Annotated in this window: 189 protein-coding genes, 2 tRNA genes, 3 pseudogenes and 3 riboswitches; of the genes and pseudogenes, 82 read left to right on the top strand and 112 right to left on the bottom strand. The window is 66.4% G+C overall.

What is annotated here, in order from left to right; translation table 11 throughout:
* From ABW16_RS11185 to ABW16_RS11215, 7 genes are all read right to left on the bottom strand, one after another.
* The coding region (locus ABW16_RS11185) for a hypothetical protein (RefSeq protein WP_047319261.1) at positions 1–199 on the bottom strand (199 nt) is incomplete at its 3' end.
* Positions 196–993 carry an NADH-quinone oxidoreductase subunit B family protein gene (locus ABW16_RS11190; RefSeq protein ID WP_047319262.1) on the bottom strand — a complete coding sequence of 266 codons (798 nt, stop codon included), beginning with the start codon at positions 991–993 and terminating at the stop codon, positions 196–198. The genes ABW16_RS11190 and ABW16_RS11185, both read right to left, overlap by 4 nt.
* Positions 994–2,505, bottom strand: coding sequence for a hydrogenase large subunit (locus ABW16_RS11195; protein WP_082134067.1), 1,512 nt, complete (start codon positions 2,503–2,505; stop codon positions 994–996). It lies immediately after the preceding gene.
* A complete protein-coding gene (locus ABW16_RS11200; protein ID WP_047319263.1) occupies positions 2,502–4,001 on the bottom strand; it encodes a proton-conducting transporter transmembrane domain-containing protein in 1,500 nt (499 codons plus the stop codon). The genes ABW16_RS11195 and ABW16_RS11200 overlap by 4 nt, the downstream gene beginning before the upstream one ends.
* Positions 4,002–4,005: 4 nt before the next feature.
* The gene (locus tag ABW16_RS11205; RefSeq protein ID WP_047319264.1) at positions 4,006–4,686 is read right to left on the bottom strand and encodes a hydrogenase; all 681 of its coding nucleotides are present in this window, start codon (positions 4,684–4,686) and stop codon (positions 4,006–4,008) included.
* A complete protein-coding gene (locus ABW16_RS11210; protein ID WP_047319265.1) occupies positions 4,686–5,645 on the bottom strand; it encodes a respiratory chain complex I subunit 1 family protein in 960 nt (319 codons plus the stop codon). Before ABW16_RS11210 ends, ABW16_RS11205 begins: the two co-directional genes overlap by 1 nt.
* A 49-nt stretch (positions 5,646–5,694) precedes the next feature.
* Positions 5,695–5,770: riboswitch (Fluoride riboswitch) on the bottom strand.
* 24 nt (positions 5,771–5,794) lie between these two features.
* Positions 5,795–6,628, bottom strand: a complete 834-nt coding sequence (locus ABW16_RS11215) for a metallophosphoesterase family protein (protein WP_047319402.1) — start codon at positions 6,626–6,628, stop codon at positions 5,795–5,797.
* Positions 6,629–6,837: 209 nt separating this feature from the next.
* Positions 6,838–6,915, top strand: a riboswitch (Fluoride riboswitch).
* A 19-nt stretch (positions 6,916–6,934) separates the two neighbouring features.
* Between ABW16_RS11215 and ABW16_RS11220 the strand changes: the two genes are divergently transcribed.
* Positions 6,935–7,504, top strand: a complete 570-nt coding sequence (locus ABW16_RS11220) for a histidine phosphatase family protein (RefSeq protein WP_047319403.1) — start codon at positions 6,935–6,937, stop codon at positions 7,502–7,504.
* A gap of 2 nt (positions 7,505–7,506) precedes the next feature.
* Here ABW16_RS11220 and ABW16_RS11225 read toward each other — a convergent pair whose 3' ends face one another.
* Positions 7,507–8,622, bottom strand: a complete 1,116-nt coding sequence (locus ABW16_RS11225) for a sodium-dependent bicarbonate transport family permease (protein ID WP_047319266.1) — start codon at positions 8,620–8,622, stop codon at positions 7,507–7,509.
* Between the two features lie 380 nt (positions 8,623–9,002).
* A riboswitch (Fluoride riboswitch) is annotated at positions 9,003–9,064 on the top strand.
* 32 nt (positions 9,065–9,096) lie between these two features.
* Between ABW16_RS11225 and ABW16_RS11230 the strand changes: the two genes are divergently transcribed.
* Both ABW16_RS11230 and ABW16_RS11235 read left to right on the top strand, forming a co-directional pair.
* Positions 9,097–10,629, top strand: coding sequence for a MutS-related protein (locus ABW16_RS11230; RefSeq protein WP_047319267.1), 1,533 nt, complete (start codon positions 9,097–9,099; stop codon positions 10,627–10,629).
* Positions 10,626–12,194, top strand: a complete 1,569-nt coding sequence (locus tag ABW16_RS11235; RefSeq protein ID WP_047319268.1) for a MutS-related protein — start codon at positions 10,626–10,628, stop codon at positions 12,192–12,194. The genes ABW16_RS11230 and ABW16_RS11235 overlap by 4 nt, the downstream gene beginning before the upstream one ends.
* Here the strand turns inward: ABW16_RS11235 and ABW16_RS11240 are convergent.
* The 5 genes from ABW16_RS11240 to rplS form a co-directional block, all read right to left on the bottom strand.
* On the bottom strand, positions 12,140–12,805 hold the full coding sequence (locus ABW16_RS11240) for a GNAT family N-acetyltransferase (RefSeq protein ID WP_047319269.1): 666 nt from the start codon (positions 12,803–12,805) through the stop codon (positions 12,140–12,142). The genes ABW16_RS11235 and ABW16_RS11240 overlap by 55 nt on opposite strands.
* A 42-nt stretch (positions 12,806–12,847) precedes the next feature.
* Positions 12,848–13,153, bottom strand: coding sequence for a DUF2469 domain-containing protein (locus tag ABW16_RS11245; RefSeq protein ID WP_012393608.1), 306 nt, complete (start codon positions 13,151–13,153; stop codon positions 12,848–12,850).
* Positions 13,150–13,872, bottom strand: coding sequence for a ribonuclease HII (locus tag ABW16_RS11250; RefSeq protein WP_082134068.1), 723 nt, complete (start codon positions 13,870–13,872; stop codon positions 13,150–13,152). The genes ABW16_RS11245 and ABW16_RS11250 overlap by 4 nt, the downstream gene beginning before the upstream one ends.
* A 3-nt stretch (positions 13,873–13,875) precedes the next feature.
* Complete coding sequence (lepB, locus tag ABW16_RS11255; RefSeq protein WP_047319270.1) at positions 13,876–14,703, bottom strand: signal peptidase I; 828 nt, start codon at positions 14,701–14,703, stop codon at positions 13,876–13,878.
* A 67-nt stretch (positions 14,704–14,770) separates the two neighbouring features.
* Complete coding sequence (rplS, locus tag ABW16_RS11260; protein ID WP_024443224.1) at positions 14,771–15,112, bottom strand: 50S ribosomal protein L19; 342 nt, start codon at positions 15,110–15,112, stop codon at positions 14,771–14,773.
* A gap of 396 nt (positions 15,113–15,508) precedes the next feature.
* On the opposite strand from rplS, the gene ABW16_RS11265 reads away from it, so the two are divergent.
* On the top strand, positions 15,509–16,408 hold the full coding sequence (locus tag ABW16_RS11265; RefSeq protein WP_047319404.1) for a serine hydrolase: 900 nt from the start codon (positions 15,509–15,511) through the stop codon (positions 16,406–16,408).
* Here the strand turns inward: ABW16_RS11265 and trmD are convergent.
* The 5 genes from trmD to ABW16_RS11290 all read right to left on the bottom strand — a co-directional run bounded on the left by trmD (position 16,405) and on the right by ABW16_RS11290 (position 18,974).
* A complete protein-coding gene (gene trmD / locus ABW16_RS11270) occupies positions 16,405–17,091 on the bottom strand; it encodes a tRNA (guanosine(37)-N1)-methyltransferase TrmD (protein WP_047319271.1) in 687 nt (228 codons plus the stop codon). The genes ABW16_RS11265 and trmD overlap by 4 nt on opposite strands.
* Positions 17,092–17,099: 8 nt before the next feature.
* On the bottom strand, positions 17,100–17,621 hold the full coding sequence (gene rimM, locus ABW16_RS11275) for a ribosome maturation factor RimM (protein ID WP_047319272.1): 522 nt from the start codon (positions 17,619–17,621) through the stop codon (positions 17,100–17,102).
* Positions 17,622–17,632: 11 nt separating this feature from the next.
* Positions 17,633–17,875 carry an RNA-binding protein gene (locus ABW16_RS11280; protein WP_019736217.1) on the bottom strand — a complete coding sequence of 81 codons (243 nt, stop codon included), beginning with the start codon at positions 17,873–17,875 and terminating at the stop codon, positions 17,633–17,635.
* Positions 17,876–17,882: 7 nt separating this feature from the next.
* Complete coding sequence (gene rpsP / locus ABW16_RS11285; RefSeq protein WP_047319273.1) at positions 17,883–18,386, bottom strand: 30S ribosomal protein S16; 504 nt, start codon at positions 18,384–18,386, stop codon at positions 17,883–17,885.
* 168 nt (positions 18,387–18,554) lie between these two features.
* Positions 18,555–18,974, bottom strand: coding sequence for a nuclear transport factor 2 family protein (locus ABW16_RS11290; protein ID WP_047319274.1), 420 nt, complete (start codon positions 18,972–18,974; stop codon positions 18,555–18,557).
* Positions 18,975–19,021: 47 nt separating this feature from the next.
* Here ABW16_RS11290 and ABW16_RS11295 point away from each other — a divergent pair, with 47 nt between their 5' ends.
* A complete protein-coding gene (locus ABW16_RS11295; RefSeq protein ID WP_047319275.1) occupies positions 19,022–19,891 on the top strand; it encodes a D-alanyl-D-alanine carboxypeptidase family protein in 870 nt (289 codons plus the stop codon).
* 6 nt (positions 19,892–19,897) lie between these two features.
* Here the strand turns inward: ABW16_RS11295 and ABW16_RS11300 are convergent, their stop codons facing one another.
* Both ABW16_RS11300 and ffh read right to left on the bottom strand, forming a co-directional pair.
* The gene (locus ABW16_RS11300; protein WP_047319276.1) at positions 19,898–20,965 is read right to left on the bottom strand and encodes an amidohydrolase family protein; all 1,068 of its coding nucleotides are present in this window, start codon (positions 20,963–20,965) and stop codon (positions 19,898–19,900) included.
* Position 20,966: 1 nt separating this feature from the next.
* Positions 20,967–22,526, bottom strand: a complete 1,560-nt coding sequence (gene ffh / locus ABW16_RS11305) for a signal recognition particle protein (protein WP_047319277.1) — start codon at positions 22,524–22,526, stop codon at positions 20,967–20,969.
* 328 nt (positions 22,527–22,854) lie between these two features.
* Here ffh and ABW16_RS11310 point away from each other — a divergent pair, with 328 nt between their 5' ends.
* Positions 22,855–23,685 carry a PE family protein gene (locus ABW16_RS11310; RefSeq protein ID WP_047319278.1) on the top strand — a complete coding sequence of 277 codons (831 nt, stop codon included), beginning with the start codon at positions 22,855–22,857 and terminating at the stop codon, positions 23,683–23,685.
* Between the two features lie 33 nt (positions 23,686–23,718).
* Positions 23,719–24,900: a PPE family protein gene (locus ABW16_RS11315; protein WP_052956858.1), complete on the top strand. Its 1,182-nt coding sequence runs from the start codon at positions 23,719–23,721 to the stop codon at positions 24,898–24,900.
* 777 nt (positions 24,901–25,677) lie between these two features.
* On the opposite strand, the pseudogene ABW16_RS11320 reads toward ABW16_RS11315, so the two are convergent.
* The 5 genes and pseudogenes from ABW16_RS11320 to ABW16_RS11340 form a co-directional block, all read right to left on the bottom strand.
* Positions 25,678–26,628: pseudogene (locus ABW16_RS11320) on the bottom strand ([protein-PII] uridylyltransferase family protein); the annotation flags it as partial.
* 34 nt (positions 26,629–26,662) lie between these two features.
* Positions 26,663–27,001, bottom strand: a complete 339-nt coding sequence (locus ABW16_RS11325; protein ID WP_047319280.1) for a P-II family nitrogen regulator — start codon at positions 26,999–27,001, stop codon at positions 26,663–26,665.
* On the bottom strand, positions 26,907–28,382 hold the full coding sequence (locus ABW16_RS11330) for an ammonium transporter (RefSeq protein ID WP_047319281.1): 1,476 nt from the start codon (positions 28,380–28,382) through the stop codon (positions 26,907–26,909). The genes ABW16_RS11325 and ABW16_RS11330 overlap by 95 nt, the downstream gene beginning before the upstream one ends.
* Positions 28,383–28,588: 206 nt before the next feature.
* Complete coding sequence (locus ABW16_RS27745; RefSeq protein WP_157864237.1) at positions 28,589–30,058, bottom strand: hypothetical protein; 1,470 nt, start codon at positions 30,056–30,058, stop codon at positions 28,589–28,591.
* Between the two features lie 105 nt (positions 30,059–30,163).
* Positions 30,164–31,417, bottom strand: a complete 1,254-nt coding sequence (locus tag ABW16_RS11340; protein ID WP_047319282.1) for a PE-PPE domain-containing protein — start codon at positions 31,415–31,417, stop codon at positions 30,164–30,166.
* A gap of 305 nt (positions 31,418–31,722) precedes the next feature.
* Between ABW16_RS11340 and ABW16_RS11345 the strand changes: the two genes are divergently transcribed.
* A complete protein-coding gene (locus tag ABW16_RS11345; RefSeq protein WP_047319283.1) occupies positions 31,723–32,499 on the top strand; it encodes an SDR family NAD(P)-dependent oxidoreductase in 777 nt (258 codons plus the stop codon).
* An 82-nt stretch (positions 32,500–32,581) separates the two neighbouring features.
* Here the strand turns inward: ABW16_RS11345 and ABW16_RS11350 are convergent.
* From ABW16_RS11350 to ABW16_RS11365, 4 genes and pseudogenes are all read right to left on the bottom strand, one after another.
* Positions 32,582–32,964: pseudogene (locus tag ABW16_RS11350) on the bottom strand (DUF4267 domain-containing protein).
* A gap of 36 nt (positions 32,965–33,000) precedes the next feature.
* Positions 33,001–33,720, bottom strand: a complete 720-nt coding sequence (locus ABW16_RS11355) for an NUDIX hydrolase (protein ID WP_047319284.1) — start codon at positions 33,718–33,720, stop codon at positions 33,001–33,003.
* Positions 33,721–33,754: 34 nt separating this feature from the next.
* On the bottom strand, positions 33,755–34,123 hold the full coding sequence (locus ABW16_RS11360; RefSeq protein WP_047319285.1) for a SpoIIAA family protein: 369 nt from the start codon (positions 34,121–34,123) through the stop codon (positions 33,755–33,757).
* A 51-nt stretch (positions 34,124–34,174) separates the two neighbouring features.
* Complete coding sequence (locus ABW16_RS11365) at positions 34,175–34,804, bottom strand: GntR family transcriptional regulator (RefSeq protein WP_047319286.1); 630 nt, start codon at positions 34,802–34,804, stop codon at positions 34,175–34,177.
* 136 nt (positions 34,805–34,940) lie between these two features.
* Between ABW16_RS11365 and ABW16_RS11370 the strand changes: the two genes are divergently transcribed.
* Together ABW16_RS11370 and ABW16_RS11375 are read left to right on the top strand one after the other, a co-directional pair.
* Entirely contained in the window at positions 34,941–35,984 is a 1,044-nt protein-coding gene (locus ABW16_RS11370; RefSeq protein WP_047319407.1) for a methyltransferase domain-containing protein, read from the top strand.
* Positions 35,985–36,002: 18 nt separating this feature from the next.
* A complete protein-coding gene (locus ABW16_RS11375) occupies positions 36,003–36,986 on the top strand; it encodes an isopenicillin N synthase family dioxygenase (protein WP_047319287.1) in 984 nt (327 codons plus the stop codon).
* 10 nt (positions 36,987–36,996) lie between these two features.
* Here the strand turns inward: ABW16_RS11375 and ABW16_RS11380 are convergent, their stop codons facing one another.
* On the bottom strand, positions 36,997–37,968 hold the full coding sequence (locus ABW16_RS11380) for a glycoside hydrolase family 6 protein (RefSeq protein ID WP_047319288.1): 972 nt from the start codon (positions 37,966–37,968) through the stop codon (positions 36,997–36,999).
* 63 nt (positions 37,969–38,031) lie between these two features.
* Complete coding sequence (gene ftsY / locus ABW16_RS11385) at positions 38,032–39,252, bottom strand: signal recognition particle-docking protein FtsY (protein ID WP_047319289.1); 1,221 nt, start codon at positions 39,250–39,252, stop codon at positions 38,032–38,034.
* Positions 39,253–39,371: 119 nt separating this feature from the next.
* Here ftsY and ABW16_RS11390 point away from each other — a divergent pair, with 119 nt between their 5' ends.
* Positions 39,372–39,944 carry a Uma2 family endonuclease gene (locus tag ABW16_RS11390; protein WP_047319290.1) on the top strand — a complete coding sequence of 191 codons (573 nt, stop codon included), beginning with the start codon at positions 39,372–39,374 and terminating at the stop codon, positions 39,942–39,944.
* Here the strand turns inward: ABW16_RS11390 and smc are convergent.
* The 3 genes from smc to ABW16_RS11405 are packed head-to-tail and all read right to left on the bottom strand — an operon-like array spanning position 39,941 to position 44,235.
* A complete protein-coding gene (gene smc / locus ABW16_RS11395) occupies positions 39,941–43,531 on the bottom strand; it encodes a chromosome segregation protein SMC (protein WP_047319291.1) in 3,591 nt (1,196 codons plus the stop codon). The two genes, ABW16_RS11390 and smc, sit on opposite strands and share 4 nt — an antisense overlap.
* A gap of 19 nt (positions 43,532–43,550) precedes the next feature.
* The gene (locus ABW16_RS11400) at positions 43,551–43,832 is read right to left on the bottom strand and encodes an acylphosphatase (protein ID WP_047319292.1); all 282 of its coding nucleotides are present in this window, start codon (positions 43,830–43,832) and stop codon (positions 43,551–43,553) included.
* Positions 43,819–44,235: an OsmC family protein gene (locus ABW16_RS11405; RefSeq protein ID WP_047319293.1), complete on the bottom strand. Its 417-nt coding sequence runs from the start codon at positions 44,233–44,235 to the stop codon at positions 43,819–43,821. Before ABW16_RS11405 ends, ABW16_RS11400 begins: the two co-directional genes overlap by 14 nt.
* A gap of 126 nt (positions 44,236–44,361) precedes the next feature.
* On the opposite strand from ABW16_RS11405, the gene ABW16_RS11410 reads away from it, so the two are divergent.
* Both ABW16_RS11410 and ABW16_RS11415 read left to right on the top strand, forming a co-directional pair.
* Positions 44,362–44,991, top strand: a complete 630-nt coding sequence (locus ABW16_RS11410; protein WP_047319408.1) for a DJ-1/PfpI family protein — start codon at positions 44,362–44,364, stop codon at positions 44,989–44,991.
* 33 nt (positions 44,992–45,024) lie between these two features.
* A complete protein-coding gene (locus ABW16_RS11415; RefSeq protein WP_047319294.1) occupies positions 45,025–45,798 on the top strand; it encodes a PIG-L deacetylase family protein in 774 nt (257 codons plus the stop codon).
* 110 nt (positions 45,799–45,908) lie between these two features.
* Here the strand turns inward: ABW16_RS11415 and mutM are convergent, their stop codons facing one another.
* The 4 genes from mutM to sepIVA are packed head-to-tail and all read right to left on the bottom strand — an operon-like array spanning position 45,909 to position 48,858.
* Complete coding sequence (mutM, locus tag ABW16_RS11420; protein WP_047319295.1) at positions 45,909–46,745, bottom strand: bifunctional DNA-formamidopyrimidine glycosylase/DNA-(apurinic or apyrimidinic site) lyase; 837 nt, start codon at positions 46,743–46,745, stop codon at positions 45,909–45,911.
* A 2-nt stretch (positions 46,746–46,747) separates the two neighbouring features.
* Complete coding sequence (gene rnc / locus ABW16_RS11425) at positions 46,748–47,476, bottom strand: ribonuclease III (protein WP_047319296.1); 729 nt, start codon at positions 47,474–47,476, stop codon at positions 46,748–46,750.
* On the bottom strand, positions 47,473–48,081 hold the full coding sequence (locus tag ABW16_RS11430) for a YceD family protein (RefSeq protein ID WP_082134070.1): 609 nt from the start codon (positions 48,079–48,081) through the stop codon (positions 47,473–47,475). Before ABW16_RS11430 ends, rnc begins: the two co-directional genes overlap by 4 nt.
* Before the next feature lie 39 nt (positions 48,082–48,120).
* Entirely contained in the window at positions 48,121–48,858 is a 738-nt protein-coding gene (gene sepIVA, locus ABW16_RS11435; protein ID WP_047319298.1) for a cell division protein SepIVA, read from the bottom strand.
* Between the two features lie 143 nt (positions 48,859–49,001).
* On the opposite strand from sepIVA, the gene purU reads away from it, so the two are divergent.
* Complete coding sequence (purU, locus tag ABW16_RS11440) at positions 49,002–49,943, top strand: formyltetrahydrofolate deformylase (protein WP_230987143.1); 942 nt, start codon at positions 49,002–49,004, stop codon at positions 49,941–49,943.
* Here the strand turns inward: purU and ABW16_RS11445 are convergent.
* From ABW16_RS11445 to ABW16_RS11455, 3 genes and pseudogenes are all read right to left on the bottom strand, one after another.
* Positions 49,940–51,867 (bottom strand): annotated as a pseudogene (locus ABW16_RS11445) (carboxyltransferase domain-containing protein). The gene purU and the pseudogene ABW16_RS11445 overlap by 4 nt on opposite strands.
* Positions 51,864–52,481: an urea amidolyase associated protein UAAP2 gene (locus ABW16_RS11450; RefSeq protein ID WP_047319299.1), complete on the bottom strand. Its 618-nt coding sequence runs from the start codon at positions 52,479–52,481 to the stop codon at positions 51,864–51,866. The pseudogene ABW16_RS11445 and the gene ABW16_RS11450 overlap by 4 nt, the downstream one beginning before the upstream one ends.
* Positions 52,478–53,236: a DUF1989 domain-containing protein gene (locus ABW16_RS11455; protein ID WP_047319300.1), complete on the bottom strand. Its 759-nt coding sequence runs from the start codon at positions 53,234–53,236 to the stop codon at positions 52,478–52,480. Before ABW16_RS11455 ends, ABW16_RS11450 begins: the two co-directional genes overlap by 4 nt.
* Positions 53,237–53,345: 109 nt before the next feature.
* Here ABW16_RS11455 and ABW16_RS11460 point away from each other — a divergent pair, with 109 nt between their 5' ends.
* A complete protein-coding gene (locus tag ABW16_RS11460) occupies positions 53,346–53,972 on the top strand; it encodes a TetR/AcrR family transcriptional regulator (protein WP_327083214.1) in 627 nt (208 codons plus the stop codon).
* Between the two features lie 74 nt (positions 53,973–54,046).
* On the opposite strand, the gene ABW16_RS11465 is transcribed toward ABW16_RS11460, so the two are convergent.
* The 6 genes from ABW16_RS11465 to ABW16_RS11490 all read right to left on the bottom strand — a co-directional run bounded on the left by ABW16_RS11465 (position 54,047) and on the right by ABW16_RS11490 (position 60,711).
* Positions 54,047–55,600, bottom strand: a complete 1,554-nt coding sequence (locus ABW16_RS11465) for an aldehyde dehydrogenase family protein (RefSeq protein ID WP_047319302.1) — start codon at positions 55,598–55,600, stop codon at positions 54,047–54,049.
* 136 nt (positions 55,601–55,736) lie between these two features.
* Entirely contained in the window at positions 55,737–56,993 is a 1,257-nt protein-coding gene (locus tag ABW16_RS11470; protein WP_047319303.1) for an acyl-CoA dehydrogenase family protein, read from the bottom strand.
* The gene (locus tag ABW16_RS11475) at positions 56,990–58,132 is read right to left on the bottom strand and encodes an acyl-CoA dehydrogenase family protein (RefSeq protein ID WP_047319304.1); all 1,143 of its coding nucleotides are present in this window, start codon (positions 58,130–58,132) and stop codon (positions 56,990–56,992) included. The genes ABW16_RS11470 and ABW16_RS11475 overlap by 4 nt, the downstream gene beginning before the upstream one ends.
* Positions 58,125–59,294: an amidohydrolase family protein gene (locus tag ABW16_RS11480; protein ID WP_047319305.1), complete on the bottom strand. Its 1,170-nt coding sequence runs from the start codon at positions 59,292–59,294 to the stop codon at positions 58,125–58,127. Before ABW16_RS11480 ends, ABW16_RS11475 begins: the two co-directional genes overlap by 8 nt.
* Positions 59,291–60,358, bottom strand: a complete 1,068-nt coding sequence (locus ABW16_RS11485; protein ID WP_047319306.1) for an amidohydrolase family protein — start codon at positions 60,356–60,358, stop codon at positions 59,291–59,293. The genes ABW16_RS11480 and ABW16_RS11485 overlap by 4 nt, the downstream gene beginning before the upstream one ends.
* Positions 60,355–60,711, bottom strand: a complete 357-nt coding sequence (locus tag ABW16_RS11490; protein WP_047319307.1) for a Rieske (2Fe-2S) protein — start codon at positions 60,709–60,711, stop codon at positions 60,355–60,357. The genes ABW16_RS11485 and ABW16_RS11490 overlap by 4 nt, the downstream gene beginning before the upstream one ends.
* Before the next feature lie 278 nt (positions 60,712–60,989).
* Between ABW16_RS11490 and ABW16_RS11495 the strand changes: the two genes are divergently transcribed.
* The 4 genes from ABW16_RS11495 to ABW16_RS11510 are packed head-to-tail and all read left to right on the top strand — an operon-like array spanning position 60,990 to position 64,864.
* On the top strand, positions 60,990–62,192 hold the full coding sequence (locus tag ABW16_RS11495; protein ID WP_047319308.1) for a cytochrome P450: 1,203 nt from the start codon (positions 60,990–60,992) through the stop codon (positions 62,190–62,192).
* Complete coding sequence (locus ABW16_RS11500; protein WP_047319309.1) at positions 62,189–62,398, top strand: ferredoxin; 210 nt, start codon at positions 62,189–62,191, stop codon at positions 62,396–62,398. Before ABW16_RS11495 ends, ABW16_RS11500 begins: the two co-directional genes overlap by 4 nt.
* 34 nt (positions 62,399–62,432) lie before the next feature.
* Positions 62,433–64,043: an AMP-binding protein gene (locus tag ABW16_RS11505; RefSeq protein WP_412178201.1), complete on the top strand. Its 1,611-nt coding sequence runs from the start codon at positions 62,433–62,435 to the stop codon at positions 64,041–64,043.
* Positions 64,043–64,864: an enoyl-CoA hydratase-related protein gene (locus ABW16_RS11510; protein ID WP_047319310.1), complete on the top strand. Its 822-nt coding sequence runs from the start codon at positions 64,043–64,045 to the stop codon at positions 64,862–64,864. Before ABW16_RS11505 ends, ABW16_RS11510 begins: the two co-directional genes overlap by 1 nt.
* Positions 64,865–64,873: 9 nt before the next feature.
* On the opposite strand, the gene ABW16_RS11515 is transcribed toward ABW16_RS11510, so the two are convergent.
* Entirely contained in the window at positions 64,874–65,965 is a 1,092-nt protein-coding gene (locus tag ABW16_RS11515) for a Zn-dependent alcohol dehydrogenase (RefSeq protein WP_047319311.1), read from the bottom strand.
* Between the two features lie 120 nt (positions 65,966–66,085).
* Between ABW16_RS11515 and ABW16_RS11520 the strand changes: the two genes are divergently transcribed.
* The 4 genes from ABW16_RS11520 to ABW16_RS11535 are packed head-to-tail and all read left to right on the top strand — an operon-like array spanning position 66,086 to position 70,819.
* Complete coding sequence (locus ABW16_RS11520; protein WP_047319312.1) at positions 66,086–67,531, top strand: aldehyde dehydrogenase; 1,446 nt, start codon at positions 66,086–66,088, stop codon at positions 67,529–67,531.
* Positions 67,528–68,097, top strand: coding sequence for a TetR family transcriptional regulator (locus ABW16_RS11525; RefSeq protein ID WP_047319313.1), 570 nt, complete (start codon positions 67,528–67,530; stop codon positions 68,095–68,097). The genes ABW16_RS11520 and ABW16_RS11525 overlap by 4 nt, the downstream gene beginning before the upstream one ends.
* A complete protein-coding gene (locus tag ABW16_RS11530; RefSeq protein WP_047319314.1) occupies positions 68,094–69,362 on the top strand; it encodes a cytochrome P450 in 1,269 nt (422 codons plus the stop codon). Before ABW16_RS11525 ends, ABW16_RS11530 begins: the two co-directional genes overlap by 4 nt.
* Positions 69,359–70,819, top strand: a complete 1,461-nt coding sequence (locus tag ABW16_RS11535; protein ID WP_047319315.1) for a thiolase C-terminal domain-containing protein — start codon at positions 69,359–69,361, stop codon at positions 70,817–70,819. Before ABW16_RS11530 ends, ABW16_RS11535 begins: the two co-directional genes overlap by 4 nt.
* A 22-nt stretch (positions 70,820–70,841) precedes the next feature.
* Here the strand turns inward: ABW16_RS11535 and ABW16_RS11540 are convergent, their stop codons facing one another.
* From ABW16_RS11540 to ABW16_RS11545, 3 genes are all read right to left on the bottom strand, one after another.
* Positions 70,842–71,297 carry a VOC family protein gene (locus ABW16_RS11540; RefSeq protein ID WP_047319316.1) on the bottom strand — a complete coding sequence of 152 codons (456 nt, stop codon included), beginning with the start codon at positions 71,295–71,297 and terminating at the stop codon, positions 70,842–70,844.
* Between the two features lie 137 nt (positions 71,298–71,434).
* Positions 71,435–71,611 (bottom strand): hypothetical protein, encoded by a 177-nt coding sequence (locus tag ABW16_RS26385; protein ID WP_157864238.1) that lies wholly within the window; start codon positions 71,609–71,611, stop codon positions 71,435–71,437.
* A gap of 12 nt (positions 71,612–71,623) precedes the next feature.
* Positions 71,624–72,577 (bottom strand): Rieske 2Fe-2S domain-containing protein, encoded by a 954-nt coding sequence (locus ABW16_RS11545; protein WP_047319317.1) that lies wholly within the window; start codon positions 72,575–72,577, stop codon positions 71,624–71,626.
* Between the two features lie 73 nt (positions 72,578–72,650).
* Between ABW16_RS11545 and ABW16_RS11550 the strand changes: the two genes are divergently transcribed.
* Entirely contained in the window at positions 72,651–73,409 is a 759-nt protein-coding gene (locus tag ABW16_RS11550) for an SDR family oxidoreductase (RefSeq protein WP_052956862.1), read from the top strand.
* A gap of 125 nt (positions 73,410–73,534) precedes the next feature.
* A complete protein-coding gene (locus tag ABW16_RS11555) occupies positions 73,535–74,554 on the top strand; it encodes a histidine phosphatase family protein (protein WP_047319318.1) in 1,020 nt (339 codons plus the stop codon).
* 43 nt (positions 74,555–74,597) lie between these two features.
* Here ABW16_RS11555 and ABW16_RS11560 read toward each other — a convergent pair whose 3' ends face one another.
* The 5 genes from ABW16_RS11560 to ABW16_RS11580 form a co-directional block, all read right to left on the bottom strand.
* Entirely contained in the window at positions 74,598–75,401 is an 804-nt protein-coding gene (locus ABW16_RS11560) for an SDR family NAD(P)-dependent oxidoreductase (protein ID WP_047319319.1), read from the bottom strand.
* 2 nt (positions 75,402–75,403) lie between these two features.
* Positions 75,404–76,120, bottom strand: coding sequence for a TetR/AcrR family transcriptional regulator (locus ABW16_RS11565; protein ID WP_047319320.1), 717 nt, complete (start codon positions 76,118–76,120; stop codon positions 75,404–75,406).
* Positions 76,107–77,252 carry a sulfotransferase family protein gene (locus ABW16_RS11570; RefSeq protein ID WP_047319321.1) on the bottom strand — a complete coding sequence of 382 codons (1,146 nt, stop codon included), beginning with the start codon at positions 77,250–77,252 and terminating at the stop codon, positions 76,107–76,109. The genes ABW16_RS11565 and ABW16_RS11570 overlap by 14 nt, the downstream gene beginning before the upstream one ends.
* Positions 77,249–78,472 (bottom strand): DUF1214 domain-containing protein, encoded by a 1,224-nt coding sequence (locus ABW16_RS11575; protein ID WP_047319322.1) that lies wholly within the window; start codon positions 78,470–78,472, stop codon positions 77,249–77,251. Before ABW16_RS11575 ends, ABW16_RS11570 begins: the two co-directional genes overlap by 4 nt.
* A gap of 284 nt (positions 78,473–78,756) precedes the next feature.
* Positions 78,757–79,677 carry an LLM class F420-dependent oxidoreductase gene (locus ABW16_RS11580; RefSeq protein ID WP_047319323.1) on the bottom strand — a complete coding sequence of 307 codons (921 nt, stop codon included), beginning with the start codon at positions 79,675–79,677 and terminating at the stop codon, positions 78,757–78,759.
* 136 nt (positions 79,678–79,813) lie between these two features.
* Between ABW16_RS11580 and ABW16_RS11585 the strand changes: the two genes are divergently transcribed.
* Positions 79,814–80,260 carry a Zn-ribbon domain-containing OB-fold protein gene (locus ABW16_RS11585; protein ID WP_047319324.1) on the top strand — a complete coding sequence of 149 codons (447 nt, stop codon included), beginning with the start codon at positions 79,814–79,816 and terminating at the stop codon, positions 80,258–80,260.
* Positions 80,257–81,399 (top strand): thiolase family protein, encoded by a 1,143-nt coding sequence (locus tag ABW16_RS11590; RefSeq protein WP_047319325.1) that lies wholly within the window; start codon positions 80,257–80,259, stop codon positions 81,397–81,399. Before ABW16_RS11585 ends, ABW16_RS11590 begins: the two co-directional genes overlap by 4 nt.
* A gap of 12 nt (positions 81,400–81,411) precedes the next feature.
* Here the strand turns inward: ABW16_RS11590 and ABW16_RS11595 are convergent, their stop codons facing one another.
* Positions 81,412–82,842, bottom strand: coding sequence for an ester cyclase (locus ABW16_RS11595; protein WP_233424750.1), 1,431 nt, complete (start codon positions 82,840–82,842; stop codon positions 81,412–81,414).
* A gap of 276 nt (positions 82,843–83,118) precedes the next feature.
* On the opposite strand from ABW16_RS11595, the gene ABW16_RS11600 reads away from it, so the two are divergent.
* From ABW16_RS11600 to ABW16_RS11640, 9 genes are all read left to right on the top strand, one after another.
* Positions 83,119–83,925, top strand: coding sequence for a FadR/GntR family transcriptional regulator (locus ABW16_RS11600; RefSeq protein ID WP_047319326.1), 807 nt, complete (start codon positions 83,119–83,121; stop codon positions 83,923–83,925).
* A 201-nt stretch (positions 83,926–84,126) separates the two neighbouring features.
* Positions 84,127–85,227, top strand: coding sequence for an acyl-CoA dehydrogenase family protein (locus tag ABW16_RS11605; RefSeq protein WP_047319327.1), 1,101 nt, complete (start codon positions 84,127–84,129; stop codon positions 85,225–85,227).
* Positions 85,220–86,335, top strand: a complete 1,116-nt coding sequence (locus ABW16_RS11610; RefSeq protein WP_047319328.1) for an acyl-CoA dehydrogenase family protein — start codon at positions 85,220–85,222, stop codon at positions 86,333–86,335. The genes ABW16_RS11605 and ABW16_RS11610 overlap by 8 nt, the downstream gene beginning before the upstream one ends.
* Before the next feature lie 16 nt (positions 86,336–86,351).
* On the top strand, positions 86,352–87,500 hold the full coding sequence (locus ABW16_RS11615; protein ID WP_047319329.1) for an acyl-CoA dehydrogenase family protein: 1,149 nt from the start codon (positions 86,352–86,354) through the stop codon (positions 87,498–87,500).
* A complete protein-coding gene (locus ABW16_RS11620; protein WP_109519571.1) occupies positions 87,497–88,435 on the top strand; it encodes an acyl-CoA dehydrogenase family protein in 939 nt (312 codons plus the stop codon). The genes ABW16_RS11615 and ABW16_RS11620 overlap by 4 nt, the downstream gene beginning before the upstream one ends.
* Positions 88,436–88,473: 38 nt before the next feature.
* Positions 88,474–89,937 (top strand): class I adenylate-forming enzyme family protein, encoded by a 1,464-nt coding sequence (locus tag ABW16_RS11625; RefSeq protein WP_412178200.1) that lies wholly within the window; start codon positions 88,474–88,476, stop codon positions 89,935–89,937.
* Positions 89,938–90,056: 119 nt separating this feature from the next.
* Entirely contained in the window at positions 90,057–90,746 is a 690-nt protein-coding gene (locus tag ABW16_RS11630) for a TetR/AcrR family transcriptional regulator (RefSeq protein WP_200900650.1), read from the top strand.
* Between the two features lie 198 nt (positions 90,747–90,944).
* Positions 90,945–92,138 (top strand): amidohydrolase family protein, encoded by a 1,194-nt coding sequence (locus tag ABW16_RS11635; protein WP_047319331.1) that lies wholly within the window; start codon positions 90,945–90,947, stop codon positions 92,136–92,138.
* A gap of 177 nt (positions 92,139–92,315) precedes the next feature.
* Positions 92,316–93,050, top strand: a complete 735-nt coding sequence (locus ABW16_RS11640; protein ID WP_047319332.1) for a TetR/AcrR family transcriptional regulator — start codon at positions 92,316–92,318, stop codon at positions 93,048–93,050.
* 10 nt (positions 93,051–93,060) lie between these two features.
* On the opposite strand, the gene ABW16_RS11645 is transcribed toward ABW16_RS11640, so the two are convergent.
* Positions 93,061–93,597: a DUF1942 domain-containing protein gene (locus ABW16_RS11645; protein WP_052956863.1), complete on the bottom strand. Its 537-nt coding sequence runs from the start codon at positions 93,595–93,597 to the stop codon at positions 93,061–93,063.
* 177 nt (positions 93,598–93,774) lie between these two features.
* On the opposite strand from ABW16_RS11645, the gene ABW16_RS11650 reads away from it, so the two are divergent.
* On the top strand, positions 93,775–95,067 hold the full coding sequence (locus ABW16_RS11650; RefSeq protein WP_047319333.1) for an amidohydrolase family protein: 1,293 nt from the start codon (positions 93,775–93,777) through the stop codon (positions 95,065–95,067).
* Positions 95,068–95,087: 20 nt separating this feature from the next.
* Here the strand turns inward: ABW16_RS11650 and ABW16_RS11655 are convergent, their stop codons facing one another.
* From ABW16_RS11655 to ABW16_RS11700, 10 genes are all read right to left on the bottom strand, one after another.
* A complete protein-coding gene (locus ABW16_RS11655; protein WP_082134080.1) occupies positions 95,088–95,525 on the bottom strand; it encodes a hypothetical protein in 438 nt (145 codons plus the stop codon).
* A gap of 8 nt (positions 95,526–95,533) precedes the next feature.
* Positions 95,534–97,120 carry an MCE family protein gene (locus ABW16_RS11660; protein WP_047319417.1) on the bottom strand — a complete coding sequence of 529 codons (1,587 nt, stop codon included), beginning with the start codon at positions 97,118–97,120 and terminating at the stop codon, positions 95,534–95,536.
* 3 nt (positions 97,121–97,123) lie between these two features.
* Positions 97,124–98,287: an MCE family protein gene (locus ABW16_RS11665; protein ID WP_082134073.1), complete on the bottom strand. Its 1,164-nt coding sequence runs from the start codon at positions 98,285–98,287 to the stop codon at positions 97,124–97,126.
* Complete coding sequence (locus ABW16_RS11670) at positions 98,284–99,528, bottom strand: MCE family protein (protein ID WP_052956864.1); 1,245 nt, start codon at positions 99,526–99,528, stop codon at positions 98,284–98,286. Before ABW16_RS11670 ends, ABW16_RS11665 begins: the two co-directional genes overlap by 4 nt.
* A complete protein-coding gene (locus ABW16_RS11675; RefSeq protein ID WP_047319334.1) occupies positions 99,525–100,556 on the bottom strand; it encodes an MCE family protein in 1,032 nt (343 codons plus the stop codon). Before ABW16_RS11675 ends, ABW16_RS11670 begins: the two co-directional genes overlap by 4 nt.
* Positions 100,556–101,578: an MCE family protein gene (locus tag ABW16_RS11680; protein WP_268768032.1), complete on the bottom strand. Its 1,023-nt coding sequence runs from the start codon at positions 101,576–101,578 to the stop codon at positions 100,556–100,558. The genes ABW16_RS11675 and ABW16_RS11680 overlap by 1 nt, the downstream gene beginning before the upstream one ends.
* On the bottom strand, positions 101,575–102,768 hold the full coding sequence (locus ABW16_RS11685) for an MCE family protein (RefSeq protein ID WP_047319421.1): 1,194 nt from the start codon (positions 102,766–102,768) through the stop codon (positions 101,575–101,577). The genes ABW16_RS11680 and ABW16_RS11685 overlap by 4 nt, the downstream gene beginning before the upstream one ends.
* A gap of 8 nt (positions 102,769–102,776) precedes the next feature.
* Entirely contained in the window at positions 102,777–103,622 is an 846-nt protein-coding gene (locus ABW16_RS11690; protein ID WP_047319335.1) for an MlaE family ABC transporter permease, read from the bottom strand.
* 33 nt (positions 103,623–103,655) lie between these two features.
* Positions 103,656–104,423, bottom strand: coding sequence for an MlaE family ABC transporter permease (locus ABW16_RS11695; RefSeq protein WP_047319336.1), 768 nt, complete (start codon positions 104,421–104,423; stop codon positions 103,656–103,658).
* 146 nt (positions 104,424–104,569) lie between these two features.
* Positions 104,570–105,433 carry a mycofactocin-coupled SDR family oxidoreductase gene (locus ABW16_RS11700; RefSeq protein ID WP_047319337.1) on the bottom strand — a complete coding sequence of 288 codons (864 nt, stop codon included), beginning with the start codon at positions 105,431–105,433 and terminating at the stop codon, positions 104,570–104,572.
* Positions 105,434–105,661: 228 nt separating this feature from the next.
* On the opposite strand from ABW16_RS11700, the gene ABW16_RS11705 reads away from it, so the two are divergent.
* Both ABW16_RS11705 and ABW16_RS26015 read left to right on the top strand, forming a co-directional pair.
* Positions 105,662–106,882 carry a CaiB/BaiF CoA transferase family protein gene (locus ABW16_RS11705; RefSeq protein WP_047319338.1) on the top strand — a complete coding sequence of 407 codons (1,221 nt, stop codon included), beginning with the start codon at positions 105,662–105,664 and terminating at the stop codon, positions 106,880–106,882.
* Positions 106,883–106,981: 99 nt separating this feature from the next.
* Entirely contained in the window at positions 106,982–107,692 is a 711-nt protein-coding gene (locus ABW16_RS26015) for a hypothetical protein (protein WP_047319422.1), read from the top strand.
* 2 nt (positions 107,693–107,694) lie between these two features.
* Here the strand turns inward: ABW16_RS26015 and ABW16_RS27750 are convergent, their stop codons facing one another.
* Entirely contained in the window at positions 107,695–107,829 is a 135-nt protein-coding gene (locus ABW16_RS27750) for a hypothetical protein (protein WP_268768033.1), read from the bottom strand.
* A gap of 27 nt (positions 107,830–107,856) precedes the next feature.
* Between ABW16_RS27750 and ABW16_RS11715 the strand changes: the two genes are divergently transcribed.
* Positions 107,857–108,330, top strand: a complete 474-nt coding sequence (locus ABW16_RS11715) for a hypothetical protein (RefSeq protein ID WP_233424751.1) — start codon at positions 107,857–107,859, stop codon at positions 108,328–108,330.
* A gap of 11 nt (positions 108,331–108,341) precedes the next feature.
* Here ABW16_RS11715 and ABW16_RS11720 read toward each other — a convergent pair whose 3' ends face one another.
* Positions 108,342–108,830: an Rv2253/PknI dimerization domain-containing protein gene (locus tag ABW16_RS11720; RefSeq protein ID WP_047319339.1), complete on the bottom strand. Its 489-nt coding sequence runs from the start codon at positions 108,828–108,830 to the stop codon at positions 108,342–108,344.
* A gap of 281 nt (positions 108,831–109,111) precedes the next feature.
* On the opposite strand from ABW16_RS11720, the gene ABW16_RS11725 reads away from it, so the two are divergent.
* Entirely contained in the window at positions 109,112–109,516 is a 405-nt protein-coding gene (locus ABW16_RS11725; protein WP_047319340.1) for a Zn-ribbon domain-containing OB-fold protein, read from the top strand.
* Positions 109,517–109,602: 86 nt separating this feature from the next.
* A complete protein-coding gene (locus ABW16_RS11730) occupies positions 109,603–110,679 on the top strand; it encodes a thiolase family protein (RefSeq protein WP_200900651.1) in 1,077 nt (358 codons plus the stop codon).
* A gap of 24 nt (positions 110,680–110,703) precedes the next feature.
* Here the strand turns inward: ABW16_RS11730 and coaD are convergent, their stop codons facing one another.
* Positions 110,704–111,183, bottom strand: a complete 480-nt coding sequence (gene coaD / locus ABW16_RS11735; protein WP_047319341.1) for a pantetheine-phosphate adenylyltransferase — start codon at positions 111,181–111,183, stop codon at positions 110,704–110,706.
* 91 nt (positions 111,184–111,274) lie between these two features.
* On the opposite strand from coaD, the gene ABW16_RS11740 reads away from it, so the two are divergent.
* Entirely contained in the window at positions 111,275–114,037 is a 2,763-nt protein-coding gene (locus ABW16_RS11740) for an ATP-binding protein (protein WP_047319342.1), read from the top strand.
* Here the strand turns inward: ABW16_RS11740 and ABW16_RS11745 are convergent, their stop codons facing one another.
* The 3 genes from ABW16_RS11745 to ABW16_RS23880 form a co-directional block, all read right to left on the bottom strand.
* Positions 114,038–114,481, bottom strand: a complete 444-nt coding sequence (locus ABW16_RS11745) for a hypothetical protein (RefSeq protein ID WP_052956867.1) — start codon at positions 114,479–114,481, stop codon at positions 114,038–114,040.
* Between the two features lie 2 nt (positions 114,482–114,483).
* Complete coding sequence (locus ABW16_RS11750; RefSeq protein WP_047319426.1) at positions 114,484–115,134, bottom strand: MmpS family transport accessory protein; 651 nt, start codon at positions 115,132–115,134, stop codon at positions 114,484–114,486.
* 187 nt (positions 115,135–115,321) lie between these two features.
* On the bottom strand, positions 115,322–115,903 hold the full coding sequence (locus tag ABW16_RS23880) for an SH3 domain-containing protein (RefSeq protein WP_131721489.1): 582 nt from the start codon (positions 115,901–115,903) through the stop codon (positions 115,322–115,324).
* 135 nt (positions 115,904–116,038) lie between these two features.
* Here ABW16_RS23880 and ABW16_RS11760 point away from each other — a divergent pair, with 135 nt between their 5' ends.
* Both ABW16_RS11760 and ABW16_RS11765 read left to right on the top strand, forming a co-directional pair.
* Positions 116,039–118,795, top strand: coding sequence for an ATP-binding protein (locus tag ABW16_RS11760; protein ID WP_047319343.1), 2,757 nt, complete (start codon positions 116,039–116,041; stop codon positions 118,793–118,795).
* 49 nt (positions 118,796–118,844) lie between these two features.
* Entirely contained in the window at positions 118,845–119,153 is a 309-nt protein-coding gene (locus ABW16_RS11765; protein ID WP_047319344.1) for a hypothetical protein, read from the top strand.
* On the opposite strand, the gene rsmD is transcribed toward ABW16_RS11765, so the two are convergent.
* The 5 genes from rsmD to ABW16_RS11790 all read right to left on the bottom strand — a co-directional run bounded on the left by rsmD (position 119,146) and on the right by ABW16_RS11790 (position 125,624).
* Complete coding sequence (rsmD, locus tag ABW16_RS11770; protein WP_082134075.1) at positions 119,146–119,700, bottom strand: 16S rRNA (guanine(966)-N(2))-methyltransferase RsmD; 555 nt, start codon at positions 119,698–119,700, stop codon at positions 119,146–119,148. The two genes, ABW16_RS11765 and rsmD, sit on opposite strands and share 8 nt — an antisense overlap.
* Complete coding sequence (locus ABW16_RS11775) at positions 119,697–123,080, bottom strand: pyruvate carboxylase (RefSeq protein WP_047319346.1); 3,384 nt, start codon at positions 123,078–123,080, stop codon at positions 119,697–119,699. Before ABW16_RS11775 ends, rsmD begins: the two co-directional genes overlap by 4 nt.
* A gap of 10 nt (positions 123,081–123,090) precedes the next feature.
* Positions 123,091–123,702, bottom strand: coding sequence for a vitamin K epoxide reductase family protein (locus ABW16_RS11780; protein ID WP_052956869.1), 612 nt, complete (start codon positions 123,700–123,702; stop codon positions 123,091–123,093).
* Entirely contained in the window at positions 123,699–124,454 is a 756-nt protein-coding gene (locus ABW16_RS11785) for a DsbA family protein (RefSeq protein ID WP_047319347.1), read from the bottom strand. The genes ABW16_RS11780 and ABW16_RS11785 overlap by 4 nt, the downstream gene beginning before the upstream one ends.
* A 66-nt stretch (positions 124,455–124,520) precedes the next feature.
* Positions 124,521–125,624, bottom strand: a complete 1,104-nt coding sequence (locus tag ABW16_RS11790) for an alpha/beta hydrolase (RefSeq protein ID WP_047319348.1) — start codon at positions 125,622–125,624, stop codon at positions 124,521–124,523.
* On the opposite strand from ABW16_RS11790, the gene ABW16_RS11795 reads away from it, so the two are divergent.
* Entirely contained in the window at positions 125,623–126,468 is an 846-nt protein-coding gene (locus tag ABW16_RS11795) for an aldo/keto reductase (protein ID WP_200900652.1), read from the top strand. The two genes, ABW16_RS11790 and ABW16_RS11795, sit on opposite strands and share 2 nt — an antisense overlap.
* Before the next feature lies 1 nt (position 126,469).
* Positions 126,470–127,309, top strand: a complete 840-nt coding sequence (locus ABW16_RS11800) for an aldo/keto reductase (protein ID WP_047319349.1) — start codon at positions 126,470–126,472, stop codon at positions 127,307–127,309.
* A 14-nt stretch (positions 127,310–127,323) separates the two neighbouring features.
* Here the strand turns inward: ABW16_RS11800 and ABW16_RS11805 are convergent, their stop codons facing one another.
* From ABW16_RS11805 to ABW16_RS11815, 3 genes are read right to left on the bottom strand one after another with little or no spacing between them, the layout of a single operon-like run.
* On the bottom strand, positions 127,324–128,040 hold the full coding sequence (locus ABW16_RS11805; protein ID WP_047319350.1) for an HNH endonuclease family protein: 717 nt from the start codon (positions 128,038–128,040) through the stop codon (positions 127,324–127,326).
* Complete coding sequence (gene recG / locus ABW16_RS11810; RefSeq protein ID WP_047319351.1) at positions 128,037–130,268, bottom strand: ATP-dependent DNA helicase RecG; 2,232 nt, start codon at positions 130,266–130,268, stop codon at positions 128,037–128,039. Before recG ends, ABW16_RS11805 begins: the two co-directional genes overlap by 4 nt.
* 2 nt (positions 130,269–130,270) lie before the next feature.
* Entirely contained in the window at positions 130,271–131,911 is a 1,641-nt protein-coding gene (locus ABW16_RS11815) for a DAK2 domain-containing protein (RefSeq protein ID WP_047319430.1), read from the bottom strand.
* A gap of 193 nt (positions 131,912–132,104) precedes the next feature.
* On the opposite strand from ABW16_RS11815, the gene rpmB reads away from it, so the two are divergent.
* A complete protein-coding gene (gene rpmB / locus ABW16_RS11820; RefSeq protein WP_047319352.1) occupies positions 132,105–132,296 on the top strand; it encodes a 50S ribosomal protein L28 in 192 nt (63 codons plus the stop codon).
* A gap of 71 nt (positions 132,297–132,367) precedes the next feature.
* Here rpmB and ABW16_RS11825 read toward each other — a convergent pair whose 3' ends face one another.
* Together ABW16_RS11825 and ABW16_RS11830 are read right to left on the bottom strand one after the other, a co-directional pair.
* Positions 132,368–133,048 carry a uracil-DNA glycosylase gene (locus ABW16_RS11825; RefSeq protein WP_047319353.1) on the bottom strand — a complete coding sequence of 227 codons (681 nt, stop codon included), beginning with the start codon at positions 133,046–133,048 and terminating at the stop codon, positions 132,368–132,370.
* A gap of 6 nt (positions 133,049–133,054) precedes the next feature.
* Positions 133,055–134,032: a thiamine-phosphate kinase gene (locus ABW16_RS11830; RefSeq protein WP_268768034.1), complete on the bottom strand. Its 978-nt coding sequence runs from the start codon at positions 134,030–134,032 to the stop codon at positions 133,055–133,057.
* A 39-nt stretch (positions 134,033–134,071) separates the two neighbouring features.
* Here ABW16_RS11830 and ABW16_RS11835 point away from each other — a divergent pair, with 39 nt between their 5' ends.
* On the top strand, positions 134,072–134,617 hold the full coding sequence (locus ABW16_RS11835; RefSeq protein ID WP_052956870.1) for a DUF3515 domain-containing protein: 546 nt from the start codon (positions 134,072–134,074) through the stop codon (positions 134,615–134,617).
* A gap of 70 nt (positions 134,618–134,687) precedes the next feature.
* Here the strand turns inward: ABW16_RS11835 and ABW16_RS11840 are convergent, their stop codons facing one another.
* Both ABW16_RS11840 and ABW16_RS11845 read right to left on the bottom strand, forming a co-directional pair.
* Positions 134,688–135,800, bottom strand: a complete 1,113-nt coding sequence (locus tag ABW16_RS11840) for a D-alanine--D-alanine ligase family protein (protein ID WP_047319354.1) — start codon at positions 135,798–135,800, stop codon at positions 134,688–134,690.
* A gap of 135 nt (positions 135,801–135,935) precedes the next feature.
* Positions 135,936–136,964, bottom strand: a complete 1,029-nt coding sequence (locus ABW16_RS11845; RefSeq protein WP_047319355.1) for an NAD(P)H-dependent glycerol-3-phosphate dehydrogenase — start codon at positions 136,962–136,964, stop codon at positions 135,936–135,938.
* 65 nt (positions 136,965–137,029) lie between these two features.
* On the opposite strand from ABW16_RS11845, the gene cofC reads away from it, so the two are divergent.
* From cofC to mutT1, 3 genes are read left to right on the top strand one after another with little or no spacing between them, the layout of a single operon-like run.
* The gene (cofC, locus tag ABW16_RS11850) at positions 137,030–137,716 is read left to right on the top strand and encodes a 2-phospho-L-lactate guanylyltransferase (RefSeq protein WP_047319356.1); all 687 of its coding nucleotides are present in this window, start codon (positions 137,030–137,032) and stop codon (positions 137,714–137,716) included.
* Positions 137,709–139,916, top strand: a complete 2,208-nt coding sequence (locus ABW16_RS11855; RefSeq protein ID WP_047319357.1) for an RNA degradosome polyphosphate kinase — start codon at positions 137,709–137,711, stop codon at positions 139,914–139,916. Before cofC ends, ABW16_RS11855 begins: the two co-directional genes overlap by 8 nt.
* A 55-nt stretch (positions 139,917–139,971) precedes the next feature.
* A complete protein-coding gene (gene mutT1 / locus ABW16_RS11860) occupies positions 139,972–140,904 on the top strand; it encodes an 8-oxo-(d)GTP phosphatase MutT1 (RefSeq protein WP_047319358.1) in 933 nt (310 codons plus the stop codon).
* Positions 140,905–140,952: 48 nt separating this feature from the next.
* On the opposite strand, the gene ABW16_RS11865 is transcribed toward mutT1, so the two are convergent.
* The 3 genes from ABW16_RS11865 to leuC all read right to left on the bottom strand — a co-directional run bounded on the left by ABW16_RS11865 (position 140,953) and on the right by leuC (position 143,878).
* A complete protein-coding gene (locus ABW16_RS11865) occupies positions 140,953–141,636 on the bottom strand; it encodes an HU family DNA-binding protein (RefSeq protein ID WP_047319359.1) in 684 nt (227 codons plus the stop codon).
* A 188-nt stretch (positions 141,637–141,824) separates the two neighbouring features.
* Positions 141,825–142,421 (bottom strand): 3-isopropylmalate dehydratase small subunit, encoded by a 597-nt coding sequence (gene leuD / locus ABW16_RS11870; protein ID WP_047319360.1) that lies wholly within the window; start codon positions 142,419–142,421, stop codon positions 141,825–141,827.
* Positions 142,422–142,459: 38 nt separating this feature from the next.
* Entirely contained in the window at positions 142,460–143,878 is a 1,419-nt protein-coding gene (gene leuC / locus ABW16_RS11875; RefSeq protein ID WP_047319433.1) for a 3-isopropylmalate dehydratase large subunit, read from the bottom strand.
* Positions 143,879–143,933: 55 nt separating this feature from the next.
* On the opposite strand from leuC, the gene ABW16_RS11880 reads away from it, so the two are divergent.
* Together ABW16_RS11880 and ABW16_RS11885 are read left to right on the top strand one after the other, a co-directional pair.
* Entirely contained in the window at positions 143,934–144,635 is a 702-nt protein-coding gene (locus ABW16_RS11880; RefSeq protein WP_047319361.1) for an IclR family transcriptional regulator, read from the top strand.
* 100 nt (positions 144,636–144,735) lie between these two features.
* A complete protein-coding gene (locus ABW16_RS11885; protein ID WP_047319362.1) occupies positions 144,736–145,236 on the top strand; it encodes a PPOX class F420-dependent oxidoreductase in 501 nt (166 codons plus the stop codon).
* 72 nt (positions 145,237–145,308) lie between these two features.
* Here the strand turns inward: ABW16_RS11885 and ABW16_RS11890 are convergent.
* The 4 genes from ABW16_RS11890 to ABW16_RS11905 form a co-directional block, all read right to left on the bottom strand.
* Positions 145,309–145,381: transfer RNA gene (locus ABW16_RS11890), tRNA-Glu, on the bottom strand.
* Between the two features lie 73 nt (positions 145,382–145,454).
* Positions 145,455–145,526: transfer RNA gene (locus ABW16_RS11895), tRNA-Gln, on the bottom strand.
* A gap of 99 nt (positions 145,527–145,625) precedes the next feature.
* Positions 145,626–147,098: a glutamate--tRNA ligase gene (gltX, locus tag ABW16_RS11900; RefSeq protein ID WP_047319363.1), complete on the bottom strand. Its 1,473-nt coding sequence runs from the start codon at positions 147,096–147,098 to the stop codon at positions 145,626–145,628.
* Positions 147,095–147,883, bottom strand: a complete 789-nt coding sequence (locus ABW16_RS11905) for a fumarylacetoacetate hydrolase family protein (RefSeq protein WP_047319434.1) — start codon at positions 147,881–147,883, stop codon at positions 147,095–147,097. The genes gltX and ABW16_RS11905 overlap by 4 nt, the downstream gene beginning before the upstream one ends.
* 91 nt (positions 147,884–147,974) lie before the next feature.
* Here ABW16_RS11905 and ABW16_RS11910 point away from each other — a divergent pair, with 91 nt between their 5' ends.
* The 6 genes from ABW16_RS11910 to ABW16_RS11935 all read left to right on the top strand — a co-directional run bounded on the left by ABW16_RS11910 (position 147,975) and on the right by ABW16_RS11935 (position 153,160).
* Positions 147,975–149,231 (top strand): MFS transporter, encoded by a 1,257-nt coding sequence (locus tag ABW16_RS11910; protein WP_047319435.1) that lies wholly within the window; start codon positions 147,975–147,977, stop codon positions 149,229–149,231.
* A 26-nt stretch (positions 149,232–149,257) separates the two neighbouring features.
* Positions 149,258–149,881, top strand: a complete 624-nt coding sequence (locus ABW16_RS11915; RefSeq protein ID WP_047319364.1) for a GNAT family N-acetyltransferase — start codon at positions 149,258–149,260, stop codon at positions 149,879–149,881.
* A 187-nt stretch (positions 149,882–150,068) separates the two neighbouring features.
* Positions 150,069–151,343, top strand: coding sequence for a diaminobutyrate--2-oxoglutarate transaminase (gene ectB / locus ABW16_RS11920; protein WP_047319365.1), 1,275 nt, complete (start codon positions 150,069–150,071; stop codon positions 151,341–151,343).
* Positions 151,340–151,747 carry an ectoine synthase gene (locus tag ABW16_RS11925; RefSeq protein ID WP_047319366.1) on the top strand — a complete coding sequence of 136 codons (408 nt, stop codon included), beginning with the start codon at positions 151,340–151,342 and terminating at the stop codon, positions 151,745–151,747. Before ectB ends, ABW16_RS11925 begins: the two co-directional genes overlap by 4 nt.
* Positions 151,744–152,646 (top strand): ectoine hydroxylase, encoded by a 903-nt coding sequence (thpD, locus tag ABW16_RS11930; RefSeq protein WP_233424752.1) that lies wholly within the window; start codon positions 151,744–151,746, stop codon positions 152,644–152,646. The genes ABW16_RS11925 and thpD overlap by 4 nt, the downstream gene beginning before the upstream one ends.
* 22 nt (positions 152,647–152,668) lie before the next feature.
* Positions 152,669–153,160, top strand: a complete 492-nt coding sequence (locus ABW16_RS11935; protein ID WP_047319367.1) for a DUF3830 family protein — start codon at positions 152,669–152,671, stop codon at positions 153,158–153,160.
* On the opposite strand, the gene ABW16_RS11940 is transcribed toward ABW16_RS11935, so the two are convergent.
* Together ABW16_RS11940 and ABW16_RS11945 are read right to left on the bottom strand one after the other, a co-directional pair.
* Positions 153,157–154,527 (bottom strand): amidase, encoded by a 1,371-nt coding sequence (locus tag ABW16_RS11940; protein WP_047319368.1) that lies wholly within the window; start codon positions 154,525–154,527, stop codon positions 153,157–153,159. The two genes, ABW16_RS11935 and ABW16_RS11940, sit on opposite strands and share 4 nt — an antisense overlap.
* Positions 154,528–154,538: 11 nt before the next feature.
* Complete coding sequence (locus ABW16_RS11945; protein WP_047319369.1) at positions 154,539–155,504, bottom strand: D-2-hydroxyacid dehydrogenase; 966 nt, start codon at positions 155,502–155,504, stop codon at positions 154,539–154,541.
* Between the two features lie 81 nt (positions 155,505–155,585).
* On the opposite strand from ABW16_RS11945, the gene ABW16_RS11950 reads away from it, so the two are divergent.
* The 3 genes from ABW16_RS11950 to ABW16_RS11960 are packed head-to-tail and all read left to right on the top strand — an operon-like array spanning position 155,586 to position 157,752.
* Positions 155,586–156,344 (top strand): maleate cis-trans isomerase family protein, encoded by a 759-nt coding sequence (locus ABW16_RS11950; protein WP_047319370.1) that lies wholly within the window; start codon positions 155,586–155,588, stop codon positions 156,342–156,344.
* Positions 156,341–157,063, top strand: coding sequence for a maleate cis-trans isomerase family protein (locus tag ABW16_RS11955; protein ID WP_047319371.1), 723 nt, complete (start codon positions 156,341–156,343; stop codon positions 157,061–157,063). The genes ABW16_RS11950 and ABW16_RS11955 overlap by 4 nt, the downstream gene beginning before the upstream one ends.
* Entirely contained in the window at positions 157,060–157,752 is a 693-nt protein-coding gene (locus ABW16_RS11960; protein WP_047319372.1) for a GntR family transcriptional regulator, read from the top strand. Before ABW16_RS11955 ends, ABW16_RS11960 begins: the two co-directional genes overlap by 4 nt.
* A 3-nt stretch (positions 157,753–157,755) precedes the next feature.
* Here ABW16_RS11960 and ABW16_RS11965 read toward each other — a convergent pair whose 3' ends face one another.
* A complete protein-coding gene (locus ABW16_RS11965; RefSeq protein WP_047319373.1) occupies positions 157,756–158,574 on the bottom strand; it encodes an IclR family transcriptional regulator in 819 nt (272 codons plus the stop codon).
* A gap of 123 nt (positions 158,575–158,697) precedes the next feature.
* On the opposite strand from ABW16_RS11965, the gene ABW16_RS11970 reads away from it, so the two are divergent.
* From ABW16_RS11970 to ABW16_RS12020, 11 genes are read left to right on the top strand one after another with little or no spacing between them, the layout of a single operon-like run.
* Entirely contained in the window at positions 158,698–160,137 is a 1,440-nt protein-coding gene (locus ABW16_RS11970) for an aromatic ring-hydroxylating dioxygenase subunit alpha (protein WP_047319374.1), read from the top strand.
* Positions 160,134–160,760, top strand: coding sequence for a 3-phenylpropionate/cinnamic acid dioxygenase subunit beta (locus ABW16_RS11975; protein ID WP_082134077.1), 627 nt, complete (start codon positions 160,134–160,136; stop codon positions 160,758–160,760). Before ABW16_RS11970 ends, ABW16_RS11975 begins: the two co-directional genes overlap by 4 nt.
* Positions 160,761–160,777: 17 nt before the next feature.
* Entirely contained in the window at positions 160,778–161,017 is a 240-nt protein-coding gene (locus tag ABW16_RS11980; RefSeq protein ID WP_047319438.1) for a hypothetical protein, read from the top strand.
* Positions 161,014–161,814 carry a 3-(cis-5,6-dihydroxycyclohexa-1,3-dien-1-yl)propanoate dehydrogenase gene (gene hcaB / locus ABW16_RS11985; RefSeq protein WP_047319375.1) on the top strand — a complete coding sequence of 267 codons (801 nt, stop codon included), beginning with the start codon at positions 161,014–161,016 and terminating at the stop codon, positions 161,812–161,814. Before ABW16_RS11980 ends, hcaB begins: the two co-directional genes overlap by 4 nt.
* Positions 161,811–162,539: a class II aldolase/adducin family protein gene (locus ABW16_RS11990; protein ID WP_047319376.1), complete on the top strand. Its 729-nt coding sequence runs from the start codon at positions 161,811–161,813 to the stop codon at positions 162,537–162,539. The genes hcaB and ABW16_RS11990 overlap by 4 nt, the downstream gene beginning before the upstream one ends.
* Complete coding sequence (pcaH, locus tag ABW16_RS11995) at positions 162,536–163,285, top strand: protocatechuate 3,4-dioxygenase subunit beta (RefSeq protein WP_047319439.1); 750 nt, start codon at positions 162,536–162,538, stop codon at positions 163,283–163,285. Before ABW16_RS11990 ends, pcaH begins: the two co-directional genes overlap by 4 nt.
* Entirely contained in the window at positions 163,278–163,829 is a 552-nt protein-coding gene (gene pcaG, locus ABW16_RS12000) for a protocatechuate 3,4-dioxygenase subunit alpha (protein WP_047319377.1), read from the top strand. Before pcaH ends, pcaG begins: the two co-directional genes overlap by 8 nt.
* A complete protein-coding gene (gene pcaB, locus ABW16_RS12005) occupies positions 163,826–165,028 on the top strand; it encodes a 3-carboxy-cis,cis-muconate cycloisomerase (protein ID WP_047319378.1) in 1,203 nt (400 codons plus the stop codon). Before pcaG ends, pcaB begins: the two co-directional genes overlap by 4 nt.
* Positions 165,025–166,182: a bifunctional 3-oxoadipate enol-lactonase/4-carboxymuconolactone decarboxylase PcaDC gene (pcaDC, locus tag ABW16_RS12010; RefSeq protein WP_047319379.1), complete on the top strand. Its 1,158-nt coding sequence runs from the start codon at positions 165,025–165,027 to the stop codon at positions 166,180–166,182. Before pcaB ends, pcaDC begins: the two co-directional genes overlap by 4 nt.
* Entirely contained in the window at positions 166,179–166,847 is a 669-nt protein-coding gene (locus ABW16_RS12015; RefSeq protein ID WP_047319380.1) for a 3-oxoacid CoA-transferase subunit A, read from the top strand. The genes pcaDC and ABW16_RS12015 overlap by 4 nt, the downstream gene beginning before the upstream one ends.
* A complete protein-coding gene (locus ABW16_RS12020) occupies positions 166,844–167,518 on the top strand; it encodes a 3-oxoacid CoA-transferase subunit B (RefSeq protein WP_047319381.1) in 675 nt (224 codons plus the stop codon). Before ABW16_RS12015 ends, ABW16_RS12020 begins: the two co-directional genes overlap by 4 nt.
* Positions 167,519–167,565: 47 nt before the next feature.
* On the opposite strand, the gene ABW16_RS12025 is transcribed toward ABW16_RS12020, so the two are convergent.
* A complete protein-coding gene (locus ABW16_RS12025; RefSeq protein ID WP_047319382.1) occupies positions 167,566–168,582 on the bottom strand; it encodes a 3-isopropylmalate dehydrogenase in 1,017 nt (338 codons plus the stop codon).
* Complete coding sequence (gene serA, locus ABW16_RS12030) at positions 168,579–170,165, bottom strand: phosphoglycerate dehydrogenase (RefSeq protein ID WP_047319383.1); 1,587 nt, start codon at positions 170,163–170,165, stop codon at positions 168,579–168,581. The genes ABW16_RS12025 and serA overlap by 4 nt, the downstream gene beginning before the upstream one ends.
* 277 nt (positions 170,166–170,442) lie before the next feature.
* On the opposite strand from serA, the gene ABW16_RS12035 reads away from it, so the two are divergent.
* Complete coding sequence (locus ABW16_RS12035; RefSeq protein ID WP_047319384.1) at positions 170,443–171,876, top strand: phytoene desaturase family protein; 1,434 nt, start codon at positions 170,443–170,445, stop codon at positions 171,874–171,876.
* A 184-nt stretch (positions 171,877–172,060) separates the two neighbouring features.
* Positions 172,061–172,684: a hypothetical protein gene (locus tag ABW16_RS12040; protein ID WP_131721490.1), complete on the top strand. Its 624-nt coding sequence runs from the start codon at positions 172,061–172,063 to the stop codon at positions 172,682–172,684.
* Between the two features lie 118 nt (positions 172,685–172,802).
* Here ABW16_RS12040 and ilvC read toward each other — a convergent pair whose 3' ends face one another.
* The 5 genes from ilvC to ABW16_RS12065 all read right to left on the bottom strand — a co-directional run bounded on the left by ilvC (position 172,803) and on the right by ABW16_RS12065 (position 178,031).
* Entirely contained in the window at positions 172,803–173,804 is a 1,002-nt protein-coding gene (gene ilvC, locus ABW16_RS12045; protein WP_047319386.1) for a ketol-acid reductoisomerase, read from the bottom strand.
* 66 nt (positions 173,805–173,870) lie between these two features.
* Positions 173,871–174,383 carry an acetolactate synthase small subunit gene (gene ilvN, locus ABW16_RS12050; RefSeq protein WP_046284693.1) on the bottom strand — a complete coding sequence of 171 codons (513 nt, stop codon included), beginning with the start codon at positions 174,381–174,383 and terminating at the stop codon, positions 173,871–173,873.
* Complete coding sequence (locus tag ABW16_RS12055) at positions 174,383–176,251, bottom strand: acetolactate synthase large subunit (RefSeq protein ID WP_047319387.1); 1,869 nt, start codon at positions 176,249–176,251, stop codon at positions 174,383–174,385. Before ABW16_RS12055 ends, ilvN begins: the two co-directional genes overlap by 1 nt.
* Positions 176,252–176,463: 212 nt before the next feature.
* Positions 176,464–177,318, bottom strand: coding sequence for a metal-dependent hydrolase (locus tag ABW16_RS12060; RefSeq protein WP_047319388.1), 855 nt, complete (start codon positions 177,316–177,318; stop codon positions 176,464–176,466).
* Complete coding sequence (locus ABW16_RS12065; protein WP_230987152.1) at positions 177,315–178,031, bottom strand: TetR/AcrR family transcriptional regulator; 717 nt, start codon at positions 178,029–178,031, stop codon at positions 177,315–177,317. Before ABW16_RS12065 ends, ABW16_RS12060 begins: the two co-directional genes overlap by 4 nt.
* 91 nt (positions 178,032–178,122) lie before the next feature.
* Between ABW16_RS12065 and ABW16_RS12070 the strand changes: the two genes are divergently transcribed.
* Complete coding sequence (locus ABW16_RS12070) at positions 178,123–178,461, top strand: PH domain-containing protein (protein ID WP_047319440.1); 339 nt, start codon at positions 178,123–178,125, stop codon at positions 178,459–178,461.
* Positions 178,462–178,510: 49 nt separating this feature from the next.
* On the opposite strand, the gene ABW16_RS12075 is transcribed toward ABW16_RS12070, so the two are convergent.
* Positions 178,511–179,326 carry a DoxX family membrane protein gene (locus ABW16_RS12075; RefSeq protein WP_047319390.1) on the bottom strand — a complete coding sequence of 272 codons (816 nt, stop codon included), beginning with the start codon at positions 179,324–179,326 and terminating at the stop codon, positions 178,511–178,513.
* A 133-nt stretch (positions 179,327–179,459) separates the two neighbouring features.
* On the opposite strand from ABW16_RS12075, the gene ABW16_RS12080 reads away from it, so the two are divergent.
* The 3 genes from ABW16_RS12080 (at position 179,460) to gjpA (ABW16_RS12090) (ending at position 183,205) form a co-directional block, all read left to right on the top strand.
* The gene (locus ABW16_RS12080; protein ID WP_082134078.1) at positions 179,460–180,581 is read left to right on the top strand and encodes a PQQ-dependent sugar dehydrogenase; all 1,122 of its coding nucleotides are present in this window, start codon (positions 179,460–179,462) and stop codon (positions 180,579–180,581) included.
* A gap of 270 nt (positions 180,582–180,851) precedes the next feature.
* Positions 180,852–181,868 carry an outer membrane porin GjpA gene (gene gjpA / locus ABW16_RS12085; RefSeq protein ID WP_052956872.1) on the top strand — a complete coding sequence of 339 codons (1,017 nt, stop codon included), beginning with the start codon at positions 180,852–180,854 and terminating at the stop codon, positions 181,866–181,868.
* A gap of 302 nt (positions 181,869–182,170) precedes the next feature.
* The gene (gene gjpA / locus ABW16_RS12090) at positions 182,171–183,205 is read left to right on the top strand and encodes an outer membrane porin GjpA (protein WP_047319391.1); all 1,035 of its coding nucleotides are present in this window, start codon (positions 182,171–182,173) and stop codon (positions 183,203–183,205) included.
* A gap of 60 nt (positions 183,206–183,265) precedes the next feature.
* Here the strand turns inward: gjpA (ABW16_RS12090) and ABW16_RS12095 are convergent, their stop codons facing one another.
* From ABW16_RS12095 to tenA, 3 genes are all read right to left on the bottom strand, one after another.
* Complete coding sequence (locus tag ABW16_RS12095; protein WP_047319392.1) at positions 183,266–184,894, bottom strand: TIGR03767 family metallophosphoesterase; 1,629 nt, start codon at positions 184,892–184,894, stop codon at positions 183,266–183,268.
* A 480-nt stretch (positions 184,895–185,374) separates the two neighbouring features.
* Positions 185,375–186,880, bottom strand: a complete 1,506-nt coding sequence (gatB, locus tag ABW16_RS12100; RefSeq protein WP_047319393.1) for an Asp-tRNA(Asn)/Glu-tRNA(Gln) amidotransferase subunit GatB — start codon at positions 186,878–186,880, stop codon at positions 185,375–185,377.
* A 38-nt stretch (positions 186,881–186,918) separates the two neighbouring features.
* On the bottom strand, positions 186,919–187,587 hold the full coding sequence (gene tenA, locus ABW16_RS12105) for a thiaminase II (RefSeq protein ID WP_047319394.1): 669 nt from the start codon (positions 187,585–187,587) through the stop codon (positions 186,919–186,921).
* Positions 187,588–187,624: 37 nt separating this feature from the next.
* Here tenA and ABW16_RS12110 point away from each other — a divergent pair, with 37 nt between their 5' ends.
* Complete coding sequence (locus ABW16_RS12110; RefSeq protein WP_047319395.1) at positions 187,625–188,011, top strand: DUF2237 family protein; 387 nt, start codon at positions 187,625–187,627, stop codon at positions 188,009–188,011.
* 35 nt (positions 188,012–188,046) lie between these two features.
* Here ABW16_RS12110 and ABW16_RS12115 read toward each other — a convergent pair whose 3' ends face one another.
* The 4 genes from ABW16_RS12115 to gatC all read right to left on the bottom strand — a co-directional run bounded on the left by ABW16_RS12115 (position 188,047) and on the right by gatC (position 191,397).
* Positions 188,047–188,418 (bottom strand): hypothetical protein, encoded by a 372-nt coding sequence (locus ABW16_RS12115; RefSeq protein WP_233424753.1) that lies wholly within the window; start codon positions 188,416–188,418, stop codon positions 188,047–188,049.
* A 67-nt stretch (positions 188,419–188,485) separates the two neighbouring features.
* Positions 188,486–189,517, bottom strand: coding sequence for an ATP-dependent 6-phosphofructokinase (locus ABW16_RS12120; RefSeq protein ID WP_047319443.1), 1,032 nt, complete (start codon positions 189,515–189,517; stop codon positions 188,486–188,488).
* A 102-nt stretch (positions 189,518–189,619) separates the two neighbouring features.
* Positions 189,620–191,101 (bottom strand): Asp-tRNA(Asn)/Glu-tRNA(Gln) amidotransferase subunit GatA, encoded by a 1,482-nt coding sequence (gatA, locus tag ABW16_RS12125; RefSeq protein ID WP_047319397.1) that lies wholly within the window; start codon positions 191,099–191,101, stop codon positions 189,620–189,622.
* On the bottom strand, positions 191,098–191,397 hold the full coding sequence (gatC, locus tag ABW16_RS12130; RefSeq protein ID WP_047319398.1) for an Asp-tRNA(Asn)/Glu-tRNA(Gln) amidotransferase subunit GatC: 300 nt from the start codon (positions 191,395–191,397) through the stop codon (positions 191,098–191,100). Before gatC ends, gatA begins: the two co-directional genes overlap by 4 nt.
* Before the next feature lie 112 nt (positions 191,398–191,509).
* On the opposite strand from gatC, the gene ABW16_RS12135 reads away from it, so the two are divergent.
* The gene (locus ABW16_RS12135) at positions 191,510–192,175 is read left to right on the top strand and encodes an ACT domain-containing protein (protein WP_047319399.1); all 666 of its coding nucleotides are present in this window, start codon (positions 191,510–191,512) and stop codon (positions 192,173–192,175) included.
* Positions 192,176–192,181: 6 nt separating this feature from the next.
* Here the strand turns inward: ABW16_RS12135 and ABW16_RS12140 are convergent.
* A partial coding sequence (locus tag ABW16_RS12140) for a cellulase family glycosylhydrolase (RefSeq protein ID WP_047319400.1) occupies positions 192,182–193,927 on the bottom strand: 1,746 nt, incomplete at its 5' end.

A 193,927-nucleotide genomic window follows, 5' to 3' on the forward strand; every position in this document is an offset into this window, starting at 1 on the left:
CCGCCCACCCGCCCAGATCGAGGCGCTGCGGCCGACCGAGCAATCCGAGCACGCCACCCAGCACGAAAACCACCGCGGCAACGGTGTTCGCGGCCCAGGCGGTACCGCCCAGACGGCGCTGGGCGGTCTCGCCGCCCAGCCCTGCACCCCAGCTGATCCCCGCGGCCGCCATCAGCAACGCCAGTCCGACCGCGATCACCGGGCACGCTCACTTCCCGACAGCGGTACTCGGCCCAGCGCCAACAGAATGCCGTGCAGCACGCTGAACGGAGTGGCCGGCGCACCCGGCACCCACACGTCGACCGGCACCAGGTCGGCGACACCGGTCCCGCCGGTGTAGCCGCGCCCGATGAGTCCCCCGCTGATCGCGTCGCCGCCGACCGCCACCACCACCGTGGGCGCCGGCATCGCATCCAGCGTTCGGCACAGCGGCTCCACCATGCCGGTGGCCCCGATCCCGGTGACCAGCAAGACATCCGCGCTGCGCGGGCTGGCGGTGAAGAAGATGCCCAACCGGTGCAGGTCATAGACCGGGTTGGTCAATGCCTGGATCTCCCATTCGTCACTGCCGTCGGATCCAGTGTCGATATGACGCAGATGCACGGACCGGCGCAGTCGGCGCACCCGCCGGGCCAGCGCCGCACGCAGCTCGGCCAGGGCTTCGTCGCTCTCCTCGACGTCGCCGACGACCAGCGCGGAACGACTCAGGGTGGCCGTGGCCGAACCTGTTTCCCAGGAAAAGAATTCCGGCGCGACCGTGGCGCAACGTCCACACAGGATGCAACGGCCGCGGTCCAGGCGCAGTGCGGGCCGAACCGAGATCGCCGCGGTCGGGCAGGCGGCCGCAGCGGCCTCGACGTCGGCCGGCGCTGCGGCTTCGATGCGATCGGACACCCGTAGTGTCGCGGGGAATTCGTCGAAGTAGTCGTCGGCGTGCCGGGGCCAGCGGGTGGTGAGCACCCCCTCGCGCAGTCCACGAAATACCCACGGCATCTACATCGCCACCCCGGCGTAGCACAGTCCGAAACTTGCTTCGATGAAGGGAAAGTCGGTGAACACGTCGCCGCCGAACACATCGTGGAACAGCAGCATGTTGTGCAGAGATGCGGTTCGGGCGAAGCACCGCCCGATCACACCGTCCCGCACCTCGAGCCCGTAGAGCACCTCCCCCTGCGGCGCCTCCGCCCAACCCAGGGCGAAACCGTCGGGCACCGCTGTCGGGACCGTGGCAATCGGCTCGGCCGCGGCCTCCAGCCGATCGCAGGCGCGCCGAATCAAGCCGGCGGCGGCATCGATTTCGGCCCACCGCACCCGCAGCCGAGCCAGCACGTCGCCGTGATGCTCGACCTGCGCAACCACCGGCAGCTCGGTGTAGCCGTCATAGCTGCGTCGTCGTGCGTCGTCGTCGCAGCCTGACCCGCGACCCACCGGCCCCACCGCACCGTGGGAAGCGGCCAGCGCGGGATCCAGCCGCCCGGTGCCGCGGAGCCGATCGAGAAACGACGCGTCGACCATCAACGCATCACGATCGCCACGCATTCGGTGCAGGATCTCCGCCAGCCGGTCCGATACCGTCATCGGGGCCAGTCTCGGCTCGGCCGCGATCCCCCCGACGCTGATCACCGAACGCCCGAACCTGTTGCCGCACAGCGCGGAGACCAGCCGCATCACGCGTTCCTTGTGCCAACCGAATCGAGCCAGCGGTACGGCCAGGCCCGCGGCGTCGCACAGCCGCACCACGATGTCGAGGTGGTTGGCGATACGTTCCAGTTCGGCGTGGATCAGCCGGACCAGCTGGGCCCGCCGTGGAACGCTGACTTCGGCCAGTGCCTCGGCGGCGTGCGCGAACGCCAGCGCGTGGGCAACCGACGCGATCCCCTCCACCCGTTCTGCGACCAGGACCCCGTCTTGGACCGGCAACGTCTCGAACCGCTTCGCAATGCCGCGATGCTTGTAGTGCGGGCGGATGTTGAGATGCGGGATATCTTCGCCGGGCGTCTCGATGAGGAACTCGATCGACTCGAAGACCCCCGAACGGACCGGGCCCAACGGCAACGTGAACACGCCGCCGCCGCCCACGTCGACCGGTCCGTGTTGTTCGGTGGCGCTGGAGTGAATGTGGCGATCCAGCACGGTGAGGTCGACGTGCCCCGGCCGTGGAGTCGGCTGGCCGGGTTCGCGGGCCAACAGCAGCGGGTCCAATCGCGGATGCCCGATCGGAACCACACCGGACAGGTCGTGCAGGGCCCGCTCATACCAGAATGCGGCCGGCACCTCGGGTGTCAGTGACCGGTACGACAACGCACCGGGCCCGGACTCCAACCGCGTCCGCAGGCAGCCGACCACCGGCCCCCCGACCACCAGGGCGTGCAGCAGCACGGTGTCGCCGCTATGACTGGCGTACACCCCGGCGAACCGGTCACCGGAGCCGACCCGGGCGCTGACCTCCGCGTTCCAGCGATCCAGTGGCAGATCGATGACCGTGGTCGTCGCCGCGGCGGTCACCGGGCACCCGCCAGAAGTTGGTCGGCCCCATGGTTCAACAGCTCGACCAGGTCCGACGGCGGCGCCACACCCAGCACCAGCAGCGCCAGCACCCCCGCCACCACGGGTATCACCATCCAGCCGCTGGGCTCGCCACGCTCCGGTGGCGTCATTTCACCGATATTGGGGCGGAACAGGATTCGCGTCGTCGACAGCGCCAGCCCGAGGAATGCCAGGGTGATCAGACAAACCAGCGCGGCAGCGGCGACATACCTGGTATTCGCGAAGCCTCCGTACACGATCTGGAACTCACTGCGGAACAACCCGAACGGTGGCATACCGGACAGTGCCAGGATGGCGACCAGAAACAACGGGCCCGACCAGGGCAGCACCGCGATGCCATCGGCCATTCGGGTGAGTTCCTTGGTGCCGAACTTGCGCACCAGCACACCGGCACCCATGAAGGCATTGCCCTTGGCAGCGGCGTGGGCCAACACGTGTAACAGCGCCCCGGACAAGGCGATCGGCGCACCGAAGCCGACACCGATCGCCAGAATGCCCATGTGCTCCACACTCGAATAGGCCAGCAGTCGTTTGATATCGCGCTGTTCGAGCAGGTACAGGGCGGCCAGGAGCAACGACAGCACCCCGAAGACCAGCAGTACCGTCTGCGGGAATCGCGGCCCAAGCGCGGCAATGCCGATCTGGTAGTAGCGCAGGATCGCGTAGAAACTCACGGCCAGTAGCGATCCCGACAGCAGTGCGGACACCGGGGTCGGGGCTTCGGCATGCGCGTCGGGAAGCCAGGTGTGTACCGGGAACAGGCCGACCTTGGTCCCGAAGCCCACGACCGCCAGCACGAAGGCCAGCCGGACCGGTGTCGGCGGCAGCTGACCGGCGGCGTCGATCAACGGGTCGAAGGCAAGGTCGTAGTACTGGCCCACCACCTGGGCACCCGCGTAATACATGAAAATGGTGGCCAGCAACGCGATCCCCAACCCGGATGACGCGATCAGCACGTACTTCCATGCCGCCTCGGTGGCACCCTCGGTGTTGTCCAGGGCGACCAGCAGCGCGGAGACCACCGTGGTGATCTCGATCGCGATCCACAACAGAGCTAACCCGTTGACCAGCGGTGCACAGATCATCGACCAGGCGAATGCATTGAGCGCCAGATAGAACCGGGCGCTGTGACGGGCGAACATCAGCTGTTCCTGCCGACCTTCGGCGCGGGCGGCGCGCTCCTCGTCGGCAAGGTAGCCAATGGAATAGATCCCCACCGCGGCGTACAGGAAGCAGGTTGCCAGCAGGAAGATCACCGACAGCGCGTCGGCGCGCAGATAGCGCAGCGCGGTCACCGTGTGGTCTGCGGCGGCCGGTACCAGTGCCGCGGCCAGTGCGAAGGTGAGCACGCCGGTCAGGGCGGTGACCGCCGCGGCGACGTGGTGCGTGGCGCGCGAACACACCAGCGTGGCGATCAGCGGCAGGAGGACCAGCAGCACCATCAGCATCGGCATCGGCTCACCCCCGAAGCCGATCGAGCGTGATGGTCGACAGTGAGCGGGTGCGCCGGTGGTGGGTGCGCATCAGCACTCCGAACACCACGACGGCGACCAGCAGGTCAAACAGGAACGCGACCTCCAGGATGAGCGGCATCCCGGCTGCCACCACCAAGCTGGCCACCGACACCCCGTTTTCCAGGGAGAAGAATCCGATGGCCTGGCTGACGACGTCACGCCGCACGATCATCAGGATGAATGCGACCAGCACCACGGCTACCGACAGGCTCAGCGCCGCGGAGGGCAGGACGTCGGAATGAATACCGAGCACGCCGACGGCAAAGAAGCCGAACGCCGACACGGCGATCGAGATCAGCACCTCGTTGGCCACCCCGAGAGCACCGCTGCCCGCGATTTCCTCGCTGGCTTCGCGCAGCAGCCGCAACACCACCAGCGGCACCACAATCACTTTGAGTAACAGCGAAAGAACCGCCAACACGTACAGTTCGGGAACATGGTGGCCGAAGGCCACCACTGCCGCCAGTGCGCTGACGGCCAGCGACTGCCCGGCGTACAGGCGCACTTGTGCGCGTAACAGCGCCGCCCGCAGCATCCCGAACTCCAGCAGCAGCACGATCAGCGCCACCGTATTCGCGACGCTGTCGAAGACGCTGGGAACTATGGGGTTTGGCTGAAATCCCATCAGCCGCCCCCGAGATAGAGCGAGAACACCGCCAACACGATCAGCAGCAATGCGGCCGAGACGAATTCGGTGATCTTGAACAGCCGTAGCTTGGCGTAGCTGTTGTCCAGGACGGCGACCACACATCCGAGCACGGCGACCTTACCCAGCACAGCCGGAATCGCGGCCAGAACCGCGATCGCCGAGGTGTCGGACGCCAGGCCCCACGGTGCGACGAAGGCATTGATCAAGATGACGTACAGCACCAACTGCTTGGCGGCTGAACCCCAATGCAACAAGGCCAGGTCGGGACCGGAGTACTCAAATGCCCGACCGGTCTCGATCATTCCGAATTCGATGGTGCCGGTATGGGTTTCGACTGGGATACGGGCGGTGTCGTAGATGATCACCATGAACAGCGCCGCCGAGGCCAACAGATGAGCCGGCCGGACAATCTGGTCGGGACCGCTGCGGACTGTCGCGCCGATGGCGTATGGCAGGTCGGTGGAGGTGATCAACGCCACCGTGAAGAACACCAGCAGCATGACGGGTTCGGTGATCGCCGCGAACGTCTTGGCTCGGCTGGATGCCAGCTGGGCGTAACTGTCGCCGGTCTCGGCTGCGGCGGCTGCCACCAGAAAGCTGGCGAACGCGAGAATCAGTCCGCCACCGAGGATGTCGCCCATATATCCCAGCGGCAACGGATAGCTGGTGAGTACCGGAATCAACATCGGAACGGTGAGATAGCACGCAAGAGCGATGACCGGTGCCAGCCGGAAAATCGGCCCGGCGCCGGTAGGGGCCAGCGTTTCCTTGCCGAACAGCTTGAACAGATCGAAGTAGGGCTGCGCGATACGCGGACCGCGGCGTCCTTGAAGCCGGGCTTCGAACCACGCGATGAAACCGCTCAGCCCGGGCGCTCCCCCAGCCACGGTGAGCACTTGCAGTCCCTGGATGACGGGCAACGGCAGGCCCGTCATCTGCGGACCTGAGCGGGCCGGAAAAGGACACACGCCACCTGCGACTCCCTCGTTCGCAGGGGCCATCAGCCGTGTGGCGGTTCGGAAGTCAAAGCTTCCGGGCGGGACCCATCGCCGAGCTCAAGTTAACCAATCACGGTTCTGTTTGGTCAAGCAGAACATGCGCCCGGTGTCGACGGTGTGCAGCTGAGTCGGTGATATCCCAGCATCGTCAGGTTGACCACCACCATGTTGTTGTCAATAGGTTCGGCGTTCTTGCCCAGACCGTCGATCACGGTCCGGTACCGGCCACCGTCGAGCAGCGCTTGGTAGCGGTGATGAAAGTGACCGTGCCACAGCCGCGCTGGCTGGACTGCGTCGACGATGGCGCGCAACAGCGCCCGGTGCTCCTCGGACCGTTCCAACTCAGCGGCGGGGAAACCGAGCCGGTCCCGCGCCGCACCTGGGACGGTGATCCCGGCGGGGCAGTCGTGGCAGAACATGGCGTCGGCGTGGCCCTGCGCCACGATCGCGCACGCCTGCTGGGTCGTGATGGACTCCTGCGCCCACCATGATCTGCCGGGGATCCGAAGGCAGCGGTCGATGGAGTAGGCGCCGCCGACCGCCAGGCACCGAGTCGTTCCCCAGTGCCATCGGAATCCGCGCGGCAGGTGTACCACCCGCGCGCGCAGGTGACGCAGGCCGTCGTCGGCGACTGGCCAGCTGTACAACCGCTCGAAATTCTCGTGGTTGCCGTCTACGAACCCCAACACCATGTCGTGTAGGAGTAGCTCCTCATCGAGTGCGTCGAGATACTCGTCGGTGCAGTTGTAGCCGAAGTCACCGAGCTGAATCAGCACATCGGCGTCCCGCTGGGCGGCATGTTCGATAGCCGCCACCGCGTAATGGATGTCGGCGTGCCAGTCCCCCGCGATCGCGATCCGGTCCGGCGGATCCAGGAAGCTGGGCGTGACGGGAGGGGTGTTCTGGGGCTGGAATTTCATGATGGTCGGCTCCTGGGTCCGGCCCACGATCCGGGCCGCTCGCGCAGACCGAATCGTCGGCTTGGTCAATTCCCAGGGACCGTTGTCAATCGCTGAACGGCGACTGCGGCGTGGCAAGCCCCTCCGCCTACTTACCCACGACGCTACGTCTGCGCGCCGTGACAGGTCAACACTTTGACGGTGGCGATTGGTCGCGCGTATCGCTTAAGCTGGGGACGCGCGATGGATCTCCGCCGGGGCACTTGAGTGCCCAAACCGCCGTTCTGGCTGATGGTTCCTGCCCGGACCGGACGCGAGGAGGTCGCGGTGGCCACGACGACACGGGTATATCTGGCACGGCACGGTCGTACCGCATTCAATGCCAACGGACAATTGCGCGGACTCAGCGATCCGCCTCTCGATGAAGTCGGGCTGGCCGAAGCTGCCCGGCTGGCCGGCCAGCTCGCCAGCCGGCATCCCTCGATAGTGATCTCCAGCCCGTTGCAGCGGGCCGTCGCCACGGCGCAGGCCATCGGCGCCGCAGCGGGGATCCCGGTGCAGATCGACCACCGGCTCAACGACCGCGACTATGGGCCGCAAACCGGCCTGATCCGGGCCGACGTGGAACGCCAGTACGGCAGTGTCGATGCGGCGCCGGGTGTGGAACCTGTTGCGGCCCTGGCCGAGCGGGCTCGACAAGGCTTCTTCGAGCTGGTGGCCGAACTGGGGCCAGACCCCGTCGTCATGGTGTCCCACGACGCGTTCAACCAAGCCCTGCTCAAGCAGCTCGACCCGGCGCTGGATCACGTCGAGCAACAGACCGCGTGCTGGAATCAGCTCAGCCTGGTCGACGGCGCCTGGCGGGTGGACGCCTACAACCGCATCACCGACAGCTGAGCTCAGGTGACGGGGAACCAAGCCCTGACGATGCGGGCGATCTCGATATAGAGCGGGATTCCGATGGTGACGTTGTAGGAGAACGTCAGGCCCAACGACGCCGCCAACGGCAGGGTGGGACTCGCCTCGGGGATCGCCAGCCGCTGGACCGCGGGCACGGCGATGTAGGAGGCCGCGGCGCACAACACGGCGAACAGAACGTAGGTTCCCGGCTTGAATTCGGTATGGGTGAGGTGCGCGTAACTGTGGGCGACCGTGATGCCGATCGTCGCGAACAGATTCGGGGCAACGAGACCGAAGATGATGAAGCCGGGCCCAGCCGACTTGAGGTCGACCAGCCGGCGGGAAGCGGTCATGCCCATCTCGAGCAGGAATAGGCAGAGCACGCCTTGGAACGCCGCGACAAAGACTACGTCGTTGTCGTGCAAGACCTTCTCGCCCTGCAGTCCACTGATGAGACCGATGACGATGCCCCCGATCAGCAGTACCAGACCCGGGTTGAGGAAGACTTCTCGGAGGAGCTCTCGTGACATGAAAGGCGCCTTCGTCTCGGTCGCGATGCGGACGCCGGGTTCGGAGACCGGTGGGGTGTAGCCCGACTCACCCGGCATCAAGCCCGCCGCGTCCATCCCGCGGTAGCGCAGGCGGGAAACCAGGTACAGCGCCACCAGGCAGCCCGGGATCTCCATGACCGCCAACATGACCGGCATGTACGCGTCGAACGCCATGCCGATACTGGTCAGGACGGCCACGCAGGTCGCGAACGTTCCCGCAGAGTCGGACCCGTAATAGCCGGCGACGGTTGCCTTGTCGATTCGCCGCATGCTGGTCAGGTAGTTCAGCAAGACGTACGCGAGGGTGCCGATCGCGAAGTTCAAGACGAAGCCCAGGAGCATGAATCCGGCAATGTTGCCGATACTGGATGCCTGGATCGCGGCGAGCTCCTCCCCGCCGTGCCAGCCGATGGCCAGCAGCAGATACATCGTCAACCCTTGGTAGATGACGAGTGGAAACTCGAACTCGATCTTCAGTATCGGAATCAGGAATCCGAGGTAGAAGAACAGCAGCAGCGGTTTGAACAGGTTGTGCGTGAAGTTCTGCCAGAACTCGTACAGCATCTAACTTCTCCTTCGGTTCGCACGGCGACCAGAACAGTGACGGCCCGGGGTGGGAACGGTGGCCGATACGGCCGTCGACGCGATGGCGAGGGCGGCTCTGCCGCAAAGGAGATCGGTCAAAAGAGCAAGTGCGTTTCGCTGGATCTGTGGATACGTGGCGACTTTCATGGCGAACTCCTACCAGACGCGACGTGCGCCGTGTCGGTCACGACACACCGGGTAGGAGCCATCAGCGCCGGCCGATCAAAAGACCGGGGATCAGCGCGTTAAGCGAGCTCCATCGCTTACTGCATTCTGGGCAAAGAATACACAGCGACCCGCCCCGTGAACACACCTTCGGCAGACTTCTCTCCCTGGACGCGACGGTCGTCCGGAGTATCATCCAGGCAGGCGATGGAGCTCGCCTTTAACCGCCGCACCGGCTGATGGCTTCTACCAGGGCAACACCCATGGGTAGAAGGGCGGGTGCGATCGATGACGACGTTCAACAGCATCCTGTTCCCACACGACACGGCGATCCGGGGCGACGGCCCGGCAGCGCCCGGTTGCTGCGCCGATCTGCACCTGGACCAAGTGTTCGACGCGGTCGTCGCCGACGCTGACGCTTCGGTGCGGAACTTTTTCTATACACCGCTGCATGACGTCGCGGACGTCGCCTACCGTCACGATGTCTTTCGTGATCTTGAACGGTCCGAAATACGCTGTTCGGTAAACAATTTCGTAGACACCATGCGCACGGTGCGAGACCGGATCCACCAATCCGAGAATCTGTACCATCCCCTGCAGCAACACGGCTGGTTCGTCTATGCGGTCGAAACCTATTGCAGTGCAGTGCGGAATCTGGCAGCAGACCTCCCGAAGACCCCGCCGACCTCGATCGGACTGCGTGGATTCGCCGAGTACATTGCGCGATACGTCAACACCGGCGCGTTCCAGACACTCGAGCGCGAGGCGCAGGCCGTCCAGGAGGAACTTCACCGCGTGAGATATCTTGTCCACATCGACGGCCTGCGAGTGCATGTTGAGAAGTATTCCGGTCAAAGCGATTACAGCGCAGACATCGCAGGTACCTTCGAGCGGTTCGCGGCCGAATCAATCAAGGACTATCACGTTCGTCTGCCGACGTTCCCCGACATGGATCACGTAGAAGAGCAAGTCCTGGAATGTGTCGCGAAACTGTATCCCGAGTCGTTCGCCCGGCTTCGCGACTTCTACACCGGCCATGCGGGCTTCGTCGAGCCGGTGATCGCGCGGTTCGCGCGTGAAATTCACTTCTATCTCTGCTATCTCGGCGTTGTTCGTCGACTTGTGGAGGCGGAGCTGACGTTCAACTACCCGCGGGTCACCACCGAACCCGGCGTGGTGTCGGTCGAGCACGCCTTCGACCTGGCATTGGCGGTGAAGGCGCTGGACGACAAAACGAGCATTGTGCGCAACAGTTTTCACCTGTCAGGTCCGGAACGGATTTTCGTCGTCACCGGCCCCAATCAGGGCGGCAAGACCACCTTCGCCAGGACCATCGGACAATGCGCCTACCTGGCGGCGCTGGGTTGTCCGATACCCGGCACCCGCGCCGCGTTGACCCTCCCCGACGAGGTCTACACCCACTTCGAACGGCAGGAAAGCCTGACGACGCTGCACGGCAAACTCGACGACGAACTGGTGCGCATCCACGACATCCTGTCGCGCGCAACCGCCGCGAGCCTGGTGATCATGAACGAGAGCTTCGCCTCCACCACCGTCAACGACGCGTTGCTGATCGGTGCCGAGGTACTGCGGCGCATCATCGATCTGGGATGCGTGACGGTCTACGTCACCTTCCTCGACGAACTGGCCGGCTTCGACCCCGCCTGCGTGAGCATGGTCGGCGAGGTCGCCGCGGACGACCCGACGCAGCGCACATTCCGGTTCACCCGCCGCCCCGCCGACGGACGGGCTTACGCCGCCGCGTTGGCCCGCAAGTACGGGCTCAACCACGACGTTCTACTGCAAAGGATCGCGCGATGAAAGTCAGGCTGCTGGACCCCGACCGCGATTTCGACATGGCGCCCCGGCTGCCGTGGCACCTATCCGAGTTGATCGAAGAGGATTTGGAGTTGCGCCGGCTGTACCGGGCCATGGCGGACGGCGACGCGTTCCTCCTCGATATCGCGGGCAAAGTGCTGCCGTCGACCGTGTCGAACCCCGAAGTCATCCGGTATCGGCAGCAGATTCTGGCCGATTGTCTGGCTAATCATGCTGTCGTGCAAGAGATCTACGACCTTGCCGTCGGCGGGGTCGAGGTACGGCGCAAGGTGTTTCTGGGCGGGATGCTGTTACGCGATCCCGAAGCCGTCCTGCGCCGCTCGGTCCGGATCCTGGAATACCTGGGCAATAGCCTGAGGCAGTTGCGCGGGTTGGCGGACCAGCATGCCGATAAGTTTCGTTCGGTGGGGTTTCGGCGCCTGCTGGCGGCAGTCGGCAAGCAGCTGTCCGACGACTATCTCCGGGTGCTGGACGAGCAACTGTCCGAATTGCATCTGCCACGCGGGGTGTTGCTCTCCGCTCGGCTTGGGTTGGGCAACAAGGGCGAACAGCACGTGCTGCACCAGCCGCCGCGGCGCACCTGGCGCGACAAACTGGCCGGAGGGCACAGCGGGTGTGGCTTCGTGGTGGATGAGCGCGATGAGGCCGGCGCTCAGGCCCTCACGGAATTGGCGGGACGCGCCGTGAACGACATCGCCAACACCGTCGCGCAGTCCGCCGAGCATGTCGAGCGATTCTTCGGCCGGTTGCGCACCGAATTGGCGTTTTATCTGGGGTGCTCGAACCTGCATGCCCTGCTCGTCCACTCGGGCGTGCCGACCTGCTTTCCGGTCCCGGCCCCCGTCGATGAACAACGCCTGAGCTGCCACGGCCTACGCGACCTCGGTCTGTGCCTGGCCGCCGGTCGTGACGTCACGGGCAACGACATCGACGCGGACGGTAGGTCATTGATCATGGTGACCGGCGCCAACGAAGGCGGAAAGTCGACGTTTCTGCGCAGCGTGGGCGTCGCTCAGCTGATGATGCAGGCCGGGATGTTCGTCACCGCGGAGTCGTTCTGCGCCAATGTCCGCGATGGCGTCTTCACCCATTTCAAGCGGGAGGAAGACGCCACCATGGCGCACGGCAAGCTCGACGAGGAGCTGGCCCGGATGAGCGAGATCGCCGAGTACATCGGGGCGAACTCACTGCTGTTGTGTAACGAATCGTTTGCCTCCACCAATGAACGCGAGGGATCGCAGATCGCCCGGGATATCGTGGGCGCCCTGCGCGAGACCGGTGTCAAAGTGGTGTTCGTGACCCACCTCTACGACCTGGCCCACGGCCTGTACGCGATCGGCGATCCGACCAGCTTGTTCCTTCGCGCCGAGCGCCGCTCCGACGGTGTGCGTACCTTCCGGCTTCGGCCCGGCGAGCCCGAACCCACCAGCTACGGCGAAGACTCGTTCCGGCGGGTTTTCGGACTCTCCGCACCCAACGACACGGAACCGGTTCAGCCGGCGTGTGCGCCCGGTGCGCGAACGATCAACGGCACGCCGGGAAAGTAGGCCGCCATCTCGGCACGCGCACGGCGCAACGCGGCGGTGCCGTAGCCCTTCTTGCGGTGTTCGGGATGGATCCAGATCCGCACGTTCACCTCGCCGTGGTTGAGGTCGCCGAAGACCATCCCCACCTTCTGCCCACCGTCGATGGCGACGAACAGGGCCGCGTCCTCGTCCTCGACGCGCGCCAGCGCCGAGCTGATCTCGTCGCCGATGTCGTCGGCGGGTCGGCCGGTCCCGTCGGCGCTGGCGCCGACGTCCGCTGTCCGATCCGCCAAAATGTCTCGGTCCTGTTCACCGGAGAACACCCGAAGCGCCAACGTCTCGCCGGAACTGGCGGGCCGGTCACCGAGGGTGAAGGTCAGCTCGTTGTTCAAGTCGTTGAGCTCATCGGCGATCTTGTCGCGCGACGCCTTGGTGAGCTGATCGAGCGACATTCCGATCACCGCTTCGCAGCCCAGCGGCGAGACGCCGAGCAGGTCCGCGATCGCCTGTACCGCCGAGGAACGGTCGTCGGAATCGACGATCACGTCGAGCACCTCGTGGCGGCGTTCCATGGCCTTGAGCAGGGCATCTGTGATTTCACGGCGGGAGACGGCACGGTCGACAGCGGTCATAGCTGTCAGCCTAGACCGAAGCGGCCCGCACCGGTGCGGTGTTTATTCGGGCAGCCGCAGCTCGGGCTTCTCGACCTCTTCGATGTTGACGTCTTTGAAGGTGACCACCCGCACCTGCTTGACGAATCGGGCCGGGCGGTACATGTCCCACACCCAGGCATCGGCCAACCGAAGCTCGAAATACACCTCACCGTCGGCGTTGCGTGGCACCATCTCCACGCTGTTGGCCAGGTAGAAGCGCCGTTCGGTCTCCACGACGTAACTGAACTGCCCCACGATGTCCTTGTATTCGCGGTACAGCGAGAGTTCCATCTCGGTTTCGTACTTCTCGAGATCTTCGGCACTCATCTGCTCAGCCGTCCTTCTGCTCGGTTCGTCGACCCCATTGTCCCCGCAACCGGGGCGGCCGCGGCAGCCATCGCCACGCTGCGCACGTTGATAAACGAGAAGCGATGCTGGCTGCACGGCCCCAAGGCGGCCAGGGCCGCGGTGTGTGCCGCGGTGCAGTAACCCTTGTGCACCGCGAAGCCATAGCCGGGGTGATCGGCGTCCAGGGTCGCCATGTAGCGGTCCCGACTGACCTTGGCCAGCACGCTCGCCGCGGCGATACACGCCGCCGCCCCGTCGCCGCCGATCACCGGAAGCGAGGGCATCGGCAGTCCCGGCACCCGGAACCCGTCGGAGAGCACATATCCCGGCCGCAGCGCCAAACCCGCCACCGCACGCCGCATGCCCTCGATGTTGGCTGCGTGCACCCCGCGTACATCAACGTCGGCGGGCTCGATGAACACCACGTGGTAGGCCAGTGCGTGCCGGCGGATCACCGGGAACAGCTCCTCGCGGGCCTTCTCGGTGAGCTTCTTGGAGTCGTCGAGCGCAGCCAGAGCCGCGGGTTTGCCCGGTCCGAGCACACAGGCGGCCACCACCAGTGGTCCGGCACAGGCGCCGCGACCGACCTCGTCGACGCCGGCGACCGGTCCGAGCCCGCTGCGGTACAGCGCCGACTCCAGAGTGCGCAGCCCCGGTGAGCGACGGATCACCGTGCGCGGCGGCCAGACCGGGGCCATCGCCTAAGGCCCCTGCTCGGCCATCTTCTGGGGATTTACCGATTTTACCGGTCCCCAGCGCGACGGCGGCCATGCGATGAACCTGGTCTTGCCGATCACGTTGGCCACCGGCACCGTGCCGGCATCCACGTCGTCTCCGGTGCACAGGATTCGGTGCTGCAGGTCCGGCTGGACCTGCACGGAGTCGCAGTGCGCGCGCGAGTCCGACGAATGGGTGCGGTTGTCACCCATCACCCACAGCCGCCCCTGCGGCACGGTCACCGGACCGAACTCGTTGCCGAGGCAGGGATAGACCATCGGGTCGACCATCAGGGTGGCCGGGTTCAGGTAGGGCTCGTGCAGCGGCTTGCCGTCGACGGTCAGGCCGGTGTCGTTACGGCACTGAACCGTCTGACCGCCTACCGCGATGACCCGCTTGACCAAGTCGTTCTCGTCGGGAGGAACGAACCCGATGAACGACAGGGCGTTTTGCACCCAGCGCACCGGTGTGTTGGTCGACCGGATCGACTTGTAGCCCACATTCCACGACGGGGGGCCGCGGAAGACGACGACATCGCCGGGCTGCGGTGCGCCGAACCGGTAAGTGACCTTGTCCACCATGATCCGGTCGCCGACACAGCCGTGGCAGCCGTGCAACGTCGGCTCCATCGACTCCGACGGAATCAGGTACGGACGTGCCACGAACGTCAGCATCAGGTAGTAGAGCACCAGTGCGATCGCGATCAGCACGGCCGACTCGCGCAGCGTGGTGTGCTTGCCGTCCTCGGCTGTCTCGGCCGTCTCGGCTGCCTCGGGGGAACTCTCGGGTGACGAGCCCGTGGTTTCGGTCACGAGATCAGGGTAATGACCGCGTCAGCGGTACCGGGGACCGACCGGATAAAGCCCAGCGCGGGCAAGGTCAGCGCTTTTCCTTGATCTTGGCCTTCTTGCCGCGCAGCTCACGCAGGTAGTACAGCTTGGCGCGCCGAACGTCGCCGCGGACCACGACATCGATGTGGTCGACGTTGGGCGAGTGCACCGGGAAGGTCCGCTCCACGCCGACGCCGTAGCTCTCCTTGCGGACGGTGAACGTCTCGCGAACGCCGCCGCCCTGGCGGCGGATGACCACACCCTTGAACACCTGGATGCGCTCCTTGGAGCCCTCGATCACCTTCACGTGCACGTTGACCGTGTCGCCGGGGGCGAAGGCCGGGATGTCGTCGCGCAGCGACGCCTTGTCGACGATGTCCAGCGTGTTCATTGCGGAAACACTTCCTCGCGGGTCGCGGCTGCGGGCCAACCGGCACGCGTTGTGAGCGTGCAGACGGCTACCGAGCCGATGGGTTCGGGCATGTTGTCGCGCTGCGCGGTGACCGGGACGCCAGGACCCCGCTGCAATATCAACTGCCGGGCGACAACTGCTCAATTGTGCCAGACGCAGCGCAACCAGTGAAATCGCGCAAATCGCCGCTGGTCGTTCCACGCCGGACGCCGCCGCCATGATAAGTCTGGAAGCGACCGAACTGCGCAATCCGTAGGTCCACGCGGTAACCTATCCGGCGGGCCGATGGCAGCAGTGTGGCGAGCCCGTAACCCCATGTCGGTGCAATTACGCGACTGATACCTGTTGAGGAGGCCACCCGCCGTGCGGCCATCGATGCTTCTGCTGACCATCGTCATGGTGATCTCGACGGTGGTATTCGGCTGCGACGAGAAGGTCTACGGCGCTGCTGCCACCGCACGGCCGGCGCAATACCGCACCCCCGAGGTGACGCCGGTGGCCACGGCGATCGAGGCTCCCCGGGCGCCGGCGATTCAGCCGGCCGCAGTGGTCGACGGGCTCGCGGCGCGCATGCAGGAAGCCACCGATGAGGCCGCCAAGGTCGGTGCCAACATTTCGGTCGCCGTGCTGGACCGGATCTCGCACCAGCTGATCACCAACGGCAACACCCGGCCGATCGCCACCGCCTCGGTGGCCAAGCTGTTCATCGCCGACGACCTGTTGCTTCGCCAAGCCGACGGCAGCCTGTCGGCCGACGACCGGGCTGCGCTGGATTCCATGCTGCGCGCGTCTGACGACGGGGCGGCCGAAACGTTCTGGAACCAGAACGGCCGCAATGCGATCATCACTCGGGTCGCCGGCCGCTACGGCCTGGCCGGCACCTCGCCGCCGTCGAACGGTGCCTGGTGGAACACCATCAGCACCGCACCGGACCTGGCGCGCTACTACGACATGTTGCTCAACGGCTCCGGCGGTCTGCCGCCGGCCCAGGCCAGCGTCATCCTCAACAACCTCGCGCTGTCCACCCCGAGCGGCCTCGACGGCTACCCGCAGCGATTCGGGATCCCGGAGGGCTTGTACGACGAGCCGGTGGCGGTGAAGCAGGGCTGGATGTGCTGCATCGGCAACAACTGGATGCACCTGTCGACCGGTGTGATCGGGGCAGATCGTCGCTACATCGTCGTGATCGAGTCGCTGCAGCCCAGCGACGACGCCACCGCTCGCACCACCATCACCGAGGCCGTCAAGACCATCTTCCCCGGCGGGCGGGTCTAGTCCAGCAGATCCGGGCGGCGTTCGCGGGTCCGCTCGAGCGCAGCCTCGTGCCGCCAGGCGTTGATCCGGGCGTGGTCACCGGAGAGCAGCACCTCGGGCACATCCAGGCCGCGCCAGCTCGGCGGCCGGGTGTAGCTCGGCCCCTCCAGCAGCCCGTCGCGGTCCGGGGAATGCGAATCGTCCCGTTGCGACGCCGGATTACCGAGCACACCGGGCATGAGCCGCAGCACCGCCTCCAGCATCACCAGGACGGCGGGCTCGCCACCGGCCAACACATAGTCACCGATCGACACCTCTTCGACCCGCATCCGCCGCGCGGCGTCGTCAGCCACCCGCTGGTCGATGCCCTCATAACGGCCGCAGGCGAACACCAGGTGCTCCTCGAGGCTCCAGCGCTGCGCGGTGGCCTGGTCGAACAGGGTTCCCGCCGGGGTCGGGACGATCAGAACGGTCCGCTCCGAACAGATTTCGTCCAGCGCTTCACCCCAGACCGGCGCCTTCATGACCATTCCGGGACCGCCGCCGTAGGGCGAGTCGTCGACCGAGCGGTGCACATCGTGGGTCCAGCGCCGTAGGTCGTGGACCTCGAACTCGACCATCCCGGATTCGATCGCCTTGCCGGGCAGTGACTGACGGATCGGAGCCAGGTAGTCGGGAAAGATCGTGACGACATCGATTCTCATGCCGCGTTTTACCCGTCCAGCTCCAGCAGCCCGTCGGGAGGTTCGATCACCACGGTGCCCTCGGCCAGCGACACCGACGGCACGAACGCGGCGACGAACGGCACCAACAGTTCCCGGCCGTCGGTCCGCTTGATCGCGAGCAGCTCCCCGGCGGCGGTGTGCAGCACCTCGGTCACGGCGCCGATCTCCTCCCCCGCCACCGTGCGCACCTGCAGACCCTCGAGTTGATGGTCGTAATAGGTGTCGGGCTCGGTGATCGGCGGCAGTTCTGCGGAATCGACGACGAAAACGCTACCGCGTAATGCGTCGGCACCGTCGCGGTCATCCACTCCGGCTAACCGCACCAACAGGCGCGCACCGTGCGGGCGGGCACCCTCGACGACGTAGTCGCGTTGCGGCGCACCGGATTTACGGGCGTGCAGCGTGGCACCCGGTGCGAACCGGAGTTCGGGATCGTCGGTACGGACATCGACGACGAGCTCGCCGCTGATGCCGTGGGCTTTGACCACGCGCCCGACCGTCAGCTCCATGAGCCGGCCGACTACCGGTCGGTGTCCACCACGTCCACGCGGATGCCGCGTCCGCCGATACCGGCGACGAGGGTGCGCAACGCAGTGGCGGTGCGACCGCCGCGGCCGATCACCTTGCCCAGGTCGTCGGGGTGCACGTGCACCTCGACGGTGCGGCCACGGCGGTTGGTCACCATGTCGACCCGTACGTCATCGGGGTTGTCGACGATGCCGCGCACCAAGTGCTCGACAGCGTCTGCCACCACGGCACTCATGCCGCGATCAGCTCTCGGTGGCCGGCTCGGCGGCCTCAGCAGCGGGCGCTTCAGCAGCGGCGTCCTCGGCGGCCTTCTCGTCGGCGACTTCTTCCTTGGCCGCCTGCTCAGTCTTTTTTGCCGGCGCCTTCTTCTTCTTGGCGGTGGTGGCTTCGGTGGTCGGACCGCCCTCGGCCGCGGCCAGCGCGGCGTTGAAAAGCTCCAGCTTGCTCGGCTTGGCGGGCTTGACCTTCAGCCGGCCCTCGGCGCCGGGCAGGCCCTTGAACTTCTGCCAGTCACCGGTGATCTTCAGCAGCTTGAGGACCGGCTCGGTGGGCTGGGCGCCGACCGACAGCCAGTACTGGGCCCGCTCCGAGTCGATCTCGATCAGGCTCGGCTCTTCCTTCGGGTGGTAGCGGCCGATGACCTCGATCGAGCGGCCGTCCCGGCGGGTGCGCGCGTCAGCAACCGCGATGCGGTACTGCGGATTGCGGATCTTGCCGAGCCGGGTGAGCTTGATCTTGACAGCCATGAATTACTCCTGGGGTAGCACGCTGCAATTCAGCGACGGGGGCGGGTTTGCCCCCATCCGGTTTTGCCTCGCATGTTGCGCCGTGGGACCGCACGCCCTCAAAGGGCACAGTCACGCGGCGGACAGCCGCCCATTGTGCCAGAACGGGGCCGGTCAGCTGAAATCGCCTCAGGGCAGCTTCTCGAAGCACTTGATCTCACAGCGCCGGCTGATCCGCCAGCCGTCGACGGTGCGGACGAACTCGTCGTCGTACCACAGGCCCAGCAGCATGGTGGCCGGCTTGTCCCCGCCGAACACCATCGGGTTGAAACAGAAGGTGCGCGCGGTGGCGGTGTCGCCGTCCACCCGGATCGACGGCAGCCCCAGCATGTGGGCGTAACCCGCGAAATTCGGCAGCACCTCCGCCAGCCACGCCTTGACCTCCGGGAAGCGCCCGTCGATACCGCCCATCGCGCGGTAGTCGATGTACGCATCGCCGGTGAACACCGCGTCGAGGCCGTCGAAGTTGTGGGTGTCGATCGCGGTGGAGTAGTCGACCAGCAGCTGCTGGATCTGCCACTGATCGGAGATCTCCTGTTGGCTGAGCATTCCTCGATTCAACACTGGAGCGGTAAGGGGCGGTAGGGTAAGCCGCCATGCGGAAAACCTTGGCCGCAATCGCGGCTCTCGCGACCATGCTCGCCTCCCCCGCCCTGACTGCCCACGCCGATGCAGCCCAGCCCCTCGGCTCGGCACCGATCCCAGCAGGGCCGGCGCCCAACTGGCTGATCGCCGACTTGGACTCCGGGCAGATCCTCGCCGAGCAGAACGGCTACGCCGCGACTCCGCCGGCCAGCACCATCAAGGTGCTGCTGGCGCTGGTGGTGCTCGACGAGCTGAACCTTGACGACGCCGTGGTCGCCACCCCGGCCGACACCCAGGTGGAGTGCAACTGTGTCGGGGTCAAGGCCGGCCACAGCTACACCGCACGGGACCTGCTGGAGGGCCTGCTGCTGGTGTCGGGCAATGACGCCGCCAACGCGCTGGCGGACATGCTGGGCGGGCCCGAGGCGGCGGTCGCGAAGATGAACGCCAAGGCGAGTGAGGTCGGCGCGACCGACACTCACGCCAGCACGCCGTCCGGGCTGGACGGTCCGGGTGGCCCCGGCACGACCACCCCGCACGACCTGGCGGCCATCTTCCGGGCGGCGATGGCCAACCCGGTGTTCGCCGAAATCACCGCGCAGCCGGCGGCGACGTTCCCCACCGATTCCGGCGAGCGTCCGATCGTGAACATGAACGAGCTGCTGGCCCGCTACCCGGGGGCGTTCGGCGGCAAGACCGGCTTTACCGACGCCGCCCGCAAGACCTACGTCGGCGGGGCAGCCCGCGACGGCCGGCGGCTGGTGGTCGCGATGATGTACGGGCTCATCCGCGAAGGCGGCCCGAACTACTGGGATCAGGCGAGCGCTCTGCTGGATTGGGGCTTCGCGCAGGGCCCGACGTCGGGCGTCGGCAGCCTGTAACCGCAGCTAGTACACCCGGCCGCGCAGCATCACCAGGTCGGGACGCCCCAGCACCTCGGGGCCGCTGCGCGGGTCGTCGGCGAAACACACCAGGTCGGCTGGAGCGCCGTGCTCCAGCACCGGTGCGCCCAACCAGCGCCGGGCATCCCAGCAGGCCGCGCCCAACGCCTCGGTCCGGCTGAGGCCCACCCCGGACAGGGCGTCGACCTCGTCGGCGATGCGGCCGTGGGCCACCATGCCACCGGCATCGGTGCCCGCATAGATCGGCACGCCGGCTTCCCGAGCAGCACCGATCCGCGACCGACACGAGGCGTGCAACGCGCGCATGTGCGCGGCGTAGGTCGGGTACTTGGCCGCCGACTCGGCAATCCCCGGGAAGTTGTCGATGTTGATCAGCGTCGGCACCAGGGCCGTGCCATTGGCCAGCATCAGCTCGATGATGTCGTCGGTGATGCCGGTGCCGTGCTCGATGCAGTCGATACCGGCATTGATCAGACCGGGCAGTGCGTCCTCGCCGAAGACGTGCGCGGTAACCCGGGCGCCGTTGGCGTGCGCGGCGTCGATGGCCGACTTCAACACCTCATCGGACCACAGCGGCGCCAGGTCACCGATGCCCCGGTCGATCCAGTCCCCCACCAGCTTCACCCAGCCGTCGCCGCGGCGGGCTTGGGCCGCAACGGCTTCCGGCAGTTGCGTCTCGTCGTCGACGTCGATCGGCAGTCCGGGGATGTAGCGTTTGGTGCGGGCCAGGTGCTGTCCGGCGCGGATGATGCGCGGCAGGTCAGCATGGTCGTCGAATGCGCGGGTGTCGACCGGTGAGCCCGCGTCACGGATCAGCAGGACACCGGCGTGGCGTTCGGTCTCGGCCTGGCGCACCGCCTCGTCGACGTCGACCGGACCGCCGGGCCCGATTCCCACGTGGCAGTGCGCGTCGACCAGGCCCGGGATGATCCAACCATCGGAGAAGACGGTCTCAGCGCCGTCGACCGGCTCGAGGCTGATGGCGCCGTCAACGATCCAGTAGTCGACGGGCTGTTCATCGGGCAGCCCGCGGCCGCAGACGTGGAGCGTCAAATTACTTCTGGCCCGGGAAGTTCAGCTTGGACAGGTCGAAGTCAGCCAGGCCGGGGGGCAGCTCGTTGAGGCCTTCGGGCATCTGCGACAGGTCGGGGAAACCGGCAGGCATGCCAGGACCACCGGGACCGAACAGGCCCCGCACCTTCGGCGGGGTGGGGCCGCGGCCCTTGCCCTTCTTACCGGCTTTGCCCTTGGCTTTGCGGCTGGAGCTCTTGCGTCCCAGCCCGGGCAGGCCCAGGCCGCCCATCATCGACGACATCATCTTGCGGGCCTCGAAGAACCGGTCGACGAGCTGGTTGACCTCCGAGACGCTGACACCCGAGCCGTTGGCGATGCGCAGCCGCCGGGAGGCGTTGATGATCTTCGGGTCAGCCCGCTCGGCCGGCGTCATGCCGCGGATGATGGCCTGCAGGCGGTCCAGCTGGCTGTCGTCGACGGCGGCCAGCGCGTCCTTCATCTGGCCGGCTCCGGGCAGCATGCCCAGCAGGTTGCCGATCGGGCCCATTTTGCGGATCGCCAGCATCTGCTCGAGGAAGTCCTCCAGGGTGAGCTCGCCGGAGCCGATCTTGGCGGCTGCTTCTTCGGCCTTGCGGGCGTCGAAGACCTGCTCGGCCTGTTCGATCAGGCTGAGCACGTCGCCCATGCCGAGGATGCGGCTGGCCATCCGGTCGGGGTGGAAGACGTCGAAGTCTTCCAGCTTCTCACCGGTGGACGCGAACAGAATGGGCACGCCGGTGACTTCCCGCACCGACAGGGCCGCACCGCCGCGGGCGTCGCCGTCGAGCTTGGTGAGCACCACTCCGGTGAAGCCCACGCCTTCGCGGAACGCGTCGGCGGTGGTGACCGCGTCTTGGCCGATCATGGCGTCCAGGACGAACAGCACCTCGTCGGGCTGCACGGCGTCGCGGATCGCGGCGGCCTGGGCCATCATCTCCTCGTCGATGCCGAGGCGCCCGGCGGTGTCGACGACGACGACGTCGAAGTGCTTGGCCTTGGCTTCGGCCAGGCCGGCGGCGGCCACGGCGACCGGGTCACCGGGCGCGCCGGTGTCACCGGCGACCGAGGTGCCCGGGTGCGGGGCGAACACCGTGACCCCGGCGCGCTCCCCGACGACCTGTAGCTGGTTGACGGCGCCCGGACGCTGCAGGTCGCAGGCCACCAGCAGCGGGGTATGCCCCTGACCGCGCAGCCAGGTGGCCAGTTTGCCGGCGAGTGTGGTCTTTCCCGCGCCCTGCAGGCCGGCCAGCATGATGACCGTCGGCGGGGTCTTGGCAAACGCCAGCTGCCGGGTCTGTCCGCCGAGGATGCCGATGAGCTCTTCGTTGACGATCTTGACGACCTGCTGAGCCGGGTTGAGCGCACCGGAGACCTCGGCGCCCTTGGCGCGGTCCTTGATCCGGCCGATGAATGCGCGCACCACCGGCAACGACACGTCGGCTTCCAGCAGGGCCAGCCGGATCTCCCGGGCGGTGGCGTCGATATCGGCGTCGGTGAGACGGCCCTTGCTGCGCAGGCCCTGCAGGGCCCCGGTCAACCGGTCGGAGAGCGATTCAAACACGCCGCCAGCCTATAGCGCGGGTGGCGGGCCAAGGCGACATCGGGCGGCCCGACCGGACAGCCGGCCGCCACCGCAAACGCTATTCGTGCGAGTCGAATTGTAACCGCGACGTTAGATAAATTGCACAGTTAATGCCGCAATTCTCATCCGTTAAACGGCTGTTTCAGAGCTTTCACAACCCGTCGATTTCCGTTAAGGATTAGCGCTCTGCCGCTAAGAAACCGTTACCGATCGACTTAGCCTCTCCAATTCCTGCAATGCTTCACAGCATCGATGACCGGCCCGTCGGACCATCCCATTCTGGTCCGGCTTCCTGCGAGGAGGATGCATGTCCTTTGTGAAAACGCTCCCCGAATCAATGACGCACGCCGCGGGTCAACTCGCAGGTATCGGCGAAGCGCTGTCCGCCGAGAGCAGCGCGGCGGCGATCCCGACTACGGTGATCGCGCCGGCCGGCACCGACCCGGTCTCTGCGCTGCAGGCCGCCGTGTTCGCGACCTACGGAAGCCTCTACCAGTCGATCAGCGAGCAGGCGGCAGCCGTACACCAGCAGCTGGTGCAGGTCCTCGGGCAGAACGCCGGGGCCTATTCCACCGCCGAGGCGACCAACCAGGCGACGTCCTCGATGGACTCCGGACTCCAGTGGTTCCTGACCAACATCCTCGGCGTCCCGTCCAGCGGCAGTACTTCACTGCTGTCCAGCAACCTCGGCAACATCGCCAACATCGGGACGGGTAACTGGGCCTCGGCCGGCTCAGCACTGCTCGGCTTGGCCGGTGGTGGCCTGCTCGACTTCCCCGAAGAGATCGCCGCCGAAGGAGCCGCCGGTCTCGTGGGCTACGAGGCGCCCATGGTGGGCGCACCGATGGCCGGCATCGGCGCGATGCCCGTGGCAGCCGGCATGGCCCAGGCCACCACAGTCGGGGCTTTGTCCGCGCCGCCGACCTGGGCTGCCGAGGCCTCGGCAGCCACGACCGCCGCCCCAGCCCGGTTGGCGGCTGCGACCGCGGGCATGGCTACCCCGCACGCGGTTCCCGGTATGGCGGCCGTGCCGGCCGCTATGGGTGCAGCGGCAGCCGGCGACCGGGGCGTCGGGCGGTTCGGTGCGCCGCGCTATGGGGTCAAACACACCGTCATGCCCAAGCCGACCGCCGTTTAGCAACCTGCCCCCGACGAGAATGGGATTACGCAAATGCCTTTTGATTTTGGAGCGCTACCCCCGGAGATCGTTTCGGCGTGGATGTACAGCGGCGCCGGGTCCGGTCCGCTGATGTCGGCCGCCTCGGCGTGGAGCAGTCTTGCCGCCGAGCTGGAATCTGCAGCGGCGTCCGCCCAGTTGGTGGTTTCCGAGCTGGCCGGCGGAGACTGGACGGGCCCGGCCTCAGCGGCGATGACCAGCGCCGTCACCCCGTATCTGACGTGGTTGCACACCACCTCGGCAGCCGCCCACCAGGCCAGCTCGCAGGCGATGGCCTCGGCAGGAGCATTCGAGGCCGCCCGCGCGGCCGTGGTGTCGCCAGCGATCATCGCCGCCAACCGGGCCCAGCTGGCGGCCCTGGTTGCGTCGAATTTCCTGGGCGTGAACACGCCGGCGATCCTGGCCACCGAAGCCCACTACATGGAGATGTGGGCCCAGGACACCTTGGCCATGTTCGGCTACAGCACCGCGTCGTCCAGCGCCGCTGCGCTGACCCCGATGTCTCCGGCGCCTCAGACCACCAACCCGGTGGGCGCAGCCGTCGCCACCGCCGGCAGTGCTACCGGCGGGCTCCAGCAGGAGCTGACTCAATCACTTTCCTCGTTGCAGGGCGCGCTGCAGGCGGCTGCGTCGCCCCTGTCAGCCACGGCGTCGATGCCGGACCTGGGGACTGCATTTGACCTGTTTCTCGGGACCCCACTGTTCGGCAATGCCATCAACGGCGGTGTGAACACCGCAGCCTGGTTTGTGTGCACCGCCATCCCGACTGCGGTGTCGCTGGGCCACACGCTGGCCCTCGCGGGACCGGCAAGCCTGGCGTCCGATGTCACCGGGGTCGACGGCCTTGCGGCCGGACTGGGCTCGGGCGTCTTGGCGGGCATGACCCAACCGGTCGGCGCGGTGGCTGCAGCCGGGACGCCGGTGCTGGCGGGCCTGGGGCAGGCATCCACGATGGGCGGCATGTCGGTACCGGCCGGCTGGTCGGCCGCGGCAGGCACGCAACTCGCCGCATCGACGGGTTCCGGCTGGACGGTCGCCGCCGAAGAGACCGCGCAGATGCACGCCGCGCCGGCCGGAATGGCGCCGGTGGGCGCAGGCGGCCGCGGCGGTCTCGGGTCAGGTGGCCCGCGTTACGGCTTCAAACCTACGGTGATGCCAAAACAGGTGCTGGTGTAAAGCCGGGGGCGCCCTCTTGATCGCCGGCAACGGCGGGAGCATCGCTGGCGACGACGGGAGCGCCGTCAAGGCGCGCTTCAGGAGGGTGCACCGCATGCCTGCGCCGGTCACCGGGGCAGGTGCGGCCCCGGATGCAGCCACAGTTGAGGCCGATAATGCAGACCTGGGGGCTGAGGGAGGTCACACCCGGCACGGGAGCCACCCCGCCAATAGGGACAGGCGCTGCCTGCGCGATGCCGGCCGTGCCGGCTCCGGTGAACCCGACCGCCAGGGCGACGCCCGTAGTTCCCAACAATGCGGCGGTCATCCTGGCGAAGTGTCTCATCGCAATCCCTATGTTTCGTCCGTGTTTCACCCCCTTCACACAAGGTAGTTCCCGTTCCTGGCATCCATCTGAAACTTCCTGACATCTATCTGAGTCTCCACAGCTCTCCGCCCCGGGGCGCGGGGGCGGTCGTGCGGTAAGCCGGCTGCCCCGGGCTTACGACGGCGATGCCGATAATCGAGGCCCAATTTCGGTGGCCGCCCGCCCATCTATATCGTCTGACGTCCTAAATTCTGCGAAAAACCAATTCCGATCGAATGGCAGAAATGCACGCTTTCGCTATCTAAAGGGCGGGAAGACCACGATTGCGGGCCGTTCGCCCCGATCGCGGCTGATGTCGAGGCGGGTATGTTTCCCAACGCAGCGGGAACGAACAATGGTGGTAACAGGTCCATGCCGGCCGTACCAAGCACTGCCAGCAAAGCTGATAATTCCGCGGAATATCACACCCGCAGCGCTGACATCCCCCGACGTGACCATACGTTGGCAGCGGCCCGCAGTTCGGCGTCGACGCGCTGGCTGATCGTGTGCGCCGCATCAAAGAGGCTGGTCGCCAAGTCGTACCTGTCGCCCAGTCCCAAGGCGCCGCTGATTTCTTCGACGTACTGGGCCGACAGCAGATCATGTCCGCGCCCGCAGGCCCGGTGAAGTTCGGTGCGGACGTCCAGCACCGTGCGACAGGCGCCGCGCAACGACGTGCCACGGTCCTTCGGCCGACGCACGGCCAAGCGGCCGGGACCCTGTGCGGCAGTCAGCGCATCGAGCAGCTGAACATCGCGTAAGCCGCCGCGGCCACATTTCAGATCGGGTTCGGCGCTACCCGCTATCTCCCCGCTGCGCTGCCACCGGGCATGTGTCACATCGACGAGCTCGCCGTAACGGATGCCGATTCTGTGGCGCCATTGCTGTCGGACCCCGGCGATGAGGCGTGTCGACAGCAGCTCGTCGCCGGCGATGTGGCGTGCGTCCAGCATGGCCAGGGCGGCGAGGATATCGGAGTCTGCAACGCGCAGCGCCTGCGGAATTGTGCGCACGCTGTGATCGAGACGAACATTGGCGTCCCACAAGGGATACCAGAGCAGTTCCGCCGTTCGCCGGACTGCGTCGGCAGGCATGCCGTCGTGCACCAGCAGCAGGTCCAAGTCCGAGTGCGGAAGCAACTCGCGGCGGCCCAGCGAACCGGTAGCGACAACCGCGAAACCACTTCCGGCCACCACCCCGATCTCGCTCGCCTTGGCAACCAGCCACGACTCGTGCACCTGGCGCCACATTTGCCGCAGGGCGACCGAATCCCATTGCGCTGACGTGGCACACCGCAGTGCCGCTCGAACAGCAACTAGGTCGGTTGCGGAGCAACTACGTCGACGCTGCTCAGGGCTCGTGGTTGGACCCCCGCGGTTCATGGCGGTCTACATCGACTCGGATCGCACTACCGGCTCATACCGCGTCGGCGCCACGTTCACCGGTGCGCACCCGGACCACGGATTCCACCGCGCTGACCCACACCTTGCCGTCGCCGATCTTGCCGGTGCGTGCCGCCCGCACGATGACCTCGACGATCTTGTCCACCGCGAAGTCGTCGACCAGCACCTCGATCCGCACCTTGGGAACGAAATCGATCGAGTACTCGGCACCGCGGTAAACCTCGGTGTGGCCCTTCTGCCGCCCGTATCCCTGGACATCACTGACCGTCATCCCCAGCACTCCGGCCTCTTCCAAGCCAGTCTTGATGTCCTCCAACGTAAACGGCTTCACGATCGCGGTGATCAGCTTCATCTTCTCTCCTGTCTTCAGCCGAGTGAGCAAGAACCGCACTGCCGGCACTCACGAGGTCATAACCGCTTTGGAGGTGCTCGGCCTCATCGATGCCCGAAGCTTCATCCTCGGCATCCAGTCGCAGTCCGATGGTGTATTTGAGGATCAAGGCCAAAATCGCCGTTCCGACGGCCGAATACACCGCAACGCTCGACGCCCCGATGGCCTGGCGCCACAGCTGATCGAAGCCGCCACCGTAGAACAAGCCGGGCGACACGTCGGACGCACCGTCGATGGCCGCCGTGGTCGGCGCCGCGACCAGGCCCACCAGCAGGGTTCCGACGAGGCCTCCGACCAGGTGCACTCCGACAACATCAAGCGAATCATCAAAGCCGAAGCGATATTTCAGGCCCACTGCGAGTGCACAGGCTACGCCGGCAACCGCGCCGACAACCAGCGCGCCGACGACATCGACCGACGCGCACGCCGGGGTGATCGCCACCAGTCCGGCGACAATGCCCGACGCTGCACCCAACGAGGTGGCGTGGCCGTCGCGGATCCGCTCGGCCAGTAGCCAGCCCAGCATCGCAGCGGCTGTCGCGACCGTCGTGGTGACGAAGGTCGAGCCGGCAACACCGTTGGCGCTGACCGCCGATCCGGCGTTGAATCCGTACCAACCGAACCACAACAGGCCGGCCCCGAGCATCACCAACGGCAGATTGTGCGGCCGTATCGGAAGGGTCGGCCAGCCTTGGCGTTTACCCAGGACGATCGCCAATACCAAAGCGGCCATGCCGGCATTGATGTGGACGGCGGTGCCGCCCGCAAAGTCGATCGCATGGAGCTTGTTGGCGATCCAGCCGCCGTGCGGCGCGGTGGTGTCGTCGAATGCAAACACCCAGTGGGCGACAGGGAAATACACGACGCTGACCCACAGGGCGGCGAACAACAGCCAACTGCCGAACTTCATCCGATCTGCCACCGCTCCGGAGATCAACGCGACCGTGATGATCGCGAACATCATCTGGAATCCCACGAAAACGGTCTGCGGTACCGTGCCGACCAGCGGAATCTCGACCGCAGGTGTGCCGCTGAGCGGATCGGCAGCGACCGCGTTGACGCCGATCAGACCCTTCAATCCCCAATAGTCCGTTGGGTTTCCCGCCAGGTTGCCAACATCATCGCCGAAGGCGAGCGAGTAACCGTAAAGCACCCACAGCACGGTCACCACGCCCATGGCGCTGATGCTCATCATGATCATGTTCAAGACACTCTTGACCCGGACCATGCCGCCGTAGAAGAACGCCAGACCGGGCGTCATCAAAAGCACCAGGGCGGCGCTGGTCAGCATCCAGGCAGTGTCGCCGGTGTCGGGCACCCCCATCGTCGGGAACTGATCCATGCACCAAACCTCCTCCGCCGCGACCGGTTGCCATATGAACCAGGCTGGTCATAACCATGCGCAACAGTTGTTTCGGCACTAGCGCCGCTCCGTTGCAGATGTGTGACCACCTGCTCACAGCTGTGAGCCAGCAAGAGCGCAGGAAAGGGCCCGACACGCCACCGAGGCGCAGAAACTGAGGTTCGCTGCCGGGTTAGGCGACCGCGCTAGGTACCTGCACCGGGCGCGCCCCCGGCGCCCCCGGCACCCCCGTTACCGCCGACGTTGGACTCGCCGGGCCGGCCCGCACCACCGGGGGTGCCTCCGCCGGACCCACCGTCGCCACCGTCGCCTCCGGCACCGCCGGAACCGACAGAACCGTTGCCGCCGGCACCACCGTTACCGCCGCGGCCACCCGAACTGCCGGTCTGGTCGGCGGCTGCGCCGCCGTTGCCACCATCACCGCCGTCCGCGCCGATCCGGCCGCTGCCGCCGGCACCACCGACTCCCCCGGCACCACCGTTCCCACCGGTTGTTCCGAAGCCGCCGGCGCCGCCCGCGCCGCCGTTGCCGCCGTGGCCTCCGGTGCCGAACGGGTTGGTCAGACCTGCGCCACCCGCACCACCGGCGCCGCCGTCGCCGTCGTCGCCGGCCTGTCCGGCCGCGCCGATCCAGCCGGCACCGACGCCGGCGGCACCGCCTCGCCCGCCGTCGCCACCGTCACCGCCGTTACCACCGTTGGGCTGGCTGGCGGTGCCGACGCCGCCGGCGGCCCCCACCCCGCCGACACCACCGGCGCCGCCGTTACCGCTGAAGCCCAAGAGCCACCCGGCGTTACCACCGACGCCGCCGTTGCCGCCGAGACCACCGTTCAATGCGGTCACGTCGGGGCCGTTGACGCCAGCCCAGCCGGAGCCACCGCGCCCACCGGTTCCACCGAAGCCCCAACCGGCCAGGGAGTTGCCACCCGCACCGCCGGTACCCCCGGCATGCGTCACCAACGACGTGCCGTCGAAGGTGTCATGGAAGCCGGTACCGCCCCGGCCGCCGACACCACCGTCGCCGAACCACATTCCGCCGGTGCCGCCCTGGCCACCCTCGCCGGCCTCGATCACCACGCCGCCCGTGCCGAGGTAGGCGGCGGCGCCCTGACCGCCAGCACCACCGTTGCCGAACAATCCGGCGTCGCCGCCGTCACCACCCACGCCCCCGTTGACCCCGGCGACGCCGGCCGCACCGTCACCGCCGTCGCCGAACAGGAACCCGCCGTCACCAAGGTTTCCCAGACCCAACCATCCGAACAACGAGTTGTTGACCCCGTTGAAGCCGTCTATACCGTCGCCGATCAGGTCCCGGCCGAACGTCAGCACAAAGGGCGTGTTGATCAGGTCGATCAGCAGCTGGTTTCCGGCGTTGTGCAGGAAGCTCTCCAGGGCGTCGTGGATCGGGAGATAGAAGCTGTCCTGATAGAGCTGAGCCCAGTCAGCCGGTACGAACGCGTTGAAGTCGACGCTGCCCGGGTCGGCGCTGGCCACGCCGACGTCGCCGAGATCGACGCCGGCCGGGTTCATGTCGGCCGTGTCGAACCAGGTCCCGGGGTCGAAGAAGTCGAAATCCGCCTGGGCCGACGGCGCGGCCGCCAGGGGCGCCACGGCGAGCATCAGCGCCGCCGCCGCACCGCCCATCGCGCGACTCATCCGACCAGTTGCGCTACCACCCCGGTGCCCGGCACGACGGCGAAGACGACGATTCATTGCATTGACCTTTCTACGACTAATCCGTATTGACTGGCCGAAGCCGACTTAGGCGGGGGTGATCGTGTCGAGGCCGAGGAAATCGCCGATCCAGGACAGATCGGGATTCCCATCAACAAATGACCCGAGGGAGTTCAGGAAATCCGACGAGTCCCCCGCGTCGGTCGCCATCGCCGAGCCGCCGAACAGGCCACCGAACAGCGGGGTCGGGTCCTGGATATCGAAAAAGACGCGCTGGGCGGCGTTCCACAGGATCGAGAACGGCTCCTGCTCCATAAACGACCCCCACACGTAGTTCGCCGGGTCTCCCAGGTCACGAAATGCCGCCTGAACGCCCTGCGACCAGGCATCGCTCAGGGCGGCATTGATCTGGTCCCAGCTGATGTTGCTGGGCAGCAGCTCGAAGCTGAACGAGGTGGGCACATTGGCCGGTCCCTGGTTCCAGCCTTCGGTGAGGCTGCCGTAGCCCAGGTTCACCAGGATGCGCATGCTCGGCTCCAACAGGTCGGCCAGTGGGTTGCCCCAGACCGGGTTCAGCCGCAGCAGGTCCAGCAGCGGCAGGGACTCGCTGGGGATCATGTAGTAATTGGTGAGACCGTTCCCGCCGGTAGTTTCCAGCGGGATGGCGTTGGCAATGTCATCGGCGCTCAGTCCGAAATATCCGTCGTGCAGCAAGAACATGCCGGCAACCGCATTGAGATCGGCCAGCAGATTCAGCGGATAACGCGGAAAATCGGCGAAGCCGTCGTATTCCATGGTGTAGACGTCGGTGGTGAAGTAGTCCGGGGTCGGATGCCCGAGGGTCATCCCGTTCCAGAAAGTGAGATCCCCGCCCCAAAAGTTCAGCAGCTCGATCAGGCCACCGTTCGGGTTCGCGGAATTACCGACGAGCACAAAATGAACGTCTTGGGCCCCCACTCCCTCGTGGTGAAGCTGTTCCATTGTCATCGACGACATCGCCGAACTCTGCGAGTAGCCGAAGACGTACACCGGGTTGTTGGCGTTGACTCCTCCACCGGCGATCTGATTCTCAATCGCCTCGGCAAGGATCTGGGCGCCTTGGACTTCCGAGACATTGCCCGGGAAGTACAGCTGGGGCGTGAACAGAGACTCCGCAGTTCCGGTAAAGCCGTGCGGCTGTAGGTACAACAGGTTGGCGGCGTTGACGTAACCCTCCGACGGCAACGGAATACCGCTGCCGCCCATGACGAACGCGATGTCACCCGCGGCGAGCGCTATGTCCGCCGACACCGCGGCCGACACCCGCGCAGACAGCGGCGATACCGTGGCAAGCCCCGCCATGCCGGCGAAGACTGCGAGAACGCTTACGACAGCGAGAACTACACGACCACGGCGGAGCGAACGCCCCCCCTGTGGACCGGTCATCGCGACGACACCAGCCATGGAAACCCCTTGAAATGCCCTTCAACGCACCGCCGAACGCGGAAACCCACCCGAAATTAGATCACCCGCAACAGTTTTAGTCAGTAGTTCCGCGGAAAGCCAGCCAGATTGACATAACTGTCGTTATTGCGGCGTGATAAAAAAGCGGCCTTTCGCCTTCCCCGAATCATGAAGCGGACGGCGGTCCAAGTAAGGTGCCCTTCGTGGATATTAATGGAGCAAGCGCGATCGTCACCGGTGGCGCATCAGGAATCGGCGCGGCCACTGCCCGCCAGCTGGCCGACAGGGGTGCACGGGTCGTCGTCGCCGACCTGCAGGCAGACAAGGGTGAGGCGCTGGCCCACGAGATCGGCGGCGTGTTCGTGTCCGTCGACGTGACCAGCACCGAGCAGATCATCGACGCGGTCAACACGGCGACAGACCTCGGCCCACTGCGGGCGCTGGTGAACTCGGCCGGTATCGGCTGGGCCCAGCGCACCATCGGCAAGGACGGCGAATTCGAGTCGGCGCACAACCTGGACGCCTACAAGAAGGTGCTCGCCATCAACCTGGTCGGCACCTTCGACTGCATCCGGATCGCCGCCACCGCGATGAGCCGCAACGAGCTGACCGACACCGGCGAGCGGGGCGCAATCGTCAACATGACCAGCGTTGCGGCTTTCGACGGCCAGATCGGCCAGGCCGCCTACTCGTCGTCCAAGGGCGGCGTTGTGGGCCTGACCCTGCCGGTTGCCCGTGACCTGTCGGCGGCGGGCATCCGGGTCAACACCGTGGCTCCCGGCCTCATCGACACCCCGATCTACGGCGAAGGCGAGGCCTCGGAAGCCTTTAAAGCCAAGCTCGGCGAGTCCGTGCTGTTCCCGCACCGGCTCGGCAAGCCCGAAGAGCTGGCATCGATGGTGTTGGAGCTGCTCACCAACTCCTACATGAACGCCGAGGTCGTCCGCGTGGACGGCGGCATCCGGATGCCACCGAAGTAGTTCGCGCACCTGAGGTTGAGATTGCGTCCAGGGTCGCGTACACCGCAGAATGTACAGCCCTGGACGCAATCACAAGCAACGTCTAGGGGCGTGTGGGAGCGCGCCGGCGCGTGGCGCCCCAGAGCCCAACGCCGATGCCGACAACCGCCCCGCCGAGGCCGACGATCTGCTGTCCGCGCTTGAGGTCGGCGTGCACGCTGATCCCGCCCAGCAAGTCGGCCGCGTCGGCGCCACCGGATGCCAGGAACCAGCCGCGCGTGTCGCGACCGCGCAACGCCGCGTTCAGGAGTAACCCACCGATCAGCGCGTCGCGGTAACCCATCGAACGAAGCAGCAGGCGCGCGGAAGGCCCGGGATCGTCCGGCTCTCCCCACAACCGATTCGCCCGAAGAGGATCTACCAGAACGAGATCCCCGACGCCAGCCGGATACTGCCCGCGACCAGCGCGGCACGGTCTTTGATCATGGACCGCAGCCTAGGGCCCGACGCCTGCGCCCGAACCTACTTCCAGGCGAACACCGGTTGCTCCAACTCGTCGACTCGGTCACCTCGACCCTCCAGGCACAGCCACCGCACTTGCAACAGCACCGCGCCCGTCGGCGCGTGAATGAGGTCGTTGCCCAATGGGATCTGCACGACCGGACGCGGGCTCTCCGGAATGCTGACGAAGCGCGGCGAATCATCGCGTTGCAGCTGATGCAGCCCCACGCGATAGACCGCCACCACTTCAGCCGGCTCGGGACGGAGATCGAGCCGACCCCCGCCCCAGATCACCACGGGCGTGATGACGTATCCGGAGCGAGTCGGATAGTCGTCTAGTACGCCCAGCACAGCCGAGTCGGGCAACCTGATGCCGACTTCTTCGTCCAACTCACGCAGAGCCGCATCGACCGCGGTTTCGCCGGGATCCAGGCGGCCGCCGGGCAGCGCCCATTGAGCAGCATGCGAGGTGAGACGAGAGGCCCTGCGGCACAAGAGAAAGGCAGCTCCCCCGGATACATCGACCATGCGGCCATCAAGACCAGCTTCCGGCAGGGGCCGCCCGGCGATCCAGTCGTCCACGGGCGCAGGGTCGACCCGGTCTTCGGCGACTTCGGAGTCCACGATCACCACCGCGACGGCCGCGTGCCGCTTCGACGGGTCGGTCACGGCACGGCGGTCGTGCCCGTCCAGATGCGCCCGGATCCGTTCCCGCAGCGCCTCGTCATAACTGATCGTCACCGCTCGACCATAGGCGGCGTGGCGGGAACGATCCTCAGCCGGCGGCCCACTCCTTGGCGCGTTCGACTTCGTCGAGGCCGAACACCTTGAGCTCGCCGGGAATCATCCACTCCAACGCGTGCAGGACATGAGCGACCCAGTCCTTGTCGGACACCACCGCGATGCGCTTGAACGCCGAATGATGCGGCAGAACGGCGCCCAGCCCGAGCTTGATGTCCTCGGCCAGCCCGCCGGGCCCGAAACCCTCGTAGTCGGAGTCGATGACCTCGACGATGCGGACATCGCCGCCCTGCAGAAGCTCGTGCAGCGAAGGCTTGATCTCACGCAGTTCGTCACCGCGAAGTCGCCCGGAAACACGAAGCCCGGTCACTCCCTGCGGCATGTCTGGCAGTAGCTCGATCATAGGGACGCTCCTTTTCGGCCGATGCCGCCACTGTAGTCCGGGGACCGTCGACTATTCGAAGTCGTTGCCGTGGGACTGGTGTTCGCGGAGCCGGGTCGCGAAGGCCATCCAATCGCCGGCCTCGGCATCTTCGAGCAGACTCCGATGTTCGGCGAGCACGAGGTCTGGCTGCCCGCGGACCGTCGAGTTGCGCACGATCGCGAGGTGCTGTCGATCTTGCAGCCGGTCGTAAAACGCCAGCATCGTGGCGTTGTTCGCGAGCTCCACAAATGCCCGATGAAACTGCATCGCCAGGGCCGCAAAGCCGGGATAGTCGCGCCGGTACAGCGCCTGCTCTTGTCCGTCGAGGTTTTCCCGCAGACGCGCGGCCAATTGATGCCGCGCCTCAGGGTTGCCCAGTTGTACACCGGCGCATTCAAAGGCATGCCGCACCTGGTCTGACTCGCGGATCTCATCGACGGTCAGTTCACGTACCAGCGCACCGCGCTTGGGGTAGATCCGCACCAGCCCCTCATCTTGCAGACGCCCCAGCGCCGCACGCACCGGTGTACGGCTCATTGACATCGACGCCGCCAGAGTCGACTCGCTGAGCATGGCCCCGGCGGCGAACTCGCCGCTGAGAATGCCCGCGCGAATCAGGGCGTGAGCGCGCTGCGCGGAATTGACCGTCACGTCGCGCACGTGGACCTCCTGATCGCCTGGGGGACACTCTAGGATACCGCTAGTATCCTAGTTGCATCTGGCGCAGAAAACCTCAAGGAGTGCAGTGACAACACCAGTGAGCGGGCACCAGCCGACGGAGCCTCCTGCGCAGGTACTGGCATTCGCCGATCGCGTCACTGAAGCGCTGGACGCCGCCAGCCTCGCGCTGCTCTTGAGCCTCGGACACCAAAGCGGCCTGTTCGATGCCTTGGCCACCCTGCCGGAACCGGCAACCAGCACCCAGATTGCCCGGCTCGCCGGACTCAACGAACGCTACGTTCGCGAGTGGTTGGGCGGCACGACCGTGGCCGGCGTTGTGGAGTACGACCCCGCCAACGAGACGTATCGATTGCCGCAGCACCATGCCGCGGTGTTGACCCGCGCCGCCGGGGCCGCCAACTTGGCGCGCGTCGCGCAGTACATCGCACTGATGGGCGAGGTCGAGCAGAAAGTCTTGGGCTGCTTCCAGCGCGGCGGCGGACTGCCCTACAGCGACTATCCCCGCTTTCATGCGGTGATGGCGGAGCGAAGCGGGGAGGTCTTCGACTCAGCTCTGATCGACGTCGTCCTCCCCCTGGTCGAGGGCTTGCCGCAACGGCTCCACGAGGGTGCAGATGTGGCCGATTTCGGCTGCGGCAGTGGTCACGCCGTCAACGTGATGGCCCAGGCGTTCCGCAACAGCCGGTTCACCGGCATTGACTTCTCGTCCGAGGGCATCGCGCGAGCGACTCGGGAGGCGGCTCAACGGGGACTGGCGAACGCCACCTTCGAGAGCCACGATCTGACGACGTTCGACCGACCGTCGGCGTACGACCTCGTCACCGCATTCGACGCCATCCACGATCAGGCTCAGCCCGCACGAGTCCTGGAGAACATCTATCGATCCCTGCGGCCGGGGGGCATCTTCTTGATGGCTGATTCGAAGGCGTCAAGCAACCTGGCAGACAACATCGGTATTCCCATGAACACCTACCGCTACACGGTCTCCCTGATGCACTGCATGCCGGTGTCGTTGGCCTTGAACGGCGCCGGTCTGGGCACCATGTGGGGCCGCCAAGCCGCGATGTCGATGCTGGCCGACGCCGGTTTCACCCACGTGGAATGCACCGAGATCGACGCGGATCCGTCGAACTACTACTACATCGCGACCAAGCGCTGACGTGAAGGAGACCCAGCCATGCTGCCGGTGGTGAACTTCGCGCTGCTCGACCGTTCCGATGAACGCATCCGGCTCCGTGAAGTCACCCACACCATTGGTTTCTTCTACCTCGTTGGACATGGTGTTCCGGCGGAGCTGGTCGGTGGACTGGACGCCGTGGCACGCGAATTCTTCGCCTTACCCGAGCCAGACAAACTGGCGATCGAACTCGCGCGCAGCCCACACTTTCGCGGCTACTCGAGAGTCGGCGGTGAGTTGACCAATGGCGAGGTGGACTGGCGCGAGCAGATCGACTTCGGCCCCGAGGCCGACGCCATCGACGGCGCTGCCGGCCCGCAGTGGTTACGGGGACCCAATCAGTGGCCGTCGGCTATCCCCGCGATGCCGGAGCTGATCGGGCGCTACCAGCAGGAGATGAACAGAGTCGCGCGTGAGTTGTTGCGGCGCTGGGCGCAAGCTCTGGGCTCGCCGTCAGAGATATTCGATTCCGCTTTCGGCGCCCAACCCGCGTCGTTGATGAAGCTGATCCACTACCCGCGACGGCCCGCGAACTCCAGTGGCGACCAGGGAGTTGGCGCGCATAAGGATCCGGGAGTCATGACGCTGCTGCACCTGCAGCACGACTCGACGGGATTGCAGGTGCAATCGCTCGACGGCGAATGGCTGGATGCCCCGCCGCTAGACGGCGCATTCATCGTGAATATCGGTGAGCTGCTGGAAGTCTCAAGCCAGGGCTACCTACGTGCCACACCGCATCGGGTGCTGACACCGGCGACCGCCCCGGCACGCATCTCGATCCCCTACTTCTTCGGCCCAGCGCTCGACGGCGTCGTACCCACCCTGGCACTACCGCAGGATCTTGCCGCCAAGACCCGGCCGATCAGCCACGACGCCAACAATCGGCTCCACAGCACCTACGGCGAAAACATGTGGAAGGCCAAGAGACGCGCCCACCCCGACGTGTTCGCGCGGTGGCATGACGGTGACCCGGAGGCCTGCTAGCCGTGTCCGATCAGCCCGCGTTGCGCGCCAGGTTGATCGCGTAGTCGCTGACGAAGTGTCCCGCCGCGGGTTCCCCGGAGCCGCAGCTGCCGTCGGACTCCCCGACCCGCTTGACCCACAGGTAGGCGTCGGCGTGCTGCCCGGCGGTGTCGGCGGTGGGCGGCGTGCCCAGCGCGCGTCCGCTGGGGTTGCACCAGCCGAACGGGTCTCCCTCGGCCGGGCCGTTGCCGTTGCGGGAGGTGTCGATGACGTAGTGCGCGCCGCCGGTCATCCCGGAGATCTCTTCGCCGTAACCGATTTCCTCTTCGGTGCTGAAGTAGTTCGTGGAGTTGAGGGCGAAGCCCCGCGCGCGGCCCACCCCGGCCTGGTTGAGGCGGTTAGCCATTTCACCGGCGTTGACCCAGCGCGAGTGCCCGGCATCGACGTAGACGGCGGTGGCCGGGTTGCGGCCCAGCGTGTCGACGGCGTAGCTGATCAGGTCGAAGCGCTCCTGGCGCTGGTCGCCGGAGAGGCAGTCGGCCATCGCGAGCGCGTCGGGCTCGAGGACGATCGCGGCCGGGTTGCCGCCGATCCCGTCGGCGATGCTGTCGATCCAGGCGCGGTAGGACGCGCCGGAGGAGAATCCGCCCGCGGCGTAGCTGCCGCAGTCACGGTGCGGGATGGCGTAGAGCACCAGCACCGGCATGGCACCGGCCGCCGCCGCCGCACCGGTGTGACGGGCCACAGTCGAGCCGACCGAACCCGCACCGAACGCGTGGTCCAGCCAGTACGCCTGCGGCGTGTTGGCTACCCGGGCCAGCTCGGCGCTCTCCGGCTGGGCATTGGAGGCATGCATCGCCTTCGAGATGGGATCGACATAGAAGGGCATGCCGGCCAGCGGGTTGTCCCCGTCGGCGTGGGCGGGGGCTGCGCCCGCCAGGGCCGCAGCGGCAAGGAGGGGGGTGAGGCAGCGCGCGACTGCACCAAATGCTGAGGGGATCACAGGCAAAAATTACCTCACCGCCGACTTGAGGTCACAAGAAGGTCACGATCGCGGCCGGATCGCTCAGCCGAGCAGCGCGTCGACGAAGGCGCCCGGCTCGAACGGAGCCAGATCGTCGGGTCCCTCACCGAGCCCCACCAGCTTGACCGGCACTCCGAGCTCCTGCTGCACGCGGAAGACGATCCCGCCTTTGGCGGTTCCATCCAGCTTGGTCAGCACCACCCCGGTGATGTCGACGACGTCGGCGAACACTCGGGCTTGGGCCAGGCCGTTCTGCCCGATGGTGGCGTCCAGGACCAGCAGCACCTCATCGACGGCAGCCCGGCGTTCCACCACCCGCTTGACCTTGCCGAGCTCGTCCATCAGACCGGTCTTGGTGTGCAGTCGTCCCGCGGTGTCGATGACCACGACGTCGGCGCCTTCGGACACGCCCTTGTCGACGGCGTCGAAAGCGACCGAGGCCGGATCGGCGCCCTCGGCGCCGCGCACCACCTCGGCCCCCACCCGCGCTGCCCAGGTCTGCAGCTGGTCGGCCGCGGCGGCCCGGAACGTGTCGGCCGCCCCCAGCACCACGCGGCGGCCGTCGGCCACCAGCACCCGGGCCAGTTTGCCGACGGTGGTGGTCTTGCCGGTGCCGTTGACCCCGACCACCAGCAGTACCGACGGGTGGTCGTCGTGCGGCAGGGCCCGAATGGAGCGCTCCAGACCGGGCTGCAGCTCGGCGATCAACACGTCGCGCAGCACGGCGCGAGCCTCGGCTTCGGTGCGCACCTGACCGCCGGCCAGCCGTCCGCGCAGCTGAGTCACCACCGATTCGGTGACGACGGGGCCCAGATCGGCCACCAGCAGGGTGTCCTCGACGTCCTGCCAGGAGTCCTCGTCGAGGTCTCCGCCGCCCAGCAGCCCGAGCATGCTGCGGCCCAAAGCGTTCTGCGACTTGGCCAACCGACCGCGCAGACGTTCCATCCGGCCGTCGACAGGTTCGATCGCGGGTGCTGCCGGTTCCGCTTCGGGCAGTTCGACGTCGGTGATGGTCCGTTTCGGCGCGTCACGCGGAACGGTCGCGTCGTCTCCGATGACGGGGGCCGGTGGCTCCGAAGCTTCAGTCCGGCTGAACGTGATGCCCGATTCGGCGGCGTAGCCCCCAGAGCGGTCCAGGCTCTCGCGTTGCGGCGCCGACAGATTGATACGCCCTCGGCGGTGACGCACCAGACCGAAGATCAGTGTGGCGATGACGACGAGGGCGGCGGCGACCGCTAGGGCAATCCAGAGACCTTCAGACACTTCGCCATTGTTTCAGGGCTGCGAAGGGCAGGGCTTGTCGGTGGTGCCCGGCAGACTGCGGTCAACACGCCTTGGGGCGTAACCTGCGAGTATTCGAGTTGCCATCCAGAGGGGGTGTCATGTCCGTGCTGGCAGATGATCGGCCGTTCGACCTGATGACCCTGGAGCAGTGGGACGCACTTGAGGTCGCCCACACGCGACGGTGGGAGCTCAGCGAGGGAAGCATCATCATGTCGCCGCGCCCACAGGTCACCCATCAACGGATTTCACGACAACTCATCGGCCTCCTACAAGATCACCTGCCCGACGGGCTCGAGCCGCTGGCCGAGATCGAGGTCACCACCATCGCGTCGTTCCCGCCCAGTGTCCGAGACCCGGATATCGCCGTGATCCGCAGCGAAGCGGTCGAGGGACGTACTGTTCGTGTCCCGGCAACCGATGTGGTGCTCATCGTCGAGATCGTCTCGGCGGGCTCGCGCAGCATGGACCACGTGATGAAGCGGTACGAGTACGCCAAGGCGGGCATCGAGCACTATTGGATCGTCGACCCCGAAGCGCCGTCGGGCGAGTGGTTCCTCGCATACCGTCTCGACGGCGAGGAGTACCGGCCGATCGCGGCCGTTGCCGGAGAACAGGTACACATGCACGAGCCGGTCGACATACGGTTCACCCTCGGCCAGTTGGCCGGCTAGCTCTGGCTGGAGACCAGCTCCTCGCCCCGGATGCGTTGGGAGATCACCGCGGTGATCCCGTCGCCCTGCATGGTCACCCCATACAGCGCGTCGGCGACCTCCATGGTCGGCTTCTGGTGGGTGATGACGATGAGCTGCGAGCGGGCCCGCAGCATCTCGAACAGCGACAGCAACCGGCGCAGGTTGGTGTCGTCGAGCGCGGCCTCGACCTCGTCCATGATGTAGAACGGCGACGGGCGGGCCCGGAAGATCGCGACCAGCATCGCGATCGCGGTCAGCGACTTCTCCCCGCCGGACAGCAGCGACAGCCGCTTGACCTTCTTGCCGGGCGGACGGGCTTCGACGTCGACGCCGGTCGTCAGCATGTCGCTCGGGTCAGTCAGCAGCAGCCGGCCTTCCCCACCTGGGAACAGCGCCGCGAACACCTCGGTGAACTCGCGCTCCACGTCGGCGTAGGCGTCGGTGAAGACCTGCAGGATGCGCGCGTCGACCTCGGAGACCACGTCGAGGAGGTCTTTGCGGGCCGCCTTGACGTCCTCGAGCTGGGTGGACAAGAAGTTGTAGCGCTCCTCGAGCGCCGCGAACTCCTCAAGCGCCAGGGGGTTGACCCGGCCCAGTTCGGCCAGCTCGCGTTCGGCACGTTTGGCCCGGCGCTCCTGGGTGGCGCGGTCGTAGGGCATCGGGGCGGGCGCGGTCACCAGCTCGCCGCGTTCGCGGGCCTGCTCGAATTCGGCCATCTCCAGTTCGGTGGGCGGCAGCGCGACGTCCGGACCGTATTCGGCGATCAGGTCTGCCGAACTCATACCGAACTGTTCGAGCACGGTCTGTTCGAGCTGCTCGATGCGCAACGCGGCCTGCGCCTTGGCGACCTCGTCACGGTGCAGCGACTCGGTGAGCGCGGTCAGCCGGGTGCTCAGGGAGTTCACCTCGTCGCGGACGGCGGCCATCGCGGCGGCCCGCTGCTGGCGCTCGCTGGCCAGGCCGTCGCGGATCCGCGCCGCCGCGATCACCACATGGTGCAGGCGCTGGGCCAGCGCGCTGCCGGCGTCGGCCACCGCGGCCGCCGTCGTCGCCGCGCGTGCGCGTGCGGCACGGGCCTGCTCGGCGCGTAGCCGCGCCTCGCGTTCGGCCGCGGCCGCCCGGCGCAGGGAGTCCGCCTTGCCGCGGACCGCGTTGGCGCGTTCCTCCGCGGTACGCACCGCCAGCCGGGCCTCCACCTCGACGCTGCGCGCCGCCTCCGCGGCTGCCGCGATCTGTTGGCGGTCCACCGGTTCCACGGCTTCGGTGGGCTGGTCCTCTTCGGCGTTGCGCAGCCGGGCCTCGAGCTCGCCGAGCTCGGTGACGGTCTGGGCTCGGCCGGCCTCGAGCTCGTCACGCTCGCGCAGCCGGCGGCGCCACTCGGCCTCGGCGGCGCGCGCCTCCTGCCCCAGCCGGCCCAACTGCTCGTGGGTCGCGGCGATGGCGGCGTCGGACTCGTTGAGCGCGGCCAACGCCTGCTCGGTGGCGTCGCGGCGCGCCGATTGCTCGGCCAGTGCTCCCGCCAGGGCCGCGCCGAGTTCGCCGGCCTGCGTCTCTGCGGCGGCCAGCTCGGCGCGGGCCTTGTCGATCTCGCTGTTGATCTCCAGGGTGGACGGCTTGCGATCCGATCCGCCGCTGACCCAGCCGGCACCGACCAGGTCACCGTCCAGCGTCACCGCGCGCACCCCGGGGCGCGCAGCCACCAGGTCCAGCGCCGTGGGCAGGTCGGCGACCACCACCACCGCCGACAGCATGGCCGTCATCGCGCCGCGCAGCCGATCGGGGGCCTCGATCAACTCCAGTGCCCACAGCGCTCCGTCGGGCAGTGCCGCACGCTGTTCCGTGGCAGGCAGCGGCCAGTCCCCCAGCACGATCGCGGCCCGGCCACCGTCGCCGGTCTTCAGCGCGTTCAGCGCCGAGCGGGCCGCGCCGGCGTTCTCCGCGGCCAGCGCGTCGGCAGCAGACCCGAGCACCGCGGCCAGCGCCGCCTCATAACCCGAGCGCACCTTGACCAGCTTCGCAATCGACCCGAACAGCCCGGGATCAGTGTGGTTCGCCGCGAGCCAGGCGGCGCCGTCCCGGCGTTCCAGCCCCATCGACAACGCCTCGATACGGGCGCGCAGCGAAGCCACCTGTCGCTCGGCGGCGCGCTCGGCGGCCTGCAGTTCGGCGACGCGCTCCTCGGCCAGCTGCAAGGTGGCCACGGTCCGCTCGTGGTGCTCGTCCAGACCGACCTCGCCCTGATCGAGCTCGGAGACCCGGCCTTGAACCGTTTCGAACTCGGCCTGCGCGGCCTGGGCCCGCGCGGCGGCCTCCTCGATACGCGTCGACAGCTGCCCGACGTGAGTGTCGATCGACTCGACCCGCGCCCGAATCGTCTCCACCTGACCGGTCAGCCGGGCCAGGCCCTCACGCCGGTCGGCTTCAGCACGGACCGCCGCCAGATGCGCCTTCTCCGCCTCGGTGCTGCGGCGCTCCCGTTCGGCCAGCTCTGCGCGGGCCGCCTCCAGCCGGATACCGGCCTCGGCCAGTTCGGCCAGGAGTTGCTGCTCGGCCGCAGCCACCTGCTCGGCCTCGGCCTCCAAGGCGTCCGGGTCGACGCCGGCGGTGGTGATCGGCTCCTCGTCGAGATGTTGGGCGCGTTCGCTGGCGATTCGCACCGTGGCGCTGACCCGCTCGGCGAGCGCGGAGAGCGAGAACCACGTCTGCTGGGCGGCCTCGGCGCGATGGGTCAAGCTGGCGACCGCGGACTCGTGAGCGGTCAGTTCGTCGGCAGCCACCGCGAGGCGTTCGGTGATCTGGTCGTGTTCGCGACGCAACGTCGCCTCGGCGTCGGTGGTTCCGGCGAACTCGGCCTGCCGCGAGACCAGGTCGTCGGCGGTCAACCGCAGCTTGGCGTCGCGAAGGTCGGCTTGGATGGTGGCGGCTCGCCGGGCGACTTCGGCCTGGCGGCCCAGCGGTTTGAGCTGGCGGCGCAGCTCGGTGGTCAGGTCGGTCAGGCGGGCCAGGTTGGCCGCCATCGCGTCCAGCTTGCGGACCGCCTTCTCCTTGCGCTTACGGTGCTTGAGCACCCCGGCGGCCTCTTCGATGAAGGCCCGGCGGTCTTCGGGCCGCGACTCCAGGATCTGCGCCAGCCGGCCCTGGCCGACGATGACATGCATCTCACGGCCGATGCCGGAGTCGCTCAGCAGCTCCTGGACGTCCATCAACCGGCAGCTCGCGCCGTTGATCTCGTACTCGCTGGCTCCGTCGCGGAACATCCGCCGGGTGATCGAGACCTCGGCGTACTCGATCGGCAGGGCGTTGTCGGAGTTGTCGATGGTGACGGTGACCTCGGCGCGACCGAGCGGGGCGCGCGAGGAGGTGCCGGCGAAGATGACGTCTTCCATCTTGCCGCCGCGCAGCGTCTTGGCGCTGTGCTCCCCCATCACCCAGGCCAACGCGTCGACCACGTTGGACTTGCCCGAACCGTTGGGTCCGACCACGGCGGTGATACCCGGTTCGAAGCGCAGAGTCGTCGGCGCAGCGAAGGACTTGAAGCCCTTCAGCGTCAGACTCTTGAGGTGCACGGGGTGTGAGACTACCGGTCTAGCGTTCGGCGAATCCGTCGATCGGGTCTCCGGCGTCCGTCCAGTCGGCGACGACGGTGTCCACCCGGCCCGGCGTGGCGCCACCCTGCAGCAGCTCCAGCAGGCGCTGGCAGTCCGCGCGGGGTCCCTGAGCGACGACGTGCACGCGGCCGTCTGGGCGGTTGGCGGCGTACCCCGTCAGACCCAGCTCCAGCGCCCGCGAACGCGTCCACCACCGAAATCCCACGCCCTGGACGTGGCCGTGCACCCAGGCGGACAGGCGGACGTCAGGACCGGTCACCGGAGTCGACCTCGAAGCGCACCTCGGTGCCGGATTTCAGGGTGCGGCCCACCGTGCAGACCTGATCGATCGCCCGGTGCACGACGGTCAGCAGGCGCTGCTTGTCGGCGTCCTCCAGGCCCGACAGATCCAGCTCCAGAATCTCTTCCAGCAGCGGATAACGCTCCTGCTCACGATCGGCGGGCCCGGACACCCGGATCGTCGCTGAATAGTCATCGCCGAGCCGGCGGGCCAGCGGTGCGTCACTGGACATTCCGCTGCACGCGGCAAGCGCGATCTTGAGCAGCTCCCCGGGGGTGAAGACGCCGTCGACGTCTTCGCTGCCGACCAGCACCTGTGCGCCCCTCGAACTGCGTCCGGTGTAGCGGCGGGTTCCGGTTCGTTCCACCCATAGTTCCGTCATGGGGACATCTTGGCAGCCCCAGGCTCGCCTTCGCCGAATGTGAACTCAGCGCGACAAAACTATCGATTTCTCGGCGTCATTACACGCTCGGTGAACGGTGCCAAGGCGCGTAGTCTCATCTGGATCATGCAGGTAGCGATCCCACTCTTCCCGCGATTCACCGCCTTGGACGCGATCGGGCCCTATGAGGTGCTGCAACGGATTCCGGGTGTCGAGGTGATTTTCGTCGGGCACCACCGCGGCGAGGTTCGCAGCGACAACGGCATGCTCGGAGTCCTCTGCGACGCCCGATTCGACGAGCTGACCGCACCGGATGTGATCGTCGTCCCTGGCGGTATCGGGACGCGGGCATTGCTCGACGACGCGGAGTTACTCGACTGGGTGCGCACTGCCCACACCCACACCAGGTTCACCGCCTCGGTGTGTACCGGCTCGCTGCTCTTGGCCGCCGCGGGGATCCTGGATGGCCTGACCGCGACCACCCATTGGGGGGCCGTCGAGCTGCTGGAACACCTGGGCGCCCGCTATGTGGAGCAGCGCGTGGTCGAGCATCTGCCGCAGCGGATCGTCACCTCCGCGGGGGTCTCCAGCGGCATCGATATGGCGCTGCGGCTCGTCGAACTGCTGGTGGACACCGAAACGGCGTGCGCCGTCCAATTGCTGATCGAGTACGACCCGCAGCCCCCATTTGACTGCGGATCGCTGGCCAAGGCCGGCGAGGGCGTCCGGCGGCGGGCCGCGCAGCTGCGGCGCTGACGCACCCGGCAGTCGCGGGCATACTGGTCCGTTATGGCCACCGTCGTCGCCTTCCACGCTCACCCCGACGACGAGGCGATCCTGACCGGGGGAACCTTGGCGCGAGCGGCCGCCGAGGGGCATCGCGTGGTTGTGGTGGTAGCGACCGACGGACGGGTCAGCAATGACGACGGCGATCGTCTCGTCGAATTGCGTTCGAGTGCAGAGATTCTCGGCGCGCACCGGGTCGAATGTCTGGGCTTCGCCGACAGTGGCTTCGGGGCGGAGTTCTATCCCGACCCGCCGGGGCGGGTCAGGTTCGCCCGCGCCGACATCGAGGATGCGGCGCAGCGACTGGCAGCCATCCTGCGTGACGAAGACGCGGATCTGCTCCTGAGCTACCAGCCCAACGGCGGCTACGGCCACCGCGATCACGTGCGGGTTCATCACGTCGGCAAGCGGGCCGCGCAGATCGCGGCGACACCGCGGGTGCTCGAGGCGACGATGCCCCGGGAACTGTTGGCCCGGATCGCCCATGCGGCGCGACTACTGCGGCTGCCGGCCCCCTACGAGCGCGACGTGGTGCGCACCGCGTACGCGCCGGGGGCGAGCATCACCCACCGGATCAACGTGTTCGGGTTCGCCCGGCAGAAGCGGGATGCCTTCGCCGCGCACCGCTCCCAGATCGGCGCCAACCCGGCCGCGGCCCGCCTTTTCGCAGTGTTGCTGCGGCTTCCCCCGCAGGTGGCCGGCCTGATGTTCGGCCGGGAGTGGTTCGTCGATCCGGCGCTGCCGCCGGGGCGGGTGTGCCGCGACATCTTCGAGTGAACTGGGGCCACCGCGGCGCGGGACGACGACGGCGCGAGCGTGCGCAGAATGCCACGATTTGCGGCGTGTTGGCGTGCAAACATGCACGTTCGCCGAAAAGAGAACGACAGTCAGCGTTGGCAATTCGGGCAGAAGTACGACGATCGGTTCATAAATTTCACCCGGCGGATCGGCGTCCCGCAACGCCGGCACGGCTCGTCTTCACGGCCGTAGGCGTCCAATGACCGGCTGAAGTAACCGGATTCACCGTTGACGTTGACGTAGAGCGAATCGAACGAGGTACCCCCGACGGCCAGGGCGTCGTTCATCACCTCTGCGGCGGCGCCCAGCAGTGCCCGCAGCCGCGGCCGAGACAGCCGATCGGCCACCCGGGTGCCGCGAATCCCGGACCGCCACAGTGCTTCATCGGCGTAGATGTTGCCGATACCCGAGACCACGGTCTGGTCGAGTAGTTGGCGTTTGATCTCGGAGTGCTTGCGCCGCAACACTTCGACCACCGCTTCGACATCGAAGTGCGGATCCAGCGGGTCGCGGGCCAGATGGGCGACCGGAACCGGCAGCACGCTGCCGTCCACGGCGACCAGGTCGGTGAGCTGCCACCCGCCGAACGTCCGCTGGTCGACGAAGCTGACCTTCGTACCGTCGTCGAGCACCGCGGCGATCCGCAGATGCCTGCTGTCGGGCAGCTCGCCCAGCAGCATCTGACCACTCATCCCCAGGTGCACCACCAGCGCCTCGTCCGTACTCAATAGCAGCCAGAGGTATTTACCGCGCCGGTCGGTGCCGGTGATCCGGGCGCCCAGCAGTCGGCCGGTCAGATCGGCGGGGCCGGCGTCGTGCCGGCGCACCGCCCGCGGATGGTGCACTCGCACTGCGGTGATCGTGCGCCCGACCAGGTGCTCGTTCAGGCCGCGCCGAACCACCTCGACCTCGGGGAGTTCGGGCATGCTCAGGCCTGCGGCGCTTCGTTCACTGCAGCCGGGGTGTCCGAGGCGTCCAGGGCCTGCCAGGCCGCTGCCGCGGCCTTCTGCTCGGCTTCTTTCTTGGTCCGGCCGACGCCGGTGCCGTAGGCGGTCTCGGACACAACGGCGGTCGCGGTGAACTCGCGGTCGTGGTCGGGTCCGGTGGAGGTGACCTGATAGGACGGCACACCCAGACCGCGGGCGGCCGTCAGTTCCTGCAGGCTGGTTTTCCAATCCAGGCCGGCGCCCAGCGTGGCCGCGGTGTCGAGCAGCGGACCGAACAGGCGCAGGATCACCTCCCGGGCGGTGTCGATGCCGTGCTGGAGGTACACCGCCCCCAACAGGGACTCCATCCCGTCGGCCAGGATGCTGGATTTGTCGGCGCCGCCGGTGTTTTCCTCGCCCCGGCCGAGCAGCAGGTGGGCCCCCAGTCCGTCCTCGGTCAGGCCCCGCGCCACATCGGCCAAGGCGGCGGTGTTGACCACGCTGGAGCGCAGTTTGGCGAGGTCGCCCTCGGGCCGGTCCGGGTGGCGGTGGAACAGCTCGTCGGTGATGGTCAGTCCGAGCACGGCGTCGCCCAGGAACTCCAGGCGCTCATTGGTGGGCAGGCCGCCGTGCTCGTAGGCGTAGCTGCGATGCGTGACGGCCAACGTGAGCAGGTCGTCGGGCAGGTCCACGCCGAGTGCGTCCAGCACGGCTTGCCGGGGACGGCTCACCGCTCACCGTCGTCGCTCGGCCCGGCGCCGTCCTGCGGTTCCAGCATTCCCGCCAATTTCGCCCAGCGCGGATCGATCTTGTCGTGGTGATGGCCGGCCTCGGCGGTGGCCAGCACCACCCCGCAGTCCGGGCACAGTCCCGGACAGTCCGGGTCGCACAACGGGGACAATGGCAGAGCCAGGCCGACCGCGTCGACGATGGCCTGTTCGAGGTCTACCGCGTCGTCGACGACCCGGCCCATCTCGTCGTCGTCAGTGGTGGCATCGGTGGTGCTGTCGGGGTAGGCGAACAGCTCAGTCAACTCGACCTCGATGTCGCCGGTCAGTGGTTGCAGGCAGCGCGCACATTCGCCCGCAGTGTGCGCCGAGACCACACCACTGACCAGAACACCCTCGGAGACCGACTCCACCCGCAGATCCAGATCGACTGCGCCATCCGCCGGAATCGCCACCAAATCCAGCCCGATGCGGGTGGGGCTGATCCGCTGCTCGTGCAGCGGCATCAACGCACCGGGGCGCCGCCCCAACCGGGAGACATTGACCACGAACGGCGCAGGCTGCTGTCGTCGTGCTGCCTTCATACCTGCGCCGGGGTGCCTCGCCATGCCGCGATTCTACGCAGCGCGTTAGTCGGCGTTCTCGGGTCAGCGAGTCGCGTAGTCGTGAGTGCCCGCGGCGGTACGCAGTTGGTGACGACCACGATTGATCGAGCGCAGCGTGCCGTTGAGGAAGTCCTCGAATTCGGCCAGTTTGGCGTCGACGTAGATGTCGCATTCGCCGCGCATCCGGTCGGCCTCGGCGTGTGCCGAGTCGATCAGCCGGGTGGATTCGGCGCGCGCCGACACCACCACCTCGTTCTGCGACACCAGCCGCTGCTGTTCCTTGATGCCCTCCTGCACGGCCTTCTCGTAGGCAGCGTTGCCGTTCTCGACCAGTCGGTCGCATTCCGCCTGGGCGCGGCTGGTGGCGGTCTCGAACTCGCGCTTGGCGGTGGCGCTCAGCCGGGCCGCTTCCTCGCGGGCTTCGCCGAGCATCCGCTCGCTGTGTCCGCGAGCCTCGGCCACCATCCGGTCAGCCTGCCCCTTGGCGTCGGCCAGCAACCGGTCGGCCTCCGCGCGAGCATGGCTGACCAGCGAGTCGGCTTCGGCGGTGGCCGAGCTGACCATCGAGTCCGCGTGCTCCTTGGCCTCGTTGAGGACCGAGTCGCGGGCGTCAAGCACATCTTGGGCGTCGTCCAGTTCCCCGGGGATGGCGTCGCGGATGTCGTCGATCAACTCCAGGACGTCACCGCGGGGCACCACGCAGCCTGCCGTCATCGGCACGCCACGGGCCTCTTCGACGATGGAGCCCAGTTCGTCAAGGGCTTCGAACACTCGGTACACGGCAGCACCCTCCAGGCATAGTTGTTGTTACTAGTGTGCCCTGTGTTACGTGTGTGACTGTGTTAGTCGCCCGGTGTGTCGGATTCTCGTCCACTCCACCGGTAGCCTGACCCGTTGAAGTCGGAGATCGGCGAAGGGCGGCCATGACGAACGGTTCTGGGGGCCACGGAGGCACCGCGACACCAGGGCAGGCTGCACAGGGCTATCCGCAACAGTCCGGCACCCCGGCGACCACCGATATCGGCCGGCTGCTGCTGAGCTGTCAGGACAGCCACGGCATCATCGCCGCGGTCAGCGCCTTTCTCGCCGAGGCCGGAGCCAACATCATCTCGTTGGATCAGCACTCGACCGCCCCCGAAGACGGGACTTTCGTGCAGCGGGCGATCTTTCACCTGCCCGGTCTGCCGGCGGCCCTCGACGGGCTCCAAGAACGCTTCGGTGCCACGGTGGCGAGGCAGTTCGCGATGGACTACCGGTTCACCGAGGCCGCCAAGCCCAAGCGGGTGGCGATCATGGCGTCCAAGACCGACCATTGCCTGCTGGACCTGTTGTGGCGCAACCGCCGCGGCGAGCTGGAGATGAACGTGGCGATGGTGATCTCCAATCACCCGGAGCTGGCCGAGCAGGTACGCCCGTTCGGGGTGCCGTTCTTCCACATCCCCGCCACCCGCGACATTCGCGCCGAAGCCGAACAGCGTCAGCTGCAGTTGCTCTGCGGCAACGTCGATCTGGTGGTGCTGGCCCGGTATATGCAGATCATCACCGGCGACTTCATCGAGGCGGTGGGCTGTCCGCTGATCAACATCCACCATTCCTTCCTGCCGGCGTTCATCGGTGCAGCGCCCTATCAGCGAGCCCGGGAACGCGGCGTGAAACTGATCGGCGCCACCGCGCACTACGTCACCGAGGTGCTGGACGAGGGCCCGATCATCGAACAGGACGTGGTGCGGGTAGACCACACTCACACTGTCAGCGATCTGGTGCGACTGGGCGCTGATGTGGAACGGGCGGTGTTGTCGCGCGCGGTGCAATGGCACTGCCAGGACCGGGTGATCCGGGTGGGCAACGAAACGGTGGTGCTCTAAACGCTGGCGGTGGTCGTGATTTCGCCGGCCTGACGCCAAGCGCTGCGCTCCGCGGCGAACGCGGCCGTTTGTTGGCGGCGGAACCCGGCGATGCTCTCGGCATTGCCGTCCAGAAACCGGCGGTAGGCCGGCAGCGAGAACTCGCCGTCGGCGATATCGACCCGGCCACGTCCGGCGGCCATCTCAGCACGTAACTCCAGTAGCTCCTCGGCTTCGACCGGATAGAAGCTGATGCGGTCGAAGTAGCGGAGCAGCCAAGGAGTTTCGGGGTCGAACAGCCCGGCCGTGGCGTGCCGGTGGTTCCACACCTGAGTGGTGCGCCCGACGAACTGGTACCCGCCGGGCCCCTCGATGCCGTAGATGCACAGGTAGGCCCCGCCGATCCCGACGGCGTTCTCCGGCGTCCAGGTGCGGGCCGGATTGTATTTGGTGGTCACCAGCCGGTGTCTGGGATCCAGCGGGGTGGCCACCGGCGCGCCGAGGTAGATATCGCCCAGGCCCAACACCAGGTACTGCGCGCCGAACACGATGTCATACACCTGGGCGATGTCGTCGAGTCCGTTGATGCGCCTGATGAACTCGATGTTCGACGGGCACCACGGAGCGTCGGCCCGCACCCCGTACATGTAGCGGCGAATGGCCTCACGGGTGGCGGGGTCGTCCCAGCTCAGCGGCAGGCGCACCGAGCGGCTCGGCACAATGAGCTCGTCGCAGGGCGGCAGGGCGTCGTCGATGGCGGCCACTTCGTCGATCACCTCGGCACACGAGAACTGCTCGGCGTCGAACTGGATCTGCAGTGATCGCACACCGGGAGTCAGTTCGGCCAGCCCGGGCAGCCGACGTTCACGGAGTTGGTCGTAGAGCACCTGTATCCGCGCCCGCAGCGCCAAATCCAATGCCATCGGCCCGTATTCGAGCAGGACTCCACTGTCACCGGCGCGCCGCAGCGTGACGGCCGTCCCATCACGTCCGGTGTAGCGCTGCAACACTCCGCCGTCACCGTCGCCGGAGCGGGAGACCACGACGGGCCATGCCGCGCGCCGCTGCAGACTCAGCGCTGCCTCCGGTGGAGCGTGGTCGGCACGGATCGGCACCAGCCGCACGGTGTCGCCGGGCGAGAGCTGTCCCAGTTTCCATCGGTCGCCGCGCACCACCGTCACCGGGCAGACGAATCCGCCGAGGCTGGGCCCGTCGGGGCCGAGCAGGATCGGGGTGTCGCCGGTGAAGTCCAGCGCCCCGATGCTGTACGCGGTGTCGTGAATGTTGGACGGGTGCAGGCCGGCATCTCCCCCGTCCGGACGAGCCCATCGTGGTTTCGGCCCGACGAGTCGCACGCCGGTGCGGTCGGAGTTGAAGTGCACGGTGTAGTCGGTGGTGGCTCCCAGTGCCGGCCGATGCTGGGCTGGCTCTGGCTCGGGGCGCGGGTGAGGGACGGTGGGGCACCGCCCCGGCCGACGGCGCTGAGGCGATCCGATTCGCGCAGCGCCCGGCCGTGGTGACCGCCCAACACGCCGTGGGTGAAGGTTGCTGCGCTGCCCAGGAATTCCGGTGCGGCGATGCCTCCCTCGACCAGGACGTAGCAGCGCATCCCGGGCCCGGGAATCACCCCGATCTCAAGCATTCCACCGGCGGGGACCCGCACCGACTGCCATTGCGGAACCGGCGCACCGTTCAGACTGACCGGCACCGCGGCGCCGGTAACGCATACCCAGGCGGAGCTCGAAAACCGCAGGGCCGGTCCGGCTTTGGTGCATTCCAACCCGGCTGCGCCTTCGGGATTGCCCAATACCCGGTTGCCGACCCGAAACGACAGGTCGTCCATCGGCCCGGACGGCGGCACCCCGACGTGCCAGTAGCCGACGCGCCCGGGCCAGTCCTGCACCGTGGTGAACATGCCCGGGGAGACCACCTCGATGCCGATCATGGCCGGCTGATGACCATCCGCACCGGTGTCGGGTCGAAGCCGTTGCACGGGTTGTTGATCTGCGGGCAGTTCGACACCAGCACCAGAGTGTCGGTCTCCGCGCGCAGGGTCAGGCTCTTGCCCGGGGCCGAGAGGCCGTCGACGATGCCCAGCGTGCCGTCGGCTTCGACGGGGACGTTCATGAACCAGTTGATGTTGGAGACGAGGTCGCGTTTGCCCAGGCCCCACCGGGCGCCTTCGACGAGGAAGTTCTCCACGCAGGCGTGCTGGTGGGCGGTGTGATGCCCGTAGCGCAGGGTGTTGGATTCCTGCGAGCAGGCCCCGGCGAGGGTGTCGTGGTTGCCGACGTCGTCGGCGACGACCGTCATCAGGGCGGTGCCGTCGGCGCTGCGCAGCACCGATCCGGTGCTCAAGAAGATGTTGCGCTCGGCTGCGACGGTGGCCTGGGCGCTGTAGCGGCGGGTGCGGTCGGCGGCGTCGTAGAGCAGGCAGTCCACCGCCTGGTTGCCGTGCAGGTCGATGATCTGCAGCAGGTCTCCGGCGCGCACCACCGCCGACCACGGTGCGCGGGCGGCCACCACCTCGTCGGAGAGGATCTGCGCGGGGTTCGTCATGATCGCGTCCCCGATCCGGCGGCCCAGGCCGCCTCGGTGTTCTGCACCGCGCGTTGGTATTCCGGGTCCTGGTTGGCCAGGTCGGCCAACTGCTCGCCGGCTTGCCAGCCGAGCACGTCCAGCGCGCCCTCAGGCGGGTCGGGATCCAGCGGGTGGGCAGCGTTGGCCAGCACCAGCACCACCGGCAGGTGGACCAGCAGGTCGACCGCGGCGCCCGCACCCGCGGACCCGGTGAATTCCAGTGCGCCGCTGGCGGGGTCGACGCGGACTCCGCGGAACAACGACACCGACGGTGCCACGTCTCGAATGTCCATGCCGTGCTTGGTCGCCCCCAGCAGCAGCAACTGGCGGCCGGTGGCTTCCGGGCCGCAGAGCATGTCGTGGTGGCCAGAAGAGTCGGCGACGACGGTGGCCAGCACCCGGCCCTGATCGGACAACAACGGATGGCCGACGCCGAGGTATGCCTGCCACGGCACCTTCATGGTGTCGGCGACATTGAGCCGTTCCCAGGGGGCCTCGGCGCGGTACAGCAGCAGGTTCGCGCACGCGCCGCCCTCGATGTCGATGAGCCGGACCCGGCTGCCACGGGCCAGCACCTTGGTGGCGTAACCGCCTCCCGGGATCGACTCGGCCCAGATCATCGTCGCCGGGTCGACGTCGCCCGGGGCCGTCGGGATGCGCATCGACGCGCGCTGCACCTGAGCGCGCGCATGTGAACGCGCCCCGTCGGTGGAATCGGTGCGTGGATTGTCCATGACAGGAAGCTAGCACATTTCCTATCAACTGACAGGTTTTAGTGCGCCAGACCTCGCGCGTGATAGGCAGTAAGGCGTGCAGACCGATCGACGAGGGCGTCCCCGCCTGGTGGCTTCCAGCAGGCCGGGCCGCAGCGCGCGCGACGAGATCCTCGATGCCGCGGCGGAGTTGTTCACCACCGTCGGCTACGCCGCCACCTCGACCCGGCGCATCGCCGAGAGCGTCGGGATTCGGCAGGCCTCGCTGTATCACCACTTCGCCGCCAAGGACGACATCCTCGACGCGCTGCTGGCCGACACCGTCGACACCTCCGTGCAGCTGGCCGCCGAGCTGTTGGCCGAAACAGGGCCGAGCGCTCCGCGGTTGCACACGCTCGTGGTCGCCGATACCGCGCAATTGTGCGGCGGTGCCTGGAATCTGGGCACCCTGTATCTGCTTCCGGAGCTCCGCCTCGAGCGCTTCGCCGCCTTCCGCCGGCGCCGCAGCGAGTTGCGCAGCCACTACCAGGAGCTGTCGCGTGCGGTGATCGCCGACCATGGTGGTCCAGCCGATGCCGACGACCTACCGTTCCGGTTGGTGGAGGCGGTGATCAACCGCCGCTCCGACGACGGCTGCTGTCCGCCGGATTATCCGTGGACCATCGCCGAAGCGGCGCTACGGGTGCTGGGCTGCACCAGCGGTTTCACCACGATGCGCCCGCTGACTTCGCAGCGTTTGGGAGTGCAGCCGGGATAAGCCGCTCGGGTCCAACGACAGGCGGCGTTTCTGCCCCTGGCAGATCACCGGTCGATGTGTTTCGAGGTCAGGGCCTAGTGGTAGCCGACAGCCTTCGTCTCCAGGTACTGCTCGAAACCTTCGAGGCCGTTCTGGCGGCCGTTGCCACTCATCTTGTAGCCGCCGTATGGGGAGTCCGCGCCGTAAAACAGGCCGCCGTTGACCATCATCGATCCGCTGCGCACCCGCCGGGCGAATCCCATTGCGCGCTCCCGGGATGCCGAGAACACCGAACCGGACAACCCATAGGGGCTGTCGTTCGCGATCGCCAACGCCTCGGCCTCGTCCGAGTACGGCAATACCACCAGCACCGGACCGAACACTTCGTCTCGGGCAATCTCGAAAGAATTGTCCACACCCACGATGACCGTCGGCGACACGTAGTTTCCCCCCGCCAGTTCGGGGTCGAGGCCGGCCGGAACCGACCCTCCGACCGCGACTTCGGCACCGGCACTGTGGGCCCTGTCGATGAATCCCAGGATGCGCTCACGCTGCTTGACGTTGATCACCGGACCGATGAACGTTTCGGGGCGGGCGGGATCGCCGGGAACCATCATCGCGAAAAGGCCGACGGCCCTTTCGACAAACTCGTCGAACCTGTTCTGGGGCACCAGCGCCCGGGAGGTGACCGCACACCCCTGTCCGGCGTGCATGCACACCGCCAGCGAGCCGGGAATCACCGCATCGAGGTCCGCGTCGTCGAGCATGACCAGAGCAGACTTGCCGCCGAGTTCGAGGAACAGCCGTTTGACGGTGTCGGCGCCGAGCCGGGTGATCAGCTTCCCCACCTCACTGGATCCGGTAAAAGAGACCAGGTCGACTCTGGCGTCGGTGACCAGCCTGGACGCAACCGAGGTGTTATCGGTCGGCACCACATTGACCACGCCGGCGGGGATGTCGGTGTGCTCCGCGATCAGCCTGCCGATTCTGGTGGCATTCCAGGGCGTGTTCGGGTCCGGTTTCAGCACCACCGTGTTCCCGGTGGCAAGCGCCGGGCCGAGCTTGTTCAGCACGATCTCGAACGGGAAATTCCAGGCGGTGATGGCTCCCACCACCCCGGCCGCCTCTTTGTAGACGACGCGGTGGTTGCCCTCGGGCATCGCAGTGCCCGGGCCGAGCTCACGCTCCCAGGCGTAGCTGTCGATGAGCTCGGCGGGATAGGTCAGGGCATCGGAGAGCGGCCAGTCCAGTTGCGCCATATACGTAGTCAGCAGCGGCGCGCCCGCCTCGGCGATCAGCTCCTCCCGGAGATCCCCACTCTCCCGCTCGAGCGCCTCCTGCAGTTGAAGTAGGCAGCGTTTCCGGAAGGCGTGATCGCTCGACCACGAAGTGTTGTCGAACGCGTTGCGGGCCGCGGCGATAGCCGAATCCATGTCGTCTTCGGACGCCGACGCGGTACTCCCGAGCACCTCCCCGGTCGCCGGACTGATGTTGTCGAACCGTGCGCCTGAGGCAGCCTCACGCAGCACGCCGTCGATCAACATCCGCGGTTCAGCCCGCGTTGCCACTCGGGCGTTGAGTACCGAGCTCGTATCCGGACCGGCCGATGCCGCGTCTTCCGATCCCCCAACAGTAGGCGCCGTTGTCATGTCTGGTCCTCCGATTCCTGTGGTTCAGGCCCTCTTTGACCCGCACGGCCAACGAAAGGTCCTGCGGCGAAGCAAGATAACGCCGGGCGACCTCCGCGAGTTCTCGGCGATCGTCGGCGATCGCAAATCCCCACGGTCAGCCCTTCGCAGGTTCCGCACGGTTCTTGCGTACTTGGTTGAACGGCACACCCCGGTCGGCGGCGTACTCACGGGGAAAACTCAAGATCCGCTCGCCGATGATGTTTCGAGCCATCTCGGTACTTCCGCCGCCCAGACACACACCCTGCCGGGACAGATACCGCAGCCCGATGTCGATGGATCCGCCGACCACACCCGCCGGCCCCGCTATCGCAAGCGCGGTGTCGAGACCCAGGTTGTCGGTGTCGGCGTGAAAGAGGCGGATGATCGAACCCGCCGTCGGCGGCAGTGCTCCGTCCACGACGCTGCGGTAGACGTGGTCGCTGAGTTGGTCGCGTACCGCCCGGTGTGCCAACGCCCGGCCTGCCATCTCCCGCACCCTGTCGCTGCCGTTCTGCCCGGTGCGGTCAACGAGCCCAACGAGGTCAAGCACCGGCTCGGAGCCTTCCGCCCCGATCCCGCTGGAGAACTCCGAACTCTGCCCGACGGCCCGGCGTTCGTGAAACAACTGTCGGGTGGCGACGGCCCATCCCTGGTTCACCTCACCCAGCACCGCGCTGTCATCCAGTTCCACGCCGTCGAAGAATTCTTCGCAGAACTCGGTGGACCCGTTGAGCTGTTTGATCCTGCGCAGGGTGATACCTGGGGCGTCGATCGGGACGAGGAACATGGTGAGTCCCTCGTGTTTGGGTACGTCCCAGTTGGTGCGCGCCAGACACAGGCCGTAATCCGCGGCAAATGCGCTGCTGCTCCAGGTCTTGGCGCCGTTGAGGATCCATTTGTCGCCACGCCGGTCGGCGCGCGTGATGACACCGGCAAGATCCGAGCCGCCGCTGGGCTCGGACAGCAACTGCACCAGGATCTCCTCACCGCGTAAGGCAGCAGAGATGTGCTCGGACTTCTGCTGTTCGCTTCCGGTGTCGAGAATTGTGGCGCAACAGATGGCGAACGACGGGACGTTCAGGATCAGCGGCATCTCGTATCCCAGCGTCTCCTGGTCGAGTGCTCGCTGGTAGGCGATGTCGAGTCCCAGACCTCCGTATTCACGAGGAAAACAGACGCCGGCGAACCCGCCCTCGAACAGTATGGCTTGCAGTTCGCGCGCGCGCTGCCACGCGGCGTCATCGTCACGAGGGGCGACCGCAGAGGCGCCGGCGTCCAGGCGCGGCATATTCGCGGCGAGCCATTTTGCGGCCCGGTCGCGGAACTCGGCGACAGACTCGCCAACCTCGGCGGGAGACTTCGAATCGTTCATATCACGGCCCTCAAACCCTCGTGATGCGAGTAGATGCGGAGGTTGTGCTCCTCTGGCGTACCGAGCAGGGACCGGTATAACGCGGCCCGCCGCAGGTACAGATGAAGGTCGTGTTCCCAGGTGACACCTATTCCACCGTGCAGCTGGATGCAATCCTGCACGATGGGGCATGCGCGTTCTCCGACATAGGATTTGGCAATGCTCGCCGACAGTCCGGCTTGCGGCGATCGAGCTGCGATGTCGGATACCGCCGCGGCTGTCGTGGCGCGGCAGGCTTCGAGCCACATCTTCATGTCAGCGAACCGATGTTTCAACGCCTGGTACGAGGCCAGTGGGCGCCCAAAGGTGTGACGGTCGAAGGCCCATTGCACGGTAAGGGCCAACACCGTGTCGAGGATGCCGACGGTCTCCGCGCATTGCAGCAGCAGGGCGATCTGTTCCTGGCGCTCGATCTGGCGTTCCGCCTCGCCGGCCGTCCCAACCGCGGCAGACCGAGGGATGCGGACACCGTCGAATTGCACACGGGCGTAACGCTTGACGAAATCGAGTGTGGGTTCCGGTTCGATCACCACTCCAGGTGCGTCGGTCGGCACCAGGACCTGACACACTCCGTCGTCGCCGCGGGCGACTACCAGCAGCAGGTCGCTTTCTCCCCCGGCCTCGACTCGGTCTTTCACACCATCGACCCGATAGCCGGAGTCGACGGCCGTCACGGTCACAGCGGGATTCAGCGGAGCCCAAGGCCGGTCCGGCTCGTACGCCGCCCAGGACGCGGTCAGCTCCCCGGACACCAACGCCTCGATGGTCTTCTCGTGGGCGGAGCCGTCCGCCGCCTCGACGAGCCCGGCCAGCACGGTGCTGACCGGATGAAGGGGCCCGGGCGCGATGTTCCGTCCCAGCTCGACGGCGATCATGGCCAGGTCCGCAACACCGTTGCCGGAGACCGATCCCCCGCCCAGTTCCTCGGGCACCAACAAACCGGCCCAACCGAGTTCGGCAGCACGGCGCCACCAGGCCGGCTCGATGGGCGCACCGACGGCATGCAGCTCGCGCAACCGACTCAGCGGCACTTCCTTGTCGAGAAACGACCGCGATGTCGACGCGAAAAGCGCCATTTCCGCAGAATCGACCTCAGTCATGTTCTGGCCCTTCGACTTTCTCGCCCGGCAGCGCCCGTACGGTCGCGGGGAGGCCGTATAACGCCGTCGCGTTGCCGCGCATGATCCGCTCGCGCTGATCCTTCGGGAATCGGTTGATCGCCCAGGTAGGCGAGTCATAGCTCCAGTGCGGGTAGTCGGTGGAGAACATGATGTTGTCGCCCAGGTCCATCATCTCCAAGTACTCCCGGTAGACCGTGACATCGGCGTCCTCGATCGGCTGGGTCGTGAAGCGGACATGCTCGCGCACATAGTCTGACGGTCGACGGCGAACGTGGGGTAGGTCAGCCCGTCGTTCCTCCCAGATCCGATCCATCCGCCACATCACCGGCATCGCCCAGGTGAAGCCGCCCTCGACGAATACCACTCGCAGGTCGGGATGCCGGTCGAAGGCACCGTCGAAAACCAGGCTCATCAGATGCGACACGTACAGCAGCGGCCAGGACGCGAAGAAGTCATGCCAATGCGCCGGATTGCCGACCGGATAGTACGGGATCAGTTCAAACGGCGTCTGCCCCATCAGGTGGGTGGCGACCGGTAGGCCATTGCGGGCGGCCGCGGCGTAGAGCGGATCGAAATGCGGGTTGCCGAAAGGTATTCCGCGGGTCTGGGGCGTCATCAGTACTTCCGCCATGTACGGATGCCCGGCCCATCGCTCGATCTCGCGTGCCGCGTCGTCGGGGGTCTGCGCGCTGACGCTGATCGAGCCCCGCCAACGTCCGTGCGCATTGTGCTTATCCAGCCAGACGTCGGCAAGCCAATCGTTGTATGTGGACTTCAGTACGTGCTCGGCTTGCGGCAGCTGCGCGTCGCACATCGGCTCAAGGACCGCAATGCTCACCCCGGCCTCGATCAGCAGCTGCTTGGCCGCGTACTCCGGGTCGGACCCGGCGAATCCCCCAGTCGGAGGGGTGGCGTCGACCCGCATCGACATCGACTTGTACGAATCGGCGGTGTCGTAGAAGTGCGGCACCGGGATCACCGCATTGCCGGTCGGCCAGATCTTGTCCACCCACTCGGCCGGCGCATATCCCTTGAGCTCCTCAACCGATGCCGCAACCGGGTGAACGTCGGTGTCGACCAAACCGACCGCGACATGGCCCGGTTCCGATAGGTCCACGCTCGTCTGCTCAATCGTGGTCATCGGACCATTCCTTCCATCACCGACGTGAGCCCATAGAGGTCGGCGGCGTTGCGCCACATGACTTTTTCGCGTTGCGATTGCTCCAGCCCGGCAGCTATAGACCGCGGCGGCGACGTGGACCAATGTGGGTAACTCGACCCGTACATCAGCAGATCCGCCTTGCCCGAGAAATCAATCCATCGTTCGACGAGGGCGGAGTCGGTGGGACCGTCGAGCGCCGATGAACAGAACCGCACGTGATCGGGCAGGTACTCGCTCGGGGGCCGGTCGACCCAGGGCGTCTGGTCGCGCATCGACATCCAGAACATGTCCAGGCGCCACATCAACGGCGTCAGGATGTCGTAGCCGCCGTCGGCGAACACGAATCGGAGCGTGGGGTGCCGCCCGAAGACACCCTCGATGATCAGCGTCGCAAGGTGGACGAAGTAGTTCAGCGGCATGAAGGCCGCGTAACCGGGGTAGGTGTGCGCATGACCGGCGAACGTCGGAGGCCGGTCGACGCCGTTGCCGCCGTTGATGTGAACCGCGACCGGTAGACCCGCCGCAGCGGCGGCCGCCCAGATGGGTTCGACCATCGGCTTGCCGTACGGCTCGCGAGACTGCATGGGCACCCCGACTTGAACCATCTTGGGGTGGCCCGCCAGTCGCTCGATCTCTGCGACTGCTCCCGCCACGTCTTCCGGATTGACGCGGATCGTGCCCCGCAATCGACCCGTGGTGTCTGCGTCGAGCCACCGGTCGATGAGCCAGTCGTTGGTCGCCGCACAGATTCTGCTGTTCAACAGGTAGTCGGCGATATTGCCCCGGGTCAACGGGTTGAGGATGGCGTAGTCGACTCCGAAGTCGTCGAACAGGTGGCGGCACAGCGTCTCCCGATCCGAACCCGGGTAGTGCTCACCGTAGAGATCCTGGCGATAGTCGCCGCGGGGCGCCTGATACCACTGCTGCTCGACGTCCGGGATCGCGCGGAGCTTCGAGGCGGGGTCGAGATACCTCCGGATCTCCGCGTTGTAGCGGAAGTGTGGTTGTACGTTCGTATCGATCACCGGACCGGAGTTCGTCATGCTGTGAGATACACCTGCCCGTCGATCACATCGACCTCGTAGGTCCGAACCCGCTTGCGTGGATTGGCCAGCGACTTGCCCGTGGTGATGTCGAATTCCCACTGGTGCCAGGGACACCGGACGATCTCTCCGTCACGCACATATCGCAGGAAGCCTGGTTCCTCGGGCGCGTACTCCGTGGTGCCGCGGACGGCCCCCAGACACAATGGGGCGCCTTCGTGTGAGCAGTAGTTCGCAATCGCATAGACCGTGCCGCCGACGTTGTAGACGCCGACGCCGAACTTTCCAGCCGGCACGAGCTTCATCGTCCCCGGCGGTAAATCCTCAATCGCACACACCAGCACCCGTTGCATCGTCGTCAGCTCAGATCACCGATACGGGCCCGGTCACTGACCGCGTCACAAACACGGCGATCCGATCGAGCCCAGCGCCGCGCGACGGCGCTCAGGGTTTTGCACAAAGGGCTCCCCACTGGATACGGTTTTTGTTACCGTGGACATTACCGTTGTGGCGGTCCGGGAACAAGCGTCCAACCGGTGGTCACGTCCCTGGGCAACCCGCCCGCACCCGCCGCAAGAGCCCCGATCGGTTGTCAACAGCGCGCCTGAACGGCGCACGGAGGAGGAACTCGGTGACAACGTCCAAGGTGGTCTTCGACCCGTTTTCCGAGGATTTCTTCAACAACCCCTATGAGACCTACCGGCGGATGCGCGACGAAGCCCCGGTCTACTACAACGAGAAGTACGACTTCTACGCGCTGACCAGGCATAGCGATGTGGCGCCCGGGTTCAAGAACTTCGAGGTCTACTCGTCGAAGCGCGGAGTCGACCTGCAGATGGTCAAGTCGGGCGAACCGATGCCGCCGCTGATCATCATGATGGACCCGCCCGAGCACCGGCGGATGCGCAGCCTGGTGAACAAGGTGTTCACCCCGCGCGCGATGGAGGCCCAACGACAACTGGTCAACGAACAGATCGCACGATTCCTCGCCGCGGTGAACTCGGACGAGTTCGACGTCGTGCAGGACTTCTCGGCGCTCTTTCCCGTCGAGGTGATCACCAGCATGCTCGGCGTTCCGGCCGAACATCGTCAGCAGATCCGGCTCTGGCTCGACATCCAATTGGAGCGCGAATACGGCAATTTCGAGATGTCGCAGGCCGGGATCCAGGCCGGGATCGACACCGGGATGTTCTACTACAACCTGATCCAGGAGCGCCGCGCAAACCCACAGGACGATATGATCAGCCGGCTCATCAGCGTCGAGGTCGAACGCGACGACGGAACGATGACCAGCCTCGACGACATCGAAATCGCCGGCTTCCTGTCGTTGTTGGGCGGCGCGGGCGCCGAAACCGTCACCAAGTTGATCGGCAACGCCGTGGTCACCTTTGCCCAGCACCCCGACCAGTGGCAGAAGCTCCTCGACGACCGCAGCAAGATTCCCGCAGCCATCGAGGAGCTACTGCGCTGGGAGGCGCCGGCCCAGTATCTGGTGCGCTGCAGCACGACAGACGTTACGTTGCATGGCACCACCATCCCCGCCGGCAAGCCGGTGATGCTGATCGCCGGCTCGGCCAACCGCGACGAACGGGCCTTCACCAATCCCGACGTTTTCGACATCGACCGCGATCCCGCCGAAGCGCAGAACCTGGGCTTCGGATACGGCACGCACAGCTGCCTGGGCGCCGCGCTCGCCCGGATGGAGAGCGCGATCGCGCTGGAGAAGCTGCTCGACTTCATGCCGCAGTATGAAGTCCAGGAGGCCGGCCTGAAGCGGGTGGCCATGACCAACGTCGCCGGCTGGTCGAACGTGCCGGTACGGATACCGCGGTGAGAGTCGAAGTCGACTACGACCTGTGTGAGAGCAATGGCGTGTGCATGGGGATCAATCCCGAGGTTTTCGATCTCGGCGACGACGATGTCTTGAGGATTCTTCGGCCGCAGATCACACCGGCGACCGAAGACGATGTCCGCGAAGCTGTCCGCCGATGCCCCAGGCAGGCACTTTGCATCGTGGAGACCGAAGGGACGGACGATTAATCGATCTGCGAACCCGGCCGCCACAATCGCCGCTCTGGTACGTGCCCGCGCCGCGGACGACAACGTCGCCCTCGTACACGCCGGCCGATCATGGACGTGGCGCGAGGTCGTCGGCGAAGCCGCCGGCCGGGCGGCATGGATGCGCGCCACGCTGGACGGCTCGCGTCCACCCCATATCGGGGTGCTGCTGCCCAACGTGCCCGAATACGTGTTCCTGATCTACGGCGCCGCCCTGGCCGGCGCCTGCATCGTCGGGGTGAATTCAACGAGACGAGGTGCGGAACTGCAACGCGATGTCGAGCACACCGCGTGCCAGCTCGTACTGACCGATGCCACTTTCGCAGATCTGCTTCCCTCAGCGCTGCGCGTCGAGGACCGCCCGTGGGCCGACTACGACGCGGCACCGCTCCCGTCGACCGATCCCCCGGCGTCGTCGAACATGTTCCTGCTCTTCACATCCGGGTCGACTTCAGCACCCAAGGCGGTGCAGCGCAGCCAGGGCCGCCTGGCCGCGTCGACGATGACCGGATTCGGCCCGAATGACGTCCTGTACTGCCCGATGCCGTTGTTCCACGGAAATGCGTTGAGCTCCATCCTGTTGCCGGCGGTCGCCGGCGGGGCGCGCATTGTTCTGCGGGAGAAATTCTCGGCAACCGCATGGCTGGACGACGTTCGCCGCCACGACGTGACGTTCACCAACACCGTAGGGCGAGCGCTGGGTTACGTCCTCGCCACCCCGCCCACCGAAAACGATCGAGACCATCGGCTACGTGTTGTGCTCGCGCCCGAGGCATCACCGCGCGATACCAAGGCGTTCGAGGAGCGGTTCGGTGTCACGGTGCTTGCGGGCTACGGCTCCAGCGAGGGCGGGGTCATTCTCATGCCGTCGCGCAAGCCCGGCTCACTGGGCACGGCTCCGCACGGCGCCGACATAGCCGTCGTCGGTCCCACGGGGGCCGAGTGCGAGCGCGCCCGATTCGATGACCGCGGCCGGCTCCGTAACGCCGAAGCGGCGATCGGTGAGCTGGTGCGCCGCAACGCCGCTGGTTCGTTCGAGGGGTACTGGAACAACCCGCAGGCCGATGCCGAACGCCTACGCGACGGCTGGTTCTGGTCCGGAGATCTGGCCTATCGCGACGACGACGGGGTGTTCTGGTTCGCCGGCCGAGTGGGCGACTGGCTGCGGGTGGACTCGGAGAACTTCGCCGCCGCACCTATCGAACGAATTCTCGCGCGATATCCGGATGCCGCGGCGGCGGCCGTGGTGGGTGTCCCCGATCCGGCGGCCGGTGATCAAGTGCTGGCGGCGCTGGAGCTCACCGCGGGGCGGGTTTTCGAACCGGAGAAGTTCGCCGCCTTTCTGGCCGACCAGGCCGATCTCGGTACGAAATGGCGGCCCCGGTTCGTCCGTATCACCCCCCGGCTGCCCCAGGTCGGCAATGGAAAGCTGGACAAGAAGCCGCTCAAACGGGACGCCTGGCTGTGTGCTGACGAAATCTGGTGGCGCCCGGATCGCTCCGAAAGCTACCTGCCGATGACAGACGCTGATAAAGACCGGCTACGTCGCGACTTTCTGGCCCACGATCGCATCGACGCCTACCCGTCGCCCGCACCTGCGGTGCGACCACAGCCCGAGGAGAACTGATGCCCGTTCACTATGAGCTCGGCGCCCGCCCAGGCGCAGACCACGTCGCGCTGATCACGCTGGACCGGCCGGAAGCCAAGAATGCTTGTGACCTTGAGCATTTCCACCAGCTCGCGCAGACCTGGAAGCGTTTCGCCGCCGACGATGCGGCCTGGGTCGCCATCTTCACCGGGGTCGGGCGGTCGTTCATGTCCGGCGCCGACCTGAAGACCTACGTCCCGGAGATCACCGCGCTCGCCAAGAAGATTCAGGCCGGTGAAGCCTCCTCGATCGGTGAGTATTCGCTGTCCGACGGAACCGAGGCCGTGCTGCGCGGAACCAAGATCTACAAGCCGATCATCGCTGCCGTCAACGGGCCGTGCGTGGCGGGCGGCATGGAGATGCTCGGCGGAATCGACATCCGGGTTGCCAGCGAGCAGGCCACGTTCGGTGTCTTGGAGCCCGCGCGCGGCCTGTTCGCCGGTGGCGGCACCACTGTTCGACTCCCCCGGCAGGTACCGTTCGCGCAGGCGATGGAGTTCCTGTTGTGCGCCGACCAGATCGACGCGCAACGCGCTTACGAGATGGGTCTGGTCAACGCGGTCGTACCCGAGAATGAGTTGCTGGACACCGCATTCCAGTACGCCAGCCGGATCACGAAGAACGCCCCGCTGGCGGTGCAGGCCACGAAACGTAGCGTGCTCGAGGGATTGAAGGTGGACATGAGGGAGGCGTACCGAATCGAGTCGCGCATCTCCAAGGAGATCTTCGCCACCGAGGATGCGAAGGAGGGGCCGCGCGCATTCGCGGAGAAGCGGCCGCCCCGATGGTCGGGACGGTGATCAAGGCGGTCAGTCGTTGACGATCACGGTTCGGATACCGACTCCGCGCGTGAGGTCGTCGAACGCCTCGTTCACCTGTTCCAGCTGTACCCGGCGGGTGATGAGTTTTTCGAGCGGGAGCCGACCTGCCCGCCACAGGTCCAACAGCATCGGGAAGTCACGCTCGGGAACCACCGAACCGTATTGACAGCCGACCAGGGACTTGCCGTTCATGAACAGGTCGTAGGCCGACAGCGCGACACGCTCCTCGGGCAGCGCAGCGCCCACCACACAAGTGGTCCCGCCCCGGCGGGTGGCCGCGATCGCGGTCTCGATCGTTGCGGCGCGGCCGACGGCTTCGAAGACGAAGTCCGCGCCGCGGCGGCCGGTGAGCGAACGGATCTGCTTGGCCACGTCACCGTCCGCCGGATCCACCACGTGGGTGGCGCCGAGCTCGCCGGCAACCGCACGCCGCGACGCGACCGGATCGACCCCGATGACCACCGCCGCCCCGCGGAGCGTGGCCGCCATCAGCGACGCCAGGCCGACGCCGCCGAGGCCGATCACGGCCACCGAACTGCCGTGCGCGACGGGCGTCGTATTGAGCGCCGCGCCCGCTCCCGTGGCGACACCGCAGCCGATGAGCGACGCGATATCCAACGGAATGTCCGCATCGATCGGGACCACTGCTCGCCCAAGACAATTCGTGGCAGTCGCAAAGCTCGACACACCCATCGACGTGAACAAGGCGGCACCGGCGATATCGGTGGCGTACGGCATCGAATAGCTGTCGGGGATGGCGTTGCGACAGAGGTGAACTTCGCCGTGGCGACAGAACCAGCAGTGTCCACACGCGGCGACCCAGGAGATTACGACATGATCACCTGGCTTCACGTGGCGCACCTCCGAACCCACGGCCTCGATGACGCCCGCGCCCTCATGACCGAGGACGGTCGGCGTCCCGGCAGGCAACGCACCGGTGGCCTGTGACAGATCGGAGTGACAGACGCCCGCCGCGGCGATCCGAACCCTGACCTGGTCAGGAGCGATCGGCGCGAGCTCGATGTCCGCTACCTCCAATGCATTTCCGATGCTACGGAGGATGGCGGCGCATTCGCTCATGGTACGGATCGTAGCGGTTCAAGGTAATGTCTCGCGCACTTTGTGAGTACCTTGGATCTTTTACTCCGGTATTGCTATTCTCAGTTTCGATCGTTGTTCGAATCTGACCCGGAGCGCGCCATGGATGCCTGCCACGCTGTGCACGACTTCCCGCAGTTCTTCCTCGATGGGACTTGGCGCCAACCGACTTCTACCGAAACCTTCGACGTCAGATCGCCGCATGACGGGACTCGTGTTGGGTCCGCCCCGGTCGCTTCCCCGGAGGACATCGACATCGCGGTCGCCGCCGCGCGCCGGGCATTCGACGGGCCCTGGCCACGGATGAGCGTTGCGGAGCGGATCGCCGCGCTGCGTCCGTTTCTCGAGGAGTACGGCCGCCGGACCGGCGAGATGGCCGCGCTGGTGACCGCCGAGATGGGTTCACCGGTGTGGTTCTCCGAGGCCGCGCATGGAACGGGTCCGCTCGCCCTGATGCAGCAGACCGTGAGCTTTGCCGATTCTTACGACTGGTGGGAGAAACGCGGGACCAGCATGGTGGTCCGAGAACCGGCGGGCGTGGTCGGTGTCATCACGCCGTGGAACGTTCCGCAGGTGACCATCGCCGCCAAGTTGTTCCCGGCGCTCATCGCCGGTTGTCCGGTGATCGTCAAGCCCGCACCGGAGACACCGCTCGACGCGATGTTGCTCGCCACGATGCTTGCGGAAGCGGACCTGCCCAACGGAGTCGTCGCCGTGCTGCCAGGCCGAACCGAAGCCGGCCGCCGCCTTGTCGAACACCCGGACGTGGACAGAATCGCCTTCACCGGCAGTTCCGAGGTGGGGCGTTGGATTGCGCGGACCTGCGCGGACCGGCTGGCGCGGTTCAGTCTGGAGCTGGGCGGGAAATCTGCGGCGATCATCTGCGAGGACGCATCCCTGGAACGGACCATCGCGGGACTTCGCTTCTCGTCGTTCCTCAACAACGGCCAGGCCTGCGTCGCGCAGACCAGGATCCTGGCACCGCGCTCCCGCTACGACGAGATCGCGACCGCCCTCGCCGAGACAACAGGAGAGTTCTCCGTGGGAGACCCGACCGATCCCCAGACCTACATCGGGCCGCTCGTTTCGTCTCGCCAGCGACAACGCGTGGAAGGCTACCTCGAACTCGGTGTCGCAGAAGGCGCGACGGTGGCGGCCGGCGGTCCCGGCGGCGTCGACGGGCTGACGAACGGGCAGTACGTCAAACCCACCGTGTTCCGCGATGTCGACAATTCGATGCGGATCGCCCGCGAGGAGATCTTCGGCCCGGTCGTGGTGGTGATTCCCTACGACGACATCGACGACGCGGTCCGGATCGCCAACGACTCCCCCTACGGCCTGGGCGGTTCGGTATGGACGAAAGATCGGCACGCAGGACTGGACATCGCCCGCCGCGTTCGCACCGGGACCTTCGGGATCAACTCGTTCGCACCGGAATTCGGGGTTCCTTTCGGCGGGTTCAAGTCCAGTGGCATCGGCCGGGAGTACGGCCCGGAAGCTTTCGACGAATACGTCGAGATCAAATCCGTCTATGGGGTGCCGGGATGACCGCCCCGGTGCGCCGCGCATACGGAGAACTCGATCGTGACCAAGTGGTCGCAGCGCTCTACAGCCTGGCACGCAGAGTCGGCGTCCAGCGAGTCACGATGCGGGAGCTGGCCGCCGAGTTGGGCGCGAAGGCACCGTCGGTGTACTACCACGTTCCCGGCAAACAGGCTGCCCTGGACCTTCTTGCCGAATCGGTGCTGGCCTCCATCGCCGAACCGGAGCCCGGCCCCTGGGACGTCCGGCTGACAGCGCTGTACAGCGCTGCGCGAAACGTGATGCTGGATGTTCCTGGAATTGCCAATGTATTGCAGACCAACGGTATTGGACATACTGCGCGTTCTCTCGACACACTCAGCCGAGCTCTGATCGCCGAGGCCGGACTGACCGCGGCCAGCGCCGATGCCGCCCACGCGGTGCTCTACACCTACCTGCTCGGGTCGATCAGTCTTGAGGAATCCCGGCCGGCTCGAACCGGAAGTCGCCGTAAAAAGCAGGCCGATAGCTGCTATCTGGAAGGACTCCGCGTGATCATCGAAGGTATTCGGGCGACGGCGGGCACGCGATGAGCACTCAAGTCCCGACGTTGCCGGGGTCACTGACTCCCGAGAACCAGGACAGTGCGGCCGACCGTGATGCCGCAACGGTTCTGGATCCGGACACCTATGTGGTGGGTGCGCCGTTCGAAGCGTTGGCGCGCCTGCGGGCCGACGCTCCGGTTCATCCGGTCTCGCTGCCGAATCTGCCGAGGGCATGGCTGCTGACTCGGCACTCCGACGTTCGGCGCGTCAGCCGCGACAGCGAAACCTTCAGCAGCAGCCGGGGCAACACTCTGGTCGAGGTCGAGATGGGGCCGACATCGGCGATGCTTCCCGGCATCGACCCGCCGCGGCACGTGCACTTCCGCAAGCTGATCAACCAGGGCTTCACCATGCGAAATGTCCAGCGACTCGAGCCGCACATGCGCAAGGTCGCACGCAACATCGTTGCCGACATCACCGCGAAGGGCGATTTCGACGCGGTACCCGACATCTCCGCCGAGATGTCGCTACAGGTGATAGCGGACGTCCTCGGGGTGCCCGCGTCGGACCGGCTCGAGGTGTTCCGCTGGAGTAACGCCATCGGCAGCCTCGGCATCGAGGACCCCGACTACGCGCCGACACCGGAAGCGCTCGGCCAGGCCGTGGCCGAGATGTTTTCCTACTGCGGCGAACTCGTCGATCACCGACGCAAGCACGGGCTCACCGACGACATCCTGTCGGCACTGCTGGTAGCCGAGGTCGACGGCGAACGACTCAATCGCGACCAGCTCAACGAATTCTTCCTGTTATTGGCCATCGCCGGAAATGAAACCACCCGCAACACGCTCAGTCACGGAATCCTGGCCCTGTCACAGCACCCCGACCAGCAGGCCCTGCTGGCCGCCGATCCGGCGGCGGTTCGGCCCGCCGTTGAGGAATTACTTCGATGGTCCACGCCGGTCATGCATTTCCGGCGTACCGTCACCACCGACGTCGAGTTCGGTGATCAACGAATCCCCGCCGGCGACTGGGTGCTCATGCACTATCTGTCGGCCAACCGTGACGAGGCGGTGTTCGAGCGGGCCGACGAGTTCGACATCACCCGACCCGACGCGGGCCACGCCGCGTTCGGCGGCGGCGGTGTGCACTTCTGCCTGGGCGCGCATCTGGCACGCCTCGAACTGCGAGTCATGCTCGAGGAGCTATACCCGAGCGTGCCCAATCTCACCGTCACCGGAGAGCCAGATCGACTGCGCTCCTCGTTCTTTCACGGCATCAAGGCATTGCCCTGCACGACTGGAGCGGCGCGATGAGCGGCCGTTCACTATGCCTCATCGGCGCATCGCAGCGAACCGAACGCGACAGTCGCGCCCCCGAGCCGTTGGTGAGCTGGGCCGACCGCGCCCGCGAAGCGGCTAAGGACGCCGGTGTCGAACACGCCCTGGCGCAAATTGATTCGCTGCAGGTGGTCTACTGCCAATCCTGGCCGTACGACGACCCGGTGGGCAGGCTTGCCACCGCCCTGGGTGCCGATCCCCGCCACCGGCACTACTCCGGCATCGGGGGCACCACACCGCAGCTGTTGGTGAACCAGACGTCGGAAGCGATGCTGCGCGGTGAACTGGACCTCGCCCTGATCGTCGGCGGCGAAGCTCTGGCCACGGTGCGCACCGCGAAAAAGGCCGGCGAACGCCTGCCGTGGAGCTACCGCAAATCATCGCCGTTCCCCTGGGAGCCCCCGCATCCTGCTGAGGTCGCGCACGAAGTGCACCAGGCATGGGAGACGTTCCCGCTGTGGGACACTGCCCGGCGGGCCAAGATCGGTGCGTCACTGGCCGACGACGCCGCAGAGGCGGCCGCGATGATGGCGGCGATGACCAACGTCGCCGCGGCCAATCCGCATGCCTGGCGGCCTGTGGTGCTCGATGCCGCCACGGTCGGCACGCCCACGGCGGCCAACCGTTACGTCGGCTGGCCGTACACCAAACACGAGGTCGCGGTCATGGATGTCGATATGTCTGCCGCGCTGCTGCTGGCCACCGCCGAGAAGGCCGACGCCCTCGGCGTTGACGAGGGCCGACGCCTCTATCTCACCAGCTACGCCTACGCCGAGGACCCGGCGAGTGTCGCCGAACGCGAGGACATGGCGCGCTCGGCGGCGATGGCCGTCACGGGCCGGCACGCGCTGCGTGCCGCAGGCCTGGCGCTTGATGACATCGACGTTTTCGATCTGTATTCGTGCTTTCCGTCGTCGCTGCGACTGGCATGCGACGCGCTGGGGCTGGCCCTGGACGACTCCCGCGGCCTGACCGTGACCGGCGGGTTGCCCTACGCCGGCGGCCCGGCCAGCGCGTACCAGCTGCACGCCATCGCCAGCACGTTCGACCGGTTGCGGGACAGGGGCGGCCGGGCGCTGATCACCGGGGTCGGAATGCATCTGGCCAAACACGTGGCCGCCGTATGGTCGTCCACCCCGGCACCGGCCGAACCGGCGGATCGCATCGCGTTGCAAGCCCAGGTGGATGCCGAGCAGCCGCGCCGGCCGCTACTGACGGCGTGGTCCGGCCCCGGCACTGTGCGCGCGTACACCGTCGCGCACCGCCGCGACGGCACACCGGGGCAGGGATTGGTGGTGCTCGACACCGACCAGGGCCGGGCACTGGCCCGGGTCTACCAGCCGGACCTGCTCGCCGATGCCGAATCTCGGGAGCTGGTCGGCACCGAGGTGGTGGTGTCCACCGACGGTCAACGAAACGAAGCGCGTTGGTGAGGACGCGCGGTGCTTGCCACCGTTAGCCTCCCAAGACCGCGCGGTCGGCTCGCAACAGCTCGACGGTCACCCCGTCGGGGTCTCGCACGGTCGCAGCGAGAAGGTCACCGCGACTCGTGTGCAGCATCCGTGGCGTCCCGCCGAGACCCAAATCGGCCAGGCGCGACAGTACCGCCGGTACATCGACCTGCACGGAGAGCAGGAACAAGCCCCGGGTCGGCACGCCCGGCTGCTGCGGATCGTTCTTCAGTTCCGGTGCGCCGAGGTCCAGCAGCTCAACGATCCCACCGCCCCGATTCTGCGCGTCGCCCAGGAACACCGTTCGCACCGTGCTGGTGTGCAGCCGGCCCAGCAGGGGTTCCAGATCGGTCTCCAAGACAGTGTCGACCAGGACGTCGAGTCCGATTCCGTCCCGGTAGAACCGCAGCGACGCATCCATGTCGGCCGGACAGATCCCGCTGTGGTGCACGATGGTCATGTCTTCTCCTCGCCGCCGCTGACGTAGCAACGATCGCCCATCAGCGGTCGAATGGCAAGGGCTTGAGCGGGATTGGCACCGACGCAAGCCACTCTCGTCGATCAGGTCCGAATTCCATTGCAGTGTCGATGCTTTGATCACGGCGGATCGAGATGTCCCGGGTCCACCCCGGCCTCGTGCAGGCATTCGACCAGCGCGCGCTTGAACTGCAGCCCGAGGCTGGTGCCACGGGCGCGCAGCATGGCGTCCAAGCGTTCCCAGTCCTCGCTCGGAAGGCTGAACGAGAAGTGGATGTCCGTCCACGACCTGTTCATCTTCGGCCCCGGTCAGTTCACCGCCGCATACGAATAGAACTGCTCGGCCCAGCGCCGGTATTCGATGATGGCGCTCTCGCCAGTCGCCAGTTTGGGCGCTGGCCGGAAGATCTTGTTCTCCCAGATCGGGATGTCCTGGATGATCTGCCGGCTGAACTCCCGCATCAGACCAGCGCCGTAGCGGTCGGGTCCCCCGGTCTCCGGATCCCGCCGGAGCACGAAGATGTACTGCGCCCGCAGCACGGTGTCCTCGACGGGTGTGATCGTGAACATCACACGGCCGTCGCCGATTCCACGTTGACGCACGACGTCGATACCGAGCCCCCACAGCTCCGACTCGATCGCGCCTTCCACCTGGCCGCGCGGGGTGTTCATCGTGACACTCGCGACCGACCGGAACATCGGGCCGTCCTCGACGAGTTCCACGGCGCCGAAACCCGGTACACCGTGGACGTATTGGAAATGGGAGATGTCGACGGTGTTCTCGAAGATCTCCTGAACGTGCGACCGGATGATCCAGGTGTCGGATTCGACGACGACGTATCCGTCGCCGTCGAGTTCGGTCAACGCCGGCGGCTCCCACGTCGGCTTGCTGCCCGATTCGGAGTACCAGACCAGAATCTGGCCGTTGCGCTCAAGGGTCGGCAGACAACCGAGACGTGCCGTGCGGTTCGGCTGATCGCGGTACGGGATCAAGACATTGCGACCGGAGCCGTCGTAGCGCCAATGGTGGAACGGGCAGACGATGTTGTCGTCCTCCACGAACCCGCCGACCGCGATGTTCGCACCCAGGTGAGCGCAGTAGGCATCCAAGACGTGGGCCTCCCCACTGTTCCGCCCCCGGTAACAGGCGAAGTCTCGTCCGAAGGCGCGCACCGCCATCAGTGTTCCCGCCGACACGGCATCCGACGCCGCCACGCGATACCAGCTGTCGGGGAAGGGCGGGAGGTCGATGCGGCGGGCCATGACTTACCTTCTTTCGCGATCGCCGGGGGCGGCGCGTTGACGAGCCGATGAAGCCAAAACTAGCATCTTTATAATGATTGCATCAAAACGCGGCACGGCCCTGATAATCGGCGCCACCGGTGGCATCGGTGAGGCGTGCGCGCGCAGTTTGCACGCCGCGGGCTACGCCCTGCTCCTGAGCGGTCGGCGTAGCGAACCCCTGCACCGCCTGTCCGAGGAACTGGGCGCAGGGTGCCTGGCTTGCGACGCCAACGACGAGGCGCGTCTGGGTGATCTCGTCGCGACCGCGACCGAGGGTATCGACGTCGTCGTGCACGCGGCGGGCATCCTCAAGGGCCGGGCGGCGCGTGAACAGTCGGTCGAGACGTTCGACGAGGTGATCGCAGCGAACCTGCGTTCGGCGTATGTCCTCGTGCATACCGCGTTGCCGGCGATCAACGTCGGCGGGCGCATCATTCTGGTGTCCTCCACCTCCGCGACACGCCCAATGCGGGGGCTGACCGCCTATTCCGCGGCGAAAGCGGGGATGAATGCGATGGCCGAGGCGTTGGCGGCCGAGCTGGAAACCGATGGCATCAACGTCAGCCTGGTGTCGCCCGGCCCGGTTAGCACCCCGATGATGGATCAGTCGGTCAATGCGTTCAGCGCCTTGCCTGCTGCCGATGTCGGCGACGTCGTTGCGTGGCTCGCCGCCCTGCCGCCGCGGATGGTGGTGCCCGATGTCTTGTTTCGCGCTCCCTACCGCGGACCGTTCGCAGAGATGACCGGCGGCAGCGGTACCGCAGGACAGAGTGTCGCCGAGGCGCGGGCGGCGAAGCGCGCCAGCATGTGACGACGCGCGGACCGAAACCCGCGACTTTACGGTAATAATTACCGCTAGACTTACCGCGCGCGATCGGCTAGCGTCAGTTCAGTAGCGATCCGGATGACGGTAATCATCGTTGGAAATGAGATGTCATGTCGCAACATGTCATTCGCCCTTGGGCCACCGCAATTGTCGCTCTCGCCGGCACCGGCGTCATCGCCGTCGCCCCTGCGGCGACGCCGCTACCCGACGTCCAGAACGCCATGCTTCAACTCGCCGCCGATGCCGATATCCTGCTGAATTTCGTGCGACACGGTGAATCGACAGACAACGTCAATCTGATCGACGGCACTGTGGTCCCCGGCGCCCCGCTGACGGAGTTGGGCCAGCAACAGGCGCAGAACATCGCCACCGAACTCCTCAACTCCTACGGAAGCGGTGGCGTCGACGGGATCTACTCAGCGCAGTTGCTACGAGCACTGGAAACCGCTGCGCCGTTCGCCGCCCTCGAGGGCCTGACCGTGCAGGAGCTGTCCGGGCTCAACGAGATCAATGTCGGTGTCTTCGAAGGCTTTCAAGCGTCGAGTCAGTCGGAGTACGAACTGGTAGGTGCGCTCGTTCTGCTGGCCCCGTTCCTGTGGACGCTGGGACTACAGTCCGTGCCGTTGCTGGGCTCCTCGGACTACAACGGGATGGCGTTCGACGCGCGCTTCAGCGACGCTGTTCAAGCAATTTATGACGCCGGCGGTCCCAACCACGTCGATGTGGCTTTCTCGTCTGCGGCGGCCACGATGGTCTGGACGATGATGAACGTCGACAACCCGGATCCGTTGCTCATCTTGCAACACCCGCTACCCAACACTGCTCAAGTCGTGATCGAGGGCAGTCCCACCGATGGATGGACGCTGATCAGCTGGGATGGGATGCCGGTACCGGCGGCGGATCTGGCGACACAACTGTTCGTCGACTTTCGCGACCTGATCGTGGCTCCACAGACCGCGTCCTACCAGATTCAGGCGGCGCTGCTCAGCTCGGATCCGACCACGATCATCAACACGATCCAAACCGCTTTCACAGATGTGCTCACCGCGCTGGGCCAGTTCCCCCAGTCGGTGATCAGCGACATCATCGACGCTCTGAACGCCGGAGTTGCCGATACGGCCGTGATCTGAGCCGAGGAAGCGCGGGCCCAGGCCACGGCCGAACTTCACCGGTTCAGATGAAGTCCGAGCCGCCATCGACATTGACGGTCGCCCCGGTGACGTAGCCGTTGCGTCGGGACGCCAAGTAGGTCGTGATCGAGGCAATCTCCTCCGGCAGGCCCGCGCGTCCCAGGTCGCACGGCTGATGGAAGTTGGCGTCGATCCACTTCATCACGTCTACCGGGTCCTCGGCGTCGAGGCCGTCGGCGGCCAGGACATCCTTCAGCGCCTCGGTGAAGCTCGCCGTGACGATGGTCCCTGGACACACGCAGTTCACCAAGATGCCGTCCTTGGCAAGGCTTTTCGACAAGTTCTTTGTGACGCTGCTCAGCGCTGCCTTCGACGCGGTGTAGGCCACGATCCGCGGGTTCTGCCGTTGGATGGAGTGGGCGGACAGGGTCACGATGCGGGCCCAATCCGCAGCACGCAACAACGGCAGCGAAGCGCGTATGGATCGCACACCCGACATGGTTCCCAGCGCAAACGCCGCCTCCCAGTCCGAGTCGTCCATCTCCTCGAAGTAGCCGTCGCCGGGGCCGATGGTATGGACCAAAGCATTGAGGTCTCCCCAGCGCTGCGCCACCTTCGCGAAACCCGCGGCAATGGACTCGGCATTGCCCATATCGACGCTGATGCCCCATGCCTCCGGTGCGCCGGCGGCCCGCAGCCGCTCTGCCGCCGCGTCGAGCGCCACTTGGTCTCTGGCCATCACCGCGACGCTGGCGCCCTCGGCTGCGATGGTCTCGGCGATCGCCAGCCCCATCCCCTTGCTGCCTCCGGTGACAACCGCTTTCGCGCCGGCCAAACCCAGATCCATAGTCACTCCTCGTGTTCGATGGTGTTCCAACACTCGCGATTTATCAGCGCGGCGATCCGGTCTCGGGAAACACCGAGTCCGCCCAGACAGAAATACAGCGTCGCCTCACGTATCCGCTGCCGATCACGGACGGCTACGCCCCATTGCGCTTCGACACACGCCCACACCGCACCATGCAGCAGGTCCGCATCCGTCTCGGGATCGATCCGAGGAAATATCCCGCGCTCTTTGCCGGCCACGAGTTGCTCGATGAGTGGTTTCAACATTTCGCGGTACGCCGGGCTGACCAGTTCGGGTGCCGCGAACATCTGCGACTGGGCTTCGCGGGAGAGGTGGCGCAGGTCAGATCGGATGGCCTCGTCGAAGACCAGATCCAACCGGCCGTCGATCCAGGCGGCCACCGCTTCCAGCGGTCCGGCGGCCGATGCCATCTTGCCGCGGAGCCGGACCTTCTCGACTCGGCCCATGCCCAGGAAGACTTCTTGAACCAGCTGATCCTTTGAATCGAAGTGGCGGTAGAACGCCCTGGTCCCCAACTCGGCCCTGGCGAGAAGATCGGCGATGGTCAGCCCGCCGACTCCACGCTCCTGGACGATCTTCGACGCGGCGGCAAGCAGTTTGAGACGCACACCGGCGTCGGGGTCCAGCTTCGGGCGGTTCCGTCTCCCCGCCGTCGCCGCGGAGATCACCTTCGCGGACGACGGCTCAGGCGGTGGCATCGTAGGTACGGAGATACTCGGCGAACTCGCCCCGCACGCGGTCCGCCGTGAGGCCGTAGTCCGCCAGCGTGTAGGTGTGCGAACCGCGCGATCCCGGCTTGTGTTCTTCTGCCCAGTCCTGCACCCGGCGGTGTGTCTCGTCGGTGTAGTCCAAGCCCAACCTGGCGTAGGCGTTCTGCAAGGTGTTCACCGGATCGGACTGCAGGTCGGAGAATGCGACATCGGCGAAACGCTCGTCTCCCACTCGCTTACGGAAATCCATCGCACGCCGGACGCCTTCGGCCCATATATCGAGCTGCTCGGCTCCGAGTTCGTGGGCGTCGTCGCGGTCGCTGCTCCAGCTGCGCACGTACTGGATCAGACTGCACACCGACGCCATCACTTTCGCCGGATCACGGTGGCTCCACATGAATTTGGCGTTCGGATATGCCTCGACCAGTGCATCGAGGGCAAAGATGTGCACTGGGGTCTTCAGATGCCACAGCGTAGGCGGGCAGTGCCACTGGAGGAGTTTGAGAACCCGCCGGTGGTAGGTGTAGGTCTCGCCCATATCGCACTGGAGAACCCAACGCAGATAGGCCGGAACCCGAACGACTCCGTCGAAATGCACGGTGCGGAAGTTCATCCCCATGATGTCTTGACACTCCGTGGCGGCGGTCGCTTCGGAGTTGTAGAGCGTCTTCATCAGGGGGAACATGTCGTTCATCATCTTCAGGCCGGTCTCGGCGTCAGCGATGCGCGGGTCCGTATGCTCAGTGGCCGACTCGGGCGGCGGGGTGGGTTGTTGAGACTCCCACATCCGCAGCGAGCGAAACTGGGAGTCTGCACCCACCAGTTGACTCAGCGCGGTGGTGCCGGTGCGCGGCAACCCGATGATGAAGACCGGACCGCCGACGATCTCGTCGTCGATCTCGGGATGGCGCTTGTAGGTGTCCTCGATCTTGAGTCGCTGGATCAGCGCGTTGCTGATGGTGGCGTGCTGCATCACCGCGCCGAGGTCGTTGAGGTCCGCTTCGGTGTTCAACGACTCGACGGTGCGCTCGAGGCCTTCGCGATAGTAAGTGGAGCCGAAGTCCTCGAGCCCCGTGGCGACGCGGGCGCCTTCTTCCAGTTCGTCGGCGGAGAAAGTCATCGGGCGAACCTTTCGTGGACGGCGCGGCGACGCGCGGCAAGAATCTCAGCGCGCTGCTGGGTGCTCACCCGTTTCGTCTCTGCCGGAAGCTCAGAGTCGATCTGGTCGAACTTCACCACCCGGGTCGTGGGTTTGGGTGCCGTCTCGGTGCGAACACAGCGCAGGATCATTGCGCCGTTGCTGTGGCCGGCGCTATCGAGCCAGTTTGCGACGCCGGGATCGCGACCGCAGATGACCACGCGCAGAATTCCGTCCGAATCGACGGCGGCCTGATGCGCGTTGAGGCTGGACTGGTGGTTGCCGTAGTGAATCGTCTCCCACCACGGGTTGCCCAGCGAATAGCTCCAGTAGACGCCCTGCGGCGGCTCTACTTCGAGAATCAGAGCTTCGTCCGGCGCCAAGTCGAATCGGCCGATGACCGGGCGGTTTTCCGCGGCGGCGCCCATCGAACTGAAGTTTGCCGGATCAAGAAAGTCGTTGACCGGCGGCGCGCCTCCGAACTGGATGAAGAACTTCAGGTTCTCCAGCACGAAGTCGCCCAGCGCCACCAGTTGCGCGGCGACCCTTCCCGGCAGATTCACCGCACTGCGCCCGGTTTCGACGGCGTCGCCGATCCGCTCGATCTGCAGGGATGACCGCACTTCGGTGTCCCAGTCGTAGAAGAAGTGCCGAACGATCAACACCGGGTTGTCGCCGTCGATCTTCATCCAGTTTCCGGCGCGCTCGTCCGAAGACAGGATCACCTCAAAGGTGCCGTCCGGAGCGACGTCGAGCTCGTCGACCAGCTTGTTCATCGTGGAGACGATCCCGTTCATCGTCTGCAGTCCGACATACCGTGCAGTTCCCCGGTTTCCGAACAATCGGTAGGACTCACCGCCACGCATCGTCGCCCGGGTGTAGATGGCGTCTGGGCATTCCATACCCCAACTGATGACGTCGTCGGTGCTGGTGGGCTGCACGCGCAGGATGGGGTCGGGGTCGGCGCGCAGCGCCTCGTCGATACCCGCCGTCAGCAGCACCATCAGATGCCTGAGACCCGAGGCCAAGTCGAGGTCGTTGCGGGAGACATCCGCCTCTTGCACGTACCGGCCTGCCGCCCCGAGCTGTTCGAGCAGGTGCGACCACGCGGACGCAAGGCCGACATCGTCGGCGCCTCGCAGCGATGCCTCCGCGATCGCGAACGGCAGCCACGCCGCCGGCTTGTCCTGTCCGCCGCTCATTGCACTCCTTGCGTCGGCGGGGCAATCCCACGACCACCCGCGAAAACGCGATTTTCAGTTAAGGACATACGGAACTATCACACCCAAACATGTGGCGTGTCAATACCCAGTGCAGATCTAGCTTCATCGGTTGTGCCACTTAGTATTTCGAACCTCTCATCAACGGCGGCGCGAGAACGCCCGCCAGGAGTACGCATCTGGGATAAATCCTGGTCGTATGACTGTGGATTTTGCTCGGCGCAAGTCGGGTGACTGACTGCGCGCGTCGACTTCACGTGCATTCGCTACGTCGCGGCGATCACTTCGGAGCCGAAGGCTTCGATCGCCTCCAGGGTCTGCGCCAAGCTGTCACCCGGCAGCGCCACCTGCACCCAGGTAACACCACGCTTTTCCAGGTCGGCCAGACCGGTCAGGTACTCGTCGGCGTTGAAGCCCGGCGTTCCCGGTTGCCCGCCCGCATCGTTTCCGAACGCGATATCGATCGCGCCGAAGTCGCGACCTTCGGCGTCGCACCGGCGGCGCAGATCGGCGATCCCTCCGGCAAGGCCGTCGACGTCATCCAGCACCGCGGTCCGAGCGACCTGCGCCAGCACGGGCGGCGCCTTGAACGGGCACCAACCGTCGCCGTGCCGGACGACGCGGCGACGCGCAGCGGCGGTGTTGCCGCCGATCCAGATCGGCGGATGGGGCGCAGTCGCCGGCCGGGGATGGGCCGTGATGCCGCGTGCTACGAAGTTCCGCCCGTCGAATGACACATCGTCACCCGTCCAGATCGCGCGGATGACTTCCAGCGCCTCGTCGAACAGCGTGGCTCGTTCGTCGAAGTCCACCCCCAGTGCCGCGAATTCGCGCTTGAGATATCCGACCCCGACCGCGAGCGTGAACCGACCCCCGGAAAGCACGTCGAGAGTCGCACCGGACTTGGCCACCAGAAACGGATTGCGATACGGCAGCACCACGATGTTGGGCACCAGCCGCAGCGTTGTGGTGTGAGCCGCGGCAAATCCCATCGCCACGAAGGGATCCAGCGAGTCGTGCCCTCCGGATTCCAACCACCGCTGCGTGGGCGCGGGATGGTCGGTGAACCCGAGCCCGTGGAATCCCGCCGACTCCGCGGCGACGGCGACCGCAGCGATACCGGCCCCGTCTGCGAGTTCGGGGTCGTAGGGATGGCTGTGCATCGGATGGGTGATGGAGAACTTCACTGCGACAACTCCTCAACCGCTAGAACAAACTCCCGCAACCGCCGGACGAGTACCGCTACCGTTATCTTACGGTATTGGTTACCGTAGCCATCGTGGCATACGTCGCGCCACCCGCGAGCCCGGACCTGGAGGATCAATGCAGAAGGCCCTCGCCCCTGACATCTCGACCTGGCCCGATCCAGATCCCCACCTGATCGGCAGCCGCTGCAGCGACTGCGGCGCAACGGCATTCCCGGCGCAATCCCGCTGCCCGAAATGCAGCAGCGCACAGGTGACCGAGATCCTGCTGCCGCGCAGCGGGGTGCTCGTCGCCTGGACAACACAGGGTTTTCCACCCGGCCCGCCGTTCGCCGGGCCGACGGGTGAGGCGTTCACTCCGTTCGGTATCGGGCTCGTTCAGCTCGATGACGTGATTCGCGTGGAGGCCCGGCTTACCGAAAACGACCCGGCGAAGTTGCGGTTCGGCATGAAGGTCGTTCTGACGATGCTCCCGCTCGCCACCGACGACGCCGATGACGAGATCCTCACGTTCGCATTTCAGCCGGTCGAACCGGATCTGCCAGACAGGAGTTCCCAAGGATGAATGACGTCGCGATCATCGGTGTCGGGCTACACCCGTTCGGGCGGTTCGACAAGTCCGCGGTGCAGATGGGCGCAGAGGCCGTTCAGCTCGCGCTCGCCGACGCCAACCTCGATTGGCCGGACATCCAGTTCGCCGTCGGAGGCAGCCATGAAATATCCAATCCCGACGCCGTGACGCGGCTTGTCGGACTCACCGGGATCACCTTCACCAACGTATTCAATGCCTGCGCCACCGCAGCCACCGCCATCAAAGTCTGTGCCGACACGATCCGCCTCGGCACCCACGAGATCGGCATCGCCGTCGGGCTCGACAAACATCCACGCGGCGCCTTCACCGACGATCCGGCAACCATGGCCCTGCCGCACTGGTACGGCGAGAACGGGCAGTTCGTCACCACCAAGTTCTTCGGGATGAAGATCAACCGCTATATGCATGACCACGGGATCTCGCGAGAGACGCTGGCCAGAGTGGCGGCCAAGAATTTCCGCAACGGTGCGCTGAACCCGAAGGCGTTTCGCCGCAAGCCGATACCCGAGGACGAGATCCTGGCTTCGGCTGTGTTGAACTACCCGCTCACCCAATACATGTTCTGCGCACCGGACGAAGGGGCAGCAGCAGTCATCATGTGCCGTGGCGATATCGCGCACCGGTACACCTCGACACCGGTGTTTTTGCGAGCTGCTGAAATCCGGACCCGTCATTTCGGTACCTACGAAGTACACGCGACCTCCGCACCGGTTGAGGAAGCGCCGTCTCCCACCGTGTTCGCCGCGCGGTCTGCGTTCGAGGCGGCCGGCGTGGATCCGGCCGATGTCGACGTAATTCAGTTGCAGGACACCGACGCGGGCTCCGAAGTGATCCACATGGCCGAGGCCGGGTTCTGCGCCGACGGCGATCAGGAGAAGCTGATCGCCGACGGTGCCACCGAGATCGGGGGTTCGCTCCCGGTCAACACCGACGGCGGGCTCATCGCCAATGGCGAGCCGATCGGTGCGTCCGGGCTGCGCCAGGTCCACGAGCTGGTACTTCAGCTGCGTGGGCAGGCCGGCGACCGACAGGTGCCCGGGAAACCCACGGTCGGATTCGCTCAGGTCTACGGGGCGCCCGGAACAGCTTCGGCGACAATAGTATCGATCTGATTCTCGGCGGCACTATGCCGTTGGCTCGTGGGACAACGCGGCGATCAGCGCTTCGGCGACCTGATGCACGTCTTCCCGCTGGCCCACCGGGAGCTCGTTGACGAGCGGAAGCACCGTGTCCTCAAGGTAATCGGCCGCCTCGCGGGACTGCCCGGTGGTGACGATCGGACGCAGGGCGTCGATGCTCGACACCAGGTCGTCTGGTTGCGGCTCCAGGTTCCCGGTTGCCGCAGCCAAGACGTCGATCAACTCCCAGTCGCGGTACAGCGCGAACGATCGCTCCGAAATGCCGAATCCGCTTACCGGTTGGCCCCGCATCGTTCCGACGAAGCGGAACGGGCCCTCCATGTATTCGACCGGCAGCGCATGCGCAGGCGCGGCGACCAGCGGCTCACCGGCCAGGTCGAGCTCCAGTGCCGCAGAGCGCAGTCTGTGCCGGTCCGGCATGTAGCGCACCTCTACCGGGGGAGACACGAGTTGGCGGACCGCTTCCGGCCACCGCACGTAGCTGGTCGTGTCGACCTCGACGTCTTCGACGCATTCCGGCGAGATACCCGGCTCTGAGTACGTGACGGTAGCACCGGTAAACGGCCGCAATGTGTTTCGTTGATTTCGATCAAACTGCCGCCACCCGACGAAATCGACTCCATTGTCGAGGTGGATGGTCCGCCATTCATGTGAGATGGCACGCTGCTGGCCATCGGTTCCGCCGCCGCCGGCATACAGCGGGAACCATTGCCGATCGATGTGCCCGGCGGATCCCCGCACCTCCTCGTGGATATCGCCCCAGCTCAAAGTTCCGACCATGAGCATTCCGGTTTGGAAGTAGGAGAACGTCTCCCGCTGACCCAGGCACTCGAACCGGCCGTTGTACTTCGACGCGCCGACCGGAACGGGTGCCCGGGTGGGCGAAACGCTCAGCCGAAGGTCCATGGCGGCGCCGGAACGGTCGGTACCCACCAGAGCCAGGTCGTAGGTATACGGAACCAGTTGCCCGCGTTCGTCCCGACGCGTCTGCCACGCCGCCGTACCGGCGCGGCTGGCGAACGCGATGTCCAGCTGCTCCGTCGACGCCGACAACTTGGGTACCGCACCGGGAGCCATGTTCTTCGGCGGCATGTCGTAGTCGGTGTAAGTCCCGTAGGCACCGTTGTCGATGTCGAACAAAGCCAGGGTGTAGAAGTCCGCGACGATGGATCCGCCGGGTCTGTTCTTGTTGAAGATCGTCAAGAAGCAGAACCTGCGCTTCGATTTCGTTCCGGTCAGCTCCCCCGCGATAAACCACGTGTCGGACTGGCAGAGCTGGTGCACCGCTTCGGCGGCGGGAAACGTGAATTCGGAATCTCCCGGTATCAGCTCGAACGGGTACCGGCGCCAGTCGGCCGATTGCGAATCAGCCACTTCGGCGGACGGGGCGGGTATGGAGCCTTCGGCGTCACTCAAGGGCACGTTCCTGGTTCTCGCGGTGCCGTCCGGTGATCGGGTCGGCACGGTGACCGGCTGGTGGCGATACCATCACCGTAATGATTACCGTAACACCGTGGGCTCGGCAACGGGCCCGTTCGGCGGCTTGCCCTGTCACCTCACCCGGCACCGGCCCGTTGTAACTTTGCATTGATAGTTAACTTACGACTACAGTGACGAGGTCTACACACTGCCGTGGATCCACCGCCTGCCGCGCTGATCGGTGTTCTTGGCGCCGGGATGAAATGAGCTCACGTGGGAATCGGAGATGACGGCCGGCGGCGAGTGTCCTCGCCCCGGATCAGCGAGATCGTGGCAGCCGAGCTGCGTCGCCAGATCGTCAACGGCGAACTCGCCGACGGTGATCTGCTCCCCCGGCAAGAAGTACTCGTCGACCATTTCAACGTCAGTCTCGTGTCGCTGCGCGAAGCACTGCGGATCCTGCAAACCGAAGGGCTGATATCGGTCCGCCGCGGCAACCGCGGTGGTGCGGTCGTACACGCGCCGACGAAGGCCAGCGCGGCTTTCATGCTTGGGCTGGTGCTGCAGAGCGGTTCGGTGCGCTTGAACGACCTAGGTGCGGCACTGCATGCAATCGAGCCAACCTGCGTTGGCCTGGCAGCCGGCCGGCCGGACCGGGCCAAGACACTCATACCCGAGCTGCGCAAGATCAATGAGGCCATGGATGCCGGATTGGCAGACGGAGCCGTATTCACCAAAATCGGTCGCCAATTCCACGATCAGATCGTGCACGGCTGCGGCAACCAGACCATGATCGCGGTCGTCGGAACTCTCGAGGCGCTCTGGACCGGTCACGAGCAAAGATGGGCAGAGGAGACCGCGGCGCGCGGCGAGTATCCGTCCCTCAAAGACCGTCGCGCGGTTCTCAACGCACACCTTCGCATCACCGATCTGATCGAAGCCGGCGACGCCGAGCGGGCCAGGAAAGTCGCAACGAAGCATCTCGCGGACGCCCAGACCTATGTGCTGTCCGGCGATCCCGAACAGCGGATCTTCGCCACACCCCCGGCACCTCCTTCGGGCCTCCGCGGCCAGGTGTGAACTCTTCAGCCGGCGCCCGCACTCGTCTCTGAAAGCTCCGGCATTCGCCAGAATGTAAGCGCCACTGTGGGTTAAGCGCCGCTTGCCGCCGTCGCGGCGATCCAACCTATGCCGATGGCCGGGCTTCACCGAGCGGCCACCGCGGGCAGCTTGACGCCGACTTCTTTTTATTACTATCTTTATGAGGAAAGGGGCTGCCTCATGGATATCGGCCTGCACTCCGACCAGATAGGTCTTCGCAACAATGTTCGCGAAGTCCTTGCGGCCGAGTGCCCGCCAGACTTTGTCCGCCACGCCATGGCCGATCAGCACCGGTGGCAAAGCCTCTGGAAGACGGTCGTCGATCTGGGCTGGACCGCGGTGGCCGACGTCTCGACGGGTCCCGCCGGCGACGGCACCGCGCTGGGCGTCATCGACCTCGTCGTGGTCCTGGAAGCGTGCGGTGCCGCCCTGGCCCCGGTCCCGTTGTTGAGCAGCGCCGGCCTGGCGGCGGGCGTTCTCCGCGCGGGCCGCGGGGCGTTCGACGACACCGTTGCCGAACTGGTCGACGGAACGGTCGCCACGCTCGCGGTACAGTCGCCCGGCCAGCGCATGCCCGCTCCCCCGATGACAGTCACTGACGGTCTGGTTTCGGGGCGCGCCGACCACGTCCCCGACCTGGCCCGCGCGGAACTGGTGGTGACCCTGGCCACCGACGGCTCGACCGGCGAGGTGTTCGCCGTGGTCTTGCGGCCAGGCGACGGCGTACGCATCGATCCGGTCGAGTCGGTGGATCCGGCGCGGCCGCTGGCGAACCTCGAGGTCCACGCGCGCCCTGAATCGTTGGCCCCGGTCGATGTCACGACGGCCCTCACCGTTCCCCTGATTGCCGCGGCCGCCGAGCTGATCGGGGTCGCGGATTCCGCCTTGGCGCACGCGGTGACCTTCGCGAAGTCACGGGTCCAATTCGGTAAGGCGATCGGGTCCTTCCAGGGCGTCAAGCACGCGCTGGCGAACAACCACGTTGCGTTGGAACGCGCGCGGAGCCTGACCTACGCCGCCGCAGCGCAGCTGGATGACCCGGCGAGGACGCCGGCCGACGGGTGGACGGCCGCTGCGCTCGCCAAGGCCGCAGCCGGCGAAGCGGCCCTGTCCTGCGTCCGGACCGCGGTCCAAGTGCACGGCGCCATCGCCCAAACCTGGGAGCACGACATGCACCTATATCTTCGACGCGCCTGGCACGGCGCCGCTCTGCTGGGCGACAGCCAGACGCTCTACCACGCGGTCGGCCGTCGGTTCATCTGCGGAGAAACCGATGACTGAGAACGGCGATGACCTGCGCGCCGAGTTCAACGGCTGGCTCAGCGATTTCCTGCCGACCGACTATTACGAGAAGTACTCGGAATATCGTTGGGACATACCGCTTCGCCGCGACTACCAGCGGGCTGCTTTCGAAGCGGGGTGGCTCAAACCGAGCTGGCCCCCAGAACACGGCGGCCGGTCACTGGGTTTGAGGGAGCAGCTGGAAGTCCAGATCGAGGCGGCCCTGCGTTCGGCACCCAAGCTGCCGAACATCGCCGGTCCCAATGTCGCTGCCCCCGGCGTCCGCCTCTTCGGCACCCCCGAACAGGTCGACAGACTCCTCGTCCCCGCCCTCGCCGGAGATGAGTGGTGGGCGCTGGGTATGTCCGAGCCGGAGGCCGGATCCGACTTCGGAGGTTTGCGCACCAGGGCTGAGCGCGACGGCGACACCTTCCTCATCAACGGGCACAAGATCTGGACCACTCAGGCGCATCTCTCCCGTTGGTGCACGCTCTACGCCCGTACCGACGCCGACGCGCCGAAGCACCGTGGCATTTCGTGCTTCGTTCTCGACCTCCAGCTCCCCGGGGTGCGGGTCGAGCCGATCCCGATGGCCTCGCGCTCTGATGAAACCTTCTGTGAAGTCCTCCTCGACGATGTGGAGGTTCCCGCGGCATCCCTGCTCGGCGCCGAGAACTCGGGATGGCAGGTCGCCATGTCTTCGCTGCACGACGAGCGGCAGATGATCTGGGTGATGAACTGGGTTGAGGTCTTGCGCGGGCTGGAGTCGATCCGCACCGCCGAGGCCACCCCCCGCGACGACCTGTTCTGCTCGGTGGGGTCGCTTCTCGCCGACGCCGAGGCGCTCCGGGCAACCGGCTATCGCGCACTTTCCAACGAGCTCGCCGGTCGGCCCAGCCCGGAAGCCGACATTCTGAAGTTGTTGGGATCAGAGACCCTACAACGGGTTTGGGAAGCCCGGGCCGCAGCAGCCGGAAGTGCCGCGGCCCAAGACCCCGATCTGTCCTTCGAACGTCACGACGCTCTCGCGGCGACGATCTACGGGGGTACCTCGGAGATACAGCGAAACATCATCGGCGAACGATTACTCGGACTGCCCAAAGGATGACCGGGGGGACGAACTAGTGGACTACGACTTGGGCACGGACGCCCACGAGCTGAGACACCGTCTGCGGTCGCTGATCGCGACACATCTACCCGGTGACTTCCTGGGCGCATTCACCGACGACCCACAGGATCTCGCTGCCACCCAGTCGTTCTGCAAGTTGTTGGCCGCCGAAGGCCTGCTGGCACTGGCCTGGCCGCGGGAGTACGGCGGCGGCGGCGGTTCCGTCTGGCAGCAGACAGTGCTTCGCGAAGAGATGTGGGCCCACCACGAACCGCGCGGTGCGCAGTACATGGGTATCAACTGGGTGGGCCCGGCGCTCATGCGCTACGGCACAACCGCGCAGAAGGAGCAGCACCTCGCGGCCATCGCCGCCGGCGACGTCATCTGGTGTCAGGGCTTTTCCGAGCCCGAGGCCGGCACCGATCTGGCATCGCTGCGGACCCGCGCGGTTCCTGACGGCACCGGGTGGCGAGTCAATGGACAGAAGATCTGGACCTCATACGCCCAGATGGCATCCTGGTGTGTACTGGCCGCCTGCACCGACCCCAAAGCGCCGAGCGCGCAACGGCTCACCCTCTTCTTGGTGCCGATGAATCGCGCCGGAATCACGGTTCGTCCTATCCCCTCGATGCTCGGCCCTCATCACCTCAACGAGGTGTTTATCGACAACGTGCGGGTTGAGTCAGACGAAGTGCTCGGTGAGGTCGGCGGCGGCTGGCGGGTGATGCGCGACGCGCTTGCGTTCGAACGTGTCGGCATCGCCCGTTACGCGCGGTGCGAATCGCTGCTGGAGCGCCTGCGCGCCGATCTCGAGCAGGGCTGGGACGACCTGCCGGAGGCGGTGCGGACACGTTGGGTCAGAGCGCTGATCGACCTGCGGGTGGCACGGCTGCTGGCCTATCGCGCGGTCTCGCTGCAGAATGACCCGTCGGCGGCTGCCGCGGCCAGCGCTGCACGGATTGCCGCGACGACGTGCGACCAGACGGTCGCCGAACTTCTGCTGGACGTGGTGGGTCCGTCGGCCCTGGACAGCGGACCCGACGCCGCGTTGCACGGTGCGATCGACGACCACTGGCGTTACGCGCAAGCGGCGACGGTTGCATCCGGAACCATTGAAGTCCAGCGCATGCTGGTTGCCCGGGAAGAGCTGGGAGGGCGAGGGTGAATATCGTTCTGCCGGAACATATAGTCGATTTCGCCGAGACCGCGATGAAGCGACTCAGCCGGATCGGCGGTCCTTCGGCGGCCCTGAAGGCCGAAACCGATGAACAGCCGCGTCGGGCGGCGGCGCAGGCGCTCAAGGAGTTGGGCAGCGCCGAACTCGACGTCCGCGGTGGCTCCGATGATCTGCTGGCGGCCGCCGTGCTCTGCCGCACCGCAGGCACGCTGGCCCTGCCCTACCCCGTCGCCGAGGAGCTGCTGGCAATCGACGGCAACCGGTTCGTCCTGGTCAGTCCCGAACTGCCACGAATCGACCACGGTGACCTGCCGGGGCCTTGGCGTGCGGCGGACCTGGATCGCCGGACCTTCGACGTCCAACCGTCGGCCAGAACGAGCGCCAAGCTGGGGCCGTTCTTGGTACCGGCCGCCTTGACCGCGCGCGACGAGTTGGCAGCGCAGGCGGACATCGATCTTGCGCTCATCCTTGGGTCTTGGCGGATCCTGGGTGCGGTGCAACAGTCGCTCAAGATTGCCAACGACCACGCCAAGGCCCGTGTCCAATTCGGCAAGCCGCTGTCGGAATTCCAAGCAGTCCGGTTCGCTCTTGCCGATGCCGCCGTCGCCGTACGCGGCCTTGACGAGTTGGCCAAGTACACCGTGAGCCGAATCGCTTCGGCTTCCGCGCACGTGCGCTCGGCCGACGCGGTCGTGTTGCGGTTGAAAGCCGTCGAGACCGCCGTACAGATCCTGCGCACCAGTCACCAAGTCCTCGGCGCGCTTGGCTTCTGCGACGAATGCGATCTCAGCGTTATCGACAGGCACGTGCAGCCGCTGCTGCGGCTGCCGGTTGGCGCCGAACAACTCGCCGTACGATTGCTGCCAGCGATCCGCGAAGGACATCTGGAAACCCTTTTCTCGGAACCGCGTGAGTTCGGATGACTGAAACGAATTCGATCGAGGCGGAGGTCCAATCACCCATGACCGACGTGGGAACCCCGTTCGGGGAGCGACTGCGAATCCTCTCGCAGGAAAATCCGGCTGCCGTCGCGCTGGTGGTCGTGAGACCCGACGGCTCCGATGTCACGCTCACCTGGTCCGAGTTGGAGGGCCGGGCGAACCAGTGGGGGCGTGCACTCGCGGAGGCCGGCGCCGAAGTGGGTTCGATGGTCGCGCTGGCCATTCCCAACTCCCCCGACCTGGTACTGGCGACCCTGGGCTGCTGGAAGATCGGGGCGGTGCCGATCCCGATGCGTTGGGATCTGCCCGACTGGGAGCGGCAACGACTGCTCGAAGTCATCCGCCCCGCAGCACTTCTCAACGAGCAGGGTTGGCCGGCGTTGGCCGCGTCAGCATCACATCAGTCCGCTGGCGCGTTACCGACCGCGATATCGCCCTCGATCAACGGGATCTGCAGCAGCGGATCGACCGGCTTACCCAAGGTGATCCTGAATCTCCAGCCGGCGACCTGCACCGAAACCACCGGAGTGCCCTTTCTGGCGCACTGGGCCGCGCTTGAGCCACCCCAGACCATCCTCGTTCCCGGTCCGATGTACCACACCAACGGCTTCAATCCGCTGACCTACCTGATCGCCGGCGACCGGCTGGTGGTGCTCGAGAAGTTCGATGCCGCAGCGGTCCTCGATACAATCGAGAAGTACCGGATCACCAACTTCACGGCAACACCCACCATGCTCGCGCGGATCGCGAACGTTCCCGGCGTGGATGACCGTGACCTGTCCAGCCTGGAGTGGATCCTGCAGGGCGCCGCGATCATGCCACCGGACCTGTTGCGCCGGTGGTTCGAGCTGATCGGCCCCGAAAAGGTGGTCATGGCATACGGAATGACTGAGAATCTTGGTCTCGCCGCGCTGCGGGGCGACGAGTGGCTGGAACACCCGGGAAGCGTTGGCCGCGGATTCCGCGACACCGAGATCCGCATCCTCGACGAAGACGGATCACCCGTCCCCACAGGGGAACTGGGCGATATCTACCTGCGCGCCCCGATGAACGGGCTGTACCGCTACCTCGGTGGTGCCGCACCGCTACCGGCGACCACCGACGGATTCCGATCGGCCGGCGACATGGGCCATCTTGACGCGGACGGCTTCCTCTACATCGCCGACCGCCGTTCCGACATGATCGTCACGGGCGGTGCAAACGTGTTCCCCGCTGAGGTCGAGAATGCGTTGGCCGACCATCCGGAGATCGCCGATGTGGTGGTGCTCGGACTGTCGGATCCGGAATGGGGCCGCCGCGTTCACGCTGTCGTCCAACCCACTGATCCGGCACAACCACCCACGGTTGAGCAGATCATCCAGTACGCCAAGAGCCGCCTGGCTGCCTACAAGGTCCCCAAGACCGTGGAGTTCGTCGACGAAATCCCACGCACGGACGCCACGAAAGTCAACCGATCGGCCATGGTCGAGGCCCGCGGCGGCTGACTCGCGCGGACGCCGACCGCCTCGCCCTACCAACGTGCTGAATCGCAGCACACTGCGCAAACCCGGTACCCTCATTTCCGATTCGCCAGGTGGTGCGCGCAGGGAAGGCAGAACCGCTGATGAACGACGCCGACGAGTATTCTGCCGCTCCTTCGCCCGTCGACGGCCGCGAAAGCTGGCGGCAGCGCGCCGTGGAGCGCTCGCTGAGCGCGGCGCGCGCCAAGGCGCAGTCCCGCAATGACCGATACATCAAGAACACGATCGCCCTCATCGGCGAGACCGGCCGAACGGATTTCACCGTCCAGGAAGTGGTCGAACGGTCCAAAACCTCACTGCGCGCGTTCTATCAGCATTTCGCCAACAAAGACGAACTCCTGCTCGCCGTGCTCGAAGAGATCATGGCGCACTCGACGCAGGCCTGGCGTACGGACACAGCCTCCTTGGACAGTGCGGCGGCGCTGCGCATGCTCATCGAAAAGGTCAGCGAACAACCGGAATCCAGTCGGCAGGACAGCATCAACCGTGCGCTGAGCATCTACAACGATCAGTTGGCTGCGACGCGTCCCCAGGACTACGCGCGGGTCCTCTCGCCGCTCTACGATCTCTGTCGCGAGATCCTCGGGCGCGGTGTCAGGACGAATGTCTTTCGGCCTGATATCGACGTGGACGAGACGGCGGCGGTGGTCATGCACACGGTGCTGGGCGCGATGCGGCTGTCCATCCTGGGCGCCGAGCTGAGCGGCAAGCCGGTACGCGCCGACCGCCTTTTCGAATTCTGTATGCGCGGGCTTCGCGCCGACGACGCCTAGCGAACCGCCCAAGCCAGGTCCTAATCCTGCGAGCGGAGTCGAAGTCCGGCACTGTCGGGTACGTGCAATTACCGTTCTTGCAGGCATGCATACCAAGTCTTGCGGTATGGCTTACCGTAACTGGTAGTCTAGTTCTCGCGGGCACCCGCCATCACCGGCCACTGAGACGCAGTCAGAAATTCAGCAAGGAAGGTCGCCATGCCGTCACGCAAGCTCGGATTCCCAGTGTTTGACGCCGACAACCACTTCTACGAGCCGAAAGAGGCGCTGACGAAGTTCCTGCCCGCGGAACGCAAGAACACGATCCAGTACGTCGAGGTCAACGGACGAACCAAGATCGTGGTACGCAACGTGATCAGCGACTACATCCCCAACCCGACCTTCGACGTGGTGGCACGGCCGGGCGCCCAGGAGGAGTACTACCGACACGGCAGCGGGGGTAAGTCCTATCGAGAAATGATGGGCGAACCCATGAAAGCGATCCCCGCGTTCCGCGAACCGGGTCCGCGGCTGGAGGTGATGGACGAGCTCGGCATCGACTATGCGCTGATGTTTCCCACCCTGGCCAGCCTCGTCGAGGAGCGGATGAAGGACGACCCGGAACTGATCCACGACGTCATCCACGCCCTCAACACCTGGATGTACGAGACCTGGTCGTTCAACTACGCCGATCGCATCTTCGCCACCCCGGTGATCACCCTGCCGATCGTCGACCGCGCGCTCGAAGAATTGGAATGGTGTCTCGAACGAGGCGCCCGCACCGTTCTCGTTCGCCCCGCTCCGGTCCCCGGCTACAAAGGCAGCCGTTCCTTCGGACTGCCTGAATTCGACCCGTTCTGGCAGGCGTGCATCAGGGCCGACATCCCGGTATCGATGCATGCGTCGGACAGCGGATACGCTGAGCTGCTGAATATTTGGGAGCCGGGCAATGAATTCCTGCCCTTCCGTCCCACCGCCTTCCGTATGGCGGCGATGGGTAAACGGCCGATCGAGGACGCCATGTTGGCGCTCGTCTGCCACGGTGCCTTATCCCGCAACCCGGAACTGCGCGTGCTGTCGATCGAAAATGGCGCAGACTGGGTGCCCCATGTGTTCCATGCGCTCACCAATGTCTACAAGAAGATGCCAGAGTCATTCCTCGAAGATCCCGTCGAGGCGTTCAAGCGCTGCGTCTACATCAGCCCGTTCTGGGAGGAGAACTTCGCCAAGCTGGCGAAGCTGGTGGGCACCGACCGGGTGGTGTTCGGATCGGACTGGCCACACCCGGAGGGCCTGAAGGACCCCATCACGTTCGTCGATGACCTTGCCGGGCTGGACCAAAGCGACATCGAGAAGATCATGGGCGGCAACATGATGAAGTTGCTCAAGGTCACCAAGACAGTTCCCGCCTAGTCCTCTCCCCCGTCCCCAGGCGGTCTTTTGGCGGCACCTGCACGCGCGCCGAAAATGGCGTACCGCAGTGGCCACGGTAAGCTTTCTGGGACGCAAGCCATTTGTAATGGATCGTCTGATGTGCGGCCGCCGGAAGCAGGCGCGATCCGACACCCGAACTCGCGATGAGGAGGAACCATGCCAAGGACGAGCGCCGCGTCCGCGCCCACACAGCCGCGGCGTCAACGGCGGCCTCGGGGCTACCTCGACATCGAAGACATCATCGACGGCGCCTTTGAGCTCGCCGACGAGGTGTCTCTGAGCAAATTGAGCATGCCGATGCTCGCCAAGCATCTCGACGTTCCGATCACCAGCATCTATTGGCACTTCCGGAAGAAAGACGATCTGCTGGATGCGATGACCCACCGCGCCGTCAAGGAATACCACTTCAACATGCCGTTCGTCGATCCCACCGAGACCTGGCAGGAGGGGCTTCGGAAGCACTTCCTCGAAATGCGTCGAGTGTTTCGCGAGAAGCCGGTTTTGTGCGACTTGATTCTCATGCGGACCGGCGAACTCGACGCGGACACGATGCAGGAGAGCCTGAAGAACCTCGAAGCGGCCGTCGGCACACTGGTCGAGGCGGGCTTCGCGCCCGCGGACGCACTCGATCTGTATATGACGCTGTCCCTGCATATCCGGGGCGTCGCGGTGCTGGAGCGCTTGGACACCGCCGGAACCGCCCGGGATATTTCTCGCATTCCCAGTGCTGAGCACACCCCGCTCCTGCACGACTTGGCACTCCGCGGTCACCTGCCCGTCTCCACCACCGACGCAAGCTTTTTGGCGACCGTGAATGCGATCATCAATCAAGCCGAGCAGCTGCTGGCGAAGGGCCCGGGAACACGGCGGGCGAAAGCGACCTCGCGGTAGCTCAATTCGCCTACTGCCAGGTGAGGACGTCCTGACCGCCGTCGTTGTAGACCACGACGGCGGGCGCGGCGCCGTTGCAGTCGAAATAGATCTTGCCTGAGGACTTAACCCCCTGCGGGATGGGACCGGGATGGATGCCCTCCGCCCCGTCTGCTTGGAACAGGATCCGGTACTGCCGGCCGGCCTGCCTCCCAGTCGTCACACGGGCGTTGAAGAACGGAAGTACCGGGGTCGCCGTCCCCCGCACGGCCTCGACGGTGAGGTTCGCGGCCCACAGATGGCCGAAGCGCGGAAACTCACCCACGTAGTCGCTGCTCGGTCGCAGGTCCGACACGGTGTACTCGATGATCACGTCGTTGTCGGCATAGAGGCGCAATGCCGCACCAAAGCCCGCCACCTCACCGACATTCGGGAATGCCGCCGCGGTGGGGCAGCCCGCGAAACCCGTCGCGGCAACGGTCACCATGACCGTCAGCGCCAGCCGGATGCGTCCGACTATTGCTGCCAGACGCTGCTGGGCGAGCTTGATGCCAACGATTCTCGCCACTGTTCTCACCCCGATCCGCACCACCGGAAGTCGCGTTGCGGCTTGCCGATTACCCGCAACGCAGACTCACCGTAACTGATATGGTGAACAATACCGTAAGGAATTTTTCTGATTGCGTGGTCGGCTGAGATCTGTTCGCTGAGCACCGCATCCGAATCCCCAGGAAGGTGCAGCCAGATGAAGGCAGACGACATGGTGTTGGTCAGCGTCGATGATCACGTGGTCGAGCCGCCAGACCTCTTTGAGGGCCGTCTGGCCGCCAAATATGTGGACCTGGCACCGCAGTTCATCACCAATCCGGATGGCACGAATGTCTGGAAGTACAACGGTGAAACCGTCGCCAACGTCGCGCTGAACGCGGTCGCCGGGCGTCCCAAGGAGGAGTACGGCATCGAGCCGACTTCGTTTGCCCAGCTTCGCAAGGGCACCTATGACCACACCGAACGCGTGAAGGACATGAGCGCCAACGGCGTACTCGGTTCGCTGTGCTTTCCCTCGTTCCCCCAATTCTGCGGACAACTGTTCGCCCGCACCGAAGACAAGGACGTCGCCCTGGCGATGGTGCGGGCCTACAACGACTGGCACATCGACGAGTGGTGCGGCAGCCATCCGGGCCGGTTCATTCCGTGTGCGCTGCCGGCGATCTGGGATCCCGAGGTGATGGCGGCCGAGATTCGCCGTGTCGCCAAGAAGGGCTGCCACGCACTGACATTCAGTGAGAACCCGTCGAAGTTGGGTTGGCCGTCGATCCATTCCGACCACTGGGACCCGGTGTGGCAGGCGTGCAGCGAAGAGTCGGTGGTGGTGTGCATGCACATCGGCTCCTCGTCACAGCTCACTATCACCTCGCCGGACGCGCCGATGGACGTCATGATCACGCTGCAGCCGATGAACATCGTGCAGGCCGCCGCCGACCTGGTGTGGTCGAAGATGCTGCGCAAGTTCCCTGATCTCAAAGTTGCGCTCTCCGAAGGCGGTATCGGCTGGATTCCTTACTTCCTCGAGCGGATCGACTACAACTACGACCGTCATCATGCGTGGACCGGGCAGGATTTCGGCGACAAACTGCCCAGCGAGATCTTCAACAACCAGGTCCTGACATGTTTCATCGACGACAAGTTCGGGTTGGCCAGCCGTGACTACCTGAACATGGACATGGTCACCTGGGAGTGCGACTACCCGCACTCGGACTCCAACTGGCCGCTGTCCCCGGAGATCTTCGAACAAAGCGTGCGTGGACTCAGCGACCTCGACATCGACAAGGTCACGCACCGCAACGCGATGAAGCACTTCAACTATGACCCGTTCAGCGTCCTGGGCGGGCGGGAGAACTGCACCGTGAAGGCACTCCGCAAGCAGGTCGAGGGCCATGACGTCGCGATCAAAGCGCAGCGCCGCGAAGGGGATAGCGGCGCGCACGCCACCAAGGCGGCTGACCTGATCAAGATCGCGATGTCGCCCGCCGAGTAGGGCTGACGCCGAACCGACGGTCAATACACCTTGCGGTAATCGGAGTAATTGCCCGGCACCCAGTGGCTCTGTTCGTCTGCGTTGGCGAACGCGCATAAGAGGTAGAGGCCGTCGGGCGCCTGGGCGACCTGGTTGAACTCGCCCTCGCAGCTGTCGCCGAGGTTTCTGATGCCGGCTAGTTGTGGCGACCGGAAGTACCGGGGCGTGAAACCGCGCGGCGACCCGCAGAAGAACAGCTGGCCTTCGACCGTCACCGCGAAGACATAGCGGTTGGGATCGGGACAGTAGTCCCCCTTCACGACGTCCCGAGTTATCCCGGGAACGCAAGAGATGTGGTTGCACGGCGTCGGCGCCGAGGGTTCCGCATCGGCGGGCGGCGCCGCAGCGCATCCGACAAGGAGCGTGGTTGCCGCCGCGAGGCTCACGCCGGCATACCGCAGGATCGTCACTCCGGTCATAGGCATGATCAACCCGTCATGATGAGTTGCCGCCACGTCGTCGGGCGGTTTCCGGCCACCAGATCCAGCTGGTGGTAGAGCTTTCCGTCCGGGCCGACATAGGCGCCAGTACGCGGATCGTACTTCGCCGCGCCGAAGGTCAACGGCGACGAACTCTGCGTGCTGCTCGACCCGTTCGCCACCGCACCTCCGGTATCGGCGGGTGCGTCCTCCCGCGGCGGCGCTGGGCTACCGGGCGGCTGAACCGGTAGGGGCGGTAGTTCTGCGCCCGCGGCCGACTCTGGCATCGGGAGGCCATCCGGCACGGGCACCACGTTGATGCGGACATCGGGCTGCTGGGGCGGGATGCCCTGGCTCTCCAGGTTGGGGTCGCGGGGATTGGGGCCGAGCGCCGGTTGCCGCTGCGCGAGAGGTTCGTAGGGTTTATCGCTGTAGCAGATGTCCACGGTGGGTGCGCGTTTACCGGGTACTCCCAGGCACGGCAAGTTCCGGGCGCCTCGTACGGAGATCGGCGAATCCTGGGGCAGCTTGCAGTACAGACCGTCTGGAGTGTCCACCGAACTGGTCTCACCGGGCGGGCGCCATTGACTGAACGGCAGAAATCCGACTGTGCACGGGGGCCCGTCGGCGACCAGGAGCCTGAAGTCGGACGGCGTCATGTATCCCAAGTTGGGGTTGTTGTCCGGGCCCGCCGCCTGCGTGACGGCAACCATTGGCGGCAGCAGGACCAGCACCTGCTCCAGAGCCGCGTTGTAGGTGACACCGACCTGGCCCAGTGTGGTGAGGTTGGCCAGTAGGACGGGCAACGTCGGCCTCAACTGGTCCAAGAGCTTGGTCACGTCCTGCGCGAACCGCGGCCCGTCGGCCAGCACCGAGCGCAGCTGCGGATCGTTGGTCGTGATCTGTTTGGTGAAGCCGGACAGGCTGTTTGCCCACTGTCGGATGGCGTCCCCGGTGTCCGTCTGGGTCTGCAGCAGTGGTCCGGTCTGGTCGATCACGGTGCGCAACGGATCCGACACCTTGTTGGTTGCGTCAACCAGCGTCGAGGAGGAGTCGAGCAGCTGACCGAGATCGTCCGCCGCGCCGTTGAACGCCTTGAACGACTCATCGAGCAGCACAGTGAGTTGATCTTTGGGGATGGTGTCCACCAACGCGTTGAGCTGCTCCAACATCGGTCCGACTTGCTGAGGAACGGAGGTGTCGGCGACGCCGATCACCGAGCGGTCCCGCAGGTACGGTCCGGTGTCAACGCGCGGGCGCAGGTCCAGATACTGCTCCCCCACCGCGGAGACACTGCGCACCTGGGCGATGAGGTCTGCCGGGATCTTCCTGCCGGCGTCGATCGACAGGTTCGCCAACGCGCCGCCTCCCGGACGCAGGTCGACGGACGTCACCTTGCCGACCTGAATGCCTCGATAGGTGACGTTGCTGAACCGGTAGAGCCCGCCGGAGCTCGGCAGCTCTACGGTGACATTGATCTTGCCGACGCCCAGGAAGGTCTGCACTTGGATATAGCGCAGGCCCATCACCGTGAAGCCGACAACGGCGGCGATCGTAAAGATGATCAGCTGGAATCGGACGAAACGAGACAGCAGCATCTAACCGCTCCCCCCTGGGGAGCCGACGGGCGGCGGTGGAGTGGCAGTTCCGACGCCGAGTGGATTGTCGGTGTAGGGCACCGGCGGCGGCGGATTGCCCATCAACAGGTCGGGCACCGGCTGGGTGAACCGACCCCATCGTGTACCGGCGAGCAGGTCCGTTCGCAGCCGCGTTGTTGTCAAATCCATGGTGGTGTACAGGTTTGCGTAGTCGCCCTTGATTGCGTCGTCGACGACCCACTGCGCGAACGGAAACACCGTCGCCTCCTGTAGGCCCTTGCCGATGTCGGTTCCGGCGTCCGCGAGCGCACCGATGGTCGGTTCGAGGTTCTGCAAGTCGGCGATCAGATCCGCCTTGACGTCCCTGACGAGGCCGGTCGACGTATCGCTGAACACCCGTAATCTGTCGAGCGCCGTCGTAAGGTTCGACCGCTCCGCCACCAGGACATTCAGCGCCCGCGGAAGTTTCCGGAGCGTCTGTTCAACCACCTCGGACTCCGCATTCACCTTTTCGGCGAGCATGTTCAGTTCGTCCATGGCGGTGACGATGTTCCGGGCTTGGTCATCGAGCGTTCCGACGAAATGCTCCAGCCGGGAGAGTAAGTCGCGGATCTCGTTGCCCCGCCCGCCGATCGCCGCGCTGAACTGTTTGATGATCTCGTCGATCTGTCCCATCCCGCCACTGTTGAGCACCACCGACAGCGAGGACAGTGTTTGTTCGGTACTGGGGTAGGTCGACGACTTGTTCAGTGGAATCGTCGCACCGGAGCTCAGCCGACCCTGTGGTGCAACGCCGAGGGGAGAGTTGAGCTGGAGGTGACTGGAGCCGAGCAGGCTGGTCTGTCCGACGGTGGCCACTGCGTTCGCGGGTATGACGACACCCGGCCGGACCGACACCTCGATATCCGCGTGCCACTTGCGCACTACCATCCGGCCGACACTGCCGACGACCACGTCGTCGATCATCACCGGTGAATTCGACTCCAGCGAACCGACATCCGCCATTTCCACATGGATGGTCGTGCTACCGGCACCTCGTCCGACAGCGCCGGGCATCGGTAGTGAATTCAGCCCTTGCCACTGGCATCCGGAAGTCAGCAACGCCATCGACATGGCAACGATGATGAGGCCACGTATCCGGGACAGGCGCGAGGCACACATCATGGTGTTCCGCCCACACTGTCCGGAAGCAGAAGCTCCGATGTGGTGGCCGGCACCGGTGGCGGCGGCTCCTCGGCCACCACCCCGGGAATCAGGTCCGGTTGCGTGTAGTACATCTTGCCCGGACGCGGTACGGGCCCGAGCGCGACATTGACGGGAAAGGGCAAGTAGTTCAGCGACAGGTATTTCAGGACAGGCCCGAGGTACTGCGTGCACAGCTTCGCGCCCTCCTCGGAAGTCACGTTCTTCACCGAGGCGAGACCCGCGCAGATCAACGTCACCGGATTGGAAAAGTTATTGAAGACAAAGGATCCCGCCTCGGAGCCCTGCTCCGGGTTGTAAATATTGTTGTAGTTGGCCAAGCCGGTCGGAGCCGTGTGCAGCACCTGCTCGATAACCAGCCGGTTGTCCGCGAGATTCTTTGTCACACTGCTCAACCGCTCGATCTGTTCGGTGGTGCGGCCCCGGTTCTGTGAGACAAACCTCTGCACGTCCTTCACCGCGATCGACAGGCTGCTCAGCGCGGCATCGAGATCAGACCGGTTGTTGTTCAGAACGCTGCTCAGTGTGGCCAACCGGTTCTCGAATCGCACGATCTGGGTGTTGCTGCCTTCGAGCGCACTGACGAACACCTGCAGGTTCTTGATGGTGCCGGCGATATCACCACTGCCATTGGCGAGAATCTTCGCCGCTCCGGACAGCTGCGCAAGAGTTTCTCTGAGCTTCGCGCCGTTGCCGTCGAGGGCAGTGGCGGTGCTGTCGATGAATCGGCTAACCGCACCGTCGGGAGCATCGCCACCCGGACCGAGCGCTCCGGCGAGGCGGGTGAGCTCGATCTTGACCTCGTCCCATTCGACCGGCTCCGCGGTGCGGTCAAGCGGGATCTCGGCACCGTCGGGCATCGTCGGCCCCGCGTCCTCGTAGGGCGGGGTCAATTGGACGTAGCGGGCCGCTATCAGGCTCTGCGCCACGATGACCGCCTGCGCGTTCGCCGGAATCGACACATTACGGTCCACATTCATCACGATCTTGGTCTTGGTGCCGAGCGGTTCCACCGCGGCGATCGTCCCGACCCGTACACCGGCCACCCGCACTTGGTCGCCGCGGTAGATCGCGGTGGCGGTGGTGAAGTAAGCACTGATTGTCTTGGGACCCAGCAGGTGTCGGTAGCCCAGGTAACCACCCGAGACCACCAGCAGCGCCGCCAGTGCAACCGCCGTGAACTTGCGCTGCTGGGCACTCATGGCCGCTCCCGATGCGGCAGCGGAAGCTGAGCACGGGGGGTCAGACCCAGCGCGGAGTCCAAGAAGGGCTGAATGAACTGCCCCGGCATGAGATTGGCGATGAACGCGTTGTAGTAGTTACCCGACGCGACACTTTCGCCGAGGGCTACCGAGTACTTGTTCAGGCCCTTCATCGCATTGACGATGTTGTCGTTGTTCTTCTCCAGCATCGCCGTCACGGAATTGAGCCGGTCCAGCGTCGGAGCCAGTTCTCTTTCGTTCTCCGCGACGAGTGCCGTGAGCTGTTGCGAGACCGCCGAGGTGTTCGCCAGCAGATCCACGATCTCTTGGCGTTGGTCGTTGAGCACCGAGAGCAGCGCATCGGAATTGAGGATCAAGGCATTGACCCGGTCACTTCGCTTCGCCAGAACTCCGGTGACATCGCTTGCGGTACGGAGCAAGTCACGCAGGCCGGTGTTGCGGGTATTGATCGACTTGGACAGCCGCGACAAGCTGTCGAACGTGGGTCCCAACTGCGGCGCTATCTGGTCAAGGGTCGATGCCAAGGTTTTGAGTGACTGGTTCAGCGCATCAGTGTCAGTGTCGGTGACGTTCGACGTAAGGTCCCCGAGCGCATCTGTCAATGAATACGGTGAGGACGTCCGGGTGACCGGGATGACGTCGGTGCTGCGAAGGGGGCGCGCACCCGACGACACCACGGTCAGGACCCGCTTGCCCAGCAGCGAGCCGGTCTTGATCCGGACGGTGGTCTCGTCGCCGAGCCGCACATTGCCATCGATGGTGAACTTCACCAACGCCTTGCCGTGCGACAACGAAACATTCGATACCGTGCCGACATTGATTCCGGAGATCATCACGTCGTCGCCGGGGCCCAGTCCCCCGGCCTCGGCGAACAGCGCCGAATAGGACTTGGCGGTGAACAACGTCCATACGTTGTCGAACTGCAGTCCGACCAGGCTGATCAGCACGGTCAGGATGACCCCCATCAGTCCGGCCCGGATCAGCCGCTTGCCTTGATATTTGCGCATTACCTCGAGCACCTGCCCGTCGTCTGCTCGACCATGGGCAACGTGAGAGTGCCCCCCGACAAGGTGCTCACTTTGAGGTTGATGCCGCAGAGATAGAAGTTGAAGAAACTTCCATAGGCGCCAAGTCGGGCGAGTTTCTTGTAGTTGTCGGGTGCCCGCGTCAGCCCCAGATCGATGCGTTCCTTCTCGTCGTCCAAAAGCGGGGCCAGGCGATTGAGCTGATCTATCGTCCCGGCCAGCGGCGGACGCACTCCGGTGAGCAGATCGGAAACCGATGCGGTGCCGTTTTCCAACGCGGTGATGGCAGAGCCGATCGGGTCCTTGTACTGCGCGAGTTCGCCCATCAGCGTGTCCAGCCGGTCGATCGTGGCGGCGAACTCGTCGCTGTTGCGTTGCAGGATGCCCAGCATCGAGCGCAGGTTCTCGATCAATGCGCCGATCAGGGCATCGTTGTCGGCGAGCGACGTGGCGAACGACGATGAGCGGGACAGTAACGAACCGATGGTGTCACTCTTTCCCTGCAGGATCTGCAACAGTGCCGCGGACAGCGCGTTGACATCTTGGGGGTTCAACGCCGAGATGACTGGGCGGAAGCCGCCGAGCAGCAGATCGAGGTCCAGCGCGGGCGCCGTGCGATCCGGCGGGATCACAGACCCGGCCGGCAGTAACTTGGTCGAGCCGGGGCCGTCGACCAGCTCGAGATAGCGATCGCCGACCAGATTCAGATACCGCACCGCTACTCGTGTCCCTGTCGTCAACGGCACGCTGTCGTCAGCGTCGAACTCGACATAGGAGCGATGATCGGCGCCCAGCGCCACCTTGCGGACGGTGCCGACGCGGATGCCCGAAACCCGCACGGTGTCGCCGGGCCGTAGTCCCGACGAATCCGTGAAGACCGCCGAGAAGCCCGTGGTGGCGCCGGACCGATACTGGCCGAAGACCGCCACCAGCCCCGCGGTGAGAGCGATCATCAAGACGGCGAAAAACGCGAACTTCGACGCCGGGCCCAGAATCGAGTTCACGGTGCGCCGTGCCCGATCTCGGCGGAGTTCCGCGGCGGTCCGTCGATGGGTCCGAACATGGCCTGTTTCCAGCTGTCTATGTTGAGCACGATTCCCTGATTCCCGTACTTGAACGGGTTGGTGCCCACATCAGCGACGATGTAGGGCGGAAAGTAGTTCTCCGGGAGATCGGGCAAGGCGCCGCAGATCGGACCGCCCTTGGCGGCCACCTTGGGCAGGTCGCCCGGGTAGCGGTAGCGCTCGGCTCCGAGCAGAAAATTCGTCGCGAACTCCAGTCCGGGAACATCGCTGAGTCGGGGCGTCTGCTGGATGTGTGCCAGTCCCTGAATCCCGCACGTGAGCCCGCGGTGGTACTGGTTGAGAAGTTCGGCGGTCGGCAGCAGCAGATGAAGGACGTCGGTCAGCCCGGCCCGGTTCTGCCCGAGGACATCGTTGCCGACCTGGCCCAGACCGATGAGGCTGAGCAGCATCGCATCGAGATTGCTGTGTTCGTCGACGAGCGTGGTGCTGATGTTCACGCTGTTTCTCGCGGTGTCGAGCAGATCGCCGACCGAGTCGTTGTAGATGTTGAGTACCGCGGGTGCCGCCGTGAGGTCACGGCTCAGGGCGGGCAGGCTGGGTTCCGTCTTGCCCAGCAGTGCGTTGAGGTTGCCGAACAACTCGCCGGTCTGCGCGCCCCGGGCGCGGAACCCGGTGGCGATCGCCCCCAGTGTCTCGTTGAGCTTTTCCGGCTGCACCCGGGCAAGCACTTGGGTCAGCTGTTCGAACACCGTGTTGAACTCCACGGTGACGTCTTTCGTCTGCAGGACCTGCCCGGCCGCCAGCGGCTGCGGCGCTGGGTCCGCCGGTGGCGTCAACTCGACGAATTTCGCCCCGAACACGGTCGACGAGGTGATATTGACACTGACATTCGCCGGTACGCTCGCCAATTTGGTCGGATCCATCGCGAGGTGGATCGCGGCCGCACCGTCGGCGAGCGGCTCAATCGATTCGACCTTGCCGATCTGTACCCCGTACATCTTCACCTTGGCGTCGGGGTACATCACCAAGCCCGCCCGGGGAGACAGCACCGTCACCGGCACCGTTTTGGTGAGGCCGCCGCGGAACAGAGTGATGGCCAGGACGAACACCGAGACCACCAACAGGACACTCGCGAGTCCCTTGAGAGCGCGCGCCACCAAACTGTTCACGGCCACGCCTAACCCGAGAGATTGAAGTTGCCGTTCGCGCCGTACACAGCGAGCGAGACGAGCAGGGTGACGGACACCACGGCGATCAGCGAAGCGCGTACGGCCTTGCCTACCGCGACGCCGACGCCCGCGGGACCACCGGCCGCGAAAAAGCCGTAGTAGGTATGGATCAACATGACCGTGATCGCCATCGAGACCGCCTGCAGAAACGACCACAGGATGTCGATGGGATTGAGGAACGTGTCGAAATAGTGGTCATAGAGCCCGGCGGACTGTCCGAACAGCAGCACCGTGGTGTAGCGGCTGGCCAGAAAGGAGGCGATGACCGCCAGCGTGTAGAGGGGCGCTATGGCGACCAAGCCGCCGACGATCCGCGTGCTCACCAGGTACGCGATCGACGGGATAGCCAGCGACTCAAGGGCATCGACTTCTTCGTTGATCCGCATCGCCCCGAGTTGGGCGGTCGAACCGGCCCCGATCGTCGCCGCCAAACCGATGCCGGCGATGACCGGCGCAGAAATTCGGACATTGATGAATGCCGCGAAGAAACCCGTCAACGCCTCGATGCCGATGTTGCCCAACGAGCTGTAGCCCTGCACCGCCAACGTTCCTCCGGCCGCCAGGGTGAGGAAGCCGACGATCACCAGTGTTCCCCCGATGACCGCCAAGGCGCCCGAACCCATGCTGATCTCGGCGATGAGTCGGATGGTTTCGCGCTTGTAGCGCCAGACCGCCTGGGGCGCACCGACGATCGCTTTCCAGTAGAAGTCGGCGTGATCGCCGATTCCCGCCAGGGCGCGTACCGGTCGAGTCAATTCCCTGGCGATATTGGGGTAGGTGACGCTGATGCTCACCTGGGTCCTCCAATACTGGTCACGTGCAACACCTCATCGGTGGCCCAGTCGGATACCGATCGCGGTCACGATCACGTTGACCACGAAAAGCGACATGAAGGCGTAGACCACGGTTTCGTTCACGGCATTGCCGACGCCCTTGGCGCCGCCCGACACTTTCAGTCCCCGATAGCACGCGACCAGACCGGCGATCAGCCCGAACAGCGTTGCCTTCACCGAGGAGATGATGACCTCGTTGACACCGGTGAGCAGGGTGATTCCGGCGACGAAGGCGCCCGGGTTCACGTCCTGAACCAGCACCGAGAAGAAATACCCGCCCATGATGCCGATCGTGCACACCAGACTGTTCAACAGGAATGCCACCAGGCCCGACGCCAGCATCCGGGGCGTCACCAGTCGCTGGACCGGATCGATACCGAGTACCTCCATGGCGTCGATCTCTTCGCGGATAGTGCGCGACCCCAGGTCTGCACACATCGCGGTCGCGCCCGCGCCGGCCACGATCAACACCGTCACCAGCGGCCCGACCTGGGTGACTGCACCCAGTGCGGCGCCCGCACCACTGAGATCGGCCGCGCCCAGTTCGCGTAGCAGGATGTTCAGCGTGAAGCTGACCAGGACGGTGAAGGGAATCGCCACCAGCAAGGTCGGCAGGATCGACACTCTGGTGACGAACCAGGATTGTTCGAGAAATTCGCGCATCTGAAAAGGACGCTTGAACGCGAACCGCACCGCGTCGGCGGACATCGCGTATAGCCCGCCAACCGCCTCCAACGGGCCGGACAGATCCCTGCGAGCCATCGACCCTCCGTTCTGACTGCTTAGGCCGCGATGCTCGTTACGGTGAGAATTCCCGTAATGATCACGGTGACAGTACCTGCTTCGTAGCAGCTCAGGGACACTTTCACGGATCAGCCTGGCCCTCGACCGCGCGACGTGAGGCCGCGCTAGCGCCCCGACCAGGGGAAAACTTTGAGCGCTCCGCCTGCGTCCACCCGTATCTGTTGACCGGTCACATAGCGCGATGCGTCGGAGACCAGGAACAGCACAAGCTCGCTGATGTCTTCCGGCTCGACGTAGGGAATCGGCATCGCGTTGAGGAACGGGAACGACGCTTCGGCCTCTTCGCGGCTCGGATTCTGCAGATCCGGCCGGAAGGCCCGGTACATCGGCGGGCTGTGCAGCATGTCGGTGTTGACGTTCGTCGGATGGATGCAGTTCACCCGGATATGCGACGGCGCGAGTTGCAGCGCCAGGTCGTTGACGTAGTGGGCGACCACCTGCTTGGCGAAGCCGTAGCCAGCTCCACCAGGACCGGCATCCATGCCGCCGGTGTTCTGTGAGGCCAGGTAGGCGGCCAGTGACCCGGTCGCGACGATCGAGGCGCCGGCATTGAGATGCTTCAGGCTGGCGCCGACCAGGTTGAACACGCCGACCAGATCGACGTCGACCGCGTCGACGAACGCCTGCAGCGGGCCGCCCGCGGTCAGCGGCGCGATTCCGGCGTTGGCCACCACCGCGTCGAGTCTGCCGAACTCGGCGACGCCGGCGTCGATCGCGGCCGCCAAGGCGACCCTGTCACGCACGTCGGCAATTGCGGTGTAGGCCTTGCGCCCCTCCTTCTCCACCAGGCGAGCTGTCTCATCAAGATCCTCGGGCCGCGCCAGCGGGTACTCGTTCGTCTCGATGTCCGCGCATACGTCGACCGCGATGATGTCCGCGCCCTCGGCCGCCAGCACCCGTGCATGGGACCGGCCCTGCCCGCGGGCGGCGCCACTGATGAGGACGACTTTGCCCTCTACTCTTCCCATCCCATCTCCTTCTCGGCACTTCTGGTTGCGTTGTCCGGCGGTCGAGGACGATCAATGCGCCCTCCGGATAGCGGTGTCTACGGTCCTCCCGCTCCCCGCGGGACGGTCATCAGCTGGACACGCGGTAAAGATTACGGTAACCATGACTCCGGTAACGGTATTGCTTACCGTAAGGAGTGTCAACGCGGCATTCGTGGGCCGCCCGGCCCCCGACCGAGAGGGATTGTTATGCCAGGTGTGCTCAGCGGTGTCCGGGTGATCGAGATGGCATCGTGGACCTACGTACCGTCGGCGGGGGCGGCGCTGGCGGACTGGGGTGCCGACGTGATCAAGGTCGAAAGCGTTGATTCCGGTGATCCGAGCCGGGCATTGGTGGTCGGTGGCTTCACCAGAGAGGCTGCCCGCGTCGACGCCGATTTCATGCTCGAGCTCGGCAACCGGGGTAAACGGAGCATCGGCATCGCGCTCAAGTCGGAGTTGGGTCGCGAGTTGTTCGGACGGCTGCTGGCCAGCGCAGACGTGCTACTGACCAACTGGCTTCCCGGCGCGCTGGAGCGAGCCCGGCTGACCGTGAAAGACATCCGCGCTTTCAACCCGAACATCATCATTGCCCGTGGATCTGGTCTCGGAGTTCGCGGCCCGGAACGCGACCGCGGCGGATTCGACGGTGCCACGTACTCCGCCCGCGGCGGAGTCTCCTACACCCTGACGCCGTTCGGCGCCGAGTTTCCCACCTCGCAGGGACCGGCATTCGGGGACCTGCAGGCGGGCGCGACCTTGGCGGGTGGGGTCTGTGCTGCGCTCTTTCATCGCGAACGCACCGGCGAGGCGACCATCGTCGACTCGTCGCTGCTGGCTCAGGCGATGTGGGCCATCGCACCGTCGATTCTGGCCGCCGACTTCTTCAACGTGGACGGCATTCCGGGCGCACCACCGGGCATCGTGATGAACCCGGTGGTGAATCGCTACAAGACCAGGGACGGCCGATGGCTGCAACTGATCTTCTTGCAGCCCGACAAGTTCTGGGCCGACTTCTGCCGCCGGATCGGTCTGCCCGACCTGGCAACCGATGAGCGGTTCGTCCCGTCGGCGAACCTCGCCGCCAACGCCGCCGAGGCGGTCGCATTGCTCAACAAGAGGTTCGCTGAGCATGACCTTGAGCATTGGCAAAAGGTCCTGGAAGACGAGCCTGGGGTGTGGGCCGCTTACGCGACACCGCGCGAAACGCTTTACGACCCCCAGGCCGAACCGAACGGTTACCTGATCACGAATGTCGACGACCAGGGGAACGAGTACCGAACCGTTGCGGCCCCAGTGCAGTTCAACGAAACGCCGCCAGAACCGGCGCGCGCCCCCGAACATGGGCAGCACACCGAAGAGATCCTGCTGGAACTCGACGTCGACTGGGACGAGATCACCGCGGCCAAGGACGCCGGCGCCATCATGTAGCGACGGCGAGCGCAGCTGTTCGCGATACACCCATTGATCGTTACCGTAAGATATACCGCTGTGCTCGGCAGCAACGAACGGCGAGATGAGGCCCAGCCGATGACCACGGATCTGGACAGCACATCAGCTGATGCCCTCGCACAGGTCGAGGCAGCCGAAGCCGAGGCCGAGGCAGCCGAAGCACTGGCGGTGGCGGCCAAGTTGCGCGCCAAAGCAATTCGGCTGCGCAACCAGTTGGAAGCATCGAGTGCGGCGGACGTCACGACTGCAGAAGCGTCGAGCGCGGCGGCCGTCGCACCGGTCCCCCGCAACCCGCTGCCGCGGCGACTGCGTGCGCGCTCGGTCGCTACGGGCGCGGCGTGCCTGCTCCTCGCCGGCCTGATGGCGGCCTGCGGATTCATGGGCTGGCGCTGCTACTCCGCGCATCAACTCCGGGAGCGAGCGAGCCAGTTCGCCGCTGCGGCGAGTCAGGGTGTCGTCGATATGACGACACTGGACTTCAACGCGGCAGACGACGGTATAGCCCGTGTCCTGGCGAACTCAACCGGCGAGTTCCGGGACGACTTCATCAAGCACGCCGACGACTTCAAGTCGGTCGTGCGAGATTCAAAGGTGACAACGGCGGGAACCGTGAACACCGCTGCGGTGGAATCCATGACGAAGGATGCTGCGGTAGTACTGGTGGCCGCCACTTCGACGGTCACCAACGCTGCCGGCGGAAAGGAGCAGCCCCGCAACTGGCGGCTCAGCGTCACCGTCACCAAAGACGGTGATCAGTTCAAGATGTCCAAGGTGGAGTTCGTTCCATGACCTCAGATCAAGACCGGCGTCCCGTCGACGTCGACGTCGACGAGGTTGACGACGACGCAGACGGCCTCCGCGATGAAGCCGAAGCTGACAACGCCGCTGCAAACCCAAGGCCCGCCGGGGGTCCAGACGTTCTGCACCGGTGGGCCTTCCGGCCTGTCAGCCGGGTGCGAACGCTTACTCTTGCGGTATCGCTGGTCCTCGCCGCGGCCCTGGCGGCCTGGCTGTACCAGTTCCAGTACCGGCCGGTGATCGACACCGACGCGAACGTCGCTGACACCGTCATGTCCGCGGCCCGCGAGGGAACCGTCGCGTTGCTGTCGTACGCACCCGGCACTCTGCAGAGCGATTTCGACCGCGCAAAACTGCACCTGACCGGCGAATTCCTGGACTACTACAACCAGTTCACCACCGAGGTCGTGACGCCGGCAGCCACCGAGAAGAAGGTTCAGACCGAAGCCAAGGTGGTGCGTTCCGCAGTCGCCGAGTTGCATCCGAATTCGGCGAAAGTGCTGGTCTTCATCGACCAGAACACCTCGAGCACCGCCAAGCCCGACCCCGCAGTAACTGCGAGCAGCGTGCTGGTGTCCTTGCAGAAGCGGGCCGACAAGTGGCTCATCTCGGCTTTCGACCCGGTCTGACGCCCACCAGTTCACTGAACCTTCGTCAGGGTGAACGGCCGCTTGATCACGATCGGCAGGTTTCGATTGCAGGCGCCACTCGGCCCTTGCATCATGTCGGTGCCTTGCAGGGTCAGTGCGTCGAATCCGAATGACTGCCTGGTCTCGACGAACGTTCCGTCGGCACAGACGATCCCGTCGGGCCGGGGATACTCGATCCACCACCGGCCATCGCGTTGATTGGCGAACGCACTCCAGCCGTCGGAGCTGCTGACCGTGCCGTGACAGGCATCGAGGTGACATGTCGTGGAAATGGTCCACGTCTGTGTGACGTCGGGATAAGGGTAGAGCCAGCCATAGGACACGTCGTTCCTGGTGCCAAGGCCGCCGTCGGAAAAGGCGACGTAGGTGCCGTTGAGCGCAACCGCGGCGTGTACCGGTGTCGATGACGCCATGACCATTGCGGCGCCCAGGATGCCGCCGACCAACGCCGGGCTCAGCGGCCGACGCAGCACGCGCATGACTGCTCTCCTCACACCGGGCCACTCCTGTCCAGAGCGGCCAGTTGCCGACGACGCACCATTGACTGTAGTCGGTATGACGGTAATCTATACCGTAATGCACACTCGGGCGGTCGACAGCGATTGCGCGGTGACTGCGCCGAAGCGCGAAAGCGCCCGGGTGTTGTACGTCGTTGACATCGAATTATGCTGCGAGCCAATGGAGGTCAGCTCAGCCAGCTACTGACCGGGCTTGGCTTCACCGATGGTCTGAACAGTCCTAGAAATGTAGAGGAACTCATTTGCCGCCAAGACGAGTACTGCCGCGCCTGACCGTCGACAACCGTTTCTTCTGGACCAGCGGCGAGGACAACAAGCTCCGATTCCTGCAGTGCCAGCAGTGCGAGACGTTCATTCACCCGCCCTATCCCGTGTGCCACCACTGTCTTTCCGATCAGCTGGAACCGACCGAGGTAGCGGGTACCGGCACGGTGGACCTGTACACGGTCAACTACCAGAAATGGCGGCCCGACCTCGAGGGCCCGTACGTGATCGCGCGGATCGCCATTGACGGCGCGCCAGGCGTCTTTCTCACCTCGAACGTCGTCAACTGCCCGGTCGACGACGTCGACATCGGGGACAAGGTGCGGGTGATCTTCGAGCACCAGGACGACGTCTGGTTCCCCCTGTTCGAGAAGACGTGCTGACCGTGAGTGACGGCGACGCATATATAACCGGAATCGGACAATCGGTCGTCGGCCGAAAACTGACCCGTCGCCCCTTGCTGTTGACGGTGGACGCAGTCAAAGAGGCACTCGACAACGCCGGCCTGACCATCGACCAGATCGATGGGGTATCGACCTACCCCGGCCGTATGGGAGGTTATTTGGGTTTCTCCCCGGTGGGCGCCGAGGAACTCGTCGAGGCCTTGCGCATCAAGGCGACCTGGTTCGCGGGCGGACTCGAACTCACGTCGCAGCTGGGCGCCGTCGTCGCCGCGGTGGGTGCGGTGAAGGCAGGCCAGGCCCGCCATGTCATCTGCTTCCGCACGGTATACGAGGCGGCGGCGCTCGACCGGCCCGACGAGTGGCCCGCCGATCGGCCAGAACGGGTGGACGGCTGGCCCAGCTGGTTCACGCCGTTCCACTCGTATTCGGCGGCAAACAGCTTCGCGCAATACGCAACTCGGCATTTCAAGAAATACGGGATGACTCGCGAGCAACTCGCCCAGATCTCCCTGACAGATCGCAAGCATGGAGCGCTGAATCCCCGTGCGCTGGTGCGGGACCCGCTGACGATGGACGAGTACCTGTCGGCACCGATGATCAGCTCGCCGCTCTGCCTGTTCGACTGCGACCGCTACACCGACGCATCGACCGTCTTGATCGTTTCCGCGGGCAGTGCGATAGACGAGGTGACCTGCACGCCAATCCGGATTGCCGCGATGGCTGCCTGCTACGACATACCCAGCTGGGATCAGACCGACTGGTACGCCGCGTACCAGGCCGGCCCGCAACTCTGGAAGAACACCGACTACACACCGGCCGACGTCGACACCGCGCAGCTGTACGACGGGTTCAGCTTCATCACCTGCCAGTGGCTTGAGGCACTCGGCTTCTGTGAAATCGGTGGAGCCGGCGAGTTCCTCGACGGAGGACACAACATCGCGTTGGACGGCGTGCTGCCGCTGAATACCGGCGGCGGCCAGATCGGCGCAGGCCGGTTGCACGGATTCGGATTCCCGCACGAGGCGGTAGTGCAGCTCCGTGGCCAAGGTGGCGAGCGGCAGATTCAGGGTGATCCTCGGGTCGCCGTCTGCAGCTCTGGCGGAGGGCCATACGCGACCGCCATGCTGTTGGCCAACGACTGAGCTATTGAGTGTGCGTTCGGCGCGTCAGCGCCCGGCCAGCTTGGCAGCCAACCTGCGGTTCACCGGCTCGGGCAACAGGTCGGAGACGTCACCGCCCATCGACGCCACTTCTTTTGCCAGCGAGGACGACACGAACGAATACCGCGGGGTGGTCGCCACGAAAAACGTGTCGACACCGGCGATGTGCTTGTTCATCTGGGCCATCTGCAGCTCGTACTCGAAGTCGGTGCCGGTACGCAGACCCTTGACGATCGCGGTCAGCCCTCGCTCGCGGACGAAGTCGACCACCAAGCCCTGACCCGACTCCGCGCGGACATTGGGCAGATGCGCAGTGGCTTCGGCGATCATCTCGAGGCGCTCGTCCAGGGTGAACATGCCCTTCTTGGCGGGATTGACCAGTACGGCGGCCACCACCTCGTCGAACTGGGCGGCAGCACGCTCCAGGATGTCGACGTGTCCCAACGTCACCGGGTCAAAGGAACCGGGGCATACCGCGCCGCTCATGGCTCATGACGCTAGCAGCCCGACCGCGAAGACGGCTCCGGTGAAGGCCTGAACTGTGGACCTGGTGCCAGCTAACTGCAAGTATTCACCCATGGCCACGCCGGTAGTGAGCCGTGAGGTGGAGTCGCGCCAGATTGCCGAGTTCCTCGGCTCGGTGCCGGCTGGGCCGGCCGCGCTCATCCTGGAAGGCGAAGCGGGCATCGGAAAGACCACCGTCTGGCTGGCCGCCCTCGATCACGCCGAACAACTCGGCTACCGGGTGCTGTCGTCCCGGGCGGCTCCCGCGGAATCGGTCCTGGCGTTTTCCTCGTTGGCCGCGCTGCTCGAAACGGTGGACGACTCCGTATTGGCCGGCTTGGCGACACAACAGCGTTTGGCCATCGATCGGGTCTTGTTGCGCGTCAGCACCGACGGACCGGTCACAGATCAGCGCGCGACGACGGCGGCGTTTGTCCGGGTGGTGGAGCGGCTGTCCGAAGACTGTCCGGTCCTGTTGGCATTGGACGACTTGCAGTGGGTCGATCCGCCCAGCAAGCAGGTTGTCTCGGCAGCGGTGCGACGGCTGACCGGCCCCGTCGGTCTGCTCGCCACTGTGCGCACCGGCGCCGGCGAACCACCGGTTGGGCTGACACTGCGCGCGCCGGGCCTGGTGCGTCATATCGGTCTGGGTCCCTTGAGCCCGGGTGCGCTGCACAGCGTGCTGCTCGGACGGCTGGGCAGGTCGTTCTCCCGCCCGAAACTGCTGGAAATCCACCAGGTCTCGGCGGGAAATCCCTTCTACGCCCTCGAGCTGGCCCGAACCATTGACGACGAGTCCGCTCACACCGCTACGTCGTTGCCCGCAACCTTGGAGGGGTTGGTGCGGGCCAAGATCGGCAGCCTGACACCGGAAGTCAGGCAAGTACTGCTTACCGCGGCGTGTCTCCCCCACCCGACAGTCGGGTTGATCAGGAGCGCCCTTGACACCGACCCCGGCCGCATCGTCGCACTGCTGAAGGAAGCCGAAGTCAAGGGCATCATCGAAATCTCGGGCGAACAGCTCCATTTCGCCCACCCACTGTTGGCCCGTGGCACTTACCGCGATGCGACACCGGCGGATCGCCGGGCAATGCACCGACGGTTGGCCGGGATCGTCGACGATCCCGAACTCAAGGCCAGGCATCTCGCGCTCGCCACCACGGCCGGCGACCCGCTCACCCTGCAGGCCCTGGATACCGGCGCCGAGTTGGCGCGGATTCGGGGAGCACCGACCGCGGCTGCCGAACTTCTTGAACTTGCGATCGGCCTCGGCGGAGACACACCGCAGCGCCGAATCTCAGCGGCCATACACCATTTCAACGCGGGCGACGCTACGCGCGCCCGAGCGCTACTCAATGAGGTGATCGCTCGATCGGAATCGGGACCCGCACGATCAGAGGCGTTACGACTGCTCGGGCTCTGGAGCCTGCTCGATGGCAGTTCCCGCGATGCCGCTGAGCTGCTGGGCCGAGCACTCGACGAGGCCGGCGACGATCTCGCCCTGCGGGTGCAGATCCTGGTGCCGCTCGCGTTCGCAGAAGTCAACTCCCGCCGTCATGACCATGCCGCCCGTAGTGCCGAGGATGCCGTCACGGCCGCGATGCAGCTACCGCAGGGGCAGCTGTTGAGCCAGGCGCTCAGCATGTCCGTGCTCGTCCGGTTCCTGCTCGGCGACGGCCTGGACGAGAGCACTTTGGCTCGGGCGCTGGATTTCGAAGATCCCGAGCTTCCGATGTCGTCGTTGCTCGGGCCATCGGTGCACAGTGCGGCGCTGACGGCAGCAACCGGTCACCTGGACAAGGCCGCAGAACAGCTGCTGAACATCAGACAGCGCTACCTCGAGAGCGGTGAGGAAAGCGAACTGATTCTGGTCGCGTTCCACAACGGCCTCAACGAGATCTGGCGCGGAGACTTCGCCAAGGCGACCCTGATCGCCGAGGATGCCATGGAACGGGCATTGCTTCTCGAGCGCGATCTCCCGCTCGCGGTTGCACTGATGCTGCGGGCCGCGGCGTCCTCCTACACAGGTGCCGAATCCGATGCTCGCCGCGATTCCGTTGAGGCGATTCGCATCTGCCGACGTTGCGACTCGCCGGAACTGGTGGCGGTATGGCCCACCACCACACTGGGGTTTCTGGACGTAACAGTAGGCAACTACTCAGCTGCCCTCGCGACACTGCAACCACGACTGCTCGCCCTGCAATCGACGCCGAAGGCCACCGAGATCTTCCTCGCGCCGTTCCTGCCCGACGCCATCGAGGCCATGGTCCACGTCGGCCGGCTCGACGACGCCGGGCCCCTTGTCGAATTGCTCGAAAGCAACGGTCGCCGGCTGGACCGTGCCTGGATGCGCGCAGCCGGCGGACGCTGCCGGGCGCTGTTATTGGCAGCCACCGGCGACATAGATGCCGCCATCGACGTGGCGCAGCAGGCCCTCGACCAACATGACCGTGTGCCAATGCCGTTCGAACGCGCTCGTACCGAGCTGGTGTTGGGCCAGATCCTGAGGCGGCAACGCAAACGCGAAGCGGCCTCCAGAACACTGCAGAATGCACTGGCCAGCTTCGAGGAACTCGGAACGCCGCTCTGGGCACAACGTGCACGCGAGGATCTGCAACGGGCAAGTGGCACAAGGCGCCACGATCAACTCACCGCATCTGAACAACGCGTTGCCGAACTCGCGGCCACCGGCGCAACTATCCGCGAGATAGCCGCCGCACTGTTCATCAGCCAGAAGACGGTGGAGTCCAATCTCAGCCGGATCTATCGCAAACTCGGCATCCGCTCACGCGCCGAACTCGGCCGAGTCATGAGCGAGACCGCACCGACCTGGTGATCAGCAGATTCCCAACTGCTTGCACTTTAGGTCTTGGCGCGCGGGGTCCGGCGTGGGATCCGGAGCATCCGCCTGCACGCGCGATGCCGCCGCGGCGTTGTCGGCCCAGGTTTGCGAGCGGATGTCGGGTGTCACGCACACGACGTCGCCGTCGAACGCCTCGCGCCACACGTAGCCCTGCTTGCAGGTGTTCGACCCGTAAGCGCCTGTGGGGTCACGACGCTCGGCGACCGTCCCATTCTCCTGCTGGGTGCGCGCCCGCACAGCAGGGGTCACACAGACATGATCATTCGGGATCGCCTCACGCCACACGTAGCCCTGAATACACGTGTCCGGCCCATAGGGCAACGGATCGGCCTGTGCCGGCGTCTGTCCGGCCAGCACCGCGAGAGCCGCGACGGGCACTGCCGACAGCGCGAACCATGCGGAGTTTGCCTTGTTCATGGTCATGACCTGTCGTAGATGCAGTGCGGAGCCTGCCCCGCTGGTTGTTCGTTGACGACCTTGCCGTCCAACGTGATCCGGCAACCCAACGAACCGTCTTTGACCACCACAACCATTTGAAGCAAGCTGTCGTTGGGCCCCGCGCTGACGGATTTGCCCCACGGTGCTGATGCGCCGTAGACCCGACCACCGGGGTCGATGTCGATGGTGTCGGCCGTGCCCGATCCGGTCAGCTCGAACCGGACCTGGCCGCCGGTTTTGTTCTGCGACTGAGATGCCGACTGCACCCGAGATGCCGCAGCGGCGTTGTCGGCCTTGGTCGCCGAGCGGATGTCCGGCGTCACGCACACGACGTCGCCGTCGAACGCCTCCCGCCACACGTAGCCCTGCTTGCAGGTGTTCGACCCGTAAGCGCCTGTGGGGTCACGGCGTTCGGCGACGGTGCTGTTCTCCTGCTGGGTGCGGGCGCGCACAGCCGGGGTCACACAGACATGGTCATTCGGGATCGCCTCACGCCAGACGTAGCCCTGGATACATGTATCGGGCCCGTACGGCAATGGGTCGGCCCCTGCCACCGCAGCTCCCGTGAAGCCGGCGAATGCCGCCACGGCCACCAACGGGCCTATTAACCGGGGCGGATATTTGGTTGCCATCGACTGTCCTTTCACGAGCGATTTCCTGGACGTGACGCTATCGACCGGTTGCCAGTCTTGAATCGGGAGAATCCCTACCATTTACGGCCACGGCGATGCTCTTCTGCCGGCCTCCCCCTGTGCAGTCGGGGTCGGTGCTACACGCGAGACAGCGCCCCGACGTTGTCGGCCTTGATCTGGGAGCGGATCAGCTCCCGACGTAGTCACCCCAGACCCAGCCCGATCCTCCCGGGACGTTGGGTCCGGCGATCTGCACCCACCTGTCATCCTGTCGGACCTTGACCTCGACCTGGGTACCCTTCGACACCATCCCATAAGGCTTGCCCTGGCCACCGGGCTGCGCGTAGATGTCAACATCCCCAGTGATGGTCGTCCGGTTCGCCTGCGACTGGGGTTTCTGCACGCGCGACGCGGCCTGGGCGTTGTCGGCCTTGGTCGCCGAGCGGATGTCCGGCGTCACGCACACGACGTCGCCGTCGAACGCCTCCCGCCACACGTAGCCCTGCTTGCAGGTGTTCGACCCGTAAGCGCCTGTGGGGTCACGGCGTTCGGCGACGGTGCTGTTCTCCTGCTGGGTGCGGGCGCGCACAGCCGGGGTCACACAGACATGGTCATTCGGGATCGCCTCACGCCAGACGTAGCCCTGGATACATGTATCGGGCCCGTACGGCAATGGGTCGGCCCCTGCCACCGCAGCTCCCGTGAAGCCGGCGAATGCCGCCACGGCCACCAACGGGCCTATTAACCGGGGCGGATATTTGGTTGCCATCGACTGTCCTTTCACGAGCGATTTCCTGGACGTGACGCTATCGACCGGTTGCCAGCCTTGAATCAGGTGAATCCCTACCATTTACGGCCCCGACGACGCTGTTCTGCCCGCCGTCCCCTGTGCGAAACTGATCGGGTGGCCACCGAGGTGGTAGGGCGGGAGATCGAGTACCGGGCGGTGGACGAACTGCTCGCCGCGGTGCCGTCGGGCCCCACTGCTCTGGTGGTGGAAGGTGAAGCGGGGATCGGCAAGACCACAGTCTGGCTGGCCGCCGTCGAGCGCGCGCAACGCGCGGGCTTCCGGGTGTTGTCGGCGCGAGTGACACCGGCCGAATCGGTGGCCGCCTACACCACCCTGTCGGACCTGTTGGGTTGGCTGGACAACGCCGATTTAGCGGAATTGCCTCCGCCGCAACGCCTTGCCGTCGATCGCGCGCTCTCACGAGGCAGTGCCGAGGGACCGGTCACCGACCAGCGCGCGTTCGCAGCCGCCATCGTCGCGGTGGTGAAGCGTCTCACCGAGCGATCGCCCGTGGTGATCGCCATCGATGACCTGCAGTGGGTGGACTCGCCGAGTCGGCAGGTGCTCTCCGCGGTGTTGCGCCGCTTGAGCGGGCCAATAGGCGTTCTCGCGACAGTACGAAACGACCCCGAGGATGCTGCTGCGACGGCCTGGTTGGAACTACGTCGGCCCGATATGGTGCGACGCGTCCGGGTACGGCCGCTCAGCGTCGGCGCAACGCACACGGTCTTGTGTGAAGAGCTGGGACGATCCTTCGCTCGACCAACCATCCTTCGTATCCACGAGCTGTCGGGAGGCAATCCGTTCTACGCGCTCGAACTCGGCCGTGTCATCGACGGTGACACTGCGATCCCCGAGCCGGCCTTGCCCACCAGGCTCGCCGACCTGGTGCGGAGCCGGTTGACGGGCTTAGGTTCCGGGTGCACCGACGCGCTGCTTGCGGCCGCCTGCCTGGCCGACCCCACGCTCGATGTGATCGCTTCAGCCACCGACAACGACGTCGCAACCATCACCGAGATCCTCGAGGAGGCGGAGGGCGCCGGCATCGTCCGGATCGACGGCCATCGGGTCACTTACGCCCATCCGATTCTCGCCCGGGGCGTGTACACCGAGGCCACCGCGGCGCGCCGTGACCTCATGCACCGTCGTCTCGCTGACATCATCGATGATCCAGAGCTCAAGGCCAGGCATCTCGCCCTGTCCGGGACCGGCGGCGGCGTACGAACGTTGCGCGCCCTCGACGCCGCAGCCGAGAAAGCACGGCTGCGCGGGGCGCCGAGCGCCGCAGCCGAATTTCTGGATTTGGCAATAGGCCTCGGGGGCGACACACCGGAGCGGCGAATTCGGTTGGCCGCCAATCACTACGCTGCCGGCGACCCGGGCCGAGCCCGAAGCCTGCTGGAGACCACGATCGCCCACCTTGCTCCCGGCGCACTGCGCAGCGACGCGATCGTGCTGCTGGCCACGAGCAGAATGGCCGACGACGGTTTCCTCGGGGCGGCTGAGCTGTTGGCTGAGGCATTGGCAACCTCGGACCCGAGCGACGCCGCCGCTGTGCAGATGACGGTAATGCTGGCGTACGCACTGTTCAACGGACGCCGCCAGGAGCAAGCGTTGCAGCACGCCGACGAGGCCGTGGCGAAGGCCGCGCTCCTCGATGAGCCGCAACTGCTGGCCCCAGCCCTGGGTATGCGGGCGACGTTGCGATTTATCAGCGGCGAAGGTGTAGCCGGGGCGGACATGCGACAAGCGTTGGAGCTGGATCCCTATCCGTTGGACGTTCCACTGGCAGCTCGCCCCGCGGTGCAGAACGCACTGCTGATGGCGTGGACCGGGCAGCTCGACGACGCCGCACGCGAACTGGCCGTCATCCGTCAGCGCTGCCTGGACCAGGGTGAGGACAGCGAACTCATCTTTCTCGGCTTCCACACCGCCCTCGTGCAAGTGTGGCGGGGCAACATGGGCGAAGCGGGACGGGTCGCCGACGCGACCATGGAGCTTGCGCGGCAACTGGGGGGTGACTTGCCCCTGTTCATCGCGTTGACGATCCGGGCCATGCACGGGGCCTACGCGGGCCGGGTCGACGCCGTTCGTCGCGACATCGCCGACGCATTGGCAGCGGCCCAGCGGAGCGGATCCCATCGAATGTCGGAGTGGCCGATCACCACGCTGGGTTTTCTGGATGTGTCGCTGGGCAACTATGACGCCGCGCTACAGGCATTGGCGCCGCTGCTGGCGGCGTCCAAAGAGATGCTGAGGTCGACGGAGATCATCGCCGCGTCGTTCATCCCCGATGCCGTAGAAGCCCTGACCGCACTGGGTCGGGCATCCGAGGCAGAGCCGCTGGTCGACGCTCTGGAGTCCAATGGCAACCGACTGGGGCGGGACTGGATGCTGGCTATCGGCGGGAGGTGCCGCGCGATGCTGCTGGCCGCGCAGGACGATCTCGCCGGGGCGGAGCGCGCGGCGCAGGCGGCGATGGCCTTCCACGACCGGCTGCCAATACCTTTCGAAAGGGCCCGCACCCAGCTGGTGCTCGCTGACGTCGCACGTCGTCAACACAAGCGGGACCTCGCGACCGCAACACTGCGCGACGCCCTGGCGACGTTCGAGGATCTGGGCACATCGCTGTGGGTGGATCGCTGCCGCGCCAAGCTCGATCAGGTCAGCGGCCTCAGCGCTCGGGCAGATCTCACCGCGTCGGAACGCCGCGTGGCCGAACTCGCGGCATCCGGAATGTCCAACCGCGAGGTCGCGGCAGCACTCTTTATCAGCCCAAAAACGGTGGAGGCCAATCTGTCTCGGATCTACCGAAAGCTCGGCATCCGGTCGCGCGCCGAACTCGGACGGGCCGTGGGCCTGCCCGAATGATAGGGAAATTCCCGATTCGCCGAGAATCCCTTCCGCTTAGCATGACGCGATGGGTATCGCCGGGCAGTCATCGGTGCACATCCTGGCCGAGTGGTACCGCCCCGCCATCACCGACGAGCCGCTCGGCCGCAGTATCGCCCGGATCATTGAGACCGCGGCGGCGGTGTCCGCCAGCGGCTCCCCAGTGAGGCTCCGTGCGACCCTGGCCATCCCCGACGACGAGATCGTCTTCGCGGTCTTCGATTCCGCGTCTGAGCAGACAGTTGCGCAGGTGTGCCGGGAGGCGGGCTGCCCGGCTCAGCGGCTGACGGCCGGCATCGATATCCGATTCTGGCGCCGGTCCCCCAAGTTCAGCTGAGCTCGGCCAACTCCAGCCGGGTGTCGCCGTAACGGCGCGAGGGCCACGCTGCCCAACCCTCCGGCCAGCCCACCGCTGGACTGGAGGCGGCCCGCTCGATCACCACGACGGTGCCCGGGACCGCCCAGCCGCCGGCGGTCAACAACCCGGGCAGCGCGTCGATCGCGGCGGCATCGACCTCGTAGGGCGGATCGGCCAGCACCAGATCCACCGGCGTCTCGGTACCCCCGGTCAGCACTGTGGCCACCGTGCCGCGGCGCAGCACTGCACCGGCCAGCCGCAGTGCGGCGATATTGGCGGCCAGCACATCGGCGGCGCGTCGGTCCGATTCGACGAACAGCGCGGACGCCGCGCCCCGCGACAGCGCCTCCAAGCCCAGCGCCCCTGACCCGGCATACAGGTCCAATACCGCCATCCCGGTCAGGTCCATCCGGGAATCCAGCACGTTGAACAGCGCCTCGCGCACCCGATCGGTGGTTGGCCGGGTACCGCGCGGTGGCACGGCGAGGCGTCGTCCACCGGCTGCACCGCCGACGATGCGGGTCAGCTCAGCACCACCAGGAGATCCCCGCCTTCGACCTGCGCGGTCTCGGCAACGGCCACCCGCGCCACCGTCCCGTCGGCCGGCGCGGTGATGGCGGCCTCCATTTTCATCGCCTCGATGGTGGCGACGGTCTGCCCAGCGGTGACCTGATCCCCCTCGGCCACCCCGATGGTGACCACGCCGGCGAACGGTGCGGCGATATGGCCCGGCTTGGTGCGGTCGGCCTTTTCGGCTACCGGCACTTCGCTGGCGATGCTGCGGTCACGCACCTCCACCGGCCGCAGTTGACCGTTGATGATGCACATCACGGTCCGCATGCCGCGCTCATCCGGCTCGGAGATGGCCTCGAGCCCGATCAGCAGCTCTACGCCGCGTTCGAGTCGAACCCGGTGCTCCTCGCCCTGCCTCAGTCCGTAGAAGAACTGGTTTGCCGACAATTGTGAGGTGTCGCCGTAGAGGTCCCGATGCTCCTCGAATTCCTTTGTGGGTCCGGGAAACAGCAGCCGGTTCAGCGTGGCCTGCCGCTTCGGTCCGGTGAGCGTCAACGCAGCCTCGTCGTCGGCGGACAACTGCTGCATCTCGCGCGCCGGCCCCCGTCCGGCTAACGCCTTGGTGCGCAACGGCTCCGGCCATCCACCGGCCGGCTCCCCGAGTTCCCCGCGCAGGAATCCGATCACCGAATCGGGAATGTCCACCCGCGCCGGGTCGGCCGCGAACTCCTCGGCGGTGATGCCGGCGCCGACCAGAGCAAGCGCCAGATCACCGACCACCTTCGAACTCGGGGTGACCTTGATCAATCGACCCAGCACCGCATCAGCTCCGGCGTAGTTCGCTTCGATCTCCTCGAACCGGTCGGCCAGCCCCAGCGCCTTGGCCTGCTGGTGCAGGTTGGACAGCTGACCGCCCGGGATCTCGTGACGGTACACCCGCCCGGTCGGCCCGGCCAGCCCGGACTCGAACGGCGCGTAGACCTTTCGCACCCCTTCCCAGTAGGGCTCCAAGTCACATACCGCCGACAACGACAGGCCGGTGTCGAAATCGGTGTGCGCCGCTGCGGCAACGATCGAGCTCAGCGCGGGCTGACTGGTGGTGCCGGCCAGCGGTGCAGCTGCCCCGTCCACGGCGTCGGCGCCGGCGTGCCAGGCCGCCTCATAGGTAGCCAGCTGCCCACCCGGGGTGTCGTGGGTATGAACGTGGATAGGTAGGTCGAAGCGACTCCGTAGCGCGCTGACCAGCGTGGTGGCTGCGGCGGGGCGCAGCAACCCGGCCATGTCCTTGATGGCCAGCACATGGGCGCCGGCATCCACAATCTCCTCGGCCAGCCGCAGGTAGTAGTCGAGTGTGTAGAGATTCTCCGCAGGGTTTGTCAGGTCGCCCGTGTAGCACATGGCGACTTCGGCTACCGCACTGCCGGTTTCGCGCACTGCGTCGATCGCGGGGCGCATCGAGTCGACGTTGTTGAGCGCATCGAAGATCCGGAAGATGTCAATCCCAGTTGCCGTCGCCTCTTGCACGAACGCCGAACACACCAGCTCCGGATACGGCGTGTAGCCGACGGTGTTGCGGCCCCGCAACAGCATCTGCAGACAGATGTTCGGCAGTGACTCACGCAGCACCGCCAACCGCTCCCACGGATCTTCCTTCAAAAACCGCAGCGCCACATCGTAGGTCGCGCCGCCCCAGCACTCCATCGACAGCAACTGCGGGGTGGTGCGGGCGATGTACGGCGCAACATTGAGCAGGCCCTTGGTGCGCAACCGGGTAGCCAACAGTGACTGATGCGCATCTCGGAAAGTCGTCTCGGTAACCCCGACGGCGGGCGATTCCCGCATCCAACGGGCGAATCCCTCCGGCCCCAGCGCCATCAGTCGTTGCTTGGAGCCCGCCGGCGGCGCAGTCGACAGATCGACCTTGGGCAGCTTGTCGCGCGGGTATACCGCCGAAGGTCGTGCACCGTGGGGCTGATTGACGGTGACGTCGGCCAGGTAAGTCAGGATCTTGGTGCCGCGGTCGGCCGATGCGTGCGAGGTCAACAGTTGCGGGCGTTCATCGATGAACGACGTGGTGATGTGTCCGGCCCGGAAGTCGGGATCGTCGAGCACCGCCTGCAGGAACGGAATGTTCGTCGAAACCCCCCGGATGCGGAATTCGGCGATCGCCCGGCGCGCCCGATTCACGGCGGTGGAAAAGTCCCGGCCTCGGCAGGTCAGTTTGACCAGCATCGAGTCGAAATGCGGGCTGATCTCCGCGCCGAGGTTGGTGCCCCCGTCCAGCCGGATTCCGGCCCCGCCCGGACTGCGGTACGCGGTGATCCGGCCGGTGTCGGGCCGGAAGCCGTTGGCCGGATCCTCGGTGGTGATCCGGCACTGAAGTGCTGCGCCGTGCAAGACGATGTCGTCTTGCCGCAGCCCCAGATCATCGAGGGACTGCCCGGCCGCGACCCGCAGCTGAGACGAGACCAGGTCCACGTCGGTGATCTCCTCAGTGACGGTGTGCTCCACCTGAATCCGCGGATTCATCTCAATGAACACGTAGTTGCCACGTTCGTCGAGCAGGAATTCCACCGTGCCGGCGCAGCTGTAGTCGATATGCCGGGCGAACTTCACGGCGTCGGCGCAGATCTTCTCCCGCAGCACCGGATCCAGGTTCGGAGCCGGCGCCAGCTCGACGACCTTCTGATGCCGGCGCTGGACGCTGCAGTCGCGCTCATACAAATGCACCACGTTGCCATGGGTGTCGGCCAGGATCTGCACTTCGATGTGGCGCGGGTTGATCACCGCCTGTTCGAGGTACACCGTCGCGTCACCGAAAGCTGATTCGGCTTCCCGGCTGGCGGCTTCGATGGCCTCGGCCAGCCCGCCGATCTCGGCCACCCGTCGCATTCCGCGACCGCCCCCACCCGCGACCGCCTTGACGAACAGCGGGAACGACATATCGGCTGCGGCTGACATCAATTCGTCGACCGAACGCGACGGCTCCGATGCCGCCAGCACCGGCAGCCCGGCTTCGCGGGCGGCAGCCACGGCATGCGCCTTGTTGCCGGCCAGCGCCAGTACGGCCGCGCTGGGCCCGACGAAGGTGATGCCGGCATCGGCACACGCTTGCGCCAGGTGGGGATTCTCCGAGAGGAAGCCGTAGCCGGGATAAACCGCATCAGCGCCGCACCGTTTGGCGGTGGCGACGATCGCCTCCACCGACAGGTAGCCGCGTACCGGGTGCCCGGGCTCGCCGATCTGGTAGGACTCGTCGGCTTTGAGCCGGTGCACCGAATTGCGGTCTTCGTAGGCGTAGACCGCCACCGTGTCGATTCCCAGTTCATAGGCGGCGCGAAACGCCCGGATGGCGATCTCTCCGCGGTTGGCGACCAGCAGTTTGGAGATCACAGGGCACCCCTTAAATCAGCGTCAACCAGTAATCCTGAAATCTGATGAATACCAACAGGAATAACGCGATAAACCATAACGCAGTCAGCGTCCACCGCCACCGGTGCAAATGCTGCAAATTCTTGCGTACAGAACCTGACTCGAATGCCATGCCTGCGAATATCACCAGCAGGAACAGCGTGACCGCCCAGACCACCATGCAGTACGGGCACAACGCGCCGATCCGGTAGAGACTCTGGAAGATCAGCCAGTGCACAAACCCGGCTCCCGCCAGCGTGCCGAGCATCAAGCCAGTCCAATACCACTGCGGCAAAGGCACTTTCGTCACCGCCAGCACGCCGGTGACGACCACCACGGTGAAGGCGACAATCCCCATCAGCGGGTTGGGGAAACCCAGCACGGAGGCCTGCGGGGTGACCATCACCGATCCGCAGGACAGCACCGGGTTGAGGTTGCACGACGGCACGTACCCCGAGTCCGTGAGCAGCTTGATCTTCTCGACGGTCAACGTGACCGAGGCGGCCAGCCCGATGACTCCGCCGATGAGCACCGCCCAAGCCCGGGACGCCGCCACCGGCACCGCCTGTTCGGGCGGTTCGACCGCCGAAGCCGTGATGGTCACGACTCCTGGGCCGGTACGTCCATGCCCGGTAGGTCACCGACGATCTCGCGGATCTTGGAGACCAGGGCTTCGGGAGTCGAGGGGCGGTAGTCCTCGCCGTTGATGCGCAGCGTGGGAGTGGCGTGGATGCCGCCGGCCTGGGCCATACCGCCCACCATCTTGAGGTACTTCCCACTGTTGATACACGCCGGAACAGTGCCGGCGGCGCCGGCTTGGCGGGCCAGTTCGATCAGACGCTTGTTGTCGGGAAACTCGGTCCCGATCTCCGACGGCTGCAGCTGCTCGGTGTAGAGCGCGGTGTGGAACCGCCGGAAGGCGTCGTTGTTCTCGTCGGCGACGCAGTAGGCGGCGGCACCGGCGCGCGAGGAGTAGTTGTCGTTCTGCGGCCGGTCCAGGATCGCGACCATGTGGTAGTCCGCGGCGATCGCCCCGCTGTCGATCAGCCGCGACACCGTCGGGCCGAACGCCCGCTCCAGGTTGCCGCAGGCCGGGCAGAGGAAGTCCTCGTAGAAGGTCAGCACGGCCTTGGGTTCATCGGTCCCGTCCTTGGTGACCAGCTTGCTCGAGGTGACCCGGATCGCCTCGCCGGCGCCGGCGCCCTTCTTGTGACCGTTGGACACCACGATGTAGCCGATGAGTCCCACCGCGAAGACCACCACGATGGCGACGAGCCCGATCTGCATAGCGAGGTTGCGTTTCTGGTCGCCGGCCCTCAAGCCGGAGACGCCGGGGCGTTTGGGTTTGCTGGCCACAGTCGGTTGGTCCTCGTCTTCGGTGGTCGGTTTTGCGGTTCAGCGTACCGGCGTGGGCCGGGAGCCTCAGCCGCGGCTGAGGTGGGCGCGCAGTGCCGAGATCAACTCGGAGGTGCCGGTGGCGCTGCCGCCGCCCAGGCCGAACAGATTGATGAAGCCGTGCGTCAGCGACCGCATCCGCCGCAGGTCGACCACCACTCCGGCGTCACGCAGCGCCGCCGCGAACAATTCGCCCTCGTCACGCAGCGGGTCGAAACCGGCGACCACGACCAGCGCGGGCGGCAACCCGGACAGGTCGCCGGCCAGCAACGGCGACACCCGCGGGTCGGTCGGGTCCAGCTTCGAGGTGCCCACGTATTGGCTGGTGAACCATTCGATGTCGTGCTTGGTCAGCAGGAAGCCGTCGCCGAACAGCGTCCGTGAGCGGGTCTGGGCGGTCTGGTCGGTCACCGGGTAGATCAGCCACTGCAGGATGGGCGCCGGTCCCCCCTCATCACGTGCCAGCAGTGCCACCGCGGCGGCCAGGTTGCCGCCGGCGCTGTCCCCACCGACGGCAACCCGTCCCGGGATGCCACCCAGCTCCGCGGCGTGGTCATGGGCCCATCGGAATGCGGCAAAGGCATCGTCGAGCGCCGCCGGTGCGGGATGCTCGGGCGCCAGCCGGTAGTCCACCGAGAGCACCGCGATGTCACCGTCCCGGCAGGTCAACCGGCAGATCGCGTCGTGACTGTCCAGGTTGCCGATCACGAATCCGCCACCGTGGTAGAAGACCAGCAGCGGCTTGGCACCACCACCGACCGGACGGTAGTGCCGGGCGGTGATGTCGCCGGCCGGTCCGGGGAACACGATGTCGCGAACGTCGACGTGGATATCGCCGCCGCCGAGCCCGGCGGTCGTCTCGCGTAGCCGGGCGCGGGAAGCATCCGCGTCGTCGCCGATGACCAAGCCGTTGATGCCCATCGCGCGCTGCGCGGCCAGCGTCAACCGCAGGGTGGGGTCCAACGTCGTGCCGTCGATGGTCACCGACCGTCCGCCGGTCAGCGCCCGCTGTACCCCGATAGGCAGCATCGGAACCGCCTTCATGCCGACGGTCATGAGGGTGCTCCGCAGCTGGTCGGTCCATCGCGCACCCGGTCCGGAACCGGGGTCGCCTGGCAGACTTCGTGTCATGGCTGCTGGAGATAACTTGCGCTCGGTCACGCTCAACGACGGTAATTCCATCCCCAGCGTCGGTTTCGGGGTTTACAAGATTTCGCCCGCCGAGACCGAGCAGGCGGTCAGTACCGCACTTGCGGCCGGATACCGCCACCTCGACACTGCGGCCCTGTACGGAAACGAGCGGGAGATCGGTCGTGCCGTCGCGGCATCAGGGTTGCCGCGCGACCAGGTGTACGTGGTCACCAAGGTGTGGAACTCCGATCAGGGCTACGACTCGACGCTGAGGGCATTCGAGGCGAGCATGGACCGGCTCGGCCTGGAATGCCTGGACCTCTACCTGATCCACTGGCCGTTGCCGGCCCGCGGCAAATTCGTCGAGACCTTCCGGGCGCTGGCCCACCTGCGGGATCAGGGCCGGATCCGCTCGATCGGGGTGAGCAACTTCGCGCCTGAACACCTCGAGACGCTCATCGACGGAACTGGGATCGTGCCTGTCGTCAACCAGGTCGAGCTACATCCGCGCTTCAACCAAGCCGAACTGCGTGAGGTGCACGCTCGCCTCGGGATCGCCACCGAAGCCTGGGCGCCGCTGGGTCGGGGTTCGCTGCTGGCGCATCCGAAGGTCACCGAGGTGGCGCGCCGTTGCGACAAGACACCGGCGCAGGTGCTGATCCGGTGGCATCTCCAACTGGGTAATATTGTGATTCCGAAATCGGTCCACCCGGAGCGCATCGTCGGCAATTTCGACGTCTTCGACTTCGAACTCGGCACAGGAGAGATGGCCGAGATATCCTCGCTTGACGACGGCGCCCGACTGGGACCCGATCCGCGAACCTTCGATTACACAGGTAGGTGAAATGACGTCGGGCACTGCGATCCCTTCGGTCACCCTCAACGACGACCGCACCATGCCGACGCTGGGCATCGGGGTGGCCGAATTGTCCGACGCCGAAACCGAGCGGGCGGTCTCGACCGCGCTCGAGCTGGGCTGCCGGTTGATCGACACCGCCAAGGTGTACGGCAACGAGGCCGCGGTGGGCCGGGCGATCGCCGCATCGGGGATCCCCCGCGATGAGGTGTTCGTCACCACCAAGCTGGCGAACGCCGACCAGGGGCTGACCGCCGCCATCGAAGCCTGCAAGGGAAGCCTGGAGCGGCTCGGAATGGACTATGTGGACCTCTACCTGATCCACTGGCCGGCTCCGTCGCTGGGCATGTACGTCGACAGCTTCGGCGGGCTGATCCAGCTCCGGGAGCTGGGACTGGCCCGGTCCATCGGGGTGTGCAATTTCACCTCGGAAAACCTCGACGACGTGATCGACCTGGCGTTCGAGACGCCGTCGGTCAACCAGATCGAGCTGCACCCGCTGCTCAACCAGGCGGAGCTGCGTGCCGCCAACGCCGAGCGCGGCATCGTCACGGAGGCTTACAGCCCGCTGGCGGTGGGCCGGTTGCTCGACCATCCGACGGTGACGGCTATCGCCGGCGAGTACGGCAAGACCCCGGCGCAGGTGCTGATCCGGTGGAGTCTGCAACTGGGCAACGTGGTGATCCCCCGGTCGGCCCAGCCGGAGCGCATCGCGGCCAACCTCGACGTGTTCGGCTTCGAGCTGGCCGACGAGCACATGGCGAGCCTGGGCGGGCTCAATGACGGCACTCGGGTGCGGGAAGACCCGCTGACCTACGCCGGTATCTGATTCCGTCCGCGCGACTAACCGGTCGGGCAGGTGGCCGCGGCCTCGCGCAGCACGTCGGCTGACGGCTGATCGAGCCGCAGTGCGTAGCCCCGCAGGACCGCTAGGTAGGCGACGGCGTACTGGCAGGCGAACGATCTGTTCGGCGGCATCCACTGCCCCGGGCCGGCGTCGCCCTTGTCCTGGTTGCCCTGCCCGGCGACCGCCAGCAGGTTGGCGGGGTCGTTGGCGAAGCGCAACCGCTGGCGATACGGCCAGGCGGAGGCACCCATGTCCCAGGCGTAGGCCAGCGGCACGATGTGGTCGATCTGCACCGCCTCACCGACCTTCGCGCCGCGGGTGAAGGCGACGACGGCGTTGGTGTAAGGGTCATGCAGGGTTCCGCTGGCCACCGCGCCGGCGCAGCGTTTGGTCGACACGTGGGTGATGTCCACGAGATCGCGGTTCAGGATGTCGTCGCGGGTGTCGCAACCGTTGTGTCCGCCCGGTGCGTCGTTGTCGTCATCCCAGGCGTCGCCGAACAGCGAGCGACGGTAGTCGTAGCGGTGGGTGCGGGCCGGAACCACCGTGATGCCGGCCAGGACATCGGTGCCGGGCGCCACGATGGGCATGCCCGCCTGCGCGGCCAGGGCACGGCTGCGATGCCCCACTGCAGACACCGTCTGGTAGGCCACCAGTACGGCGAGCACCGCCGCCACGGCCAGCCACAGCAGGGTCTTGCGATTCGGGTTCATGCCTTGTCCAGGTACTCGATGTCGGTGAACTGCGCAGCGAGCGCCGTTGGGCCCGGATCACCCGGGTTGGCTGCGAAGGCCCTGTCGCACCACGCCCTGGCCGCCTCGATGACCTCGCCGTGGTCGGCCAGTGACAACAACTTCAGGCCACCGCGCCAACCGGATTGGTTGCGGCCCAGCACATCTCCTTCACCGCGCTCCCGCAGATCCAGATCGGCCAGCGCGAACCCGTCCAGCGTGCCGGCCACGGCCTCCAGTCGCTTGCCGGCCCGGGAGCCCTCGGCGGCCGCGGTGACCAGCAGGCACAGGCTGGCGTGCTCGCCACGCCCGATCCGTCCGCGCAGCTGGTGCAGCTGGCTGATGCCGAACCGGTCGGCATCGGCCACCACCATCACCGTCGCGTTCGGCACATCGACGCCCACCTCGATCACGGTGGTGCACACCAGCACGTCCACCGTCCCCGCTCGGAACGCGCTCATCACCGCGTCCTTCTCGTCAGCGGACAACCGGCCATGCATCAAACCGAGCCGCAATCCGGCCAGCGGCCCGGCTCCCAGGCGCTGGTAGAGGTCTACCGCCGTCGCCGACGGGCGGGCCTCGCCCTGCTCTTGTTCACCGGCCTGCGCAGATTCGTCGGTCTCATCGATGCGCGGCGCCACCACATATGCCTGCCGGCCGGCTGCGACCTCCTCGCGGATGCGCTGCCAGGCCCGCTGCAGCCAGGCCGGTTTGGACTTTTCGAAGATCACCGAGGACCGGATCGGCTGGCGCCCACGGGGCAGCTCACGCAGCGTGGAAGTCTCCAGATCGCCGTAGACGGTCAGCGCGACGGTCCGCGGGATCGGCGTGGCGGTCATCACCAGCAGATGCGGGGTGATGCCCTCGGGCGCCTTGGCGCGCAATTGGTCTCGCTGTTCCACGCCGAAGCGATGCTGCTCGTCGATGACCACCATGCCCAGGTTGTGAAACGCCACGGCGTCCTGCAGCAGGGCATGCGTACCGACCACGATCCCGGCTGTGCCGCTGGTGATCTCAGCACGGACCTGCTTCTTGGCGGGCGCCGACATCGACCCGGTGAGCAACGCCACCGCGGTGGCGTTGTCCGCGCCGCCGAGCTGTCCCCCCAGGGCCAGCGGTCCGAGCATGTCTCGAATCGACCGGACATGCTGGGCGGCAAGCACTTCGGTCGGAGCAAGCAGCGCGCACTGATAACCCGCGTCGACCATCTGCAGCATCGCCAGCAGTGCCACGATCGTCTTACCGGAACCGACTTCGCCCTGAAGCATCCGGTTCATCGGGCGGGTTGCGGCCAGTTCAGATCGCAATACACCGAGCACTTCTTGCTGACCTGCTGTCAGCTCGAAGGGCAGCCGCGCCGCCATTTCCGCGGCCAACCCGTCGGTACGGGCCGGGGCCGGCGGCCCGGACTCGGAGAGCTCGCCGTTGCGGCGGATAGCCAGCGCCCACTGCAGCCCGACCGCCTCGTCGAAGGTCAGTCGCTCCCGGGCCCGCGCCCGCTGGGCAGCGCTCTCGGCCAAGTGGATCGCGCGAAGCGCCTCGTCCTCGCCGATCAGGCCGCGTTCGGCCAGCAATGCGGCCGGCAGCGGATCCGGTACTGGGTCGAGCACTTCGAGAACCTGTCGCACACAGGCGAAGATGTCCCAGCTCTGCAATTTGGTGCTGGCCGGGTAGATCGGATAGCAGGCCCGTTCGAACTCCGACTGCAGCACTTCGCCGCTGATCGCCTGAGACGCATCGGCGATGTTGCGCAGCGAGTCACTGCCGAAGTTGTCCTTGTCCGGCGCGTCCAGGATGAGGAAGTCGGGATGGGTCAGTTGCAGCTTGCGCTTGAAATAGCCCACCTCGCCGGACAGCATCACCCGGGTCCCGGGGGTGAGTTTGTATTTCAGGCCGCGCGCGTTGAAGAACGTGGCGCTGACCTTTTTCTGGCCGCTGCCCAGGGTGATCACCAGGTATTCGTTGGGTCGCCGGCCCGGCTGAGTCCTCATCGGTTTGGCCACGGCGGTGGCAATGGTGTCGACCAGCGTGATGTGTTCGCCTTCGAGCGCCTGGGCGTCGTCGAGGCCGCGTTTCGTTGCGCCCTCGACGTAGCTGCGCGGGTAGTGCCGCAGCAGGTCGTCGACGGTACGGATGCCGAAGAACTCGTCGAGTTTGCCGGCGGCATCAGAACCCACCACGCAGTCCAGCCGGTCGGCCAACGTGACCATCGCTACTCGACCCCGATCAGCAGCGCGTCCCCCCGATGGCCGGTGAAGTAGGTCGCCAGTTCGGTTCCCGGGTGCTGATCGTGCACGTGCCGGGCCAAGACATCCATGATCTCCCCATCGAAACCGGCCCCGAACAACACCGTCACCAGCTCACCGCCGGCCGCCAGCAGCAGATCGATCAGACCGATCGCCGCCGCGCCGACATCGCGGGCCACGATCAGAACCTCGTCGCCGGCGATGCCCAGGCCGTCACCCGGCTGGCAGGCACCGGCCCAGGTCAGCGCCTGTTCGGTAGCCACCCGGACCGATCCGAGCCGGGTGCTGCCGGCTGCCCGGGCCATGGTGTAGCCGTCATCGACCACCGGCCGGCCCGGATCGTGAACCGCCAGGGCGGACAATCCCTGCACCATCGAGCCAGTCGGCACCGGCACCACGTCGATACCCCAGCCGATGGCCGCCGTACAGCCCGCCACCAACTCCTCGGCGGCGACATAGCCGTTGGGCAGCAGCATCACCTGGGCTGCGCCGGTGTCCACCACCGCCCGCAACAGCTGCTGGGCGGTGACCATCATGACCGGCTCGGCACTGTGCGGGTCGGGCCGCAGCACGCAGGCGCCTTCGGAGTCGAACAGCACCTCGGCGCCGTCGCCGTCGACCACGGCCAGCACCGCACGCTCCCGTGCCCAGCTGCCCGGGGACGGGCCGGTGGCCCCGGCCAGGGCCGAGATCTGGATCCGTCGCGGCCGGCCGAAGGCCAGGCCGGCCTCAACGGCCGCACCGGCGTCGTCGGTATGGACGTGCACGGAATACCCGCCGACCACCCCCGAGGTCGCGATCGCGACCGAGTCGCCGAGCTGGGTCAGCCGTTCACGCAGGGCTTCGGTGTCTTCGGGGCTGCACTCGCCGAGGAGGTACATCACCTCGAACTGCGGCGCGGGTGCCTCGGTGCCCGCTTCCGGCGGCCGGGGCCGGGGAGACGGTTGATACACCGCGCGAACCGGCGCCTGTCCGGTGATCGTCGAGCGCAGCGCGTCGAGCAGCACCAGTAGCCCGCGGCCGCCCGCGTCGACCACCCCGGCCTCGGCGAGCACGTCAAGCTGTGCGGTGGTCGCCTCCAGCGCCTCGGCCGCCGCATCGGTGCCGGCCACCAGCGCCGGGCCCAACTCGGCCCCCTGCGCCGCGCTCCGCTCGACGGCTGCGGCGGCAGCCTGCAGCACCGACACGATGGTGCCAGGGACCTCCCGGCCGCCCATCGAGGTGATCACCAGCTCGACCCCGTGCCGCAGACCGGCGCCCAGCAGCGCGGCGTCGATGACGCTGACTACCGTGTCGGCCGCGGTCACATCGGCCAGGCCGCGCAGGATCTGCGACAGAATCACCCCGGAGTTGCCGCGCGCACCGTGCAACGCCCCGGATGACAGCGCGGCCGCGACCCGGCCCACTTGGCCCGAGCCGGCCTCGGTGTTGGCCTCAGCCAGGGCCGAACGCATGGTGAACAGCATGTTGGTTCCGGTGTCGGAATCGGCGACCGGGAACACGTTGAGCTGGTTGATCTCGTCGGTGTGGGTGATCAGGTCTCCGACGGCAGTGTGTGCCCAGTCCCGCAGGGTCGCCGCATCCAGCCGACGATCGGGGTTGCCCACCTCCACCCACCTTCCTGCCGCCACCTCCGGTGGCCGCAAGCCTAATCACTCCCGGCGACAGCACAGGTCACGTACGTCCGGCCGGAATGGGGCGTTTTGGTGGTTGCCCCGCCGGGCGGGTATCCTGATCAGGTTGTCGGGCCACCCGCTGAGGTCGTTGGCCCTCAAGCAGACGTTTTGAGGAGTGTCACATATGGCTGCCGTGTGCGATATCTGCGGAAAGGGCCCCGGCTTCGGCAAGTCGGTGTCCCACTCGCACCGTCGGACCAGCCGCCGGTGGGACCCGAACGTTCAGGTCGTGCACGCCGCTCGTCCCGGCGGCAACAAGCAGCGCCTGAACGCCTGCACCTCGTGCATCAAGGCCGGCAAGGTCTCCCGCGGCTGAGTCCGCTCTTTAGACCGCGTGGCGGGACACCCGTCCCTCCTACGCCGGTGTGCGCGACTGCCTGAGCCGTATTACTCCAGTCGCCAGTCGATCGGCTCGGCGCCCATCTGCGCCAGCAGCTCGTTGGCGCGACTGAACGGCCGCGATCCGAAGAACCCGCGCGACGCCGACAGCGGCGACGGGTGCGGTGACTCGATCGCGACGCAGGTGTCCGACAGCATCGGCTTGAGCGTGCCCGCGTCGCGTCCCCACAGGATCGCCACCATCGGCTGACTGCGGGCCACCAACGCGCGGATCGCACATTCGGTGACGGCCTCCCAGCCCTTGCCGCGATGTGATGCCGGGGTGCCCGGCCGCACGGTGAGCACCCTGTTGAGCAGCAGCACGCCTCGCTGCGCCCACACGGACAGATCGCCGTTGGACGGCTTCGGATAGCCCAGATCCGCGGTGTACTCGGTGAAGATGTTCTCCAGACTGCGCGGCAGCGGGCGCACGTGCGGAGCGACCGAGAAGCTCAGACCCACCGCATGACCGGGCGTCGGGTACGGGTCCTGTCCGACGATCAGCACGCGGACCTGGTCGAAGGGAAAGGTGAACGCGCGCAGTACGTTTTTCCCCTCCGGCAGATAGCGATGTCCGGCCGCGACCTCCTCCCGCAGAAACTGTCCCATCGAAGCGACCTGATCGGTCACCGGCGCCAGCGCACTGGCCCAACCGCTTTCGACAAGTTCAGGAAGTGGACGCGCAGTCATGGTGTCTCAACGTAATGGGGCGCCGGAATCAAACGACTGCCAGCCCGCCTCCCCGTCCCACACCGCCCCGTCGACCAGCACCCGCGCCGGCCCCGCCAGCACCTGCCCAATGGCCCGCCAACCGGAGGGCACCACACCAGAGAACGCGGCGACCAGGGCATGGTCTTCTCCCCCGCCCAGCACCCACGACCACGCATCGGCACCGACGGCGGCAGCCGCGGGGGCCACGGCACGGTAATCGGGCTCCAGCGCCGCCGTGGACACGTCCAACGTCACCTGCGACGCGGCGGCCAGGTGCCCCAGATCGGCGATCAGGCCGTCGGAGACATCGGTCATTGCCTGCGCCCCCGCGTCGGCCGCCGCCGTGCCCTGCCCGTACGGCGGCTCCGGGACCAGATGCCGCCGCCTCAGCTCCGCAAATTCCGCTGAGCCCACGCCGTCACTGCACAGCCGCAGCCCCGCCGCCGAGCGGCCCAGCTCCCCGGCCACCGCCAGCGTCGCCCCGGGCCGCGCTCCAGACCGCAGCACCGCCATCCGACCGCCCAGGTCCCCCAGCGCCGTCACCGACACCACCCAGCAGTCGGCCTGGACCAGATCACCACCGGCCACGCCCGCCCCCAGGCGCTCCGCCTCGGCCCACATCCCGTCGGCCAGTGCGGCGGCGTCGGCGGCAGGAGTTCGGGCCGGCGCACCGAAACCGACGACGAACGCGGTGGGGCGCGCACCCATCGCCTCGATATCGGCCGCGTTCTGCGCGATCGCCTTGCGCCCGACCTGCTGTGGGGTTGACCAGTCCAGCCGGAAGTGCCGGCCTTCCACCAGCATGTCGGTGGACACCACGGCCCGGCCGTCGGCGCACTGCACCACCGCCGCATCGTCCCCGGGGCCCAGCTGCGTGGTGGCGGGCTGACGTCGCCCGCCCACCAGCCGGTCGATCATGGGAAACTCTCCAAGCTGACCCAGCGTGGGCTCGTTACCGCGCACAGCCTGGAGTGTAGGTGTGATCAGAACGGTAGGCGGGCCTTGACCAATCCGGAGAACGACGCGGACGGACCGCCGCGACTCGCGCTGATCGTTGCACTGGTGGTCGCCATCGCCGCGGTATTGGCGGCGCTGACGGTCGCCGCGCTCCACCAGCCGGGCAAGCGACCGGCTGCACCGGTCCCGGTCGCGACAGTGCCGGCCCCGCACGCCGACAGCGCGGACTGCCGTGCCATCCTCGACGCGCTGCCGCCACAGCTGGGCGACTACCAGCGCGCCGAGCTCGCCGCACCGGCGCCGCAGGGCGCCGCGGCCTGGACCGCCGACGACGGCGAGGCGGTGGTGCTGCGCTGCGGGCTGGACCGGCCGGCCGACTTCGTGGTGGGCTCACCCATCCAGGTGGTCGATCACGTGCAGTGGTTCGAGGTCCGCGAAGGCGAGCGCGCCACCTGGTATGTGGTGGACCGGAAGATCTATCTGGCGCTGACACTGCCGCCGGGGTCAGGGCCCACGCCGATTCAGGAGGTGTCGGATCTGATCGCCGAGACCGTGGACGCGGTGCCGATCAGGCCGGGCCCACCGGCCTAGTGAACGTGCGCAAAAACGCTTGCGCCCGCGGCGTGTCGGCCGGGGACACGCACACTCGCTGCAAAAGGGGCTAACGCAATCCGACCCCGCGGGCCAGGGCGGTGTCGACCATCGTCGCCAGCAGCGTTGGGTAGTCGACGCCGCTGGCCGACCACATCCGCGGGTACATCGAGATCATGGTGAACCCGGGCATGGTGTTGATCTCGTTGATCACCGGGCCGGCATCGGTCAGGAAGAAGTCCACCCGGGCCAGCCCTTGGCAGTCCAGCGCGGCGAACGCCCGAATCGCCAACTGCTGCACGGCTTCGGCGACCTCGTCGGCGATCTTGGCGGGCACGTCGAGTTCGGCCGCATCGTCGAGGTACTTGGTGGCGAAGTCGTAGAACGAGTCGTCACGGTCAGCCACGCCGGCCACCCGGATCTCCCCCACCGTGCTGGCGGCCACCGTGCCGTCGGGGAACTCCAGTACCCCGCATTCGATTTCCCGGCCGACGATCGCGGCCTCGACAATGACCTTCGGGTCGTGCCGGCGTGCCTCGGCGATCGCTGCGGGCAGCTCGTCGTACGACGTCACCCGGCTGACCCCGATCGAGGACCCGCCGCGCGCGGGTTTGACGAACAGCGGCAGCCCCAGCCGCTCCCGATCGTCGATGGACAAGGTCTGCTGGGCGGCCCGCAACACCGCGTAGGGGCCGATCGGCAGGCCGTCGGCGGCCAGCAGCTTCTTGGTGAACTCCTTGTCCATGCCCGCCGCGCTGGCCAGCACGCCGGCACCGACATACGGCACCCCGGCCAACTCCAGCAGTCCCTGCACGGTGCCGTCCTCGCCGTAGGGGCCGTGCAGCACCGGAAACACCACGTCGACCGACTCCAGCACCTCTGCGGGCCCGGCAGCGGAGAACGCGACCAGCTGACCGGCCCGCTGCGGGTCGGCCGCCAGCGCCAGTTCGGCGCCCGAGGCCGCACTGACCGCCGGCAGTTGCCGGTCGGTGATCGCCAGCGTTTCCGGGTCACCGTCGGTGAGCACCCACGCCCCCTCCGGGGTGATGCCTACTGCGACGACCTCGAAGCGTTGCGGGTCCAGGTTGCGCAGGATGCTGCCCGCCGAGACGCAGGAGATGGCGTGCTCGCTACTGCGGCCACCGAAGACGACGGCCACGCGGGTGCGTTCGTGGGAATTCACACGCCAGAGGGTACCGGGCGGTTAGCGAGCCTCGACGGAGGAGAGGCGAAGCTGGACCGCCCCATAAACCCGGGCGGTTAGCGAGCCTCGACGGAGGAGAGGCGAAGCTGGACCGCCCCATCAAACGGGCGCGGCTCACTCCGGTTTGGTGCGACGGCCCAGCAGCAGCGCCACCGCCTCGCTGACCGACGAACCCTTGTGACAGACCCGGTGCACGGCGTCGGTCAGCGGCATCTCCACGTCGTAGCTCGAGGCCAGCGCCAGCACCGACTGGCACGACGTCACCCCTTCGACCACATGGCCGTCTGTGGTGCTCGACAGCCCCGTCGACCCGGGTACCGGCGGCATCTCCTCGCCCCGGCCGAGCCGCTCGCCGAACGAGCGGTTGCGCGAATGCGGCGATGTGCAGGTGGCCACCAAATCGCCCACGCCGGCCAGGCCGGCCAGGGTGGCGCCCTTGGCGCCCAGCGCGACTCCCAGGCGAATGATCTCGGCCAGGCCCCGGGTGATGATGGCGGCCGCCGTGTTCTCACCCAAGCCCACTCCGGCCGCCATTCCGCAGGCCAACGCGATGACGTTCTTGCAGGCGCCGCCGATCTCGGTGCCGATGACGTCGGCGTTGGTGTAAGGCCGGAAGTAGCCGGTGTTGAGCATCCGCTGCAGCGCCACCGCCCGGCCGGAGTCAGTGCAGGCGACCACGGTGGCCGCGGGCTGCCCGGCGGCGATCTCCGCCGCCAGGTTGGGACCGGACACCACCGCGACCTGACCGGGGTCGAATCCCGTCACCGCCGCGATCACCTGGCTCATCCGCATCAGCGTGCCCAGTTCGATGCCCTTGGCGACGCTCACCAGGGTGGCGCTGTCGGTCAGGTGCGGCGTCCATGCCTGCAGGTTGGCCCGCATGGTCTGCGCCGGCACGGCCAGCACCACGGTGGTCAAGCCGTCCAGCGCCTCGGCCGGATCACTGGTGGCGCGTACCGCGTCCGGTACCGCGAAGCCCGGCAGGTAGGCGGGGTTGTGTCGCGTGTCGTTGATCTGCGCGGCGATGTCGGGCCGGCGTGCCCAGAGCCTGACTTCGCTGCCGGCGTCGGCGAGCACCTTGGCCAGAGCCGTGCCCCACGCACCCGCGCCCATCACCGCGACCGTGCCCTCGGTGCCGACCATCGCACACCACCTCCCTATAGGCGCATCACCCTAACGCGCGAGCCGCCGAACCCGACGCTGGCAGGATGTCTGTTGTGCAGTCAACACAGGCCGAAGAATCCGGTATCGGTCTGATCATCGCCGTCAAACGGCTCAGCGTGGCCAAGACCAGGCTGGCGCCGGCGTTTCCGGCGCCGCTGCGCGAGGCCGTGGTGCTGGCCATGCTGGTGGACACCATCAGCGCGGCGTCGGCCGCGCGGGGATTGGAACACATCACCGTGGTCACCCCCGATGAGGCGGCCGCCGCGGCGGCCGCCGAGCTGGGCGCCGAGGTGCTGGAGGATCCGACTCCGGATGGCCACGGCGACCCGCTGAACAACGCGCTCACCGCAGCCGAAGCCGCGGTGAGCGGTTCGGTGCCGAATATCGTTGTGTTGCAGGGTGATTTACCGGCTCTGCAATCCTACGAACTGGACGAGGCGATCGCCGCCGCACGGACACACCAGCGCAGCTTCGTCGCCGACCGGCATGGGATGGGCACTGCGGCGCTTTTCGCATTCGGCACCGCCCTGGACCCCCGCTTCGGCCGGGACTCCTCGAATCGGCACCGGCAGTCAGGTGCGCTGGAGCTCACCGGCGCTTGGCCCGGGCTGCGCTGCGACATCGACACCCCGGAAGATCTGGCGGTAGCGCGGCGGCTCGGAGTCGGCACGGCAACGGCCCGCGCACTCGCGCACGCCAAGTCCGGTGGCAGCACCACGCGGGATGAGTAATGATTTCCCCGTGGACGAAATTGAGGGCAGCGAACTCACCGAGGCGCGTGCCGACACGACCGACTGGCGCCCGCACGACGCCGCTCCGACCGCCCCACCCGCTGCCACCGAGAGTCTTCCGGCCGCCGATGACGACGAACTGCCCGCGGACCGCTACCTCAACCGTGAACTGAGCTGGCTGGACTTCAACGCGCGGGTGTTGGCGCTGGCCGCCGACACCTCATTGCCGCTCTTGGAGCGCGCCAAGTTCCTGGCGATCTTCGCTTCCAATCTCGACGAGTTCTACATGGTCCGGGTCGCCGGCCTCAAACGCCGTGACGAGATGGGCTTGTCGGTGCGCTCGGCCGACGGCCTGACCCCGCGTGAGCAACTGCGCCGCATCGGCGAGCAGACCCAGCAGATCGCCACCAGCCACGCACGGGTGTTCCTCGACTCGGTCCGTCCGGCGCTGGCCGCCGAAGGCATCCACGTCGTGACGTGGGCCGACCTGCTGCCGGCCGAACGTGACCAGTTGTCGGTGTACTTCCACGAGCAGGTGTTCCCGGTGCTGACGCCGCTGGCGGTCGACCCGGCGCACCCGTTCCCGTTCGTCAGCGGGCTCAGCCTGAACCTGGCGGTGACGGTCAAGCGTCCCGAGGACGGCGGAAGTCACTTCGCGCGGGTCAAAGTCCCCGACAACGTCGACCGTTTCGTCGAACTCGATGCCGGCGCCAGCGGCGGCGACAGCCGTGGCGAGGTCCGCTTCCTGCCGATGGAGGAGTTGATCGCGGCGTTCCTACCGGTGTTGTTCCCCGGCATGGAGATCGTCGAGCATCACGCGTTCCGTATCACCCGCAACGCCGATTTCGAGGTCGAAGAGGACCGCGACGAAGATCTGTTGCAGGCCTTGGAACGCGAGTTGGCGCGGCGCCGGTTCGGGTCGCCGGTGCGCCTTGAGGTCGCCGATGACATGACCGAGCACATGCTGGAGCTGTTGCTGCGCGAACTCGACGTGGACCCCGGTGACGTCATCGAGGTGCCCGGCCTGCTGGACCTGTCGTCGCTGTGGCAGGTCTACGGCCAGGACCGGCCCGATCTCAAGGACCGTACCTTCGTCCCGGCCACCCACCCGGCGTTCGCCGAACGGGAAACCCCCAAAAGCATTTTCGCCACCCTGCGCGAGGGCGATGTGCTGGTACACCACCCCTACGACTCATTCGCCACCAGCGTGCAACGGTTCATCGAGCAGGCGGCCGCCGACCCGGGCGTGCTGGCGATCAAGCAGACGCTGTACCGCACCTCCGGCGATTCACCGATCGTCACCGCGCTGATCGACGCCGCCGAGGCCGGCAAGCAGGTGGTGGCTCTTGTCGAGATCAAGGCCCGGTTCGACGAGCAGGCCAATATCAAGTGGGCGCGCAAGCTGGAGCAGGCCGGTGTGCACGTGGTGTACGGGCTGATCGGTCTGAAGACCCATTGCAAGGTCTGCCTCGTCGTGCGCCGCGAGGGCTCGACGATCCGGCGGTACTGCCATATCGGCACGGGCAACTACAACTCCAAGACCGCGCGTCTCTACGAAGATGTGGGTCTGCTCACCGCCGACCCGGACATCGGTGCCGACCTGACCGACCTGTTCAACTCGTTGACCGGCTATTCGCGGAAAGTCGCCTACCGCAACCTGTTGGTGGCCCCGCACGGTGTACGGACCGGGATCATCGAACGCATCGAACGCGAGGTCGCGGCACACCGCGATTCCGGCAACGGCCGGATCAGGCTCAAGCTCAACTCACTGGTCGACGAGCAGGTGATCGATGCGCTCTATCGCGCCTCTCGAGCCGGAGTGCGAGTCGAGTTGTTCGTCCGCGGAATCTGCGCACTGCGGCCCGGAGTGGAGGGTTTCTCCGAAAACATCCTCGTCCGATCGATTCTCGGCCGATTCCTGGAGCACTCCCGCATCATCCACTTCCGCGCCATCGACGAATTCTGGATCGGCAGCGCCGACATGATGCACCGCAATCTGGATCGCCGGGTCGAAGTGATGGTGCAGGTGAAGAATCCACGGCTGGCCGCACAACTGAGCGATGTGTTCGACTCGGCAATGGATCCGGCGACCCGCTGTTGGGAGCTCGGGCCAGACGGTCAGTGGACGGCGGAACCGCAGGCCGGCGCCACGGTGCGCGATCACCAGGCGTCGTTGATGGACCGACATCGCAATCCCTGATGTCCGGCGGCCCACCACCGCCCACGAAGCCCGAATTGACCTGCAGGAGTGCAAGGTGCTCGAAACGACAGTGTCGAATGGCTCCGGGACGGTGGACAAGGTCGTCCACGCCGCCGGTGCGGTGCTGTGGCGGACACGGCGCAATACCGTCGAAGTGGCCCTCATCCACCGCCCGCGCTACGACGACTGGTCACTGCCCAAGGGCAAAGTCGATCCCGGTGAGACCGAACCGGTGACAGCCGTACGGGAGATCCTGGAGGAGACCGGCCAGCACGCACACCTGGGCCGTCGGCTGGGAGCGGTCCGCTATCCGGTCACCCAGGGCGTCAAGAAGGTGCGGTACTGGGCCGCGCGGGCGGTGGGCGGTGACTTCGTGCCCAATCACGAGGTCGACGACCTGGTCTGGCTACCGGTCGATGCCGCCATGAAGGAACTGCAGTATGCCTACGACCGGAAGATATTGCGGCGGTTCGCCAAGCAGCCTGCGGACACCGAAACGGTGTTGATCGTGCGGCACGGTACCGCTGGGCGTCGTTCCCGGTTCTCCGGCGACGACCGCCAGCGGCCGCTGGACAAGAGGGGCCGTGCGCAGGCCGAGGCGCTCACCGATCAGCTGCTGGCCTTCGGCGCGACCGCGGTGTACGCGGCCGACCGGGTGCGCTGTCAGCAGACTGTGGAGCCGTTGGCCGCCGAACTCGGGGTGGCGGTGCACAACGAGCCCACGCTGACCGAGGAGTCTTACGGCGACAACCCGAAAAGGGCCCGCCGTAGGGTGGTCGAGATCGCGCAATTGGGCGGCACACCGGTGATCTGTACTCAGGGCAAGGTGATTCCGGACCTGATCGCCTGGTGGTGCGAGCGCGACGGTGTCAGCCCAGACAAGTCCCGCAACCGCAAGGGCAGCACCTGGGGGCTGTCGCTGTCGGGCGGCCGACTGGTGGCCGCGGACCACATCGGTAGTCCGCTGGCTACCCAAGCACTGGTATGAACGACCGAGCGCCGCGGGGATAACCCCGCGGCGCTCGGCTATTCGTTGCTACTTGCGACCCTTACGGGCCGGCGCCTTGGTGGCTTTCTTGGCCGGAGCCTTCTTCGCCACGGCCTTGGTCGCGGCCTTCTTCGCAACGACCTTCTTGGCCGGAGCCTTAGTCGCTGCCTTCTTCGCAACGACCTTCTTGGCCGGAGCCTTGGTCACAGCCTTCTTGGCCGGAGCCTTAGTCGCTGCCTTCTTCGCAACGACCTTCTTGGCCGGAGCCTTGGTCACAGCCTTCTTGGCCGGAGCCTTAGTCGCTGCCTTCTTCGCGACAACCTTCTTGGCCGGAGCCTTGGCGGCAGTCTTCTTCGCGGCGGCCTTGGTGGCCTTCTTGGCCGGGGCCTTCTTGGCGGCAGTGGCGCTGGCACCAGCACCGCGCTTGACGGCGAGCCCCTCGGACGGGACCTTCTGCGCGCCAGAAACAATCGCCTTGAACTGCGCACCGGGGCGGAATGCGGGAACGGACGTCGGCTTCACCTTGACCGTTTCACCGGTGCGGGGATTGCGGGCCACGCGTGCGGCGCGACGACGACGCTCAAAAACGCCGAACCCGGTGATGGTGACGCTCTCACCCTTGTGGACGGCGCGCACAATGGCATTGACGAAATGCTCGACGGCTTCAGTCGCCGACCTGCGGTCGGTGTCCAATTCCTTTGTGAGCACCTCGATGAGCTCTGCTTTGTTCATCCAATCCCTCCGAAACCAGTGGCCCTACTTGAGCCGACTAGAGCACACGGTAAACCCTGATACCACTGATATCCAAGAGCCACGCGCAATTTCAGATGAGATTATGGGCGAATTCGGCAATCCGGTTACCGCCCTTGGACGCTGACGAGAGCGTCGTACCTACCGGAATTCAGCTCCGGCGCGGCCCCTCAAGAAGCGGGCAAGGTGCGCGGTTTCCAGCTCGGTCGGGCAGCCTCGAAAGAATCGATATCGTCGAGTTTCCGCAGCGTAAGGCCTATATCGTCGAGTCCTTCAGACAGCCGCCAGGCGGTGTAGTCGTCAATCGTGAACGCCACCACCACCGTTCCGGCGGTGATATTCCGATCTTGAAGATTGACAGTGATTTCCAGCCCCGGGCTCTGCTCGATGACTTTCCACAGCAGTTCCACATCATCTTGGGCCACCTGGGCCGCCAGCAGGCCGGCCTTGCCGGCATTGCCCCGGAAGATGTCGGCGAATCGGGAGGAGATCACCACCCGGAACCCGTAGTCGAGCAGCGCCCACACCGCATGTTCCCGTGACGATCCGGTGCCGAAGTCCGGCCCGGCCACCAGCACCGAACCTTGGTCGAAAGGGCTGAGATTCAGTACGAAGGACGGATCGGTGCGCCAGGTGGCGAACAGGCCGTCCTCAAATCCCGTCCGGGTGATGCGCTTCAAATAGACCGCGGGGATGATTTGGTCGGTGTCGACATTGGACCGCCGCAGCGGGACTCCGATTCCGGTATGGGTGTGGAAAGCTTCCATGACTAGGCTCCTTTTAATCCCGTGGCGGTCAGTTCAAGTCAGTTCAGGTCCTGGGGGGCCGACAGCGTCCCACGGACGGCGGTGGCCGCCGCCACGACCGGGGAAACCAGATGAGTGCGTCCGCCCTTGCCCTGCCGGCCCTCGAAATTGCGGTTGGACGTCGACGCGGACCGCTGGCCCGGCTCCAGCTGATCCGGGTTCATGCCCAGGCACATTGAGCAGCCGGGCTGGCGCCACTCGGCGCCGGCGGCGGTGAAGACTTCCGCGAGGCCTTCGGCTTCGGCTTGATTGCGCACCCGCATCGAACCCGGCACCACGAGCATCCGCACCCCGTCGGCAACCTGGCGTCCGCGCAGCACATCAGCCGCCGCGCGCAGGTCCTCGATGCGACCGTTGGTGCACGACCCGACGAACACCGTGTCGACCGTGATGTCGCGCATCGGCGTCCCCGGTTGAAGGTCCATGTACGCCAACGCCTTCTCCGCGGCCCGCCGCTCGGCCTCGTCGTTGATCGACTCCGGGTCGGGCACCTGGGCGCCCAGCGGGACGCCCTGGCCGGGGTTGGTGCCCCAGGTCACGAACGGCGTCAGCGCGTCCGCATCCAGGTGGACCTCGGCGTCGAACACCGCACCCGGATCGGTGCGCAGGCCGCTCCAATAGGCCACGGCGGCGTCCCAGTCCGCACCGGTCGGTGCGTGCGGCCGGCCCCGCAGGTACTCGTACGTGGTCTCGTCGGGGGCCACCATGCCGGCCCGGGCACCGGCCTCAATGCTCATGTTGCAGATCGTCATCCGGGCCTCCATCGACAGCGCCTCAATGGCGCTGCCGCGGTATTCGATGACGTAGCCCTGGCCGCCACCGGTACCGATCTGGGCGATCACCGCCAAGATGATGTCCTTGGCCGTCACGCCGTCGGCGAGTCGCCCGTCGACATTGACCGCCATGGTCTTGAAGGGCTTCAGCGGCAACGTCTGGGTGGCCAGCACGTGTTCGACCTCCGAGGTGCCGATACCCATCGCCAGTGCACCGAACGCGCCGTGGGTGGAGGTGTGACTGTCGCCGCACACCACCGTCGTGCCCGGCTGGGTGAGCCCCAGCTGCGGCCCGATGATGTGCACGATCCCCTGATCGATGTCGCCCATCGGATGTAACCGGATGCCGAACTCGGCGCAGTTGTGCCGCAACGTCTCGACCTGGGTGCGCGACACCGGGTCGGCGATCGGTTTGTCGATATCGACCGTCGGCACGTTGTGGTCCTCGGTGGCGATGGTCAGATCCGGGCGCCGCACTCCACGACCGGCCAGCCGCAGTCCCTCAAAGGCCTGCGGGCTGGTGACTTCGTGAACCAGGTGCAGGTCGATGTAGATGAGGTCGGGTTCGGTTCCGCCGCCGGAAACCACGACGTGGTCTGCCCAGACCTTCTCGGCCAGGGTGCGAGGCTGCTCGGTCTTGAACATCACTGCCATCCCTCAATCTATGTCGTCTCATATTTTGAGACGCTAGTATCTGTATATGGGACAGCATAGCGGCATCGGCGTTCTGGACAAAGCGCTGGCAGTACTGCACTCAGTTGCCGAATCGCCGTGCGGGCTGGCCGAACTGTGCGACCGCACCGGCCTGCCGCGCGCCACCGCACACCGGCTGGCCGCAGGCCTGGAAACCCACCGGCTGCTCGGACGCGACAACGAGGGTCGCTGGCAGATCGGTCCCGCGGTCAGCGAACTGGCGGCTCGCGCCGACGATCCGCTTCGGGCGGCCGGCGCGGCGGTGCTGCCACGGTTACGAGAGATCACCGGGGAGAGCGTGCAGCTGTACCGCCGCGAGGGCTCCGAACGGGTCTGCGTTGCGGCGCTGGAACCGCCTGCGGGGCTGCGCGACACGGTTCCGGTCGGTGCCCGGCTGCCGATGACGGCCGGCTCGGGCGCCAAGGTCCTGCTGGCCTACGCCGACGCGGCCGTGCAACAGGAAATGCTGGCGGAGGCCAAGTTCACCAGCCGCACCCTCTCGGAGATGCGTCGGCGGGGCTGGGCACAAAGCGTTGCCGAACGCGAGCCCGGGGTGGCCAGCGTGTCGGCACCGGTGCGCGATCACCGCGGCACCGTGGTGGCAGCGATCTCGGTGTCGGGTCCGATCGACCGGATGGGGCGCCGCCCGGGCGCGCGCTGGGCCGCCGACCTGCTCGCGGCGGCCGACGCGCTCGCCGAGCGGCTGTAACCCGGACGCGAGCAGCCACAGAATCGCATGCCACTGGCCGGTTCAGTGCGATTCCGCGTCCGCTCGCCTGAGGGTCCGGTCCGCCTGACAGACTGCTGCTATGGGAACCAAACAGCGCGCACAGATCGTCATGACCGAGGCCGAGGTCGCTGATTTCGTCAACAGTCACCGCACCGGAACGCTGGCCACCATCGGGCCCGACGGCCAGCCCCATCTGACCGCCATGTGGTACGCGGTGCTCGACGGCGAGATTTGGATCGAGACCAAGGCCAAGTCCCAGAAGGCGGTCAACCTGCGCCGCGATCCGCGGGTCACCTTCCTTCTGGAGGCCGGCCAGACGTACGACACGCTGCGCGGGGCCGCCTTCGAGGGCGTCGCGGAGATCGTCGATGACCCCGACACCCTCTTCCGGGTAGGCGTCAGCATCTGGGAGCGCTACACCGGTCCCTACACCGACGAGATGAAGCCCGGCGTCGACGCGATGATGAACAACCGGGTCGCTGTGCGCATCGTCACACGCCGCACTCGCTCCTGGGACCACCGCAAGCTCGGGTTGCCGGCAATGCCGCTGTCTGGTTCCACCGCCCCGAAGGGCGACTGAACCACCCACTCGGCCTTAGACAGACCCACAAAAAGGCCCGCACCTCCGAGAAGGTGCGGGCCTTTTGCGATGTACCCCCGATGGGATTCGAACCCACGCTACCGCCGTGAGAGGGCGGCGTCCTAGGCCGCTAGACGACGGGGGCTAGAACATTTCCGGGTTGTCAGCATAGCCCAACCCGCACGGCCCGCCTAATCGCTTGCAGCGGACCGTTTTTGCTGGGGTACCAGGACTCGAACCTAGAATGGCTGAACCAGAATCAGCTGTGTTGCCAATTACACCATACCCCATTGGCCGGCCATTACCGCTGGTCAGAGTGCCGGGTGGGCACTGCTGGCCAGCCGTTCTTGGGCCGACGAGCAGACTACCAAACTTCTACGGCGAAGTTGTCATCGCGCTTCCCCAACGCCGTCTCGGGCGCTCCGCAGCCGGGCCAGGCTGCGGTCCGGGCCAAGCAGTTCCAGGGACTCGAACAGTGGCGGGCTGACCAGACCACCGGAGACCCCGACCCGGATCGGCCCGAACGCCTTGCGCGGTTTGAGCCCCAGCTCGTCCAGCAGCGCCGCTTTCAGCGCGGCCTCGATGTTGGCGGTGGTCCACTCCCCCACGCCCTCCAGAGCAGCGATGGCCGCATTCAACACCGGAGCGGCGTCGGGGCCCAATTCCTTGGCCGCGGCGCGCGGGTCCAACTCGAAGTGATCGTCGTTGAAGAACTTCAGCAACGGCCAGGCGTCGCCGAGCACCACGATGCGGGTCTGCACCAGTGCAGCGGCTACCGCGAAGCCGGCGTCGTCCAGGCCGGTGTCATGTCCGTGGGTGTCGAGATAACTGCGCAACCGTGCGGTGAAGTCGTCGGCGTCAAGCAGCCGGATGTGCTCGGCATTGAGCGCATCGGCCTTCTTCTGGTCGAACCTGGCCGGGTTGGAGTTGACGTCGACCACATCGAACGCGGCGACCATCTCGTCAAGGCTGAACACGTCGTGGTCGTCGGCGATGGACCAGCCCAGCAATGCCAGGTAGTTCAACAGCCCCTCGGGGATGAAGCCCCGGTCGCGGTGCGCGAAAAGGTTCGACTGCGGGTCACGCTTGGACAGCTTCTTCGTTCCGTCGCCCAAAACGGTTGGCAGATGGCCGAATTCCGGGACGCGATCAGCGACGCCGATGCGGATCAATGCCTGGTACAGCGCGATCTGACGTGGCGTGGACGGCAAAAGGTCCTCGCCGCGCAGCACGTGGGTGATCTTCATCATGGCGTCGTCGACCGGGTTGACCAACGTGTACAACGGATCCCCGTTGGCGCGGGTCAGCGCGAAATCGGGAACGGTGCCCGCCGGAAAGGACGTCGGCCCGCGCACCAGGTCCGTCCAACCGAGGTCGGTATCGGGCATCCGCAGCCGCACGACGGGCTTGCGGCCCTCGGCCAGAAAACCGGCCCGCTGCTCGGGGGTCAGCTCACGGTCGAAGTTGTCGTAACCCAGCTTGGGGTTACGGCCGGCGGCGAGGTGGCGGGCCTCGACCTCCTCCGGCGTCGAGAACGCCTCGTAAGCCTCACCCGCCGCCAGCAGCTGCGCCACCACGTCACGGTGGATGTCGGCGCGCTGCGACTGCCGGTACGGGCCGTAGGGACCACCCACCTCGGGCCCCTCATCCCAGTCCAGATGCAGCCAGCGCAGCGCATCCAGCAGCGCCAAGTAGCTTTCCTCGCTGTCGCGTTGCGCGTCGGTGTCCTCCACCCGGAAGACCAAGGTGCCGCCGGTGTGGCGGGCGTAAGCCCAGTTGAACAGCGCGGTGCGGATCAGCCCGACGTGCGGCGTGCCGGTCGGTGACGGGCAGAACCGGACGCGAACACCAGATGTGGTCACGACTTTCCTTTGCGGATAACCGGATTGGACAGAGTGCCGATGCCTTCGACGGAGACGGACACGGTGTCACCGTGCTCGATGGGGCCGACACCGTCAGGGGTGCCGGTCAGCAGGATGTCGCCGGGGAGCAGCGTCATCACCGCGGAGATCCACTCCACGATGGCACCGACGTCGTGCATCATCAGCGAAGTCCGGCTGTCCTGCTTGACCACCCCGTTGACCTCGGTGCGAATCGCCAGGTCAGCTGGGTCGAGGTCGGTGACGATCCACGGTCCGATCGGGCAGAAGGTGTCGTGGCCCTTGGCCCGGGTCCACTGCCCGTCGGCCTGCTGCTGGTCACGCGCCGACACATCGTTACCGATGGTGTAGCCCAAAATGTTGTCCTTGGCCCGCGCGGCCGGCACGTCCTTGCACGGACGGGAGATGACCACGGCCAGCTCACCTTCGTAGTGGACCGGGGAAGCATTGGCGGGCAGCTGAATCGGCACGTTGGGCCCGATGATCGCCGTGTTGGGCTTGAGGAACATCGTCGGATTGGCCGGTGGGGCGCCGCCCATTTCGGCGATGTGGGCCGCGTAGTTCTTCCCGATGCAGACCACCTTGCTGGCCAGAATCGGCGCCAGCAGCCGCACGTCGGCCAGCGGCCAGGACCGGCCGGTGAACTGCGGTGTGCCGAACGGGTGCTCAGCGATCTCGCGGGCGGTCATCTCGTGTGGCCGGTCCGGGTCCCCTTCAAGGCTGACGAAGGCGACGCCGTCCGGGCTGGCAATTCGGCCTAGGCGCATTTGCACAAGCCTAATGGCCTGCTCTTACCGGCCGCGGGTCGACATCGGCAGAGCGCGACCCGGGCGGGCGGGCCTGTGGAACCATGGTCGGATGTCCACCGAGCCGATCGGCACAGCCGCTCGCTGGTCGGTCGTGGTCGTCGCCCTGGTCGCCACGCTGTGTTCATTCGTCTTCATCAACGGCATTGCCTTCGTCATCCCCATGCTGGAGACCAAGCGCGAAACCAACCTGGCGATGGCCGGTCTGCTGGCCTCGATGCCCAGCTTCGGAATGGTGCTGACCCTGTTCGCGTGGGGAGCGCTGCTGGACCGCATCGGTGAGCGAATCGTGTTGAGCGTTGGTTCCGCCTTGACCGCGCTGGCCACGTTCGCGGCTGCGTCCATGCAGTCGCTGATCGGCGTCGGCGCTTTCCTCTTTCTCGGAGGCATGGCCGCCGCCAGCGCCAACACCGCCAGCGGTCGGCTGGTGACGGGCTGGTTCCCGCCCCACCAGCGCGGACTGGTGATGGGTATCCGCCAGACCGCGCAGCCGTTGGGCATCGCGTTGGGGGCCGAGGTGATTCCCGAGCTGGCCGAGCACGGGCTGGCGCGTGCGCTGATGTTCCCGGCAACGCTGTGCGCCGTGGCGGCGGTGGCGTGTGCGATCGGCGTGGTCGACCCGCCGCGCAGGCCACGGTCGGCAGCCTCTGGCGCCGAACTCGCCAGTCCCTACAGCGATTCGAAGGTGCTGTGGCGCATTCACTTGTCTTCGGCTCTGTTGATGGTTCCGCAGTGTGTGCTCGCCACCTTCATGCTGGTGTGGCTGATCGTGGACACCGACTGGTCGATCGCCGCCGCAGGTGGTCTGGTGACGGTGTCGCAGTTGCTCGGCGCCGCGGGACGGGTGGCGGCCGGCCGGTGGTCCGACCGCGTCCGGTCGCGGCTGCGGCCGATACGCAGCCTTGCCGTCGCCGGAGCCGTGGCGATGCTGGCTTTGGGGGCCGCCGATCACCTGCACTCCCATCTCGCCGAATCGGCGATGGTCATCGCCGCGGTTATCACCGTGCTGGACAACGGATTGGCGTCGACTGCCGTCGCCGAGATCGCCGGTCCGTACTGGAGCGGCCGCGCGCTGGGCATTCAGAACACCACCCAGCGGCTGACCGCCGGGATCGCTCCGCCGCTGTTCGGTGCGCTGATCGGCGCTGCCGGTTACCCCCTGGCCTTCGCCCTGTGCGGACTGTTCCCCCTGGCCGCGCTGCGTTTGGTACCGGTGAGCGCCGAGCCCGAAGGCCGCTCCGCGCTGGAGGCGCTGCGGACCCTGCGAGTGCCGCCCGGGCCGCCGCCCGACCCGTCCGCGCAACCCTGAGCGTGGCGCCAAGTACCGTCGAAACGATGACGGATACGGCTCATGTCCGGCTTCGGACACCAACCGTGGCGGACGGCCCGGCCCTGTGGCAGATGGCCGTCGACAGCGCCACCCTCGACGTCAATTCGCCCTACGCCTACCTGCTGTGGTGTCGTGATTTCGCGTCTACCTCGGTGGTTGCCGAGGTGGGCGGGCAGCCCGGCGGTTCAGCGAGGCTCGACGCAGGAGAGGCGAAGCTGGAACCGCCGCATGAGCCCGGCGGTTCAGCGAGGCTCGACGCAGGAGAGGCGAAGCTGGGACCGCCGCATGAACTCGGCGGTTTCGTAACCGGCTATCGGCGCCCGGAGCGGCCGGAGGCCCTGATGGTCTGGCAGGTGGCGGTCAACGCCGCCCACCGCGGGGCCGGCCTGGCCGGCCGGATGCTCGATCACCTGGCGACCACACAGGTCACCCAGGGAGTCACGCACCTCGAGACCTCGATCACACCGGACAACGACGCCAGCCGACGGCTCTTCAGCGCCTTCGCCCGCCGATGGGACGCGCCGCTGGAGTGTTCCGAGCTGTTCGGAGCAGGTTTGTTCCCCGAATCTCATCTGGCAGAAGAACTGTTTCGCATCGGACCACTTCGGGTACACCCACGACGCCAGTGAGGGCGTGGCAAGGTTGAGATCACAAATTGGTCTCGGTAAGGTCACGAACGCGCAAACGTGAGCCCCGGCGGACCTAGGCGGGGGGATACGAGCGGGGTGGTGGGTCGAGCCGAGATCACCCGCGGCTTGAGTTGGATGTCGACCTGTCGTTCCGTTCCGTTGTATGTGACCGACGGACGGAGGAACCATGACGATTTTCGAAACCCTTGAATCCGAAGTACGAAGTTATTGCCGTTCCTGGCCGGTGACGTTCGACCGTGCCAGCGGCTCCCGGATGTGGGATGTCAACGGCAAGGAATACCTGGACTTCTTTGCCGGCGCCGGAGCGCTCAACTACGGGCACAACCATCCCGAGCTGCGGGCGCCGCTGCTGGAATACCTGAGCTCCGATCGAGTGGTGCACAGCCTCGACATGAACACCGTGGCCAAGGCCGAGTTCCTGGAGCGCTTCAACGAGGTGATCCTCAAGCCCCGCGAACTCGACTACAAAGTGCAGTTCCCCGGACCCACCGGGACCAACGCAGTGGAGTCGGCACTGAAGCTGGTGCGCAAGATCACCGGCCGCGAGAGCATCATCAGCTTTACCAACGCTTTTCACGGCATGACGCTGGGCTCACTGAGCGTCACCGGCAACTCGATGAAGCGCGGCGGCGCCGGGATTCCGCTGGTGCACGCCACCCCCATGCCTTATGACAACTACCTCGACGGCGTGGTCCCCGACTTCATCTGGTTCGAGCGCCTGCTCGAAGACAGCGGCAGCGGCCTGAACGACCCGGCGGGGGTGATCGTCGAGACCGTGCAGGGCGAAGGCGGAATCAATGTCGCCCGCCTGGAGTGGTTGCGCGGGTTGTCCGACCTGTGTCGGCGCCACAACCTGCTGCTGATCGTCGACGACGTCCAGATGGGCTGTGGGCGCACCGGACCGTTCTTCAGCTTCGAGGCGGCCGGCATCGTCCCCGACATCGTCTGCCTGTCTAAGTCGATCAGCGGGTACGGGCTCCCCATGGCATTGACGCTGTTGAAACCGGAACTGGACGTCTGGGAACCGGGAGAGCACAACGGCACGTTCCGCGGCCAGAACCCGTCGTTCGTCACCGCCGCCGCTGCGCTGAACTTCTGGACCGACAACCGCTTGGAGAAGTCGGTACTGCGCAAGGGTGAAGTGATCGAACAGGCGCTGACCGAGGTGGTGGACCCGATCCCCGGAGTCACCACCCGGGGCCGCGGCCTGATCCGCGGAGTGGCTTTCGAACGCCCGGAGCTGGCCGGCGCGGTATGCCGCGAGGCATTCGAGCGCGGCCTGTTGCTGGAGACCTCCGGCCCGGAAGGCGAGGTTGTAAAACTGATGCCGCCGTTGGTAATTGACGATGACGACCTGGCCGAAGGCCTGATGATCGCCGCGCAGTCGATCGAAGCCGTGGCCGCCCGTGAACTCACCACTACCGCAGGAGCCGCCCGATGATCGTCCGCACCCTCGCCGAGATCAAGGGCACCGACCGCGACGTCCAATCCAAGACCTGGAACAGCCAGCGACTGCTGCTGGCCCGCGACGGACAGCGGTTCTCCCTGCACGAGACGTGCCTTTACGCCGGCACGGAGACCTCGATGTGGTACGCCAACCACGTCGAGGCGGTGTACTGCGTCGGCGGCGAAGGCGAGCTGATCAACGACGAGACCGGCGAAGTGCACCCGCTGCGCGACGGCACGTTGTACCTGCTCGACGGTCACGAGCACCACCGCGTCGCCGCCCACACCGACCTGCGCATGGTGTGCGTGTTCGACCCGCCGGTGACCGGGCAGGAGGTGCACGACGAGACCGGCGCGTACCCCCTGTTGACTGAACAACCGCAGGAGACGGCATCGTGACCCCTCCCCTGACCGAAGCCCTCACCGACCACTACCCCACGCGCAACAACGTCACGATCGGTATCGAACCCCGGCGCGACCCGGTGGTATGGACCGCAGAAGCCACCAGCGGCCCGTTGAGCCCGGCCCGTGTCGCGCAGTTCGACGCCGACGGATTTCTGGCCGTCGACACCCTGGTGGACACCGACGTCGTGGCGGATCTGCGTAACGAACTGGACCGCCTGCGGGCCGACGCTGCGCTGGCCGCCGACGAACGCTCGATCTGCGAGCGTGACAGCGGGCAGATCCGGTCGATCTTCGAGGTGCACCGGATCAGCCCGGCGTTCGCCGCGCTGGTCGCCGACCCGCGCCTGGTGGGACCGGCCCACCAGCTGCTGGGCTCCGACGTCTATGTGCACCAGAGCCGGGTCAACTTCAAGCCGGGTTTCAACGGCCGAGAGTTCTACTGGCACTCCGATTTTGAGACCTGGCACGCCGAAGACGGAATGCCCGCTCCGCGCGCGGTCAGCGTCTCGGTGGCGCTGACGGAGAACCTGGACAGCAACGGGTCGCTGATGATCATGCCCGGTTCGCACCGCTGGTTCGTATCGTGCCCGGGCCAGACCCCGCCGGATCACTACCGCTCGTCGCTCAAACAGCAGGAAATCGGCACACCTGACGACGCGAGCCTGACCTGGCTGGCCGATCAGCACGGGATTCGTCAGATCACCGGCCCAGCCGGATCCGCGGTGTTCTTCGACTCCAACTGCATGCACGGGTCGAGCAGCAACATCACCCCGTATGCGCGCTCGAACGTATTCATCGTCTACAACAGCGTGGACAACGCCCTGGTGGAGCCATTCGGCGCTGCCGCTCCGCGACCGACATTCATCGCCAGCCGCGTCTTCGACCCGGTGTAGAGCTGGGCGGAAAGGGACTGCTGTGGCACGTTTCCTGTCCATCACGCTGACCGGACGTGGGGTGTCGTGCCGGGCGCGGCTGCTCGACGAGCAGGCGCCCCTGACCTGCGCCGTGGTCTGGGAAGCGTTGCCCGTCGCCGGCCAGGCCTATCACGGCAAATATGCCCGCAACGAGGTCTACACGCTGTTGCCGCCGTTGGGCTCCCCGGGCCGGGAAAACACCACGGTCACACCGATCCCCGGCGACGTCTGCTTCTTCGACTTCGACGCCGGTGACATCGGCAACCCCGCCTATGGCTACGACGAAGGCGGGCAGGCGAATTCACCGCTGGGCGCCACCGACCTGGCGATCTTCTACGGCCGCAACAACCTGTTGGTCAACGGCGATGTCGGGTGGGTGCCCGGCAATGTCTTCGCCACCATCGAGGACGGCCTGACCGAGATGGCCGCCGCCTGCAACGACTTGTGGATGGCCGGTGCGGTTGGCGAGAAGCTGGCCTTCGCGCGGGCTTAGCCCAAGACCCGCTCGGCGAACAAACCGGCCGCCAGCACCAGATCGTCGCTGTGCCGCGGACCGATGATCTGCAAGCCGATCGGCAGGCCCTCCGACGTGGCACCGATCGGGATGCTCAGCGCCGGCTGTTGAGTCATGTTGAACGGGTAGGTGAACGGCGTCCACTGAGCCCACCACCGCATGCCGGAATCGATCGGAACGTCATGGCCGGCGGCGAAGGCCGCAATCGGGGTGGTCGGTGTGATCAGCAGATTGTGCCGTTCGTGGAACCGTCCCATGGCCACGCCCAGATCCACACAGACCTGCCGGGCCGCCAGGTAGTCAACGCCGGAAACCGCGGCCCCCCGATCCCACATGTCGGCCAGTCCGGGATCGACGAGCCCGCGGTCGCTTTCGCGGCCGCGCAGGCTGCCGGCCGCACCGGTTGCCCACAGCACCTCGAAGGCGTCGATCGGATCGGAGAAACCGGGGTCGGCCGCCAGGACGTTCAGCCCGGCATCGGCGAGCGCTTGGACCGCCTCGGCCACCGCGGACTCGATCTGTGGGTCGACGTCGACGTATCCCAGCGCCGGCGAATACGCGACGTCGAGACCGACCACGTCGCGGCGGAGCTCACCGCGGTAGGTGGTCAGCGTCGGCGGAAGCGACGTGGGGTCGCGGTGATCGGGCAACGCGATGATGTCCAACAGCATGGCGGCATCCTCGACGGTCCGGGTGATCGGCCCGGCGTGCGCCAGCGGCCCGAACGGGCTGATCGGATACATCGGCACCCGTCCGTGGGTGGGTTTGAAGCCGACCACCCCGCAGAAGCTCGCGGGGATGCGGATGCTGCCGCCGCCGTCGGTGCCGATCGCCAGCGGCGCCATCCCGGCGGCGACCGCGGCGGCGCTGCCGCCCGAGGAGCCCCCCGCGGTGCGCGTGGTATCGGCGGGGTTGCGGGTGATGCCGGTCCGCGGGCTGTCGGTCACGCCTTTCCATGCCAGTTCCGGGGTGGTGGTCTTGCCGAGCAGCACCATGCCGTCATTGCGGACCTTGTCCACCGCCGGGCTGTCGTCGGGCCACGGCCCCGCCGGATCGGCGAGCAGCGATCCCCGCAGGGTCGGCCAACCGGCGGTGTGGAAGACGTCTTTGACTGCGATCGGCACTCCGTCGAGCAGGCCCTTGGTGTAGTTGCCGCCCCAGCGGACCTCGGACTGGCGGGCCTCGGAGAGCGCGGCCTCTTCGTCGACCAGACAGAAGGCGTTGACCTCGCCGTCGCGTTCGCCGATCGCCGCGAGGGCGGCCGCGGTGGCTTCCACCGGTGACAGCTCGCCGGAGGTGTACGCGGCGACCAGTTGCAGGGCGGTCAATTCGGTGGGGTCAGTCATGCGACGCCTCCTTAACCGGTTCCGCTCGCCGCCGACACGCGGCGCTTGTCGACGACGTTGTGCAGGGGTTGTCCGGACATATACCGGTGAAAATTGGCAACGAACTGCTGCTGCAACGTGTTTCGCCAACCCCTGATGTCACCACTGTTGTGGGGCGTCAGGCGTACATTGGGGGCGCTCCACAACGGATGGTCGGCTGGAAGGGGCTCCGGGTCGACGACATCGAGGGCCGCGCCGGCAATGACACCGACCTGCAGCGCCGCCACCAGCGCGCCGGTGTCGACCAGCTCGCCGCGGCCCACGTTGATCAGTCGCGCCGTCGGCCGCATTGCGTCAAGCACGCCGGCATCGACCATGCCCCGGGTCTGCGGCGTCAATGGCGCCGCCAGCACCACATAGTCGGCGTCGGTGACCGCGGCGAGCAGATCCGTGGTGATCGCGCCGAAGTCGGGATCCTCGCGGGCGCCGCGTCCGACACCGCGCACCGACATTCCGGTCGCACGCAGCAACCGGGCGATGGCCCGCCCGACGGGTCCTGGCCCGACGATCGTGACCGACGCCCCGGCAATCGGCTCGCTGTCGAAGTGCTCCCACCGCTGGACACGCTGAGCGTCCCAGGACCGCCGGAAGTCCTTGGCGAAGGCCAGGATCTGCCCCAGCACATATTCGGCTATGGGCTCCTCGAAGATGCCGCGGGAATTGGTGACGACGACATCGCTGTCGATCAGCTCGTCGAACAGCACCGCGTCCACCCCGATGGCGGCAACCTGAACCCAGCGCAACGCGTCTGCCGAAGGCCATACCGATTTCAGTGCGGGAGAAGAGAAATCGTATAGGAACAGCACGTCGGCGCCGACGATTCCGTCGGCCAGCCGCGACGACGGAACCATGCGCAGCTCCGCATCTGCGCTGATCGAATCGAGTTGGGCGGGAACCGACTCGCCGTGCTGGACGGTCACCACCGGCCGCGCGTCCACATTGACACCGTAAAAACAGATCGTATGATTGTCAACAATCCAGGGCTGTCCTGGGGGTGGAACGTCGGTATGGGGAAACCCATGGATCTGTCCCTCTTGCCGGACTTCGACGGGCCGGTCGATCAGCGCGGTGTCGGCATCATCGCGCCGTTCGATCTGGCCATCGAACGCGAACTGTGGCGCTGGATCCCCGCCGAGGTGACCCTGCATCTGGCACGCACCCACTACGAACCGGTCCCGGTGAGCCGGGCCATGGCCGAACTGGTGTCCGACACCAACCACCTACAGGCGGCAACCCGCGACGTGCTGCACGTCGAGCCGGAGGTAGTCGCCTACCTGTGCGCGTCGGGCAGCTTCATTCACGGCGTCGAGTACGAGAAGACGCTGGTCACTGCGATCGAAGCCGCCGGCGCCAAGGCAGCGGTCACCACGTCGGGAGCACTGGCTGAAGCGATTATCGCGCTGGACATCTCGCGGATCAGCGTGCTGACCCCCTACGACGAGGAGCTGACCGACCTGCTGCGAGTGTTCTTGAACCAGCTCGGGGTCAGCGTGCTGCATTCGGATCATCTGGGCCTGGGCGGCGGGATCTGGAAGGTCAACTACCGCACGGTGGCCGAACGGATCCTGGCCGCGGACCGCCCGGATTCGCAGGCCATCTTCGTCAGCTGCACCAACCTGCGGACCTACGACATCATCGCTCCCCTGGAGCAGATGCTGGGCAAGCCGATACTGACGGCCAACCAACTGACGATGTGGGCGTGTTTGGGCCGGATGGACCTGCCGATGATGGGTCCAGGGCGGTGGCTCCGCGACGTCTTCACCGGAGCCCCGCAATGACCGCCACCCAACCGACCGTCGGGTTCATCTATCCCGACCACGCCGCCGAGTCCGACTATCCGCGCGCCGCCCACTTGCTGGGTGTGCACCTGCCGGTGGCGCACATCTACGGCACCGACTTGCACGCCGTGCCGGAGCTGATGGATCTCGGCAGCCCGGACAAACTCGCCTGGGGAGCGGCGCTGCTGGCGCCGCAGCGGCCCGCCGCGGTGGTCTGGGCATGCACTTCGGGCAGCTTTGTATTCGGGCCCTCCGGCGCCGCCGAGCAGGTCGATCGGCTGGCAACGGAAGCCGGCGTGCCCGCCTCGAGCACGTCGTTCGCCTTCGTGCACGCCCTGGCCGCGCTCGGCTGTCGCCACGTCGCGGTGGCGGCCAGCTATCCGCGCGAGATCGCCGAGCTGTTCGTGAATTTCGTTGCCGCCCACGGTGTCACCGTCGAAGCCATGGGCGATGCCGGCATCCCCACCGCCGCACAGGTGGGCCGGCTGACACCAAGCGACGTGCGGGAATTGGCGCTGCGCAATGACTCACCCCGAGCAGACGCACTGTTGATCCCCGACACCGCCATGCACACCGTCGACCAAATCGACGCGCTCGAGCGACTGCTCGGCAAGCCGGTCCTGACCGCCAATGCGGTGACGGTGTGGGAAGGTTTGCGCATCGCCGGGATAACCCGGCGGACTACCGGGCTGGGCGCATTGTTCGAGGATGGGCGATGACAATCTCACATGATGCCGGGTTCGAGCCGTTGAGCCGGCCCTCGACGGCCGAACTGATCGCCGAACGGCTCCGGGAGGCGATCACCCGCGGCCGGCTGGCACCGGGTCAACAACTCGGCGAAGCGAGCCTGGCCGCGCAGTTCGCGGTGTCGCGCGGCCCGCTACGTGAGGCGATGCAGCGACTGGTGGCCGAAGGGTTGCTGCGCAGTGAACGCAACCGGGGCATCTTCGTCGTCGAACTCACCGATGACGATGTCCGCGACGTGTACCAGGCCCGCAAGGCCATCGAACGCGCCGCCGTGATCGAAGTGCTGCGCGGTGACCCCCGCGTCGCGGCTGCGCGGCTGCGTGGCCCGGTGGAAGCCCTGCGTGTTGCCGCCTCCCGAGGCGACGGCGCCGCGGCGGCCGATGCCGACCAGGAGTTTCACGAGGTGTTGGTCGACTGCGCCGGCAGTCCTCGACTGCACCGCGCGATGCGGACGCTGCTGTCGGAAACACGAATCCTGCTCGGCGAACTCGAAGAGGCCTATCCCGACCTGCGCGAGCAGGTCACCGAACATGTCGTGCTGCGCAAGGCGATCGGCGCCGGAGACGAAGAACTAGCGATCCGGCTGATCGACGAACACATGGACGATGCGGTGCGCCGCCTGTTGGCGCGGAGAGGACAGCTACTTCTGGCGCCGTCGTAGCTGCTAGCCGATCTGGTCGCCGATCTCTTTGGCCGCCTCGACCAGCACACCGGCCACCCCTCGGTACTGTGAGCTGCTCAGTCGGTGAACGGGCGCAGCGGCGTTGAGTGCCAGCAGCACACCTGGGGCGCGCGTGGGGATGGGGACCGCGACTGAGGCGACTCCTTCTTCACTCCCCTCCCGGTTCACCGCGTACCCCTGTTGTCGTATCCGACTGAGCTCGCGTTGCAGCTCCGTCCTGGTGCCGACCGAATGTGCCGTCACGCGCTCCAGCGCATCGTCCGGGTACAGATGGGCAATGTCGACATCAGACAGGCGCGCCAGCAGCGCCTTGCCGGTCGAGGTGCAGTGCGCGGGCATGGTGCGCCCGAGCCTTGAGGCAACCCGAACGGCAGCCGGCCCCTCGGCGGCTGCGATGAAGCGAACCCTGGCGCCCTCGAGCATTCCCAGATGGACCGACTCGTTGAGGCGTTCACTGAGGCGGAGCAGGACCGGCTTTGCCGCATTCTCGATATCGATGCGGTTGAACACCGAAAACGCCACGCTCATCAGCGCCGGCCCGGGGTGATACGCCTTCGACACCGGATCCTGGCGCACGAAGCCCCGGTATTGCAGCATGGCCAACAGGCGATGGGCCGTCGAGGATGCGACGCCCAAGTGCTTCGCCGCGTCGGTCAAACGGATCTGCGGCTGCTCTCCCAGCAGCAGCAGAAGCTTCAGCGCCCTGTCCACCGACCCGATCGGATACTGCGGCACGCCCCACTCCGGAGCCGCGGCGCCGGCGCCGTCGGCAGTGGCCCGGAGAAGCTCATCGCTCTGCATACCAGAGATCGTACTCAGCGTTGTTGACCTTTAATCCGTCGTCCTGGCAAAGTTTTCTGCACGCCCCGAAAAGATTTCTCTGCATACCAGACATCGCGGGCCTTCAAGACTGGAGACGCATCGATGAGTGATCACCGTCATGTCCTCGACGAGGTCCGGCGGGGAATGATCCCAGCGCACATCTACAACGACGCCGAGATCTTCGAACTCGAGAAGGAGCGGCTCTTCCGTCGCGCCTGGATGTTCGTGGCGCATGAGTCGGAGATCCCCCAAGACGGCGACTACGTGGTGCGACGCCTGCTCAACGACTCCTTCATCATTGCGCGCGACTCCAAGGGCGACGTGCGGGCCATGTTCAACATGTGCCTGCATCGCGGGATGCAGATCTGCCGCGCCGAGATGGGCAACGCCTCCAATTTCCGCTGCCCCTACCACGGCTGGTCGTATCGAAACGACGGGCGCATCACCGGCCTGCCCTTCCACCAAGAGGCTTATGGCGGCGAGGCCGGCTTCTCCAAGCGCGGTCAGACGCTGTTGCCGGCACCGAGCCTGGCCAGTTACAACGGGATGATCTTCATCAGCCTTGATCCCCAGGCTCCGCCGCTCGAAGAGTTTCTCGGCGACTTCAAGTTCTATCTCGACTTCTACACCAAGCAGAGTCGCAGCGGTCTCGAGGTGCGCGGCCCGCAACGATGGCGCATCAAAGCGAACTGGAAGATCGGCGTCGAGAACTTCGCCGGGGACATGTATCACACCCCGCATACCCACGCCTCTGTCGTCGATATCGGGCTGTTTCGTGAACCGAAGGCGCAGAAGCGTAAAGACGGTGCGACCTACTGGGCGACCTGCGGCGGCGGTACGACCTACAAGCTGCCGCCCGGCAACTTTGAGGAACGGATGCGCTATGTCGGCTACCCCGACGAGATGGTGGGGCGAATCAAGGACGTATGGTCCACCGACCATCAGCGCATGGTCGCCGACGACGGCTTCATGATCTCAGCGGCATCGTGCTTTCCCAATATGAGCCTGGTGCACAACTGGCCGAAGATTCAAGACAGCGAAGATGTGTTGCCGTTCATATCGATTCGTACCTGGCAGCCGATCAGTGAGAACGAAACCGAGGTGTACTCGTGGTTCGCGGTCGACGCGGCCGCCCCCGAGCAGTTCAAGAAGGACTCGTATAAGGCCTACCTGATGTGCTTTGGCTCCACGGGCATGTTCGAACAGGATGACGTGGAGAACTGGGTGTCGCTGACCAACACCGCTGCCGGCTCCATGGCCCGTCAACTGTTGCTCAACGGACGGATGGGGCTGCTTGCCGACGACACCCCGGTGGTCAATGCGTTACCGCCGGAGCTGTTCCATGGCCCAGGCACCGCTCAAGTCGGCTACAACGAGAACAATCAGCGGGCGATCCTTCGGTTGTGGGCCGATCACCTCCAGATGGCCCCGGTAGCGACGGACACCGCAGCCATGGGTACGCAGCGCGACGGAATCACCCCCCTGGTGCAGACCAACGGCACGTCGGCATGCGAGACAGCCTGCGAGGAGGCCCGGGTATGACATCCACCGAGAAGAGTCAGCGGCCCGGGTTCGCCCGACCGAAAGATGCCGGCGGACCGTGGGAGCTGGCAGTTCTGGGTGATCATGCGCCGAAGACGGTCCGCAGCGGTAAACCCTTGCCGTTCAACGATGCCCGCCACCTGCAGGCACATCAGTTCTTGGTCGACGAGGCCTACCTGCTCGACGCACAGCAGTACACCGAATGGCTCGACACCCTCACCGAGGACATCCATTACTTCATGCCTGTGCGGGTGACCACCGCCTCGGGCGCTGGATTCGACACTTCGCCCGGCATGGCCCATTTCGACGAGAACAAATACTCGCTGAACCGGCGCGTCGCGCGCTTTGCGACCGAGCACGCCTGGACCGAAGATCCTCCGTCGCGGCTGCGCCATCACATCACCAATGTCCGTACCTTTGCCTGCGATGACGACCAACACCTGATCGTCGAGTCGGCTGAGCTGCTCTTCCGCAGCCGCGGCGATGTGAACGAGGCGGCGTTCGTCTCCTGCGGCCGTGAAGATCTACTGCGGCGCACTGATGACCAATGGAAGTTGGCGCGGCGCACCATCTATGTCGATGAGTCGGTCCTGCGCATGCAGAACTTGGCGGTCTTCCTGTGAGCGCACTCGACGACCTCATGGCTAATGCGGTCGGTGACGCAATAACCATCGCCAACGAATTCACCGAAGTGACGCTGCACCGGATCGATACCCGCAACGGTTCGCGGCTGCTGATCACGTCGCCGAAGTCGGGACAGTGGATCAGTCTCGACGCCCTGGAACTTGAGGCATTGACCTGGCAGAACGCCTACACTCTGGCCGCGATGGTCGGCAACATGCATCAACCGCTGCTCTGCGACGACAGTGACCTGCCATGACGGGATGGCTGGACGGAAAACGGGCGCTGGTCGTCGGGGCTGGCTCAGGCATCGGCCGAGCAGTCGTTGACGCCTATCTCGACGAGGGAGCCCAGGTCGCGGTGTTGGAACGCGATCCGGCGAAGTGCGCCGCCTTGGCAAGGCAATTGCCGGGACTTCCGGTCACCGAGGGAGACGCAACGACAGCCGAGGCCAACAAACGCGCTGTCGCAGCAGCCGTCGCCGCGTTCGGCGGCCTGGACACGCTGGTCAACTGCGTCGGGATCTTCGACTTCTACAAGGGAATCACCGACATCTCCGCCGAAGAGCTGGCGCCGGCCTTCGACGAAATGTTCACGACGAACGTGCTGAGTCAGCTGCAGTCGGTGAAGGCCGCCGTCCCGGCGCTGCAAGCCCAGGAGCGCTCGTCGATCGTCCTCACCGAGTCGGCGTCGTCGTTCTATCCGGGCCGCGGCGGCGTGCTCTACGTCGCGTCGAAGTTCGCCGTTCGCGGCCTGGTCGCGACCCTCGCCTACGAACTCGCGCCGCACATCCGGGTCAACGGTGTTGCACCAGGCGGAACGTTGAACACCGACCTGCGCGGTCTGCGCAACCTGTCGCTGGACCATATCCGCCTCGACGACACCCCTGACCGGGCACGCGACCTTGCGGCACGCACGCCCCTCAATGTCGCACTCACTCCGCAGGACCACGCCTGGAGCTACGTCTTCCTGGCTTCAGACCGGTCCCGCGGCATCACGGCCGGGACTACACATCCCGACGGCGGATTCGGAATGACTACCGGGGGTACCGCGTGACCGGCGACGACCTGGCGCCGCTGCGGCTAGAGGTTGCCCAGGCGTGCCGAGTCGCTGCCGCCCGCGGCCTGGTGGACGGAATTCTCGGACACATCAGTGCCCGGATCGACGACGAACACCTACTCGTGCGGTGTCGCAGCGACTCTGACGACGGCGTTGCCTTCACTCGGCCCGACGACATTCGGCTCATCCGCTTCGACGGAACCCCCGGTATCGCAGGGGAATTAGACGGGTATCGGGTACCCAACGAGTTGCCGATTCACGTCGAGACGCTGCTGGCACATCCCGAACACCGGGCGGTGGCCCACCTGCATCCGGCGGCCGTCGTGGCCGCCGACCTGGCGGGCATCACGATAGAACCCCTCTACGGGGCTTTCGACATCCCCGGCGCATTGCTCGCGCGCCGCGGCGTCCCGGTGTACCCGAGGGCGGTGCTGATCCGCACCGCAGAACTCGGCAAGGAGATGGTCGCCGCCATGGCGGGCAAGCCGGTGGTGATCTGTCGCGGCCATGGAATCACCAGTGCCGCTGCCACGGTTCGCCAGGCCGTCCTGCAAGCGATAAGCCTGGACCAATTGGCTTCGATGTCACTGCGAGTGCGCTCCGCGGGCGGCGTGTGTAAGCCGATCGACGAGTCAGACTGGGCAGATCTGCCCGACCTCGGCCCCGCATTCACTGCGGATGCCGCCTGGCGCCATGAACTGGCCCGGCTGGAGTGGCGATGACCGGTCAGGCGGAGATCAGCGCGGAAATCGCGGCAATCCAGGCCGAGTACGAACGCGCCGGCATCGAGGAAAGTCAACCGAAGCTGGACTATCCGCCGTATCGCAGCAGCGTGCTTCGGCATCCGAAAAGTGCGCTGCACCTGGTAGACCCAGAGGGCGTCGAGCTCCGGGCGCCCTGTTTCGGCGAGTGCGACATCGCCCTCCCCGACGCGGATCTGACGATCCAGCACGCCGGCCCACCGATCGGTGAGCGCACCGTGGTGACCGGGCGGGTCCTCGACGGTGACGGCAGGCCGGTCCGCCGGCAACTCGTCGAGATCTGGCAGGCCAATGCCAGCGGGCGCTACATTCACCAGGGGGATCAGCATCCCGCGCCTTTGGACCCCAATTTCACCGGAGCGGGGCGTTGCCTCACCGACGACGACGGGGTCTACCGGTTCACCACGATCAAGCCCGGCCCCTACCCCTGGCGCAACCACCACAACGCCTGGCGTCCCGCCCACATCCACTTCTCCTTGTTCGGCCGTGAATTCACGCAGCGGATGATCACTCAGATGTATTTCCCCGGCGACCCGCTGTTCGCACTGGACCCGATCTATCAGTCGATCACCGACCAGAAAGCCCGCGATCGGCTCGTCGCGGTCTACGACCACGACATCACCAGCCACGAGTGGGCCACCGGCTATCGCTGGGACATCGTGCTCACCGGCCCAGCCGCAACGCCTTTCGAGGACCACGATGACTAAGCTGACGGCCACGCCCGGGCAGACCATCGGCCCGTTCTTCGGCTACGCATTGCCGTTCGACCGCGGCAACGAACTGGTACCTCCCGGCTCACCCGGCGCCATCCGGCTACACGGCACCGTCAGCGACGGCGCCGGTGCGCCCGTTCCCGATGCGCTGGTGGAGATCTGGCAGGCCGACGCGGACGGCGCTGCGCCGACCACCTCCGATTCACTTCGCCGCGACGGCTGCGCCTTCACCGGGTGGGGACGCGCCGCAACAGATGCCCACGGCCGCTACAGCTTCACGACGGTGAAACCAGGAGCACCCCAGCAGTCGACGCCATTTGTTGCCGTCACGATATTCGCGCGCGGCCTGCTGAACCGGTTGTTCACTCGTGCCTATCTGCCCGGCGATCAACTCCACGCAGACCGACTGTTGAACTCCGTTCCTGTTGACCGTCGCCATACCCTCATTGCGGTGCCCGAGGAGCATGGCTTTCGGTTCGACGTCAAGCTGCAGGGCGCCGACGAGACGATATTCCTGCGCTACCGGGAGCGGCCATGACCGACTTGTTGTGGCCCGGCGACCACCGGGCCGGACAGATTTTCAGCGATGCTGGGTACCTGGCGGCGATGGCGCAGGTCGAAAACGCTTGGCTCGGTGTGCTTGTCGACTCCGGCATCGCGCCGGCCTCGGCACGCGCCGACCTGACCGCAGCGATCTCGGCAGCTGACGTGGAAGCAGTGGCCGTAGCGGCCGAGGCGACCGGCAACCCGGTCCCCGGCGTCCTCGAATTGCTGCGCGAACGCACCGGCGGCGAACCGGCACACTGGCTGCACCGAGGCCTGACCAGCCAGGACGTCGTCGACACCGCACTGATGCTCTGCCTACGCGACGCACTGTGCCGAGTTCGCAGCGAACTCGGCACGCAGGTGCGCGCCCTGGCCGCCCTGGCCAAGACTTACCGTGACAGCCCGATGCTTGCCCGCACGTTGACCCAGCCCGCGTTGCCCACCACGGTCGGCATGAAGATTGCCCACTGGCTCACCGGCCTTTTGGATGGCGCCGACTGTGTCACCGCCCTGCCGCAGCTGTCGGTGCAGGCCGGCGGTGCCGCGGGAACTATGGCCGCTGCCACCGAGTTAGCCGGCTCACCCATCAACGCCATGAGCCTGTCCGGGCGACTGGCCACAGCTCTTGGCCTGGCCGACAGCCCGCCATGGCACACCACTCGGTCAGTCATCACCCGCGTGGGCGACGCGCTGGTGACCTGTTGCGACGCCTGGTCCCACATCGCCAACGACGTCGCGGCAAGCAGCAGGCCCGAGATCGGTGAACTGACCGAGGGCCGCGGCGGTGGTTCGTCGACGATGCCGCACAAGAACAATCCGGTGTTATCCGTACTGATCCGCCGTGCTGGGTTGGTGGCACCGTCGCTGGCCGCCAGCTTGCACACCGCTTCGGCCGCCAGCGTCGATGAGCGCTCCGACGGCGGCTGGCACGCCGAATGGGCAGCCCTGCGGACCCTGTCCCGCTCTGCCGTGGCAGCTGCGGCGCAGACCACCGACCTGGTCGCCGGGCTGGTCATCGACACCGATCGCGCCGCGGCGAACCTTGCCGCCGCCGGCGACCTGCTCGGGGAGCAGCGGGCGATGACTGAGTTGACCGGGCAGACCGCTCGCAGCGACTACACCGGGGCGGCAAGCCATCTCATCGACGCCGTGCTGCAACGCGCGCACCACCACCTGATGGAGGCAACATGAGCGTGCCGCGGCTGGTCGGCACCGACTTCGGCGGACCGCAGGACGCGGACTTGCTCCTGCTCGGACCATCCCTGGGTACCTCGGCAATTGCCCTCTGGGGCTTGGCCGCTGAACAACTCGCCGAACGTCTGCGCGTCGTCGCGTGGGACCTTCCCGGCCACGGTCGCAGCCCGGCAGCTCCCTTCCGGATGCCGGACCTGGCGGCCGGCGTGCTGGCCTTGGTGGACGAGATCGCGCCGGGCGCGGCATTCCACTACGCCGGCAACTCCATCGGAGGCTCGGTCGGTTTGCAGCTGCTGCTCGATGCGCCCGAGCGGCTGTCGAGTGCCACGCTGCTGTGCACCGGCGCCACCATCGGCCGGGCCGAGGACTGGGCCACCCGAGCCGCCACCGTGCGAACCTCGGGCACCGGCGCCGTTGTCGAGGCATCGCTGCAGCGCTGGTTCGCCCCCGGTTTCACCGACCGAGCCCCCGAGCTGGTCGCCGCGTTGGTGGAAGCGTTGCGCGGCACCGACAACGAATCGTATGCCCAGGCCTGCGAGGCATTGGCCGATTTCGACGTGACCGCCCAACTCGGTCGGATCGCCGCACCGGTGTTGGCCGTTGCCGGATCCCATGATGGCGCCACTCCCCCAGAGTTGCTGGGCCAGATCGCTTCCGGTGTCCAACACGGTCGCCTGGTGGTGCTCGACGCCGTGGGCCACCTGGCACCCGTCGAAGCCCCCGAGGCGACCGCCAACCTCGTTCTCGACCATCTGATGGTGCGGGACCCGGTCTACACCGCGGGCATGTCGGTGCGACGTAACGTCCTCGGCGACACCCACGTCGACCGCACGGTCGCGCACACCACCGAGTTCACCGCCGACTTCCAGGAGCTGATCACTCGGTATGCGTGGGGCAGCATCTGGACCCGGGACGGCCTCGACCGACGCAGCCGCTCGATCGTCACCCTGACGGCCTTGGTGGCGCGGGGCCACCACGAGGAACTTGCCCTGCATCTGCGCGCGGCGCGCCGCAATGGCCTGAGCAACGACGAGATCAAAGAGGTGTTGTTGCAGACCGCCATCTATTGCGGTGTACCCGATGCCAATACCGCGTTCCGCATTGCCGCGCAGGTGCTCGCCGACTATGACGCCTCAGCGGGCGACGGGTGAGCCGCACGGAAATCTGCGACACCGCCGCCGATGCGCTGTCCGGAGTCTCCGACGGGGCGACGATTCTGGTAGGCGGCTTCGGCATGGCCGGGATGCCCACCGCGCTGGTCGACGCACTGATCGCCCAGGGAGCCGGCGATCTCACCATCGTCAGCAACAATGCGGGCAATGCCGATACCGGACTGGCGGCGCTGTTGGCCGCGGGCCGGGTGCGCAAGGTGATCTGTTCGTTTCCCCGCCAGTCCGATTCCTATGTGTTCGACGGCCTGTATCGCGCCGGCAAGATCGCTCTGGAGTTGGTACCTCAGGGCAACCTCGCCGAACGCATCCGCGCCGCCGGTGCGGGTATCGGTGCGTTCTACTGCCCCACCGGCGTTGGCACGCTGCTCACCGAGGGTAAGGAGATTCGGACCATCAACGGCCGAGATTACGCGCTGGAGTACCCCATTCACGGGGATGTCGCGCTGATCCGCGCTTATGTCGGCGACCGCGCGGGAAACCTGGTGTATCGCAAGACCGCCCGCAACTTCGGCCCGGTGATGGCCGCCGCCGCCACGCTGACCGTCGCCGAGGTGTCGCGTGTCGTCGAGACCGGCCAACTCGATCCCGAGGCGATTGTCACGCCGGGAATCTATGTCGACCGGATCCTGGAGACCAGCTCGTGACGCCAATCCCGGCGAGTGCGATCGAGCACGTTGAGCGCGGTCCCCTGACCCGCGACGAACTGGCCGCCGTCATCGCCCGGGACATCCCGGCGGGCTCGTACGTCAATCTCGGTATCGGGCAGCCCACGCTCGTCGCAGATCACCTGTCGCCCGAAGACGCCGTGGTACTGCACACCGAGAACGGCATGCTGGGCATGGGACCCGCGGCACGGGGCGAGGACATCGATCCCGACCTCACCAACGCCGGCAAGATACCGGTCACCGAGATGCCCGGGGCCTGCTACTTCCACCACGCCGATTCGTTCGCGATGATGCGCGGCGGGCACCTCGACGTGTGCGTGCTGGGAGCATTACAGGTCAGTCAGCACGGCGACCTGGCCAACTGGCACACCGGAGAACCGGGCGCGATCCCGGCCGTCGGCGGAGCCATGGACTTGGCGATCGGAGCCAAGAACGTCTTCGTGATGATGGACCTGTTCACCAAAGACGGTGCCGCCAAACTGGTTCCGTCGTGCAGTTATCCGCTGACCGGTCTGCGCTGCGTCAGCAGGGTCTATACCGAGTACGCCATCATCGACATCGACACCGCCGCCGGAACGATCCGGGCCCGCGAAACCTTCGGTACCACCCTCGCTGACCTGGCGGCGAGAGTGCCCGTCGATTTCAGCTAACCCCAGCAGCCCACCGCAGGTGTTCCGACTGGGCACCCAATAGCCGCCTAGAGCAGTCCCAGAATCCGGTCTCCGGTGGCGACGGTGGACAGCTTCTGCCCGCCGCGGGTGGCCAAGTGCTGCTCGACGGCCGAGTCGACCTTCTCGGCTGCGGCATCCTCGCCGACGTGGGCCAGCAGCAACGCCACCGACATGATCGCCGCGGTCGGGTCGGCGATGCCGCGGCCGGCGATATCGGGAGCGCTGCCATGGACCGGCTCGAACATCGACGGGTTGGTGCGGGTGGCGTCGATGTTGCCGCTGGCCGCCAATCCGATACCGCCGCACACCGCGGCAGCCAGGTCGGTGACAATGTCGCCGAAAAGGTTGTCGGTGACGATCACATCGAAACGGCCGGGGTCCGTGACCAGATAGATGGTCGCGGCGTCGGTGTGACAGTAGGCGATCTCGACATCGGGGTACTCGGGCGCGATCTCCTGCACCGTGCGCCACCACAGATCCCCGGCGAAGTTGAGCACATTGGTCTTGTGCAACAAGGTCAGGTGCTTGCGCCGGCGCTGCGCCCGGCCGAACGCATCATGCACCACGCGGCGCACCCCAAATGCGGTATTGACGCTGACCTCCGAAGCGATCTCGTGCGGGGTGCCGCGCCGCAGGAAGCCACCGGTGCCGGCGTAAGGCCCCTCGGTGCCTTCACGCACCACTACCAGGTCGATCTCCGGGTTGCCGGCCAGCGGGCTGCTGACCCCCGGATACAGCCGCGCGGGCCGCAGATTGACGTGGTGATCCAGCGCGAAACGTGCCTTGAGCAGCAGGCCGCGCTCCAGCACACCCGACGGCACCGACGGGTCACCGATCGCGCCGAGCAGGATCACGTCGTGGCCGCGGATCTCCTCCAGCACGGAATCCGGCAGCACCTCGCCGGTGGCGTGATAGCGCTTGGCGCCCAGGTCATATTCGGTCTTCTCGGTGCCCGGCAGTACGGCGTCGAGCACCTTGATGGCTTCGGCGATGACCTCCGGGCCGATCCCGTCGCCGGGGATGACGGCAAGTTTGAGGCTCATGTTAGGTCTACCTCTTCAATCTTGTTGGCGCCGACGGCAGCAGTGATCGCCGACTGCACGTCGGCGGGCACCTGGCGGTCGACCCGCAGCAGGACCGTCGCGGCGGGGCCTTCGGCGTCTTCGGACAGCTGCGCGGCGTGGATGTTGATGCCCGCCGACCCCAGCAGAGTGCCGATCTTGCCGAGCGCGCCGGGCTGGTCGGAGTAGTTGATGATCAGGTTGACGCCCTGGGCCCGCAGGTCGAAGTGCCGGCCGTTGATCTCGACGATCTTCTCCACCTGCTGGGTGCCGGACAGTGTGCCGGCCACGGTGACGGTGGAACCGTCGGCGGTGACCGCCTTGAGCTCGACGACGCTGCGGTGGTTGGGGCTTTCAGTGGCGGTGCCGATCTCGGCGTCGACGCCCCGTTCGGCCGCCAGGGCAGGTGCGTTGACGAACGTCACCGGATCTTCGATGACCGCCGAGAACAGTCCGCGTAACGCCGACAACCGCAGCACCCCAACGTCTTCGGAGGCCAGTTCGCCACGCACCTGCACCGACAGCGACACCGGCAGCCCGTCGGAGAGCGCACCCGCCAGCAGCCCGAGCTTGCGCACCAGGTCCAGCCAGGGCGCGACTTCCTCACTGACCGCGCCGCCGCCGACGTTGACCGCGTCGGGAACGAATTCGCCGGCCAGCGCCAGCTTCACGCTCTTGGCGACGTCGGTGCCGGCCCGGTCCTGGGCCTCGGCGGTCGATGCGCCCAGGTGGGGGGTCACCACCACCTGCGGCAGGTCGAACAACGGCGAGTCGGTGCACGGTTCGGTGGCGAACACATCCAGGCCGGCGGCCCGGACGTGGCCGCTGGTGATCGCCTCCGCCAGTGCCGCCTCGTCGATCAGCCCACCCCGGGCCGCGTTGACGATGATTACCCCGGGCTTGGTCTTGGCGAGGGCTTCCTTGCCGATCAGACCCGCGGTTTCGGGGGTCTTGGGCAGGTGTACCGAGATGAAGTCGGCGCGGCCGAGCAGCTCGTCGAGGCTGAGCAACTCGATGCCGAGCTGGGCGGCGCGGGCCGCCGACACATACGGGTCGTAGGCGACGATGTGGGCGCCGAACGCGGCCAGCCGCTGGGCGACCAGCTGTCCGATGCGGCCCAGGCCAACCACGCCGACGGTGTGGTCGTAGATCTCGGTGCCGGAGAACGACGAGCGCTTCCACTCCTTGTTGTGCAGCGAGGTGTCGGCCGCCGGGATCTCCCGGGCTGCGGCGAGCATCAGCGCGATCGCGTGCTCGGCGGCGCTGTGGATGTTCGAGGTCGGGGCGTTGACCACCAGCACTCCGCGGGCGGTGGCGGCGTCCACGTCGACGTTGTCCAGGCCGACCCCGGCGCGGGCCACGATCTTGAGCTTGGCGCCGGCCGCAAGGACCTCGGCGTCGACGGTGGTGGCCGAGCGCACCAGCAGCGCGTCCGCTTCCGGTACCGCGGCCAGCAGCTTCTCCCGGTCCGGGCCGTCCACCCAGCGAACCTCGACCTGGTCGCCAAGGGCGGCGACGGTGGATTGGGCGAGTTTGTCAGCGATCAAAACCACGGGCAGAGTCACCCGGCCAGCCTAGTGGCCGGTCGCAAGCCCGGCGGAGCCGGGCGCAGCGGGCCGGCCACCATCAAACACAGTGCCGGTCGCAAGCCCGGCGGAGCCGGGCGCAGCGGGCCGGCCACCACCAGCACAGTGCCGGTCGCAAGCCCGGCGGAGCCGGGCGCAGCGGGCCGGCCACCGGCCGTGGTGCCCCGAGTTCGACAACGGCGGCGTCCGGCGGCCGGTGCTGGGGGGTGCGTCCGGATCTGGTCGCGTAGCGCGGGCGGCTCCCTACTATCGACGGATGGACGTCACCGTCGTCGGTAGTGGACCCAACGGCCTGGCCGCCGCCGTCATCTGTGCCCGCGCAGGCCTGTCGGTTCAGGTCTTGGAGGCGCAGCCCACGTTCGGCGGCGGCGCACGCACCGCCGCCGATCCGCAGTTCAGTGACGTCGCCCATGACATCTGCTCGGCGGTGCATCCGCTCGGGCTGGCGTCGCCGTTCTTCACCGAGTTCGATCTGGCCGCCCGGGGTGTGCGGCTGACGGCGCCCGAGATCTCCTATGCCAACCCGCTGGATCACCGTCCCGCGGCGATCGCCTACCGGGACCTGGACCGCACCTGCGCAGAGTTGGAGCATGGTTCGTCCTGGCGACGCCTGCTGGGCCCACTGGTCGCCGACAGCCAGGCCGTCGTGAAGTTTCTGCTGGGCGACAAGCGGTCCGTGCCGTCCGGGATCGCAACGGTCGCGCGCCTGGGGTTGCGGATGGCCGAGCAGGCCGGCCCGGCCTGGAACGCGACGCTGTCCGGCGACGATGCCCGCGCCCTCTACACCGGGGTGGCCGCGCACACGATCTCGCGGCTGCCGTCGGTGACCTCCGCCGGCGCGGGCATGATGCTGGCGACGCTCGGCCATACCGTCGGCTGGCCCATCCCCGTCGGCGGCAGCCAGGCGATCACCGATGCGCTCATCGCCGACCTGACCGCGCACGGCGGCCAGCTGGTCAGCGAAACCCCGGTGAGAAAGCCGCCCGGCGGCGTGGTGCTGTTCGACACCGCCCCCACCGAACTGCTGTCGGTCTACGGGGACGCGCTACCGGCACGGTATGCGAAGGCACTGCGCCGTTACCGGTTCGGCTCTGCGGCCGCCAAGGTCGACTTCGTGCTCTCCGATGAGGTGCCGTGGAGCGATCCGCGGCTGGTGCAGGCGCCCACGCTGCATCTGGGAGGTGACCGCAAACAGATGGTCCACGCCGAAGCCGAGATCGCCGCCGGCCGGCACGCACCGCAGCCGATGATCTTGGCGGCGCTACCGCATCTGGTCGACCCGTCCCGCGTCGACGCCGCCGGACGGCGTCCGATGTGGGCTTATGCCCACGTCCCGGCCGGCTCGACCGTCGACCAGGCCGAGACCGTCACGGCAGGCATCGAGCGTTTCGCCCCCGGCTTCCGCGACATCGTGGTCGCGGTCCGGTCCGTGCCGGCAGCCCAGCTGGCAAACCACAACGCCAACTACGTCGGCGGCGATATCGCCGCCGGAGGCAACAGCGCATGGCGGGCTCTCGCCGGTCCAACTCCCCGGGTAAATCCTTGGGCCACAGCGATTCCCGGGGTATACCTGTGCTCGGCAGCCACACCGCCCGGCGCCGGGGTGCACGGAATGTCCGGCTACTATGCCGCGCGCACCCTGCTGCGACGCGAGTTCGGAATTGACCGGCTGCCGAGCCTGGCGCCCTGACCGGGCCTAGCCATGTAGGACGCCCGCGAACGCGACAACTTTGCGGGCACCTACAAATCACACAGATATTTGCCAGTTAATTAGAGACAGACTGCCAGGTTTGGTGTAGCCTCAGCTAACTTGTGTCGGGCGTTACAGGGACGCCCGATAGTGGCACAAGTCACACTTCAGTTAAGGAGAAACCGTGCCTACCATCCTTCGTCCGTTTGCCTTGGCGGGCGCCGCGCTCATCGGCGCCAGCGCCATCGCCGCAACTCCCGTAGTCGTCGCCCCGGCGAACCTGCACATGCCGGCCATCGAACTCACCGCTGACGGCAGCGGTGTGCTCGACGGCGCCCTCAGCAACATCGACTTCTCCGGTATCTTCAGCGGCCTCGGCGACTGGCTGAACAACATCGACTTTTCCGCGATCTTCAGCGACCTGTTCGCCAACATCGACCTGTCCGGCATCTTCAACGATCTGTTCAGCAACATCGACCTGTCGGGGATCTTCAGCGGACTCACCGGCTTCCTGGCTAACTTCGACCTCTCCGGCCTCCTCAGTGGCTTCTTTGACAACTTCGACTTGTCAGCCATCTTCGGCGGCCTCGGCGACGTCTTCGCCAACTTCGACCTGTCGGGGATCTTCAGTGGGCTCACTGACCTGCTGACCAACTTCGATCTGTCGAACCTGTTCGGCAACTTCGACCTGTCGAACCTGTTCGACAACTTCGACCTGTCGGCCCTGTTCGACGACTTGGACCTGTCGAACTTGTTCTCGGGACTGGACCTGTCCGGCTGGGTCGACGGCTTGCTCGGCGGCCTGTAAGTACCAACAAACGGCGAGTGGCCCCTTCCTCGGAAGGGGCCACTCGTCTTTAGGGATCTTCTTCACCGCGAAAGCCGTTGTGGGCCAAGGGCTATCGCGGAGAAAACAGCACCGCCGCTTAGGCGGTTTCGGTGATGGGCCGGTCCACCCAGCTCATCAGGTCGCGCAGCTTCTTGCCAGTGACCTCGATGGGGTGCTCGGCGTTCTCCTTGCGCAGACCTTCGAGTTCCTTGTTGCCGCCCTCGACGTTGGCCACCAGCCGCTTGACGAAGGTGCCGTCCTGAATGTCGGACAGGATGTCGCGCATCCGCTGCTTGGTGTCGGCGTCGATCACCCGCGGGCCGGACAGGTAGCCACCGAACTCCGCGGTGTCACTCACCGAGTAGTTCATCCGGGCGATGCCGCCCTCATACATCAGGTCGACGATCAGCTTGAGCTCGTGCAGCACCTCGAAGTAGGCCATCTCAGGCGCGTAGCCCGCCTCGACCATGACCTCGAAGCCGGCCTTCACCAGCTCTTCGGTGCCACCGCACAACACGGCCTGCTCACCGAACAGGTCGGTCTCGGTCTCTTCCTTGAAGGTGGTCTTGATGACACCGGCCCGGGTGCCGCCGATGCCCTTGGCGTAGGACAGTGCCAGCGCCTCGCCCTCGCCGTTGGGGTCCTGCGCGACCGCGATCAGTGAGGGCACGCCCTTACCGTCGACGAACTGCCGGCGCACCAGGTGGCCCGGCCCCTTGGGCGCGACCATCCCGACCGTGATGTCGGCGGCCGGCTTGATCAGACCGAAGTGGATGTTCAGGCCGTGGCCGAAGAACAACGCGTTGCCCGCCACCAGGTTCGGCTCGATGTCGTTCGTGAAGATCTCAGCCTGGGCGGTGTCGGGAGCGAGCAACATGATGACGTCGGCCCACTTGGCGACCTCGGCGGGGGTGTCGACCTCGAGGCCCTGCTCGGCAACCTTGGCGCGCGACTTCGACCCCTCCTTGAGGCCCACCTTCACCTGCACACCCGAGTCGCGCAGGCTCAGCGAGTGCGCGTGGCCCTGGCTGCCGTAGCCGATCACGCCGACCTTGCGGCCCTGGATGATCGACAGGTCGGCGTCGTCGTCGTAGAACATCTCTAGCTTTTCTGATGCCACTGGATTCAACTTCCTTACTATCTCTACTGGCTTTTTCTGGGGGGACTATTTGGTCGTGCCGATGCCGCGCGGACCGCGAGACAACGATACGAGACCCGATTGGACGATCTCGCGGATGCCATAGGGCTCCAGCACCCGCAGTAGCGCGTCGAACTTGGCCGGCGTGCCGGTGGCCTCGATGATCAACGACTCCGGAGAGACATCGATCACCCTGGCGCGGAACAGGTTCACCGCCTCCACGATCTGTCCGCGAGTACTGGCATCGGCACGGACTTTGATCAGCGCGATCTCGCGGGAGACGGAATTGTCCTCCTCCTGCTCGACGATCTTGATGACGTTGATCAGCTTGTTGAGCTGCTTGGTGATCTGCTCCAGCGGGGTGTCCTCCACCGAGACCACGATCGTCATCCGCGACATGTTTTTGGTCTCGGTGGCGCCGACGGCGAGCGACTCGATGTTGAAGCCGCGGCGGGAGAACAGCGCCGCCACCCGCGCCAGCACACCGGGCTTGTCTTCGACCAGCACCGAGAGCGTGTGGGTCTTCCAACCTGTCGCCATCACGCGTGCCCCTCGTTGTTCTCGTCGTCGAACAGCGGCCGGATGCCGCGTGCCGCCTGGATCTCGTCGTTGCTGGTGCCGGCGGCCACCATCGGCCACACCTGCGCGTCCGCACCGACGATGAAGTCGATCACTACCGGCCGGTCGGTGACCGCGCGCGCCTGATTGATCACGTCTTCGACGTCTTCTTCACGCTCGCAACGCAATCCGACACAGCCCAGGGCCTCGGCCAGCATCACGAAGTCGGGGATGCGGTGCGAGTGGGTGGCTAGGTCGGTCTGGCTGTAGCGCTCCCCGTAGAACAGCGTCTGCCATTGGCGCACCATGCCGAGGTTGCCGTTGTTGATCAACGCAACCTTGATCGGGATGCCCTCGATCGCGCAGGTGGCCAGCTCCTGGTTGGTCATCTGGAAGCAGCCGTCGCCGTCGATCGCCCACACCTCGGCGTCCGGACGGCCCATCTTGGCGCCCATGGCCGCCGGGATCGAGAAGCCCATGGTGCCCAGGCCTCCGGAGTTCAGCCAGGTGCGCGGCTTCTCGTACTTCACGAACTGCGCGGCCCACATCTGGTGCTGGCCGACGCCGGCAACATAGAGCGCGTCGGGTCCGGCGATGCGGCCCAACGTCTCGATGACGAACTCCGGCGACAGGCTGCCGTCGCTCTGCGGCCCATAGCTCAGCGGGTAGGTCGAGCGCACCCCGTCGAGGTAGCTCCACCAGTCGGTCAGGTCCAGCGACAGCTTCTCGTGGCGAAGCACCTCGAGCAGCTCGGTGATGACGGCCTTGACGTCACCGACGATCGGGACGTCGGCGTGCCGGTTCTTGCCGATCTCGGCCGGGTCGATGTCGGCGTGAATCACCTTGGCGTCCGGGGCGAACGAATCCAGTTGGCCGGTGACCCGGTCGTCGAATCGGGCGCCCAGAGTGATCAGCAGATCCGAGCGCTGCAACCCGGCCACCGCCGCGACTGTGCCGTGCATGCCGGGCATGCCCAGGTGCTGGCGGTGGCTGTCCGGGAAGGCGCCGCGGGCCATCAAGGTGGTGACCACCGGGATGCCGGTCAGCTCGGCCAGCTCGGCGAGTTCCTCGCAGGCCTCCCCACGGATCACCCCACCGCCGACATAGAGCACCGGCCGGTGCGACGCCGCGATCAGCTTGGCGGCCTCGCGGACCTGCCGGCTGTGCGGCTTGGTGGTGGGCTTGTAGCCGGGCAGGTCCAGCCGGGGCGGCCAGGCGAAGGTGCACTGGCCCTGCAGCACGTCCTTGGGGATGTCGACCAGCACTGCACCGGGGCGCCCGGAGGCCGCGATGTGGAATGCCTCGGCAAGCGCGCGCGGGATGTCGTCACCGTTGCGAACCAGGAAGTTGTGCTTGGTGATCGGCATGGTGATGCCGGAGATATCGGCCTCCTGAAAGGCGTCCGTGCCGATCAGCTGACGGCCGACCTGGCCGGTGATCGCGACCACCGGGATGGAGTCCATCTGCGCGTCGGCCAACGGGGTGACCAGGTTGGTGGCACCGGGACCGGAAGTGGCCATGCACACCCCGACCCGTCCGGTGGCGTGCGCGTAGCCGCTGGCGGCGTGCCCGGCGCCCTGCTCGTGACGGACCAGCACGTGCCGCAGCTTCTTCGAGTCGAACAGCGGGTCGTAGACCGGCAGAACCGCGCCGCCGGGGATGCCGAAGATCACGTCAACGTCGAGTTCTTCCAGCGACCGGATCACCGACTGGGCACCGGTCATCTGCTCAGGCGGGACTCGCTTGGCGGGCGATTTGGCCTTGTCTGAAGCTGCGTCCGAGGCCGAAGCCCCGTTGGCGGCTTGCGCCGGTGCCGACCGTTCCGGCGGTCGCGTGGTGGGTGCGCTCACGGTTTCCTCTTTGTCTTCGACGACTGTGTCTTTGGAGACTGCTGGCAACAAAAAACCCCCGCCAGCTCAGCTGCTGCACGAGGGTTGCGCGTCGGTGGTTGGAAGTTCAGGCAACAACCAACGCGCGGTGGGCTACTACGAGCATGCCGTTGTCCATAGCAGACGACGGTAGCCGCTGGACCGAGCGTGCGTCAAATGAGCGGTGGGGACGCTCAGTGCAGGTGGTCGACCAGCGTTCCCTGCTCACCGAAGAGCTCTGCCTCCCAGCGCTCGAGCAGCGCGGTGTTGTCGTGGTCGTCGGGGTGGAAGCCCGGCTGCATGTACTCCCCCAGCCGGCGGAAGACGGCACGAGTCAAGAACGGCGAATGCCGCAGTGCGGCAAAGCTGCGGATGAGTCGCACCGGGTGGTAAGCGGCCCGGTCGCCGAGCAGCGAGATGATGGTGTTCGCCACGACGGCGAGGGGGAAACTGAAACGGATGATCCGCATCGTCTTGATGCGCCGAGTCTCATCGCCCCCGACCGCGCGATAGACGTCGAATGCCACCGAGCGGTGCTCGGATTCCTCGATCGCGTGCCACAACAGCATGGACCGCACCTCGGTCGTGCCGAGCAGGGCCTGGGCCCGCTCGTCAGAGAGCAGGGTCTCGGCGAATACGGCGGTGAAATGTTCGAGTGCAGCGGTGATCGAAAGGCAGGTCAGCGGCGAGAACCGTCGCTCGATGACCTTCTGGCGGCGGGCCACCAGCCGGTCGATCCTGCGGGTCGGGTAACCCATCTCATGCAGGCGCTCATTGAGTGCGCGGTGCTCGCGCCCGTGGGTGACCTCCTGGCCGATGAATCCCTTGACCTGATCTTTGAGGTCGGGGTCGGTGATCTGGTCGGCGTAGCGACGCACCGAACGGATGAAGAAGTCCTCGCCCTCCGGGAACACCGCCGACAGGTGCGCGATCATGTGGCTCATCACCAGGTCACCCTGAACGAAGTGGCGGTCCAGGGCCGCCACCGGGTAGTTGAACCGGATGCGGCGCGGCTGTACCGCCGGGTGGCGGTTCTCGTTGACGGTCATGACTCTCTCTCGGGTTGTGGGTCTGCAAAGCCGGTCGCCAGTGGCCGAACCAGCATCTTGAAGGCGTCGAGGATGTCGTCGGCGGGCAGCGGCTCGTAGCCGGCGATCGACCGGGACATCGCCAGGCCGTTCATCAGCGCGAAGGTCATCTGCGGTCCGATCCGCGACTTCGAGGTGTCGGCATCGGCGCTGTCCCCCGAGGCCAGCAGTTCGGTGTATATCCGGTCGCAGGCCTCCGAGAATTGGCGATCGGTCTCGATGACCGCGGGTGCCAGGTCCGGGTCGGTGCGGGCCGCCACCCATAGTTCCTGCGACGCGGTGAAAGTCGGTCCCGAATACATCGACCACAGCAGATCGATCGCCTCGTCGAGTTTGTCCGCGGACGAATCCAGCCCCGCCATCAACACCTCGAACTCTTCGATGCGGCGGTTCAAGGCGAACTCGATGGCGGCGGTCAGAAGGCCGTTCTTGGTCGGGAAATGTCCCTGCAGCGCCCCCACCGACACGCCGGCCCGGCGGGCTACCTCCGTCGTGGTAGTTCCCTTGAAACCAACCTCTACCAGCGCATCAAGCGTCGCGTCGAGCAGTGCATGCCGAGTCTCGGCAGTGCGTTCCGCCTGGGTTCGGCGAGGCTTTGTCGGCGGCACGCGTCTATCGTGCATCACATAAAATAAGTAGTCAATATTTATTTTTACGGCGGTGCGGCCTGCCACCCACCGGCTCCAGCGACGCCGGCGGTGACATCATGCGGGGGTGGCCTCTCCATCACCCGATCCCGCACCCTTGGTGATCCGCATCTCGCCGATGGCCCACTTCGCGGTTGGCTTCCTGACCCTCGGCCTATTGATCCCCGTGCTGACCTGGCCATTCATCGCGCCGCTGTTGGCGCTGCCGCTACTGCTGTCGGCCCTGATCGCCCGGTGGCGAACCGTGGCCGACGCCCAGCAGGTCACCGTGCGGACCCTGCTCCGCAGCCGCTCGGTGGGCTGGGACGCCATCGCCGGTTTGGGATTTACCCGGGGATCGTGGGCGCGGGCGCACCTGCGCGACGGCGAGACGCTGCGGTTGCCCGCGGTAAGTTTCGCCACGCTGCCGCTGCTGACCGAGGCCAGCGGGGGGCGGGTGCCGAACCCGTATCGCTGAATCACGCTGAATCAGTGGTCAGGGAGGCGGCGACCCGCCACTCCCCGCCCTAGCCCAGCGGGTTCGCCCCGTTGAGGAACACCCACATCGCGATGCCCCCGGCAATACCGAGCACCAGTGCGGCGATGGACCCGATGAAGGGCCGCCGGGCCCAGCCGCGGTCGCCGTCGAGGCCGTACCGACCCGGGCCGACCAGCACGATCGCCACCGCCACCACGATCAGAATGACGTGGTATTCGTGGCCGTCGGGCAGGAAAAGGTCGAAACGGCCCTGGTTGTCCGACGAGACACCGGTGAGCACGCCGTTGATGAAATACGCCAGCGCGCCGGCCGCGGCCAGTGGTGTGAACAGTCCGAGCACCAGCAGCAGGCCCGCGGCGATCTGGCCGCCCCCAGCCGCGTAAGTCAGGATGTCGGCGTGCTGATAGCCGGCCGCGGCGATGGAGTTCTTGAAGCCGCTCAGCCCCTGACCGCCCCACCAACCGAACAGCTGACGCAGCCCGTGGGCCACCAACAGCACACCGAGGCCCAGCCGCAGAATCAGCAAACCGAGATCCTGGGTGCCGCGCCGGTCCAGCGCCCGGAACGGCTCGTCGGCGTCGGTGTCGCCGCCGATGGCGACGCCGACGCGGCCGGGGTTGGCCGCGGGCTCGGCGTAGGGCAGCGGGTGGTAGCCGGCCCCGACCGCACGAGTACCGGTGGGGTCGTAAGCCGGAATGGCCGCGGTCTCGAAATCACCGGTGTAAGTCGGTGATGGCATGTCGTCCTCCGGATCTACCAGACGTGCCGACTTGGGACGTCCTTTGCCTGCGTCGGCGGTCTCACCCGGCCGGCGCCAGTGTGAGCCCTCACCATTACTGGTCACCCTGTCAGAGTAAGGGCAACCTCGGCGGGATTGGGGATTTGAAGGGCTTCGTTAGCGAATCGAATCCGGCCCGGTGCGGCACTGCGGTGGGCGTCGTGGCGAAACCCGACCCGGTGTCCGTAACCTGACGGGCATGCGGATGCGCGGGGCGGTTCACCGGGTGCCTGTCGTACTGTGCGCGGCGTGGCTGGTTCTCACCGGCTGCGCGCACTTCGATGACGCTCAGTCTCAACCGTTCACCACCGTTCCCCGGCGCGGGATGGCGCCCCCTACGACTCCCCCACCGCCGCCACCGCTGCCCGCCAACCCGTTCCCGAAACAGTGCCCGGCACCCGGGGTGATGCAGGGCTGCCTCGAGAGCACCAGCGGCCTGATCATGCATGGCGACAGCAAATCGGCACTCGTCGCCGAGCGGACCACCGGTGCGGTCAAAGAGGTCTCGCTGTCCGCCGAACCCAAAGTAAAAACGGTCATCGGCGTCGACCCAGCCGGTGACGGCGGCCTGATGGACATCGTGTTGTCACCGACCTACACGCAAGACCGCTTGATGTACGCCTACATCAGCACGCCCACCGACAACCGGGTGATCCGGATCGCCGACGGTGACGTCCCGAAGGACATCCTGACCGGTATCCCCAAGGGCGCGACCGGCAATACCGGCGCGCTGATCTTCACCAGTCCGACCACCCTGGTGGTGCTGACCGGCGACGCGGGCAATCCCGCCGCGGCCGCCGATCCCGGCTCGACCGCCGGCAAGGTGTTGCGCATCGAGCAACCCACGACCATCGATCAGGCCCCACCCACCACGGCACTGAGTGGGATGGGCGCCGGCGGCGGGCTGTGCATCGACCACGTCGACGGCTCGCTCTACGTCACCGACCGAACACCGAGCGGCGACCGGTTGCAGCGCATCACCAAGGATTCCCGGGTGTCGACCGTGTGGACGTGGCCGGACAAGCCCGGCGTCGCCGGCTGCGCCGCGATGGATGGCATTGTGCTGGTCAACCTGGTCAACACCAAGCAGACGGTGGCGGTGCGACTGGCCGCCGGTACCGGATCGGTCACCAGCGAACCCGAGGTCATGCGTCAAGACACCCACGGCCACGTCTGGGCCGTCAAGATGTCGCCCGACGGCAACGTCTGGGGCGCGACGGTGAACAAGACGGCCGGGGATGCCGAAAAACTCGACGATGTGGTGTTCCCGCTGTTCCCGTCCGGCGGCGGGTTCCCGCGCGCCAACGACGACAAGGACTAGGCCCCGGCCGGGGCGTCCGCTCGAGGGACTTCGGACTCCGCCTGGCACCTCTGGTTCACCTACGGTGACCATCCTTCCGCGCCGGCACTAGTAAGTTTCTGAGAATTCTCTGGCAATTCTTCAATTCCGATTGCAATATGCGCTGGTAGATGCCGGTAAAGTCAGCCTAACCTGACTTATTTGTTAGCAATCAGTTCATTTCTCCTAACCTACTTTCAAGTAGCATTTCGCTGCCGTGGCAACCGTCACGCTCACGTAGCTAGGAGACCAATGCAACACCTCGCCCGTTCCCCTTGGGTCGCAGCTGGCGTCGCGCTCGTCGGCGCCGGCACGATCGCGGCCGCCCCCGTCGTCGCACCGCTGGCCGGCCCGGCTGCCCTCCACTCGCCCGACGTGGCACTGACCAGCTGGCAGGACGTGTTCGACACCGCCAGCGCCAACGCCACCACGATTTGGGACACCTTCTCCGCGCATCCTTTTGTGGCTCAGCAGCAGGAGATCGCCAACCAGATCGGCTACCTGCAGGATCTGGCCAATGGTTCGACCACCATCGGCGACGTCCTCGACTCCCTCAAGGAGAACGCGGCCGCGGTGTTCAACGCCGTCACGTTCCTCGGCGGCGACGATGACGCCATCGGCGCCGTGAGCCAGTACACGATCGACCAGGCCCACATCTTCGCCTACATCGGGCTCAGCGGACTGGGCGCGGACCTCGGGTTCCCGGTCCCCGAGGAGCCGATCCCGACCATCGTCAACTTCCTGACCTCGCCGTTGAGCGCCGTCCTGATCGGGGCCCTGGGTCCGTCGATCAGCCCCCTGGTGGCGCTGGGCAACAGCATCAGCGAGATCGGCGAGACATTGAACGGCGACAACCCGGACTGGCAGTCGGCACTGCAGCAGCTGGCCGACATTCCGGCCAACATGACCGGCGCGTTCTTGAACGGTGCCACCTTGGACCTCACCGCGCTGATTCCGGCGATCGAAGCGACCGGCCTGATCGCGTTGCCCGAGGGCGCCTCCCTCGACGAGCTCAGCTTCGCCTTCGGCGGACTGCTGTCGACGGGCGGGGTGCTGGGATCCGACTACTCCGACACCGCCCTCGGCGGTTCGATCCTGAACAGCCTGGGTCTGCACGTCAGCGACGTGCCCATCCTCGGCGAACTCGACGCCGTGGGTCACGGGATCGGCACGCTGGCCGCCTTGGAGAACTTGTCGCAGATCGTCGCCAGCACGCTGGGCTGGGACTGGTCGGGCAACCCGCTCGACGGTCTGTTCGACACCCTCTAATAGATCGGCACACCACCAAGTGGTCCCCTTCGCTTGCGAAGGGGACCACTTGCGTTGTCGGGCGCAGGTCGACCATGCGAACTTTGGTCCACCCACGGTGCCCGTCCTTCCGCGTGGGACCACTAAGTTTCTGAGAATTCCCTGCCAATAATTTGGCCGACGCGGCGATATGCCCAGGTCATCTAGGGTAAATGCAGGCTAACCTTGGGTTTTGTTAGCGATCAGTTCATTTGTGCATAAGCTACTTTCAAGTAGCCTTTCACTGCCGTGGCAGCCGTCACGCTTACGTAACTAGGAGACCAATGCAACACTTTGCCCCCGCTCCGTGGGTCGCAGCAGGCGTCGCGCTTATCGGCGCCGGCGCCGTCGCCGCCACCCCGGTCGCCGTTCCGCTGCCCGGCCTGACCGCCACGCACTCAGCCACGGTGGCCCTGACCGCTGACTTCGACCCGTTCGGCGCATGGCAGGACGTGTTCGCCACCGCCAAGGACAACGCCACCACGCTGTGGGACAGCATGTCCGCCGTGCCGGGCGTCGCCGCCCAGCAGCTGATCGCCGACTTGATGAATGGCACGTCGATCGACCCGCAGGCCGTCATCGACGCGGTTGTGCAGCCCAACATGGCGACCGACCTGCCGATCTCACCCCTGCTGCTGAGCAACGACGCACTGCAGGCACTGATCACGCTGGTGATGCCGCAGTACATGCCCGACGACTTCCCCCTCACCACCGACCAGCTCACGCCGATCCTCTCCTTCCTGGCGTCACCGCTCAGCGGGGTGCTGATCGGTGCGCTGGGCCCGTCGATCGCGCCGCTGGTGGCGCTGGGCAACAGCGTCGGCGACATCAGCAACGCTCTGTCCGGCGAGAACCCGGACTTTGCGGCGGCCCTGCAGGACGTCGTCAACATCCCCGCCAACATCGTCGGTGGTCTCCTCAACGGCGCCACCCTGAATTTGGACGCGCTGCTGCCCACCCTGACCGAGGCCGGCCTGTTGCCGGCGGACCTGGACGTCACCGCGCTCAGCTACACCTTCGGCGGGCTGCTGTCGCCCGGCGTCACCGGCACCGACGTCGAGGGCTTCATCAACGAGGTCTCCGACGGCAGCTCCCCTGGTATCGGCGGCTCGATCATCAACGGTCTGGGACTCACCACTGGTCTCATGGGCTTCCCACTGGTGATTGAGGGACAAGGCGTAGGCATGCTGGGCGCGTGGCAAAGCCTGCAGGAGATCATCGCCATGTCGCTCGGCTGGGACGGTGTTGGCAGCCCGCTGGGCGACCAGGCCGACGCGATGGCCTCGCTGGTGAGCGACATCTTTGGCATCTCGGTGTAAAACCCGTCAATATCGAAGTGGCCCCCTTCGCCTGCGAAGGGGGCCACTTTCGCGTTGCCGTCAGTGCAACGGATGGGCCAGCAGCAACTCGCAGTTTCGATCCGCCACGGCGCCGAGGCGGGCATCCTTGCGGTGCAGATCGTTATAGGACAGCTCGCGATACAGGCTGGCCAGACCGGTCGGAGTGAGGTCGCTGGGATCCGCGGTGAACGGCGCCTGGGCCTCGACCAGCGGGGTGAACAGACTCAGCGTGCCGTCATGGTTGTCGGTGACCTCGATGATCCTGGCCAGCTGCGGGTAGTCGATGTGGCTGGCCGTGTTGATCTCCCAGAAGCTCTGCTTCGGGGTGGCGCCCTTGTGGGGGATCATCTCGTTGGTGTGGGTGTGCCCGTTCACCCACGCGATCACGTTCGGCCGCTCCAGCAGTGCCGCAACGAGCGACGCACCCGTATAGAGCTTCTCGCCCGGATGATTCGGATCCGGCAGGCCGACGTTCATGGTTCGCGAAGTGTGGTGGCTGAACAGAATCACCAGCTGGTCTGGGTGCGCGTCGATCTGCTCGAGGACGAACCGCAACTGACTTTCGTTGATCGAGCCGGCCGACAGGCCGAGGTCGTTGGTGGTGTTCATCGCGACACCGAGCACCCCGGGCGCAACCTGAAAGGTGTACCAGGTGGGCCCGTCTGGATCGATGAAGCCATGGCCGACCGGTCCGGGACCGGTGATGGCGGGCTCGAAGTGCCGACGAACGTACTGGCTCAACGTAAATGGCATACGCCGCTGATCCACGGTTGCGGGCAGGAAGGGGCCGCCCGACTTGAGCTGCAGCAGGATCGGGACGAGCTGCGAGGGATCGGCGCACAGCGCTTTCGCGATGGCGATCGCCGAGGGATCGGTATGCGGCAGGTCGAATTTGATCGGCGAGGTGTACATCCATTCCAGCAGGCCGTTGGGGACCGTGCCGAGAAACTGCTCGTCGTGATTGCCGACCACTGAATACCAGGGCATGCGCAGACCGGGGCTGGTGTGCGGGGAGATCGCGGCAGACAGGAATCCGGGAATCTGCTGAAATCCCTTGGCCTTGTAGCTGTCCCAGTAGGGGGACTCGGCCAGCCAGTAGTCCGACGAGCCGTGCGCCTGCACCCCTTCATAGCGACCGGGCGCGCCGGTGTTGGGGACGATCGGCCCGCCGGACATCACCGTCAGAAACCAGTCGAGTTCGATCAGCTCTTTGTTGTCGGTGTTGTCTCCGGTGGAGACCAAGCAGTCGAATGGCCGCCCGGTGAAGGGACCGCCGGGCAGCGCGTTGAGTTGCTTGACCAGCGAGACCGCACCCTGGGTAGTCAGGGTCTCATGCGGCCGGTAGGCCGAGGAGACAAAGGGGTGGACGAACTCGAACCGGGCCGGGCTCTGGGCGTCGGTGAGGTGCAGATCGGTGACCTGTACGAATGCCGTCAACGCGGTGCGGGCCATCTCGCGCGCGGGGCCCGCGGTGGCCAGTTCCTGGCGTATGTACAGCGGCCACCCGCTGCCGGCGACCAGGGGCCGGTAGCCGCCCGCCTGGGCTATACCCGGCGTGCTGACCACATCCAGAGTGGTGCCGGTGGGATTCGAGGCCAGCAGTGCCGCCGGTTCGGCATGCGCCAGACGGGAACCACCCATGCCTGCGACGGCGGCAGCGGCGGCCATTCCGGCCTGGAGAAAACTACGACGGGACAGGCTCACTACACCGGCACCGGATTCATCCGCGGTCGCGACACGATAAAGCGCATGACGCGAAACGCTATGAAATCACCAAGAAAACAGCCACAGGAGTAATGGTTTTGTCTCAGGTTTGAGGCCCGCTCGGCCCCGCCCCGTTTCCGTCCGGTGATTAACTACCGCGAGACAGGTCAGCGCCACCACACCGATCAGTTCTCACAGAAGTATTACTGACTCCGCTCGGACGCCTTAAATATCGGCCTTACCTTGGGTTTCAACGGGTCGATAGCAGTGACTCACCGCAGAACGTCACCGCCGCCGCATAGCAGCCCGACGAGCGAAAAGGATGACCGCGCAATGTTGATCGACTTTCGGTGGCTGCAGTTCATATTCGACCACCGTGACCACCAGGGCTCTCGCCACCTGCCGCAAACTCGCGGCGCCACCGCCGGCTGAGGCAGCGAAGGACTACCCGCCGCAGGCGGCCAGCACCAGTTCACGCACCCGGGCGGCGTCGGCCTGACCCTTGGTGGCTTTCATCACCGCGCCGACAATGGCGCCGGCGGCCTGCACCTTGCCGCCCCGAATCTTCTCGGCCACATCGGGATTGGCGGCCAGTGCCTCGTCGATCGCCGCCTGGATCACCGAGTCGTCCCGCACCACGACCAGGCCCCGGTCGGCCATCACCTGGGCGGGCTCCCCCTCGCCGGCGAGCACCCCTTCGACCACCTGCCGGGCCAGCTTGTTGGACAGCTCACCGGATTCCACCAGCGCCACCACTGCGGCGACCTGCTTCGGCGTGATCGACAGGGCATCCAGTTCGACGCCGGCCTCGTTGGCCTTCTGCACCAGGAAGTTTCCCCACCAGGCGCGGGCCGCCTCACTGGAGGCTCCGGCCGACACGGTGGCGGCCACCAACTCAACCGCGCCCGCGTTGACCAGGTCACGCATCACCTCGTCGGAGACGCCCCACTGCTCCTGGATCTTCCTGCGGGCCAGCCACGGCAGTTCCGGGATGGTCTCCCGAAGCTCAGCGACCAGCTCCGCCGACGGCGCCACCGGCTCCAGATCGGGTTCGGGAAAGTAGCGGTAGTCCTCCGCGGTCTCCTTGGCCCGGCCCGGGCTGGTGTAGCCGGCCTCGTGGAAGTGCCGGGTCTCCTGAACGACGGTGCCGCCACCGGTCAACACCGCGCCCTGGCGCCGCATCTCGTAACTGACCGCCACCTCGACACTCTTGAGCGAGTTGACGTTCTTGGTCTCGGTCCGGGTGCCGAACTCGGCTGCCCCGGTGGGCATCAGCGACACATTGGCGTCGCAGCGCATCGACCCCTGGTCCATCCGCACGTCGGAAACGTCCAACGCCCGCAGCAGATCCCGCAGCGCGGTCACATAGGCCCGGGCGATCTGCGGGGCACGTTCACCGGCGCCGGTGATCGGTTTGGTGACGATCTCGATCAGCGGCACGCCGGCCCGGTTGTAGTCGACCAGGGATTCGCTGGCGCCCTCGATGCGGCCGGTGTCGCTGCCCACGTGGGTGAGCTTGCCGGTGTCCTCCTCCATGTGGGCGCGTTCGATGTCCACCCGCCACACCGAGCCGTCCTCCAGCGGCACATCGAGGTAGCCGTTGAATGCGATCGGCTCGTCGTACTGGGAGATCTGGTAGTTCTTGGGCTGGTCGGGATAGAAGTAGTTCTTCCGGGCGAACCGGCACCAGGAGGCGATGTCGCAGTTGAGCGCCAGCCCGATCCGGATCGCCGATTCGACCGCGGTGGCGTTGAGCACCGGCAGCGAACCGGGCAGGCCCAGACACACCGGACACACCTGGGTGTTCGGCTCGGCGCCGAAGGCCGTCGAGCATCCGCAGAACATCTTGGTGGCCGTGGACAGCTCGACGTGCACTTCCAGGCCCAGTACCGGGTCGAAGCGGGCGACGACGTCGTCGTAGTCGAGCAGTTCGGCGACAGCAGCGGTCATGGGAGCAAAGTCTAGGTGACCCCGTTGGCCAGGCTTGGTCACACCGGCCAGTCCTCCAGCCGGTACGCGGCGTCGAAGAACATCCATTCGTAACGCGCAGAGGTATGGAGATGCCGGCGCATCAGCTCCCACTCCGATACCGACACGTGTGCACCGATCCGGTCGGTGACGGCAAGCACCGCCTCGACCACCGACTGGTACTCCTGGCCCGCGTAGGTGTCGATCCAGCGCTGGAACAGTGGCTCCGGCGAGCCGTGGCGCTGCAGATGCTCGCCCACCCGGGCGTACACCCAGTAGCAGGGCAGCACGGCGGCCACGGCTTCGGCGTAAGAGCCGGATGCCGTCACCGCCAGCAGGTAGCTGGTGTAGGCCTGGGTCGTGGGGGTGATCGGCAGTGCCGCGGCAGCTTCGACGTCGAGCCCCAGATCCGCCAGCAGGCCGGCATGCAGCTCCGCTTCGGCGGCGATCGCCACGCCGGCGTGCTCGGCGAACATCGTCAGCTCCGACTCGATCGGCGCCCTGGCCGCGCAGCTCGCCAAGGCCCGCGCATAACCGCGCAGGTAGTGCGCGTCCTGGACAAGATAGTGGCGAAACTGGTTGCGCCCCAAGGATCCCTTGGTTAACCCGGTGACGAAGGGGTGCTCGCAGATCTGCTGGTAGATGCCGTCGATGTGCGCCCACAGCCGCTCACGGTTCCGCTCGGTCATACCTCACGGTAGGTGACGCCGCCCTAGACTGAGCCCCATGCCCGACCGCAACGTGCTGGGCGGCCCACTGGAGCCGTGCGGCAGCGATCCGATTACCGGCTTCTACCGTGACGGCTGTTGCTCGTCGGGGCCCGAGGACATTGGACTGCACACGATTTGCGCCGTCGTCACCGGCGAATTCCTGGCACACCAACGCTCGATCGGCAACGACCTGTCCACACCGATGCCGGCCTACCGGTTCCCGGGGCTGACGCCAGGCGATCGCTGGTGCGTCACCGCGCTGAACTGGCTGCGGGCGCACCGCGACGGCTGCGCCGCGCCCGTGGTGCTGGCTGCCACCCATGAACGCACTCTGGAGGTGGTCAGCCTGGAGGTGCTGGCGGACTATGCCGTCGACGTACCCGACGACCCGGGCGACCTCTGACGTGCGATCGCTGTTCGCCGAACGCGCGGGCTAAATTAGGCCCCGGCCATGGTGGCGCCGCCGGCCTGCTGCTGCTGACGCCGCTTGACGTACAAGACGAATTCCTCAACCAGCGGGCCGTCTTCGGGACAGCCCGCCACCACCGATCCGGCCAGCAGTCGCCCGGTCTGATCCTCCGGCAGACCACTGGTCGCCAAGATGTGATCGACCGCATGCTTGACTCCGGCCAGATTCGGCTGGCCGTTGATCAACGCGCAGACATCACCGCCGTGGTCGGCGACGTAATCACCTATCTGGTCTCCACTGGCGTGGGCCGGCAGAGACAGCACCAATCCCATCGGCAGACCGCACAGCACCGCGGCAGACAACGCCATCTTTCCCATACCCCACCCCCAGCCTTCGTCCATTGGGCAACAGAAGTCACAACCTCACCATTGTGGGGCCATTTCGCGAGATTGTCACGCCGCACGCGAGCTAGCCGAAGAATGCCGCCGCGTCATCGTAGCGGCTCTGCGGCACCACTTTGAGCTGTCGGACCGCGTCGGCCAACGCCACCCTACCGATCTCCTGGCCGCGCAGCGACACCATCATGCCGTATTCGCCGGCGTGGGCGGCATCGGCGGCGTTGACGCCGAACCGGGTCGCGAGCACCCGATCGTAGGCGGTCGGGGTGCCGCCACGCTGCACATGCCCCAGCACCGTGGTGCGGACTTCTTTCTTGACGCGCCTTTCGATTTCGACGGCCAGCTGGGCGGCAACGCCGGTGAACCGCTCGTGGCCGAACTCGTCGACGCCGCCGGCCCGCAGCTCCATGGAGCCGGCAGCCGGTTTGGCGCCTTCGGCGACGACACAGATGAAGTGCGACGACCCGTGCTGAAAGCGCTGCTTGACCAGCCGGCACACCTCTTCGACGTCGAAGGGCTGCTCGGGTATCAGTGTCATGTGCGCACCGGTGGCCAGGCCGGCGTTGAGCGCGATCCAGCCGGCGTGGCGGCCCATCACCTCGACCAGCATCACCCGCTGGTGAGATTCGGCGGTGGAGTGCAGCCGGTCGATGGCGTCGGTGGCAACCTGCAGCGCGGTGTCGTGGCCGAAAGTGACGTCGGTGCAGTCGATGTCGTTGTCGATGGTTTTGGGCACCCCGACCACCGGGACGTTCTCCTCCGACAGCCAGTGCGCCGCGGTCAAGGTGCCCTCCCCGCCGATCGGGATGAGCACGTCGATGCCGTTGTCGTCGAGCGTCGCCTTCACCTGATCCAGGCCGGCGCGCAGCTTGTCCGGGTTCACCCGGGCGGTGCCGAGCATGGTGCCACCCTTGGCCAGCAGCCGGTCGTTGCGGTCGTCGTTGGCCAACTGGACGCGCCGGTTCTCCAGCAGACCGCGCCAGCCGTCTTGGAAACCGACCACCGTGGAGCCGTAGCGGGAGTCGCAGGTGCGCACCACCGCCCTGATCACCGCGTTCAGTCCCGGGCAGTCGCCGCCGCCGGTGAGCACTCCGATCCGCATGAGACCCATCTTGCCGACGCGCAGGGCGCGAGTGTGCGATTTCATACGTGATCGTCGGCGAGTCGCGTATGAAATCGCACGCTGGGCGGCTGCGGCGTCGAGTCAGATCGCGGTCGGCAGCTCCCCGCGGGCGGCCTCGTAGGCCGCGCCCACCCGATACAGCCGGTCATCGGCCAGCGCGGGCGCCATGATCTGCAGACCCACCGGCAGCCCGTCGTCGCCGGACAGCCCGGACGGCACCGACATGCCGCAGTGCCCGGCCAGGTTCAGCGGCAGCGTGCACAGGTCGAACAGGTACATCGCCAGCGGGTCGTCGACCTTCTCCCCCAGCCGGAACGCCGTGGTGGGCGTGGTCGGCGAGATCAGCACGTCGACGGACTCATACGCCGCGTCGAGGTCACGGGCGATCAGGGTGCGCACCTTCTGCGCCTGGTTGTAGTAGGCGTCGTAGTAGCCGGCCGACAGCGCGTAGGTGCCGAGCATGATGCGGCGCTTGACCTCCGGGCCGAAGCCGGCCGCACGGGTCAGCGCCATCACCTCCTCGGCGCTGTGGGTGCCGTCGTCGCCGACCCGCAGCCCGAAGCGCATCGCGTCGAAGCGGGCCAGGTTGCTCGACACCTCCGAGGGCAGGATCAGGTAGTAGGCGGACAGCGAGTAGTCGAAGTGGGGACAGTCCACTTCGGAGATCTGCGCGCCCAGCGCCGTCAACTGTTCGACGGCGGCGTTGAACGACGCCAGCACACCCGGCTGGTAACCCTCGCCGCTGTGCAGCTGGCGCACCACGCCGATCCGCACCCCGGACAGGTCCGCGGCCGCACCGGCTTTGGCGGCGGCGACGACGTCGGGCACCGGCGCCTTGATCGACGTGGAGTCGCGCGGGTCATGCCCGGCGATCACCGAATGCAGCAGCGCGGTGTCGGCCACGGTGCGCGCACACGGCCCGCCCTGGTCCAGCGACGACGCGCATGCCACCAGCCCGTAGCGGCTCACGGTGCCGTAGGTGGGTTTCACGCCGACGGTGGCGGTCAGCGCGGCCGGCTGGCGAATCGAGCCGCCGGTGTCGGTGCCGATCGCCAGTGGCGCCTGGAACGCCGCCAACGCCGCGGCACTGCCGCCGCCGGAACCACCCGGCACCCGCTCGACGTCCCAGGGGTTGCGGGTCGGACCGTAAGCGGAGTTCTCCGTCGACGAGCCCATCGCGAACTCGTCCATGTTGGTCTTGCCCAGGATCGGGATGCCGGCGGCGCGCAGCCGCGCGGTGACGGTCGCGTCGTAGGGAGCCCGCCAGCCTTCCAGGATCTTCGATCCGCAGGTGGTCGGGGCGTCGATGGTGGTGAACACGTCCTTGAGGGCCAGCGGCACCCCGGCCAGCGCCGACGGCGCCTCCCCGGCGGCGATCGCCTTGTCGGCGGCCTCGGCTGCGGCCAGGGCTTCGTCGGCGCCGACGTGCAGGAACGCCCCGTACCGGTCGTCGGTGGCCGCGATCTGGTCGAGATGGGCGCGGGTGACCTCAACCGAGGACACCTCGCGGGCCGCGATCTTGGCCGCCAGGGTGGCCGCGTCGGAGCGGATCAGCTCACTCACTGGCTCTCCCCCAGGATCTGCGGAACCGCGAAGCGGCCGTCTTCGGCGCGGGGCGCGGCCGCGAGCGCCTGCTGCTGGGTCAGGCCGGTCACGATCTCGTCCGGCCGGGTGACGTTGACGTCCTTGAGCGGGTTGTCGGTCGCCTCGACGCCGGTGACGTCGACAGCCTGAATCGTGCTGACATGGGTCAGGATCGCATCGAGCTGGCCGGCGAAACCGTCCAACTCGGCGTCGGTCAGCGCCAGCCGAGCCAACCGGGCCAGGTGCGCTACGTCGTCACGGGAGATCTGGGACACGGGTGCAAAGCCTAGTCGTCCGCTCGCGTCGGGCGTGAAGCCAGCGTGCGGTAGCGCGCGGGAACCCAGCCTCACCTTCGGCGGCTCGGGCAGAGCTGTGGGAAAGTTGCGCATGCCTTCCTATCTGCTGCGCGTCGAACTCGACGACCGCCCCGGCAGCCTGGGGTCGCTGGCCGTGGGGCTGGGCTCAGTGGGCGCCGACATCTTGTCTTTGGACGTTGTGGAACGCGGAAGCGGTTCGGCGATCGATGACCTGGTGGTCGATCTGCCGCAAGGATCGATGCCCGATGTGCTGATCACGGCCGCCGAGCGGCTGCCCGGTGTTCGGGTGCACAGTGTCCGCCCGCACACCGGCTTGCTGGATGCGCATCGCGAACTCGAGCTCATCGACCACGTGGCGGCGGCCGGTGACCGCAGCGCCAAGTTGCAGAAGCTGGCCGACGAAGCACCCCGGGTGCTGCGAGTCAGCTGGTGCGCAGTGCTGCGCGCCGAGGGGTCGGCCGGCGAGTTCCGCCGGCTCGCCGGCAGTCCAGGCATCCCGGAGACCCAGGTCAGCGCCGTGCCGTGGCTGCCGATCGAGCGCGCGACCGCCCTGGACAACACCGCCGGCTGGGTGCCAGCGGTGTGGCGGGACATGGATGTCGCCCTGGCTGCCGCGCCACTCGGCAACCCGCGCACCGCCGTGGTGCTGGGCCGCACCGGAGGTCCGGCTTTCCTGCCCGCCGAAGTGGTCCGGCTGGGCTATCTGGCCGGGATCGTGGCGACGCTGCTGCGCTGAACCGTTTCACCCCGCTGCCGGCACAGCAGTCACGGTCACGTTGACGGTGGTGGCGCCGGCGTCCGAGGCGATGACCAGGACGGGAGCGTTGGGAGCCGAGATGACGTGTCCGCCGGTGACGACGACCTGGTAGCCGTTCGGGTATTGGACGGGAGGCACCGAGATGTTGGTCTCGGCGCCCGCGGCGAAGCTGCCCACGCCGTCGGCCCGGGCGGTGGCGTAGCTGAGCTGGAAGGTGCCGTGATCGAACGACCAGGAATTGGGGGTGCCGGCCACCGCCTGTGGGTAAGGCTCGGCGAGCACCGCAAGCTTGCCGGCATCGACATTGCCGCCGACCGGGGGGAGGTTGGTGTCGTACACCAGAGACTCGGCCTCGCGTGACGATGCGGTGGTGGTGATGTCGTTCTGGCCCGAGTAGACCCACGTCGCCCAGCCGTACTGGTACCGCGCCGCTGCCTGCAACAGATCGGTGTGAGCGCCGAGATTGTCGGTGGCCCCGAACCCGCCGATATGCGCTGGGACATCGTGCACGTCTGCGTAAGCCGCAGCGTTCGCCATCGCCATGTCGGCGAACAGGTCGCAGAAGAGGTCGACGCCGAAGAAGTCTATGGACGGGCAGAAGTGGTCGAACGAATAGATGATGTGGGAATCGTTCACCTCGCCCAAATTGGTGGGGAACCCCAAATTGGCCAGAACGCTCGGTTGCACGAATACCGGTGTGTATGGGTCGACCGACCGGATTGCCGAGATCGCCTGGTCGTAGAACGGGGTCAGCATCTGGGAATCGAAGAACGGGTTGCCGAACGCGCTTGAGAGCCACTGTGATCCCGCATGCGGTTCGGCAGCCACACCGAAGGCGACTACTCCGGGGTCGTCTTTGAAGTAGTTCGCGACGACTTGGAGCATCTGCGCGTAGTGGTTCTCCAACCCGGTCCCATCGGGTGCCTGGGAGTTGGTCCAGAACGCATCCCAAGCGTGGTTCTGCGCGGGGTTGACGAAGTAGCTCCACGGGAATCCGACGTCCAGGTTGGGCAGCCCGCCGGTTTGCACCGCCCATTCCGGCGCCCCTTCGCCCCCGAACGCGGTGCCGTAGAGGTCTTGGTGCAGGTAGATGACGCTGGAGATGCCGTGAGCCGACAGCGTCTGCACGGTCTGGGCGATCGAAGCCAGGTAGCCATAGTCGAAGACCCCGGGCTCGGGTTCGACCGCGGCCCAGATGAGGCCCAGCTGAACGCTGTTGAAGCCGTTGGCGGCCAGGAACGCTGCGTCGTCGTCGCCGAAACCGTCGGCCGACAGCTCGTAGGGCGGCAGCTTGTTGGTGTGGTCCAAACCGTGCAGGATGACGACCCGCCCGTCACCGTCGGTGATCCAGGAGCCGGCTGTCGAGAAGCCGGCGCCGGTGCCCAGCGGGGTGCCGGTGCCGTAGTGGCCGACCATGCCGTGGCTGCCGAGCATGCTGCCGTTGCCACCGGCCCCGCCCAGGGCGGGCAACCCGGTGGGGCCGGCGCCTATGCCGCTGTCACCGGCGTCGCCGCCGGCACCGCCACTGCCCAATAGCCCGGTGGCGCTGCCGCCGTCACCACCGTGCCCGCCGTCACCGCCCGGGCCGCCGGCGCCGCCCTGGCCGCCGACACCGAACAGCCACCCGCCATCACCGCCGTGGCCACCCATGCCGCCGATTCCCCCGGCCGCATCACCGCCCGCACCACCGGCGCCGCCGATACCGAGCAGCCAGCCGCCCGAGCCCCCGGC

The sequence above is a fragment of the Mycolicibacter heraklionensis genome, assembly GCF_001021505.1.
GTDB classification, from domain to species: Bacteria; Actinomycetota; Actinomycetes; order Mycobacteriales; family Mycobacteriaceae; genus Mycobacterium; species Mycobacterium heraklionense.

Bases quoted from the DNA above. Each gene is read 5' to 3' on its own strand.
- ABW16_RS11190 (WP_047319262.1), bottom strand. From the start codon at position 993: ATGCCGTGGGTATTTCGTGGACTGCGCGAGGGGGTGCTCACCACCCGC.
- ABW16_RS11200 (WP_047319263.1), bottom strand. From the start codon at position 4,001: ATGCCGATGCTGATGGTGCTGCTGGTCCTCCTGCCGCTGATCGCCACG.
- ABW16_RS11205 (WP_047319264.1), bottom strand. From the start codon at position 4,686: ATGGGATTTCAGCCAAACCCCATAGTTCCCAGCGTCTTCGACAGCGTC.
- ABW16_RS11210 (WP_047319265.1), bottom strand. From the start codon at position 5,645: ATGACGGGCCTGCCGTTGCCCGTCATCCAGGGACTGCAAGTGCTCACC.
- ABW16_RS11215 (WP_047319402.1), bottom strand. From the start codon at position 6,628: ATGAAATTCCAGCCCCAGAACACCCCTCCCGTCACGCCCAGCTTCCTG.
- ABW16_RS11225 (WP_047319266.1), bottom strand. From the start codon at position 8,622: ATGCTGTACGAGTTCTGGCAGAACTTCACGCACAACCTGTTCAAACCG.
- ABW16_RS11230 (WP_047319267.1), top strand. From the start codon at position 9,097: ATGACGACGTTCAACAGCATCCTGTTCCCACACGACACGGCGATCCGG.
- ABW16_RS11235 (WP_047319268.1), top strand. From the start codon at position 10,626: ATGAAAGTCAGGCTGCTGGACCCCGACCGCGATTTCGACATGGCGCCC.
- ABW16_RS11240 (WP_047319269.1), bottom strand. From the start codon at position 12,805: ATGACCGCTGTCGACCGTGCCGTCTCCCGCCGTGAAATCACAGATGCC.
- ABW16_RS11245 (WP_012393608.1), bottom strand. From the start codon at position 13,153: ATGAGTGCCGAAGATCTCGAGAAGTACGAAACCGAGATGGAACTCTCG.
- ABW16_RS11250 (WP_082134068.1), bottom strand. From the start codon at position 13,872: ATGGCCCCGGTCTGGCCGCCGCGCACGGTGATCCGTCGCTCACCGGGG.
- rplS (WP_024443224.1), bottom strand. From the start codon at position 15,112: ATGAACACGCTGGACATCGTCGACAAGGCGTCGCTGCGCGACGACATC.
- ABW16_RS11265 (WP_047319404.1), top strand. From the start codon at position 15,509: ATGCTTCTGCTGACCATCGTCATGGTGATCTCGACGGTGGTATTCGGC.
- trmD (WP_047319271.1), bottom strand. From the start codon at position 17,091: ATGAGAATCGATGTCGTCACGATCTTTCCCGACTACCTGGCTCCGATC.
- rimM (WP_047319272.1), bottom strand. From the start codon at position 17,621: ATGGAGCTGACGGTCGGGCGCGTGGTCAAAGCCCACGGCATCAGCGGC.
- ABW16_RS11280 (WP_019736217.1), bottom strand. From the start codon at position 17,875: ATGAGTGCCGTGGTGGCAGACGCTGTCGAGCACTTGGTGCGCGGCATC.
- rpsP (WP_047319273.1), bottom strand. From the start codon at position 18,386: ATGGCTGTCAAGATCAAGCTCACCCGGCTCGGCAAGATCCGCAATCCG.
- ABW16_RS11290 (WP_047319274.1), bottom strand. From the start codon at position 18,974: ATGCTCAGCCAACAGGAGATCTCCGATCAGTGGCAGATCCAGCAGCTG.
- ABW16_RS11295 (WP_047319275.1), top strand. From the start codon at position 19,022: ATGCGGAAAACCTTGGCCGCAATCGCGGCTCTCGCGACCATGCTCGCC.
- ABW16_RS11310 (WP_047319278.1), top strand. From the start codon at position 22,855: ATGTCCTTTGTGAAAACGCTCCCCGAATCAATGACGCACGCCGCGGGT.
- ABW16_RS11315 (WP_052956858.1), top strand. From the start codon at position 23,719: ATGCCTTTTGATTTTGGAGCGCTACCCCCGGAGATCGTTTCGGCGTGG.
- ABW16_RS11325 (WP_047319280.1), bottom strand. From the start codon at position 27,001: ATGAAGCTGATCACCGCGATCGTGAAGCCGTTTACGTTGGAGGACATC.
- ABW16_RS11330 (WP_047319281.1), bottom strand. From the start codon at position 28,382: ATGGATCAGTTCCCGACGATGGGGGTGCCCGACACCGGCGACACTGCC.
- ABW16_RS27745 (WP_157864237.1), bottom strand. From the start codon at position 30,058: ATGAGTCGCGCGATGGGCGGTGCGGCGGCGGCGCTGATGCTCGCCGTG.
- ABW16_RS11340 (WP_047319282.1), bottom strand. From the start codon at position 31,417: ATGGCGGGGCTTGCCACGGTATCGCCGCTGTCTGCGCGGGTGTCGGCC.
- ABW16_RS11360 (WP_047319285.1), bottom strand. From the start codon at position 34,123: ATGATCGAGCTACTGCCAGACATGCCGCAGGGAGTGACCGGGCTTCGT.
- ABW16_RS11375 (WP_047319287.1), top strand. From the start codon at position 36,003: ATGCTGCCGGTGGTGAACTTCGCGCTGCTCGACCGTTCCGATGAACGC.
- ABW16_RS11390 (WP_047319290.1), top strand. From the start codon at position 39,372: ATGTCCGTGCTGGCAGATGATCGGCCGTTCGACCTGATGACCCTGGAG.
- ABW16_RS11405 (WP_047319293.1), bottom strand. From the start codon at position 44,235: ATGACGGAACTATGGGTGGAACGAACCGGAACCCGCCGCTACACCGGA.
- ABW16_RS11410 (WP_047319408.1), top strand. From the start codon at position 44,362: ATGCAGGTAGCGATCCCACTCTTCCCGCGATTCACCGCCTTGGACGCG.
- ABW16_RS11415 (WP_047319294.1), top strand. From the start codon at position 45,025: ATGGCCACCGTCGTCGCCTTCCACGCTCACCCCGACGACGAGGCGATC.
- mutM (WP_047319295.1), bottom strand. From the start codon at position 46,745: ATGCCCGAACTCCCCGAGGTCGAGGTGGTTCGGCGCGGCCTGAACGAG.
- ABW16_RS11430 (WP_082134070.1), bottom strand. From the start codon at position 48,081: ATGGCGAGGCACCCCGGCGCAGGTATGAAGGCAGCACGACGACAGCAG.
- purU (WP_230987143.1), top strand. From the start codon at position 49,002: ATGACGAACGGTTCTGGGGGCCACGGAGGCACCGCGACACCAGGGCAG.
- ABW16_RS11450 (WP_047319299.1), bottom strand. From the start codon at position 52,481: ATGACGAACCCCGCGCAGATCCTCTCCGACGAGGTGGTGGCCGCCCGC.
- ABW16_RS11455 (WP_047319300.1), bottom strand. From the start codon at position 53,236: ATGGACAATCCACGCACCGATTCCACCGACGGGGCGCGTTCACATGCG.
- ABW16_RS11465 (WP_047319302.1), bottom strand. From the start codon at position 55,600: ATGACAACGGCGCCTACTGTTGGGGGATCGGAAGACGCGGCATCGGCC.
- ABW16_RS11470 (WP_047319303.1), bottom strand. From the start codon at position 56,993: ATGAACGATTCGAAGTCTCCCGCCGAGGTTGGCGAGTCTGTCGCCGAG.
- ABW16_RS11475 (WP_047319304.1), bottom strand. From the start codon at position 58,132: ATGACTGAGGTCGATTCTGCGGAAATGGCGCTTTTCGCGTCGACATCG.
- ABW16_RS11480 (WP_047319305.1), bottom strand. From the start codon at position 59,294: ATGACCACGATTGAGCAGACGAGCGTGGACCTATCGGAACCGGGCCAT.
- ABW16_RS11485 (WP_047319306.1), bottom strand. From the start codon at position 60,358: ATGACGAACTCCGGTCCGGTGATCGATACGAACGTACAACCACACTTC.
- ABW16_RS11490 (WP_047319307.1), bottom strand. From the start codon at position 60,711: ATGCAACGGGTGCTGGTGTGTGCGATTGAGGATTTACCGCCGGGGACG.
- ABW16_RS11510 (WP_047319310.1), top strand. From the start codon at position 64,043: ATGCCCGTTCACTATGAGCTCGGCGCCCGCCCAGGCGCAGACCACGTC.
- ABW16_RS11515 (WP_047319311.1), bottom strand. From the start codon at position 65,965: ATGAGCGAATGCGCCGCCATCCTCCGTAGCATCGGAAATGCATTGGAG.
- ABW16_RS11520 (WP_047319312.1), top strand. From the start codon at position 66,086: ATGGATGCCTGCCACGCTGTGCACGACTTCCCGCAGTTCTTCCTCGAT.
- ABW16_RS11525 (WP_047319313.1), top strand. From the start codon at position 67,528: ATGACCGCCCCGGTGCGCCGCGCATACGGAGAACTCGATCGTGACCAA.
- ABW16_RS11530 (WP_047319314.1), top strand. From the start codon at position 68,094: ATGAGCACTCAAGTCCCGACGTTGCCGGGGTCACTGACTCCCGAGAAC.
- ABW16_RS11535 (WP_047319315.1), top strand. From the start codon at position 69,359: ATGAGCGGCCGTTCACTATGCCTCATCGGCGCATCGCAGCGAACCGAA.
- ABW16_RS11540 (WP_047319316.1), bottom strand. From the start codon at position 71,297: ATGACCATCGTGCACCACAGCGGGATCTGTCCGGCCGACATGGATGCG.
- ABW16_RS26385 (WP_157864238.1), bottom strand. From the start codon at position 71,611: ATGAACAGGTCGTGGACGGACATCCACTTCTCGTTCAGCCTTCCGAGC.
- ABW16_RS11545 (WP_047319317.1), bottom strand. From the start codon at position 72,577: ATGGCCCGCCGCATCGACCTCCCGCCCTTCCCCGACAGCTGGTATCGC.
- ABW16_RS11550 (WP_052956862.1), top strand. From the start codon at position 72,651: ATGATTGCATCAAAACGCGGCACGGCCCTGATAATCGGCGCCACCGGT.
- ABW16_RS11555 (WP_047319318.1), top strand. From the start codon at position 73,535: ATGTCGCAACATGTCATTCGCCCTTGGGCCACCGCAATTGTCGCTCTC.
- ABW16_RS11560 (WP_047319319.1), bottom strand. From the start codon at position 75,401: ATGGATCTGGGTTTGGCCGGCGCGAAAGCGGTTGTCACCGGAGGCAGC.
- ABW16_RS11565 (WP_047319320.1), bottom strand. From the start codon at position 76,120: ATGCCACCGCCTGAGCCGTCGTCCGCGAAGGTGATCTCCGCGGCGACG.
- ABW16_RS11570 (WP_047319321.1), bottom strand. From the start codon at position 77,252: ATGACTTTCTCCGCCGACGAACTGGAAGAAGGCGCCCGCGTCGCCACG.
- ABW16_RS11575 (WP_047319322.1), bottom strand. From the start codon at position 78,472: ATGAGCGGCGGACAGGACAAGCCGGCGGCGTGGCTGCCGTTCGCGATC.
- ABW16_RS11585 (WP_047319324.1), top strand. From the start codon at position 79,814: ATGCAGAAGGCCCTCGCCCCTGACATCTCGACCTGGCCCGATCCAGAT.
- ABW16_RS11590 (WP_047319325.1), top strand. From the start codon at position 80,257: ATGAATGACGTCGCGATCATCGGTGTCGGGCTACACCCGTTCGGGCGG.
- ABW16_RS11605 (WP_047319327.1), top strand. From the start codon at position 84,127: ATGGATATCGGCCTGCACTCCGACCAGATAGGTCTTCGCAACAATGTT.
- ABW16_RS11610 (WP_047319328.1), top strand. From the start codon at position 85,220: ATGACTGAGAACGGCGATGACCTGCGCGCCGAGTTCAACGGCTGGCTC.
- ABW16_RS11625 (WP_412178200.1), top strand. From the start codon at position 88,474: ATGACCGACGTGGGAACCCCGTTCGGGGAGCGACTGCGAATCCTCTCG.
- ABW16_RS11630 (WP_200900650.1), top strand. From the start codon at position 90,057: ATGAACGACGCCGACGAGTATTCTGCCGCTCCTTCGCCCGTCGACGGC.
- ABW16_RS11635 (WP_047319331.1), top strand. From the start codon at position 90,945: ATGCCGTCACGCAAGCTCGGATTCCCAGTGTTTGACGCCGACAACCAC.
- ABW16_RS11640 (WP_047319332.1), top strand. From the start codon at position 92,316: ATGCCAAGGACGAGCGCCGCGTCCGCGCCCACACAGCCGCGGCGTCAA.
- ABW16_RS11650 (WP_047319333.1), top strand. From the start codon at position 93,775: ATGAAGGCAGACGACATGGTGTTGGTCAGCGTCGATGATCACGTGGTC.
- ABW16_RS11655 (WP_082134080.1), bottom strand. From the start codon at position 95,525: ATGACCGGAGTGACGATCCTGCGGTATGCCGGCGTGAGCCTCGCGGCG.
- ABW16_RS11665 (WP_082134073.1), bottom strand. From the start codon at position 98,287: ATGATGTGTGCCTCGCGCCTGTCCCGGATACGTGGCCTCATCATCGTT.
- ABW16_RS11670 (WP_052956864.1), bottom strand. From the start codon at position 99,528: ATGAGTGCCCAGCAGCGCAAGTTCACGGCGGTTGCACTGGCGGCGCTG.
- ABW16_RS11675 (WP_047319334.1), bottom strand. From the start codon at position 100,556: ATGCGCAAATATCAAGGCAAGCGGCTGATCCGGGCCGGACTGATGGGG.
- ABW16_RS11695 (WP_047319336.1), bottom strand. From the start codon at position 104,423: ATGGCTCGCAGGGATCTGTCCGGCCCGTTGGAGGCGGTTGGCGGGCTA.
- ABW16_RS11700 (WP_047319337.1), bottom strand. From the start codon at position 105,433: ATGGGAAGAGTAGAGGGCAAAGTCGTCCTCATCAGTGGCGCCGCCCGC.
- ABW16_RS11705 (WP_047319338.1), top strand. From the start codon at position 105,662: ATGCCAGGTGTGCTCAGCGGTGTCCGGGTGATCGAGATGGCATCGTGG.
- ABW16_RS26015 (WP_047319422.1), top strand. From the start codon at position 106,982: ATGACCACGGATCTGGACAGCACATCAGCTGATGCCCTCGCACAGGTC.
- ABW16_RS11720 (WP_047319339.1), bottom strand. From the start codon at position 108,830: ATGCGCGTGCTGCGTCGGCCGCTGAGCCCGGCGTTGGTCGGCGGCATC.
- coaD (WP_047319341.1), bottom strand. From the start codon at position 111,183: ATGAGCGGCGCGGTATGCCCCGGTTCCTTTGACCCGGTGACGTTGGGA.
- ABW16_RS11740 (WP_047319342.1), top strand. From the start codon at position 111,275: ATGGCCACGCCGGTAGTGAGCCGTGAGGTGGAGTCGCGCCAGATTGCC.
- ABW16_RS11745 (WP_052956867.1), bottom strand. From the start codon at position 114,481: ATGAACAAGGCAAACTCCGCATGGTTCGCGCTGTCGGCAGTGCCCGTC.
- ABW16_RS11750 (WP_047319426.1), bottom strand. From the start codon at position 115,134: ATGGCAACCAAATATCCGCCCCGGTTAATAGGCCCGTTGGTGGCCGTG.
- ABW16_RS23880 (WP_131721489.1), bottom strand. From the start codon at position 115,903: ATGGCAACCAAATATCCGCCCCGGTTAATAGGCCCGTTGGTGGCCGTG.
- ABW16_RS11765 (WP_047319344.1), top strand. From the start codon at position 118,845: ATGGGTATCGCCGGGCAGTCATCGGTGCACATCCTGGCCGAGTGGTAC.
- ABW16_RS11795 (WP_200900652.1), top strand. From the start codon at position 125,623: ATGGCTGCTGGAGATAACTTGCGCTCGGTCACGCTCAACGACGGTAAT.
- ABW16_RS11790 (WP_047319348.1), bottom strand. From the start codon at position 125,624: ATGACACGAAGTCTGCCAGGCGACCCCGGTTCCGGACCGGGTGCGCGA.
- ABW16_RS11800 (WP_047319349.1), top strand. From the start codon at position 126,470: ATGACGTCGGGCACTGCGATCCCTTCGGTCACCCTCAACGACGACCGC.
- ABW16_RS11805 (WP_047319350.1), bottom strand. From the start codon at position 128,040: ATGAACCCGAATCGCAAGACCCTGCTGTGGCTGGCCGTGGCGGCGGTG.
- recG (WP_047319351.1), bottom strand. From the start codon at position 130,268: ATGGTCACGTTGGCCGACCGGCTGGACTGCGTGGTGGGTTCTGATGCC.
- rpmB (WP_047319352.1), top strand. From the start codon at position 132,105: ATGGCTGCCGTGTGCGATATCTGCGGAAAGGGCCCCGGCTTCGGCAAG.
- ABW16_RS11825 (WP_047319353.1), bottom strand. From the start codon at position 133,048: ATGACTGCGCGTCCACTTCCTGAACTTGTCGAAAGCGGTTGGGCCAGT.
- ABW16_RS11845 (WP_047319355.1), bottom strand. From the start codon at position 136,964: ATGGTCGGCACCGAGGGCACGGTCGCGGTGATGGGCGCGGGTGCGTGG.
- cofC (WP_047319356.1), top strand. From the start codon at position 137,030: ATGTCTGTTGTGCAGTCAACACAGGCCGAAGAATCCGGTATCGGTCTG.
- ABW16_RS11855 (WP_047319357.1), top strand. From the start codon at position 137,709: ATGAGTAATGATTTCCCCGTGGACGAAATTGAGGGCAGCGAACTCACC.
- ABW16_RS11865 (WP_047319359.1), bottom strand. From the start codon at position 141,636: ATGAACAAAGCAGAGCTCATCGAGGTGCTCACAAAGGAATTGGACACC.
- leuD (WP_047319360.1), bottom strand. From the start codon at position 142,421: ATGGAAGCTTTCCACACCCATACCGGAATCGGAGTCCCGCTGCGGCGG.
- leuC (WP_047319433.1), bottom strand. From the start codon at position 143,878: ATGTTCAAGACCGAGCAGCCTCGCACCCTGGCCGAGAAGGTCTGGGCA.
- ABW16_RS11880 (WP_047319361.1), top strand. From the start codon at position 143,934: ATGGGACAGCATAGCGGCATCGGCGTTCTGGACAAAGCGCTGGCAGTA.
- ABW16_RS11885 (WP_047319362.1), top strand. From the start codon at position 144,736: ATGGGAACCAAACAGCGCGCACAGATCGTCATGACCGAGGCCGAGGTC.
- ABW16_RS11905 (WP_047319434.1), bottom strand. From the start codon at position 147,883: ATGCGCCTAGGCCGAATTGCCAGCCCGGACGGCGTCGCCTTCGTCAGC.
- ABW16_RS11910 (WP_047319435.1), top strand. From the start codon at position 147,975: ATGTCCACCGAGCCGATCGGCACAGCCGCTCGCTGGTCGGTCGTGGTC.
- ABW16_RS11915 (WP_047319364.1), top strand. From the start codon at position 149,258: ATGACGGATACGGCTCATGTCCGGCTTCGGACACCAACCGTGGCGGAC.
- ectB (WP_047319365.1), top strand. From the start codon at position 150,069: ATGACGATTTTCGAAACCCTTGAATCCGAAGTACGAAGTTATTGCCGT.
- ABW16_RS11925 (WP_047319366.1), top strand. From the start codon at position 151,340: ATGATCGTCCGCACCCTCGCCGAGATCAAGGGCACCGACCGCGACGTC.
- ABW16_RS11940 (WP_047319368.1), bottom strand. From the start codon at position 154,527: ATGACTGACCCCACCGAATTGACCGCCCTGCAACTGGTCGCCGCGTAC.
- ABW16_RS11950 (WP_047319370.1), top strand. From the start codon at position 155,586: ATGGATCTGTCCCTCTTGCCGGACTTCGACGGGCCGGTCGATCAGCGC.
- ABW16_RS11955 (WP_047319371.1), top strand. From the start codon at position 156,341: ATGACCGCCACCCAACCGACCGTCGGGTTCATCTATCCCGACCACGCC.
- ABW16_RS11960 (WP_047319372.1), top strand. From the start codon at position 157,060: ATGACAATCTCACATGATGCCGGGTTCGAGCCGTTGAGCCGGCCCTCG.
- ABW16_RS11965 (WP_047319373.1), bottom strand. From the start codon at position 158,574: ATGCAGAGCGATGAGCTTCTCCGGGCCACTGCCGACGGCGCCGGCGCC.
- ABW16_RS11970 (WP_047319374.1), top strand. From the start codon at position 158,698: ATGAGTGATCACCGTCATGTCCTCGACGAGGTCCGGCGGGGAATGATC.
- ABW16_RS11975 (WP_082134077.1), top strand. From the start codon at position 160,134: ATGACATCCACCGAGAAGAGTCAGCGGCCCGGGTTCGCCCGACCGAAA.
- ABW16_RS11980 (WP_047319438.1), top strand. From the start codon at position 160,778: ATGGCTAATGCGGTCGGTGACGCAATAACCATCGCCAACGAATTCACC.
- hcaB (WP_047319375.1), top strand. From the start codon at position 161,014: ATGACGGGATGGCTGGACGGAAAACGGGCGCTGGTCGTCGGGGCTGGC.
- pcaH (WP_047319439.1), top strand. From the start codon at position 162,536: ATGACCGGTCAGGCGGAGATCAGCGCGGAAATCGCGGCAATCCAGGCC.
- pcaG (WP_047319377.1), top strand. From the start codon at position 163,278: ATGACTAAGCTGACGGCCACGCCCGGGCAGACCATCGGCCCGTTCTTC.
- pcaB (WP_047319378.1), top strand. From the start codon at position 163,826: ATGACCGACTTGTTGTGGCCCGGCGACCACCGGGCCGGACAGATTTTC.
- pcaDC (WP_047319379.1), top strand. From the start codon at position 165,025: ATGAGCGTGCCGCGGCTGGTCGGCACCGACTTCGGCGGACCGCAGGAC.
- ABW16_RS12025 (WP_047319382.1), bottom strand. From the start codon at position 168,582: ATGAGCCTCAAACTTGCCGTCATCCCCGGCGACGGGATCGGCCCGGAG.
- ABW16_RS12035 (WP_047319384.1), top strand. From the start codon at position 170,443: ATGGACGTCACCGTCGTCGGTAGTGGACCCAACGGCCTGGCCGCCGCC.
- ilvC (WP_047319386.1), bottom strand. From the start codon at position 173,804: ATGTTCTACGACGACGACGCCGACCTGTCGATCATCCAGGGCCGCAAG.
- ilvN (WP_046284693.1), bottom strand. From the start codon at position 174,383: ATGGCGACAGGTTGGAAGACCCACACGCTCTCGGTGCTGGTCGAAGAC.
- ABW16_RS12060 (WP_047319388.1), bottom strand. From the start codon at position 177,318: ATGACCGTCAACGAGAACCGCCACCCGGCGGTACAGCCGCGCCGCATC.
- ABW16_RS12070 (WP_047319440.1), top strand. From the start codon at position 178,123: ATGGCCCACTTCGCGGTTGGCTTCCTGACCCTCGGCCTATTGATCCCC.
- ABW16_RS12080 (WP_082134078.1), top strand. From the start codon at position 179,460: ATGCGGATGCGCGGGGCGGTTCACCGGGTGCCTGTCGTACTGTGCGCG.
- gjpA (WP_052956872.1), top strand. From the start codon at position 180,852: ATGCAACACCTCGCCCGTTCCCCTTGGGTCGCAGCTGGCGTCGCGCTC.
- gjpA (WP_047319391.1), top strand. From the start codon at position 182,171: ATGCAACACTTTGCCCCCGCTCCGTGGGTCGCAGCAGGCGTCGCGCTT.
- ABW16_RS12095 (WP_047319392.1), bottom strand. From the start codon at position 184,894: ATGGCCGCCGCTGCCGCCGTCGCAGGCATGGGTGGTTCCCGTCTGGCG.
- gatB (WP_047319393.1), bottom strand. From the start codon at position 186,880: ATGACCGCTGCTGTCGCCGAACTGCTCGACTACGACGACGTCGTCGCC.
- tenA (WP_047319394.1), bottom strand. From the start codon at position 187,587: ATGACCGAGCGGAACCGTGAGCGGCTGTGGGCGCACATCGACGGCATC.
- ABW16_RS12110 (WP_047319395.1), top strand. From the start codon at position 187,625: ATGCCCGACCGCAACGTGCTGGGCGGCCCACTGGAGCCGTGCGGCAGC.
- ABW16_RS12115 (WP_233424753.1), bottom strand. From the start codon at position 188,418: ATGGACGAAGGCTGGGGGTGGGGTATGGGAAAGATGGCGTTGTCTGCC.
- ABW16_RS12120 (WP_047319443.1), bottom strand. From the start codon at position 189,517: ATGCGGATCGGAGTGCTCACCGGCGGCGGCGACTGCCCGGGACTGAAC.
- ABW16_RS12135 (WP_047319399.1), top strand. From the start codon at position 191,510: ATGCCTTCCTATCTGCTGCGCGTCGAACTCGACGACCGCCCCGGCAGC.